This window comes from Flavobacteriales bacterium (assembly GCA_026129465.1).
Lineage (GTDB): Bacteria > Bacteroidota > Bacteroidia > Flavobacteriales_F > PHOS-HE28 > PHOS-HE28.
Window position 1 is genome coordinate 1 of the sequence record JAHCIA010000001.1, and the last position, 230,686, is coordinate 230,686.

A 230,686-nucleotide genomic window follows, 5' to 3' on the forward strand; every position below is an offset into this window, starting at 1 on the left:
GGCATGCCCAGCTGATCGGGATACCAAGCTTTCCTCGCGGCGGGCGGGCCATGGTCCGCGCGCCGCATTGTTTTCAGGGCATGGTCACAGCGGGGTTGCGCACCTTTGCGGGCCGGATCTGTTCTCCAGCGACCCATTCGACCCCATGCGCATCGGCATCGTTTGTTATCCCACCTTCGGCGGAAGCGGCGTTGTGGCCACCGAGCTGGGCATGGCCCTGGCGAACAAGGGCCATGTGGTGCACTTCATCACCTATGACCGCCCCGTGCGCCTGCGTGACCACCCCAACGTACACTACCACGAGGTGCGCGTCAGCGATTACCCCTTGTTCGATTATCAGCCCTATGAACTGGTCCTTACCAGCAAATTGGTGGACGTGGCCAAGTACGAGGGATTGGACCTGATGCACGTGCATTACGCCATCCCCCACGCCAGCGCGGCCTGGATGGCCAGGAAGATCCTGGAGGCGCAGGGCATCCACGTGCCCTTCATCACCACCCTGCATGGTACCGACATCACCCTGGTGGGCCGCGATCCCAGCTTCGAGCCGGTGATCACCTTCAGCATGGAGCGTAGCGACGCGGTCACCGCCGTGAGCGAAAGCCTCAAACGGGACACCTACGAGCACTTTCCGCTGAAGCATGCGCATGAAGGCGGACCAGGCATCCGGGTCATACCCAACTTCGTGTGCATGGACCAGTACAGCCAGCGGCCCGACCCTGCGTTGCGCGCCCTTTACGCCCCGCAAGGCGAGTTGCTGTTGGCGCATGTGTCCAACTTCCGCGCGGTGAAGCGTGTGGACGATGTGGTGCGCATCTATGAGCGCCTGCGGAAGCGCCTGCCCGTGCGCATGCTGCTCATCGGCGATGGCCCGGAGCGGCAACGGATAGAAAACCAATGCCGGCACAGTGCGGAATGTGGCGGCATCTATTTCTTGGGGAAGATGACCCGGCCGGAGGAAGTGGTGGCGGCCTGCGATCTTTTTCTGCTGCCCAGCGAGAGCGAGAGCTTCGGCCTGGCGGCCTTGGAAGCCATGGCCAGCGGTGTGCCGGTGGTGAGCAGCGATACCGGCGGCTTGCCTGAAGTGAACATCCATGGCTTGAGTGGACTGCTGGCACCAGTAGGCGATGTGGACACCATGGCGGACCATGCCTGGAGCATCCTGCACAACGAGGAAAGCCGGCGACGATTCCGTGATGGTGCGCTGGAACAGGCCCGGCGTTTCGATCTGCACCTGGTGCTGCCGCGCTACGAGGAACTCTACCAAGAGGTGGTGGAGCACGCCAAGGCCCGATGGACTACCTGAGCGAAAGGGTAAGCGTGGAGCGCGGTGAGGGACGCCTTTCCGTGGTGATCGCCGCGCGGCTGCCAGCGGCGAAAAGGAACCTGCTCGTGGTCTGGTCCATCGCCTGGCTCCTATGCGGCATCTATCTCTTCATCGCACGCCGGGACCTGGCGCAGGACGATCCGCTGCGCCAGTACCTGCTCGTCTTTCTGGCCTTCTGGGCCTATTTCATGTTGAAGATCGGCCGGGCCACGCTCTGGCGCCTGCGTGGCTTCGAGATCCACCGGGTGAAGGACGGCAGGCTCACCATCAAGGACAGTCTTTTCGGCCTCGGCCGGGCGAACCACTACTTCGTGGACAACATCCGGAAACTCGGTCTTATCGACATCGATCGTTCATCTTGGAAATGGCAGTGGAATGAGAGTCCGTGGGTGATCGGGGGCGAGCGGCTCGGCTTCGAGCACCTGGGGAAGAAGGTCGTCTTCGGCAAAGGCTTGGATGACGATGAGGCGAAGCGCCTGGTCCTCGTACTGAAGGATGCGTTGAAGCACCAGCGCAAGACGGCGGTGTGAATGTTCGCGACGATCAAGGGCGCCGGCACCCGGGACCGTCCACGAAACAACCTCCAACTGCTCAACCTTCGAATTCCAACCGAAAGACATTCCCCCTCAACCGCCGCGTCACCACGCCGTCCATCGTCTCCTCCACCACCATGTCGCGTGCGGCGGGTGTGGCCAGCACCTCGTCCAGGCGGAGCACGGCACCGGCGGGCACACCTGCGGTGATCAAGGCATCCAGCAAGATGCTCCGGTCCCACTTCGCCATGGCTGGTGCCAGGGAAGCAGCGAGTTCGATCCGGTGTCGAACGCGCGACGCGTTGTTGGTGAAACGATCGTCGCGTATCAGCTCCGGCAGTAGGAGCGCTCCGCATAGCGCCTTGAACTGCGCATCACTTCCCACGGCCAGGATGACACGTCCGCCGTCGGCACAGGAGAAGGTCTCGCCGTAGGGCGCGATGTTCGGATGCAAGGTGCCGATGGGCGCGGCGATGTGTCCCGCCATCAGATGGTTGCTGGCCTGGTTGATCAGTCCCGCAAGCGCCGCCTCCTCCAATGAGACCTCCACATGGGCGCCCTGGCCGGTGCGAGCGCGATGCAGCAGCGCCACCAGCAGACCTTCCTTCAACTGGTGCGCGGCCAGCACATCCACCAGCGCGATGGGCAGCTTGGCGAGGTGGTCCGGATCGGTGCCCGTCATGCTGATGAAGCCCGTCTCCGCCTGCAGCACCACATCATAGGCCGGGCGGCCGGGCTGGTCGCGGAATCCCTTGATGTGGCCATGCACCAGCTTCGGGTTCAAGGACCTCAAGCGCACACGATCAAGACCGAGCTTGCCGGCATCCCCGGCCAGATGGTTCGTGATCAACACATCCGCTTCGCGCAGCAGCGCATCGAAACGGGCACGATCGGTGGCGTCCTGCAGATCCAGCGCTAGATGCTGCTTGCCATGGTTCACGCTGCTGAAATAGGCGCTCACCGGTGAAGCGGGGTCCTCCCCAGGCAGCTTCCATTGACGGGTGACATCACCGCCGCCGCGCTTGTTCTCCACCTTCACCACGCGCGCGCCCAGTTCGGCGAAGAACATGCCCACCGCAGGACCCGCCAGCACGGCCGCTGTTTCGATCACCAACAGATCGGCGAGTGGGCCTGTCCCCTTGGATGCCGCGTGCATGGCGGCGAAGGTAGACGAGGCTCAGCGCGCGATCATCAGCCGTGCGCCGTGCGCCACACCATCGCCCCAAAGCCGCACCAGGTATAGGCCGGATGTCAGCGATGTGGCATCGATCGGCAGCAGGAAAGGTCCCTGCCCGGGTGTGTTCCCTTCCAGGACCAGGGCACCGGAAGCATCGATCATGGACCATCGATCGGGTGCGGGACCGTCGTGGTGCCAGCGCAGCAGGATGGCATCGCTGGCGGGATTGGGGTGCAAGGTGATCGAGCCGGTGCACCCTGTGGGCTCCGGGATGCCGACCGAACCCGAGGCGAAGCGTGCGAGCATCACGTCCACGTTGCCTCCGATGGCGGTCTGGTGGCCGCCAGGGGTGCTCACCCATGAAGTGCTTGCCGTGAAGCCACCCAGGTAGACGGAACCGGCGCGCTCCGAGAGGCCGCGTCCGGCATCGCCCAGATAGCCGCCGTAAAAGGTGCCCCAATGTCTTTCGCCCGCGCTGCCGAAACGCGCCAGGAACGCGTCGGAAAAACCGCCCATGAAGTGTTGCTGGTGCACGCCCATGCCGCCCATGACGAACACGCTGCTGGTGGAGCCGGTGGCGTACACGCCATCGCGCTCATGCGCCAGTGCGTAAACGAGGTCGGTGTCATAGCCGCCGTAGTAGGTGCCCCATATGCGCTGCCCATCAGCGGTGAAGCGCGCGATGAATCCGTCCCAACCGCCGCCGCCATGAAAAGCCTGGTGCGTGCCTGGGGTGGCGATGTACTGACCGCTTTCCGTGGCACCGCCCAGGTGGACCACCCCATTGCGCAAGGTCACCGCATAGCCGCGGTCGGCCAGGCCGCCACCATAGTAGGAGCACCAGAGCAGCGTGCCTGAAGTGTCATGGCAGGCGAGGTAGGCGTCCAGCGTTCCGCCAAAGAAGCCTTGGTGTACCCCCGGCGTGGTCATGCCGGTGGAGCTGCCGGTCCAGCCGGTGGTGACGATGCGGTGCCCTTCCACCGCGATGGCCTGCCCCTTGTCCACGCTTGCGGCGCCATGATAGGTGGCGTGGAGCAGGCCGCCGTCCTGCCGGAAGGTGGCGATGAAGGCATCCTCGAACTGGCCTTTTGTGGGCTGATGGGCCCCAGACGTGGCGATGCCGGAGGGGCTTTCGGTCCAGCCTGTCACATGCACACGCCCTTCGGCCGCCGCCACGCCATGGATGACGTCGTATTCCGCCCCGCCGTACCAAGTGCACCATTCCAGTGTCCCATCGGTCGTGAAGGCGGCCAGGAAGGCATCACCGTTGCCCGCGGGATCGGTCTGATGGCTTCCGGGCGTGCCCAGACCAGCCTCGGTGCTACCGTACCCACCGATGTAGATGCGCCCGCCATCCACGGCGATGCCTTGCGCACTTTCGTCGCCCGCACCGCCGAGATAGGAGCACCATTGGCGCACACCATCCAGCGTGAAACGCGCCACGAAGGCGTCCATGGTGCCGTTCAGATCCACCTGATGCGCACCTGTGGTGGCGATGCCCATCAGACTCCGGGCTTCACCTGCGATGTACAACGCATCGTCATCCGAAGCGATCCCGAGACAGGCATCCCATTCATCGCCACCCATGTAGGTGCCCCACGAGAGCCAGGGGTCGATCACCAAGGTCGCGCCGGGCGGGACAGGTGGCGCTTCGAATCCCACGCTGCCGTCATCATGCCACACGAACCGGCAATCCACCTGCGGTCCACCGATCAGCCAGCTCATGGGGATGCGTTCAACGAAGGTGCTGTGGCGTGTGCCCAGGTGGAGCGCACCATCCTCGAGGGAGATGCTGGTCATCCCCGCATGCCGCAGCCGCAGCGAGGCCAGGTCACCGCCAGGCCGAACCACCACATCATACTTCGGCATGCCATCATCATCCAAGTGGAAATGGAGGTCGATGCCGGGTGAGATGTCATGGTAGATCACGCTGCTGAAGTGGCGGACCTCATGCACCGTGGCGTGGGGGCGGTGGAAGGCGAACTTCTCCGCGGACCGGCCATCGGCCGTGATGCGTGATGGTCCCGTGCCGTTCCAGCGCACATCGATCCGGTGCAGCAGGAAGACCGCCTCGCCGCGCAGCATCTGCAGGTCCTGCGGAGCATCCGCATCAAAGGGCGGCAGGTCTTGCCGATCCACCGTATCCACTTCATAGCTGAAGCCATGGTCAAGCAGCTGCAGGTTGAGTCCCGGCCGATGCAGGATGTAGTGCACGTACGGAACCGGTGTACCATGCTGGTCGATCACCTGGCCCTTGTTCTCCAAAAAGCCGATGGGTGTGGCATCGGATGCCGCATGGACCAGTAATGGGAGCAGGACGAGCAGGATCGCGGGGCTTCGCATGGTGATGGGGCTATGCCACCAAAGAAAGGCTCAGCGCGCGATCACCACCCTGCCGTTCCTGATCCCGTTCGTGCCGTGTGCCGAAAGGAGATAGGTGCCGGGCGGGAGGTGGGAGAGGTCCAGTATGGTGGTCCCACCGGTCGAAGGACGGCTGTGTACAAGTACCAACTGCCCTTGTGCATCGGTGATCGTCACATGGCTGAACGCCACGTCGGTACCAAGGTCCACTGTGATCGGCCCGGAGGATGGATTCGGATGGATCGGCAACGCGTCCGTAGCCGGCGCGTACTCCTCCACGCCGACACCCCAGCTGTTGAAGCGCGCCACGAAAGCATCGATCGCTCCGCCGTTCGTGCCCTGTTGCGCACCCGGGGTGGCGATGCCGTTGAGGCTGCCCGACGCACCTGTGATGATGACCGAGGGGCCTTGCACCGCGATGCCGAAGGCGTGCTCGCCCAAGGTGCCACCGAAGTAGCTGCCCCATTTCAGCGCGCCATGATGGTCCAGCCTGGCCACGAAAGCGTCGATGAGGCCACCGGCATGGCCGGTCTGGTGCGCACCGGGCGTGGAGATACCGTCGAGGCTGTGGGTATGCCCCGCGATGTAGACCCCGGCGGGATCCACGGCGATGGCGTTCGCTTGGTCCGACGCGTTGCCGTAATAGTTCGTCACCCAGCCCAACGAGCCGTCCAGACCGTACCGCCTCACCAGCGGGTACCAGTTGTTTCCACCACCGATCAGGTGGCCGCCGGCCACGAATAGCGAGGTGTCCTGGATGGCCACCGCCCTGGGGACGATGTCCGCGCCGCAACCGATGTAGGTGCTCCAGATGCGCTGGCCTTCGGTGTCGAAGCGGGCCAGATAGCCCATGTGGTTCCCTGCGCACCAGGTCGTGTGGTGTGCGCCTTCCGTGGCGATGGCCTGCTGGCTGCGCGTGGTGCCCGCCAGTGGCACGATGCCGTCGCGCAGGTGCACGGCGAAGCCCTCCTCGTTCTCATTCGCACCGAAGTAGCTGCACCATTGCAGGGCGCCGTCCAGGTCGAACAGGGCCACGAAGGCATCATCCAGTCCCCACTTGTTGGGTTGGTGTGTTCCTGGTGTGCCCAAACCCAGTGAGCCACTGGTACCGGTGATGGCCACCAGGCCGTTCGCGCTGCTCACGCCGTTCACGGCATCGGCACCCGTACCCCCGAAGTAGGTGCTCCACTGCAGGGCGCCATCCAGATCGAAGCAGGCCAGAAACCCATCATCGGCACCTTGATGGGCTGGTTGGTGCGAACCCGCTGTGGCGATACCCGTGCCGCTCGCCGTGCGGCCGGCCACGAAGAGGCGGTCACCGTTCAGGGTGATCGCCAGGCCCTCGTCATCGGCCGATCCGCCGAGGTAGGTACACCAGATCAACTGGCCGCCCATGCCATGGCAGGCCACGTAAACATCCTTGTTGCCTGCCCAGGTGCCTTGGTGCGCACCGGCAGTGGCCATGTTCGCCGGGCTGCGCGTCTCACCCGTGCTGAATATGCGTTCGCTATTGGCCACTACCGCGTTGCCGCGATCGATACCGCTGCCACCGAGGTAGGTACCCCACGCGATGGTGGGGTCGATCACCAGCGTGGCGCCCATGCGGATGCGTTGCGTCGCGATGCCCACGCTGCCATCGGTATGCAGGTGGTATTGGGCTGCCACCGGCTGTCCCGTGTCTTGCACATAGGCCAATGGGATCCTTTCTGTGACCGGCCCTAGCATGGTGTTCAATACCAGTGCGCCATCTTCCCGCAGCGTCACTTCGGCGCCGTGGTAGCGCAAGCGTATGTCATCGGCGTGACCACCGGTCCGCACCACGAAGTCGTACTTCGGCATGCCGGCCTCATCCAACTGCAGAACCAGGTCGATGTGTGGCAGTATGTCCTTGCAGGTGATGCGCACATGGCCGAGGCGTGCCTCGCGATGGAAATGTGTCAATGTCTCCGGCTCCTCCGCAAGGACCTTTGCATGCGGATCTGCGCCTACCACCTCCACATCGATGCGGTGGAAGCGCCAGGCATCGCCCTCGAAGCGGTGCAGGTCGTAGCTGAAACCATCGGCGCGCACCTGCAGGTTGAGGCCCGGGCGCTGCAGCATGTGGCGCACAGCCGGGTTGGGCTGGCCGTGCTGGTCCACGAACTGGCCGGTGTTGGGGATGAAGGGGGAGGTATTGCGATCGTCATGCTCGCCGCTATGACCTGCCACGGTCGTGGGCAGTATGGATCCGATCAGTATCGTGATGAGGGTTCGCATCATGTCGGTCCAAGCTACCCGCCTTGTACAGTGCGACCAAGGATCGCCCTGCCGATCCACGGCATTGGTATACAGTTCTGAACAGGTCTTGGACCGGACTGGCTTCGGCGGACCAGATCTGGTCGTGGCGTGGATCGCGCCCAGGCCCGCTGCGCCTGCCAAAGGCAGGCAGGCGTCCCTGGGGCTTTTTCATCCGCTTCTTCGCACGAGCAAGCTCGGCTCAGGCGCGCAGGCGAGATCCAGGACTGGATCGACCTCCCTTCGGTCGGTCGGACCAGGTTTGGCCGTGGCGTGGATCGCGCCCAGGCCCGCTGCGCGTCCCTGGGACTTTTTCGTTCCCGTCCTCGCTCGAACTGCGTTCGGCTCGGCCGCGAACGAAAAAGCCCCGTCCGCCATTCGGCGGACAGGGGCTTGATCACCAAGTGCCCAGGACTGGACTCGAACCAGCACAGCCTTTCGGCCACTACCCCCTCAAAGTAGCGTGTCTACCAATTTCACCACCTGGGCAGGGGGCCTGCCTTTCGGCAGGCAGGCCGCAAATATACACGGGCCTGGCGCACCCTTTCAGGGCTTGCGCTTGGTGGCTTTCGCTGCCTTGCCCCGCTTGCGGATCCGCTCGGCGCGCTCTCGGGACAGGGCCTCATTCAAGGGCGCATCGGCAGGGGATCCCGGTTCGGTGCTTTCCAGCCAGGCCTGCCGGGTGGCTTCGTGCCGCAGGACCAACTCGTAGATGTAGTCCAAGGAGGGGAGGTCGGGTTCGGTGGCCGCTGGCTTTTTCGACTTTTTGCCCATGGTGGTTCCACAGCAAATGTTATGTCGGACTTGGCCGTTCCCCTCGTCGGCAGGCTGAACTTTTGTTAGGGGGTGAGGGGGATCCCAAATGAAGAAGCCCCGGCTCCCGCCGAGGCTTCTTCTCTGTGATCCCGCTGGGGCTCGAACCCAGGACCCCAACATTAAAAGTGTTGTGCTCTACCAGCTGAGCTACAGGATCGTACACCCCTTCCACCGGCACCATGCCCGGCTTCGGGGTCGCAAAAGTAACGATCGCACCGGAACGATCGCCTGCCCGGTGGATCACTTCTTCTCGATGATCGGATGCCGTTCAAAGGGCGCCGCCCGGTCGAAGAGGTAGCGGTAGGTGGCCAGCGTGCGGTAATTCACCGCGCCGAGGTTCTCGCAAACCTTCATCATGCGCGGGTTGAAGTCGCCGACCCAGGTGAGGATGGTGTCCTTGTAAAGTTTCTTGTTCACGATGTTCTTTTCGCCCAGAACGATCAGTGCGCCTTCGATGCCCTTGCCCTGCCAGTCCTTGGCCACGCCGAAGACGATGCCGGTCATGGTCTTCACCGTGCCCCGCCATTTGTGCCAGAGGAACTTCAGCTTGCCCACCCAGTTCAGATCGCCTTCCACATGCTTGAAGATCTCGTTCAGCTCCGGCAGACTGATGTACATGGCGATGGGCGTGTCATCGTAGCGGATGAAGAAGACCAGACGCGGGTCCATCACGGGCTTCATGGCCATCACGATCTTCCGCGCCGTGGCCAGTTCCATGGGCTTGTGGTTCTCGTGGTCCACCCAGGCGCTGTTGTAAACGGTGCAGAAGTCCTGCGCGATCTGTTCCACGGTCCGCCCTACGCTGTCGTGCATCCGCATGCGGGGATCGTCGGCCAGTTGCTGGTACTTGCGGTGGAAGATGGGCTGTACGGGCACCTCGGCCGAACGCTTGTAAAAGAGCTGCTTGAAGTAGAGTTGGAAGCCATAGCGCTCCAGCAGGTCCACGTAGTACGCTGGATTGTAGTTGGTGCCGTAGATGGGCGGGTCGGTGAAGTTGTGGATGAGCAGACCCCAGAACATGTTGCGGTCGCCCAGGTTGATCGGCCCGTCCATGGCTTCCATCCCCTCGGCCTTGAGCTTGTCGCGTGCGGCGTCAAGCAGCAAGTTGGCCGCCGTCTGGTCGTTGATGCACTCGAAAAAGCCCATGCCGCCGGTGGGCTGCTTCTCGGTCCGGGCGGTCTTGGGGTTGATGAAGGCGGCGATCCTGCCGATGGCCCGGCCGTCAGCGCCATACAGCACCCACCGCCAGGCCTGGCCCTCCTTCAGCAGCTTGTTGCGCCGTGGATCGAAGACCTTTTCGACATCCTGTTTCAAGTGCGGGATCCAGTTCGGATCGTCGCGGTAGATGTCCCAGGGCAGGCGCATCCAGTCGCGCTGCGTGCGTACGTCCTCAACGATCTTCAACCGCATGGTGGGCGAAGTTCCGCATTGCACGCGCATCTTCGCACTGGACCTCCGGCCACGACCCATGCGGATCTTCCTCATCGGCTTCATGTGCAGCGGCAAGACCACCGTGGGCCGTGCGTTGGCGCCCATGCTCAGCCTGCCTTTCGTGGACCTGGACCGCGCGGTGGAAGCCCGCGTGGGTCCCCTGCTGCCCTACATCCAGCGTGAAGGGGAGGAGGCCTTCCGGGTGTTGGAGCAGGAGGTCCTGGAGGAAGTGATCGCGGGTCCACCAGGCGTTGTGGCCACTGGCGGTGGCACACCCACCATCGGCGACAATCTGCGGCGCATGCTGGCCACGGGCATGGTGCTTTGGCTGGATGTGCCGATGGAGGTGCTGATGCCACGGATCGAACGTGCGGGCGGCGATCGGCCTCTGCTCTTCGGCCTGAAGGGCGATGCGCTGCGCCAGCGCGTGGAGACACTTTTTGAGGGGAGGGTAGCGCGCTACGCCGAGGCCCACCATGTCGTCCCAGCGGAAGGCGATCCGCAAGCTGTGGCGCTGCGTATCCAGGAACTGCTGCGCGCTCAGCCCAGGTAGACCGCGTCCTTGCGGCCCAGTTCCACGCTGATGTGCTCTTGCAAAGTGGTGCTCAGCGTGAGGCCCACGATGTCCGCACGGATCGGGAAGGTGCGGTGCCGGCGGTCCACCAACACCACAGTGCTGAGCTTCTTGGGCGCAGCCTTCACCAGGAAGGCGGCGGCGTGCATGAGGGTGCGGCCGCTCATGAGCACATCGTCCACCAACACCACCACGCGGCTTGTCAGCGTATCGGGCGCAGCGGAAAGCGAGACCGGCCTGCCCAGCGGATCGTCCTTGTCCAGCTTGAGTTCCAGCACGTCGATGGCCAGCGGTGATATCGTGCCCAACAGCTTGGCCAGACGTTCGGCGATTTTGTGGCCCCGTGGCGCTATGCCCACCAGCGTAATGCCACCCTCGGCATGGTTCTCCTCGTAGAGTTGGTGCGCGATGCGTTGCAGCTTGCGCCGGACCTGCTCATGCTCCAATACGGTGGTGCGTTCGCTCATGGGCCGCCAAGTTAATGGCGCACGAAGCCGATCACGCCTTGCGGCCCATGGTGCCGCGCAGATTGCCCGGCTTGCCATAGAAGGTGCTCATGTGCTTCTGGCTGCCCACGTACTTGAGGATCTTGTCGAAGAGGTCCAGCGTCGCGGGCTCCAGTCTTTTGAAGCGGATGCACGACTTGCCCCGATCGTGTGGCAGCAGGTCGTGCTTGAAGGCCACCAGCAGGTCGTAGTGCATGATATACAGCGCCATGAAGTGCTTCTGGTTGGCCATGGCACAGAGCGGATGGCCTTCCAGGTGATAGGTGGGCATGCCGAAGGACATGTCCTCCACGATATCCGGCCAGATGCGGCGTACCATGTCGCGCAGCACCGCCAGATGGATCTTCCGCTCCTCGGGAAGCCCGTCGATGTATTCCTTGGGGGTGATGGATGGCGCGACGACCTGCGGCATGATAGGGCGAGTGAAGATCGCAAAAATCCCATGTCTCGCCATGCTTGCCGTCAGGCCGTCCGCGATCCCCGCACTTGCCGCCGTGCTCCGCTGGGGCAGATCACGCTCGATCATCCTTCACCGCGCACAACCACAGCTCACGACCCGCGCGCGGCGTGATGGAATTGAGGCAGGGCTCCAGCGACAGCTTGTTGAAGTGCTTCTGGAAGATCGGATCATAGTCACCCTTGAAGCCACCGAAGGGCGGATGATCGGTGAAGAGTGTGTCGTTGAACAACACGCCCACCAGCTTGCCACCGGGGGCGAGCAGCTCCTTCATGTGCTTCACGTAGCGTTCGCGCAATGAAGGGTCCAGTGCGCAGAAAAAGGTCTGCTCCACGATGCGGTCGTACTGTCCTTCATGCGCGAAGAAGTCACCCACGATCAGGTGTTCCTTTGGATAGTCGGGGCAGCGTGACAGGAGGTCCTTGAAGGGCGCGTCGGTGAGGTCGATGACGAACACGTTGCGGAAGCCCTGCCGGTGCGCATACTCGGCCTCCCACGCCCGTCCTCCGCCGGGGATCAGGATGCGCAGGTCCTTGTCGGTGAGCTGGTCGAGGTATTCCTTCAGCGGTGTGGAGGGGCCGCCGATGTCCCAGCCGGTCTCACCGGTGTGGTAGCGGTCTTCCCAAAAGTCTCTGTCCAGTTGCATGGCAGCAAAGAACGGGATACACGCGCTTGGTGCATGCGACCGGCGGCTTGGGGGCGCATGGAAGCCACGCCGATCCAGTGGTCCCGGGGGGGTACGATCGGATCCCGTAATTTTACTGCCTCTTCGGCGTGCCAGTTGTACGCCATTCACCCGGTCCGCCGCCATAGTGTTGCAGTGGGCCATGGACATCCCGAACCGAACGATTTGCACTGGATCGACGCCGGCATCTTCCTCCTTTACATGGTCATGCTCCTTGCGGTGGGCCTGTACTTCATGCGGAAGAATGCCAGCGCGGAGGACTACTTCGTGAGCGGTCGCGGCATGGGCAGGTGGCACATCGGTATCTCGGTGGTGGCCACCGACGTGGGCGGCGGTTTCTCCATCGGACTTGGTGGGCTCGGATTCCTCATCGGTATGAGCGGTTCATGGATGCTCTTCACCGGATTGATCGGTGCATGGCTCGCTGCGGTGTTGCTGATCCCACGCGTGTACGACCTGGGCAGCAGCAATAAGCTGCTCACCTTCCCACAGCTTTTCGGACACTTCTACGATGGCCGTGTGGCCCTCGTGGCGGGCATCATCTCGGTGATCGGCTACCTCGGCTTCACCAGCTCGCAGATCCTGGCGGGTGCCAAGCTGGCATCGGTGGCGGTGGAAGGACTGGACCTTAACACCGCACTGCTGGTGATGGGCACTGTGACCATCCTCTACACCGTGCTGGGCGGTATGAACGCGGTGATCCACACCGACACCGTGCAATGGGTCGTGCTCATCGGTGGGCTCATGTTCCTTGGACTGCCCATGGCATGGAACGCCGTGGGTGGCTGGATCGCGATCAAAGCCTCCTTGGACCCGGAGTTCATCGGTTTCACCAACATCGGTCCAGCGCAGTTGATCAATTGGGCCGTCACCATCATTCCCATCTGGTTCGTGGGCATGACGCTCTACCAACGCATCTACGCCAGCCGCAGCGAACGCGATGCGAAGCAGGCCTGGTTCATCGCAGGACTGTTCGAGTGGCCGGTGATGGCGCTGCTCGGTGTTGTGCTTGGCCTGCTCGCGCGCGTTGCTGCCGAGCAGGGTATGTTCCTGGCAACCTTCCCCGGCGGCGCCGAAAGCATGGACCCCGAGATAGGCCTTCCGCTCTTGCTGCGCACCATCCTGCCTGCTGGTCTTATGGGCCTGATGCTTTCGGTCTACTTCAGTGCGATCCTCTCCACGGCGGACAGCTGCCTGATGGCGGCCAGTGGCAATCTGCTCACGGACATCGTTCACCGCAAGCGCACCGATATGCCGGTGATGCGCCAGCTGCGACTTTCACAGGTCTTTACCTTGCTGCTCGGGGCCATCGCATTGGCCCTGGCAGCAGGGATGGAGAACGTGCTGTCGCTCATGCTACACAGTTACGCCTTCATGGTGAGCGGGCTGCTCGTGCCCTTGCTGGCCGCTCTGTTCTTCGGTCAGCGACATGCACCGGCCGCGCTGGCGGCCATGGTGGTGGGTGGTAGCACCACCTTGCTGTTGACCACGCTGGATGTGTCCCTTCCGATGGGGCTTGATGCCAACATCTTCGGTATCACTGCATCCGCACTTGGTTTCATTGCCGTGGCGCGCCTGTTTCCCATGCGTGCCGCAGCCAATACGATCTGAGCATGGAATACATCCACATCGATACCCATACCGGTCCCCATCCGGAGTACAGCAACGACCACATCGCACGCTTCCTCGAAGTGCATCTCGATCAGTTCGGCGACAGGAAGGAGGATATCCTGAAGTGCCTGGCCTATGTCTTCGATCAGCGGCGCGGCGGCTTCGTGGTGCTGGCCGTGGAGGATGGTGGCATCCATGGGGCCGTGGTGGTGAACGACACCGGCATGGGCGGCTACATCCCCGAGAACATCCTGGTGTACATCGCCGTGGACCGACGGCAGCGTGGTAAAGGGCTGGGCAAACAGCTCATGCACGAAGCCATCGCCAGGGCGAAGGGCGCGATCGCCCTGCATGTGGAACCGGACAATCCCGCACGAAAGCTCTACGAGGCCATCGGCTTCACCAACAAGTACCTCGAAATGCGCCTGCACCGATGATCGAGCGACCACAAGAACTGGCCGTGGACAAGGGCCTGCTGGAACAGCTCGTTGCCCTGCGCCGCGAGTTGCACACCCATCCCGAAACAGCGATGGAGGAGGAGTGGACCTCCGAGCGGATCGCCCGGTACCTCAAGGCCTTGAACCCGGATGAGCTGCTCACTGGCATCGGTGGTACCGGTGTGTTGGCGCGCTTCGATGGGAAGGGAGAGGGTCCGGTGTTGCTCTTCCGATGCGAACTCGATGCCCTGGCGATCGAAGAGGAGAACGACTTCGACCACCGCTCCACCATCGAAGGGAAGTCGCACAAGTGTGGGCACGATGGCCACATGACGATCATCTGTGGCCTGGCGGAGAAGCTCGCTGCGGAACGACCGTCCAAGGGCAAGGTGTGGTTGCTCTTCCAGCCTGCTGAAGAGAATGGAGAAGGCGCCAAGGCGGTGCTCGAGGATGCACGCGTCACTGCGCTGAAGTTCGATCGCGTCTTCGCATTGCACAACCTGCCCGGCTTTCCGAAGGGCAGCATCCAGTTGCGCGACGACACCTTCACGGCAGCGGTGAACAGCATCGTGATCACCCTGAAGGGCAAGACCTCGCACGCCGCCGAACCCGAGCACGGCATCAATCCGGCGGCGGCCATGGGCGAGATCATCACCCGCATCCTCGCGCTGGACCACAACGTGCCCAGCGATCCGCACATGCGCGTGGTCACACCCGTGTATGCACGCCTCGGTAGCAAGGACTATGGCATCTCCGCCGGAAGCGCCGAGGTACACATCACCCTGCGATGCTGGCATGATGCGGAGTTGGCGCAACTCCAACGCTGCGTGGAGGACGTGGCGCGCGAAGTGGCCGGGCATCACGATCTCAAAGTGGACATCAGCTATACGCAGCACTTCCACGCGAACCGCAACGATCCCGGTACCGTGGACATGGTGCGCAAGGCCGTGGATGCGCTGGGCCTGCCAAGCGAAGAGCGCGAGCACCCCTTCAAGTTCGGTGAGGATTTCGGGCTGTTCACCGCGAAGTTCCCCGGCTGCATGTTCGGCTTGGGAGCGGGGGAGGACACACCAGCGCTGCACAACCCCGACTACGATTTCCCCGAGGACATCATCCCGCATGGCATCGCCGTCTTCGAACGCATCATCCGTGATCAAGCCTGAATGTTCGAACCCTGCACCATTACGATCAGCCGGTCGGCGTTGAAGAACAACATCGGCTTCCTGCGCCAGCGCCTGGGGGATGCGCGCCTCTGTGGTGTCGTGAAGGGCAATGCATACGGCCACGGCCTAAAGCCATTCATCCCGCTGGCCATGGAACTGGGCGTGGATTACTTCGGCGTGTACTCCGCCGATGAGGCCTGGTATGTGGTGGAGCATCTGCGCAAATGCCCGGACCTCTTCATCATGGGCATGGTGGAGGACGATGCGCTGGCATGGGCGATCGAGAACAACGTGGAGTTCAGCGTGCACGATCTGTCGCGATTGGAAGCCGCGTTGATGCATGCTGCCAAGCTGAAGAAGAAGGCGCGCATCCACATCGAAGTGGAAACAGGCATGCACCGAACGGGCTTCGATGCGAAGGCCTTGCCCGCAGCGATCGAACGCCTGCAACGCCATGCGGAGCAGGTCGAACTCGTGGGTCTCTTCACCCACTTCGCCGGTGCGGAGAGCCGCAGCAACGATCACCGTGTGACCGCCCAGATGGCCCTGTTTGAAGGCGTGCGGAACAGCTTCGTGCGTGCAGGTCTGCACGCACGCTGCGCCCACCAGGCCTGTTCCGCCGCGGTGATGAACTACCCGCACACCGTGGGGCCCATGGCGCGTGTGGGCATCATGCAGTACGGCTTCTGGCCCAACCAGGAAACATGGTTCCGATACAGCGCTGTGAGCGGTGACCCCGAGGATCCGCTGAAGCGTGTGATCGGTTGGCGGAGCCGGGTGATGGCCATCACCGAGGTGGGATCGGGTGGCTTCATCGGATATGGGGCCAGCAGCGAAGCGGCCCACGACATGCGCATCGCCGTGGTGCCGGTGGGTTATGCGCACGGTTTCGATCGTGGGCTCAGCAATATGGGCCGCGTCCTCATACGGGGTCAGCATGCGCGGATCACCGGCATCGTCAACATGAACGCCATCTGCGTGGACGTCACCGATATCGAAGGCGCGGAGAAAGGTGACGAGGTGGTGCTCATCGGCGAGCAGGGAGACCACTGCATCACCGTTTCGTCCTTCAGCGAAATGAGCGAGCAACTCAACTACGAGATGCTCACCCGCCTGCCCCGTAATATCCCGCGCAAGATCGTACCCTGAGCCATGGCCTACCTGACACTGCAACGCGACAAGCTGCGTAAGAACCACGCGGTGTTGACCAAGTGGTTCGATGGCCATGGCATCGAATGGGGGGTGGTCACCAAGCTCCTGTGTGGCAACAAGACCTATCTGCAGGAACTGGTGGACCTGGGCATCTCCGAGATGCACGACACGCGCATCAGCAACCTCAAGGCGATCAAGGCCATCGCGCCGCAGGTGCAGACGGTGTACATCAAGCCCCCCGCGAAGCGCAGCCTGGCCAATGTGGTGCGCTATGCCGATGTGAGCTTCAACACGGACCTGAGCACCATCAAGGGCCTCAGCGATGAGGCCGTGAAGCAGGGCCGCCAACACAAGATCATCATCATGGTGGAGATGGGTGACCTGCGGGAGGGCGTGATGGGCGAGCACCTCACTGATTTCTACGCGCAGGTGTTCCAACTTCCGAACATCGAGATCATCGGTATCGGCACCAACCTCAACTGCCTCAACGGCATCATGCCATCAGCGGACAAGCTGGTACAGCTCAGTTTGTACAAGCAGTTGATCGAAGTGCGCTTTGACCGGGTGATCCCCTGGGTGAGCGGTGGCACTACGGTGACGGTACCGCTATTGCTGAACAAGGAGCTGCCCAAGGGCGTGAACCACTTCCGCATCGGCGAAGCTTTGTTCTTTGGTGCTGATCTGTTCACAGGTGGCATCCTGCCCGGCATGGAGGCCGATGTGTTCAAGCTCTTCGCTGAGGTGATCGAACTGTACGAGAAACCCGTGGTCCCGACCGGCGTTCAGCAGGCGAATCCTTCAGGTGTCATACCCGAGTTCGATGAAGCCGACCGTGGTCGCACCACCTACCGCGCCATACTCGACATCGGCCTGTTGGACGTGCAGCCCGCCTACCTGGTACCCGACGACGAGCATGTGCATATCATCGAGGCCAGCAGCGACATGCTGGTGGTTGACCTGGGCGACAGCGCCCACAACTACAAGGTCGGCGATGTCATGAGCTTCAAACTGAAGTACATGGGCGCACTGAGCGTGATGAACTCGCGGTATGTCGACAAGGTGATGGCGTGAGTCTCATCTTTTCACCAGCCGCACCACGTTCTCCACATGGTAGGTGTGCGGGAACATGTCCACGGGTCGCACATTTTCGGTGCGGTACCGCTCATTGAGGATGGCCAGGTCTCGGGCCTGCGTGGCGGGATTGCAGCTCACGTACACGATGCGTTTTGGGGCCAGCTCCAGCAGGTGGCGGGTCACGGGTTCGTCCATGCCGGCGCGCGGCGGATCGGTCACCACCACATCGGGTCTGCCATACCGCTGCACGAAGGCCGCGTCCATCACCTTCTTCATATCGCCCGCCGCGAAGCTCACGTTGGCGATGCCGTTGAGATCGGCGTTCAGGCGCGCATCGGCCACGCTCTCGGGCACCAGTTCCACACCGGCCACATGTTTCGCCATGGAAGCGAGGTAGAGCGTGATGCTGCCCGCACCGCAGTACAGGTCGTACACGTTCTCCTCGCCGGTAAGGCCCGCCAGTTCGCGCACCAGGCGGTACATGGCGATGGTCTGCTCAGGGTTGGTCTGGAAGAAGGTCTTCGGACCGATGCGGAACTTCAATGGTCCACCGCCCGGGCCATCGGGCAATTCCTCCACGATATGGTCGCGGCCGTGGTGGACCTGGATGTCCAGGTCGTAGATGGTGTCGTTCTTCTTAGGGTTCACGGTCCACAGCACGCTGGTGAGCTGCGGGAAGGCATCCACGAGCGCGTCCAGCAGCCGTTCGCGCGCCTCCGCGTCCTCATGCCCCACGGCCAGCAGCACCATGCACTCGCCCGTGATGGTGGTGCGCACCAGCAGTGTGCGTAGGAAGCCGTGGTGTTCGCGCACATCATAGAAACTCAGCCCATGCTGCCCGGCATGCTCCCGCACGAATTGGCGGATGCTGTTGCTGGGTTCCGGTTGCAGATGGCACTCGCTGATATCCAGCACGCGGTCGAAGCGCTGGGGGATGTGGAAGCCCAGCGCGTTGCGGTCGGTGTGTTCCCCTTGCGTGGCGATCTCCTCCGTGGTGAACCAACGCTTGTTGCTGAAGGTGAACTCCAGCTTGTTGCGGTAGTGCGTCAAACTCGGCGAGGCCATGATCGGTGTAACCGCTGGAAGCTCAAGCCCCCCCAGCCGTTCCAGGTTGTCGATCACCTGCTGCTGCTTGTACTCCAGTTGCTTGGGGTAGGTGAGGTCCTGCCACTTGCAACCGCCGCACACCCCGAAGTGCTTGCAGAACGGCGTGACACGGTCCGGTGAAGGTGATACGATCCGCGTGGTGATCGCCTCGGCGTAATTGCTCTTCTTCTTCGTCACGCGCACATCCACCACATCGCCCGGCACGGCACCGGTAACGAACACCACCATGCCGTCCTGTTTGGCGATGGCCTTGCCTTGGGCACCCGCGCCGGTGACGGCCAGGTTCTCGATGATCTGCGGCTCGGGGCGGGAACGGCGGCGGGGCATGGGGCGGCGAAGATACCCGTAGTTTTGTCGCTGTTCCGTCTTAGAACCCGCGTCCATCAAGCCATGCAGCATTCCACCATCGCCCAGACCCGCACCCGGCAAGCCATCGCCCTCGAGGACAAGTACGGGGCGCACAACTACCACCCGCTGCCGGTTGTGCTGGACCGCGGCCAGGGCGTGTACGTGTGGGACGTGGATGGCAAGCGCTACTACGACTTCCTCAGCGCGTACAGCGCGGTGAACCAGGGCCATTGCCACCCGCGCCTGGTGAAGGCCATGCAGGAGCAGGCCGCCGAGATCACCCTCACCTCGCGCGCCTTCTACAATAGCAAGCTGGGCAGCTACGCGGAATACGTCTGCAAGACCTTCGGCTACGAGAAGATGCTGCCCATGAACACCGGCGCCGAGGCCGTGGAGACCGCGATCAAGATGGCGCGCCGCTGGGGCTACGAGAAGAAGGGCATCGCCAAGGACCAGGCGAAGATCATCGTGTGCGAAGGCAACTTCCACGGGCGCACCATCACCATCATCAGCGCCAGCACGGATCCCGACAGCAACACCAACTTCGGCCCCTACACACCGGGCTTCGTCACCATCCCTTACAACGACATCGCGGCGTTGCAGAAAGCGTTGGAAGATCCCAACGTGTGCGCCTTCCTGGTGGAACCCATCCAGGGCGAGGCCGGCGTGTTCGTGCCCGACGAGGACTACATCGGCACGGCCATCAAGCTGTGCAAGGCGAAGAACGTGCTCTTCATGGCCGACGAGGTGCAGACCGGCATCGCACGCACCGGCAAGCTGCTGGCCAGCTGCCACAGCCACGGCTGCGATTGCCCGGCGGGTACCTGCCGCAACGGTGAGTACCCCAATAAGCCCGATGTGGTGATCCTGGGCAAGGCGGTGAGCGGCGGCATGTACCCCGTGAGCCTGGTGCTGGCCGACGACGCGGTGATGGAGGTCTTCACCCCCGGCAGCCACGGCAGCACCTTCGGAGGGAACCCCATGGCGGCACGGCTGGCCATGGAGGCGCTGGAGATCGTGAAGGACGAGAAGCTGGCGGAGAACGCTGAACGCCTCGGGCAGCTCTTCCGCGCCGAGATGCAGAAGCTGGTGGAGGAGTTCGACTACGTGAAGCTGGTGCGCGGCAAGGGCCTGCTGAACGCGGTGATCATCGAACCCCGCAAGGCGGCCGATGGCTCACCCAGGACCGCCTGGGAATTGTGCCTGCTGCTGCGCGACAACGGCCTGCTGGCCAAGCCCACGCACGGCGACATCATCCGCTTCGCCCCACCGCTTGTGATCACCGAGGAGCAGCTGTTGGATTGCTGCCGGATCATCGCGTTGAGCGTGAAGCAGTTCGGCTAACGATTGCGGGCTTAGCGTTCGGGCGGATTTCGGAGTACAAAACGGTCAGTAAGTACAGAACTTGAATAGAAGCACAAAGTTCCAATTTGGCACGTCACCCTGCCTTACGAAAATCGCGTGTTGTGTGCAGTTAGTAGGTTGATGTTATTTCAGGTGGTCAGATCGATGTCATGTATCGATCTGTGATGAGTTGGCAATTGACAATAGTTCTAATCCGGCAGCGGCCCTACAAAATCAACACCATATTCTTGACACGCTGCACCAATGACCGCATCATCTACAGTTGCTTCTTTGGAAGGCAAGGTAATGGCCCGGTAGAACTCTGCATGATGTGGGGTTGTCAGGATCAGGTAGCGTACTATCTCTGACTCGATGCGAAAACCGTGTACTATACCTTTGGGAATGTGGACGAATGCACCCGAAGTGGCACGTACTCCAGGCTTGCTGTCAAGAAAGAATGTCACTTCACCCTCGATTATGTAGAAGGACTCTACATCATTATCGTGTTTATGCAGTGGAACGCTAATGCCACGTATTGACCGCTCTTCAACGAGGGCAAATTCCCCGCCAGTTAGTGCTCCTGTGGCCAGAAAGTTGGTTGATGTCTTCCCCATCCAACGCAACTCGCTTTCATGCGGTTGGTAGATGTATGCCTTGGTGAACTTATTCATGTTATGTCCTATTTTAATTACTTACAGCGTATGGCGGCTACACGCAGGCAGGGGTTTTTTCCACTGAACATCCTGCGAAGAACAGAACGTTGAAGTTAGCACTTTTCCTGTCCTACGAAGCACGAAACCTATGCTTCCGTGCAGGTGCTGCTGGCGGTTCGTTGTTACTGTCCGTTCCTTGGGAGATCGTCCCGCCCTTCCATTGCCAATGAGCATTCTTCTTTGATCATCCACGGGGGGAACATTGTAGCCTGTCCCGCGGTCGATCTACTCAGCGATCAGCCGCTCGATCGCAGCGCGGATCCGGCCCATGTCATCCGCGCATATGGCGTGCTGCTCGGAGCCGTTGTCCTCGTGATATTCCATGCCAGGATGGACGAATTGGATCACCCCTGACTTGTCTAGGATGAACGTCACTGAAGTAGCTGGTCGCTTAGGACCCGTTCGCCACCAGTCCTTGAGCGTTCCATTGCGCCAATCCCAGTCGATCGCTACGGGAAACTTGAACTCCCTGATCCCCACAACACGCTGTACACGCGGCACATCCAGCGGGTCATCCCTCCCGTCCTTGGGATGGAAAACACCAATGACCGTGAAGCCTTGGTCATTGTAATCCTCGTGAAGTTGACGAAGCGCAGGGGTACTGCTTGCGCAGTAGGGACAGGTGTCGGTAAACCAACGAACCAGAACGACTTTTCCCTTAAGATCTTCGATCATAAGCGGTTCGGAGTTGATCCATCCATCAAACTTGAATGGTGGCGCTTGAACACCGAGGCGGTCATCACCAGCAGTACGATCCATGGCTGCAAGGTCAGCTAGATCCACCCCGATCAAGGAATCCGCCTTAGCCTCAGACATTCCATCCGCAATGTAAAGCTCCCGCCAGTGCTCCCAAGACAGCACGGTTACATAGGTATTGACCGAGTCTGCCGAGGAGTGGTGCACCTCCTGGGTTTCAGTTGTGGGGACTTGTGCGGTGCACGGTATTACCGCGCTACAGATCGCTAAAACACAAATTCCCCCGAGTCGATCTTTAAGCTTTTTCATTCTGTTATTCAGTTTGATATTGTTGGTCATTGATCCAGTTCATTCATTGACCAACGTTGGATATGCGAAGATCTTCGCATATCCCCACTCCGCTGGGTGCATATCCGCAACTCCCCAGTCCGAGCCCCCAGGCCCCATTTGATGCTGTTGACAAGCACTGGTGCAAGTGGCTCGATCCCGATGTCCAAGCTACAACATACAACGGATCGAGAAACCACCCTTGGGGCTTTTCCATTGTGCCCCGCTGCGCGCCGCGCCGGGAAGGAGCAAAGAGTGCTGCCGGATCATCGGGTCGAGCGTGCGTCAGTTCAAGTGAGCCTGCCTTTATGGTTGGTGATGGAGCACAGCCTCAGTCCGTGATGGCGGACCGCAGCCACACTATGGCCGCTTTCACCTTGCTATCATGGGGTATATCGTTGAAACTATCCGTTCCGGCCATGGGGATGTCGGGGTCGAAGGCATCTGGGTAGACCGTTCCCTGCCGGTCGGCCCCATAGGCGGTGGAGAGCAGCAGGAATGCATCCTCGCCGATGGGGAAACCTTGGGTGGCCGTGGTGTATCCTGCCGACCCGGAGCCGAGCCGAACGGTGTTCGGTCTGCCTTGGAAAGCGATCAGGAAGAATTCGGCGGAACTGCCGGTGACCGGGCTGATCAGCATGACGATGGGAATGTCGGTCGCGTCCCTCGTGCATTTGGGTTCCATGGTCGCGAAGACGAGCGTATCGATGGCGAACGACGTTCCCGTCAACCGCCAAGGTTCACTGCTCCCCTTCGCCCGGAAGGACCCGATGGTGCCTTTTTCAAGTAGCTGTTGTACGCCGAGGATCATGGGGTACATGGCCCCGCCACCGTTCAGGCGCAGGTCGATCACCAGGCCTTTGATGCCATGGTCCAACAGGGAACACAGGCTGTCGTTGAGTCTTTGGGCCTTCGCATCACAGTCCACGCGGCTTTGGAACGGCATGCCGGGGATGCGCAGGTACCCGATCACGCTGTCCAGCAGCATGGCCCTGACACCTGCACCGCGCTGCCATTCCTGCATGATGGAGTCGTTCACCACCGGTTCGTGCGGGCTCCAGCGGTAGGCACTGTCCTTGAGAAAGAAGGCCGCATGATGGTCGTTCAAGGCGCTGAAAAGGTCCACCACTAAAGGCCCGATGTGGTCGGGGTCCGAATGCTGGGATACGGCGGTGAAGGCCCGCGTACGTTCCCGCTCCCAGTCGATCGTCGACGCCTGGATGGCATGAAGCTCCATCAGGTCGATGCATCGGGCCACGATCTCTTTCGCCCTCAATGATTGACCCTTCAAGGGCGCACTGGAGAGCAGGAGCAACAGGAAGACCAACAAGTTGGACCCGATGTGGCGATCACACGTGGAGCGGCCTGACATGCTTGGCCCTGGGCCGCAGGGGTGCGGCATGTGTGCATATGCCGGCTTATGCCGAGGACCACGAAGGATAGGCCGTTCTTCGGTATGGATCGAAGAGCGTGTTCCGGCCATGGAATGACCACGCGCTATGCAGTGGAAGGCATGAAGGCAATGCATGGTCCCCCCGGGACGCATGGGACCCGCCTATGTTACATCCGAGGGCGGCCACACAAGCCCCCTACTGCTTCACGAAGCGCACCGTGGCCGCACCACCCGCACCCCGGAAGGTGGCGATGTAGCTGCCGCTGGTGATGCCCGACACGTCCACGTGCACGCGGTCGCCATTCACGCGCTGGGTATGCACCGCCCGTCCCAGCCCATCCACGATGGTCAGGTCGCCCATGCCCAGGCTGGCATCCATGCGCAGTTCCAAGCGGTCATTGGCAGGGTTGGGGAAGACACTGATCACTGCGGGCATCACAGCTTCATCTCCGGTGCCCACGTTCTCCGGCGGCATCACCAGGAACTGGCCCATCATGCCATCATCCTCGTGGGATAGCATGTGGCAGTGGTACATGTAGGGTGTTTCCGCACTCCAGAAGGTCTCGAACTTGGTGATGAAACGCACGACACCCATGCCTCCGGGTACAAGGACCACGTCCTTGCGGCCCTGCATGTTGGGCGGGGGCGGGGCGCCGTTGATGCTCAGAATGTAGAACTGCACATCGTGGATGTGGAACGGGTGTGAGATGGGCGTTTGGTTCCGCAGCTCCCAGATCTCCACGTTCTCGAAGGGTACATACTGGTTGATCATCATCATGTCGAAGGGCATCATATCGAACACGAACGGCCCCTGGATCGCTGTGGGGCCCATGTTCACAGGACTGAACGTGATGATGCGGGTGGTGTCGGCATCGGCTTCGATCCAAGGGGTATGGGTCGTCATGGACCCAGGGAGGTTGGTCACGGGGTCGGCAGTGGGTGCGCCCACATCGAGGCGGAGGATGTCGTAGTTACCGCCGTTGAGGGGATTGTTGGTATAGCCCGGTATCTGCTGCCCGCCTCCCATTCCCGGCTGGGTGGCGCCATAGATGCCATTGGGCAGTTCCGATCCGAAGTTGCGCAGCTGGATGCTTTGCCCTTGCAGGGCACCCAGGTCCACGAGGACCTCTGCACGTTCGCCCGGTGCGAGTCGAAGCCGCGTCATGGACACGGGCGCCGTGAGCAACCCGCCGTCACTGGCGATCTGGTGGAAGGACTGGTTGTTCGATAGGCCAAAGTTGAACACGCGTTCCGAAGCGCCGTTCAGCAAACGAAGGCGGACGATCTGCGCAGGTACCTCCACGAACGGGTCTATCGTGCCATTCACCATCACATGGGTGTCCATCACACCATGCCAGACCACCTGGTTGTTCGCATCCAGTTCCTTGGTCTGGATGGCCAGGGGGATGTCATCCACCCCGTAGGTGCGTGGCAAGGTGAGCGCTGCCTCCTCGGCGTCGCGCACGATGATGAAGCCGGCGATCCCCTTCACCACATGCTCGTTGGTCTTCTCGTGCAAGTGCGGGTGGTACCAATGGGTACTGGCCTTGTCGAGTACCGGAAAGGCCGGGCTCCAGGTCTCGCCTGGTTCGATCACGATGTGCGGACCGCCATCGTTCTCCGGTGCCACGTGCATGCCATGCCAGTGGATAGAGGTGGACTCGCCCACCAGGTTGGTCACATTCATGGTCACGAACTGGCCGGCCTCCAGGATCAGGGTCGGTCCCAGCAAGGGGCCGTTGGCCCCCATGGTATTCGTCGCGGGGCCCGGCAGGAACTGGGTGGTGCCGTTCTGCAGTGTGAGGTCCATCTGTGCTCCGCTGAGCGTGGGCGGAATGGTCAGAGGAGCTTGGGCGGCAAGCGGTCCGGCCATCATCAGGGTCGGCAGCAAGAATAGGCTGGTGAGCGTTCGCGATGCGGTGCGGGTCATGGTCCATAGGCCCGAAATGATGCCGGGTGCCGAAAGCTACCGGGGCTTCTTCGGCCGGATCGTGACCCACGTCACAAGTCCCGCCCATGGCGTCGATCAGCGTTCCACGACCAAGCGTCCGCTCAGCCGCATCCCGTCGGTGCATCGGAGCCCGATCTGGTAGAGCCCCGGGGCCAGGCCGTCCACTTGGATGGCGTCGCGGTCGTGCGGCAAGGCATGGCGACGCCCATCGGTCCCGATCGCCCAGGCCTCCAGGATGTCCACCTCGGTATCCAACACCCGCACAAGGTCAAATGCGGGATTCGGTGCGAAACGCGGTGTCGCCCCAGGTGTCACTTCCACGTTGGTGCCCGTGCACATCAACGCGTTCAGGTGCTGCCAGATCTGGTCGTTGTACAGGTTGGGCACGAAGATGTCGCCCGGCAGATTCCCCATGCGCACCACCACCAGCCCGGTGGAGGGCGACACGTTGATGATCTGCCCGTTCTTGCCCAGCGCGGCATACACGTCCATGGGGGCGTTGGTCATGGCCGGGCCGTTGAAGACGAATTGCAGCCCCGGCAGCATGAAGCTCTCCTGCCCATTGAGCCACCACAGGTATCCGTAGGCCTCATTCAAGGATTGCGACGGTGTGATCATGGCATCGTAGTAGGCCACGTCGCTCAGGATGGGGTTGCCGTCCCAGGCACCACCACCCTGCATCAGCAGGCCAAAACGGGCCATGCTCCGCGCCCCGCTGAAGAACACGATGTTGTCGTCCACAGGCAGGAACAGGCCGTTGATGCCCGTAGGGACGGTGAGGCGTGTGAAGAGAAAGGTGAACGAGCCCAGACCTGTGGCGCTTTCAAGCACACTGTGCAGCAGGGTATAAGGCGCGTTGTGATAGGACCAGCGTGTGCCCGGTTCGGCGAGGTAGGTGAGACAGGCGGGGTCCGTGCAATCCAGGTCGCCGCTGTCGTCCAGGCCACTGGTCATGGTCAACTGATGCCGCACGGTGATGGCTTCCTCCTGCGCCGGGGTGAGACTCGTCCAGCCTGCTCCCAGATAGGTTGAAGCGGGCGCATTGATGTCCAGGGAACCTTCCTGCTGGGCGCGACCGACGAGAAAGGCCGTGAGGCTCTTGCCCGCGCTGGCCCAGTACCATGCACTGTCCGTGGTGAAGGTGCCGAAGTACCATTCCAGCGCGATCCGGCCATCCTTCAGCACGATGAAGGCCTTGGTGTTGCTGCTGGCGAGGAAGTCATGCAAGGCCTGCTCCTGGTCCGTGCACCAGCCCAGGGCCGAGGGATCCACGGTCTCCCAGGCGGAATTGGCCTGGGGCGCGGGGAAGTAGAGTTGCTGGGCCTGGGCTCCGGCGCCGAAGAACAGAACCGCCAGCAGGAGTGGGATGCGCATCATCTTGGATCGGTCGGTCCGTGGGAAGGACGTCCTCCCCGGTGCAAAGTTCGATCCCGCGTCACTTGCGGGTGCGGTCCACCTCGCGCACGAGCTTGCCATTCTCGTAGTGCAGCTCGCGGTGCACCTGGCCATCGGGCGCATAGTCGTAGTGGATGCCATGCTCCACACCGTTGTTCCAGGTCTCCAGGTACTTCTTCGTACCGTTCTCATAGTAGTACACCCACTCGCCATGCTCCACGCCGTTCTGGAACCGGCCCACGTATTCCAACTGGCCGGTGGGGTAGTACACCTTCTCCATCACCTTCACGGCGTCCTCGCCCTTGCCCTTCATGTAGATCACCACCTCGGGTTTGCCGTTGGGGTGCGAGGAGGCCACGAAGCGCTTCGTGGAGCACGATACCAGGGCGAAGGCCAGTAGTAGAATGAGGAGGGTGCGCATCACGGAGCGCCAAGATAGGAGGATCGCCGCGCGCCCCACAAGGTCAGAACCAGGCCATCACCTTCAGGTTGAAACGGCGCGGGGTGAGGAAGTCCGGGATGGCGTAGTAGCGGTTGCTCACATCCGTGACCCAGGTGTGGTTGATGGTGTTGTTGATGTTCAAGAGGTTGAAGACCTCCAGGCTCACCCACAGGTCGTTGATGTGGCGCAGGAAGCCGGTCTTTTCCTGGCCCTTGGCGCCGAGGAACTGCTTGCTGAAGCCGATGTCCACCCGGCGGTAGAGGTTGGTGCGCAGGGTGTCGCTGAAGCGTTCGCCGTTGGGCGGGCCGAAGGGGACGCCCGTGCCGAAGACCAGGCTCAGATGCACTTTGAAGGTGGGCCAGCGGGGCATCTCGTCCTGGAAGAAGAGGGCGAAATTCACGCGCTGGTCGGTGGGCCTGGGGATGTTGCCCGGCTCCACGCGGATGCTGTCCACGGCGGTCTGGTCGAAGGTGAAGCCCGGCACGATCTCCACCCCGGCCGCATTGAAGCGCCGGTAGTAGAAGTCGTCCGTCAGGTCCTCCTGGATGGTCATCACGCTGGCGCCCACCCAGCTCTCGATGCCGGGGATGAATTCGCCGCTGAGCTTCATGTCCACCCCCGCCGCGTAGCCGCGCGCGTTGTTGGTGGCCAGGTAGCGGATGCGCACGTTCTCCAACTGGTAGGGGATCAGGTCGTCCAGGTGCTTGTAGTAGAGTTCGCCGGTGAGCTTGAAGGGGCGCTCCCAGAATTCCAGGTCGCGGTCCATGCCCAGCACGAAGTGGATGCTGCGTTGGGCGCGCACCTCGGGGTTGAGCGTGCCGTTGGGGCGGCGCACCTCGCGGTAGAAGGGCGGCTGGTGGTACATGCCCGCCGCGAACCAGAAGGTGTAATCGCTCTTCACGGTGTCGCCTTCGGCGGTGATGTTCTTCCAGCCCGGCCGCCAGGTGAGCCGTGCGCGTGGCGAGATCACCGTCTGCCCGTTGAAGGTCCAGTGGTGGGCGCGCACCCCGGCGATCAGGCTCCACCAGCGTCCGCCTTCCTGCTCCCAGCGCCAGGTGTTCTGCACAAAGCCCATCGCCCGCACGCTCTCCATGTCCAGGCGGCTCTTCAACACGGACCTCAGCTCCAGCGTCTCGCCGGTGTTGAGCGGTATGCTGTAGTCGGCGGAATCCACCAGGCTCCATTCGCTCAACCGGTCGGTGATGGCTTCGGCGCGCACATCGGCGCCCCATTGCAGGTAGCCGCGCGGGCGCTGGAGAAAGCCCTTGTGGGCGAAGCTGTACACCGTGGCATCGAGTTCGTTGCGGGCATGGTCCAGGAAGGTGCCCACGCCCAGGTCGCGCACCACTTCGCCGAACTGGTCGCTGCTGAGGTCGCGCTCCAACTCGCCCAGCCGGTAGCGCGCCAGAATGTCGAAACGTTCGCTCTCGCGCGTGCTGAAGGCGCTGCCGGTGAATTTCAGCAGCAGGTCCTTGCTGGCCTGCACGTTCACGTTCAGCGCACCGAAGAGCGTCTCGAAGCGTGTCACCTCCTGCCCGTCGAAGAACACAGTGAAGCGCAGGGCCTGGTTGAAGGTGCCGAACTCCGTTTCGCGGCTCTGCGGGATGAAGCCGTAGCGGTTGCTGCCATAGAGCCCGAGGAAGCCGATCTCCACCGCGTCGGTGAGGTCGTAGGTCCAGTAGGTCTGCAGGTCGGTGTACACGGGCCGGTAGTCGCCCTCGGTGTCCAGGCCGCTGAGCACAAGGCCGTTGTCGCGGTAGCGCAGCCCACTCACCTGCCGCAGCCGCTGTTTCATCATGGCGCTCTCGATGTGTACCGAGCCGCCCATCAGCCCGGCCATGGCGCTGCCGGCGAAGGCCTTGGGGCGCTTGTACTGGATGTCCAGCACGCTGCTCATCTTGTCGCCGTAGCGCGGCTCGAAGCCGCCCGCGCTGAACTGCAGCCGCTCGATCATGTCCGGGTTGGGGAAGGAGAGGCCTTCCTGCTGCCCGGCGCGCGCCAGAAAGGGGCGGTACACCTCGATGTCGTTCACGTACACCAGGTTCTCGTCGTAGTTGCCGCCGCGCACGCTGTAGCCGCTGCCCAGTTCGCTGCGGAAGGCCACGCCCAGTTGCCCGGCCAGCAGGGCCTCCACGCCGCCGCGCGGGGTGGGGCTGAACTTGGTCAGCAGCGGATCGATGCGCTCCAGGCCCTGCTCGCGGCGGATGCGGTCGCCCTCCACATCCAGGACCCGCAGGGTGGTGAAGCGCAGGCGGATGTCCAGCGTGCGGGTCTCGCCGGGCCGCAGCAGCACGCGGCGTTCTTCCACCTGCATGGCGGTATAGCTGAAGCGCACCGTCACGCTGTCGCCGGCGGGGATGGTGATGTCGTAGCGGCCCTGTTCATCGCAGGCCTCGCCGCGTTGCAGGTCCACCAGGTACACCGTGGCGCGTTCCAGCGGCGTGCCCTGCTCATCCTTCACGGTGCCGCGCAGGGTGGCGGTGGCCTGGCCCAGGACCGCCGCACCAAGGGCCAGAAAGAGGATCGACAGGAGGGACCGCATCGGAAGCCGGGCAAGATAACGGGAGGCTTCTCCGCGAAGTATGGCCATGCCGATGGTGATCACGCGGAAGTCCGCCCCGCGCGCCATTCCACCCAGGCCATGGCGATGGAGGCCACCACCAGCGCATGCACGGGCACCAGGTAGCGCGATTGGATGACCATGGGGATGTGGATCATCCACAGGTAGGCGATCAGGAGCAGGGCGTAGCGCCGCTCATGCCAGCTGCGCCGGTCGCGCAGGATGCGCCACAGGAGGAAGAGGCCGCCCAAGCCGAAGGTGACCGCTGTGATGAGGAAGGGGGCAAGCATGGCCACCCAGCCACCCGGGCCCGCGGGCCAGCCCACCAAAGGGCGATCGCCGGCATCGGGCGTGAAGACCCAGTGCGCCATGGGCCGGTTGATGTTGGTGATCCACAAGCGGATGGCGGTGTAGCAGCGGGTGGCGAGGTAGTAGCCGGGTTCCGCTTGGATGTTGGCCATCATTTCGCGGCGGATGATGCTGTCCAGCGCCAGGGTGATGCCTGCCGAGCGCGTGATGAAGAGGTCCTTGTGGCCGGCGTCCATGATGGGGATGTCGCGGCGGTCGGCTTCGCTCATGAAGGGTTCGGCGGCGGCTTCGATCCGGTCCCATTGCGCGTTGTAGATGGTGTACCAGCGCGCGGCGGCATCGTCGTCCACCCAGGGCAGGATCTCGCGGCCGAAGAAATTGTAGTGGAAGTAGCGCATGCTGCCGTAGCCGGGGAGGCGGTGCTGCCAGAAGCCCAGATCGCTCACCACCGCGCTGCCGCTGATGGGCACGGGCTTGAAGACGCCGTGCGTGCGCAGGTTCCACAGGCCGAAGGGCAGGGGCGCGGCGAGGAGGAAGACCACCAGCGTGATGGTGTGACCGCGCAGCATGGTGATGCGCTCCGCACCGCGTGCGAGGAGGAGATCGGCCAGCAGCACGAATAGCGGGAAGAGCAGCAGCACCGGCCGCACCCAGAAGCCCGCGGCGATGAGCAGGCCGAGCAGGACCGCGCGGCGCATGCCGGGAGTGCCCATGCCGGTGAGCGCGATGGCGGTGCAGAGGAAGGCCATGAGCGTTTCGGGCAGGATCTCGTGCGCGTAGTGCAGCAGTTGGAACTGCGGCAGCAGCAGCAGCAGTAGTACGTTCTGGCGCAGCAGGCCATCCGGTCGGCGGCCCGCCCAACGCAGCAGCAGCAGCAGGGTGAGCAGGTGCAGGACCGATTGCGCGACGCGCACGGCGGTGGTGTCCTGCGCGAAGCGGCGCACCAGCCAGAGGAAGGCCGGGTAGCCGTGCGTGCGGTAGGTCTCGATAGGCGGCTGTTCCAGAATGCCGTGCCAGTAGCTGAAGGCGCCGCGCTCCAGTCCTTCGGCGAGGCCGAGGTAGGTGGCCTGGTCGCCGCTGGGCTGCTTGCCGAAGACCGCGAAGGCCGCCACCATCATCAGCATATGCAGCGACAGCAGCAGGTGGCGGGTGCCGCGTTGGGAGAGAAGTCGTTCCAAACGTTCCATGCGATCAGGCCCGACGGCCGGTCCATTTTTCCTTCAGGCAGGCCCACACCACGCGCAGATAGGGTCCCCACAGATGCCCCAGCTTCATCTTCGACTCGCCCGCCTCGCGCCCACGCCAGCCGTTGGGCAGCACGGTGTAGCGGGCGTCGCGCACCATGGCCTTCAGGGGCAGTTCCACTTCCAGCTCGAAGCCTTTCGCGCGCAGCGGCATCACGCGTTCGATCACCGCGCGGCGATAGAGCTTGAAGGGGTTGGTGGTGTCGTTGTAGCGATACTGGAATACGACGCACAGGAAGAGGTTGGCCAGGCGGTTCATCAGCCATTTCTTCCGCGGATAGCCGGTGACGCGCGCCCCCTTCATGGCCCGGCTGCCGAAAACGCAGTCCACGCCGCGCTCCTCCATCGCCTGGTTGAAACGCACCAGGTCCTCCGGCGGGTCGCTGCCATCGGCCATCATGATGGTGACGCGGTCGCCGTGGAAGTGCGAGAGGCCGAAGACGATGGCGCGGCCGAAGCCGTTGGGTCCGTTGTTGCGCAGCGGCCGCAGCTCGGGGATGGCCAGCCGCAGCTCCTCCAGCACGGCCCAGGTGCGGTCGGTGCTGTGGTCGTCCACCACCACCAGTTCGTGCGGCAGGCCGGCATCGCGGAGCGCGGCGTGCAACGGGGGCAGCATCATGGGCAGCGATCCTTCCTCGTTGCGCGCGGGGATGACGACGCTCAGGAGCATGGCCGGATCATTCGTCCACCACGTTGCGGCGCGCGCCCAGGGCGTCCAGCACGTTGCTGTGGCGGCGCTCGGCCACGAAGTACAGGGGGCGGTCCTTCACGGTGATCATGATCTGCCCGAGGTATTCGCTGATCACCACGAAGAAGGCGCAGGTGAAGAAGAAGTAGATGGCCTGCTGGCCGGAGAGCGCCACCCAGCCTGGGGTGTAGTCCTCCTTGAAGAAGAAGATGCCCGCGATGAAGATGGCGTAGAACAGGTTGAAGAGCGCGCCCAGGGCACCGATCCAGGTGAGGAAGCGCAGGGGATGGGTGCTGTTCTGCGCGATGATGTTGACGCCGCGCTGCACCGATCGCCACAGGCCGCGCCCGGCGCGCCAGCGTTCGGGCCGTTCCAGCGCGTAGGTGTGCAGCTTCCGCGCCACGCCCACGTAACCGCTCTGCACGCTGAGGTAACCGCTGGGGTCGCGCACTTTGAGCAGTTGGTTCACCACGGCGCGGGGCATGGCCACCAGGCGCGTGAGGTCGGGGTCGAGCGATACGTTGAGCACGCGCCGCATGTAATGGCGGAAGATGCCTTCACCGGCGCGCACCAGCGGACCGCCTTGTGGCTTGTTGTTGGCGCGGCCGAAGATGATGGCGTCGGCCTCCTGGCATTGGATGATCACCTCTGGCAATTGCTCCATGGGATCCTGCCCCAGCAGCGCCACCACCACGTGGTCGCCGATGGCCTGGTCCAGTCCCGCGTAGCTGGCGATCTCCTCGCCGAAGCCGCGATTCAGGCGGATGTAATGGAGAAAAGGGATCCGCGTGAGCAACGGCCCCATGCGCGCGGCGTATTCCTCGCCGCCGGAATCGTCCACCAGGATGATCTCGTGGAAGGCGAAGCGTTCGCGCACAGCGACATGCAGCGCCTCGATGCGCGGCTCCAGCAACGCGGCGGCATCCTGCGGAAGAATGACGATGAAGGAGGCCAGGGTCGCGTTCGACTTCTCCAATGCGTTGGCCATCGGCCAAATGTAGGCGGTGGGTGGCAGTGTCCCGGTCAGCATCGATCCGGATCGGCAATGACGCGTGTTACAGATCACGTATCCTCTGATGCCATGGGTGCTCGATCAGACAGGGTGGTCCAGTGACCTCGATGCTCGTAGGTACCGCGTGCGGTGGGTGTCCACGATCCGCGCGGCCGCGCCCGGCTCGGGGAGCTTGTGCTGCGGGCCTGTGCGAGCCGGGCCGCGGCTTGGATCGTGGTCGCCTTTTGGCTCTACCTTTTGACGAAGCAAAGGGTGGTAGGAGATCGAACCTTCGCGGATATGGCCAGTTGGTCGAATGGCGACACTGCCCGGTGATGGGCTATCGGTATTTTCGCCCACCATGGCCGATAAGGATCAAGGCGAACGCCTGCCCGACGCGCTGATCGGCCACACCGGCTTCGTCGGTTCCAACCTGCTGGCGGCGCATCCCTTCACGGCGCTGTTCCGCTCCACCGACATCGAGGTTGCACGCGGACGATCGTTCGGACTGCTCGTCTGCGCCGGCGTGCGCGCCGAGAAATGGATCGCCAACCGCGACGAGGCCGCCGACCGAGCCAACATCGACCGCCTGACCGATGTGCTGGCCACTGTGAGCGCCCGGCGCGCCGTGCTGATCTCCACCACCGATGTCTACGCCGATACCCGTGGCCGCGATGAGGACCATCCGGCGGACCTCGCCGACAACCAGCCCTACGGCCGCAACCGGGCCCTGTTGGAGCTCGCCTTCCGCGCGTTGTTCCCCGAGGCGCTCATCGTGCGCCTGCCGGGTCTCTTCGGTCCGGGCCTGAAGAAGAATGTGATACACGATCTGATCAAGGACCACGAGGTGGAGAAGATCGACACGGCGGGCGTGCACCAGTACTACGATGTGCGCTGGCTGTGGAAGGACCTCCAGCGCGCGATGGAAGCGGGGATCCGCACGCTCAACATCACCGCGCCGCCCATGCGTGTGGAGGATCTCTGCGCGGACGTCTTCGGCGTGCGCTACCACAACCCCGGTCCGCGGCCGGCCGACTACGACATGCGCAGCAAGAACGATCGCGTGTGGGGCGGACGCGATGGTTACCTGTATGATGCGCACACGGTGCTTGCGGCGATGAAGGAATTCGTCGCCACCCATCCCGGCCGCCGCCCACTTCACCTGCCACCCGCGTGAAGCTCGCCGTCTCCTCCTTCGCCTGGCCGCCGCGTGAAAGCACGCGCGTCGCCGCATGGCTCGGCGCCGTACCGGAAGTGGGCGGTGTGGAACTGGTGCTGCCCATGGCCTTCGCGGATCCGGGAGGGGCCACGGCCGAGGAGATCAAGGCGGTGCGCGCGCTGTACGCCGATCAAGGTCTGGCCATCCCGTCGGTGCAATCCCTCGCTTTCGGCCGGCCGGAATTGCAGTTGCTGGGGAATGCGGATACGCGTAGGGCCTTCCACGAACACCTTTTGCGCATGGCCGAACTGGCATCCGCCCTCGGTGCGCGCACCATGGTCTTCGGATCGCCGGCCAACCGCAGGCGGGGCGCCATGCCCATGGACGAGGCGATGTCCTGGGCGGTGGACTTCTTCCGTCAACTGGGTGAAGCCCTTGAAGACACCGGCATCATCCTTACCGTGGAGCCCAATCCGCCGATCTACGCGGACTGCGACATGATCACGCGGCTGGAAGAGGCCACCGCGCTCGTGCGGCGCGTGGACCACCCCATGGTGAAGGTGCAGTTGGACACCGGGGCGATCGCCCATGCACAAGGGGAGGGGCGTGGTCCGGAGCTTGCCGCCATCGCCGACGCGATTATGGACGCGGCCCACCTGCACGTGAGTGTGCCGGGCCTCTTGCCATTGCGTTCGCAGGACGATATGCAAGCCGCCATCGCGGACAAGTTGTTGAAGGCAGGACTTCAAGACCGGCCATCCATCCCTTGGGCGACCATTGAGATGAAGCACGCTGGCGAGGAAGCCGATCCGCGGCCGGCCCTGCGTGAAGCCATGGATGCCGTGTGCGCGTGGTATCCGATCGCACCTGGAGCATGAGCACGATGGAACAAAGCGATGTGCTGGTGATCGGAGGTGGCATGTTCGGCACCTGGCTGGCCTGCGATGCCGCTGCGCGCGGCCTGCGCGTAACGCTCTGCGAAGCGCGTGAGGCGTTGCACCAGGAAGCCTCGCTCGTGAACCAGGCACGCATCCACAACGGCTACCATTACCCGCGCTCCATCCTCACCGGCCTCCGATCGCGGGAGAATTTCGAGCGCTTCGCCGAGGAGTTCCCCGGAGCGGTCTTCCGCGATTTCACCCACCTCTACGCCATCGCGCGGCACGGGTCGCAGGTCACCGCGCAGCAATTCGCGCTCTTCTGCGAGCGCATCGGCGCCGAATGTGCCGATGCGGACGAGCATCAAGCCGCATGCTTCGATCCGGAACGCGTGGAGGCCGTGTTCCGCGTGAAGGAGTACGCCTTCGATGCCGAGGCCCTGCGTGCGACCATGGCGGCTCGTTTGGTGGGCCGCGGTGTGGATGTCCGCTTGCGCACCCGCGTGGAGCGCGTGTCGCCCGCTGGTGCGGATGGTATCGAGGCGCGGCTCTCAGGCGGTGCCACTATCCGCGCGGCGCTGGTGCTGAACTGCACCTACGCGGGCCTCAATACGGTGTGCGCAAGCTCCGGCCTGCCCAAGCTGCCCCTGCGGCAGGAACTGGTGGAGATCGCCTTGATGCGGATGCCGGATACGCTGGGCGACATCGGCTGGACGATCATGGACGGACCCTATTGCTCCAGCCTGCCCTTCCCGGCACGGCAGGCGCGCTCGCTCTATCATGTCCGCTACTCCGTGCGCGGCGCTTGGGACGAAGGCGATGGACTTGCACCGCCACCGGATGACGGATCGCTGCGAGCCGCTCAGGTGAGCCAGGTGCGCCACATGATCGCCGATGGTGCGCTTTTCGTGCCCGCGTTGCGGCAGGCGGAGCATCTCGGATCACTGTGGACCGTGCGCACCAAACTGCCCGGCAGCGCACGCACGGACAGCCGCCCCATTCTCTTTCGTGCCGTGGCTGGATCGCCCGGCCTGTACCACGTGATGGGTGGCAAGGTCGACAACGTGTACGACCTCGCGCCCTACATGGAGGCGGCCATCGAGGCGGCCTTCACGGGGCACCGCGCCGGGTAGCCGATCGAACGTGACCTTTGCGCCATGGATCCCCGTGCCGAAGCCTTCCTCCGCCTGCTGAAGATCATGGATGAACTGCGCGCCCAATGTCCTTGGGACCGCAAGCAGACCATGGAAACGCTGCGCCCGCTGACCATCGAGGAGACCTACGAACTGGGCGATGCCATCCTGCGCAACGATGTGGACGAGGTGAAGAAGGAGCTTGGCGACCTGCTCCTGCACATGGTCTTCTACGCCAAGATCGGCGAGGAACAAGGCGCCTTCAACATCACCGATGTGCTGCACGGCATCTGCGAGAAGCTCATCCGCCGCCACCCGCACATCTACGGCGACACCCAGGTGAAGGACGAGGAGGAGGTGAAGGCCAACTGGGAGAAGATCAAGCTCGCGGAGAAGGGCGGTGAGGGATCCGGTGACCGCAGCGTGCTGGATGGCGTACCGCGTGGGTTGCCCAGCATGGTGAAGGCCATCCGCATCCAGGACAAGGCGCGGGGCGTGGGCTTCGATTGGGACCACCGCGACCAGGTGTGGGACAAGATCCACGAAGAACTGGCCGAGTTGAAACGCGAGGTGGACACCGGAAGCGAGCGCCAGGCGGCCGAGGTCGGCGATGTGCTCTTCAGCATCGTCAACTACGCGCGCTTTCTGGGGATCGATCCCGATGAGGCGCTGGAACGCACCAACCGCAAATTCATCCAGCGGTTCCAGTACCTGGAGCGCGAGGCGGCGAAGGACGGGCACAAGCTGGGCGAGATGAGCCTGGCCGAGATGGACATCTACTGGGAGCGCGCCAAGGACGCTTGATCCGGCGGTACCTTCGATCCATGCGCCGCGCGGCCCGCTCCATCCTCTTCAGCCTGCTCATCGGCTTCCACAACGCCTGGGAGCAGGACGATAGGGGCTTGGAGGAACTCGCCATCCGTTTCCAGACGTCATACCGCGAGCCCATGAGCAACCCCCTGGCCAGCCCGCACAGCTGCTTCTTCTGGGGCGAAAGCAGCCTGTTGAATTGAGCGCGATCCCGGAAGGCTTGTTGATATCCCGGTCACACGCAGGCAACGCGCACATGGGGCCTGAGGTCCACCTTTGTGACATTCCCCGTATTGGCATGGAACGAAGCCCGATCCGAAAGACCCGTACCGCGTTCCTCGCGGCCCTGCTGATCGCCGGCTCCGCGCTGCACGCGCAGATCCCCGGCAAGTGTTTCGAGATCGAGAGCATCCTGGTGGACGCCTGCAACCCGGCCCTGCTCTGCCCCGGCAGTTCGGAGGGCCAGAATGAGATGGTCCGCTTCCGCACCGGGCCCGCGCCGATCGCCCTCGACGACATCATTGTCAACTGGCCGAACAACCTGTGGCGCGGTTTCGAGCAGAGCGCCACCACCGCCGATCTGACCACCCAGCTCAACGCCACCATCGAGGACTGTGGCTGGCTCATTGAGCCGCCCAACGGCATCATTCCGCCGGGCAAACCCGTGATCCTCATCACCAGCACCAACATGTGTCTGGCGGCGAATTCCTTCACCGCCTTGGTGGACACCGTCTACATCACCTTCCAGGCGCCCGGCAACACGGCGGGCCACTTCGCCAACCACAACAACGGCACCACCGTTTCGCCCGACCCGGTGGGCGCGCCCGACTTCCGCACGCTGATCATGACCTATGTGCCCACGGCCTGTGCGGACACGGTGACCTACGACCGCTCACTGCTGGTGAACATCTACGGCACCTACGGTGGATTCGCGCCGGAGAACGACGGCGCCACGGTGGAGTTCAGCTGGCCGGGACCGCCGGTGGCCACCTACATCAACCTCGGCTGCCAGGCGCCCTTCGTGCCGCTTACGGCGGAGGCGACGGCCGAGGGATCCATTTGCCAGGGCGGTACCGTTCAACTCACCGGCACGGTGAGCGGCCCCTTCAATTCGGTGCAATGGACTGGCGGCACCGGCACCTTCGGCGATCCCAACGCGGCGGTGACCACGTACACCACGGGGGCGGGCGATGTGGGGGAGATCGTGCTCCAGTTCTGCGCCTTCGGCACCTGCGGTTCGGTGTGCGCCGAGGTGACGATCCAGCTCGGGCTGTTGCCGCAAGTGAGCATCAGCGCTGATGGACCCACGGCGCTTTGCCCAGGCGATCAGGTGACACTGACGGCAAGTGGCGCCGACACCTACGAGTGGTCGCCGGGCGGGCCGGGCGCCTCGATCAGCGTGAACAGTCCGGGGGTGTACGTCGTCACCGGCACCAATGCCTGCGGCTCATCGCAAGCGAGCATCTCCATCACGGCGGCCCAGGGACCACAAGTGACCATCACCGCGGATGGCCCCACGGCGATCTGCCCTGGCGAGACGGTGACGCTCAACGCCAGCGGCGCCGACGTCTACGTGTGGACGCCCGCGGGCTTCGGCCCCTCCATCGTGGTGGACACGCCCGGCACCTACACCGTCACCGGCACCAACAGCTGCGGCCAGGGCATGGCGAGCATCGAGATCACGGAAGCGCCCGGTCCCACGGTGACGATCACCAGCAGCGGCACCACGCTATGCCCGGGTGGGACGATCACCCTCACGGCCAGTGGCGCCGACAGCTACCAGTGGGAACCCGGTGGTGCGGGTGAGCAGATCGTTGTGGACACCCCGGGCACTTACACGGTGACCGGCAGCAATGCCTGTGGTGAAAGCACCGCGAGCATCACCATCACCGCCGGAGAGACTCCTGACATCACCATCAGCGGAGATCTCACGCCCTGCCAGGGCACCACCACCACGCTCACGGCCAGTGGCGCGGACAGCTACCAGTGGAGCACCGGCGCGGGCACACCTTCGATCACGGTGCAAAGCGCAGGCACCTACACGGTCACCGGCACCACCGCCTGTGGATCCGCACAGGCCAGCGTTTCGGTCACCTTCATCGCACCGCCGGATGTGTCGATCACCGGCGAGGCCTACCTCTGTCCCAGCACCGTGCTCACCGCTGTTTCCAATGGCCCCGTGTTGTGGAGCACCGGTGCCACCACCGCTTCCATCACCGTGACACAGCCGGGCAACTACAGCGTCACGGCCACCAACGCCTGTGGTTCGGCCCAGGCATCCATCGATGTGGTGGACGATCCCATCACTGCCGCGTTCCAGGCGCTGCCTGAGGAAGGCGTCGCGCCGCTGCTGGTGCAGTTCACCAATTTCTCGCTGCCGCCCACCGCCGGCTTCACTTGGGACTTCGGCGACGGCAATGGCTCCAACGCGTATTCACCGTCACATCTGTACACGACGCCCGGCGAGTACACCGTGACGCTCACCGCCACGCTGGGCACATGCACCGCGTCGGCATCGGTCGTCATCACCGTGCTGGAGGACGAGGAGAGCGACATCTCCGTGCCCAACGTCTTCACCCCGAATGGCGATGGCGTGAATGACCAACTCATGGTCCAAGCGAAGGGCATCGAGCGCCTGGAGCTGAACGTGTACAACCGCTGGGGCCAGCTGGTGGCCCGCCTGGAGCGCGTGATGCAAGCCTGGGACGGCCGCACCTTCGCCGGCGAGCCCGTGTCGCCCGGAACCTACTTCTACACGCTCACGGCCAAGGGCAAGGACGGTCGCGACTTCGACCTCTCGGGCACGATCACCGTGCTGCGCTGAGCTTTCCGCCATCCGGTTACATTTACCATACGTGGCCGAGCCCGTATGGTGATGGAGCCCAAGCACATTCTGCCCTGCCTGTTCATGCTGTCATCATCGATGATGGCGCAGAACCTGGTCATCAATCCGAGCTTCGAGACCATCTCTTCCTGCCCGATCGGACCCAGTGAGTTGGACAAGGCCGTGCCCTGGCGCAACCCATACACGAACGTGGTGGGTGACACCTGCTCCACCTCCGACCTCTTCAACGCCTGCAGCCCCTTGGGGGCCTTCGGTGTGGGCGTGCCGGCGAACATCCTGGGCAACGAGCCAGCGCACACCGGTGTGGGCTATGCGGGGATCATCGTGTACGAAGGGTTCGCGCTCTTCGGCTGCCTGAATTTCTTCGGATCGGGATGGCGCGAATACCTGGAAGGCACGCTGACACAACCGTTGGTGGCCGGCCAGACCTATTGCGTGTCGTTCCACATCAGCCTGGCGGACAACGTGAAGTTCGCCTCGGATGACATTGGCGTGTACTTCTCCAACACCCTGGTGGACATCAACTGCACCACGGTGGGTTCCGCCTCGCACCTGCCCTTCACGCCACAGTTGCCCTACAATGGTCCGAACATCACCATCACCAACGGGTGGCAGCAACTGTCGTGGGACTACGTGGCCAACGGCGGTGAGCAGTACATCATCATCGGCAACTTCAAGAACGACGCGAACACCAGCTACGAGTGTGTGAACGCCAACGCGCTGCTGCCCTACGCCTACTACTATATCGATGACGTGAGCGTGACGGCCGGTAGTTGTTCACAAGCACCCTGCGATCTGGCACTGGCAATGGTGGAGCAGAACGATGTGGGCTGCTTTGGTGGTGCGGATGGAAGCGCCACGGTGGCGGCCACAGGCGGCACAGTGCCATTCACCTACACCTGGATGCCCGGGGGACTTGCCGGCGCGGTCCAGATCGGACTTGCGGCGGGCAGCTACACCGTTACCGTGACGGATGCGGAGGACTGCACGGCATCGCTGGTGGTGGACATTGGTGAGCCGGATCCCTTGGTCATCGCCACCAGCACGGTACCGGCCACCTGCGGCCAGGCCGACGGCAGCGCGACCGCCAGCGTGAGTGGTGGGTCGCCGGGGTTCACATACAGCTGGAGTCCGGCGGGAGGCAATAGCGCCGCGGCTTCGGGACTTGCTGCAGGCATCTACACGGTGACCGTGACCGATGCCAATGGCTGCATCGCCAGCGCCCAGGTGAACGTGACGCAAGGCCTGCCCACGGTGACGATCACCGGTCCGGATGCGCTTTGCGAAGGCGGATCCATCACACTCACGGCGAATGGAGCGGACAGCTACCAATGGGGCCATGGACCCACGGGTGCCACCGTTCAAGTGGACATGCCCGGCACTTACATCGTGGTGGGCACCAATGCCTGCGGCCAAGGCATGGACAGCGTGGTGGTGACACTGCTGCCGGGTCCTGTCGCCGGCATCATTGGACCGGATACGGTCTGCACAGGCGCTTCCATCGTCCTTACGGCCGCGGGTGGTGTCAGCTACCTGTGGTCCACCGGTGAGACCACGCAGAGCATCATCGTCGCGGCCGGTGGCGTGTACACGGTGACCGTTACCGATTGCGGCACGGACCAGGCGTCGCACGTGGTCACGGAGATCACCGTATCGGCCGCGTTCACGGCCGATCCATCGACCGGGTACGCCCCGCTGGTCGTGGACTTCATCAACAACTCCACACCACCGGGCGGTGCCTGGACCTGGGACTTCGGCGATGGCGCTTCGAGCACGTCCTTCGATCCTTCGCACACCTACGGAGAACCCGGCGTCTATCCCGTGGCGCTGATCGTGAGCTTCGCCGGATGCAGCGCCACTGCCACCGGTACGGTGATCGTGCTGGCGCCGCTCGAGGACAGCGACCTGTGGGTGCCCAACGTCTTCAGCCCGAATGGTGACGGCGTGAATGACGTGTGGGGGCCGGTATCACGCGGCATCGCCACCTTGGAAGTGACGATCTACAACCGCTGGGGCCAGGTGCTGCGCGTGCTCACCGATCCGGCGCAGGTGTGGGATGCCCGGACCAGCTCCGGCGAGCGCGTATCGGACGGCACCTACTTCTATGTGCTATCCGCCACGGGCCACGACGGCCGGGTGTGGGAACTACAGGGGGCCTTTACGCTGTTGCGCTGAGCAAGCCAAGACCAGTGGATGCCAAGGCGCGCATGCCAAGCGGCGAATGGGGACCTTTGTCCGCTCATGACCACCATGGCCCGGCGCAAGGGACCCGCCTCCATGCTGATGCGTGCATCGCTTCACGCCATGGGCATCGCCATGTCCATGCTGCCGAGTGCGCCAAACGTCGTGGCGCAATGCCCATTGACCATCGATGTGTTCCCGCATCTGGAGGATTTCGAGACCGGGCCGGTGTGGGCCAGCGGTGGTGCCGGCAGCGATTGGGCCTGGGGCACACCCACCAAGCCGGTGATCTCCGGCGCGGCCAGCGGAAGCCGTTGTTGGGTGATCGGCGGTCTCACGAACAGCTGGTACATCGACAGCCAGCAGAGTTGGGTGATGGGACCTTGCTACGACTTCAGCGCGCTGACGAACCCATGGATCTCCTTCAAGGTCCTGTGGGAATGTGAGCGCGACTTCGATGGGCTGTCCATGCAGTATTCGCTCAACGGCGGCGCGACATGGACCAATGTGGGCGCTTTCGGTGCACCGGCGCATTGCCTCGCCCAGAACTGGTTCAACACGCAGTACATCAGCAACCTCACCCTTGCCGATCCGCGGCAAGGGTGGTCGGGCCGCATCGGGCCCACCCAGGGGGCCTGTGTCGGCGGCAGTGGCAGTGTCACCTGGGTCACCGCCTCGCAATGCCTGCAGAGCCTGGCGGGTCAACCCAGCGTGCGCTTCCGTTTCGTCTTTGGTGCCGGTTCCACCTGCAACAGCTACGATGGCGTGGCGATCGACGACTTTCTCGTGGGCGAGGCGCCGCCCAATCAGGCGGACTTCACCTACGGATGCGATGGCAGCACGGTGGAATTCACCAACACATCCGCACTCTGCCCCACATCCTTCGCGTGGAACTTCGGCGATCCCGCATCCGGTGCCGCCAACACCAGCACGCTGGCTTCGCCCCAGCACACCTATGCCGCACCGGGCACCTACACCGTCACATTCACCGTGAGCGGCCCTTGTAACGCGCCGAGCACAGTGGTGCGCCAGATCTCCATCCTGGAGGTGGACTTCGACGTGGTGCAGCCCACCTGCGGACAGGCCAACGGAACGATCACCGCACAGGTGACGGGTACCAACGGGCCGGTCTCCTACCAATGGAACCCGGGCGGTGGGACCACGGCCACGATCACCGGTCTGGCACCTGGCATCTATGGCGTGCAGGTCTCCGCGCCGGACGCCTGCCCCGCGCAGGCCAACGTGTTGCTCGAGGCCAGCACGGCGGGACCCGTGGTGCAATTGTCATCCGTGGACGTCACCTGCCACGGATCCTCGGATGGAACTGTCACGGGATCCATCACAGGTGGAACCGGTCCGTACGAGATCGAATGGCAACCTGCCCTGGGTACGGGTCTGACCCACACGGGTCTTGGGCCTGGCACCTATGTGGTCACGGTCACAGATGCCGATGGCTGCGAAGCCATCGCGCAGGTGACGATCGCGGAGCCGGAGCCCATGACCATGGCACCGCCGGCCGATGCGGTGATCTGTGCGGGCGATGCGTTGCTGCTGGCACCGCAGGTTTCCGGGGGTACGCCGCCATACGTGATCGGCTTTCTGCCGGATGGACCCCTGGTCTCACCCGCGTCCACGACCACCTACACGATGACCGTGACCGATGCGCAGGGATGCACGGCGGGTCCCGTGGAAGTGAATGTGCAGGTCTCCACGGCGGAGGTCCCCGCACTGTCGGTGGATGAGGCCACGGGATGTGTGCCGCATTGTGCGCAGTTCTCCGCCTCCACGCAGCAGGCGGTGCAATTGGATTGGGACTTCGGGGATGGCGGCACCGCGAACGGCATCATCGTGCGGCACTGCTTCGGGTCCGCAGGGACCTACGCGGTGACCGTGACCGCCACCAATGCGGATGGATGCACGGTCGCCGCCACATTGGCGGAACCGATCAACGCCATCGCGCCGCCGGTGGCGCTCTTCACCGCCGATCCGCCGATCACCACCATCGGTTCGCCCACGGTGCAGTTCAGCGCCATGGCCTCCACGGGCGTCGCATGGGATTGGACCATCGGCGCCGTGGGCGATACGCTCGAGGGCCTCTCCGTGGTGTACACCTTCGAGGAGGTGGAGTGCCATCCGCTTACCCTGCGCGTGACCGACGAGGAGGGCTGCACGAGCGAGGCGGAGGGCATCTATTGTGTGGAGGACGATTTCGGCCTCTGGGCGCCGAACGCCTTCACCCCGGATGGTGATGGTGTGAATGATGTGTTCGGTGTGGTCACCACCGTGGGCGATCCAAGCTTCTTCGAACTGACGATATACGATCGTTGGGGCCGATCGCTCTTCACCGCGCGGGACAAGCAGCAAGGTTGGGACGGGACCTCATCGGGCAGCGAGACGCCACAGGGGGTCTACGTTTGGCGGCTGCGTCTGCACGACACCTTCGGCGGGCTCCAGGAACGCGCGGGGCACGTCACGCTGATCCGCTGATCAGCGGGCCAGTTTCAAGCGCACACCTGCATTGACCTGCAGCATGTTCGCCTTGGGGTCCACGTCGATCCTCTCGTCGTCGAAGACCGGCGTCATGCCGATGTCGTAGCTCACGTCGATGAAGAACACCGAGATGTCCAGACCGGCGCCAGCGGTGATCGCCAGCTGCGTGTCATTGAACTTCACGTCGCGCACACCGTCCTGGTCGAATTCGGTGACGATGGGCAGCGAGGCGGCCAATCCGCCGAAGAGCCGGAAGTTGAAGGCGGGTCTCTCCTCGGGATCCACGAAGCGGTAACCGAAGCGCAGGGGCACACGCAGGCTGCCGGTGGAGACGGTCCCTTCCACGGTGACCTCCTCACCATTGATGTTGGTGGTTGTGGAGGTGATGCCCACGTTGCCCAGCACGTATTGCAGGCCCGCCGAGAAGTGCACCTTGGAACCGAACATGAGGTCGCCGCCCACTTGGAAGCCCGCTTTGGACTTCCATTCCGAATAGGTGGGCGCCTCGGTGAAATTCTGCAGGTTCATGCCCACGTGCGGGCGGATCTCCAGTTGCGCCATGGCGCCCGTGGCGCACAGCGCTGCGATGGTGGTCAGGGTCTGGCGCATGGGTTCGGGTATGGCTGATCAACGTATGTGGTCCTGCTTGCGCTTCAATTCGCTGATGATGCGCTGCAGGTCCTCTTTGCTTTCCTGGTGGTCGCCGGCCTTGCTGCTGTGCTTTTCCAGCGTGCTCTGGTGCTTGTTCAGGTTGCCCTGCACCTTGGCCTCCTGTTGCATGAGCTTGGCCAGGGAACCTTCGTTCTTCGCCAGGGAGGAGCGCGCCTTGGTGAGCCGCTGAAGGTCCTTGGGGTCATTGGTAAGTGCGAACTTCTTCTCCAACCCGGTGATGTTGCCGTGGATCTTGGCATTGTCCGCCTGGATCTTCCCGCGCTTGCTCTTGAGCTTCTCCAGGTCGCGGTTGGCCTTGGCCACGTTGCTTTCCGCCTTCGCCTTGTCCTTCGCGGAACTGGCCAGCTTCTCGCCGGTCTTGTCCAGGTCCTTCTGGTACCGATCGATCTGGCCCTGCACCACGGCCTTGTTCAGGCGAACGGCCAGGTCGTACATGTACTTCTCGGCGTCGGCCTCCAGCGGCGTGCTGTCATTCACCAAAAAGGCCAGGGACAGTTTGGCCACACCCGCTTTCTTCTCGGTGGTGCCATCGGCCAGCACGATCAGCTGCTCTTCGGATAGCTGGGGCAGCCTGACCCCGGTGGCGCGCAGGGGCTTGTTGGTGATGGCCGCGCTCACGGGCGTCAGCTCCTTCCGCCAGAGATCGATGGCGGTGCCCGCATCGGCCTCGAACACCGTGATGGTGTGCGCCGGATGTTCCTTCTTGTCCACGGTGATCGTACCCTGGGTCACCGCGATGCGCTGGTCCCACGCCAACCGGGTTCCGTCCTTGGTGGTCTGGGCGTGGGTGGCGGTGCCGATAAGCACAACGGCGAAGAGCGGCAACAAGGGGAGGAGGTCTTTCTTCATGTGGGTTCGGACGATAGGGCCTTCCAAAAGTAGCACCCACCGGAAAGGAATGGTTCCCAAGGTCCTGGTGCCGCGCGAACCGGTCCGGTCACGCGCCTTCAACGGCCCGCATGGACCTCGCGTGTGGCCGGTGCGCGGGGTGTGGTGATGATACGCTCACCGTTGTACAGCCCGAAACCGATGGCGACAGTGATCACCCGGGCATCAAGCGCCGCATACGGGTGGGTCTCCATGCCATCCACGGTTTCGGTGAAGTGCTTCGCGTGGAAATTGTTCATCTGGTAGCGCAGGGTGAAGGTGACCGAGCTCGTGCTTTGCAGCCCGATGAACACACCATGGTGCAGGGGCTCGTTGCGGCCACTGAGCCACACGCCGAAGCGGTCGTCGCGCTTCTCATTCAGGAAACGCTTCTCCTGGTAGTGGAATGGCAGCTCCAACAGGTAGCCGCCGTAGAGCAGGGCACCGTGCATGCGGCCGAGCTTGATGCCGACGGGCAGGCCCGCATTGTACGTGCGGAACTTGTAGCGGAAGTCGCTGGTGGGGTCGACGTAGATGAAACCATGGTTGCGCAGGGACAGACCCATGAAGATGCCGAAGCGCTCGCTGGTGTCGAAATGCACCAGGCCCTGCATGTTGACGAAGGGCGTGAAACGCACCACTGCGCCCCGATCATTGCCCGCGACATCCAACACCGGTACGCTGAACTGCCACTCCGCACCGCTCGTGGGGTAGATCTGTCCGGGTCGTGGCGTATCCACCGCTGTGTCCCAGGCGCTGTCCTGGGCGCTTGCTCCGCCAGCGGAGACCAGCATCACAAGAAGTCGCAGGCCGAATTGGATCGCACGCCCCATTTTCAAGGTGTGGTGGGCGGCGCGAGCCGTTTCAAGGCCTGGTAAAGCGGATGCAGGGGCAATCCCATCACCGTGTAGAAGCTGCCTTCCAAACGTTCCACGCCCACGTAGCCGATCCATTCCTGCACGCCATACGCGCCCGCCTTGTCCAGCGGCCGGTATCGCTCCACGTAGTAGGCGATCTCCTCTTCGGTGAGCCGGGCGAATGTCACGCGTGCCTTGTCCGAGAACGCTGTTTCCCCCTGCGTGGTACGCACACACACCGCGGTGATCACGGTATGCGTGGCACCGGAGAGTCGTTCCAGCATGCGCATGGCATCCTCCGCATCCACCGGTTTGTTCAGCAATTCGCCATCGATCAGCACGGTGGTGTCGGCCGTCACCAGCACCTGGTCAAGGGCCAGAGTGCCGGGCCATGCGCGCGACTTTTCCATGGCGAGGTGCGCCGCCACCAGTTCTGGGGGCATCCCAGGAGGCGGTGTTTCATCCAGGTCCACGGCGGTGGTCTCCACCTGGAGGTCAAGCCCCTTGAGCAGTTCACGCCGCCGCGGCGATGCCGACGCGAGGATCAGCCGCCAGGGGAAGAGGGGAGGTGGTGCGGTCATGTCCTTCCGATGAGCAAGGCGTAGCCCACGGCCATCACCATGGCGAGTTTCATCAGTTGGCCCGCGCGGATGTGCGCATCGCGGGTGCGGGCCTGGAACGTGAAGCCGGCGCTGAGCAGCAACGGCGCGATGATGCCGAGCCCGATGTACCAGAACGAGACGCTGTCCGTGAGCAGGCGTGCCCGCAGCACCAGCAACCCGGCGATCAGCAGGCCGATGTATACCAGGACCATGGTGCGCGCGGCCCCCATGCCCCATGCGATGGGTACCGTGCGGCAACCCTCCTCCCGGTCGCCCTTCTCGTCGGCCATGTCCTTCTGCAGTTCGCGCACCAGGGTGCTCAGAAAGGCGAAAGCGGTGAAGGCGAGGATCCAGGCCCAGAGTTGGTCGAAGGCCGGTTCCATCAGGTAGCGGCTGCCATCGGGGAGTGCCACCACCTGGGGTTCGGCGAACGCGCGTTTGAGCAGCGGTATCTCATACAGCCCCACGGTGAGCGGCACCAGCGCGGTGAGCGTGGCCACCAGGCCGTTGCCGATGAGCAGTCGCCGTTTGAAGGTGGTGCTGTAGGTCCAGAGCGCACCGATGGCGAAGACGGTGATGAGCATCCATTGGGGAAGGCCGCTGCGCCAGGCCACGAGGATGCCCGCGAGCAGTCCGGCACCGCTCAGCACCAGATGCCCCACCATGGCCACGCGCCGCTTCACCTGGCGTCCCACGATCACTTCGCCGGGTTTGTTGATGCGGTCGATGCGCGTATCGAAATAGTCGTTGATGACATTTCCCCCGGCCGCCACCAGCACCGTGCTCAGCACGAGCAGGATGAAGTGGCCCCAGGGCATGCGCGGCCCGAAGCTTTCAGGCAGCAGCAGTTCGCCGCGCGTCACGCCGGGTCCGGCCTCCTTCAACAATTCACCGATGCCGCGCTCCAGGTTGCCGGCTATCACACCCTCGCGCATCAGCAGCATGGTGGCGGCGATGATCAGCAGGTTGATCGGGCGGGTGAGCCGTAGGAAGGGGGTCATATCAGCGGCAAGTTGGCATGCTGTGGTTTGGCCGGTGGTCTCCCCTGGGCGAGTCCGATGTGGATCGGGTTTCGGCGCACCATGTCTTCCGCCCTTGGACTTTCGGTATACCGGCCGGGCATTCACCAGGTGTACGCCCCATCATTCAACCACTTTCCCTGCGCCTTCAGTGCCTGTTCCAACAGGTCGCGCACACAGCCGCCACCGCCGGGATAGCGGCTCACGTAGGCGCTGATGGCCTTGATCTCCTCGGCGCCGTCGGCGGGCGTGCAGGGGAAGGCCACTCGGCGCATCACGCGCAGGTCGGGCAGGTCGTCGCCCATGTAGGCCGCGGTCGAAGGGTCGAGCCCTTCACTTGCCAACTTGTCGAAGAGCACTTCCTTCTCCGCGGTCCCGAGGTGCACCTCTTTCACGCCCAGCCGTGCGAAACTGTCGGCCACACCCTGCGAGCGGCCACCGCTGATGATGACGATGCGCAGGCCCTCCTTCACCGCGCGCTGCACGGCATAGGCGTCGCGGGTGTGGAAGGTGCGCACGGGATCGGTGCCGGGCATCAGCAGCACGCGGTTGTCTGTGAAGACACCGTCCACATCGAAGAGGAAGGTGCGCAGACCGGAAAGCTTTTCCTTGTAGGTGGTGCCGCTCATGCGTGGCCGTACGCCCGCAGGATCTGCCTGCTCAACAGGTCGTAGGTGGCGCGAAGGTCGGGATCGCCGCTCAACAGGTCCAGGTGTTCCTGCATGGTGCGCAGGTCGCCCCGCCGGGCGGGACCGGTCAGGGCCTGTTCCGGCCCGAAGGTGGCCGCGCGTTGTGCGGTGGCTTTCCACAAGGGGTTCAGCAGGCCGGGCGGCAGTTTCTGTTCGCGCAGCAGACGTTGGGCCTCGCGGAAGAGCCACACGGGCAGGTTGCTGGTGAGCACGGCGGCGAGGTGCACACGTCGGCGTTGTTCCAAGGGCAGTTCGATGCGCACCTCGGACAGCCGACCAGCCAGGTCCAGCAGCACCTTGCGGGCCGTGTCGTCGACGGCGTCCACCACCATCGGTACATCGCGCAGGTCCATGGGCGCACCATGGCCCAGGCTCTGGATGGGCCAGATGACGCCCCGGTGTGTGTGCGGTGCCAACACGTCCAGGTCCACGGCGCCGGCGGTGTGGGCCACCACCGTTCCGCTTGCGGGGATCTGTTTGGCCACCTGTGCGATGGCATCATCGCTGACGGTGAGCAACGCGAGGTCGGCCTCCGGGAGGGGCCTGGTCAGATCGATCGCGGGCCGGTCCAGCGTGCGGGCCAGCGCCTCGCGCTTGCTGCGGTCGCGGCCGGCCACACCGATGAGGGGCAGCCCGGCACGCACGATCGCGTGCCCCAACTGGTAGGCCATGCGACCGGTGCCGATGAGCAGGATGCGTGTCATGGCTTCTGCGTGTCGCGATCGGCGATGCGACGCCACACGGCCAGGCCGGTGCCCAGTGCCAGCAGCACGCAACCGATCCAAAGGATGTTGATGCCCGGGAAGGCGAGGGCCTGCATCACCAGGAATTCGGCCTCGGCCACGTTCACCCCCAACAATGGCGGCTCGTCACCGGCAGGGTTCCCATCCACCGAGGCCAGCCCATAGCGCATGCGCAAGGCGGGGATCTCGGCCGGTTTTCCCGCTACGGGTTCGCCGTTGGAATAGACCACCATGGGCCGGGCCTCGAACCAACGATCGGTGCGGTAGAGGTCGCGGATGCGGAGCGCCACGGCGTAAACGGTGAAGCGGTCGCCCAGCATGGCCAGGGTCACACTGTCGCGTACGGTATACACACTATCGATCACCACCACGCTGTTGGGCGTTACGATGGTGTCGCCCACGGTCTTGTCATAGCGGCGGTCGGGCATCCAGCCGAAGGCGGTGGAGTCCTTGTCGGTGCTCAGGTCCGCATAGCGCACATGCGTGTACAGGTCGCGGTTCCACCAGTGCTTGGTACTCGGTTCGGCCACGTTGCCGAAGCGCGGATTCAATTGCACGAAAGGCGCCAGACCGAAGCGGCGATCGCCCGGACGTGTGTCACTCCAGTCGCGTGCGTACCACAACGCGCGTTTCGGGTGGTCCTCGATCGGTTCCCAATGCGCCGGTTGGTCGGCCAGGAATACGGGACCCGCGCGGTGGTCGTTCTTCGCGCGGAAGAGCATGTCGCCCACGCGCACCGTGTCGCCCATGCGATAGTCGCGCGGCTCCACCGCGAAGTAGTCCATGTGGTAGAAGAGGTTCACCCCTTCCTGCTCCTTCTCGCGGTAGTGCACGTAGTGGTCGCCCATGCGCACGGTGTCTCCGCGGTAGAGCAGGATGTCCGTGCTGTTGCTGAAGGAGGCGTTCAGGAAGCGCAGGTCCATGCCCTTGGCGTTGCGGCTCACCTCCTCCTTGCTGCCCGTGCTGATCAAGGCCCCCAGCAATACCAGGCCGAAACCCACGTGCGCGATGCTCGGCCCGGCGTGGCGCAGACGGCCCTTGAGCACGGCGGGGATGTAGCTGGCATTGGCCGCGACTGCGAAGAGGGTGGCGAAGAGCATGGCACCATGGAGCATCTCGCGCAGGCCGTAGCCGAGCACGACGACCAGCATGACGGTGAGCGCCACGGAAACGATGAAAGGCCACAACAGGGCGCGCAGCACCTTGCGCATGTCACTGTCCTTCCAGCGCAGGTATTGCGTGAAGGCGACCAGGATGCTGATGATCACCGCGAAGGGCAACTGCCACTTGTTGTAGTGCGGAATGGGGTCGGTGGGCGGTGCGATGCGCGCTTCGGCCAGCGCGGTGATGAAGCCCGGACCGGTGGCGTTGCCGAGCCGTTCCAGCAGGTCGTTCCAAGGTTCCAGCAGCAGGTTGAAGACCGGGATGCTGGTGCTGAAGGTGATCTGTAGCGCGCTCACGAGCAGCACGAGCGATCCGATGAAGATCCAGAACTCCCTTGACCAGAGGGACTCCTCGGGGTCATCGCTGTTGAAGCCACGGCGGTAGGCCGATAGCATGTGCAACGAGGTAACGAAACCGAAGACGACCACCGCCTCCGCGGGCACGTCCAGACCGATGCCGACGATGAGCAAAGCCAGGCTCGAGAGCGCATAGAAGCGACGGTGACCCGCACCGGCGGGCAGCAGCAGCAGCACGGAGAGCGCGGTGAAGAAGAGCATGAAGACCAGGAGCCCGGGCAGCATGCCGTCGCCCGTGAAGCTGTGTACGCTGGTGTCGCCCAGTACACCGCTTCGGGTGAGGAAAGTGCTGTACAGCACGAACAGAAAGGTGCCAAGGGTCAGCAGGAAGGTGGCGAAGAGCGAGGTCTCGCGGCGCCGGTTCACCATCATCAGATGGCCGGCCGCCACCAAGGTGATCCACGGCACGAGCGAGGCGTTCTCCACGGGATCCCAGGCCCAGAAGCCGCCGAAGCTCAGCGCCTCATAGGCCCACGCGCCGCCCATGAGGATGCCGGTGCCGAGCACCATCACACCGAAGAAGGTCCAAGGCAGGGCCGGGGCCATCCAAGCGCGGCGCTCTCCGGTCCAGAGACCGGCGATGGCGTAGGCGAAGGGCACCAGCGTGGCGGAGAAGCCCAGGAAAAGGGTGGGGGGATGGATGACCATCCAGTAATTCTGTAGCAAGGGGTTGAGGCCGCGGCCATCCTTGAGCTGTTCGATGCGATCGATGTATTCGGACACCAGCGTCCAAGGCAGGCCGAGGTTCTCCGGCAACTGCCGGATCAGCAGGAAAGGGCTGCTGCCGATGCGCGTATCACCGAAGTAGATGCCCAGCAACATGGTGGCCAGGAAGACCTGCACCGCCGCGAAGACCGCCATCACCGGTGCCTCCCATTTGCCTGCGCGGAACATGAGGATATTGCCCAGCACCACATGCCAGAAAGTCCAGAGCAGGAAGGAGCCTTCCTGCCCCTCCCAGAAGCAGCTGGCTATGTACTTCATGGGCATGGCCAGATTGCTGTGCTTCCACACGTAGTCGTACTGGAACCAATGCTTGAAAAGCATGGTGAAAAGGATCACCACGATGCCGATGACCGCGGTGGAATGCAATACGAAGCCGATGCGTCCCACGGCCTTCCAGCCTTCATCACGCCGGGTGGTGGCGAAGACGAATGCCACCGTGGCCAGCAGGGCCGCCACAAAGGACACGATCGTGAGCGCATGCCCGAGTTGCCCCGCCCAGGCCTGTTCACCGATGTAGTGGATGCGATCCATGCTGTTGTCAACCCTCAACTTCAACCATCAACCATCAACCATCGATACTGTGCTCCTCATTGTACTTGCTCGGGCACTTCATGAGCATGTCCCGGGCGTGGAACTCGCCATCTGGCGTGGCCTTGCCGATAAGCACGAGGCGTTCGCTGCGTTCGAAGTCCTGTGGCTTGGCCTTGTTCAGGTGCACGCGCGCGGTATTGCCCTCCAGGTCCACCATGGTGAAGGTGGTGAGGCTGGCATTGAGGCTGGGTTCGTAGATGATGTCCTGACTGCGATCCAGCACACCCACCACATGGTACTCTCGCCCCGGGTTCTCCATCGCCTGGTGCAGATCGGCATAAGTGCTGCTGTCGTACAAGGAACCGATCAACGCCGCGATGGAGATGGCGATGATGACGATGGCGATGATGTGGGAGCGTTTCATGGGATGATCAGGTACTCATGTGCGCATGCGGTCAAAAGTCCTTGACCCAAGGTGCGCTGGTCACTTCTTGTCCAATTTCTCCTCCAGCCGCTTCAACCTCCGGTCCTGCGCCCAAAGCCACACGCCGATGCCCAGGATGATGATCGCCACCACGGCCACCACGGCATTCATCTTGCCGCCGCCGTATAGATCGTCCTCCAGCCAGTTCGGTGCTTGGGCGCGCAGCATGGTCGGTGCCAGCAGCAACAGGCCGGGGATGATGAAGGTTCTCATGCGTCAAGTTTTTCCTGTACGCGCGTGGCGCGTTGGCGCAGGTCGTATATCCAAAGGCCAAGCAGTATCCATCCTGCCACGGCTGGATAGAAGACCATGCGCAGGCGGTCGTCGAGGTCCAGATCGCTGAAGGGGCTGTTGCCGCCGCTGCCGGGGTGGAGGCTGTCCACCTGGTTCAACCGGGGCACCACGAAGAGGAAAAGCACCAGCAGCATGAAGGCGAAGATGTTGTAGATCGCCGCGAGCCGGGCGCGTTTGTGCCCATCGGCCACCGATCCGCGCAACACCAGATAGGCCAGGTAGATCAAGGCGGTCACTGCGGCGCCATTGAGCTTCACGTCGTTCGTCCAGAAGGCGGTCCATGTGGCGCGCGCCCAAACCATGCCTGTGAGCAGACCCAGCGCGCAGAAGAGCAGGCCCACATGCACGGCGGTCGCGGCTTCCCGGTCGCGGTCCAGCGATCCGCTGCCCAAATGCCGGATGCTTTTCCAAACGGAGAGGCCCATCAGCGCGATCATGGTGAACCACATGGGCACGTGGAAATGGAGGTTGCGGATGCTCTCGTACAAGATGCTGCGGTTGGGGAAGGCGAAACCCGCGGATGCGCTGTTCGCCGGTCCGGCCGGTTCGCAAGTGCCCTCCTTCGCACCATCACCGATGCCGGTGGTGTGAAAAGCAGAAGGGTAGGCGAGTCCTTCCACATGCAGATCGGTCATCATGCTGCGCAGTCCTCCGGGGACCGCCACTTTCAGCCGCAAGTGGGTCGCATCGATCACCTCCACGCTTTGTGGGCAAACGAACTGTTCTCCATTCGCGAGGCGGGCCGCCGGGACTTCCGCAGCGGTCCAGCCGGTATTGTATCCGGTGACGGTGATCGTCGCATCACCCGGTCCTATGCGGCTCGGGGACACGTGTACCAAGGCAGGACCCAGCGGTGCGAGCAGGGCGGCAACGGATGCGACCGTGAGCAACGCGATCGCCAGGAATTTCCACCACCAATGCCTCATGGATCAGTCGCGCCAAAGGTACGGGAACAGCAACCAGGACAAGGTGACGACGATGACGCCCAACAGTGCAAGACCCAGGAAATACGTGCCGGTGACCGCCCAACCCACGCCGTCCAGCGCCAGCTTGCTCACGCGCATCACCGTGAGCAGCATGGGAAGCACCAGCGGGAAGCCCAGGATGGCCATCAGGCCCAGACCACTACCGGCCCGTGCCGCGATGGCGGAGATCAGCGTGAGCACCGCTGCGAAGCCCGCACCACCCATGGCAACGGCCAGCAGGTATTGGGGCACATCCGCCTGGTCCATCACCTGGCCACCCATGAACAGCATATAGAACACCAGGCTCAGCAGGCTCAGCAGCAACATGGTGAGGATATTGTACACCGTGCGCGCCAGGATCACGCTGCGCGGATCGGCCAGGGTGTGGAGGTAGAGTTGGCGGCCATTGTCCTCGCGCTGGAAGGAGCGCGCCAACGCATTGAAGGCCGCGAACAGCAGGATGATCCAGAACAAGGCGTTCCAGGTGGCGATGGCCGGAGAGCCCTTCAGCGCCAGATGGGCCACATAGACGGCGCCGGTCACGTACAGCAGCATGCCTCCCCACGCGGCACGTTGCCGCAGGTCGAGTGCCGCTTCCAAGCGGATGAGCCAAGCGATCTCCCGGATCCGCAATGCATGTCCGCCATGCACCGGTCAGGCGGCGTGTGGCGGCGCGGCGAAGGTAACCTCCGCTCAGCGGCGCGTCTTGTCGCGCACTTCCACCGCTTCGGCGGTGTACACCATGTAAACGTCCATGAATGGGCGGATGGCCTCGGGCACCTTGCGGTTGGGTTCGCTGGGGATGATCAACAGCGCTTTGCCATCCCAGCGCGCTGCCTGGTAGGCCTTGTACTGCTTGAAATCCTTCAGGCGCGGGTAGCGCTTCTCGAAGCTGGCGATGCCCTCGGGCCAGTTGCGCTCATGGCTGCGGAACACCACCGCCTCGATCTCGGCCTTGCTCATGCCACGCTTTTCCAGTGCCGCGATGGCGGCGGGATCGCGGGACAGGTCGTAGGTGGCGTAGACCTCGTCAGCCTTCTTGATGCGGGCCTTCGGGTGGCGGGTCCAGTTGGGTCCTTTGCTCGCTGCGCGTTGCATGGCCACAGGTGGTGGATCCACCAGCCCGCTGTCGTTCACCACCAGGAAGATGTCCGTGATCGGGCGCAACTCCTCGGGCATGTGGATGTTGGCGCTGGCATACAGGCCCACCAGCGATCGCTTCACGTCCTCTTCGTCGATGGACAGTGCGCAGACCCGGATGGCGGCGTAGTGCCTGATGGCTTCCCGGTTGGCGTCGCGGGCGCTATCGCCCTGCAGCCCGGCGGGCCATTGGTCCTGCTGGCTGGTGGTGATCGCGGCACCGATGATGCCATCGGCCAGCCCGGCGGCCTGCAACGCGGCCATGGCGTTCTTGTCACGGCCCAGTTCGGGCGAGGCCATGATGGCCAATGGTTCCATGATGCGCACCGGTGTCTGGGCCAGGAGCGTGACGTAAGTGCCCATGACCAGCAACGTGAAGAGGGTCCTTTTTTCCATCATGCGCCGGTATACGCCGCCACAAGGGAATAGGGTACATCGCACACGCCCCGTTCGACCAATGGGGGCGCAGGCCCGTTGAACAATGCCGATCTTCGCACGTTCATCTGCCATGCGCCTCTTAATCTTTGCGCCCTGCTTGCTCGCGCTGGCTTGTGGCCAGGCCGACCGGATCCGCCTGGGTCCGGTGAGCATGCCCATCCAAAGTCCCCAGACCCCGCCCGCCATGTCATTCCACGACCTCAGCGCCACCGACATTGAAGGCCAACTCGTGCGGTTCGACCGCTACAAAGGCAGCAAGGTGATCGTGGTGAATACCGCCAGCGAATGCGGCTATACCCCGCAGTATGCCCAGTTGCAGGAGCTTTACGACAACAACAAGGACCAGGGGCTGGTGGTCATCGGCTTTCCCTGCAATGATTTCGGCGGCCAGGAGCCCGGAAGCGAGGAGGCGATCGCCGCATTCTGCCAGAAGAACTATGGAGTGACCTTCCCCATGATGGCCAAGGTGGACATCAAAGGCGAACAGCCCCATGCCGTCTTCAACTGGCTGATGCACAAGTCGCAGAACGGAGTGTTGGACCACCGCGTGAAGTGGAATTTCCACAAGTTCCTGATCGATGGGCAGGGCAGGCTCGTGGATGCTTTCCCCAGCGGAGTATCGCCCTTGGACGACAAGATCCTGCGCTGGGTCCAAGACTGATCGCCAGGGTGGATCACGCGGAGGATCCCCATCTTCGCCCGATGATGAGCGGAACCATGCGGCAAGTGGACCTCCTTTGCGTAACGGCGCATCCCGATGATGTGGAGATCTCCATGGCGGGCACCGTGCTGCGGCATGTGGCCTTGGGCCATGCCGTTGGTCTGGTGGAACTGACCGCCGGAGAACTTGGCACCCGTGGCAGCGCCGAGCTGCGGGCCAGCGAAGCGGAAGCCGCGCGGCAGGTGCTTGGAGCCGGATTCCGCTATCAACTGGGTCTGCCGGACGGTTTCTTCCGGGCCGATAGGGAGAGCCTGTTGAAGGTGGTCGCCTGCATCCGCCTGCACCGGCCCAGGGTGCTGCTGACCAACGCGGTACGCGACCGCCATCCGGACCATGGCCGTGCCGCAGCACTGGTGGCTGAAGCAAGTTTCCTCAGTGGCTTGCGACGCGTGGAGACCTTGCATGATGGCGAAGAACAGAAGCCCTGGCGCCCCGTGCACGTGTTGCACGCCATCCAGGACAATTGGATCGACCCCGACCTGGTGGTGGACGTTACCGCGCATTGGGAGCGGAAGCAGGAGGCTCTGCGGTGCTTCGCCTCCCAGTTCCATGACCCTGCGAGCCAGGAGCCGCCCAGCCCCATCGCCAATCCGGATTTCATGCCCTACCTGGAAGGGCGACACCGCCAATTGGGCAGGCTCATTGGCGTGCCCTATGCCGAAGGCTACACCTGTGCACGGCCGCCCGGGGTGGACGATCTGCTGGCGCTCCGCTGAGTGGGTTCAGTGCTTGAGCATGCGGCCCAACCGCACGGCACGTTCGAAGCCCAGCAGCTTGTGCGCCATGATGTAGCGCGGTGTGATCGCCTTTCCTGGCCTCGGTATGAAGCCCTTGGACAAATGGCGGCGGTAGAGATCGCTGGCGAGCGGAAGGTCCTCGTGGGCCAGCAGATGGAAGGCCATGAAGAGGTATTGGTCCAGGTCGGCCAGCAGCGCGCCATAGGTCCTGGGGTCCAAGGTGCGCAGATGGTCGCGCATGCGCAGACGCAGATCGATGTAGCGCAGCCAGTTGTCCTTCACGTCGGTGCGGCTGATGCTGCCTCCCGTTCGTTTCACCACGCGGGTGGCGGGCCGCGGATCGAAAGCCACACTTCCCCCGGCGGCCAACAGCCGGAAGAGCAGCTCATAGTCCTGGCTGCTGGCCAATTGCTCGTCCCAGCCGCCCGCGGCCAGCAAAGCATCGCGCCGCCACAGGTTGGCACTGGTGGTGCCCAAGCGGGTCTTCACCAGGCCTTCCCACGGATCGCCGGGTATCGCGTTCATGGTCTCTTCACCACCATGGGCCAACTCGTTCACAAAGTCGCCAATGACCGCCACGGCCGTGGGGTTCGCTTCGGCGATGGTGACCTGACCGGCGATCTTGTCCGGCATCAACCGGTCGTCGGCATCCAGGAATTGCAGCCAGGTACCCGTGGCCGCCCGCAGGCCTTTGTTGCGCGCCGCACACGCCCCGGCATGGTCACCGCGAAGCAGCGCGATCCTGTCCGGTCGCATGTGCATCAATTCCTCCACGCGGGCCACCGTTCCATCGGCGCTGCCATCGTCCACCACGATGATCTCCAGGTCGGCATGGGTCTGCTCCAGCGCGCTGCGCAGGCTGGTGCCGATCCAGTCTTCCACATTGTAGCAGGGAATGATGACCGAGACGCGCATGGCCTTCCACTTCAAACGTTGGCCGACCGACGGAAGACCACATCGTCCAACTCGCCGAAACCATGCGGAATGCGCGCGTCCAGCTCGAATCCGTGTTCGCGCAGCAATTGCTCCGAACGAGCGAAGGGCACACGGTCGGCGTACATGTCATCGCGGTGGTCTTCCAGTTGGACGTAGCGGATCATCGCTCCGGCAGGCAGTGGGAACAGGCCTTCCAGACAGGCATGCTCGTGGCCCTCGGTGTCGATCTTCAGCACATCCACGGTGCAGGGTGCCATGCCTGAGAGGAATTCGCGCAGCGTGGTCACGCGCACCGGGTAGCTGCGTTTCACGATCGCCCCTTTGTCCACCCCCAGGATGCGCGCTTTTTTCTCCAGATAGGCCGATCCCTGATCAAGACGCTCGAAGGTGGAGGTGTAGCCCAGCACGTTCTCATGGAAGAGCTTCTCACCCGCCTGGTCGCTGATGCCTTCAGGGTGCAGGTGGACGCCTTCGATGCCGGCGAAGCGTTCCTGGAGCAAGGCGAACAGCGCCGGGTCGGGTTCGAAGGTGTGGATCACGCACCGCCGATCCAGCCTTCGGAAGAAGCGAATGGTCTGGCCACGGTTGCCCCCCACATCGATCACCAGCCTGATGCCTGAACGCAGCACCCGCCGGTAGTGGCGTGCCAGTCTGCGCTCGAAGACCCAACGTTCATTGAGGCCCACCAGGCGGTCTATGAGGGCGATGCGCCACGATGCGAACATGCGGTGGCCAAAGTACTTCGAGCGCTGTCACTCGATACCCGGCACAGTGGCCTTGCCCCCTCTGACGGTCTTCCAGGCGCGCCGCACCAGTTCCAGATCGGACCGGCGGGGCAGGAGCATGGTCCAGGGTGTGCGGGTCAGGCGCATGAAGACGATCAGCTGGTATATTGTGTTGGCACAATAGGCCAGCGTGGCGGCGAGCGCGGCGCCATCCAGTCCGTGGGTCGGGATCAACAGCGGACCGGCCACCAGGGTGAAGCACAAGCCGATGCCCGAGCCGATGGCGTTGTGATGATGACGTCCGGTACCGCTGCTCCAATGGCTCAAAGCCTGGGAGGCCGCCATGGCTACCAGGCCCGGTGCCAGCAGCAGCACCAACGGAACGACACCGACCACCTCCGGACCGAAGACCCATTGGAAAAGAAGATCGGGAAGCATCAGGATCACGAGCGTAACGAGCAAGGCGAAGGCTGTGGCGGCCTTCATGATGGCCAGGGTCAGGTCGCGCTGCCGATCGACCTCCTCCAGATTGCTCACGCGCACATGCAGCACCATGCCCAGGCTCTTCGGCACCAGCCAGGCGCTTTCGGCCAATTGGTTCGCCACGGTGTAGAGCCCCAGCGCCGAAGTGCCGCGGTAAAGATCGATCAGGTAGTAGGCCAGACGGTAGTTGAGCAACTGCAGCAGATTGGCCGCTTGTGTGAAGCCACCGTGCCGGAACATGGCGCCCCAGGCCCATGGCCCCGGCGTCGAAGGGCTCTTCCCCGGGCGACGGATCGCCCAGGCCGAAGCCACCAGTGATGTGAGGAAGGACAGATACGAGGCCGTCACAAAATGCCCCACATGCGCATTCTCGGCGGCTGAGGTCAGCGACACGAATGCTCCCAGCAACACGATCGATTGGAGGACGGAGATGGTGTTGTACCTGCGGATGCGTTCCTGCCCGAGCAGGATGCCGAAGTGGATGGTGTAGAGCGATTGGATGAAGGCCAGCAGGACCACGTGCCATTCCAGACCTTCGGGCACCAGTGGCAACGTGTGCATCACCGCGGCAGCCACCAAGGCCGTGAACACCGCCCAGAGGTAGGCTGGAAGCAGCAGCGTTCGTGCGGGCAGCCGGGGCACGAGGTACACCAGCGCACCTCCGCCGATCACATTGTTCAGCACCATGATCAGCGTGATGCCGAGCACGATGAGGCCGATCTCGCCAAGACCTTCGGTGCCAAGCGCATGGCCAGCCACGGCGATCACAAGCAGGTTGGACGCCATCACCACGATGCGGGTGCCGATGGTGCCGAGCACTGGGCGGATCATTTCCTGCGGCGTTTCAATTTGCCCAGCTTGCGATCGCGGGCGGCCTTCGCACGTTGCGGTACGCGGGTGAAGCGCTTGCCATCCAGCAGGGTGATGCCGTCCATGGCGCACAGCGTGTGCAGGCCGGCCCCATAAGCGCTGCCCTTCAGGGGGCCCAGGTGATACAGGGTCTCTTCGCGGAATCGCATGGGATCCAGTTCCACCACGCGGTTGAAGGCGATGCGGCCGCCATAGGTGAGGGAACTGTCCTGGGACGGACGCCACATTTCCTTACCGTGCAGGAAGGGTGTGCCCGCCGGGCGTGCCGAACGGATGTCCATTTTCACCGGCTGGAACAGGTGAGGGTGGTATGGACCTTCGAAATGGTCGCTCCAGTACGCGTAGAGTGCGACATTGGTCAACGGCGCCTTGGTGCCGAACAGCCACCAGCGTCCATCATGCTGGAAGATCGTGGGGTCGCAAAGGGCTTCGTTCAACAGGGTACCAACGAGATCGAGGCCGTCGTTCGTCTCGTTCACCCGATACAGGTCCACCCGGCCGCTCGCGGCGTTCTCAGGCACCACCCAGATCACTCCTTCATGCTTCACCACGTAGGGATAGGAGAAATGGGTGTCTCCAGCGAGCATGGTGCGCGAACGCTTGATCACATTGTCCTGCTTGGGCCGCAACCGTGCTATCTCGCCTTTGCCCGTGGCATGGTCGAATTTTTCGTACAGCATGTTCAGCCGGCCCTGCTCGTCCACATAACCGAAGGGGTCCGCTCGGAAGGTGCCTTGTGCGGGTGGCGGCAACCACCGCACATTCAATGGCGGATCGTCGGCCAGCAGGTCGGTGATGGGCCGATTGAGCACGCCGATGTTCCATTCCTCATGTTCGCGCAGATCGCGCCGGTGGAAGCGCAGCTTGTTCCCGGCCATGGACCAGAGAAAGCGCAGCAGCGAGGCCGTACCCGGATATCGCGTGAGCTTGCCCCTGCCTGCTGGGGGTACCCCATCGCTGGCCGTGGTATCGCCGGCCAGCAGGGTGCGCATCACCTGCGCAGGCCAGATGGCGCTGTGCATGAGCACCGTCTCCACGGTCTCGGCATGACTGTGGTCCACGGTGGCGAACCACCCTTGCCGAAGTATGCGGCCCTGGTCCAGATCCTCGGTGAGGCGCTGCAGCACGGCGCCGGTCACGGGCTCCCCGTCCACGATCTCCCACAGCCCCGGAGGGCCGCCCCGGTAGTGTGCAGGGTCGCCGTGATGGAAGCTCCACACCCCGAAGCGTGGCAGGGACAGGATGCCGCCCGTGAGGATGTTGAATCCGAAGCGCAGCAGCACATCCGGCCGGTGGCCCGCGATGGCCGCACATTGGTCTTTTGTGAAAGACTCCCTGATCCCTTGTTGTTCCGGCCTGACCTTGACGCAGGGGAGAGCCCCGAGCAGATCGTGGAGATCCACCTCCTGCATGGCGGGCGGGGCGAAGCGCCTGCGGTACCAACGGTAGAGCGCGGTATCCCAGTGGCGCCAGGTCCTGCTCCGCTTCATTGCCACCACAGGTTCTTCGGTCACCAGCAGCACGGGCACTACGCCAGGAACGGCAAGGGCCTGCCGAATGGCTTCCGCCTGCCAGCGTTGGAACACGGTGCCCCGGCACAGGATGCCCAGGCGCAATTCGTTCAAGCCCGTTTCAGCCATGACCGGTGACGCGTTGGTGGATGGTGAGCAGCGCCCTGCCCACAGCCTCCCGACTGAAGCGTTCGCCCACGCTGCGCCGGATGGCCGAAGGGTCATGAGGAAGGTCGCCCGAGGCCAGGGTGAGCATCGCCGTGGCGAGTGCCGCATCATCGCGCGGCCCGATGAGGATGCCGTTCTCCGGGGTGATGAAAGCTTCCGGTCCGCCGCATCTGGTGGCGATCACAGGGCGGCCCAGCGCCAGCGCTTCGCCGGTGACCACGCTGAATGTCTCCACATTGCTGTTCACCACCACGGCCATGGCACCGGCCAGATGGTCGAGCACCTCACGGTTCGACAGTCTTCCCAGGAACCGCACCTGTTCCCCGATCGCCAAACGCACGGCGAGATCCCGCAACATGGTGCGATCCGGGCCATCGCCGATGACCGTGAGCCGGAGGCCCGCGTTCCGTTCGCGGGCCGTGGCAAGCGCGCGGAGTATGCCGCTGATGTTCTTGGTCCCGTCCAGCAGATCGGCCACCACGAAGAAATGGCCAGGCTCGCCAGGGGGCGTCAAAGCACGCTCCAGGCCGGGCACCACGTTGGGTACGATCACAGGGGAGCTTGCCAGCCCATGCGCGGCCAAGGCTTCGCCCAACCAGGGGCTTACAGTCGTCACTACCGCGGCATTCCGGAAGAGCCATTTGCTCAGCGCATGGAAAAGCATACCCTTGGCCGCGTAGGTGCCATCGAGGTACTCACTGCTGTGTTCGTTCACCACGTAAGGCAACTTGTTGCGCCAGGCGAACCAGCGCGCCGCCAGCACTGGTCTCACCAGAATGCAGGCATGGAGGGAGTCCGGCATGCCACGTTCACGCACCAGCCGATGCCAGCCGCGCCGCGTGGTGCGCCACCAACGGAGCAGGTTCACCAGCTTGCGCCAGGGTTTCCAGGCAGCGGTGTTCGCGCGGTAGTAACAATGGAGCTCCCAGGCGCCGTCCAGGTGTTCCACATCCTGCGCGCCATGTGCCCCGGCATCGTTGAGGGGTGCCACATGCAGCACGCTCACTTGGGCATACAGCCCCATGGCCTGGGCCTGTTTTCGCAGGAAATCGCCCAACTGGGGATCGTTGCGGCCCGGGTACCATTTGGGCAGGAAAAGCACATGCATGGCGGCGTCGCAAAGTAAGACGATGGTCCCGCGCCGATCCCCGTCGAACGTGGTGGAGCGCAGTGCCGACTATATTTGCGGGCCGAACGGCGAAGGCCGGTCGACTTGGTGGATGTAGCTCAGTTGGTTAGAGCGTCGGATTGTGGTTCCGAAGGTCGCCGGTTCAAGCCCGGTCTTCCACCCGCCTGAACGGAAAAAGGCTCCCCAACGGGGGGCCTTTTTCTTTGCGCATGGCCATCGTTCCGTTCCGCCGATCGCGTCCTACCTTGCGCCGGTCTCCCACGCCATGTGCCGCGCCAACATCCTCCGCCATTCAATCGCGCTCCTGGGTACGGTGCTGTTGGCCGGCTGTCTCACCATCGAAGAACACTACACCTTCAAGAAGGACGGGAGCGGCAGCATGACCTACGTGGTGGACATGAGCGGCCTGGGTGAGATGATGAACAGTTTCGGCGACATGGGCGGCACGCCCCAGGATGACATGGGCACCATGGACCTCAGCGCCGAGGTGGGGCGCTTGAAGACCGTGCCGGGTGTGAGCAAGGTGAAGCTGGATGCCAAAAAGAAGTGGGTGCAGAAGATCAGTTTCAACTTCAAGGATGTCACGGCGCTCAATGCTGCGCTGAACGAGCTGCTAAAGGACAGCTCCGGTGTGCGACAGGATTTCTTCCGCTGGGAGGATGGTACATTGGTTCGCTCCAACAACCGGCATGCCCATGAACTGGGGGCCGGTATTGCCGCTGGTGAGGATGGTGGCGACGACGATGAGTTCGGCATGAACGCGATGCTGGAGTCGATGAAGTACCGCTACAGCTTCAAGTTCGCCAGGCCCATCGGCCAGGTGTCCTCCGCGGATGGTGTACTGCGGAGAACGACGGGCACCAAGGAGATAGGCTTGGAGACGGATTTCGCCGTCATCTCTCGCGACCCCTCCGCGCTGGACCTGCGCATCACATTGGACAAGTAGTTCCGCACGGCCTCGATGGAACACCTGTTGGAGACCGCCATCCGGCTCGCCGCCAAGGTCCACAAGGGTCAGGTCGATCGTTTCGGCAAACCTTACATCCTGCATGTGATGCGTGTGATGATGCGCGGTCAGGACCTGGACGAACAGGTGCTGGGTGCCCTCCACGATGTGTTGGAGCGCTCCTCGCTGAAGGCGCCCGATCTCGCCGCGAAGGGCTTCAACGGACGGGTCTTGAAGGCCTTGGACCACATCACTCGGCAGAAGGAGGAGACCTACGAACAATACATCGACCGGGTGATGCAGGACAACCTGGCCATACGGGTGAAGCTCAACGATCTGGCCGACAAGATGGACCTGCTCCACGTGGAGACCCTCAACCACGCCGACCTGAAACGCTACAACAAGCAACTGACGGCCTACCACCGGATGAAACGGTTGGTGGAGCATTCCAAGGCCCAGATGAGGCTGCAGCAACCGCGCCGGGACCGGGGCGAAGGCTGAGCGCGGGCAGGGCCGGACGGTGCATGGCCCCGGCTATCTTCGCCGTCCATCGAAACCAACCCTTTCCCATGAACATCAAGTATCTGCTGCTGGCGCTGCCCTGGCTGGTCGCGTGCGGCGGGTCCGCGGACAAGACCACCGAGGTCCCCGTGGCCGACACCACCTTCAATTGGGAGGTGGACCAGTTCGAAGACCTGCGCATCCTGCGCTACCGCATTCCCGGTTGGGACATGATCCCGTTGCAGCAGAAACAACTGGCCTACTACCTCACCATGAGCGGTCTGGCGGGGCGCGACATCATGTGGGACCAGAACCACCGGCACAACCTGCGCATCCGCCGCGCTTTGGAAAAGATCGTGGGCGGCCAGGGACCCGAGGACCAGGGCGCCGAGTGGGACGCCTTCATGACCTATGCGAAACAAGTTTGGTTCGCCAACGGCATCCATCACCACTACAGCAATGCCAAGTTCATTCCGGGCTTCACGCGGGAGTGGTTCACCAAGCGCCTGGCGAAAGCGGGCCACAGCCTCCCCGATGAGGTGCTTGAGACCATGTTCGATCCCACCATCGATGCCGTGAAGGTGAGCCAGGACGCCAGCCGGGACCTGGTGCTGGCCAGCGCGGTGAACTTCTACGGTCAGGATGTTTCGCAGAAGGAGGTGGAGTTGTACTACGATGCCATCGTGGACCCCAATGCCCCCAGGCCCTTGAGTCATGGCCTCAACAGCAAGGTGGTGCGTGGCGCCGATGGCAAGGTCACCGAAGCCGTTTGGAAGGTGGGTGGCATGTACGGCCCGGCCTTGGAGAAAGTGGTGGAGTGGCTGGAGAAGGCACGTGGTGTGGCCCTCAACCCCCAGCAGGAGAAGGCCATCGGTCTGCTGATCGACTACTACCGCACAGGTGACCTGAAGACCTGGGACGATTTCAACATCGCCTGGGTGCAGGACACTTCCAGCGATATCGACTTCATCCATGGTTTCGTGGAGGTGTACCAGGATCCGATGGGCTTGAAGGGCAGTTACGAGGTCATCGTGCAGATGAAGGACCCCGAGGCCAGCCAGCGCATGGCCGTGCTGATGGACTACGCCGGCTGGTTCGAAGAGAACAGTCCGATCATGCCGAAACACAAGCGCAAGGACGTGGTGGGCATCACCTACAACTTCATCAACGTGGTGGGCGAGGCCGGTGATGCCAGCCCCAGCACGCCGGTGGGGGTGAATCTGCCCAACGCCAACTGGATCCGGGCCGAACACGGCAGCAAGAGCGTGAGCCTGGGCAACATCTCCGAAGCCTATGAGAAGGCCAGCGGCGGTGAAATGCTGAAGGAGTTCGCCTTCGATGATGCCGAACGCGAGCGGGCCGAGAAATACCAATCATTGGCCGGCAAGCTGCACACCGCCCTGCATGAGGTCATCGGCCACGCCAGCGGCGTGTTGGAGCCCGGCAAGAATCCCGATATGTTGAAGAACTACGCAAGTCCCCTGGAAGAGGCACGTGCGGATCTGGTGGCGCTGTACTACATCACCGATCCCAAATTGGTGGAGATCGGACTGATGCCCGACCTGGAAGTGGGCCGGGCCGAATATGAGGCCTATCTGCGCAACGGCCTGATGCTGCAACTGCGCAGGCTGAAGCTGGGCGATGACGTGCAGCAGGCCCATATGCGCAACCGCCAGACGGTGAGCAAGTGGGTGTTGGAAAAGGGCGCGCCCCAGGGGATCGTCACGTTGGACAAGGTCGATGGCCGCTCCTTCGTCCGCGTGCATGATGTGGAAGGCCTGCGCGGGCTCTTCGGTGATCTGCTGCGGGAGGTGCAGCGCATCAAGAGCCAGGGCGACTACGCGGCAGGGCGCGACCTGATCGAGAAGTACGGCGTCAAGGTGGACCAGGACCTGCATGCCGAGGTGCTCAAGCGAAGCGAGAATGTGAAAAGCGCCCCGTACAGCGGCTTCGTCAACCCCATGCTGGAACCCGTGTTGGATGCCAGCGGTGCCGTCACGGACATCCGCATCCGACAGCCGAAGGACTTCGTGGAGCAGATGCTGGACTACGGCCGCCGTTTCAGCTTCCTGCCCGACGAAAATTGAAAACCACCTGCCGGGATGAAACCTGGGGATGCATGTCGCCGTTGAACCCCCTGTCCAAGTAGTTCAAAGGTCAATCTGAAGAGTCACGTCGCCCCTGTCCGCCTTCCGGTGGATGGGGGCTTCGTGCTTACGGACCGATCCGTTGCACAGTACATCTGCGGCCCAGGAGGCGATGAGCATGGATGGCTTGGTATTGGGCTCATAGCCATGGGCGCGCACATAGCCCACCGCTGCGGCGTGCAGCTTGTGCGAGGCGTGGCTTTCATCGCTGTTCAGGTCCATGTCGATGCGTCGCACCGGCACCCCGCCTTCCTCGCTCAGCCAACGGGCCAAACGCACGCTTCGCTCCACCTCGCCCCAGAGCCGGGTCCACAGGTCGGTGACCTTCGTGGCGTGTTCGCGTTGGTAGGCCACCTGGGCGCCATTCCGGTGGTAGCGCAACACCACCGTGGTGGTGTAAACCGTGTGCCGCATCCGGTTCTGGCTGTCACTCCCCACAAGGATCTCCACGCCGGGCGACACTTCGATCGAGTCCCGCACCCAGTCCAGCAGGTCCACGGGCGAACCATCGCGCATGCGCTTGAATCCTTCGTGCACCGGACCGGCCATGTCGCCAAGGTAACGGAGACAACGATGGATCCGTTCGCAGTGCGGCACGCCGAACGGCGTTTATATTTGCGCCCCCTGAGCGAGGAACATCTTCGCCCACCGGAGTGGCGGAATTGGTAGACGCGCACGTTTCAGGGGCGTGTGACCGAAAGGTTGTAAGGGTTCGAGTCCCTTCTCCGGTACCCACAGGGGGCGGCCCAGGCCGCCCCCGATCTTTGGCGGCCACCGCATCGCTCCTGCTCCCGCTCCGCTCATGGGCATCCGCCGCTTCCATACGCGCAGGCAATGGCACAACACGCTGATCATGGCGTGGGTGACACCGTTCCTACTGCTCATGGGTGTGATCCTGCTGGCCGCAGCGGGCCTTTTCTGGCCCCTGCTCGTCATCGGGGCGGGATGCGTCGTGGGCCTGCTGGTGGCCATCTCCCGTGATCTGGTGAACCGCTGCGTGTATACGGTGGAGGAGGACCGGCTTGTGCTGGAGCATGGCCGCGAGCGCCTGGAGATACGCCTGGCCGATATCGCTGACGCCAGCCTGCTGGACCGTGCGGCGGCCAGGGAGTATATCCGTTCGCGCACCCGTGCCGGAGACCCGAGCAAGGCGCGGGAGCGCATCAGGGCCTTCCTCGGCTATTGCACAGTGGACATCGGCCTCACCTCCTTCACCCTGGGTCTCGGCCGCGGCATCATAGACCGCTTGCCCGAGGCCAAACACGACCTGGTGCTGCTGCGCGTTCGTGATCAGCGCGAGTTCTTGCTCTCGCCCATGTACAACCAGGACCTGATATCGGCCGTGACGCGTTTCGCCACCAGCAACCTGCGTCGCCCGGGCGATCAGTTGTAGCGAAGCCGCTGACCCACGCGGATGATGCTGTCGCGCCTCAGGCCGTTCAACTGGCAGAGCTGGTTCACCGAGGTGCCGTAGCGCCTGGCGATGCCGGAGAGCGTGTCCCCGCTTCGCACCGTGTGGTATTTGCGCGCGGCCATGGCGGCCTTGGCCGCGGCGATCGCCGCGAAAGTGCCATGGTGGATATCCAGTGTGCGGGCCTTGATGGTGCCGTTCTCCAGATCGAAGATGGTGGCAGGGTCGATGGGCTCGTCCAGGAAACGCACCTCGAAGTGCAGGTGGCTGCCGTAGCTGCGGCCCGTGTTCCCGCCCAGGCCCAGGAGGTCGCCCGCATGGACCTCATCGCCGGGCTTCACCAGGCGTTTGCTCAAGTGCGCATACAACGTTTCCAAGCCGTTCTGGTGACGGACCACCACCACATGACCGAACGACCTGTTGTATTTGGAGATGCGCACCATGCCATCGAACGCGCAGTGCACGGGATCCCCGGTGTTGAGCTTGAGGTCCACGCCATAGTGCATGCGCCCTCTACGGGGTCCGAATGGCGAGGTGATATGCCCAGGACATGGTATGGACAGGTCGCAGTCCTCGTGCGCCAGGGTCAAGCGTAGCGTGTCCTTGCCCAGCTTGGGCGTTCCTGACCGGTCGAAGATGACGTCCGTGTTGAAGTGGCAGTAGATGTCGTAACCGGGGATCAGTGCCAGCGAATCGTTGACGTCCCACTTCAGGCCGAGCGCATGGGCGGCGTGTTCGATCTCGGGAAGCGCGCCACGATCCTCGAAGAATTCGATCTCGTCATACGCTTCGAGACCATCAGGACCACCGTAGCTGCTTGTGTCGCTCTGGGCCTGCCCCGTGGTGGCCACAAGAAGCGCACACGACAGAAGATGCAGGACCCGCTCGTTCATCCGCATGCGGACAAAACTATCCGCACAGGGGAAAGTGCCAAACCGGCCAGCCACCGATACATCAACATGCCCCTGGTGTGCCGCGGACGGATGGCGGCGATCGCCCGTCTGGCAAGGCTTGATGGACGATGGGCGCCCACCGTTAAAAGCTGTTAACAGTCCAGTGGTGCGGATCGTGAGGAATGGTGTGCCCGGTGCAGGCCGTACGGCATGAACTTCGCGGCCTCGTATCGCGTTGACCTGATGCACATGCGTTCGATGGAGACCGGAGACAGGGGAGGCGGGCTGGCCCACTTGGTGGTGATCTACCTGGTGGCCTTGCTGCTCACTCTGCCGCTGTTCATCATCCTCGATCGATTCGTGCCCGAGATTGTGCTGCCGGTCGGCGGTGGTCTCCGGGTGGACCACATGATCACCTTCGTGCTGATCTTCTCGGCCTTTATCGTGCTGGTGCACCGCTTCCAGCAAATGGTCTACGCCGTGCTCATCACCGGCATGGTCGCGCTCACCGTCACCTCCATCACCGGGTGGTACTCCTTCGGTGGTCTCTATGAGGACTACGCCGAATGGCTTCGCTCGCTGGAGGAGACCACCGGCCAGGTGCCATTGGCGGCGCAGAAGCAGAGGCCCTTCCATGATGCGGACAAACTGCGTGCATTGGTGGTGCGCCCTGACCCGAATGTGCGTAAGGCGGCCGTGCGCATGGCAACGGCCCACTTTTCGGATGTGCCCGTGGGGCCGGACGAATTCACCCTGGTGCAGTCATTCTCCATCTTCAAGGAGATCAATTCGCGCTGGACCTATGTTTCCGACGTGAAGGGTGGGGAATATTTCGCACCTCCCTCCGAAAGCATCGAACTCATGGCCGGAGACTGCGATGATCACGCCGTCCTCATGGCGGCCTGCATCAAGGCCATCGGTGGCATGGTGCGCCTGGTCCGGACCGAAGGCCATGTCTACCCCGAGTTGCGCGTGGGCGACGACACCAGATTGGAGCGGGCCGCCTTCCTGATCCGCAAGGTGCTTTTCACCACGGAGGTGGGCGACGCGCCGCTTTACCACCACACCGATCCGGACGGTGTCCATTGGATCAACCTCGACTACACGCGCAATTATCCCGGCGGGGAGCTGATGCACGAACGCATCATCGGTATCCTGGAGGTTTAGGGACCACCACGCCATGAACCGGTATCTTGGCGGGGTCCATGAAGCGCCTGGTCGAACCCGCTGAGCTGGCCAAGGCCAGCCACATGCGCCCCGGTGATGCGCGCATCACCCTTCTCACCGAGGTCAGCGGGTTGAAGCGTCTCGAGCGCTTCTACAACGCCATCGAACATCTTCATGACCTGGACTTCGCCGCCGCGGTGTTCGACAAGCTGGAGCTGGCCATTGAGGTCGACGAAAAGGACCTCGCCGGCATTCCGCGCTCGGGTGGGCTGGTCTTCGTGGCCAACCATCCATACGGCGCCATCGATGGGCTGGCCTTGGTGCATGTACTGGGCAGGGTGCGGCCGGACCTGAAGGTGATGGCCAATTTCCTGCTTCAGCAATTGGAGCCCCTGCGCGATCGCTTCATAGGTGTGAATCCTTTCGAGAAGCTCACGGCGAGAAGCAGTTTCCAAGGCATGCGACAGGCCATGGCCCATGTGCAGGGTGGGGGGGCGCTCGCGCTGTTCCCGGCCGGGGAGGTGAGCAGCTGGCGCACGGAACTCAAATCCGTGGCCGACCCGCGCTGGAAGATGCCGGCCATCAAGCTCACGCAGCATCTGGGCGTGCCCGTGGTACCCGTATGGTTCGATGGCAACAACAGTGTGTTGTTCCACATGCTGGGCATGATCCATCCCAACCTGCGCACACTGGCACTGCCGAAGGAGATGTTGCGCATGCGTGGTCGTTCGCTGAGGATGCGTGTGGGCAAGCCCATCGCGCCGTCGGACATCGAGGCGTTCACCTCGGCCGAGCAACTCACACGATACTTGCGTGCGAAGACCTACGCCCTGGGCAGTGGCCTGCAGGTGAAGCGCGATCTCTTCACCCCGCTGCGCTTTCCGCGCAGGCCCAAGGATGTCGTTCCGGCGGTGGAGAGCGACCTGTTGCTGCGCGAGATCGACGGCCTGGCCGACCTGAAGCTGAACGAGCAGGCGGAATTCGAGCTCTATCTCGCACCCAGTCACAGGATCCCGAACATCCTCCGCGAGATCGGACGGCTGCGGGAGGAGACCTTCCGCGTTGTGGGCGAAGGCACCAACAAGGCCATCGACCTGGACGAGTTCGACATCTACTACGACCACCTCTTCCTCTGGGACCGTGCCCAACGGCGAATCGCTGGCGCCTACCGTATCGGTGACGGCCGGAGCATCATGGGCAAGTATGGACGGCGTGCTTTCTACATCAGCACGCTTTTTCGCATGGACCGTCGCATGGACCGTGTGCTGCGAAAGAGTTTCGAGCTGGGCCGTTCATTCGTCACGCAGGATTATCAACGCCAGCGACTGCCCTTGTACATGCTCTGGCGCGGCCTGCTGCTGCACATGATGGCGAATACTGACATGCGCTACCTCATAGGTCCGGTGAGCATCAGCGCCACCTACAGCCGGTTCTCGCGCAAACTCATCATGGAATTCGTGCGCCAGAACCATTATGATGATGAGATGGCCGCCTGGGTGCGGCCGCGCAACCGGTTCAAAGTGCGCAACGACAAGTCCGACAGCGAGGCGCTCGTGCAGGCCTCCATGGCCGATCTGAAGAAGATGGACCGGCTCATCGCCGAGGTGGATCCCCATGAGACCGGCATGCCTGTGCTGCTGAAGAAGTACCTGCTGCTGCACGCCCGCATCATCGGCTTCAACCGCGACCCTCGCTTCAATGATGCGCTGGACGGCCTGATGCTGCTTGACCTGCATCGCCTGCCGGAGCGTACCGTGGAGGATCTTCGGAAAGGGATGACAGAGGCTTGAAGCCTCAGGCCCTTATGGCTGTTGGCTCCTGTACCATTGTGCGCCCCACACCTGTGCCCAGGCCCACGGATGCCTCGTGCATGTAAAGGGACCAATGACCGTCCGCGTATTCGAGCGCGCTCATGTGCTCGATCCAATCACCGGAGTTCATGTAGTTCACGCTCCCCTTGGAAGTATCGATACGCCTGATCTGGGGCTGGTGGATATGGCCGCACACCACATGGTCATACCCTTCATGCACGGCGATGCTCGCCGCCGTCTCCTCGAAGTCCCCGATGTAGGCCACGGCGCGCTTCACACTGCGCTTCACCCTTTTGCTGAAGCTCATGCGCGGCCGGCCGGTCCGCTCCAGGAACCAATTCACCACGTTGTTGATCCGGATGAGCAGGTCATAGCCGAAGCCGCCGAGTTTGGCCAGCCACTTGGCGTGCTTCATGGTCGCGTCGAAAATGTCACCGTGGAAGAACCAGTAGCGCTGTCCATCCACGGTGAGCACCAATTTGTCCAGGAGTTGCAGGTTGCCGAGCATGGCCGGGCTGTACCTGCGCAAGGCCTCATCGTGGTTGCCCGTGATGTAGTACACCGGCACCTTGGCCGCCATCTTCAACAGCCTCTTCAGGACCTGCATGTGGCTCTTGGGGAAATAGCTCTTCTTGAACTGCCAGATGTCGATGATGTCGCCGTTGAGCACCACCATTTTCGGCTTGATGCCCCGCAGGTAGTCTTTCAGTTCGCGGGCACGGCAGCCGTAGGTGCCCAGGTGAAGGTCCGAGAGCACCAGGATGTCGATCTTCCTTTTCATGTGGATCGCCGGGGCGCTGGTCGCGTGCCGCACGATGGCCAAAACTGGCCCAATGGTGTTTCCGGGGTATGAAGGACCGGTTAAGAGCGAGGAAGGCGTCCACAGGGCCTGTTCATGGTGCGCCGATCTTTGCACCATGGTGGGCAATGAAGGACATCATCCTGTGACCTTGGTCTTGGGGGCCAGTCCCAACCCGATGCGCTATGCCAACCTGGCCATCCGTCGGCTGCGGGAGCGGGGCTACCCGGTGCTCGCCATCGGGAAGCGCCAGGGTATGGTGGCGGATGTCCCCATCCAGCGGGAGTTGCCCCCGGACGCCTTGGTTGACACGGTGACGATGTACCTGTCCGCTGCGAACCAGGCCCCGTGGGAGGACCTGCTGCTGGCCTTGTCCCCGCGCCGCATCATTTTCAACCCTGGCGCCGAGAATCCAGCTTTCGCGAAGCGCGCCACCGCCCAAGGGGTCGAAGTGGAGAACGCTTGTACACTGGTCATGCTGGCGACCGGGGTCTATTGACCGTGCCTTCGGGCAAATGAAGAAGCCGTCCCCGGGGACGGCTTCTTCAGCGAATTCGGGAGGGTGGCCTATTGCGCCTCCCCGGCCGTTACGGCCTGGCGCTTCTCGGTGATGCGGGCGCTCTTGCCCCGACGGTCCCGGAGATAGAAGATCCGGGCCCGGCGAACCACGCCACGCTTGTTCACGTCGATCTTGTCGATGAAGGGGGAGGCCACCGGGAAGATGCGCTCAACGCCCACGTTGTTGCTGATCTTCCGCACGGTGAAGGTGCCGGTGCTGCCGGTGCCCTTGCGCTGGATCACCACGCCTTGGAACTGCTGCACGCGCTCTTTGTTGCCCTCTTTGATCCGGTAGTGCACCGTGATCGTGTCGCCGGCCTTGAACTCCGGATGGGCCTTGAGCGGGGAGTACTCCTTTTCCAGTTGCTTGATGCGATCCATGGCAGGTGTGCGTTGCGGGTCCGTGGTAGAGGAAGGGACCCTGAAATCGGGGCGCAATATTAAGCAACTTTCGGCTTCACTAACCCGCCCCATCCCCTTCCGATGGGGGGAGCAGGTGGGGGCGCCGTGCCTTGGTGCGTTCCACCGCGCGTTCGTACCGCCAGGCTTCGATGCGGGCCTGATGGCCGCTGGTGAGCACCTCCGGCACTTTCCAACCCTCATAAACGGCCGGTCGGGTATAGACCGGCGGGGCCACCAGACCGTCCTGGAAGCTGTCGCTCAGGGCCGAGGTCTCGTCGCCCAAAGCCCCGGGCACCAGTCTGGTGATGGCATCGGTGAGCACGGCTGCGGCCAGTTCCCCCCCGGACAGCACGTAGTCGCCAATGCTGATCTCGCGGTCGATGAGATGCTCGCGCACCCGCTCGTCCACCCCCTTGTAGTGGCCGCAAAGCAGGATCAGGTTCCCGATCACGCTCAGGCGGTTCACCAGCGGCTGGTTAAGCAGCTCGCCGTCCGGGCTCATGTAGATGGTTTCGGCGTAGTCACGTTCGGATTTCAGTTGTTCGATGGCCCGGTGGATCGGGCCCACCATCATCACCATGCCCGCACCGCCACCGAATGGCTCATCGTCCAGGCGCCGGTGCTTGTCCGTGCTCCATTGCCGCAGGTCATGGACGTGCACTTCCACCACGCCCTTGTCACGGGCCCTTTTCACGATGCTGGCGTCGTACCAACCCTGCATCAGCGCAGGTACGGCGGTGAGGATGTCGATGCGCATGGGTTCCGTGCGGGTGGCCGCAAAGTTGGGCCATGCGCCAGGTGTGTCCAAAGTCCGGTGGCCATGGCTCATCATGGAACATCCCTACCTTCGGCATGCCGATTGCCCCCCGGGGCGCCCATCTATTCCGATGACCATGATGAAGCGTACGCTCCTTGCCCTGTTCACTGTCGCCCAACTCGCCGTCCACGCGCAGAAGCATGTTTACGAGGACCTGCTTGTGATGTACGTGGACGAGAAGTACGAGAAGTGCATCGCAAAGGCCGAAGGCTATACCCTGAACGATGCCACCAAACGCGATGCGTTGCCCTTCCTCTACATCTCCATGTGCTTCCACGAGATGTCCAAGCAGGAGAAATACCTGAAGGACTACCCGAAGGCGGGACGCGAAGCATCGAAGTGGGCCGAGAAATACCGCCGCAAGGACAAGGAACTGGAGTTCTTCAACAACTACGAGGATTTCTGGATGTCACTCAACCTGGCGGGTCTGGAGGAAGGCGAGAACCTGTTGGACGACCCCAAGGGCCTGAGCCGGGCCCGGCAGGTCTTCACCAGCATGACCAAGTACTACCCCGAGAACCCCGGTCCTTGGCTGCTGCTGGCCATCACGCAGTACAAGGGCAATCTGGTGCGCGAGGCCGACGTGAGCTTGAAGGAGTTCGACAAGGCATTGAAGGGCGCGGGCGACATCGGCAACCTGCCCGCCGACCAGAAGAAAGCACTGAAGTCGGCACTGATCCGTTATTCGGACCACATGGTGGAGAAGGGCATGCGCGACAAGGCCCGGCAGTATATGGAGATCGGCAAGGAGCACTTCATGGGCGAGCCGGACTTCAAGTCCGTTTATGGCTCGCTGCACTGATCGACAGCGATAGGCCAATTCCACAAGGACGGAGGCTCAGGGCCTCCGTTTCTTTTTCCGCCGGGCGTTGGAGCGCTGTATCATGCGGGCCACGATCACGAACATGGCGATCATGAGGATGGCCCAGAGTACTCGGATGGACATGGCCGGGGCTTTCGGCCTAAGGTAAGGCCGCCGGTGAACGTCCGCGCCGCAGCAGGCGCAGGGCTAGGATGGGCAGGAGCACCAGGTCGGCAACCAAGGCGGTGGCCAGTGTGAGGCTTACGAGCAGGCCCATGTAGTAAACGCTGGCGAAACCGGAGAAGACCAGCGCGATGAAGCCTGAAAGGAGCATGATGCTCGTGATCAACAGGGCCTTGCCGGCCGAAAGAAAAGCGCGGCGCATGGCGAAGGCGGGCGAGCGGCCCTTGAGCATCTCGATGCGCAGTTTGCCCAGCATGTGGATCGTGTCGTCCACCGCGATGCCGAATGCGATGGTGAAGATGATGGCCGTGCTCACCTTGATGTCGATGCCCACCGCGCCCATGAAGCCGCCCACCACCAGCAGGGGCAACATGTTGGGCAGCAGGGCCACCAGGGTCATGCGCCGGTCCCGGAATACCAGGGCCATGATGGCCGCGATGAGAAAGAACGCGATGGACAGCCCGCCGATCAACTGGCCGCTGAGCTTCGCGTTGCTTCGGTCAATGAGGAAAGCCATTCCGGTCTGGTCGAAGCGGGCGATCTCGGGTCGTGTCCGTTCCCGGATGAAGGAATCAAGCACCTTGTTGCGGCGCATGTGCACATGTCCTCCTTCGTCCACCATGCGCCCACTGATCCTCGCGATCCTGCCGTCAGGCGTCGCGAGCCTGGCCATGTCATCACCTCCGGCAAAGGCCCCGGCTCGGCGCACAAGCCGGTGTGCTTCACCCGCTTCTTCAGGAAGGCGGTAGTAGGTCTCGTCACCCGCGTGGCTGGCCTTGTTCAGGGTCTTCACCAGGGTCACGGGAGACAGTATGCCCCGAACCCCATAAACCGTGGCCAGGTGATATTCCACGGCCTCCATGTCGCGCAGCGGCTCCAGGTCCCAGACGGTGCTTGCAGGGTCCGTCATGGTCACCTCCATCTCGAAAGGCCGCACCCCCCCGAAGCGATCCTCGAACCAGTAGTAGTCCTGTTTCTGTGGATCGTCCTCGGGCCAATCCTCCAGCAACTGGTTGTCCACCTTGAGCCGGGTGATGGCGAGCAGGCTCAGAACGGCCACGGCGGCGAAGGCCCAAGGGATGCGCCTCCTGTGGCGCAATACCCAGCGGAAGGAGGCATGCAACAACGGATACCAGGTGCTCCTCCGTTCGTCCACCTGTGCCGCCACCGGCGTGCGCACCAGCAGCAGCACGGCGGGCAGCAGGGTGAAGGCCAGCGCGAAGGCGAGAAAGACGCCGGCCCCGGTGTACAGACCGAACTCGCGGATGGGCGCGATGCCGCTGGTGAGCAAGGTGCCGAAACCGATAGCGGTGGTGAGCGATGTGAGGAAGGTGGCCAGACCGACCTCATGGTAGCTGATGGCCAGTGCGCGGCGTTTGTCGTGGCCGTTGCGCAGGGCGGCGATGTACCGCTCCAGGATGTGGACCACGTCGCTCATGCCCACCACGAAAAGGATGGTGGGCAGCAGCATGGTGAGGATGCTCAGCGGCCGGCCGAGCAGCGTCATCACGCCCACCTGCCACAGCACGGTGAGCCCCACCACGCCAATGGGCACGAGCACACCCCATAGCGTGCGGAATCCGATCGCCAGGAACAGGGCCAGCAACGCCACTGAAAGAGAGAAGAAGACCACCAGTTCGCGGCGCATCTTCATGATGTACCAGTACTGGCCGTGGATCCTGCCGCCCATACGCACCTCGCCCAGGCCGCTTAGCGCCACTACGGCCTCCACCGCTTCCAGCAGCTCATCACTGCGTTCTTTGCTCAGGTTCGGCGCGGTGCGCATCACCAGCAGCAGGGAGCGCTCATCATTGGACAGGAAGTGGTCCCGCAGACGTTCATCGCGCAGCAGGCGATCACGATCGGCGGCCAGTGTGCTGTCGTGCTCCAGACGGATCCAGGGAATGGTGAATGGTCCGACGGGTGTGAGGCGTGGTTCCTCCAGTCGCGTGGGGCCGATCAGCGAGATCACATCGGGCAGTACGGCCAGTTCGCCATGCAGCCGGTCCACATCGCGCAGGAATTCCAGATCCCAAACGGACGGCTCGTGGGTGAGCGCGAGGAGGAGATGGTCGTTGTCGTGGCCGAAGCGTTCGCGGTAGGCGAGGTAGCGGTCCAGTTCGGGATCGTCCGTGGGAAAGAAGCGCTCGAAGTCATGGTCCAGCCGCACGTTGCGCAGTGCCAGCCCGAATACGATGGACAGACCCGCCAGCAGCACGAGCACCACGCGGGCATTGCGCCGGGTGAGCAGCCTTTCGATGCGTGCGATGCGGCGTTCCATCAACATGGCCCGGTCGAAGCCGGTGGGCAAAGGTGGGCCAGTCGCCTTCAAGCGGGGTCTAACTTTGTGTTCCATGTTCCGGCGATCACCGCGTCCATTTCTCCTCGCAGGCGCCCTTCTCCTCGTGGCGCCATCTTTCGCCGGCCCCCTGGACAAGGCCTTCCAAGCGCTCGAGATCAAGAACTACTTCCTTGCGCGCGAGATCTTCCTGAAGCAGTCGCGCAAGCATCCCTTGCCTTCCTGGTATGGCCTGAGCGTCATCAGTGGCCGGGCCGACAATCCCTTCTTCCAGCCCGATTCGGCCTACGCCTTCATCCAGCGTAGCGATGCGGCCTATGGCGTGGCCAGTGAGAAGCAGCGCGCGGCCGCCGCGAAACTCGGGGTGGATGAGCAGGCGATCGCCGTGCAGCGCCACCATGTGCATGCGCTCGCGTGGGAGATCGCCAAGGCGCAGAACACCATCACCGCTTACGACCGCTATATCGAGACCCATCTCGGCAGTCCGTTCGTCGCCGATGCCACCCTGGTGCGCGATCATCTGGCTTTCCAAGTGGCGCGCGATGCGAACACCGCGGCGGCCTACCAGAACTTCCTGGACCGCTACCCGCGCGCACGCGAGGTCTTCGAGGCACGCACCAGGCTGCAGGAGGCCATCTACCGCGAGGCCACCGCCGATCGGGACGTCGACTCCTATGTGGGCTTCATCCGTGCGCATCCCGAAAGTCCGTGGGTGCGGCAGGCGGAGGAGGAGGTCTACCGCCTGAGCACCCCGCGCAGAACAGCGGAGGAGTACCGCCGGTTCATCGGTTCGCATCCCGGCAACCACAAAGTGTCCGACGCCTGGCGGGCGATCTATGAGCTTTACACGCGCGATCTGAGCGTTGGCACCATCACGCGTTTCCTGCAGGAGCATCCGGAATATCCATTCGTGGAGGAACTGGTGGACGACTACCGCACCGCGAGCATGTTCCTGCTGCCATTCCGGCGCGAAGGGAAATGGGGCTTCATCGACGATGAGGGCGTGGAACGCATCAAGGCCGAATATGAGTGGGTGGAACGATTCGAGGGCGGACAGGCGCTGGTGGGCCGCGATGGGCGCATGGGCACGATCAACCGCCAGGGCCGCGTAGTGGTGCCCATCGAGTTCGATGATGTCCTGGACCCCGCCGAGGGGACCAGCACGGTGGTGCGCGCCAACCGAGCCGGTGCGGTGGACCGCAATGGTGAGATCGTCGTGCCCATGATCTTCGAGGACGTCGGCGATCTCTCGCAAGGACTGGCCTACGCCGCACGGGAGGGTAAGTACGGCTACATCGACGCGCGTGGGCAGGAAGTGGTCCCATTCCGGTACACGTCCGCAGGCACTTTTCGCAACGGTCTGGCAGTGGTGGAGGAGGAAGGCCTGTTCGGCGTGATCGACACGCGCGGCAATGTGGTGGTGCCGCCGCGCTACGATTGGGTGGAGGGCTTCGACGGCACCGTGTCGCGCGTGCGGCTCAAGGGCCTCATGGGCATCATCAGCCCCTTCGGCGATGAGTTGATGCCTGCGGTGAACCAGCATCTGGGTCCGTTCTCCGGCGGCGTGGCCCTGGTGGTGCGCGACCGAAAGGCAGGCTACGTGGATGAGGCGGGGCGTTTCGTGGTGCCCCTACAGTATGAAGCACCCGAGGGCATCACCGGATGGGGCGATCCGACCCAAGGGCTCGCGCGTGTGCAACAGGGCGGCAAGCGCTGCCTCATCGACATGCGCAATGAGAAGGTGCTGCCCTGCCAGTACACGGAGATCGGCCCGCCCACAGGCGCTTTGGTGCCCGTGCGCAAGCGCGGCAAATGGGGCTATGCCCGCCGCGATGGCACGCTGCTGTTCGACAACCGCTATGATCAGGCCTGGGAGATGGTCGCGGGATACGCTCGTGTCCGGGCCAGCAACCTAATCGGTTTGATCGACAGCACCGGCAAAGAGGTGATCGTACCGCGGTACCGCGGCTTGCAGGAGGTCGGGCAAGGCCTTTATCAGGCCACCGGCGATCCAGGCACCGGGCTGGTTGACCAACTGGGCCGCGAAGTGATGTCCCTGACCTACGAAAGCGTGGTACTTGAAAGCGCCCACATCGCACGTGTGGAACTGGGCGGGAAGCTGGGCTACATCCGCTTGAAGGATGGCCGCTTCATCTGGAAGGAGGAAGGCTTCGGGTCGGCCTCAGCGGATTAGCGTCAGGTGCCCCATGAGCTGCTCGTTCACCGCGCCCAGGTCCGTCACCGCGCGGTAGACCAAGCGCCACACGTAAACGCCATCGGCCACGGGTTTTCCACCGAAGGTGCCGTCCCAACCGATCGTGGGGTCGTTGGCATTGAAGATCATTTCGCCCCAACGGTCGAAGATCTCCAGGCGGTAGCTCTCCACATCACCGGCCACCAAGGGTAGGAATAGATCGTTCACGCCATCATCATCGGGCGTGAAGGCGTTGGGTACGTGGACCGCCGGTCCGCAGTCGCCGGCGATGAGTTCCACCTGGCCTTCCGCGTCCACACAGGTGCCGATGACCGAAACGGTGTAGACCCCGGGTTGCGTCGCGTTGATGGCGGGTGAGGTGGAGCCATTGCTCCAGAGGTAGGTGGCGTCACCTCCCACGGAGGCGTTCAACACGGCCGTGGCGCCGGGACAGAGGATGCGGTCCGGTCCAAGGTCGATGGCATCAATGAAGGGCAGGAAGGTCACGAGCACCGCATCGCTGAGGCCGCAGCCGTCCACCGTCAGCGTCACCGTGTATGTGCCGCCGCTGTTCACCGAGATCGATGGTGCGTCGCTGCCGTTGCTCCACAGGATGTCGGCACCTGCCGCATCCACCACCAGCTCAACGGTGTCGCCCGCGCACGCCTTCACCTCAGGCCCCAGATCGGGTTGCGGCACCACGGGCATGTGCACCACCACGGTGTCACTGGCCGTACAGGCGGCCACGGAAGCCTGCACCCAATAGGTACCGCCTTGATCGATGACGATCGAAGACGACGTGGCGCCCGTATTCCAAAGCAAGGACGCGCCGGGCGCCTGGACGGAAAGCGTGGCCGTCTGCCCAGGACATAGTGTGAAAGGTGCGCCCAGGTCGATGGTGGCGGCCGAGAAGACGGCCACCTCGATGGTGTCCGCAGCGATGCAGCCATTGCGCTCCACCTGGACCCAATACGTGCCTGCGCCGGTGATGGTCCTGGTGCCAGAGGTACTGCCATTATCCCACAAGTAGGAAGCGCCGGGTTGCGTCACATCAAGCGACAACGAAGCGTTCTCGCAGAGCGTGGTATCGGCACCCAAGGCCACCACGGGGCCTTCCACCGCGATGACCGATGCGCCCACGCTGGCACTGCATCCGCTCACGGTCACGGTCACCGAAACAGCACCTGCGGTACCCGTGGTGTAGGTGGGGGCCGTGGTACCATCATGCCACAAATAGGTACCGCCCTCCGTGGTGGCGTCGAAGACCACTTCGCTGCCCGGGCAAAGCGATTGGTCACCGCCGATGTCCACCACCGGCAACGGGGTCACCGACACATTGATCGCATCGCTGGTGGAGCAACCCTGAACCGTGGCGGTCACCGAATAATTGCCTGCGGCCGAAACTGTGATGGTGGCGCTGGTGGCACCCGTGCTCCACAGGTAGCTGGCCCCTGGCAGCGTGGCGTCCAGCACGACGGAAGATCCCGCACAGATCGAAATGTCAGGGCCAAGGTCCAGCGACCCGGGTGCGACCACCGCGATCTGGACCGTGTCGCTCACGGTGCATGGCCCTTGCGTCACCTGAACCCAATAGGTGCCAGCGGTTCCCACGGTGATCGTGGGTGTCACCGCGCCTGTGCTCCACAGGTAGGATGAACCGGGCAGGGTGGCGTCCAGGGTGATCGTTTCGCCCTGGCACAGGCTCACGTCCGGGCCGAGGTCCACGGCGTCAGCGGTCACATAGACCACGTTGATGGCATCGGTGGAGGAGCAACCCGCAGCGTTGGTCACTGTAACACTGTAGGTGCCGCCTTGGGTCACTTGTATCGTGGGCGTTTGTGCGCCCGTGTTCCAGAGGTAGCTGGCGCCGGGTACGGTGGCGTCCAACAAGGTGGTGGCACCGGGGCACAGGGTCAGGTCGGGTCCAAGGTCCACTTGTGGCACGGGCAGAACCGTCACTTGCACCGAGGCGTCCACCGAGCAACTGCCCTGGGTCACAGTGACGCTGTATGTGCCATTGCTTCCCACGGTGATGGTGGGTGTTTGTGCGCCCGTGCTCCACAGGTAGCTGGCGCCGGGCACGGTGGCGTCCAGGACCACCGTACCGCCTGCGCACAGGGTCACATCAGGCCCCAGGTCCACCGGGGCCAGGGCTTGGTGCGTGATGGTCACCGCATCGCTGGCCTGGCAGCCGCTCGCGGTCACCGTTACACTGTAGTCGCCGGGCTGATCCACGGCGATCGTGGGGGTTTGCGCTCCGGTGCTCCACTGATAGCTGCCGCCGGGAACGGTGGCATCCAATACCACGGTCGTACCCGGACAAACGCTCAGGTCAGGACCCAGGTCCACAACGGGCAACGGGTTGAAGAGCAGATCCACCGCGTCGGAAGCACTGCAACCGCCCAAGGTCACGGTCACGGAATAGGTGCCGGAAGTGGTGGCGTTGAAAGTGGGTCCGGTGCTTCCGTCCTGCCACAGGTAGCTGGCACCGGGCAAGGTGGCGTTGAGCAGCGCGGATTGCCCAGCGCATAGGGTTTGATCCGATCCCAGATCCACCACGGGCAGTGGCGCTTGATCCACTTGGATCGCGTCCGAGGAAGTGCAACCACCCACGGTGACGCTTACGCTGTATAGGCCGGGTCCGGTCACGGTGAAGGTGGGACTGGTGCTGCCATTCTGCCAGGCGTAGGTGGCTCCCGGCGTGGTGACATCGAGTACCAGGGTCTCCCCGGTGCAGAGGGTCACATCGGGTCCCAGGTCCACCGGTGGCAAGGGGTTGTAGTTCACCGTGATCTGGTCGGACGCCGAGCAATTGTTGGCCGTCACGGTCACCGAATAGCTGCCGGGCGCATTGACCACATAGCCGGGGCCGGTGCTGCCGTCCTGCCACAGGTAGCTGCCACCGGCCACGCCGGCATCCAGGATCAGGCTCTCGCCCTGGCACAGCGTCACGTCCGGGCCCAGGTCCACAGGCGGCAGCGGTGTCACGGTCAGCGTCATCGCATCAGTGAGCACGATGGTGCCTTGCATGGAGATGTCATCCAGCCCGAAGTCGTTGCCGATGCCATCGCCGCTCATGGCGCGCAGGCAGATGTTGGCCGTGGTGAGTACCGCCGGTGAGGTCCAGGTGTGGTTGATGGTCTGCCAGCCTTGGCTGAAATTGGGCAGGGTCACCTCCGGTCCGCTGGGCACGCCATTGATCCACCACTGCAGCCGGGCTGGGGTGGCATTGCTCAAGGTGCGGGCGCGGTAAGAGAGGGTGTAGGTCTGTCCGGGGCATACCTGCACTTCCTGGCACCATACAAGGAACAGCGCGGAAAGCCAGCCGGAGTTCACCATCATGAACTGGCCGGCGCCCGTGCCGAAGAATTGCGGGTGATGGCTCGCGGCGTTGGTGCCGATCCAATAGTAGCCGTCACCGAGATTCAGGTTGCTGTTCAGCGTGAACTCCGTGGTGAAGCCCACATTGCCCTGGCTGAAGTTGCCATTGACGACCAACTCACCGGAGGGGTAGCTCACTTGGGCGGAATACACACCACCTGTGCCCACCGTGATCGATTGCTGGTTGGAGCCGGTGTTCCAGAGGTAGCTGCTGAAGCCCGGCGGCGCGGTGAGCGTCACGGACTCCCCCTGGCAGATGGTCTGGTCGGGACCGATGTCGATGGCGCAGATCGGCTGCGCATGGATCCGGGCCACACCCACCAGCAGGGCGGACACGCCGAGGTATCGCCACAGGTATCCGGAACAGGCCCACATCAGGAACGCGCGCACAGGACAAAGTTCGGACCATTGACGGGAATGGGGCCGTCCACGTCGCCTGAGGCTATCAACGGGCGATGAACACCCGGTTCACCTCCTCCAGCCGCAGTTCCTCCACCTCACCGAAGACCTGCCTCAGATGATCCAGCACACGGCCGCAGCGCGTCGCGCTGGCATCATCGTACCCAACGGTGTTGAAGAGCACGATACCGCCTATGGCACAGCGTGCGCGCAGGGCGTGGGCGAAGCCCGCCGTGTCCACGCCTCGCGCCAGGTCCAGGTCGTCGAACAGATCCACCACCACCAGGCCGAAACGCTCCGGGAGGGCATGCACCTGCACGGTGGCGTCACCGAGCACAATGCCCAGGCCTTCGATCTCATCCAACGCGAAGTGTCTTTGCGCGATATCCACCACCACGGGATCCAGTTCCACAGCGGTGATGGGCGCATCCAAGCGTAGCTCATGGCGGAGGATATGGGGCACGCTGCCGGCGCCCAGGCCCAGCAACAGCACATCATCCGGCGGGGCGTCAGCGATGCGCGCCTGCCGGAAGGCTTCCTGCCACACGCTGTGCAGGCTGCCAAAACTCTGGTTGGCCTCCGTGCTGTTGAGCACCTTGCGGCCGTATTCCCAGCGGATGCTGAGTGTGCCGTGCTTGCCTTCCACGGTCTCCACCGGCATGGGGTACAACCAGCTCAGCCATCGCTTTAAGCTATCTCCGGGCATGCGGTAAAGATGGATCCAGAGTCGCCATCACTTCCGTCTTCCTCGCAGCATCACATTGTATTTCCACCCCCCCTGGCTCGATTTGGCCTGGTAAAGCAGGAAGGTCATGCTGTCGGTATCGATCACGCTGAAGTTGCCGCCGAGGTGTTCGTTCTCCGGTGGGTGCGCATGGTCGTTCACGAATACCGGATTGTTGCGGTGCGGTCGGAAGGAGCGGCCACCATCCACCGAGAGATACACGCCAAGTTGTGCGTCGTCCACATTCCCGGAGCGGCCCCTGTAGGCCTGGCGTGTCACACGATGCTCCCACCAGCCGTCACGGAAGGCCATCCTGCCGGCCACCAGCAGCAGGATCGAGTCGCCACGCACTTCGATATGCGCCGGTTCCGACGTGGCCGGCGAACCGCGCCAACCCACATGATGTTCGAGCACGGGGGATGGATGTTCGTCCCACCGCAGCAGGTCCTTGCTGGTGGCCATGCCCACGCGCTCCACGCCTTCCGATGAAAGTCCATCGAAGAACATGATGAAACCGTTGCCGTATGGCTTCACCTTGGGGTAGAAACAGGCGGAGTCGTTCCAAGTGCGAGGCAGGCCGGGGGCGATGATGGCATCGGGCATCACCTCGTATGGTCCCAGCGCGGATGATCTTGAGATGGCCAAGCCGATTTGCCGCCGCCCCACCGCATCGAAACCATCCAGGAACAGGTGCCATCGCCCCGCGTGTTGCACCAGGTCGGAGACGTAGGGTGTGCGCTCCACGCCCTGGAAGATGCCACCGTTCGCCCACGCGCAGCGTGCGAAGTCCGCACCGTGCAGCATTGGTTCCCCTTCGGCGGCCGGTTCCCAATGGACCATGTCGGAGGAAGTGGCCGCATAGACCCGCGCGGTGTTCGTGTCGCATTCGTTGAGCAACATCACCCAGCGGCCCATGGCCTGGTCGAATGCCACAGGGGCGAAGTGGACGCTCTTCCCCGCGAAGCCCGGCCACCAAGCCGGATCGATGACCGGCTTCGGGACCACGTGTCGGAAGCCGCTGGGCTCCCGGTTCCAGAATGCGACGCGCTGGCCTTTGCGCGGCAGGCCTTCACCGCGCAGCGGAGCACCCGGAACGATGACCCCGGACCTGATGGCCTCGATCGCACGGAGATTCTCGCAGCCCGCATCGTGGTAGCGCCGCTCTTCGCCCCAGCCGATCATCCAGTGGTGCAGGTTCTCCGCCGTAATGTGGAAGTCCGGCGGAAGGTCGATGGTCATGGCTCCATACTCCGCGATGCTCTTCACCACCAGGTCCCTTCCGGTGAAATGGTTGTCCTGCTCCAGGTTGGTGATCATCGCCGGACCGTCCAACACGAAGGGAAACCGAGGCGCTTCCTCTTCCCGGCCACAGCCGGCCCAGACCACGGCGAGCATGGTAAGCGGTGGAAATGTGCGGATCCCCGGCGGCATGCGGCAAAGTACGGGGTGCCCACGGGCCATTCGGCGGTTGGCAGCAGCGTACTTTCGCGCCCCTTTGCGCGCCATCACCCGATACAAGCTCAGGAAGGTGGCCAAGTACGGCTTGGTCACCGTGGGCGTGGCCTGGGTGCTCACCTTGTTCAGCGGCCTGCCGATCGATGCCACGCTGGGCGTTTGGGCACTGCTGGGACTGTGGACCGGTGTGCTGGAGGAGTTCCTCTTCGGCCGCCGCTTCCGCGCTCTGGCCGTGCCTCTGCAGTTCCTGGGCAAGGTGCTCGCCGTGAATCTCTTCACCATCGCGCTCATCGCCATCACCCTGCCCATGGGATCCGGTGGCCTGCCCGTGCTGGAAGGCATGGAGGACCGCGGCCTGCTGGGCTTCCTCCGCATGGGCGGCTTCTACCAGCTGGTGCTGCGTGTGGTGGTGGTCACCTCCATCGCCATCCTGGTGGTGCAGATGGAAGAGTGGATGGGCCGGCGCATGTTCCTGGGTTTCCTGCTGGGCCGCTATGAAAGGCCCAAGACCGAGGAACGCGTGGTGCTGGCCATCGATCTGGTGGGCAGCACCTCCCTGGCCGAGCGCATGGGCGACCTGCGCTACTACCGCTTCCTGAATACCGCCTATTCGCTGATGACCGACGCCGTGCTCCGCAACGAGGCCGACATACACAAGTACGTGGGCGATGAGGTGATCATCACCTGGCCCATGCGCATCGGCGTGCGCGACCAGAATTGCCTGGACCTGTATTTCGACATCATGGAACGGATAGACGCCCACCGGGAGGTGTTGCTGCGCGACTTCGGTGAGGTGCCGCGCTACCGTTGCGCCGTGCATGGCGGCCGTGTCATCAGCGCGCAGGTGGGCCACATCAAACGCGCCATCGACCTGAGCGGTGACGTGATGAACAGCGTGTCGCGCATGCTTGACCTGGCGCGCACCATGGACGAGGACATCCTGGTGTCCGCGCAGTTGCTGGACCGTGTGCCGGCCGCCGCGGAGCGATTCCGCATAGGACCGCAGCATGTGGTGCCCGTGAAAGGCAGGCGGCGCGAGGTGCGCGTGCACACGCTGGAGCGGACCAGGCGGATGGAACCCTGACCGGTCCTGCGCTCAGGCCGGTGGTGCGGCGGACAGCGATGCGCCCGCGCCGGTGCTCTGGTGTTCCGGGGTCCCTACCTCGTCGTGGACGATCGTCCACAAACTGATGGGTTCGCGCTTGCCTTTCAACCCGATGGCGCCGATCTCCCGCAGGCGATAACTGGCCGGGAGCCGCAGCAGGTCCAGCAGGGCCTTGGGGATCAGGTTGTCCACACCGTATTCGTTGCACGTGTTCTGGATCCTGGCCGCGGTGTTCACCACGTCGCCGCTGAAGATCCGCTCACGCTTCACCAGCCCCACCTCACCCGTGGTGACCTGCCCATAGTGGAAACCGGCCTTGAAGGTGGGCACCAGGCCGTAGCGCTCCTGGTAATGGGCGGCGCGTTTGTGGAGCTTGTTCCGGATGTCCAGGAAGCAGCGCACGCAGCGCTGGCGCCGCAGTCCACGCCGCAACGGCCAGCTCACGCTGATCTCATCGCCCACATACTGGTAGATCTCGCCGCGCGAGTAGACGATGGGGTCGGTGATCTCCGTGTACAACTCGTTCAGCAGCTGGAAGTACTTCACGTGGCCGATGCGCTCGGCGATGGCCGTGGACGAGCGCATGTCCAGGAACATGAAGATGCGCATCTCCTGGCGCGGCTTGTGGTACCGGCCTGTGAGGTAGCCGATGCCACCGTTGCCGTACTGGTCGTTGAGGCGCACCATGAGCATGCTGACGCCCATGAGCAGGGTCCAGAAGAGGTATTGCCCCAGGAACTTCAAACCGAGAAGACGGTCCGTGAAGGCCTCCGAAAGCGGATGCTCCTGCTGTTGCCAGGCCGGCCAGAACGCTCCTGTGAAAACGATCACAGCGAACATCAACAAGGACATGACGCCCAGCGCTTTGAAGTACGCCAGTTTGCGCAGCCGGTCGCGCAGCATGAAGATGTAGATGCCACCTCCGGCCAGCCCCGCCAGCAAGCTGGGCAGGAAGCGCGCGTCCAGGCGGTCCATGAGCAGACTTTCCACACCGTGCGCCACCAATGTGTTGTGCTCCCAAAGACCGGAGAGCAGCCCCACCAGCACCCAGGCCAGGGTGATCCGCAAGGTGCGTTTGATGCGCAGCCTGGTGGGGGCGAGGGGGTCGCGCATGATGGTCGTTGGTCGCGGGTCCCGCAGGAACGGCGTTCATGCCATGCCTGCGGATGGCAGGCCGCGAAGTTAGCCGGGACCTTATCGTGGGTAGTGTCTCAGTTTGAAAGCCGCTGACCCTGCGCAGCTTACCGCTAAGCATGCTCCGGATCGTACCTTCGTGCCATGCCAAAGCCAAAGAGACCGCGCGATACGAACCAACGCGCCAAGAGCATCGTGGACATAGCCACAGGGGAGACCACTGACCCGGTATCCGAGGACAAGCGCAACCCCGCAGCCGTTGCCTTGGGCAAATTAGGAGGGAAGGCCCGCGCCAAGAGCCTAACCGCAGCTAAGCGCAAAGCCATCGCCAAGAAGGCCGCTATGCGACGGTGGAAAAAATAATCTGACGCGGGCTCTACGGTAATACTGTTGTCGGTCCCATGAACCCCCGTCCCATTGGAAGGGACGGGTACAGGGCGCCGGTGCGGTACATGAGGGCGGACGCTTGGGCCGATTGGGACTTGCCACGAGGGCAAGCATCCTAAGCGGAGTGTACGCTTCTCAGGGAAAGCCGGGGCCACAACCCCGGCTTTCTTGCGTGCAAGGTATGGCAACCCGCAATAAAGATCCAAATAGACATTTGTGCATACCGCTATGTATACATATCTTTGACCCGTCAAAGACACCACGCCATGAACCGCCTCCCCCTTGCCAAACAAGTCCAGATCATCAACATGCTCGTTGAGGGGTCCAGCCTGCGCAGCACGTCCCGCGTGTGCGACGTGTCCATCAACACCGTCACCAAGCTGCTGGTGGATGTGGGGCGGGCTTGTGAGAAGTTCCACGATGAGACGGTGCGAAAGGTCCACGCCCGCAACGTCCAGTGTGACGAGATCTGGTCCTTCGTCTACGCCAAGCAGAAGAACGTCACCGAGGACATGAATGGGGCTGGTGACGTGTGGACGTGGACGGCACTGGACAGCGATACCAAGCTGATGATCTCATGGTTCGTAGGTAGCCGCGATGCACACGCCGCCTATGAGTTCCTAACGGATGTTCGCAGCCGGGTCAACACCCGCATGCAAATGACTACGGACGGTCACGGCGTCTACGCTGGTGCGGTCGATGCCATCTTCGGCCAGTCCATCGACTACGCCCAATTGGTGAAGATTTATGGGTCGGCCGAAGGCAAGGGCAACGAAAAGCGGTACAGCCCCGCCGAATGCACTGGAACGCGCCTCAATGTAGTGAGCGGCCGTCCTGACGAAACGCTGATCTCCACGTCACACGTGGAACGGCAGAACCTGACCATGCGGATGGCCATGCGCCGCTTCACCCGCCTCACCAATGCCTTCAGCAAGAAGGTGGAGAACCATTGCTACGCCATCGCATTGCACTTCGTGCATTACAACTTCGTGCGCATCCACAAGACCCTGCGCGTCACGCCTGCAATGGAAGCAGGGTTGACGGATGACGTGATGACGATCGCCGATATCGTGAAGCTGGCCTACCCGGATTCAAAGTGAGACACTACCTTATCGTGCGTGTGAAGCGAAGGTCAAGGAGTTGTGTCCTTCGTGTACCGCGCTCGGCGCATGCGCCGCGGCAGCATCACGGCGTAATACCAGCTCACTGTGAGCAGGCCCGCCACGAAGAAGGACGCCGCCAGTGGGCGGGTGCCATCGTCGTAGAAGAACTCCCCGATCATCCACACGGAGTTGGCCAGGATCCAGAGCACCACGCTCAGGCTATGGAGCAGTTCACCAGCGTCCTTCCGGCATTGCCAGGCGATCCAGCCCGCCATGCCCACGGTGGGCGCCACCATGATCACCCCGGCCAGGTGCAGGTCCATCACCCAGCAGAGGTCCTTCAGCAACCAGAGGACGATGTGGAAATTCTCGTTCGCGCGCAGGTTCAGGAACATGGGTGGCGGTTTGCGGCAAAGGTGTGCGAACGGAGCCATTGGCGTATCGCACGGCGTTGTTGCGCCCCCATGGCATCGGGTACCTTTGGTCCCACGATGATGATGATGGGCGCATGGGCAGGACGGGCAGTGGGCGGGTGGATCTTGAGGGGCATCCTGTTCGTGTCGTTCTTCGCCGGGCATGCTCCCTCGGCGAAGGCTTTCCACATCCATCTCCATGGCATGGTCACCGAGTATTTCAGCGGTGCGCCCATGAAGGGTGTGCAGGTGCGTCTGGTGAAGGACAGCATCGAGCGGGAGACCGTGGTGACCGGGACCAACGGCCGTTATGAGCTCTATCTGGAGCGCGGATACGACTACCAGGTGTGGTTCCACCGCAACGATCTGGTGACCAAGTACGTGCGCATCGATGCGCGCGATATCCCGCTGAAACCCGACGTTCCCTTTTTCGACATGGACCTGCAGATGACCATGTTCCGTTGGCTGGAGGGCTTCGACCACTCGGCCTTCGACCAGCCGGTGGGCCTGGCCAGCTACAAGCATTCCGTGCGCAACCTCAATTGGAACGTGGATTTCACCAACGAACGCCGAGCGGAGATCAACCGGGTGATGATCAACTATGAGCGCGCCCTGGACAAGTACGAACGCGCCACGCGCAGCAACGGCCGCAAGGGGTCATCCTCCACCGTCAGGCGCAAGAAGAAGGTCACCTACTTCTGACCTTTTCCCCGGGCCACGAGCCGCACACATTCCACGGCCGGACGCACATCGTGCACACGCAGGATGTCCGCACCCTTGAGCAGGGCGATGGTGTTGAGCACCGTGGTGCCGTTGAGCGCTTCTGAAGGCGATGTGCCCAACACCTCGTTGATCATGCGCTTGCGCGAAAGGCCCACGAGCACGGGCGAACCAAGTGCCTTGACGCTGGGCAGGCCGTGCAGCAGCGCATGGTTGTGCGCCGTGGTCTTGCCGAATCCGAAGCCGGGGTCGAGGACCACATCGGCGATGCCGGCCGCATGGACCGTCCGCATCCTTTCGGCGAGGAACAAGGTCACCTCCGCCACCACATCATGGTATCGCGGCTCCTGCTGCATGGTTCGTGGCATGCCCCGCATGTGCATGGCCACATAGGGTACCCCCAAAGCGGAAACCGTGGACAGCATGGAGGGATCCAACAGGCCGGCGCCGATGTCGTTCACCAGGCCGGCGCCGGCCTCCACAGCGGCCCTTGCCACCGTTGCGCGATACGTGTCGATGCTGAGCCATGCTTCCGGGAACCGGCGATGCACGGCCTCCACCACCGGCAGCACGCGCCGCAATTCCTCCTCCACCGGCACCTCCTCAGCGCCCGGCCGCGTGCTCATGCCGCCGATATCGAGGATGGCGGCACCTTCGCTCAGCATGGTCTCCGCCGCGCGCAGCGCATGGTCCACGTCCACCCGGCTCGCGCTATGGAAGCTGTCGGGCGTGGCGTTCAGAATGCCCATCACCAGCGGGAACCGCGGTCGTACCAGCCGGTCCTTCATGCGCCACAAGGGGCCGCTATCTTCGCCGCGCTCCGTCACGGGGCACAAGATCCCGCTTCGCACAGGCATGGACAAGACCCTCGCGCAATACGACGCCATTATGGGGGAGTGCATCCGCCTCTTCGGGCAGAAGGCGCGGGACTACGGTACGGCCTGGCGCATCCTGCGGGTGCCTTCGCTCACTGACCAGATCTTCATCAAGGCCCAGCGGATCCGCACCTTGCAGCAGGTGGGGGAGAGCAAGGTGGGAGAGGGTATCCGGCCCGAATTGGTCGGCATCATCAACTACGCCGCCATGGCGCTGGTGCAGTTGGAGCGCGGCGTGGCCGAAACGCCGGACATGGACGCGGAAGTGGCCACCGCCCTGGTGCTCGATCGGATGCGGCATGCCCGCGACCTGATGACGCGCAAGAACCACGACTATGGCGAGGCCTGGCGCAGCATGCGCGTAAGTTCGCTGGTGGATCTGATCCTGATGAAGCTGTTGCGCATCAAACAGATCGAGGACAATCAGGGTGCCACCCTCGTCAGCGAAGGCATCGACGCCAACTTCCTGGACATTGTGAATTACGCCGTCTTCGCGATGATCCAGTTGGACGAGGGGAAGGGGTGAGGCATGTGATTATGTGCCCATGTGAGGATGGGCTCTTGTGACCATGTGCTCATGTGACCATGATGCCTATGGGAAAGATGAATGGCAGGCACAGCTAACGTCCACCCTCCAACGGCCCCAGCGGACTGTCGGGGCAATCCATGCGCCGCATCGTGTACACGCCTCCGGCGATCTTCCATGTACCTCGGTCCAGCACCAGCGTGAAGACGTCCGCGCCGCAGTGGCTGTGCCGGCCGTCGGCGTGGAAGTCGTACCGCATGGTCACCGTGGCGATGCCTTCGTCCACGTATACCACGGGATGCCAGTAGCGTTCGCGCCAATCGCCCTCCCCATTGGCCAGGGAGGCGAGATAGGCTTGGTGCGTCACGGCGATCGGGGGGCGGTCCGGATCCTCCGTGAGCACCGCATGGAACACGCCGTCGTTGGTGAGCGTCGCGGCCATGGCGGCCGTGTCCCGGGCGGCCATCGCGGCGAAGAAGCGGTCGATGACCTGGATGACCGCCGTCTCCGGCGCGGGTTGGCCCGATGCCTGAAGCACCGCGACAAGGGGAATGATCAGGGAAGCGATCCGCATGGGCGCGAAGATCAGAAGCCGCAGAAATACCTGATCGCGTCCGCGGCTTTTTCGAGGCCCAGATCGCGGCTTCGCTCCAGGTCGCCGCAGCCTTGCAGCAGTTGGTAGCTCATCAGGTAGGCCAGGCCACGGTCGTAGTAGTGCGCTGCAGGGTATTTGTCCAGTTGGATGGCGCGCGAATAATGTTCGATGGCTTCCGGGTATTCGCTGAGCAGCAGGTGAAGGTCCCCTTTGAGGTTCCAGGCGTCCGGGTCATCGGGCGCGCGGCGCAAAGCTTCCTCCGCATCGCGCATGGCGCCCAGGTGTTCCCCCAGGAACTTCAAGGTGTAGGCCCGGTTGAAGAGCAGGTCGGCGTGGCCGGCATCGCGCACCAGGGCTTCATCATAGTCGCGCAGGGCGCCTTTCAGGTCACCGGTCTCCTTGCGCACCAAGGCACGGTTGTACAGGAAGGTGACCTCCCCCTGGCCGAGTGACACCGCCTTGTCCATGTCGGCCAGGGCCTTGTCCTTTTCGCCCAGCGCGCGGTGCGACAGTCCGCGGTTGAACCAGGCCTGTGGCCAGGTGGGGGCGAGGGTGATGGCCTTGCTGAAGGATCTGATGGCCTCCGCATGCTCGCCACGCCGGGCTTGGGCCATGCCGCGCAGGTCGTGGGCCAGTGTGCTGTTGGGCTGCCCGGCCAGGACCCGGTCGGCGATGGCCTGGGCGCGCCCAGGGTCGTCCAGCCGCAGGTGCGTGAAGCCCGCTTTCAGCAGCAACAAGGTGTCCTCGGGAGAACCGGCCAGGAGGGTGTCCAATTCGCCAAGCGCCTGGTCGGGCCGCCCGATGGCGAGGTATTCGTCCACACGTGCCTTGCGCAGGATCTCGTCGTATGGGGCGATGCGCTGCGCCTCCACCATGTCCACTTCCGCTCCCTTGTGGTCGCTCAGCAGGATGCGCACCTTGGCCCGGCGGTCATGGATGTATTCGCTCATGGGGTTGAGCTTCAAGGCCAGGTCCATGTCGGCCAGCGCCTGCGTGTATTGCCCCAGCCGCGTCAGCAGCGCCGCACGTTTCATGTACGGGTCGGCGAAGGCGGGATCCTTCTGTATGGCGTTGGTGTAATGGAAATAGGCCTGCTCGGAATTCCCGAGACGCAGGGCGATGTCGCCTTGTTGGATCAGTTGGATCGCGTCCAAGCGGCGATCCAGTTGCGCGGGCAACAGCCCGGAGGTGGAAAGGGCCACCAAGGCGATCGCCGAACGGATGCGGAGGAGCATGGCAGTGCGCATGATGATGCAGCGGAAATGTAACACGGCCACCCAGGCTATGGTTGGCCGGTGTTCAACAGCCGATCGTGGGAAAGAAGCACCCTGCGCGGCCCGTCATCGCTGGCATCGCCGTCCAGGGCGCGGCTACCTTCGGCCCCGCTCCATGCGGCTCCATCTGCTGACATCGCTCCTCGCGTTCGGACTGGCCTCCGCCACTTGGGCCGTGGAGTTGCGCGTGCATGGCCTGGTCTCGGACCACCGCACGCGTGAGCCACTTCAGGAGGCGCTGGTGCGCGTGTACAAGAACGGGGAGAAGCAGCATGTGTTCCACACGGGGCCGGGCGGCAGGTATAGCGTCCGGCTGGACAACAACGCGCACTACGTGATCCGCTTCAGCGCGCCGGGCCGTGTCACCAAATGCTTCACCGTGGACACCAGTGGACCGGCCTGGGCGGACGACAAGCGCGCCACGGACCTGGAGGTGGAAATGACCCTCTTCGAACCGGTGGAAGGGCTGGACCTGGGTTGGTTCGACATGCCCATGGGGATGGCACGCTTCACCCCCATGACCGGCCACATCGCCTGGAACGCCGACTATGAGCGCCGCATCCGCCCCGAGGTGGACCGCCTGATGGCGGAAGTGGCCCTGCGGCAGGCGGCCATCGCCGATCGTGGCACCCGGTTGCCGGTGGGCACCACGCGCCACTGATACGACGGCCGAAGCAGCGCATCGCGTCATCGCAACGTCAAGACCGATGAACGGTCGCCGGAGAGACCATGGCGGCCACTACTTTGCCCGCATGACCATCCACATCACGCCTTGGGAACGGCGCGAACTGCCTTTCGGAAGGGGACCCGGGGAGTTGCCCGCGCTGCTGGAACGTTTGCTGGGCACACCTGCCCGCCTGATGGCCCTGACCATGCACGAGGCACCGGAGAAGTTGAGCATGCGCATGCAGGGCCGGTGGAGCGTGCTGGAACACATCGGCCACTTGGTGCACTTGCAGGACCGCTTCGATGAGCGTGTGGAGGATTTCGCGGCGCGCCGCCCCTGCTTGTGCCACATCGATCTGGAGGGACAGGACCGCCTCCTCCCGGGCTACACGGGCCGTGCGCTGGGCGATGTCCTGGAGGAGTTCCGGCTGAAACGGTCCTACTTCGTGGAGCGCCTCACCGAACTGGATCCCGGTGCCTTGGACCACCGGGCCGAGCACCCGTGCAGCAGGATGATGATGAGCGTGGTGGACATGGCCACCTGGCTGGCGGAACACGATGACCATCACCTGCTGTCCATACGTGCCATGTTGCAAGCCGGCGGGCGCAGGTCGATAGCCGGCTGAGGCCGATGGAGGTTGGCTGAGCCCACAGGATGTGCCGACCGTCGCATCCAGCACCTTCACTTCCCAGACCTTGGCCGCCCTTCAACTGTGAACCACTTGTTGATCCCACGGCGGGCCACCGGGGCCGGGCCTAAATTCGCCGCGAACCATACGCCCGGAAAGCATGCGCGCACTGCTCCTCATCTCCCGATTGATCGTCGGCCCGCTCTTCATCGTCAGTGGTCTCATCAAGGCCAACGACCCGCTGGGCTTCTCCTACAAGCTGGAGGAGTATTTCGCTGAAAGCGCGCTGAACCTGCCTTTCCTGGAGCCATGGGCGTTGACGCTCGCCATCCTGGCCTGTGTGGCGGAGATCGTCCTGGGCTTCGCGGTGATCTTCGGCGGCCGCATGCGGCTGGCCACCTCGGCGCTGGTGGTGCTCACCGTCTTCTTCGGCTGGCTCACCGCCTACACCGCCACATGCGATCCTTCCGCCACTTACACGGTGCTGGTGAATGGGCAGGAAGTGACCCGTGGCGTGACCTGCGTGACCGACTGCGGCTGCTTCGGCGATGCCATGAAGGGTTCGGTGGGCCGAAGCCTCACGCCTTGGGAGAGCTTCGCCAAGGATGCTGTTCTCTTCGTGTTCATCCTGCCGCTGTTCATCGCCTCGTGGCGCAAGCCGGGCATCACCTGGAACACCACCGCGCAGGACCTGGTGCTGCTGCCCTTCGCCCTGGCCCTGGTGGCGGTGTGGAGCTGGGTCTTCACCTGGTGGGGACCGGTGTGGTTCACCCTGGTGGGATCCGTGGGCTACCTCATCATCAAACGGGTGATGCAGGGTCAGCGCGCGGAGTGGGCCGCCGCCGCGTTCGCCACCATGATGACACTGGTGTTCTCGTGGTGGTGCATCAACCATCTGCCTGTGCGCGACTACAGGCCATACGCCATCGGCAAGAGCATCGCCGAACAGAAGACCATGGGCCGGCCGCCCGTGCAGCGGATCTACATGCTGTATCGCCACGTCCCCACCGGTGAGGTGAAGGAGTATGATGCCAGCGGCGCATACCCTTGGGATGATGAGGACTATGAGTACGTGGACCGCCGCATCGTGGAATTGGAGCCGGGCATAGACTCACCGGTGCAGGACTTCGTGCTCACCGACATCGACGGCATGGACGTGACCAACGACATCCTGGCCGAGGAAGGCCCGGTGCTGCTGGTGCTGACCTACGACACCCGCAAGAGCGCCACCAGCAACATCGCGCGCATCCGCACCTTGTCCGAGCAGGCCTTCGCCAACGGCTGGTACGTCTACGGCGTAAGCGCCAATGGCTTCGACCGCATCGAGGAGTTCCGGCACGAGCACCAGCTGCCCTTCGACTTCCTGCAGTGCGATGAGAAGACCATCAAGACCATGGCCCGCGCCAATCCTGCGGTGGTCTTGTTGAAGCAGGGTGTGGTGAAAGGATTGTGGCACGCGAACGATACGCCTGCTTTCGAGGAGGCGAAGGCCAGGTTGTAGGGAGTCCCGGTGCACCGGTGTCCGTTGTCAGTACCGGTCCAGGTGGGCTTTCTTTTCTGACGATGCGGTTCTTTGTGCGGCAGGCGAGACATTCGGATCCAAGTTGCCCGAGAGGGGCTTGTTGGCCGATGCCGATCAGTGCGCTGTCCCATCGAAAGTGACACCGGAAGCCTGACCACCGACAACTGACAACGGACGACCGATGCTGCACTACCTCGCACACCGCCTCCTCAACGGCCTGCTGGTGCTCTTCGGCGTGGTGAGCCTGGTCTTCCTCATCTTCAACCTCAAGCCCGGCGACCCCGCGCGCATGCTCGCCGACCAGCGCAGCAGCCCCGAGGCCCTGGCCGCCATCCGCCAGGACCTTGGCTTGGGACTGCCTTTGGGCACCCGCTACCTGCTCTACCTCAACGACCTCAGCCCGGTGGCCCTCATGCAACGCGCCAACCGCGAGCGCCCCGCCTACCTCGACGCCGAACGCTACGCCGTGGCGGCCACGCTACCCGTGGGCGGCGACAAGCTCCTCGTCCTCAAGGCACCCTACCTGCGCTTCAGCTACCAGAGCAGGCGGGGAGTGTCGGAGATTTTGGGCGAGGCCTTTCCCAACACCGCCATCCTTGCCGTGCTCAGCATGCTGCTCGCTGTGGTGCTTGGCCTCGCCATGGGCACCTGGGCCGCCGTGAAGCAAGGCACCTGGGTGGACAGCGCCTTGCTCGGCATCAGCGCCCTGGGCATGGCCGGCCCCAGCTTCTTCGTCGCCGTGCTCGTCGCCTGGCTCGGCGGCTTCGTGTGGTACGAACGCATCCCATTGCCCGTGCTGCCCCTCCTCGCTCTTCTCCTGTGGATCACCCTCCGCTTTACCAATTCTCCATACACCTCGAGGGCCTCAACTGGCCCACTGGCCCACCTGCCTGCCGGCAGGCAGGCTCGCCACTTGCCCCTGCTCCTCCTCGCGCTCTACCTCCTCGGCTGGCTATTCCACTGGCCCTGGGCCACCTTCTCCCTTTCGCTCCCCGGCACCAACCTGCCCATGAGCGGCAGCCTGCGCGATGTGGACCCCTTCACCGGGCCTTATTACAACTGGAAGCACGCCATCCTGCCGGTCTTCGTGCTGGGCATCCGGCCGCTCGCGGTCATCGTGCAGCTCACGCGCAGCAGCCTGCTGGATGTGCTCTCCCAGGACCACATCCGCACCGCCCGCGCCAAGGGCCTCAGCGAGCGGCAGGTGGTGCTGCGCCACGGCCTGCGCAACGCGCTGATGCCCGTGCTCACCGCCGTCAGTGGCTGGTTCGCCTCGCTGCTGGCCGGTGCCGTCTTCGTGGAGTACGTCTTCGGCTGGAAGGGCATGGGCCTGGAGGTCTTCAACGCATTGGAGCGCGAGGACTTCCCCGTGGTCATGGGCGCCGTGCTCGTCTTCGCCGCCCTTTTCGTGGTGATGAACGTGGTGGTGGACCTGCTCTATGCGGTGCTGGACCCGCGGGTGAGGACGGCGTAAGAGGAGCAAGGTTAGGCGCGTGCTCCCTGAATGCGTCCGGATTCACAAGTTGAACGCTGTTGCGCGGCTGTGCGCGCAATGGCGGTCAACCAATTGGTTGTGTGACCAGTTGCGACAACATCGCCTATGGCAGGTAGCACTATTCCACTATTGCGGTGGGTGCAGCCTACCTGTGTGTTGGAGGTCAAGGTCATCCAAGCGGCTGCGGTTCATGCCAAGTGCTTTCGTGCTGACATGCGTGTAGGGTTAAGTGGTCTTGCTCGAACTGTGCCCAAGCAGGGGTTGAACGTAACGGATATCGGGGTCATTCTCCAACAGGTGCGTGGCAAAGGAGTGGCGGAGGGTATGCACAGAAGCCGGTGCGGTGATATGCGTTTTCGCCTTGGCATCCTTGAAGATCTTCTGCACGCTCGCAGCGGCGTACTGGGCGCCTGACTGGCTTGCCGGGCCGGCTTGCTTGGGCGCCTTTCCGAAGAGCGCATCACCATCCAGGCGGGCGTGCCCCTTGAAGGTGGCATGCACCTTCTTCAAGCTGGGGCTGCCGTCCGCCACATGCCAACAGCGCGCGGTGTTGCTTCTGCGTGCATCACAGGCCTTGGCCAACGCGGTCAGGTCCTTGTCGTACCCGAAGCCCAGGGCAATGCGCTTCACCCCGTCCTGGTATAGGGCTTCGAGATTCACGACCGAAAATTCTTTGACGACCTCCATGGCGGTGGGATGGTGCCGATTATGGCAACCGCAGGGGGGTGATGCAGCGCGTTGTCGCTGAGGTCTGCCGACGGCGATCCCCATCTTTGCCCGATGCGAACGATAGTGGCCGGCAATTGGAAGATGCACAAGGACCGTGCGCAGGCGCTGGACCTGGTGATGCAGGTGGTGGGGGAGGCGGACAAGTTGCCCAGGGAAGTTGAAGTGGTGATGGCCCCGGCCTATCCATTCCTGGCCATGGCCACCGAGCGGGTGCGGGGCACACGCATCGCCATTGCGGCGCAGAACTGCCATGAGGCCCAGCAGGGCGCCTACACCGGCGAGGTGAGCGTGGCCATGCTGGGCAGCATCGGCGTGGGGGCCTGCATCGTGGGCCATAGCGAACGGCGCCAGTACTTCGGCGAGACCGATGCCACTGTGGGGCGCAAGGTGGAGGCCCTGTTGAAAGGTGGACTGATGCCCATCTACTGCTGCGGCGAGGTATTGTCCGAACGCGAAGCGGGCGACCACTTCGCCGTGGTGGAACGGCAGGTCCGCGAAGCCCTTGGTGGCTTGGATGCCAGCGCCATGGCCCGCTTGGTGGTGGCCTACGAGCCGGTCTGGGCCATCGGCACCGGCCGCACCGCCAGCCCCGATCAGGCGCAGGAGATGCACCGGTTCATCCGGGGCATCCTGCGCGGCATGGCCGGCCACGTGGCCGATGCCATCCCCATCCTCTATGGAGGCAGCTGCAAACCCGACAACGCCGAAGCGCTCTTCAGCCAACCCGACATCAACGGCGGCTTGATCGGGGGGGCGGCATTGGAGGCGGGATCATTCCTGGAGTTGGTGCGGATCGCGGGTGGGTAGTGGATCAGCTAACGATGTCAGTCATCCGTTGTCAGTTGTCAGTGATCTCAGGGAAGCAGGTGTTGCAACGGCGGAACGAGGGTGCCAGGGTAGGTGCGCTGTCAGGTACAGCCAACTGACGAATGACGATCCCACCAACCTGACAATTGACAACCGGCCCATCAACCAGCCGGACAACCAGCAACTGACAACCCCTCAAACCAACCTCCCTTGGACCACACCGAAGTCACCTTCCTCGTCAGCCCAGTCACCCCCTGGCGTGAGATCCTCCTGGTGGAGCTGGCGGATCTGGGCTACGACAGTTTCGAGGAGGGACACACCGATCCCGGTGGCGAAAGCGGCGAGTTGAAGGCCTGGATCCCCAGCGAGCGATTCAACGGCGCGGCATTGGGTGGTCTGCTGAGCTTGCGCGATCCGCATGCGAGCGTGAGTTGGACCAGCCGTGAGATCCCCGCAAGGAACTGGAACGCCGAATGGGAGAGCAGTTTCCAGCCGGTGGAGGTCGATGGTCGGGTGCGCATACGCGCCGAGTTCCATGCGGGGAAGCCCGGCTTCGACCATGAGCTGATCATCACGCCGCGCATGGCCTTCGGCACCGGTCACCACGCCACCACCCGCATGATGATCCGCGCCATGCTTGGTGTGGACCTGAAGGACAAGGATGTGGTGGACCTGGGCTGTGGCACCGGGGTGCTCGCCTTCCTCGCCGAACGCCTGGGCGCGCGCAGCATTCTGGCGGTGGACAACGACCCTGGCGCGGTGGAAAACGCCCGCGACAACGCCCGCCAGAACGGATGTGCCCGCACCATTGTGGAAAAGGGCGACGCCACCTGCCTCATTGGCCGGAAGTGCGACGCTATTTTGGCCAACATCGAGCGCAACACGCTCCTCGACGCCATGCCACGTTTCCACGACGCCCTGCGCCCCGGCGGGATCCTCCTCCTCTCCGGCTTCAGCCAGGAGGACCGCCACATGCTCGCCCAGCGGGCACGCGAGCACGGCCTGATCGTTGCGGAGCGTCTGGACGAGGGCGATTGGGCGTTGTTGGGCTGCAGGAAGGGAACATCCACCGAATGAATGGAAACGCCGCCCGGTGAGACGGGCGGGCAGGAGCTCATGATCGACATCTTCCACAGGACCACGGGCAGGTGGTCCGCCATGCCACTGCGGCCGGTGAGCGCTGCGGTGCTGATGTGCGTGGCCACCCTCGGGTGGTCCCAAACGAAACCCTTCTCCACCGATCCGCCGGTATTCCTGCAGGAGGTCACCGACATGCTTACGGCGGCCGACAAGAAGGAGGGGAGGGCCTTCGCCGAGGGCGTCTTCGCACCCGTGTGGAACGGCACCTTCTACAGCGAGAAGCAGCGGCTGCGCGTGGTGGACGTGGCCAACTTCATGCAGAAGAAGCGCTTCGAGGCCTTCCCGCACTTCCGTGATTACCTCGCCGCCGTGGCCGCCTTCCCCGGCGGGGGGCGCAAGCCGGATGAGTTCGACGCCTTCCTGCAGGGCATGGACCAATTTGTGAACAAGGGCCGCAAGCAGAACGTGGCCGCCTTCATCGCCATGTGCGCGGACCTCTTCCGTGAGAACGTGATGTTCCGCAGCGCCAGCACCGAGTGGCGCAGCACGGCGCGCTCCTTCAAGTTCGCCTTCGACAGCATCCCCATGATCCTCTTCCCGGAGGGCGACCTGGTCTGCCGCGCCAAGGGCGACAGCGCCGTGATCAAGGGCACCAGCGGCACCTATTTCCCCACACTGGAACTGTGGCGCGGCAAGGGTGGCCTGGTCACCTGGGAGCGGGCCGGGCTTCGGCCCTCGGCCACCTTCGCCGAATGGCGCCACACCTACGAGATCCGCGTGAAGAGTGCCGCCTTCGACGTGGACTCGGTGGTCTTCAACGACCCCTACTTCGAGCGCGGCATGCTGGGCAAGGTGAGCGACAAGGTGCTGGCCAATGTGGATCCCTCCAACGCCAGCTACCCGCGCTTCGAGAGCTACGACCGCCGGATCAAGATCCGCGACATCGCCGAAGGCATCGACTTCGAGGGCGGATTCTCCATGCAGGGCGCCAGGCTGCAGGGCTACGGCACCAAGGACGAACCGGCCTTCCTCACCTTCTACCGCGATCGCCGCCCCTTCATCGTCACCCAGGGCGAGCTCTACAGCATCGATCCGCAGCGCATCACCAGCGACGATGTGGCCGTGCGCATCATACTGGACAAGGACTCCATCCATCACCAGAGTGTGAGCCTGCGATTCCTACGCGACAAGAAGCAGCTCTCCCTGATCAAGAAGGACGAGGGACTGAGCAAGGGGCCCTTCTACAACACCTACCACAAGCTGGACATGTACTTCGAGGTTCTCTCCTGGAAGCAGGGCGATCCGTTGTTGCAACTGGGCAACCACCTCGGCAGCAGCCAGACCCAGGCCAGCTTCGAGAGCTTCGACTACTTCAAGGACAAGCGCTACATGGGCATGCTCGGCATCGATGCGGTCCACCCTCTGGTGCGCCTCAATGATTTCAGCAAGCAGAACGGCGGCAAGTTCTATGCGCAGGAGTTCGCCAGCTTCGCCAAGCTGCAGAAGCAGGTGGTGGTGCCCATGCTCATCGACATGGCCAACAAGGGCTATCTGATCTACGATCCGGAGAGCGAGTGGGTGGAGACCATGCCGCGCCTGCGCCAGCACATCCTCAACAACGCGGGCAAGCAGGACTACGACGTGCTGCAGATCAACTCCAACAGCGATGATGGGGTGAACGCCACGCTGAACCTGCTCAACTATGACCTGGCCGTGAAGGGCGTGGCGCGCATCGTGGTGAGCGACAGCCAGGACGTGAAGATCTTCCCCAGCGAGCGCAAGGTGACGGTGAAGAAGGACCGCGATTTCACCTTCGGCGGCGCCATCCAGGCGGGCAGGCTCACCTTCCACGGCAAGGAGTACTACTTCCACTACGCGCCCTTCATCATCGATCTGCTGAACGTGGACAGTGTGGCCTTCATGGCCACCAGCTTCGACAAGAACGACCGGGGCGAGCATACCCTGGTGCGCGTGAAGAACGTGCTGGAGCAGGTCACCGGCACCTTGGAGATCGACGCGCCCAGCAACAAGAGCGGCCTGCAACAGGTGAAGTACCCGTCCTTCCCCAAGTTCAACAGCGCACGTGAAAGCTTCGTTTACTACGACAAGCGCAGCACGCAACTCGGGGTGTATGGGCGCGACCGTTTCTATTACCGGTCCGATCCCTTCCAGATCGACTCGCTGGACAACTTCACCAACGCGGGCCTCACCTTCACCGGTACGCTCGTCTCCGGCGGCATCTTCCCGGACATCCGGGAGCCGCTCCGGTTGCAGCCCGACTACGCCCTCGGCTTCAAGCGCTCCACGGGCGCCGAAGGCCTGCCGCTCTATGGCCGCAAGGCGAAATTCACCAACGAGATCACCCTCAACGGGCGCGGTCTGCAGGGCAACGGCGATCTGGAGTACCTCACCACCAGCCTCTCGTCGAAGCAACTGGTCTTTACGCCGGACAGCACCTTGGGCCGCGCCGATACACTGGTGAACATAGCGTCCACCAAACCCTCGCGCGTGCCGGACGTGACCGGTGCGGACGTGTTCGTGCGTTTGGAGCCGGGCCGTGACGTGCTCCACAGCGAGAAGCTGAAGAAGGCCATGCGCATGTTCAATGGCGAGGTGGACCTGCACGGCCATACCGACCTCACGCCTGTGGGCATGACCGGCGGCGGGCTGGTGGATTTCCACAACGCCACGCTCGCCTCCAAGCTCTTCAAGTTCGAGACCATGCGCATCCAGGCGGACACCTCCGACTTCCGCCTCACCGACGGCGACATCAGCAGCATCGCCTTCAAGACCGACAACGTGAACGCGCTGATCAAGATGGACGAGCGTGTGGGCGAGTTCGTGAGCAACGGCACCGAGACCAAGGTGGAGTTCCCGGTGAACCAGTACATCTGCTTCATGGACCGCTTCAAATGGTTCATGGACCAGGGCGACATCGAACTGGAAAGCGACCGCACCGCCGCCGAGGGCAGCGAGGACCTGCAACTCTCCGGCTCCAACTTCATCAGCATCCGGCCCGACCAGGATTCGCTCAGCTTCATGGCCCCCAAGGCGCGCTATGATCTGAAACGGCACCTGATCACCGCCAACGAGGTGCAGTACATCCAGGTGGCCGACGCCCTGGTGACACCCGACAGCATGCGCGTGCGCATCCGCAGGAACGCCGTGATGGACCCGCTGAGCAACGCGGTGGTCACGGCCAACTTCGTCACACGCCACCACGTGATACGCGATGCCACGGTGGACATCAAGGCCAGGCGCAACTACACCGGCACGGGCACCATCGACTACAAGGACGAGGCGGACCGGACATTCCAGATCAAGCTGGGATCCATCGGTGTGGACAGCACCTACCAAACACGGGCGCATGGCCGCGTGAAGCCCGAGGAGGACTTCCAGTTGAGCCCGGCCTTCGATTTCCATGGAGACGTGTTCCTGGCGGCCAGCGAGAAGCACCTCACCTTCCAGGGCAGCACCCGCATCCAGCACGGCTGCGAGGAGCTCAAGCGTGGTTGGATGGGCTTCCGCGCCGCGATCGATCCGCTGGAGATCTTCATCCCGGTGGGCGATACACTATATGACGACCGAGGCGCGCCCATCGCGGCGGGCATCCTGCTCAGCAATGAGGACCCCTTCATCACATACGCCACCTTCCTCAGCCACACCCAACAGGACAACGACCGCCGGATCATCAGCGCGACAGGCCTGTTGCACTACGACAAGGGCCGCCGCGAGTACGTCATCAGCAACAAGGACAAGATCCGCCAGCGCGACCTGCCCGGTGCCCTGGTGAGCCTGGCCACCGACAACTGCGTGGTGATCGGCGACGGCCGTTTCGACCATGGCGTGGACCTGGGCCGCGTGGACCTGGTGAACGTGGGCGGCGTGCGTTTCGAGACGCAGGAGAACAAGGCCACCACCAGCGGCGTGCTCCTCGCCGACTTCCACTTCCAAGACAACGCCCTGGAGCGCATGGTGACCGAGATGCTCGGCTATCCGGAGCAGAAGCCGATGGACATCACCGCCACCTACTACGAGAAGATGATGCGCGAACTGTTGGGGCTGGACCGTTCGGACAAGCTCATCAGCGAACTCAGCATCAAGGGCGAGATCAAACGCCTGCCGGACGAGTTGGTGAAGCCCATCGTCTTCGGCGATGTGAAGATGGTGTGGGACGGTCCCGAGCAGAGCTGGCTGAGCCAGGGTGATATCGGCATCGCCACGGTGGGCAAGAAGGCCTTGTACCGCTATGTGAAGGGCAAGATCCACCTGGAGCGCAAACGCAGCGGCGACATCATGACCATCTTCCTGATGCTCGATGACCAGACTTACTGGTTCTTCCAATACACGCGCAACTACCTTTATGCCTACAGCAGCGACCAACAGTTCAATACGATGATCAGCGAGCTGAAGGACGACAAGAAGAAACTCGACGGCGGCAAGGACCTGCCCGCCTACCAGTTCACCGTCACCACCAAACGGAAGGTGGAGGACTTCCGCGACCGTTTCGGCCTGTGAGCATGGTATTCCCCTGGACATACGCGGCGATCGCCACCCTGGCGGCATATCTCGTGGGCAGCATTCCGGCGAGTGTGTGGTGGGGCAGGCTCTTCCATGGTGTGGATGTGCGTGAGCATGGCAGCCGCAACGCGGGTGCCACCAACACCTTCCGGGTGCTCGGCTGGCGCGCCGGGGTGCCCGTGCTGCTGATCGACATAGCCAAGGGTTTCCTGCCCGTGCGACTGCTGCCCAACCTCACGGACCTGGAGCCCGACACCGCACCTTGGATGTGGCTGCGTTTGGCCTTGGTCTTCGCTGTGGTCATCGGCCATCTCTATCCCGTGTTCGCCGGATTCCGGGGCGGCAAGGGCGTGGCCACCTCCTTGGGCGGCACACTGGCCGTGCACCCCGGTGCGGCGGCCCTGTGCATCGGGGTCTTCGCGCTGGTCTTCCTGCTCTCGCGCTATGTCTCGCTCGGTTCGCTCTGTGCGGCGGTGGCCTTTCCCATCGCCGTGGCCCTGGTGTTCCGCGAGACCAGTCCCGTGAAGCTCGGCTTCGCCGTGGCGCTCTGCCTGCTCATCTTCTACACCCACCGCCAGAACATCGGCCGCCTGCTGCGCGGCGAGGAAAGCCGCATGGACCTGGCCCGATCCGGCAGGGCGCGATGAAACCAAGCCCCACACCCCTAGGTACAAGGGCCCACTCTCGGATGATGACCCGCTCCACGGGCATACTCTTGTCGCTGCTCTTCCCCTTCCTGGCCCAGGGCCAGGGCGGTGATGCGCAGCTTCGCGCCAAGGCCGCCGCGCTCTTCACAGAGCAGCGGTTCGCCGAGGCCCTGCCGATGTACTCGCAGCTGGTGAGCCTGTCCCCATCGGACCGGGAACTCAACTACCGCTACGGCACCTGCCTGCTCCATGGCGGCGCGGACAAGGAGAAGGCCATCGGCCACTTGAAGTTCGCCGTGGAGGACCCCGCGACACCGGCGCAGGCCTGGTACTGGCTGGGCCGCGCGCACCACCTCAACTACCGCTTCGCGGACGCGCTCACCGCCTACCAGCGATACAAAGGCACCGCCGAGAGGAAAGTGCTGGCCGAGATGCCGGTGGACGCCCTGGAACAACAGTGCCGCAACGGCAAGAAACTGCTCTCCAACCTGAAGGAGGTGACCGTGCGCAACAAGGTGGAGGTGGCCGAGAGCGAGTTCTTCCGATTCTATGACCTCACCGATATCGGCGGTCGCATCGTGGTGATGCCCGACGAACTGAAGACGCCCCTGGACCGCAAGAGCAAACGCCGCGCGCTGATCTACCTGCCCGACAAGCCCGGACCGATCCACTACAGCAGCTATGGCAAGGAGGGGAAGACCGGCCTGGACATCTACCGCACCGAACTTCTGCCTGATGGCCGCTTCGCGACACCACAGAAACTCGCGGGCTTCATCAACACCGACGAGGACGAGGATTTCCCCTTCCTGCACCCGGATGGGAAGACCTTCTACTTCAGCAGCAAGGGCCACAACAGCATGGGCGGCTACGACGTGTTCAAGGCCGCCTACGATCCCGGCATGGACGCCTTTGGAAGACCGGAGAACCTGGACTTCGCGGTGAACACGCCGGACGACGACATCTTCTATGTGGTGGATCCCGAACACCGGGAAGCCTGCTTCGCCAGCGGCCGCAGCAGCCAGCAGGGGCAATTGCACGTGTATCGGGTCTCCACGCAGCGCCAGCCATTGATCATCACCGTGCTCAAGGGCACCTACGCCAGTGAGTTCGATGCCAACGACCGACGGGCGCGCATCGTGGTGGAGGACGCCATGTCACGTGAGCAGGTCGCTGATGCGCGCACGGACATGAATGGCGAGTACGTACTGGCCCTGCCCCGCAGCGGTCGTTTCCGTTTTCTGGTGGATTGTGGCCCCAGTGGCAAGACCCACATCGGCCAGGTGGAAGTTCCCCGCAACGAGCAGCCCAAGGCCTACCGGCAGGAATTGGGTCTGGTGCGCCATGGCGATCAGGAGAAGCTTGTGATCCGCAACTATTTTGATACCCCGCTGGATGACGACCTCATCGCACTGGCCATGGACGAGATACGGCGGCGGGCCAGACTGGACATCACGGAAGCGCCTGTCGTGGACGCCACGCCAGCCAATGAAGCACCGGTGGCGGACGTGATGACAAGAGCCGGTTTCACAGGCGACATCGACAAGCAGGCGGCATTGCGGATCGCCGAAGAGGATGCCGCCGACCTGGATCGCCAGGCCATGGAACTGGATGGCCGCGCCAAGGAGGCCTGGACCATAGCGTTGGAGGCGATCGCCGAAGCGGAGCGTGGCACGAAGGAGGCTTCGGCGCTGTTGGAAAGCGCCGCCAACGAGGATGACGATCGCCTGCGTGACCAGCGCATGACCGAGGCCGCGAGACTGCGGCAGCACGCACGCGAAGCGGGTCAACGGGCCCAGGCGGCGCAACGCACCGCGCGCGATCTGGAGAACGAGGAATTGGCCACGCGCCAACAGGCCGCACAAGCGGGCAAGCTCGCCACCGACCTGCGGACCACGCTTTCCACCGGCAAGGACGAACAAGCCCTGCCGCACTTGACCGCCTTGCGTGAGCGGGTCGATCTGCGTGGCAGCGCACAGGCGCAGGCGGACATCACCGAACGCATGCGCCGCGATGCCGCGGATCAGGAACGCGAGTCCGCCAAGGCCCTGCAACGGGCACAGGCCAAGCGTGGTGAGGAGAATGAGCTGGCCGATCGCATCAGGCGCCTGGAACGCGAGGAACAGGAAGCCAAAGGCAGGTCGCGCAAGGACCAGATCGCCGCGGAACTGACCCAATTGCGCGAGCAGCATGGCCATTTGAAGCAGGAGACCGCCGCCGCTTTCGCAAAGGCGCGCACCATGGAACGGGACGCCACCCTCATGCGCGGGCAGGCTTCCCTGGCGCGGCATCTGGTCTCGACCAACGACCGTGGCAGTGTCACCGTGCCCGATCAGGGAAAGCGCGATGGCCTGGCCACACGGATCGTGCAGGCCCAGGATCGCATCGAGGCATTGCCCATCGACGAACGCTTCGATGCCATGATCGCCGCATCGCCGGCCGACGTGGAGGCCCGGACATTCGACTGGGACCTGGCCACCGCAGGTGTGGCCATGGGTGGCGTACGGCCCGGCACACGTGCCATGGACCGCGGCGAGGAGGATGCGCAGCGCGCGGCCGCACGTTCCACGGTTATCGCATCGGAAGGCACCGCTGATGCCGCGACGCCGAAAGGAGCTCGCGTGGAACAGCCGGGGATCTCCAAGGACGCGCCCGACGCGGAGGAGGCCATCGCCGCGAGGACGAACCCAGGCACGGAGAAAGCGGCGCCTCGCACCACGGAGATCCAGCGGACGGAGGCCATTGACGCGCCACGCCGGGCCGAGGTGAAGGAGGTCGCAGCGAATGCGGATGACCGTTTCATGCTGGAGAATGAAGCGGCTGAGCTGCGCCAGATGGCGGCGGCCGAAAGGAACAAGGTCCGTCGGGACAGTCTGGAGCGGCGCGCGGTGGAACTGGAACGCAGGATCGCCTTGTCCCCGAGCGCGCCGATCGATGACGCGCCTGCCGCGACCACGGAGCTTGGAGCGGCATGGAGTGAGGACGGAGAGGACCTCGCCGATGCGCGGCCGCAGGACCCCACACGCGTACCCCTCGTTTTCGGGCCGGACGCGAAGCCTGAGGAGATCATTGACCGCCTGTACCCTGGCTACCAGGGCGACAAGACCCGCTTGGAACGCTTGACGGATGCCGATGAACGCGCCGCCGGTCTGCATGGCCTGGAGTTGATGCTGGCGGACAGCATCCGCGGCGAAATGGCCCTGCAGGTGGCCGTGCTCGAACTGGATCCTTTGCAGGCCGATCGCGTGCTGCCGCGCGTGGAGCGCCTCCGGAAGTTGAGGGAGGAGCACCTGCGCCTTGCCGAGGAACATCTCGCCGGCCGCCAGCGTGAGATCGCCGAGCTCGCGGCCGATGCCGGAAGCGAAGCACCGGCGAACGCCAATGGCAAGCGACATGGCAACGGTACCGTGGGCCACGATCCCATTCTCGATCGCTTCGTGGCCTATGCCGAGGATGTCCGGCAGGTCTATGCCAGCCGTGTCGCCTACCGTTCGAAGAAGGTGGATGACGCCGTGGCCTTCAAGGACGCCGACCTGGTGCGGATCGAAGCGCTGACCGGCCAGATCGATTCTCTGGTGCATGAAGCCGCCGGGAAGCCGCGCAAAGAGTACGACCGGTTGCAGCGCAACGCGGATCGCCTGCGCGATGAGCAGCTCATCATCAGCACGGACATGGGCCAGCGCACGGCATTCCTCAGCCGTGAGGAATGGCGGGTGGCGCAGGACAGTCTGAAAGGCCAGGAGAAGACCGTGTCCAAGCGGGGGCTGCCGCCCACCGAGCCGCTGTTGTTGATGGCCCAGGGAATGAAAAGCGACGCGCAGCGCCAGTTCGATCAGGCCGCCCAGTTGCGCAAACGCGCGGACCGCATCGACGACATCATGGAGCGCGACAGCCTGTATCGCACCGCCTATGGCCTGGAGTTGCAGGCGCTTCGCGAGTTGGACCGTGCCTTGACGGTGAACAGCCACTTGGCCGGAGGGGACCATCTGCGTGGCGAAACGCTCACCTACGAGCAGGTGGCGATGAAGGTGTTCGGCATCACCGAAACGATGCTTGCCGATGCGCGCCGTCCCGCGACTCCGGCCGCGCGATCGCGTGAGGAAGTACAAGCGGAGAAGCCCGCCGTGGAGCTGGCATTGCGTGATGTGGTCGCGGAACGTGATGAAGCGCAGGAAGCTTCGCGTGCGTTCAATGCGGCCCCTGTTGCGCCGCCCTTGGTGGCCGATGATGCCGTGGCCATCGTGCGCACGACCGAAGCGGAGACCGTCACGGAGCGACCGGCGCCGGCCGAAGATCCGCGCGTGGCGGAAGCGCGTGCCAGGGCCGAGGCGGATGCGCAGCGCAGGGAAGCCGCTGTGGCACCCACGGCGGATGAGGTCTTGAAGCGTTACAAGCACTTCCTCGATCCCGATCTGGCGCAGCTGGCCTCCATGGACATGAAGGAGCCTGCCGCACCGCGTCTGATGGACCAGCGCGTGGAGCGCGCCACCACGGAGGCCGCCGCCCTGGAGCGCGTGGCCGTGGCCAAGGCCGATCGTGCGACCTTCCTGGAGGACAGTGCGGCCACACTGAAGAAAGGCAAGCGCGCCGAGGTGGAACGCCTCGCGGTGCGCACACGGGTGGAGTCCGATTCGCTCATGGCGCTGTCGGTGAAACGCAACGAGGATGCCCGCACCTGGACGCGGGAGCAACGTGAGGCCGAGGATCTCGCCGCGCTGCGCGATAGGTTGTCGCGCTACTATTATCTGGACGCGGAGGAAATGGACATGGTGCTGAACGACGCGGACCAGAGCAGATACTTCCAGGCCAAGACCCGGGCCTTGGAACAGTACGATGCGGCCTCCGAGGCCGATGCGGCAGCCAAGGGCCTGCGCGAGCTGGCCGCGGTGCTGCGCACCACCGCGCCCCGATCGCCTGCCGACGCCGTGCAACGCGAGCGCGCCGCGGTGCTGAACACCCGTGCGGACGCATGGCAGGCCAAGGCTGATTCGTTGGACAATGTGGCCGCGCGCCTGCGCGCCGCGGCCTCCATCAATGAAGGCCAGGCCACCGTGCTGCTGCAGGGGCTTTCGCAACAGGACCCCAGTGGTCTGATGGCGCTGGAAATGCGTGCCCGTCGCACCGAACCCCTGCTGGGCGAAGCGCACGCTGAGGCCGGGTTCCCTAAAGCGCCGAAAGAGACCGTCACGGCCCCGGCGCCTGCCGCTGCGGTGACGCCTGCTCCCGTTCCGGAAGCACCAGTGGCCGCCACCATGGAGGTGGCCACCCTGCGCATGCCGGATGAGCTCGTCAGCGACATGTTCGAGTTGCGCCTGGCCGGCACGCGGCGCATGGAGCCGATCCCGATCGATGCCGCCATGCCGCGAGGTCTGGTGTACAAGGTGCAGATCGGGGCCTTCCGCCGCCCGGTGCCCGAGGAGGCTTTCAGCGACATGAGCCCCATGACGGGCGAGCGTCTTGAGAATGGGGTGGTGCGTTACATGGCCGGCATGTTCACCGGCTATGAGCAGGCCGCCGCCGCCAAGGACAAAGTGCGCGATCGCGGATACCGGGACGCCTTCGTGGTGGCCTATCTGGATGGCAAGCGTGTCACGCTGACGGAGGCCAGCCGCATGGGCGGAGGACGTCCTGCGGCGGCTGTTGCCAGTGGTACCGCCACACCACCGGCCGCAACGGTGGCTACCATCGAGCGGCCCCTGCCCGCGGCACCACCGGCCGCCGCCACGGAGGTGCTGGCGAACTATCCCCCCACGGCCGAGGCCATTCTTTCGGCATTCGCTCCGGTGGCGGAAGCGACCAGCTACTACAATGTGCCGGGCGCCGCTCCTGCGCGGCAGGTGGAGACCATCCAAGGCCTCTTCTTCACCGTGCAGGTGGGTGTGTACAGCAGGCCCGTGGCGCTGGACAAGCTCTTCAACATCACACCGCTCAACAGCGAGCGGATCGAGGGCGGCAAGGTCCGATACACCAGTGGGCTGCATCTGGACATGGAGAGCGCGCGTACCGGCCGCGAACAGGCCATCGCCCGCGGCGTGAAGGATGCCTTCGTCACCGCCTACCTCAACGGGCGCCGCATCCCCATGGGTGAAGCGAACGCCTTGTTGGAGCGCTTTGGCCCGTCGATCCTGGCCAAACCCTGATCCCGTCCGCATCCCGATCCGGATGGCGGCACCTGGCCCGCTACATTTGCGGTACACCTGCCCATTCGAGATGAGTACCAAGCACGGACACGAGGAGGCGCTGCTGGAGGAGATCCTCCAGGAGCCTGGCACCAGCAAGGAGATCATCCTGCACAACGACGATGTGAACACCTTCGATCATGTGATCGACTGCCTGGTGGAGATCTGCGGACACGACCCCATCCAGGCCGAGCAATGCGCGTGGATCGTGCATCACAACGGCAAGTGCAGCGTGAAGCGTGGCACCTTCGACCAACTGGAGCCGCGTTGCACGGCCTTGCAGGACCGCGGCCTTTCCGCCATCATCGCCTGAGCCATGTGGATGCGAGCGATGGCCATCCTGCTGCTTGCCGGTCTGTTGACGGCCTGTGCCAAGGTGCCCATCACCGGACGGCGGCAGATGAACCTGATCAACGAGACCACGCTGATCGGCATGGCCGATGAGCAGTACCGCGAATTCCTGCGCACCCATCAAGTGCTGCCGCCCAACGATCCACGTGCGCAACAGGTGCGCGGCTGCGGCGACAGGATCGCGGCGGCGGTGACGAAGTACCTCACGGAGAACGGCATGCAGAACCGCGTGGGCCAGTTCCAATGGGAATTCAACACGGTGCAGGACCCCACCGTGAATGCCTGGTGCATGCCCGGCGGCAAAGTCGTCTTCTACACCGGCATCCTGCCCGTCACCGCCACCGAGACCGGCCTGGCCGTGGTGATGGGGCACGAAGTGGCGCACGCCGTGGCACGCCATGGCAACGAGCGGATGAGCCAGGCCATCGCCCTGGAGGGTGCGGGTATGACGCTGGAAGTGCTCACCAGCCAGAAGCCCGGATTGACACGCGATATCTTCCTGCAAAGCATGGGTCTGGGCAGCGGACTGGGCATGCTCGCCTTCAGTCGCAAGCACGAGACCGAGGCCGACAAGTTGGGCCTGATCTTCATGGCCATGGCGGGCTACGATCCGCGCGAGGCGCCCATGTTCTGGGAGCGCATGAGCGCCCAGAGCGCCGGCCAGGCCCCGCCCGAACTGCTCAGCACGCACCCCAGCGATGCCACGCGCATCCGCGATCTGGAGGCCTACATGCCCGAGGCGCTCAAGTATTACAAGCCCTGAGGCCATGGCCTTGGGCAAGGGCATCGCGCGCAACGCCGTCCTCGCCTTCGGGCTGCTCTATCGAATGCTGCGCCGGCCACTTCGGGCCGTGATCTTCACGCTCGGCGCCAGTGCGCTAATGATGATCATGCTGGCTTTCACCCGTGTACCATTCGATCTGCATCGCTGGTTGGGAACGGCAGCGGGCGGGATGGACCGGGCCGCGGAGGCCGAGCTGATCGTGGTGCTGGGTGGCAGTGGCATGCCCTCGGGACCCGAGTTGTTGAGACTGCACCATGCGGCGGCGTTGGCCGAGAACACCCCGGGCGCCGTGGTGGTGGTGATGCATCCGCACGACACGGCCGTGATGGACGCCATGTTGGGCGAGTTGTCGCTGCGCGGGGTGGACAATGGGCGCATGACGCCATTGCTGGATGGTGCCAATACCCGCGAGCAGGCTCTTGCGCTACGTGCTGCCATGCCCGGTACCATGGCGCGGCGGATCGCCCTGGTCACGGCGCCGGAGAACTGCTACCGCAGCGTGCGGGCTTTTCGGCGGGCGGGATTCGCCAACGTGAAAGGTGAGCCGGCCTGGGACACTCCGATGTTCATCGACCTGGACTACGACCACCGACGGGTGGGGGGGAAGCCCTACGTGCCGGACGTCTCCGCCAGCGCCGCCCTGCGCTACGACTTCTGGAACCGCCTGAAATTGGAGATCACCTGTCTGCGCGAGTTCGTGGCCATCGGCTACTACCGGCTCAATGGCTGGATCTGATCCCGGATGCGACCCGGAGCATCCCCGTTGTGGACCTATCCCTATCTTCGCCGCCGCTTTCCAGCAGATCCACCTGGATGGCATCGGGACCCGTAGCTCAATTGGATAGAGCATCTGACTACGGATCAGAAGGTTTGGGGTTCGAATCCCTACGGGTCCGCTGACCACAACGAGGCCTCCGCCATGCGGGGGCCTCGTGTTTTTCAGGTCGCTGGGCCAAGGTCTGGCCACTGGTCCCCAAACGGGCGATCGCGGGTTCCTGCACGGTGTGGAAACCACGCCCCCCGCCCCGCCGTACGAGCACCGGCATACGTCCATGCGATCCTCCCGGACAAGCGCAGGGAACCATGGCGGGCCGACTCCAAGAACCTGAACAACAGACACATGTCCACCCATAACCCCTTTGCGGCACGTCTCGCCTTCCTGGCCATGGTGGCCGCTCCGCAGTGCTTCCTGTACCTGCCACATGCCAATGCACAGGTGGCCGGCCGTTACGATTTCTCACAGCACAGCGATAGCTACACGCCGATCGGTTCCACGGGCTGGTCCGCACTCTTCGGCACAGGTTGGGACAATGCGGCGGTATCCGTGCCCCTTCCATTCAACTTCCAGTTCGGGCCGGAGAGCTATGACAACGTCATGGTCTCCACCAACGGGTTCATCGTGTTCGGCAACACGCTGGCGAACAATGCCGGTGGAGGTGCCTATGTCAATGGGAGTGTTCAGGGCCTCTACCTGGGTGGCAACGCCACGGACAATGGCATCGCCGGCTTCAACGCGCGATTGGCCGAGCGCACCTTCGCCACCACCAACGCTACGCGCACCAGTGGCTCACCCGTGCTCACCGTGGCCAGCACCGCCGATCTGCGCGTAGGCATGTGCATCACCGGCACGGGCATCCCTGCCAACGCCGCCGTGGTGTCCATCAGTGGCAACCAGGTGACCATGAGCGCCAACGCCACCAGCAATGGCACCTCATCGATCACGCCCAGGGCCAATGCGGTCGCTGGAACCATCGGCACAGCACCGAACCGAACCTTCGTGGTGCAGTACACACGCGTGCGCCGCGATGGCAATAACGACGATGTGAACTTCCAGATCCGGCTCCATGAAGGAGACGGAAATGTGCTGGCCCAGACCATCGAGGTCGTTTACGGGGCCTGCTCCACCACCGAGACCAACACGAGCCGCCAGGTGCAGGCAGGTCTTCGCGGCACCACCTCGGACTTCCATGCGCGCACCAGCACCAGCGATTGGAGCGCCACCTCGGAAGGCGGCAGCAACACCAACCGTGTGCAATTCACCTCTTCCATCACGCCTCCCAACGGTCTCCTGTACCGTTGGACACCCAATTGCACGAGCCCCGTGGCCACGGCCACGGTGGAGAGCGATTGTGCCGGTGGCACATTCAACATCCTGGTGAACGTGACCTCGCTGGGCAATGGCGCTTCGGTGGACATCAAGGCCAATGGCAGCACGGTGCACGCGGGAGTGGGCACCGGTGTCCATGTGTTGGGGCCATACCCCATCGGCCAGAGCCGCACGGTGGCCGTGGCCCATGCCAGCAGCACAGCCTGCGACCTGGGTCTGGGCAGCTTCAGCAGCCCGCTGACCTGTGTGGCCAATGGCGGTTGCCTGGCCACGCCACACCCTGCGATCGCCGCCAACAGTTGTTCCGCCGGAGCCGAACTCAAGGCGGGCATCGCCGTGACGGGAGAGGGTGACGCGCTGGGCGTGAACACGCAATTGACGAGCGTGGACCTGATCATCGCCCATACGAGCCGCAACCAATTGCGTGTGTACCTGACCGCGCCCAATGGTGCTGTCCGTGAGATGATCATGAACCGCGGCGGCCCGCGATCGAACTTCGGCAACCCGGGCAATTGCCCCACCGCCGTGTTGACCTTGGATGACGGCGCCGCGCAATCCGTGGCGGACATCCCCAACAACTTCGCGAGCAACAACATCACCGGCAGCTGGCGCCCGGAGCAGACCCTGGCGGGTTTCAGCGGCGACCCCAACGGCACCTGGGTGCTCACCATCTGCTCCTCGGGCGGCAATGCGGGTACGCTGCGGCATGTGGCGCTGAATTTCTCGCCGGTCGATTGCCAAGGTGTGGCGAACGGCCCCGCAATTCCCGGTTCGCCCTGCGATGACGGCGACCCGAACACCACAGGCGACGTATACGGCGCCAATTGCACCTGCAGTGGTGCACCTGTCACCTTGTACAGTGCCGCGTCCGGCGCCATGGGCAGCACCATCTGGAGCCTCAGCCCGGGTGGACCCATCGCACCGAATATTCCCAATGGCAACGCCCATGTGGTTATCCGGAACGGGCATGCCATCAGCGTGGATGGCACGCGTTCGGCCAAGTCGCTGCTGGTGGAAACCGGCGGCTCCTTGGACATCGACGCCGGCACCCTCTCGGTGGGCGGCCACGTGACCAACCATGGTGTCGTGCTCGGTGGTACGGGAACCCTGGCCGTGATCGCCAACACACCGGTGACCATCGGTGGATCGGCGCCCCTGCCGCTCTTCAACCTCACGGTGAACACCCCGCAGGGCACCTCGGTCACCACGCCCATCACCCTGCTCGGCACGCTGCAACTGAACGGTGGCACCTTCACCGCCAATGCGGCTGTGAAACTGGCCAGCAACGCGTTGCGCACCGGCCGCCTCGGTCCCGTGGACCCCGGCGCCAGCTACGTGGGCAACATCACCATGGAACGCTACATCCCCGGTGGTGTCACCAACTGGCGCATGCTGGGCAGCCCGGTGCAGGGCGCCACCGTGAACAATTGGAAGGACGACTTCTTCACGGCTGGCTTCCCGGGTTCGCACTACCCCAACTTCTACGATCCTCCCGGCAGCGGAATCCACTGGCCCAGCATCCGCCACTATGTGGAAAGCAACCCCGGTCCTTCGCCCTCGGATGGACTGGTGGGCGTCACGAACGCGAGCATGCCCCTCACCCCCGGCAAAGGTTTCGCGGCCTGGTCCGGTGATGGCCTGTACAACACCAGCCCCTTTGTCATCGACGTCACGGGTCCGCCCACGATCGCCTACGCGCCGTTCACGCTGCCGATGTCCTGGACCGATACGGGCAACCCCTCCGCCGATGGCTGGAATCTGGTGAGCAACCCGCTGCCCAGCGCCATCAGCTACGGCGCCATCGTGCGCGGTGCCAATGTGGTGAACGCCTTCCACGTGTTCGATCCGGTGAGCGGCAACATGGCCACCTGGAACGGTTTCGTGGGCAGCAACGGCGCCAATGGCACCATCCAGAGCAGCCAGGGCTTCTGGCTGAAGGCCAACGGCCCGGCCGTGAACACCACCGTGAGCGAGAGCGCCAAGACCGGCAGCCAGAGCGGCGGCATCTTCGGTGGTCTGGAAGGTCCTCCGCCACCATCGCTGCGCCTGCGGATCGCCAGTGGCCTGAACAATTTCAGTGACGAGACCGTGGTGGTCTTCGCCCATGGCAGCCCGGTCTTCAACGAAGAGGAGGGCGATGCCTTGAAGTTCCCGTTCAGCCATCCGCAAGCCCCGCGCATCGCCACTCGCGTGGCCGATGGCCCGGACCTGGCGCTGAACCACCATGGTGCGCCGGATGGCACGATCCACATCCCCGTAATGCTGCATGCGCCCGTCACGGGCACCTATACCATCACCGCCACCGGCATAGAGTCCCTGAACGGCCTCACCTGCCTGGTGCTGGAGGACCTGCTCACCGGCGTGCGTGTTCCCCTGCATGACGGCGCCACCATCACCATCGAGATCGCCGCCGACGCGGATCCCGCTCTGCCGCGCCTGCTGTTGCACCAGAGCGCCATGCTGGTCCATGAGGTGCAGCATGTGAGCTGTCACGGCAGCGGCGATGCCTCCATCACGCTGCACAACCCGGGCGCGGTACCGGTGGACATCACCTGGACCGATGCCGAGGGCGACATCCTGGCCGTGATCGAGGGCATGCTGGGTTCGGCCGCGCTGCAAGGCCTGGGCGCCGGCCACTACACGGCGCACATCGGCGGCACCGAATGCCCCGCGCAATCGGCGCAGTTCACCATCGAGGAACCCTGGGCCATGGAACTGTTGTACACCATCACCCCGGCCACCTGTGCCGAGAGCACCGACGGCCATGTGCTGCTGGAAGTGCTGGGCGGCGTGTGGCCCTATGAGATGCTGTGGAGCACCGGCGCCACCACGCCCGATCTGGAAGGGGTGGGCGAGGGTTTCTATGGCGTGGAAGTGACCGACGCCAACGGTTGCGTGATCACGGCGAACGGCCTGCACGTGACGGCCCCCGAGCCGATCGCTGGCGCGCTGGTGGCACCCACCACCGTCCAGGTGATGGAGCCGGTGCAGTTCAGCAGCACCGCTGATGCCGCCGAGGAACGCTTCTGGGACTTCGGTGATGGCCAGACCAGCACCCACGCCACGCCGCTGCATGGCTACGCGCAACCCGGTGAGTACCAGGTGACACTGGTGTTGCAGGACGAGGAATGTTCCCGGACCCTGGGCACCACGGTGTCCGTGGGCCTGCTCACCACCCTCCAGGACCTGGCCAATGACGGCCCGCGCGCCTGGAGCGCCGGTGACCTGATCACGATCGAAGGCGCCATGCCGCAGGACCTTCACCTGCATGTGTATGATGCCACCGGCCGCACGGTCTACACCGGCCGCATCCCGGCGAACACGCCGCGCCACGAGATCCCCACCCACACCTGGACGCCCGGCCTCTACTTCCTGAACGCCAGTACCGCTTGGGAACAGTGGACCTATTCGCTGCCGGTGGTGCGGTGAGGAACCGCGATATTCGCTTGACGAAGCCCCACCGGATGTTCCGGTGGGGCTTCGTCTTTCCAGGGGTGGTCAACCGCGTGGGAGGGGGGGTGGGTCACAAGGCATCAACCGTCACTTGTGGATAAGTATTCCAGTGTTACTTTTCACCGCGTAACCCTGCCTCCGGTACATCAGACCCCCTCCCCGCCCAAGGGAGTCCACTCCATACCCACCACCCCCCCCCCCCGGCGCGCCTTGCCTCGCCGCCGGACCACTGCACCCCATACCTGAAAACCTGCCCTGGCCACCTGATGTGGCCAAGGATCGCTTGCCCCCCTACCGAAACCCCTGCACATGAAACGGTTCCTTACCCCTGTACTGCGTAGCGCGATGATCGCCGTGGCGATGGTCGCCTTTCTTGGATCACAAGCGCAAGTGGATGTCTCCGGCGCCTTGGTCGGCAACGGCACATACGGCACCCTTGGGGCTGCCTTCACCGCCATCAACGGCGGAGCCCAAACGGGGGCCAACATCTTGATCGAGATCACGGGTAATACCACCGAACCGGCCTCGGCCACATTGAATGCCGGTGCGTGGGCGACCGTGACGATCAATCCATCCGGTGGCGCCACGCGCACGATCTCCGGCAACCTCGCGGCTCCCTTGATCAACTTGAATGGTGCGGACAACGTGACCATCGATGGGTTGAATTCCGGGGGCAACGCGCTGGTGATCGAGAACACCTCGAGCGCCGCCACAGCCGGCACCAGCGCCGTCCGATTCATCGCTGATGCCGTGAACAACGTGGTGCGTAAGTGCACCATCAGGGGCTCCAACACGACGGGCGCGGCTGGAAATGGCACCATCTTCTTCAGCACGGGGACCAGCACGGGCAACGACAACAACCTGATCGAGGAGTGCGTGATCACCGCCGCTGGGAGCAACCTGCCCCAGATCGCCATCAGTTCCACCGGTACATCCGTCGCCGTGGACAATAGTGGCAACACGGTGAGCGGCTGTGAGATCTCCGACTACTTCAATGCATCCACGGCCTCCACGGGCCTGTACCTGGTGAGCAACAGTTCGGGCTGGACCATCAGCGACAACAAGTTCTTCCAGACCGCCACGCGCACGGCCACGTCCGGTGCCATCCACCGCGCCATTTACATCAATACCGCCTCAGGAAGCGGTTACTCCATCACCGGCAACACCATCGGTTTCGCCAATACCGTTGGCACTGGTACCACCTCTTATGCGGGTGCCATAGCGAATCGGTTCATTGGTATCGAGTGCGTGGCCGCCGCCACACCGGTGAGCAGTATACAAGGCAACACAGTGGCGGGGATCTCCTTGGCCACAACGAGCGGCGCGACCACCACCCCTGGTGTTTTCGGCGGCATTGTGGCCAATGCTGGGGTGAACATCGGTACAGTGACGGGCAACACCATCGGTGCAGCGACAGGAACCGGTTCCATCGCCATCACGAGTTCTACTGGTGGCGGGCGTTCCTATGGCATCTACGCCACTTCTTCAACGGGCGCGATCGACATCCGCAACAACACGGTGGCCGGTATCACCTATGCGGGTGCCACGGCGGCCATTGGCACGAACCTCAATGCCATCGAGGTGAATGCGGCGGGTTCCGGTACCACCTTGAACATCGTGGACAACCAAGTGGGGAGCGCCACGGCGGGTTCGTTGACCATCGGTCTGGCGGGCACCACCACGGGCACCTGCTCTTTGCTGGGTATCGCCAGTGCGGGCGCTGCTGGTACCGTGAACATCTCGAACAACGTGTTGCGTGGCGTCACGATGCATAGCACTACGAGCAACTTCATCGGTATCCAAAGCACCGGAAACGTTTCCGTGGCCAACAACATCACGGACAACCAGCTGGGCAATGCCGGGGCCGGTGTTGTGAACTTCACCCGGGCAAATTCTGGGACCTTCACGGGGATCACAGTGACCAGTGGCACATCGGCGTCGAGCCTGAGCATCACGGGCAATGATCTGCGGGGAGTCGTCTACGACCTCGCCTCTTCGGGTGCCAACACCTATGTGAGCAATACGGGGGCCGTCCTCAATACCAACATCAGCAGCAACACCTTCACCAATCTGAGCGTGAACACCACGGGCAATGTCACATTCATCAGCAACAGTGTCATACGGCCCGCCAATGCCGTGACGAACGTGAACAACAACGGCATCGTCACGGGCTTCAGCAAAACGGGTTCGGGCGGTGCGGTGCAGCTATACCTCTCCAATTCTTCCACCCCGAGCACCGGCAGCGATACGAACACCGGCAACGATTTCAGCAACATCACGCTCACGGGGGCGACCTCCTTCGCGGGATGGCAGAACACGGATGGCAGCACATTTTCTCCATATGGCCCGCAGAAGAACGTATCGAACAATACGTTCAGCAACATCATCCTGGGAAGTGGGGCTTCCAACATCCTGCAGGTGGGCTACAGCCGGACCACGGCCACGAACACGGTGGCGAACAACGCGATCACGAACATCTCGGGCACGGGGAGCATCACCGCGATCAACATGCAGCAGGGCCCGCACGACATCACGGGCAATACCATCCGGGGCATCACTTCCACAGGCACGGCGGCCGAAGTGATCGGCATCCGGCAGGCGCAGATGGGTGTGGGCACGATGAACATCCGGGGCAACCTGATCGCGGACATGCAGTCGGGTGGCACCACGGCTGGTCTGGTGCGGGGCATCGACCTGGTGGGCGGCACCAGTGGCACCACCACCAACGTGGTGAACAACCGGATCGGCGATCTGCGGATGCCCGCATGCAACAGCACGACCGCGTTCCTGCATGGGTTCCATGCGAACATGGGCACGACCGGATTCAACATCAGCCTGAGCTACAACACCATCTATCTGAGCGCCACCAGTTCGGGGGCCAGCTTCACCACGGCCGCGGTCTACTGCAATACGGCTCCCACGCTCACCATGCGCAACAACATCCTGGTGAACATGTCCACGCCCAACGGAGCGGGCAACCGCACGATCGCGTATCGGCAGGCGGCCACTGGATTGACGAACTATGGCGCGGCCAGCAACAACAACTTGTTCTATGCTGATACGCCGGGTCCCACACGGGTGATCCATTGGAACGGCACCACAGCTTATGAGACCCTGGCCAGCTGGCAGGCTTTCGCGAGTCCCCGCGACGCCAACTCCGTCAGCGAGCTGCCGCCCTTCCTCAGCACCGACCCCACCAATGCCGACTACCTGAAGATCGACCCCACGGTGGCCACACAGATCGAAAGCGGCGGCATCGCCATCGCGGGCATCGACGACGACTTCGAGGGCGACATCCGTTTCGGCAGCGTGGGATACACCGGAGGTGGTGCCGCGCCGGATATCGGTGCGGATGAGTTCGAGGGTGTATTGCTGGACATCGCGGCGCCCATCATCAGCTACACGCCGCTGAGCAGTGCGTGCGGTACCGGTGCACGGACCCTGTCGGCCTCGATCACCGACGCCAGCGGGGTGCCCACCAGTGGCGATGGCCTGCCGCGCCTGCGTTGGCGCATCAATGCAGGTGCCTGGGCCTATGTGACCGGTGTACACATCAGCGGCAGCACCTATGAGTTCACCTTCGGCGCCAGTGCGGCCGAGGGGGACGTGGTGGAGTATTACGTGGTGGCCCAGGACAACGCCGGTACGCCCAACGTGGGCGCTTTCCCTGCGGCCGGTGCAGGTGGTTTCGGCGCCGATCCGCCCGCGGCGAGCACACCGCCCACCACGCCCAGCAGCTATACGGTGCTGGCCGTGCTGGCAGGCACCTACAACGTGGGCAGCGGTGAACCGGCCCCCTTCAACAGCCTGCCCAGCGCCATAGCGCACTACCATGCGAGCTGCCTGGGCGGCGCAGTGGTCTACCAGCTGATGGACGCCAGCTACCCCCTGGCCTCCACACTGGCCATCAACAACCACCCGGACGCCAGCAGCGTGAACACGCTGACCATCCGGCCGAATGCGGCCACGGCCGTGCTGGTGAGCGGCACCATCGCGAGCAACCCGCTGATCAACATGAACGGGGCGCGCTTCGTGATCTTCGATGGACTGAACACGGGCGGGGCGACCCTGACCATCCGCAATGCGAGCACGTCCGCTGGCACCGGCACCAGCACCATCCGCTTCATCAACGACGCGGTGAACGACACGATCCGCAACTGCACCCTGGAGGCGGCGCATCAATTGGGCGGCATACTGGAGTCCGGTGTGCTGGTCTTCGCCGGGGGCGCCACCACGGGCAATGACGATATCGTGATCGCCAACAACATCATTGGTGCGGTCTCCGGTGGCACGGTGGGCAAGGCCATCTATGGCAACGGCAGTACTGGTTCGCTGGCCGTACACAACAGCGGTGTGCGGATCCTGGACAACGAGATCCGGGACTATTTCCTGCCGGCAGCAACACACTACGGCCTCTTTCTGAACACAGGCTGCACGAACTGGACCATCAGCGGCAACAAATTCTACCAGACCGCGGCACGCGTGACCAGCACCACGTCCGCGCACCGGATGCTGGAGATCAACACGGCCTCCTTCGCCGATGTGGGGGGCTACGACATCAGCGGCAACACCTTCGGCTTCGCGAACGCCTCGGGCACGGGCATCTACGACATCAGCGGCACGAACGGCAGTTTGCGCGCCATCCACCTGGGCTTGAACTCTGGCAACACGGTCCTGACCAATATCGATGGCAACATTTTCGGGGGCATCAGCCTTGGCACCACCACCAGTGGCACCACGAGCAACTCGCCGTTCCAGATGATCTTCGTGAACAGCGGTCTGGTGAACATCGGCGTCAACGCCGGCAACATCATCGGCAGCCAGACGGCGAACAGTCTGAGCTTCACGACCACGTCGTCCAGTTCCACGGATGTATACGCCATCCATAACTTCTCCTTGCTCCCCACCACCATCAGCAACAACGTCATCGGTGGCATCACGGCCAACCTGGGCACTTCTTCTCTGACGAGCATCCTGTCGGGGATCACCGTGAACACGAGTTCATCGGTGGCTTCGACCGTGAGCAACAATACGGTGGGTGGCACGGTGGCACACAGCATCCGGCAAACGGGAGCGACCACGGGCAGCGTGGTACGGGGCATCGCCTTCGTTACGAGCAGCGCCACGGTGGCGGACAACCTGGTGCGGAACCTGAGCAATGATGATGGCCAGGCGGCCGTGGGCGCGGCATCCGCGGTGACGGGCCTTTGGTTCGGCAGCACCGGCGTGAACCATACGGTATCTCGCAACACGGTACACAGCCTGCGGAGCACCAACGCCGCCGGCACGCGGGCGGTGCTGGGCATGTACTACACCTCCTCCAGCGGCACCAACATCGTGGAGCGCAACCTGATCCACTCGTTGGACGCGGCGGCCACAGGGGCCACGCTGGTGGGCATCAACATCGCGGGCGGTACCACCACCTACCGGAACAACATGATACGTCTTGGTGTGGACGCGGCGGGCGCATCGATCACAGTGCCGCTCACCATCAATGGTATCTGGGACGTCTCCGGCGCCACCAGCCTGCACCACAACAGCGTGTACATCGGCGGCAGCGGGGTGGGCGGTACGGCGAACGACAGCTGGTGCCTGTACACCGCATCTTCCGGTCCGGTGCGCAACTGGAGGAACAACATCTTCCACAACGCCCGGAGCAACGCCGGTGCGGGTGGCAAGCACTACGCCATCCGGGCCATCAGCGTTTCTGGCCTGACGAGCAACTACAACCTGTTGTACGCTTCGGGCAACGGAGGCGTGCTGGGCTTCTTCAGCTTCGACAGGCCCACGCTGGCCTCCTGGCAGCTGATCGGACAGGACGCCAACAGTGTGACAGGCGACCCGCGCTACATCAACCCAGAAGGTGATGCGGCCACACTGGACCTGCACATCGACCCGGTGCTGCCCACGCCGATCGAAGGCACGGGCGTGCTGATCGCCACGGTGACGGACGATTTCGACGCTGAGACCCGCAGCGGGTTGACCCCGACGGACATCGGTGCGGACGCGGGTGATTTCGTGTTCGGGGAAGCCACACCGCCCACGATCGTCTACACGCCGCTCACCACGCCAAGTTGCGACCTGAGCACGCGCGTGCTCACCGCCACCATCACGGATGCCAGCGGCGTGCCCACAGCGGGCGTCGGCCTGCCACGCTTGCGCTGGCGCGTGAACGCCGGTGCTTGGAATTATGAGACGGCGGTATGGCTGGGCGGCGACAACTACGAGTTCACCTTCGCTCCGGGGCTGGTGAGCGCGGATGTGGTGGAGTATTACGTGGTGGCCCAGGACAACAACGACAACGTGGGCACCTTCCCGGCCGGTGGCGGAGGCTTCAGCGCCAACCCGCCCGCCGCCAGTGTGCCGCCGCCGGCCAGTGTGCTGAACATCGGCCTCATCCTCAACGGCACCTACCTGATCGGCAATGCGCAGCCCCCACCCTTCAATACACTGCGCACCGCCATCGATGGGTACAACAACGCCTGCCTGACGGGGCCGGTGATCTACGAGTTGGTGGACGCCAGCTACACCACAGGTACGGGTGAGGTCTTCCCGATCGCCATCAACAACAATGTGGATGCGAGCGCCACAAATACCTTCACCATACGGCCGGCCGCCGGCAATGCGGCCACTGTCCAGGGCACTTTGACGGGCGGCCCGATGATCGACCTTTTCGGGGCGCGCTATGTGACCTTCGATGGCTTGATGAGCGGCGGCGCTTCACTCACGATCGCCAACACCAGCACTGCGGCCACCAGTGGCACCAGCACCATGCGTTTCGCCAGCGATGCCGTGTTCAACACCATCACGCGCTGCGCGGTGCAGGGTTCGAGCACTTCGGCGGCCGGAACCAATGGAGGCAACATCTGGTTCGGTGCCAACAGTAGCAGTACCGGCAACGACAACAACACGGTGAGCCTTTGCGACATCGGTCCCGCCGGCGGCAACCTGCCCAGCAAGGGCATCTACTTCACGGGCACCAGCAACGCCAATCCCGGCACAGGCAATAGCGGCAACGTCATCGACAACAACAACATCTTCGACGTTTTCCATCCCACGGTCAGTACCGCCTTCATCGACGTCAACAGCGGTACGCCCATCCTGACGATCACCAACAACCGGATGTACCAGACGGCCACGCGCACCATCACGGATGGCAGCGTGACCATTACCCATCACGGCATCCGGATCGCCAACACGAACGGCAACGGCTATACGGTGACAGGTAATACCATCGGCCATGCGGCCGCGGATGGCACGGGCACCTACAACCTGGTGTTCCCGGTCTCTGGTTCCTGTTTGACCTCCTTCGTGCCCATCCTGGTCAACGTGGGCATCACCACGGCGAGCAACGTGGACAACAACATCATCCGCGGCATCGCGATGAGCGGTGCGGGCTGTGGCACGGGGACCACGGCGGTTTTCCGGGGTATTTACATAACGGCTGGCCTCACTACATGCAACGGCAATACCGTGGGAAGCACCACCAGCGCGGCGTCGATCACGCTCACATCCACAAGCGCCAGTGCCGCCGACGTCACAGCCATATACAATTTCGGTTCGAGCGACTGGACCACGAACAACAACCAGATCGGCGGCATCACCACCGGTGGCGGCACTGGTGCGCGGAATTTCTATGGTCTTCGCTGCAACACGACCTCGTCCAATTCATGGACAGCGAACAACAATACCATCGGCGGCACGGTGGCCAACTCCATTGAGAGCGCATCCACGAGCACCGCCGCGCTGATGCGTGGCATATTGGTGGAATCGCCATCGGCGAGCCTGAGTGGCAACCTGGTGCGCAACCTCAATGCGGCGGGTGGCACGGGTACTTTCGTCTCAGCGAGTGTCATCGGCGTCAGCATCACAGCCAGTTCGGCCAATCATACCCTGAGTGGCAATGCGATACACAGCCTTTCGAACACCAATGCTACAGGCACCCGCCATGTACTGGGTATCCACTTCAATGCCAGCACCGGTACCAACCTGCTTGAGAAGAACTTGGTGCACAGCCTCAACCTGGCCAGCACCGGTGGTACGCTGATCGGTATCAACAATCCCGGGGGTACGGTCACCATACGGAACAACATGGTGCGACTGGGCATCGACCAGGATGGCAACGACATCGCCGTTCCATGCTTCATCTATGGCATTTGGGACCAGGGGGGGACCAGGAACATCTGGCATAACAGCGTGTATATCGGTGGCGCCGACGTATCCAGCGGAGCCTCTGAAACCTTCGCTATTTATGCTGATGGAGCGAGCACGCGCAGCTACCGGAACAATATCCTGTTCAATGCGCGCAGCAACGCGGCAAGCGGGGCCAACCACTATGCCATCCGCATGTCCACGCTCACTGGACTCACCAGCGACCACAACAACCTGCACGTTTCCGGCAACGGCGGGCACATCGGATTCTTCACCAGTGCGCGCCTGACATTGAACGACTGGCGCACGGCCACCAGTGGCCGGGATGTGAACAGCCCCGGTGGGAACCCGCAATTCATCGCGCCCAATGGTACCGCGGCCACGGTGGACCTGCACATCCATCCAACGAACCCAACGCCCATCGAAGGCACGGGCTTCGCGGTGGCGGTGACGGACGACTTCGACGGGGAGGACCGCAGCGCGCTCACGCCTGTGGATATCGGCGCCGATGCCGGTGACTTCGTCTTCGGCGACCTGGAGCCGCCCACGATCACCTACACGCCGCTTGGAAGCCCGGGTTGTGTCACTGGCATGCGTTCCCTGGATGTGACCATCACGGACGTGGGTTCCGGTGTGCCCACCACAGGCATCGGCCAGCCGGTGCTCTACTGGCGCATCAACGGTGGTGGCTGGACCGGTGAGACGGCCACCACCATCAGTGCGCCCACTTTCACATTCCAGTTCGGTGCGGGCACCAATGGCGGCGACCTTGTGGAGTACTATGTGGCGGCGCAGGACGGCAGCGACAACGTCACCACGGAGCCCTTCGCCGGTGCATCGGGCTTCACGGCCGACCCACCCGCCGTGTCCACGGCTCCCACCACGCCCAGCAGCTACAGCATCAACTGGACGCTGAACGGAACCTACGCCGTGGGCACCGCCCAAGCGGCGCCATTCAATACGCTGACCGGTGCCATTGGAGCCTACAACGCGGCCTGCCTTACTGGTCCGGTGGTCTTCGAGTTGGAGGATGCCACCTACAGCACGGGCGAGACCTTCCCGATCACCATCGCTTACAATGCCGATGCGAGCAGCACGAATACGCTGACCATCCAGCCGGCGGCGAGCGTCACGCCCACCATCACAGGTTCCAGCACAGGCGCGATCCTGCTTCTCAATGGCGCGGATTGGATCCGCATAGAGGGCAGCAACGCACCGGTGGCCAATGGTCTATGCCAGACGAATTCCGCGCGCCACCTGACGATCTCCAACACGAGTACCGGCACATCGAGCGCCGTGATCTGGCTGCAGAGCGCCGCCGGCCCGGCCTTCGGCGCCACCAACAACATCGTGCGCAACTGCATCGTCACCGGGAATTCCTCCACCACCACCTTGATGGGCATCGGTTCGGGCAGTGCCACGATCGGTACCGGGTCGCTGGGTGTGGACAACGACGGGAACACCTTCGAGAACAACGCGGTGTCGAGCTGCCAGATCGGCATCTACTCGGTGGGTGCCAGTGCCGCGAACAAGAACGAGGGCACGGCCATACGGTTCAACAACCTGAACACCCATGGGACCGCAGGCATTTTTGCTCGATTCGAGAACAGCATCGGCATCACAGGCAACAATGTGGATGGGGTTTTCAGAACAGGCGCGCTCGATGTGATGGGGATCTCGGTCGGGTTCGCACATTCATCAATCACTGCGACAGAAGCTGGGGTGGGAGAAGTGACCAACGCGACCATCACACACAATACGATCGGTTCGGTGGTGAACAACAACCAGTGGTCGGCGGTGGGTATCGCATACGGTGCTGCCACGACTGGTTCGTCCACAATAGCGAACAACACCGTCAGTGGAGTTGCGGCGAATGCCACCAACCCCGACATATCCGCTGGTATCCTCTTGGGCGGAGGAGCGGCCACAGTGAATGTCTACCACAATACGGTACGCATGCAAGGCACCATACCGGGTACTACGGCCGCGACCCAGACGGCTGCGGCTTTGGCCATGGTGGGCGCCGGTGCATCGACCGACATCCGCAACAACATCCTGGTGAACACCCAGCAAGGGAATGCCGGAGCCTCACTACGATTCACGGCGATCGCGCTGGGTCATGCCACGTACACCTTCACCTCGAACAACAACGACCTGTTCGCTGGTGGTGGTGGACCGGGAACCTACACCACAGGCATCACGGGCGGTATCGTGGTTGGTACGAGCCGGGTAACATTGGCCATCTGGCAAGGCATCACGGGCAAGGACCTGCTGTCGCAGAACGTCTCACCAGCCTTCGTCAGTGCTACCGACCTGCACCTGAGTCCTACGTCAGCGGTGAATGGTGCGTTGGTAGGCACAGGGGCCAATGTGGGCATCGCCATCGACATCGATTGCGAAACCCGGCCCGCACTCCCCACCATTGGTGCTGATGAGTTCCGCGCCATCTATTACAGCCAGGCCACCGGTGATGTGAACGCACCCATCTGGGACGTGGTGCCTGTGGGCACGGCTGGTCCTGCCATTTGGGGCGCCGCCAGCAGCATGGTGGTACAGAACCCCCACTTGGTGACCAACACCGCCGATGTGGACGTGCGCGACCTGACCGTGGACAATGGCGGCACGCTGACGCTGACGACCAACACCACCCTGACGGTGAACGGCGCCTCGGCCAGTTTCACCGGCGCCGGTGCGGTCGTCGCCGAGGATGACAGCGAATTGAAGATCGCCGGTGTGGGCGCCTTCGCGCTGAGCACCACCGCAAACCTCTTCCTCTTTGATCTGACGGTGGACCGTGACGGCACCACCACGGTGAGTGGTTCTGTGCGCCTGCAAGGCACCCTGCTGCTGGAGGACGGCGACTTCGATGCCACCACCGCCAACGTTCGCCTGCGCAGCAATGTCAATGGCACCGGCCGCTTGGGTCCGGTGGGCACCAACGCCAACTATCTGGGCGACCTGCGTGTGGCGCGCTGGATGCCCAACGGTGCCACCAATTGGCGCCTGATGGGCAGCCCGGTGCTGGGCGCCACGGTGCAGCAGTGGGATGACAACGTGATCACCGGCGGCTTCCCCGGAAGCGACTACCCGAACTTCGACAACCCGGTGGGCAGTGGCATCCTGTGGCCCAGCGTGCGCTTGTACGCCGAGGAGACCGAGGACCCGGACCCACTCGAGGGCCTGGTCAGCATCGAGAACGTCACCAGTCCGCTGGTGGCCGGTCGCGGCTACGCCATCTGGTGCGGCAATGGATCGGTGAACAGCAACCCTTTTCAGATCGATGTGACCGGCCCGCCGCGCATCGCCAAGACACCCTTCACCCTGCCGATGACCTGGACGGAGAGCACGCCCCCCGCACCCGCAGCCGACGGCTGGAACCTGGTGAGCAACCCGCTGGCCAGTCCGATCGATTTCGACCTGCTCTCCCTGGGTGGCGATGTGGAGGAAGGCTATTACATCTACAATCCGGATGATGGCACCACGGCCTACTGGGATGCCGTGCTGGGCACGAGCTTCCCCAATGGCGTGCTCAACGGTGTGATCCAAAGCAGCCAGGGCTTCTGGTTGAAGGCCAATGGCGGTGCCGTGACCACCACGGTGGACGAGAGCGCCAAGGTGGCCGGCAACAGCGGAGGCCTCTGGGGCGCCGGTGAGGAGGTGGCCGACCTGCTGCGTTTGCGCGTCACCGGCGATCAGAACGCGTTCAACGACGAGGCCGCCGTGCTCTTCGCACAGGGCAGCCCCGCCTTTGGCCCGGGCGATGCGGCCAAGATGCCGCACAGCCACCTGGACGCCCCCCGCATCGCCACGCACAGCAGTGATGGACATGCTTTGGTGCTGAACCGCTTCGGCGCCTACACCAGCGACATCACCATCCCGGTCTCCATCCGGGCGGGTGTGGCGGGCACCTACACGATCACCTTCACCCATGGTGAGATGACCGCGCTGGGTTGTTTGCGCCTGGAGGATCTGGAGACGGGCATCTTCACCCCGGTGGTGGATGGTGAGAGCTACACCTTCACCCAGGCCGCTACCGGCGAAGAGGCTGTGATGCGCTTTGTACTGCATGCCGCCACACCGCTCACCCTCACCACGCAGAACGCCATCTGCGGCGGCACGGCCACTGGCGAAGCCCTGGTGGACCTCGGCAGCCAGGTGGCCAACGTCACCTGGAGCGACGGCTTCGGCAACCCGCTGCTGGTGCAGAACGGCATCACCGGACAGGCGGTCTTCGCGGGCCTGCAAGCCGGGGAGTACAGCGTGCTGGTGGAGGTGGACGGCTGCGGTCCTTCGGAGCAGACCTTCCTGATCACCGCACCGGAAGTGATGAGCGCCACGGTGGAGACCCTGGACGCCACCTGCCCGGACACCATGGATGGCCAACTCAGTGTGGACGTGCTCGGCGGTGCGCTGCCCTACACCTACCTATGGAGCAATGGCGCCACGGAAGCCTCCATCGCCGTGGTGGCGGGCAACTACTCGGTGATCGTGACCGATGCCCAAGGCTGCGACCTGGAGGTGGGTGGTCTGGTCGTGGGCTCAGGCCCGGCGCCGGAAGCCGCCTTTGAGGTTGAGCAGACGACCGTGGTCATCAACACACCGGTCCACTTCACCAACACCAGTGTCGGTGGCGCGGGCTACCTCTGGGACTTCGGCGATGGTGCGAGCTCCACCGAGGTGGAACCCACGCATACCTACACCATGCCCGGTGTGTATACCGTGACGCTGACGGCCTTCGGTGGCGTGTGCAGCATCAGTTGGTCCATGGACATCGTGGTGGAACTGGGCACTGGTCTGTCCGATTCCATGCTGCCGGGCGTCAACGCCTGGGGCGCCGAGGGCCTGTTCTTCGTGGAGCATGGCTTCGAGGGTGGCACCCTGTACGTGGAAGTGCTGGATGCCGCCGGCAAGCTGCACCGCCAGTGGAATCTGGGCGCCGCACCCGGCCGGGTGACCTTGCCGGCCGATGGCCTGAGCACCGGCATCTGGCTGCTGCGCGTGACCCATGGCCACCAGACACGCACCTTCAGGATACCGTTGATGCGCTGACAGAGGCGCCTCTGAGCAATGGCCAGCCCCCCTCACCATGTGGTGTGGGGGGCTTGTCTATTCAAGGCCTTGGACCCCTCCGGTGGACGATATGACCTTGAGGGACAGAAGGTCATGAAGCAAGGCCTGGGCCCCGATGAACAAAAGTTTCTTGACACGGGGCATGGATCCCCCACACATTTGCCGACCTGCGCAAATCCGGTTTCGACCAATTGCACTTATTCGTAGATGGGTCGAACAGATTTTGCGACAAAGCAACTGATAACCCCGACGAAGATGGTCAAGGCATACGTCCTGATGTTCGTGCTGCGTGTCACTGTACTGGCCAGTCTGGCTTGGATGTTCGCGTTCACCCAGGTCTTCGCCCAAAGCATGGGCGACCACCGCAGTTACCAGAGCGGTGATTGGAGCGACCCTGGTACATGGGAACTATGGGATGGTGCCAATTGGATCCAGGAGTACAATGTGTTATACCCAGGTTCCGTAACACTGCCCGGCGATGGTTTTCCTGTGATAGGAAGCACAGCCACGAGTGCGAAGACGAACACCAACAATGTGGCCCATGTCATCACCCTGCCCATGGGGATCGTGGCCGGCGACCTCATCCTGGTCTTCTGGACCGATGCGGACAATAGCGGTACCAACCCGACCCTTGCGGGATACACGCAACTGGCATCGAGCAACAGCAGTGATGCTGATGTCTATCGGAAGGTGTGGTACCGTATAGCCGATGGGACGGAAGGGGCGACGGTCTCCACCAATGCATTCGGTGACCGCAGTGCGCATGTGACGTACCGCATCGAGGCTGGAACCTACCAAGGTGTGCCCTTCATATCCGCCAATGCCAATGGCACGAACAATGCCCCGAACCCGGCCAACCTGGATCCCGGACTCGGATCGCAGAATTATCTCTGGATCGCCAGTGCCCATGCGGCCGAGTCCCAGACCTTCACCATTCCGGACGATTTCACCGATGCATTGGACGCCCGGTCCACCGCCAGCAGTACCAATTCCAACCAATGCCAGGTGATCACGGCCAGGCAATTCCTGGAAGGAACCGCTTTGGACCCTGGTGCCTTTTCGTTGGGAGGCAATGCCACCCATACGGCATGGACGGTGGCAGTTCAGGGCTTCGGAGGTACCTACCCCCACCCGGTGATCGTCAATTCCGCCACCGGGGTGCAGAGTGGTGCCAATGTGACCTCACACGCGATCGCCATTCCGGAGGGACTTGCCGGAGACATGCTGGTGACCGTATTCTCCGTGGACGGCAATCCAACGGTGACCACCACCAGCACGGGGTGGAACAAGCTCGGGCAAGGCAACGAAGGTTCCGTGGTGGGTGCCGTTTTCTGGAAAATGGCATCCGGTCCGGCATCCGGGGATGATGCCCTTTCCTTGACCACCAGCGCCAGTGAGCGCAGCAGCCATGTGACCTACCGCATCCGCGGCGCATCAGGGATCTCCGGCTCGTCCGCGACGAATGACAACGCGAACAGCAATCCGCCTTCCCACTCACCGGCGGAAGAAAGCTATTTGTGGATCGCCACACGCTCCGGCGATGCCCAAGTGGTGGCGACAGCACCTCCGGCCAATTACTTCAATATGCTTACGGTGTCTGGAGGGCATACGGATGGTGCTTCAACCAACACCGCGTACCGGATCATCAACCCCGCAGCGGCCTCCGAGGACCCTGTCGGGTTCACCAGCGGCACGGAGGACTGGGTTAGCTGGACCTTGGCCATCCTGGGCCCAGCGCCGGTGCCGGGCACCGAACCCATTGATATTCCCCGCATGGCCAGTGGAGATGGTTTCCCCGTGGTGGGCGCCACGGCCAGCAGTGCGAAGACCACCACCGGCTCAGCCGCGCATGTGGTGGATCTGCCGGTGGGCATCCAGGAGGGTGATCTGATCCTCGTCTTCTGGACGGATGCGAGCAACAGCGGCACCAATCCAGTGCTGCCGGGGTACACGCAACTCGCCACCAGCAACGCCAGCACAGGCAACGTATACCGCAAGGTGTGGTACCGTATCGCTGATGGTACGGAGGGGGCTACGGTCTCCACCTCCAATTCCTTTGGGGACCGCAGTGCCCATGTCACCTACCGCATCGCAGCGGGGACCTATACGGGTCTGCCGTACATATCCACCAATGCCAACAATACCAACAACGCGCCCGACCCCAACAACCTCAACCCCGGACTGGGCGTGCGGAAATACCTATGGCTGGCCAGTGCGCATGCCGCGGAATCACAAACCTTCAGCATTCCGGCCACTTTCAGCGATGCCGTGGATTCCAGGACCACCGCGAGCAGCACCAGCGATCAACATGCCCAAGTGATCACGGCACGCCGATTCCTTGAAGCCGCACAATTGAACGTAGGCCCATTCGGTTTGGGAGGCAATGCCACACATACCGCATGGACCTTGGCCATACAAGGCGCGGATGGTTCCCACGCCACTGTCCGGAATGGGCATGTGGTGACGGTGACGGAGGACGGTTCCGTGGATGATCTGGTAGTGGAGAGCACCGGCCTGCTGGACATCAGCACAGGCTCATTGGTCATCAACGGCACCAGCGTGGTCGTCAATGGCTCCATCGAGGGCGCATCGGGACATCTGATCCTCGGGGACATCAACGAAGCGGCCATTCTTGTCCAAGGTTCCGGCAGCATGGACCTGTTCGATCTGACCGCACGCACGCCGGCCGATGTGACCTTGGAAGTGGATCTCGACATCCGCGGAACCTTGGCGGTACGTGCGGGCGACTTCGATGCCACCAGCGCCACGGTAAGGCTGATCAGCAACGTGGATGGCACTGGCCGCCTGGACTCCTTGGTAGCCGGTACCAGTTACACCGGCATACTGACCATGCAGCGCTATATTCCCCAAGGGGCCACCAACTGGCGCCTGTTGGGAAGTGCGGTGGACGGACAGACCTTGCAGCATTGGAAGGATGACTTCCTCACGGCGGGCTTCCCGGGAAGCCATTTCCCGAATTTCGACATGCCTGTGGGCAGCGGCATCCTCTGGCCCAGCATCCGCTACTACAATGAAACGCACCTTGGTCCCAACCCACTCGATGGCCTCACAGGAGCCGAGAGCATCACTGAGCCGCTTTCCGTGGGCAAGGGTTGGGCGGTCTGGTGCGGCGACACCCTGGGGACCACCGCCGCTTTCACGATCGATGTCAAGGGTCCACCGCGGATCGCGCAGACGCCCATCGCCTTGCCGGTGAGCTGGAGCAATGGCGGAACGCCCTTGGTGGATGGCTACAACCTGGTGAGCAACCCGCTGCCCTCGCCGATCTCCTTCGCGGCGATCCAAAGAGGTGCCGATGTGGAGAACTACTACTGGGTCTTCAACCCGGTGGACGGCAACAACGCCACATGGAACGGTACCGTGGGTGCGAATGGCGCGAACGGTATCATCCAGAGCAGCCAGGGCTTCTGGCTGAAGGCGAATGGACCTTCCGTGGCCACCACGGTGCATGAAAGCGCCAAGGTCTCCGGCAATACCGGTGGCATTTTCGGGGGGCTCACCACACTCCCGCCGATGGTGCGTCTCACCCTGCAGGGCAACAACAGCTTCAAGGATGAAGCGGTTGTGGTATTCCAGGATGGTACACCGCAGTTGAACAGCGGTGACGTGCCCAAGCTCAGTTGGAGCAGTGCTGGCGCCCCGCGGATCGCTTTGCGCAGTGCGGAGGGCGTGGACTTGACGATCGACATGTATGGGGAGTACACCACGGACATCAGCATCCCCGTGCTGGTGCAGGCACCGTCGGCAGGCACCTACAAGGTGCGCGCCAGTGACATGGTGGGCATCAACAGCCTGACCTGCCTGACGCTCGTGGACCTGGTGACCGGGACGATCACACCATTGACCGAAGGCGCGGAGTATACCTTCAGCATGCCCGCGAGCCCCAACACCAACACACCAAGATTGCTGCTGCGCGCCTCCGCGCCTCTCCCGCAGTACGCCACCGATGCCACCTGCTCCGATGCCGCGAATGGTAGCGCCACCGTGGTGAACATCGGCGAGAATGCCATCGAGGTGACCTGGAGTGACCTCCTCAACAACGTCCTGCTCGTGCAATCCGATGTTCTGGGCGTGGCGACCTTCACTGGTCTACAGGCCGGGGAGTACAATGTGACCGTGAGCAGCGACGCTGGATGCGGCCCGCTCTCTTCCATCATCACCATCGATGCGCCAGATGCACTGATAGCCGACGTGGAGAGCACCGAGGCCAGCTGCCCGGATGCCGAGGACGGCATGCTCACGGTGGAGGCCGTGGGTGGCACGGCTCCCTATTCCTATCTGTGGGACAACGGGGGAGAGGAAGCCCACATCACGGGAGCAACAGGCGGTTATGCCGTGACCATCACCGATGCGAACGGTTGTGTGTTGCAGGTCTCCGGACTTTCCATTGGTGCGGGCCAGGGTCCTGTGGCCGCCTTCTCCCATGGACCGGGGCCGGTCGTGGTCGGTACGCCGGTGGAGTTCACCAACAACAGCATCGACATGCAGTCGAGCACATGGGACTTTGGCGATGGGAACGGCTCCACCGAACCGGATCCCACGCATACCTACACCATGGCCGGCATTTACACTGTGACGCTGACCGTGAACAATGGCGATTGCACGGACAGTTGGTCCACCGAAGTGGTCGTGGAACTCAGCACCGGACTTGAGGACATCGGCCCGACGGGGATCACTTCCTGGGCCGCTGATGACCAACTGTTCCTGGACCACGATCTCGAGGGCGGTATGATGCAGGTGGAGTTGCTGGATGTGGCGGGCAAGCTGCATCATCAGTGGAGCGTTGGTGCGATGCCAGGGCGGGTATCCTTCCCCATGGCTGGTCTCAGCGCCGGTGTTTGGGTGGTCCGCGTGATCCACGATGGAGCGCAACACACCTTCCGCGTGCCCCTGGTGCGCTGATCGAAGCCACTGCCTGACGAAGCCCCGCCGAGGTCAACACCGGCGGGGCTTCGTGTTCTTCGCCATCGCGATCACTGCGGCCCTTGGTCCGCGCGGTGCTTGGCGTCCTGCAATACACTGTCCAGGTCCCAGTGGATACGATGCAGGAAGGGTGACTTGCGCTCGGGGCAATCCGCCAGGGCGCAGATGCCGCAGGAGCTGGGCACGCAGGGATCCATGTGGATGAAGAGCTCCACCGGCCGGGGGCTGCGTTCGTTCACCAGCCGTTCCATGGCGGCGATCTCCGCATGTGCCCGTTCCAGCGGGTAGTACCAGGGCAGCGTCACATGACAATCGATGTGCAAGGTGCGGCCGAAGCTCACCACGCGGAAGTTGTGCAGGTCCACCCAGTCCGGTCGCCTGGCCGCTTCCAGGATGGCGATGGTGGTCCGCGCCGTCACCATGTCCGTCTCGTCCATCATGCCCGCCACCGCTTTGCGCAGCACGCGGAAGCCCTGCACGGTGATGAAGACACCGAAGCCGGCCGCGAACACACTGTCGATCCAGACCAGGTCCGTGAGCAGGATGAGCACCAGACCGCCGAGCATGGCCACCGTGCTCCATGCGTCGCTGAGCAGATGTGTGCCACCGGCCACCAGGGTGGGGGAGTGGTGGCGTTTGCCACGCTGCAGCAGCACGAGTCCCATCACCAGGTTGATGGCGCCGGCCAGCGAGGTGAGCACGATGCCCTCCTCCAACCGGTGCAACTCGTTGCCCGCCAGGAAGGCCATCGCCGCACGCACCACGATCGCCATACCGGCCAGCATCACCAACGTGCCCTCGATGCCCGCACTTATGAATTCCACTTTCCCATGGCCGTAGGGATGCTCACGGTCGCGGGGCTTGCTGGCCAGCACCAGGCTGTACAGCGCGAAGGCACCGGCCACCACGTTCACGATGCTTTCCAGCGCATCGGCCAGGATCGCCGAACTGTCCGTCCGGTGCCAGGCAAGGAACTTGATGCCCATGAGCAGCGCACCTGTTCCCAGCACCCAGGCTTGTACACGGATGTCGCCACGCGCCGTCATGGGACAAGTGTAACGCGGCGCAGGTAACTTGGCCGCATGGATGTCCAAGTGCTGGCCCGACGGGCTTTGGTGGGATTGGATTCGGGCCTGATCGACCGCATGCTCGCCGAAGGCCGCGTGGTGGAAGTGCCCGAGGGCACCCATCTCCTTCACGAAGGCGGCTATGTGCGTGAACTCCCCGTGCTGTTGGAGGGATTGGTGCGCGTGTACATCGGGCATGAGGACAAGGAATTGCTGCTCTATTGGATCCAACCTTCGGATAGTTGCGTGATGAGCTTCGCCTCCCTGCTGGAGCGCGCCCCCAGCCGCATCAACGCGGTGACCGAGAAGCCCAGCACGCTGCTGATGGTGCCCGAGGCCCTGGTGCGCACCTGGCTGCGTGAACATCCCGATTTCGCCGAGTTGATGTTCCGCAACTACGCCGAGCGCTATACCGATATGCTCCGCACCGTGGAACAGGTGGCCTTTGGTGATCTGCCCACGCGCCTGCTGGAATACCTGCGCAAGCTGGGCACCGTGGGTGGTGAACCCTGGATGGACCTGCGCCACGCCAAGCTGGCCCAGGAACTCGGCACCGCGCGCGAGGTGGTGACCCGAACCCTGAAGAAGCTCGAACGCGAAGGTGCGATCGAGCAAGGTCCCAAAGGCATCCGCGTGCTGAAGTGACATCGGTCACCGGCGCCGGGTGGCCAGCTTCCAACCTTTGCGATGGTTAGGCGTTTTCCTGCCACAAGAACCTCCGATCCCATGAAGACCAACATCGGCTCCTTGGACCGTGTGCTGCGCATCGCCTTGGCACTTGTGTGTTCCGTACTGTATTTCACCGGAGTGGCCTCCGGCGTATGGGGTGCCGTGGCCCTGGTGGTGGGCGGTGCCATGCTCGTCACCGCCGCTGTGGGGTGGTGCGGCCTGTACCAATTGACGGGCATCAACACCTGCAAGGCGAAATAGGCCTGGAGCGCCTATTGTCAGGGCACGGGGCCATGGCCCTGTGAGGATGGCCCATCGTTCTCCCTGAGCTTCAGGGAACCTAATGGGCCGGGTTGCGTATCCTTGCGCCGTTTTTCAAGGACCCCCTCCCGCATGTTCATCCTGATGGCGCTCCTCTTCGTGCTGGGCTACCTGGCCATCGCGTTGGAGCACCCCCTGCGCATCAACAAGGCCGCCTCGGCCATCCTCACCGGCGCCGCGGTCTGGACCGTGCTCATGCTGGGGCAGAATGCCATTTTCCCCGAGGGCGGGCATGGCGGCCACGAAGGACTGACACACCACTTGCTGGAGCACCTCGGCGAGATCGGCTCCATCCTCTTTTTCCTCATGGGCGCCATGACCATCGTGGAACTCGTGGACGTGCATGAGGGCTTCCGCGTGATCACCGACCGTATCACCGCCAAGAAGAAGTACGCGTTGCTCTGGGTCATCTGCCTGCTCAGCTTCTTCATGAGCGCCGCGCTCGACAACCTCACCACCACCATCGTCATGTGCGCCCTGTTGCGCAAGCTCATCAAGGACAAGGAGACGCTCTGGACCTTCGCCGGCATGGTGGTGATCAGCGCCAACGCCGGCGGCGCATGGTCGCCCATCGGCGACATCACCACCATCATGCTCTGGATCGGCGGGCAGGTCACCACCTTCAACATCATCGCCAAGCTCATAATACCCAGCCTGGTATGCCTCATCCTGCCCCTCTTGTGGATGGCACGCGTGGTGAAGGGTGAGGTGGAGCGCCCCGATGCGGTACGCCCCAGTGGCCACCACGGCGGCAATGTCACCGAGGGCGAGCGCAAGCTGGTCTTCACCCTGGGGGTGGGCGCACTGCTCTTCGTGCCCGTCTTCAAGGCCGTTACGCACCTGCCGCCGTTCATGGGCGTGATGCTCGGCCTGGGCGTGCTGTGGGTGGTGACCGAAGTGATCCACATGCGGCATGGCGTGGACAAGCGCGGCGACCTGATGGTGACCGCCGTGCTACGCCGGATCGACATGCCCAGCGTGCTCTTCTTCCTGGGCATCCTGGTGGCCGTGGCGGGCCTGCAGGTGGCCGGCCACCTCACCTTGCTGGCCCAGGGGCTGGACCACAGCTTTGGTGGCGACATCTACCTGATCAACGGCGCCATCGGGGTCCTCAGTTCCATCGTGGACAACGTGCCCCTGGTGGCCGCGGCCATGGGCATGTACCCCATGACCATCTATCCTCCCGACCACCTCTTCTGGGAGTTGCTCGCCCTTTGCGCCGGCACGGGTGGCAGCCTGCTCATCATCGGTTCGGCCGCCGGCGTTGCCGCCATGGGCATCCTGCACATCGACTTCATCTGGTACATCAAGCGGATGATGATCCCCGCCGCCATCGGCTACTTCGGTGGCATGGCCACCTTCTGGCTCATGTTCCACTGAGCCGATCGGCCCCCGATCGTGGATAATGCCGGGAGACTTAGATCCCCGTTCACATCCGCCGACCCTGATCCTGCGATCTTTGCGCCCGGAAACGATCCGGTGCCGATGGTCGCCCTCTACGCCCGCCTGCCGCTGATGGCCGCCCTGCTGCTGGGGAGCGCCATGCTTCAGGCCCAGACCACGGTCTTCTTCCAAGGATTCGAGAACGATGCGGTGGCCTGCACCGGCGAGAACTGGCCTTACACCGGAGGTGTGCGAAATAGCCAGACCGCCCGTACAGGCAGTTGGTCGCTACGGGTGGGCAGGCAGGGTGAAAGCAACAGCGTGATCTTCACGGACCGTAACGTCACCGGCCTGGACAACATCCAGTTGCAGGTGTACCACAGGGTACTGCCAGCGCCCAATCCTTTGGGTGGTGATGGGCACGGCATGGATGTGCGCGAAGGTGCGGTCATGCTCGTTCGGTTGAACGGAGGCGCCTGGACCCCGATCGGCCGGGTGGGCGGGTTCGACAACCACAACTATGCATGGAACGCGGCCATGGGAGGTGCCCCATCGGTATCGGCGGGGTGCAATGTCTACCAAGCACCGAACCCCTTGCTGTACGATGTGCCCGCAGGCACCACCACCATTGGGTTCCGCGTGATCAGCATTGGCCTCAACGGCAGCACCTGCGCCACGTTCAACACCGCCATGAACGCGGGCACGACACCCAGCCTGTACGACCGCACGGATGAGGGCTTCTACATCGACGACCTGCGCCTCACCACCACCACCACCACGCCCTTGCCCGGCATCTGGACCGGTGCCGCAAGCACCGACTGGTTCAACTGCGCCAATTGGAGCTTCGGCTACGTGCCCACGGCGGTGACGCCCGTGCGCATAGAGCAGACCGCGAGCGCCGGATGCATTGTTGGCGTGACGGGCACCGCCACAGCGGAATGCGCCTCCATTCTTCACCGATCCACCACGGGCACCAGCCGCAACCTCACGGTCTCCAACGGCAGCACGCTCAACATCTATGGTCCGCTCACGGTGGAACGGAGCAATGTGAACACCGCCCTGGTGACCGGTGTGGTGCAGAGCAGCACGCTGTCCGCCACCAGCATCAACCTCATCGGAAGCGCGCCGGGCAACTACGACGCGGTGGTGCGGGCCGAGACCAATGGCACACGCATCCTGGTGGAGACCGACGTCACCATCAACGGTGGTGGCCTGCTGGATCTGGAGAGTTTCGCCGGTGGTGGGCGTTTGGAACTGGGCCGCGACTTCATCAACCTGCGCGATGAAACGCATTTCCACCAAGTGAGCAGCACGGTGGTCTTCAATGGCAATGGGGCACAGAACATCAGCACGGCCAACGGATCGGAGGTCTTCCACAACCTGCGGGTGGAGAAGACCGGTGGCGATCTGTCGCTGCTGTCGCCTGTGCAGGTGAACAACCAACTCGCTTTGGTGGGTGGCCGTGTATTCACCTCGCCCACCGAGCTGCTCACCCTCGGCGCCACTGCCACCGTGCTGCTGAGCAGTGACGCCTCCTTCGTGCATGGCCCGATGGAGAAGATCGGTCTGGTGGACTTCATGTTCCCGGTGGGCAAGGGCAACAGCCTGCGGCCCTGTGGCGTTGGCGGCATAGCGGGTGTGGCGGGTGACGCCTTCACTGCGGAATACTTCCCCGAAAGCGCGCGCGAGTTCCCATTCGCCAACGTGTTGGAACCCACCTTGGACCATGTGAGCGATTGCGAGTACTGGACGATCGGGCGCAGCCATGGATCGCCCAACGCCACGGTGCGGCTGACCTGGGACACGCCCGAAAGCTGTGGTGTGACTGATCTGCCCAGCCTGCGTGTAGCTTACTGGGACGTGGCCATCTGGCGCGATCGCGGCAACGGTGGCGCCACGGGCGATGTGAACAGCGGCATCGTACCCACCTCGGGCACGCAGACGGATTTCGGCGATTTCACCCTGGCCTCCATCAACGGCAGCAATCCCCTGCCGATCACCCTGCTGCATTTCCGTGCAAGACCCGAGCTCGGAAGGGTGCGGTTGGATTGGGCCACGGCCATGGAGATGGACAATGACCACTTCACGGTGGAGCGCGGCGCTGATGGCCTGCACTTCGCCGACCTGCTGCAAGTGCCCGGTGCGGGCCACAGCCAGACGGTACTGCACTATCTCGCTTGGGATGATCGCCCGCTCGGAGGGATCTCCTACTACCGTTTGCGCCAGACCGACCACGATGGAACCAGCGCTTGGAGCGATATGGTGGCCGTGCGTTTCGAGGGCCCCGGCGCACTGAACGTATGGGCCGTGGACGGTGTATTGCAAGTGCAGCACCCATTGCCCGCCGATGCCTTGTTGGAACTCTTCGACGCCTCAGGACGGCTGCTCCTGGGTCGGATCGCCGGTGGCGAGGGCTTGGTGACGCTGGATGCCGGCTCATATGTCCCCGGCGTCTACCTGCTTCGGGCCAGCCACGGCGACCGGGTGCTGGTGATGAGGTTCGTGCGGTGACTGGAAACTGATCGTGTCTCTGGGGTGTAGGTCGATCCCTCCTTGAGGGGAGGGGCTTCGATCACCGATCGGCGCGTTGCACGCGCCTGGATCTTTTTTCCGGCGCCTTATTCGCTTGAGCAAGCTCGGCTCTTGGTGCGTGGAAGAAGATCGCCCGCCTGGCGGCGGGCGGATCGGCGATCGGCGGAGAGGGAGGGATTCGAACCCCCGGTACCCTTGCGGGCACATCTGTTTTCGAGACAGACCCGATCGACCACTCTGGCACCTCTCCGATCAGGGGCGCCAAAGATAGCCGCCCTACTTGCCCGGGATGGATGGTGATGGGTGGTGACAGGCGGTGGGGTGGATGGTTCGGCCACCGCTATTTTTCGGCCATGAAGAACCTGTTGCTCGCCCTTGCCCTTCTGCTGTCCGGCAGCGCCTGGGCCCAGCCCTACCTGATCGGCAACCGCTCGATCACCTTCTTCGATCCGGCACGCAACAGGAACATCGGCACCAACCTCTACTATCCGGGCGTCACTTCAGGCAGTAATGCTGTCGTGCTGCCCGGTCAATGGCCGGTGCTGGTGATGGGCCACGGATTCCTGATGGGCACCGGTTCTTATTCGAACATCTGGCAGTACTTCACGCCGCGCGGTTACATCGTGGCGTTGCCCACCACCGAGGGCGGGTTGCCGCCGAACCATGGTGCCTTCGGTCTGGACCTGGCCTTTGTGGCTCAGGCGTTGCAGGCCGCCAACAACGATGCTTCTTCGCCCTTCTTCGGCAAGGTGGCACCTGCCACGGCGCTTATGGGGCACAGCATGGGCGGCGGGGCGAGCTTTCTGGGCGCGGCCAACAACAGCAACATACAGACGGTGGTGAATTACGCGGCGGCGGAAACGAACCCCAGCGCCGTGACCGCCGCGGGCAGCACGCTCGTACCCACTCTGGTCTTCGCCGGCAACAATGATTGTGTGACCCCGCCCGCCCAGCACCAGCTGCCCATGTACCAGGCACTCACCGTGCCCTGCCGCGCCTATGTGAACATCACGGGAGCGAGCCATTGTCAATTCGCCCAGCAGGACTTCACCTGCGGCCTGGGCGAGATCGGTTGCTCGGCGGGCATCAGCCGCTCCGCACAACATGCCGTGATGAACGACTTCGCCGGGCTGTGGCTGGACCATTTCCTGAAAGGGGTGCCCGGTGCCTTGGCCGCCATGATCGACAGCCTTTCCACGACCAGCCGCGCTGTGACCGATTACACCTGTCTGCTGACCGGGGTAGAGGAGGTCACGAAGCCCGGTCTGACCCTCGCCCCTGTGCCGGCGGTTGATATGCTTCGTGTGTTCGGCGCTGCTCCAGGCGCGGTCGTGACCGTGATGGACCTCACCGGCCGGGCCGTGCTGCCCCTGCGCACGCTGCCCCAGGATGGGGTGCTGGACACGCGGGACTTGAACACCGGCACCTACGTGCTCATGGTGGTGGAGGGCGGACAGCGCATCATGCGTTCCTTTGTGGTGGCGCGCTGATCGTGGCTTCAAGGCATGGTCCTGGCGTGGCCAGCGGTATGCGGATATCGCTGCTTCTCCTCCTGGTCCTGTCGGGCATCCGTTCGGAGGCCCAGGACAGACGTCTGTTGCGTATGCAGGAAAGCACGGTCGTCTTCGTCAGTGAAGCACCATTGGAGCGGATCTCCGCCATCAACCGTCGTTCCTCCGGGATCATCGACATGGCGGCCCGCACTTTCGCGGTGCAGGTGCCTGTGGCCGATTTCGAAGGCTTCAATTCTCCACTGCAGCGGGAGCATTTCAAGGAGAACTACATGGATGAGCGGGCCTGGCCCAACGCCCTCTTCCAAGGGAGGATCATCGAGGATGTGGACCTTTCAGCGCCGGGCGTTCATGAGGTCCGTGCGAAAGGCAGGCTGAACATCCGTGGCGTGGTCGTGGAGCGCATCGTGCCCTGCCGCTTGCGGGTGACGGTCGCCGGGGTACGTGTGGAATGCGACATGGAAGTGCCCTTGGATGACCACGGGATACGTGTGCCGCGCGTGGTGCGGCAGAAGATCGCGCCCGTGGTGCACATTCGTGTGGACGCCCTGTTCACGGAAGCATCGCCCAAGCCATGAGGGTCACGGCCTGGCTGGGCATCCTGCTGTTGGCGCCATCGTTCGCCCAGTTCCCGCAGGTGCGTACCCAGGAGGTGCGCATGGGCCAGCAGCGGCCCGCCATACACCGCATCGCGCAGGATGCCCTGGGTCTCGTATGGATCGGATCGGACAAGGGCCTGCTGCGTACCGATGGGGAACAGGTGGAGGTGATGTTGCGTACGGATCCAGCCTCGGTCACCGCACTGGCCGCGGCCGACAATGGCGTGGTGGCCGCGTTGTCCGACGGCCGCATCGTGCGCTGCGATGGAAGAAGCTGCGAGGCCACACCGCTGGGGGCTTCCCTGATCGATACACCCGCCAGGGGAATCCTGTACATGCCGGACGGCGCATTGCTCCTGGGTACCTATGGGGCAGGACTGTGGATCCTGCGTGAAGGCCGCATCCTGCGTGTGACCGAGAAGGATGGTCTGCCCGATGACCACGTGAACGGCCTGTGCCTGCTTGATGATGGCGCTGTGGTGGCCGCCACCGACCAGGGTCTGGCCCTGTTGCGCGACGACCGGGTGACGCAGGTGTACGGCGAGGCGGAGGGCGCTCCGGACAACCTGGTGCTTTCGGTGACCACCGATGGAACACGGGTATGGGCCGGCACCGATCGCCACGGGCCCTTTCGCTGGGACCCGCGCACCGATACCCATGCCCTGCACCAGCCGTTGGAGACCTGGGGCCATGGAGCGGTGGTGGCCATCGCCGTGCAGGGCGGCCAGTTGTGGCTTGGTACGGACCGCGAGGGTCTGCTCCTTCATGAATACTCGCCATCGGCAGGTGCTGGTGCACCACCCCTGTTGCGGCGTGAACCGGAAGCCACCGGCCACGGTGTGCACGACCTTTTCGTGGATCGCGATGGGGCCGCGTGGTGGTGCCGTGGCACCGAACGCCTGCACCGCGCCGATCCCCGGGTGCTTGTGATCGCCGACCACGAAGGGGTGGACCTGCGGCGGATCACCGCCATCACGGTGGACAGGCAGGAGCGCATCTGGTTCGCCACGCAGGAAGGGCTGTTCCATCATCCTGCCGCTTTCGCCGAAGGACACAGCATGGGCAGAACAGCGGTCCGGACCGATCCGCGCAAGCCCATCGTATCGCTCACGGCCGCGGAGGATGGCACCGTATGGGCGGCGACCTTCGGCGATGGTGTCATCGCGATGTCCCCGGATGGGCGCGTCCGGCGACATATTTCGCGCGAAAGTGGCATCGATGATGACGTGCTTGTGGCACGCGCCCGGGGCGACACCGTCTGGTTCGGCACCCTGAGCGGTGTGCTGGAATGGCGCGATGGCCGCTTCCATCGGCATGATCTGCCCGGCACCGGATTCGTGTACGATGTGCTCCCGCTACCCCGTGGCGAGGTGCTCGCCGCCACCGACGGCGATGGCGTGGTGCGGTACCGGGATGGAGCATGGCAGGTGGTCCCTTCGCCGCACCGCACCTTCTACACCCTGCTGCGCGACGGGGAAAGACGTACCTGGGCCGCTGGTCCGGGCACCGGCCTGTGTGAGGTGATGACCGACGGTGTTCGCTGTGCAGGCCAGGACCTCGTTCCATTCGATGGTGACCTCTTCGCGCTGGGTCGCCTCGGAAGCATGATCGCCGCTTTCGGCAGCACCGGCATCGCCGCGTTCGACCCAGGAGCCAACGCATGGTCGGACCTGGGCATCATGCTCGGCCTGGGTCCCTTGGACGCCGAGTTGAACAATGCCTGTGATGATGCCACCGGCGCGCTATGGCTGGCCAGCACCAGTGGACTCGTGCGTATCAGGTCCACGAACCAGGCACTGACACGTGGCATACCCACGGTCATCACCGCCATGCTCATCGGCAACGAATCCGTGGGACCTGTCAGCCATTGGACCACCCCGCACGACCGCAATGACATCACCTTCCACTTCACCGGACTGCACTACGCCGATCCCGGTGCATTGCGGTTCGAGGTGCGGCTGCTGGGGCATGATGACCGCGGTTTCATCACGCGGGACCGCGCCTCGGCCTGGTCCGCGCTTCCTCCCGGTGAATATCGTTTCCAGGTAAGGGCCTTCATCGGAGAGGCGCCAACGGTGGACAATTGGGCCGAGGTGACCTGGGTGGTGCGGCCGCCCTGGTGGCGCCGGCCATGGGTGATCGTTCTGGCCGTGCTGTCCATCGCCACGCTGGTGACCGCATCGGTGCGTGCGCGTGAGAAACGCCTGCGCGAACGCGAGCGCATGCGGCGCGAGCAGGTGCGCTTCCAACTCGATGCGCTGCGCAGCCAGGTGGACCCGCACTTCCTCTTCAACAGCTTCAACGCCCTGGTTGAACTGATCGAGACCGATCCCGGCAAGGCCGTGGAGCATGTGGAGCTGCTCAGCGTCTTCTTCCGCAACATCCTGCAGGTGCGCGACCGGGAGCGCATCACCCTGGCCGAGGAGATCGCACTGCTGCGCACCTATTTCGCCTTGGAGCAGCGCCGCTTCGGTGATACCATCGCCATGGAGTTGCAGGTGGATGATGCCGCGAGAACGAAGGGGATCGTGCCGCTGACGCTCCAACTGCTGGTGGAGAACGCCCTGAAGCACAACATCATCGCCGGTGACAGGGTATTCACCATCCACGTGCGCGCCACACCGTCGCATGTGGAGGTGGAGAACCCGCTGGTCCCGCGCCTGTCCCCGCCACGCTCCACAGGCTTCGGCTTGGAGAGCATCACCAAGCGCTACGCGGCGCTCACCACCCGCCCGGTGGAAGTGGTGCGCAGCGCCAGCGATTTCCTGGTGCGGATACCTTTGCTTGGACCGCGGCCATGAGGATCCTGATCATCGAGGACGAACCGGCGGCCGTGAGCCGCCTGCGCAAACTGCTGGTGAAGTGCGACCCCGGCGTGGACGTGGTGGCCGATCTGCCCAGCGTCTCCGCAGCGGTGCGTTGGTTCAAGGAGCATGACGCACCCGACCTGGCCTTTTTCGATGTACGTCTGGCCGATGGCGACAGCTTCGAGATCTTCCGCCGTGTGGATGTGCCATGCCCGGTGGTGTTCACCACGGCCTTTGATGCGCATGCGCTGGAGGCCTTCCGTGTGAACGCGCTGGATTACCTGTTGAAGCCCATCCAGGCCGATGATCTGGGCCAGGCACTGGAGCGGGCACAGCGCCTTCGTATGGTGCGCGATCACCAGGCCATGGATCTGGCGCGGCCAACCACCGCTGCCGCCACCCCCGTGCGCCGATTCCTCATCCGCTATGGCGAGCACTTCAAAGTGGTGGAACCGGACGACATCGCGTACGTCCATTCCCTGCTCAAGAACACCTTCCTGCGCACCCGGGAAGGGCGCGACCTGCCGCTGGATGAAAGTCTGGATAAGTTGGAGAAGCAACTCGACCCCTCGCACTTCTTCCGGTTGAACCGCCAGTTGATCGTGAACGTGCACAGCATCAAGGAGCTTCTGGCCTACAGCAAGAGCCGCGTGAAGGTGTTGTTGGACCCGCCCTATGATGACGACGCCATCGTGAGCAGCGAGCGCAGTGCGGCGTTCAAACGCTGGCTCGCGGGCGGGTAGTACGGATCACCGCTCCATCGGCCATTCTGCCCGCTCCATCGGTTTCCATGATGCCGGCCCGTCGGCCCATCCCCAGCTTCACACCATGGCGAAGAAACGCCGCGAAGCCATGGACCCGCTCACACTCCTCGACCCCCGGGACCTCGATCGGCTGCTGACCACCGATGCGCCCCGTCTGCCCGGTACCATCATGCGCCTGAACCACGCACCGCGCTACCACAACCTGCTCGATGCCATCGCCATCACCTGCCGGGTGCTGGAGCTGCGCAAGAAGATCGATGACAGGTCCTCCAAGGACCAATAAGGGGGATCCGGATGCCGGTCAGATTTCCGCTGGACACGACCATGCTCCCGCCAAAGGCCACACCACCCATGGATCAACGGCGAACGACCTTCATTGGAACCATGGCCGACCAGGCGATGGCGGTTCCATTGGGCCGGACCGGGTCATTCCCGTTCCATCGCCATCATTTCCCGTTTCGTCATCATGGGACGAACATGGTTGGCGATGGTGGGTACCTTTGATGTACAAGTGAACGGAACGCGTATCCTCCGACAAGTCCGCATGAACATGATGACCTCCATGGGAACCGGTCGCCTGAAGCTGCTCTTGCCCGCAGCGCTCGCCTTGGTCATCGCGCTGCCTTCCTGCAAGCACGAACCACAACTGGAGCCGCTGGTGCCACTTGTGGATGACAATGGTGAGGAGCCGTGCGACCCGAATGTGGTCTACTTCCAGCAGCAGGTGCTTCCGATCCTGCTGAGCAACTGCGCCGTGCCTGGCTGCCACAACCTGCCCACGGACGAGAACGACGACATCCAGATCACCAGCTACGAGACCCTCATGGGCAGCGGCATCGTGCAGGATGGCGACTTCTGGGAGGTGATCACCGACAACGATCCGGACAAGCGCATGCCGCCCCCGCCGCAGAACCCGCTGAGCCCGGAGCAACTCGCGATCATCTACCAATGGTTGCAGCAGGGCGCCCAGAATACCAGTTGCGCGAACGCCGGTTGCGATACGTTGAACGTGACCTACGCCCTTACCATCGTTCCCTTGGTGCAGCAGAAATGCCTGGGATGCCACAGCGGCGGCGCGCCGCAGGGCGGACTGGACCTTTCCACTTGGTCCACCCTCAACGCCTTGGCGCAGGATGGGCGCCTGAACGCCTCCATCACGCATGACCCCTTCGGGGTGCCCATGCCGCCCAGTGCACCGATGCTGCCGGTCTGTGATATCCGCAAGTTCCAACTCTGGATCGCCGATGGCGCGCCAAACAACTGATCCGATGCGCCACCTGATCGCGACGATGTTCCTGTTGTCCATCGGCGCCACGAGCTGCTACTACGACAATGAGGAGGAGCTCTATCCCTTCGCCTTCTGCGATACCCAGAATGTGAGCTGGAGCCAGGATATCCGACCCATCATCCAAGCCCGATGCGCCACTCCGGGTTGCCACGTCACAGGAGCACAGGCACCGGACCTGACCACCTACGCCGGAGTGAAGCAACAAGCGGACGCGGGCCGCATCAAGGCACGTGTCATCGACCGGACACCCAGCGTGATGCCGCCAGGCGGAGCCCTGCCCGGCTGCGACCTGCAGCAGGTAACGGCCTGGCTGGCGGCGGGGGCACCAGAGAACTGAAGCCATGAAGATCAAGACCATGATAGCCGTAGGAGCCACCGTGGCCGTGGTGGCCGGAGTGTTCGCCTGGCGCGAATACAGCCGCGGTCACCAGGACAGCGCCAAACGCAAGGCCGCCGCCGCCATCACCGCGCCCGAACTGCTGGAGGCCTTCCGCGCCGATGAGGCCGCCGCCACGGCACGTTTCGTGGGCACCACCGAACAGGTCATCGAGGTCAGCGGTGTCATCCGCGAAATGGGGCAGGAGGCCGATGGACGCTGGAACGTTACGCTCGAGACCAACGACGATCCCGGCATCGAATGTGAATTCGCTACCGCGGTTCCCAGTGTCTGGACAGCTGGCCGACAGGTGACCCTGAAGGGGGTCTGCACGGGCATGGACGACCTCTTCGGGCACATCCTCATGCAACGTTGCGCTGCCGTGGAATGATGGCATGGACTTCGCCTATGGCCACCGGCCACTAAGACCAAACAACAAGATCGACATGAACCTCCGAAACATCCTCTTCGCCGCGGCATCGCTGCCACTGCTCGCTTCCGCCCAGGAGCGCTATTCCACGCGCAACGGGCTCATCAGCTTCTTCTCCGAAACGCCCGTGGAGAACATCGAGGCGCACAACCGAAAGGTGAGCAGCGTGATCGATATCACCACAGGTGCCATGCAGTTCGCCGTGGTCATCAAGTCCTTCGAGTTCGACAAGGCCCTGATGCAGGAGCACTTCAACGAGAACTACATGGAGAGCAACACCTTCCCGAAGGCCGACTTCAAGGGCAAGGTGACGGGCTTCGGCGCCGAGCAGCTGGCCTCCCCGGGCGAGTACAAGGTGACCGTTGACGGGGATCTGACCATCCACGGCGTCACGCGCCAGGTGAGCCATCCTGGCACGATCACGGTGAACAAGGACGGTACCCTTAAGGCCGTGAGCGACTTCGTCGTGAAGCCCGAGGACCACGGCATCAAGATCCCCGGTGTGGTGCGCAAGAACATCGCCGAGGAGATCGCCGTGAAGGTGCGCATGGACTACACCAAGATGTAGGTCTATCTTCACCTGTGCACATGTTCCACACCACGATGCCCTCCAGACGACCCGCGTGCACCTTCGTGTTGGCGTTGATCGCCGTGCTCGCCTCGGCGCCCATCAACGCACAGGATGACGACCTCTTGAGCCTTTTGGGCGAGGAGGAGGCGGAGCCGGAGTACACCCTGGCCGCTTTCAAGACCACGCGGGTGATCAACGGGCACAGCTTGGAGAACACGCACCATGGTGTGCTCGACTTCAGGATCGGCCACCGGTTCGGTTTCGTGAACGGGGGCTTCGATGAGTTCTTCGGCCTGGACGGTGCCACCGTGCGCCTGGGCCTGGACTATGGCGTGAACGAGAAGCTCATGGTGGGCATTGGCCGCAGCAGCTACCAGAAGACCGTTGACGGCTTTGTGAAGTACAAGTTCCTGCGGCAGTGCGACAGTGGCTGCGAGATGCCCATCACCCTCGCCGTGGTGGCATCCTCATCCATGACCACATTGCGCAGCACCGCGCTGCCCTGGTACGATCCCGCCCGGGAGGACTATTTCACCCATCGCCTGGGCTATTCCTTCCAGTTGATCGTGGGCCGCAAGTTCAGCGAATCGTTCAGCGTACAACTCAACCCCGGTGTGGTGCACCGCAACCTGGTCACTTCAGTGGACGACCCGAATGATGTGGTCCACATCAGTGGTGCGGCACGCGGGAAGCTCACCAAGCGCATCGCCCTCAACGCCGAATACTTCTACGTGCTTCCCGATCAGTTGCCGGAGTCCGCACGCAACAGCCTGTCTGTGGGTTTCGACATCGAGACCGGTGGGCACGTCTTCCAGTTGCACTTCACCAACAGCACCGCCATGTTCGAGCGGGGCTTCATCACGGAGACCGTCGGGGACTGGGGCAAGGGCGACATCCACTTCGGATTCAACATCTCGCGGGTCTTCACCTTGCACAACCCGCGCAAGCCGAAAGTGGACTGATCTCAGGCTTGGGCCGATACGGCCTCGCGCACCAGCAGGTATTCCGCCAGGTTCTCCGGCTCCAGTACGCCCACCACGCGTCCGTCCTGCTCCACGGGTACGCATCGGTGCTGGCCGGTGAGCAGTTTGGTGCAGGCTTCGTGCGCCGGTTCGTCCGGCGATGCGGCCTGTACAGCGGCAGGGGACAGATCACCCAAGGGCACATGCCTGCGGTCCTCGCTCAGGGCTTGGATCAGGTCGCGCCGGGTGAGCACGCCCAGGCAACGCTCGCCATCCATCACCAGCAGGTCGCTGTCGCCTCCGGCGAGCAGCTCACGCACGGCCTGGTCCACGGTGGCCGTGGCGGACATGGCCCAGAAGCGGGTGCGCATCACATCGCGCACGGGCACCCCGCGCAGGGCCGTCTGCTGGCGTACCATGCGCGATTCGGCCCCGGCGGCGAAGAAGATGAACACACCGATGAGCGCCAGGAAGGGGTGCCGCATCATGAAAGCGACGAGGACGAAGCCGATCGCCAGCAGGCGGCCCAGCCCGGCCGCGATTCGGGTGGCGCGGTCGCGGGGCAGGAACATGCCCAATAGCGAGCGCAGGATGCGGCCACCGTCCATGGGGAAGGCCGGGATGAGGTTGAAGAGGAAGAGCCACTGGTTCATGAAGAGCAGCACCAGCAGCACGCCGGCCACATGGCGCGGGCGCATCAACTCCTCGGGGTCCTCCGGTACCGCGTAGCCGGGGAAGAACAGGGCCAGCGCCAACCAGGCGAGCAGGGCGATCACCAGGTTCACCGCAGGGCCCGCCACGGTGATCCAGAACTCCTTGCGGGGTTCCTCAGGCATGCGTTCCAGGCTGGCCATGCCGCCAATGGGCAACAGGGTGATGTCGCGGGTGCGGATGCCGAAGCCTTGCGCGGTCAGGGCGTGTCCGAATTCATGCAGCACCACGCAGGCGAAGACCATGAGCACCAGGCCGATCATGACCAGGATGTCGCGTGGTGCCAGACCGCCGCTCAGGCCCACCCAGGTGATGTAGCCGGGCAGAAGGAGGAAGCTCCAGTGGACATAGACCCGGATACCCCGGAAAGTGAACAGGGCGGCCGAGCCGCGCAGGGTGGGCGCCTGTGCCGGGGTGGCGGCCATCAGTGCGAGGCCTGCTGCAGCACCAGCATGGGGATGTGCGTGTGCATGGCCAGTTTGGTGGAGGTGCTGCGGTGGAAGAGTTGCTCGAAGAGACCGCGCTGCCGGTGGGTCACCACCACCAGGTCGGCATCGCTCTGGTCGGCCATGTCGTGCAGGGCGGTGTTCACATTCTCGCCACTGATGAAGTGGTGGCTGTGCGGAATGGCGCCCATGACCTCATCGTAAAGAGCGGCGGGCCCGGGATCGGCGGCATCATCCTCGCGTTCCACCACCCGCACGATCATCACTTCGGCCTGCGACCAGCGGGCGATGTCCAGCAGCACCTTCAAGGTGGTCTTGTCCACGGGGCCACCATCCTCGGCCAGCACGATGCGGCGTGGGGTGCGGTAACGTGCGTCCTGGGGCACGGCCAGCACGGGCAGCCCCCCATGCTTGATCACATCGGCGGTGTTGCTGCCCATGAGCACCTCCTTGAGACCGCTGGCGCCCTGGGTACCCATCACCACCAGTTTAGGGGCGTCCTCGTCCTGGGCGAAGCGCGATACCACCAAGGGCAGGTCGCCATGTTCGCAGGCGGTGCGTATCTCGGCCTTGGCGGCTTCGGGGTGCTCTCCCTTGAGCTTCTCCACGAAGGCGTCGACACCTTCACGGGCTTCCTTGGCCAGCAGGTCATCGATGCTCCACATGGTGCTGGCCGCGCCACGTGGCAGCATGTACGCATTGAGCACGGTGAAGACGTTGCCTTCCGCGCCATGGAGTTGGATGGCGTACAGGGCGGCGTTCAGCGAATTGGTGCTGAAGTCCGTGGGGATGAGCACATGTGCCATGGCGCGCGGGAATGGGGTTGGGGTGGCTCAGTGGCCGTGGCCATCGCCGGAGGCCTTCTGGCCCGCGGAATCCACCAGGGCATAGCCGATGAAGACCAGGGCGATCAACGCCACGAAGCTGATGAGGCCCTTGATGTTGCCCACGCCGTCCGTGCTGAGTAGCGAGAACTGGAAGGGGATGAGGAAGGCGATGAGCCAGAGGGCGAGACCGATGTACTTCTTCATCGTGTTGTTTGCTTGTTCGGCCGCCAAATTACATGTTCGCCGTCATGGGGCGTGGCCGCCCACCCCGCAAGCGCCCAAGGTCCATGGTCATCTGTTGGCCAGAAGTTCGAGCCGGCGCTGGTCGGCGATGCGGATATCGCGTCCCTGGATGTTGATGAGGCCCTCGTCCTTCAGGTCGCCCAAGGTGCGTATGAGCGATTCGGTGGCCGTGCCCACGATGGTGGCGAGGTCCTCCCGGCTGATGCGCACACCCAGCCCGGGATCGTCCTGGCCGGCGTACCGCTGGTGCAAGCGCAGAAGGGCCTGTGCCACGCGCTGGCGTACACTGGCATAGGCCAGTTCCAACAGCCTTTGCTCACTTTCCTTCACCTCACGGCTCAGCATCTTGATGAAGCGGATGCTCACATCGCGGTCCTTGTAGAGCAGGGCCAGCAATTCCTCGCGGGGGATCACGGCCAGCTCACAGGGTTCAAGGGCCTCGGCGCTCTCGTTGCTGCGGCCGCCTTCCAGCACGGCCATGTGGCCCAGGAAATCGCCGGCACCGAGCAGGCCGGTCACCAGTTCCTTGCCGTCGTGGTTGATCTTGAAGGTGCGCACCTTGCCTTTTTGGATGAAGAAGACCGAACGCAGTTCGTCGCCTTCGTGGTAGATGGTCTCCTTGCGGTCCACCTGCCGGGTCTTGCGGTCCTTGGAGATCTCGTGCAGGGCGGCCACGCCGCGTGCGGTGTCGAGGAAATCATGGAGTCCCTCGGCGGTATGGTCGAAGCCCTTGCGGAAGGTGCCGCTGCGCTTCAAGCGCCCTTCGATGGCGTTGAGCAATTCGCTTTCCTCGAAGGGTTTGGTGATGTAGTCGTCCGCGCCGAGGTCCATGCCTTTGCGCACATCGCCGCGCTCGGCCTTGGCGCTGAGGAAGACGAAGGGCGTCTCGGCCGTGGCGGGGTCGCGCGAGAGGAGGTGCAGCACGCCGTAGCCGTCGAGTTCGGGCATCATGATGTCGCACAACACCAGGTCGGGGTTGTGTTTGCGGGCCAGTTCCACGCCACGGCGGCCGTTCTCGGCCCGCAGCACCTTGTAGTTGGCCAGTTCCAGGATCTCCGCGGTGTTCTCGCGCATGTCCTGGTCATCCTCGATCAACAGGATGGTCTTCATGGGGTGGGATGTTTTGGGGCAGTTCTGCGATGAAGGTGGAGCCCTGGCCTGGAGTGCTCTCGAAGCCGATGGTGCCGCCCATCAGGTCCAGGTAGCGGCGCACGAGGTTCAATCCGAGTCCGGTGCCCTGCACGGTGAAGGCGTTGCTGGCGCGGAAGAAGCGCTCAAAGAGGTGGTGCTGGTCCTCCACCGGAATGCCCATGCCCTGATCCTTCACGGTGATCGTGAGTTTCCCGTCGGCGATGGCGGTCTCCAGGTCGATGCGCTTGTCCTCTGGGCTGTACTTGATGGCGTTGCCCAGGAGGTTGTTCAGCACGTTGGACAGCATCTGCCGGTCCAGCCGCACCAGCCTTTCCTGGCCCTGATGATCATAGTGTATCGCCTGTCCTGGTTTGGCCAGTGCGCGCAGGTCCTCGATCAGCTCGATGCAGAGGTGGACCAGGTCGATCTCGTGAGGATCGCAGCGCATCATGCCCTGCTCGAGCTTCTCCAGCGAGAGGAACTCATTGAGCATGGCGGTGAGTTCGCGCACCTTGGTGCGTATGCGCTGGATGTGCCGGTCCATTTTTTCGCTTTCCGGGGCGCCCTGCGCATAGCGGGCGATGAGGTCGGTGCTGCTCATGATGGTGCTGAGCGGCGTTCGGAACTCGTGCGAGGCCATGCTCACGAAGCGCGACTTCAGCGCGTTGAGTTCCTTTTCGGCATCCAGCGCCTGGCGGAGTTCCTCCTGGGCGTGCCGAAGTTCCGCTGTCCGGGCCTCCACCCGGGCCTCCAGTTCGGCGTTCACCCTTTGCAGTTCCTTCTCGATGCGCCGGCGTCGCGTCACATCGGTCACCAGGGCCATCACATAGCGCTCGTCATCCACCACGAAATGGTTCAGGCTCACTTCCACGGGGAAGAGGCTGCCGTCCTTCCGCCTGCCCAACAGTTCCAAGCCAGCGCCCATGGGCCGTTCCACGGGCCGCTTGTCATAGGCGCTCCGGTGTATCTCGTGCGAGCGCCTCAGGTCTTCTGGGATGAGCATCTCAATGGGCTGTCCCAGAAGCTCGCCTTCCCCATAGCCGAAAAGCTCAGCCAGCCGGGGGTTGCGCAATTGGATCACACCTTTCTTGTCCACCACCACAAGGCCTTCAGCCGCCGTGCTGAAGAGCATGGCGCAAATGCGCGCCACCTGGTCCGGCTCGAAATGGGTCCGCATCCCGCCGCCCAAGATAGCCGGGAGGGTCATGTGCCTGCCTCGCGGATGCTGCTCCCGCCGGAGCGTTCGTCATAGACCTTCCACGTCCTCAGCGGGCGCGCGTACAGGTTGAGGGTCACCGCGCGCTGGCCGCTGTCGTTGATGTAGCGATGGATGCTCCTGCCATTGTGGAGGTAGGAGAAGGAATCGCGGTCCAGCTTGGCGGCGCTCACCCGGCGCAGGTTGCCGCCCGGACCCGGCTCAAACCGCTCCTCCACTACGGTTCCCCGCACCGGATGCACCCAGGCTTCCTCGGTGGCATAGTCGTGGATGCTGGTGCGCTGGCCGGGCTCGTAGCAGATGAGCAGAAGTTCGAAATCATCGGTGCGCGCGATGCAGTTGCGCGTGTAGCGCTTCGGATGCCAGGTGCAGAGGTCATCGAAGGCCTCGGGCAGGATGTCCACACGTTCCAATATGCGCAGGTAGCCCTTGTGCATGGGTGCTTCATGCAGGGCCTTGACCAACTGCTCTACCGTACGGATGCGTTCCTGGGACATGTTGCCACGCGGCGGATCGGGCAAATGTGGCGGGCCATTCCCGGCAACGGACTGATATCCGTCATGCCTTTTGGTCCGTACTGCCGACATCGTCTGGGTACGCAAGTAAGGCCGGTCCTGTGGGCCTGCCCATGAGCGTGGTCAACCCCGGGTATGAGCGGGATCAACCCACCCGCAGGGTGATCACCGGAATGGAGGCATGGTTGGCCACCGTTTCGGCCACACTGGCGTTGAGGAATCCCTGGATCGCACCACGTCCATGGGTGGGCAGGGCGATCATGTCCATGCCTGCGCGGTTCGCGAAAGCCATGGCACCCTCCGCCACCGAGAAGTGGTCGGTGATGTGCAGCGCGACCTCGGGTTCGAGTTTGGCGCCCACCTTGCGCAATTGCTCCAGGGTGGTGTCCGTGTCCTGGAAATGACCAGGGGTGTTCACATAGAGCAGATGATACTTGACGCGCTGCCCTTCGAGGGGGGCTATCAGTCGTGGGATCCATCGCTCGAGGCCTTTCTCCAAGGGATCGCAAGGGACCACCACGTTCGCGATGCGCGCGGGTGGCGCATGGTGCAGGGTGATCACCGGCACGGTGGCCATGCGCACCACGCGCTGGGTGTTGCTGCCGATGAAGGCTTCCTTCAACGCGCCCGCGCCATGGGTGCCCATTACGACAAGGTCCGCTTTGTGCGCTGCGGCCAGGGCCATCACATCCTTCCAGGCGGCGTTGGGGGCCAGTTCATGCACCACCTTCACTTTGCGCCGCTCCAAGGCCGCGGCCGTGCGCTCCAGTTCGGCGCGCGCCCGGCCCACACGTTCGCGCGCTTCAGGATAGAGGGCTTGCTGTTCACGGGGCGCCTTGCGTGCCATTCCGGCACTGGTGAAACGGCCTTCCAGCCAGGTGTCGGGCACATCCACGGAATGCACCAGCCGCAAGGTCGCGCCGTGCTTCAGGGCGAGACGTGCGGCCAACTCCACGGCATGTCCGGCGGGGATGCTGAAGTCGGTGGGGACGATGATCGTGCGCATGGGGTATGGATGGGTGGAGATCGCTCCGTGGCCTGCGAAGATGTCCGCAGGGCATCAGGTGGCGCATGATATCCGTCAGGATCGCCTGCCAAGCGAAAGGGGAGCCGCAGCTCCCCTTTCAATAGGTCAACAACGGAGGATCACTTCCGCTCCTTCAGCGCCACATAGTCGCGCTTGGTGGCACCGGTGTAGATCTGGCGCGGGCGGCCGATGGGCTCCTTGTTCTCCTCCATTTCCTTCCACTGGGCGATCCACCCCGGCAGGCGGCCCAGGGCGAACATCACGGTGAACATGCGCGTGGGGATACCGATGGCGCGGTAGATGATGCCGCTGTAGAAGTCCACGTTGGGGTAGAGCTTCCGTTCGATGAAGTAGTCGTCCTTCAGGGCGATCTCCTCCAATTGCTTGGCGATCTCCAGCACGGGGTCGTTCACGCCCAGCTTGGCCAGCACGTCGTCGCAGCTCTTCTTGATGATGCGGGCGCGTGGGTCGAAGTTCTTGTACACCCGATGCCCGAAGCCGAAGAGGCGGAAGGGATCGTTCTTGTCCTTGGCCTTGTCCACCCATTTGCGGATGTCGCCACCATCGTTGCGGATGGTCTCCAGCATCTCGATCACTTCCTGGTTGGCCCCACCGTGCAACGGGCCCCACAGCGCGGCGATGCCGGCGCTGACGGCGCTGTACAGGTTGCTCTGGCTGCTGCCCACCATGCGCACGGTGCTGGTGCTGCAGTTCTGCTCGTGGTCGGCATGCAGTATCAGCAGGGTGTTGAGCGCGTCGGCCACCACGGGGTCCACTTTGTACTCCTCGGTGGGCAGGGCGAACATCATGTGCAGGAAATTCTCCACGTAGCCCAATTTGTTGTTGGGGTACATGTAGGGGTGGCCCAGGTTGTTCTTGTAGCTGATGGCCGCCAGCGTGGGCATCTTGGCGATGAGCCGGTAGATGGTGCGCAGTTTCTGGTGCTGCGGCCGGTGCGGGTCCTGGCTGCGGGGGTAGAAGGTGCTCAGCGAGTTCACCATCGCCGAGAGGATGCCCATGGGGTGGGCATTGCTCGGGAAGAACTCGAAGAAGTGCTTCATGTCCTCGTGCACCAGCGAGTGGTAGCGGATGTTCCCCTCGAACTCCTCCAATTGCCTGGCGTTCGGCAGGTCGCCGAAAAGGAGCAGGTAGGCCACCTCCAGGAAGCTGGCCTTCTCGGCGAGCTGCTCGATGGGGTAGCCGCGGTATTGCAGGATGCCTTCCTCGCCGTCCAGGAAGGTGATGGCGCTGCTGGTGGCGCCGGTGTTCTTGTAGCCGTAGTCCAGGGTTATGTAGCCCGACAGGTCGCGGAGCTTGCCGATGTCGATGGCCTTCTCGCCTTCGCTTCCGGTGATCACCGGCAGTTCGTATTCCTTGCCATCCAGTATGATCCGCGCCTTCTCACTCATCGTCTCGGGTATGCTTGGGGGTTCTTTTTCGTGCTATGGGCGCTAAGGTAGCTACAAATGGAGCGCGTCGAATGGCCCGCGCATGAACGCTGAAAGCCCCGGTACGCCGGGGCTTTCAGAAGATATGGCGAAGACCCGGAGGACCCTCAGCGGCGGCTCTTGAAGGTGGCCATGAAGGCCTGGTAGTCCTGCTTCTTGTAGTGCCCCTCGCCGAAGAAAACGAGCACGGGTTCCAGTTGTTCGGGCGTCATGTAGCCCTGCACCGGCGCCAGCACGTTCATCTCTTCATCCAGGTACACGATGGTGGGATAGGCGATGCGGCCGTTGACGTTGGCGATGGCGTAGGTGAGCTGGTGCGTGCCATTGCGCCCGCCGGCCCGCGCCGGGTCGAAGTCCGGGTTGCTGAGCTTCTGGCCTTTGAAGGTCACGGCCGCGCCGCTCTCGGCGTCGAACTTCACGGGGTAGAAGTGCTTGTTCACGTAGTCGGCCACCTTGGGGTCGCTGAAGGTGTTGCGGTCCAGCATCTTGCAGGGGCCGCACCACTGGGTGTAGACGTCCACGAAGAGCGGCTTGGGAACCCGTTTGGTCTTGGCCTGGGCCTCCTCCATGCTGAGCCACTGGATGGCTTTGGTGGTGGTGGTGCCGGGCGTCTGGGCCTGGGCATGGCGGACGATGGCCAGGAGGCCGAAGGCCAGGGCGCCGATGAGGAGAAGGCTGTGCGTGCGCATGTGCGGTTGGAATGGTCGGCGGAAACTCAATGATCGTGCCGGATCAGCGTACGCCATGCATCATGCGGTTCAAGGGTCCGGAGATCAGCAGCAGGAAGATGCCGATGCCCACGGTGACCATGCCCATGGTGCCGTACACCTCGGTGTAGGTGGCCAGGGTCTCGGCGGTGTCCAACGCTGCGGGATCGCTGCCCTCTTCCGCCCCGGTGAGCTTGGCCAGCAGCGCGGCGGCGTAATTGCTGAAGGCGAAGCTGAGGAACCAGGCGCCCATGGCCGTGCCGGTCATGTCCTTGGGCACCAGCTTGGTCACCATGCTCAGGCCGATCGGCGAGATGAAGAGTTCCCCCACGGTGTGCAGGAAGTACAGCAGGATCAGGGTCCAGAGTGGCACCAGATAGAGCTCGTTCACCGGGGCGATCTTCACCACCAGATAGCCCAGCCCCAGCAGAATGATGCCGATGCCGAACTTCATGGGGATGTTCGGGTTCTTGCCGATCCGGTTCAGGTAGACCCAGAGCATGCTGAAGACCGAGCCCATGACGATGATGAAGAAGGGGTTGAAGAACTGCGTGGTGGCGGCGCCCATCTCCCAGCCGAAGACATCGCGGTCCACGTTGCGGTCGGCGAAGAGGGTGAGCGAGGTGCCGGCCTGTTCGAAGCAGGCCCAGAACACCACGTTGAAGACCATGAGGATGATGAAGACGAGCATGCGTTGCAACAGCACCTTGCCTTCCTTGACCCCGCGGGACAACAGACTCCACAGCACGTAGGCCAGCGCCACATAGAGCAGATAGCCCACCACGCTGGCGTTCATGATCAGGAAATAGAGGATGGGGATGATCACCAGCGAGGCGATGATCGTGGTCCACTTCAGGGTGATGGGGCCCAGATAGGGGGCGTTGAGCTTCACGGGGTCGGGTGCCTCGGCCACCTGGCGGAAGGTGTTCTGCCCGCCCACGAAGAAGCCGATACCGGCCAGCATGCCCAGACCCGCGAGGGCGAATCCGTACTCGAAGCCGAACTTCTCGCCCACCTCGGCACAGACCGTGGTGGCGAGCAGGGCGCCGATGTTGATGCCGATGTAGAAGATCGTGAAGCCCGAGTCGCGGCGGGGGTCACCATCCTTGTACAATTTGCCGACGATGCTGCTGATGTTGGCCTTGAAGTAGCCGTTGCCCACGATGATCGTGCCCATGCCGATGTACAGCCAGTGGTCCGTGCCGCCCAGGATCATGAACTCGCCGATGGCCATGAGAATACCGCCGAGGATCACCGCGATACGGTAGCCCAGGATCTTGTCGGCGATCATGCCACCCAGCACCGGCGCGGCATAGACCAGGGCGGTGTAGGCCCCGTAGATGGCGAAGGCCTCATTGTCGCCCTTCATCAGCGAACGGATGAGGTAGAGGGTGAGCAGCACCCGCATGCCGTAGTAGCAGAAACGCTCCCACATCTCGGCCATGAACAGGACGTAGAGGCCGCGCGGGTGGCCGCCACTGGGCGGTTGCTCCACAGGGATGGTCATCGTGTCGATGCTGGAACTCATGAAAGGGGGGTGTTTGGTGGCCCGCCGGCGGGGCGGGGTGGCCGAATATAGCGGGATCCCCAAAGCGGGGGTCGGATGTGGGAGCGCCCCCCGACTTTCAACCCTTGCGCACCGGCTCCTCCATGGGCAGGTAGCCCAGGAGCTGCAGCATGCGCTCGGCGCTCTGCTGTTCAGCGAAGACGCGGTCAACGAGCTTGCCATCTGGCAGGCGGTCGATGAGCACGTGCTTGGGCTTGGGGATGAGGCAATGCTGGATGCCGCCGAAACCGCCCAGGGTGTCCTGGTAGGCGCCGGTGTTGAAGTAGCCGATGTACTGCTTGCGGTCCTCCTGGTGGCGCGGCAGGTAGATGGCGTTGATGTGCTGCTCGCTGTTGTAGTAGTCGTCGCTGTCGCAGGTCATGCCGCCCAGGAAGACGCGCTCGTACTCGTCGTACCAGTTGTTCACCGGCAGCATGATGAAGCGCTTGCTGATGGCCCAGGTGTCCGGCAGGGTGGTCATGAAGCTGCCGTCGATCATGTTCCAGCGTTCCTTCTCGTTCTGCTTCTTCTGGTAGAGGATGCTGAAGAAGGTGGCGCCGCTGTCGCTCACGGTGAAGCTGCCGAACTCCGAATAGATGTTGGGCTCATGCACCTTGTTCTCCTCGCAGATGTCCTTGATGCGGCCCACGATCTCGCCGATCATGTAGTCCAGGTCGAAGCTGAAGTTGAGGCTGTTCTTGATCGGCAGGCCGCCCCCGATGTCCAGGGTGTCCAGGGTGCGGCACAGCTTCCATAGGTCGCAGTAGACATTCACGCACTTGGTCAGCTCATTCCAGTAGTAGGCCGTGTCGGTGATGCCGGTGTTGATGAAGAAGTGCATCATCTTCAGGCGGAACTTCTTCTGCTTGGAGATGTTCCGCATGTAGAAGGGGATGATGTCCTTGTAGCCGATCCCCAGGCGGCTGGTGTAGAACTCGAACTTCGGCGCCTCCTCGGCCGCGATGCGGATGCCGATGTCGCACTGCCCCTCGATCACCTCGTCCAGCGCGTAGATCTCGGCCATGTTGTCGATGATGGGCACCACGTGGAACCCGCGGTTGGCCAGCCGTCCGATGCCCCGGATGTAGCGCTCGTCCTTGAAGCCGTTGCACAGAATGGTGTTGTCCTTGGTGATGCGGCCGCGTTCGATGAGCAGTTCGATCATCTCCAGGTCGTAGGCGCTGCTGGTCTCCAGGTCCACGCCCTTGTCCAGCACCTTGTCGATCACATAGCTGAAATGGTTGCTCTTGGTGCAGTAGAAATATTCGTACTCGCCTTGGTAGTCGTGCGTCTTGATGGCCTTGGCGAAGCTCTCGCGGGCCAGGTCGATCTTCTCGCCGATCTTGGGCAACCAGGTGATCCGCAGCGGAGTGCCATGCTTCTCCAGGATCTCCACCAGCGGCAGGTCGTTCCACACCAGTTTGTCGCCGTCCAGTTTGAACTCGTCCTTCGGGAAATCGAAGGTCTGCTCGATCAGGTCGATGTAGCGGGTCTTCATCGATCGGTGCGGGATGGGCTGTAAGGCATGTGCGGGACTTGGCCGGGGCACGGCGAACCGGCCTCGGATCGGGAGCGGTTTCCGTGCAGTGGCCGGTTCGGGATGCGGTGGGCGGGGAGCATCACGGGTGCACGGGGAGCGATGTCAGCGGAAGGGGATGGGAAGCACGGCCAGCGCGACGACATCCTTTGGAAGGCCGGTACGGGAACGCGCGTTGCGGCGGGGCCGGGTCATGGTCGTGGCGTGCGGTGCAAAAGTATGTCAGGCATCCAGCCTGTCAGGCCGCAGGTTGAATGTTGGCCCCCGTGCGATGCCATCACTTGTTGAATGCCCCTTCAGAGCCACTTCCGCCAGCGGAACCAGCCCAGCATGCCCAAGGCCAGCAGCGCCATGAAGGCCATCACGCCGAAGTAGCCGTAGCGCCACCCCAATTCGGGCATGTGGTGGAAGTTCATGCCGTAGATGCCCACGATGAAGGTGAGTGGGATGAAGATGGTGGAGATGATGGTGAGCAGCTTTATCACCTCGCCGGAGCGCAGCGCCACGCCCGCGTGGTAGGTGTTCTCCAGGCTGTGCAGCATCTCGCGGAAGCTGCCGATGGTCTCGGCGATGTAAACGGTGTGGTCCTGCAGGTCGCTCAGGTACCGGCGGGTCGGTTTTTCGATGCAGTGCGACTGGCTGCTGTGCAGACGGCCGGCGAGTTCGCGCATCGGGGTCACGTGCCTGGCGAGTTCGATGAGCCTGCCGCGCAACCGCTGGATGGCCCGCAGGTCCTCCTTGCCGGGCCGCGTCACCACTTTGCTTTCCAAGTCCTCGATCCGCTGGCCCGTCTCCTCCAGCACCACGAAGTAGTGGTCCACGATCACATCCAGCAAGGCATAAAGGAGGTAGTCGGTACCGGCCTTGCGGACCCTGCCAAGGCCCTGGCGCAAGCGCTCGCGCACGGCGTCCATCACATCGCCCGGCCGTTCCTGGTAACTCACCAGCAGCCCCTTGGTGAGCACGAAGCTGATCTGCTCCACCAGCAGGAGGCCGCTGCCCTCCTCCAGCCGAAGCATCTTGGCGATCACCAGCAAGCCGTGCTCGAATTCCTCCAGCTTCGGCCGGTGGTCCGTATTGAGGATGTCCTCCACCAGCAGGGGGTGCAGGCCACAGTGGTCCGTGGCGGCGCTCATCACGGCGTCATCATGCAGCCCGTCGATGTTCAGCCAGCGGTTCAGGCCACTGTCCTGGTCCTCCGCCAGTGCATCCAGGGCCTCCGCATCGATCTCCTGCACCTGGGTGGTATCGTAGCGGAACAGTTGCGAGCGCGGCTTCTCCTGCACGCCGGTGCCCACGTGCACTAGGGAGCCGGGCGGGAGGCCCAGCTTGCCCGATCGTTTACGCACCTTCTTCATGCGACGGACCGGGGCGTTGCTTGAACAATACCTGGAGATCCTCCTTCGAAGGCCCTTCGCCCTTGAAAGAGATGGTGCGCTGCGGATAGGGGATGACGATGCCCTCGCGATCGAAGCGCAGCTTGATGGAACGGTTCAGCTCGAAGTTCATCACGCGCGCCTGCACCGGGTCCGCGGCCCACACATAGGCGCGCAGCACCAGGCTGCTCTCGGCGATCTGCACCAGCCGCACGCTCACCTTCGGGATGCCTTGTTCCAACTCCTCGGCCGTGCGCCGGTCCATGCAATGCGGGTGGTTCTCGGCCTCCTCCTGCATGATGCCCATCGCCTTGTCCAGGTCGCTCTCGTAACTGATGCCGATCTCCACCCACTGGCAGGTGGCGGGATCCTCGATGGTGCTGTTGATGATGGTGGCGTCGCTGATCACCGCGTTGGGGATGATGACACGGCGATTCTCCCAGTTGCGGATCACGGTATGCCGCAGGGTGATGTCCTCCACCACGCCCCGGTGCTCCCGGCTGATCTCCACCATGTCGCCCACGCGGAAGGGCTTGCTGCTGACGATGAACACGCCACTGATGATGTTGCTGAAGGCACGCTGGGTGGCCAGACCGAGTATGGCGACGAGGATACCCGCGCCGGCCAGCAGGGTCACGGCGAAGTGCTTCAGCGAGGGGATCACGTAGATCACCCAGCCCAGGGCCACCAGCACCACGATGCTGCGCAGGGCGTTCTTCATGAAGCGATAGCGCGTGGTGTCCTCGTGGCTCTTGTCGCTTCGCTGGTAGGCGCGGCGGATCAGCGAATAGAGGATGCGCTCCAGCACGAAGGCGCCCAGCAGGATGATCAGCACCTTCAGCAACAGCAGGGCGTTGAAGCCAAGCTTGTCGAGCAAGGGTTCCAGGTCGGGGAGCTTCATCGCCATGGTGCCATCGTCCTCATGCGGTGCGGCGCAAGTGCTGCAAACCTAGCACAGTGGGATAGCCTTCACCGGTGACAAGGAAGTGGTCGAGCGCTTCGCGGGTGGCCTGGTCCATCAGGGGCGCGAGCGGCTGCTCCACCGAGGGGATCAAGGGCAGCGTCTCACGTATCCGCGCATCGATCCATTCCCCCACCATGGGCAGCATGCCCGGGCCCATGTGACGCAGGCATCCGGGCTTGTCGCAGAGCAGGTCCAGTTCGAATTCCAGGTTGAGCACCGCATAGTGGTCGGTGATCTCAGCGCCTTCAGCGATGTCCTCTATGGCGATCTCGAAGCCGAAACCTGTGCTCAGGGTGTTGGGCCTGCAACAATGGTTCATGTACCGGCCATGGTCCCAACACATCACACGGCTGCCATCCGGTTCGATGTAGGCGTGGCTCGTGAATGTCTCCGCGTACAACGGATCGTTCAGCAGGGGATGGTCTTGTGGTACCACGATGTCCAGCGGATCGCGCACATAGACGATGGTGCCTTTGGGGATGGCTCTGGTCGCGATCACTCCGGATCCTCGGCCTTGACCTATCCATGCCTGTGCGGTGCAGGGGTGCATCATATCCGATGCGGGTATTGGGTTGGGCGCGAATGAGGGTCGGTCGCACACGCATCAAGGCGCGAGGGGAAGCGGTGCTTGGTGATGGTCGATCGGCCACCTGGACATCTTTGCTGATGCCACCCCGGCTGGGCGGAGAAATGCGGATCCATCCAAGGCGTGGGGCCGTGATCGAGTGCAAAGTTCGGCGAAGGAACGATCCTCGCAACAGCGCCAAGAGGAACAAGTGACGACCGGCGAGCCAGGCTTTCACAAGCCCCTCAGGTCGCAACGCAAGACGCTACCATCGGCCACCACTTTGGCATCCTGGCCTGCGCGGAATACTTTCATGTCACCCCCTGCCAGGGTCATGGTATTGCCCTCGACCTTCAGGAGCGACCCCTCCCGCAGGCCCACCACCGGCATCGCGGGGTTCAGGGCCAGGAACTCACCGATCCGCTGTTCGCGGCTTTCTCCGCCATGGCCCGGTATGGTGTCCTCCGTGAAGTGTGGATTGATCTGGAAGGGTACCAGGTTCATGGCGCGCATGGTGGGCACCTCCACGATGGGCATGTCGTTGGTGGTCATGATGGAAGGGCAGGCCACGTTGGCACCCGCGCTCCAGCCCAGGTACGGCAGGCCCTTGCGCACACGTTCGCCGATGGCGCGCACCAGCCCCGTGCGGTAGAGCTGGCGCAGCAACAGGAAGGAATTGCCACCGCCCACCGCCACGGCGTCCACGGTCTCCAAGGCCTTCGCTGGGTCGGCCTCGCAGTGCAGGGGCACGATCGCCACACCCATATCGGCGAATACCGGCGCGACCTTCTCCGCATAGGCGTCCTGCTGTTCCTCCGCTGCGGCGAAGGGCACGAAGGCCACGCGCTGGCGGCCTTGCAGGAAGGTGGCGACATGGGCCCGTGGCCAAGTGAAGAATGGCTCACCTGGCAGGGTGGAGTTGGACAGCAGCAACAGTTCCATGGGGCAAGCTTACGAAGGGTGCCGTGGAAGGCTGGTGCCTTGGCCTGTACCTTCCCCAAGGAGTGGCCGAACTTAGGGGAAGCTTACACCCGCTCTGGCCAAGCGTGACGCCAAGCGCCACCGCCTGGCCGTGGCCGGGTTCCCCCCGCTCCCGCGGATCTGCGATCCGTGGTCCTTCTCATTGGATCTCTTGATCATTGAGTACGACTTGGTGATCTGTGATCACATCCCCCCAGATCGTCTCCAGCTTCAGCATGCCCGGCAAACCCGCCTCATCCCGAGCGCTCGAGTAGAGGTAATGGTGCGGCTCCTCAACCACCCCCTCTTCCACCGGGTTGCGATGAATGTACCGCAGCTTCTGCTGGATGATGTCCACGCGGCGCAGCCACACGGGATGCAGGTCGTGCTGCCAGAGCTGGATGCCGCCATCGGGCTTGCGCAAGTGCGCCAGCAGCCACTCCCTACGGCTCTCCTGCGGGTTATCCTCGATGGCCTTGACCACCGCCTTGGCCGTGAACTTCTTGTGGTCGCGCAAGATGTCCTGCAATTTGTGGCCGGGACGGGCACGGGCGATCAGATGCACGTGGTTGCTCATGATGCACCACGCGAAGAGCGCCAGGCCCTTCTCGCGCTGGCAATGCCGCAAGCTCTCCACCACGATGTCCTTATACGCTGGCCGCGTGAACACATCCACCCAGCCCACGGTGGCATAGGTGAGGTAGTGCAGGTCCTCCTGGTCGTGGATCTTGTGGTTGCGGGACACTGAACGAAGATATCGGTGGCCGATCACAGATCGGCATCAGCATGCGGCCCATGCCTGAGCCATAGGGACCACGGATCAAAGATCCGAGGGAGCCATCAGGGAACATTCGCGCGAGCGGGCGATCAGGGAACATTCGCGGGAGGGGGGGGAGAAGACCACGGATCGCAGATCCGCGGGAGCGAACAGGGGACATTCGCGGGAGCTGTTTGAGCTACTGTGGCCACGGATCCAAGATCCGCGGCAGCGTTACAGATCCGCGCTAGCGGGGGCGGCCGTGGACATGGACAAGCGCATGATAGCCCGCTACGAGGCCGACCAAGCCGCGCCGTCCATCCATGCGGCCGCAAGGCTCGCACGGGCCGCCAGTGTGTCCCTCGACGTGCTGGGCGGACTTGACGCCAGCGACCACGATCCCGAGCTAGGCCGTTTGCTCGCTCAGCTGGCGGCACTGCCGGAAGCCGACCGCACAGCCGCAAGGCGTGTGCTGGCCGGACTGCTCAAGCTCAACGAAGGGTAGGAAGGCCACGGATCACAGCCGCAGCAGCGATCAGGGAAGATTAGCGGGAGCGGGGGGTGTAGTGGGCCGGGAACCGCTTCTTCCGAAGGATAAATCGCCGCTCCTTTGTCGAAGGTGTATACTTCACTACGTCCATTCTGAAGGCCATCTCGTCAAGACACTTGAAGCCTTCCAGCTTAAACATCTGCTTGGTGCTGGTGTTGATCGCGACCAAGAACTCAGTGTTCACCTCATGATTCAGCCTAATGCGCACACTGGTTGTATCCGGAACTTGACGCCCCGTCATCATCTCATTGGTCATTGCACAGAATACATAATTCACCGGATATCCCTTGGCTTGAACGAAGTGATATCCGTATCGCCATGTGCCGTCAATGAAGCCTTGTACTTCTTCTTGGGGACGCATTGACATTTCATAAGCGTCCGTAAGCAAGAGCATGCGTGCATTGAAGAAGATAAAGGCTGTGTCCAATCCTTGGGCCTGCACATAACCACAGCACATGTTCAGGGAAGCCAGCAATACCAGCGGCGCTCTCATGGCCGGACGAATCCAGAAGGCATTAAGCCACGTGACCTTTCCAGTGCCTTGTACCTACGCTCTTCCTCATCCGCCGCCTGACCACTTGGGTCCCCCGGGCCGTGGTGATCCTCAAAAGCAGCATTGGGATTAAGACGCTGCCATTGGGTATGTTCCATCATATTATGAACCAAGTACATAACATGGCCTTTCTCATGGGCTACTGTTAGAGCCGTAGTCTTACGAGCAAGAGACACATGCACCGTATTATCTCCATGTCTGGATTTGATCGTGTAATGAGAGAAGACACCATCTTGGAATGTGTATACGTTCGCATGGACTTCGCTCTTCCCATGATGTCCTCCACCTGTCTGCATGCCCCCCCCATCCGTCATTTGCGCAAGCGTCACGACCATTGATGGGTCGATACCAACGAAGACATCTACTACGTTGCCAGATGGATCCATCAGGTTGTCAAGCTGTGAATAGCCCTCCGGATCGGTGAATGCGTACTGATTCAGAAACTGCTCGACGGCATTGAAATTTTCCGTCGCCGTCGAAAGAGCAGACTCTGCGCTTTTCAGGGCGCCCCTAGCATCCTTGACAGCAGCCTGATATCCTTTATAGGCCTCCTTGTTTCCCTTATCCACAGGGCTTGCAAGTAGGCCGTCAAGCTTACCCTTCGCATCGTCGCGATTCTTTTGAGCCGCATCCTTCTCCTCCTTATGAGAATTTTTGACCTTCAGACCATTGGGGTCAACTAATACTATTGGATTGTTTGAGAAAACGGCATAAGGACTTTCGCAAGACCTTGACATTGGATCAATGTTCCATCGCCGTCCCACCCTCGGATCGTACTGCCAGAACTCAGCGGTGTAGCTGGTGCCTTCGCTTCCGTACACCTCATTATCCTTTTCTTGTCCGTTGAACCCGAACCTGTACGCGTCACTGCTGTAATTGCGTCCTGGCAGCAGGGAGCCGAAGGGTTCATACCCCTGTGCGGAGATCACCTCGGCTTGGAAGGGGCTGCCGGCCCCGGCACCATCCAGCAGGCGCCCGGTAACAACCGTGGTCACGTTGCCCAGGTGGTCGGTCAACTCATAGCGCAAGCGCGCCGCAGGGATCGGTTGCGGATGCGGCCCCGGCATGGTGGTTAGCCCGTAGAGCTCCGCCTCACGCGTATAAGTGCCCAGGCGGCTGCTGCCATACAGGTGCCGCTCGGTGACCTTGAAGCTCATACTGCCGGTGTTCTGGTATCGGTACACGGCCATGATGTTGCCTTGTGCATCACGAATGTAGTGCTCGCGGTAGCCGGTGAACTGCAGGACCTCTTCCACATCGTGGACCTCCATGAGGCACGCAAGGCGCTGAGCAACTGAACCACAGGGCCAGCGCTACCCCATGGCCGGTTGCAAACTGGCCGCAAGGCCTATCCCTTGGCCGGGACCGGATGAGGACCACGGGTCGCAGACCCGCGGGAGCGAACAGGGGACATTCGCGGGAGCTGTTTGAGCTACTGTGGCCACGGATCCAAGATCCGCGGCAGCGTTACAGATCCGCGCTAGCGGGGGGGGGCATCGCCCGAAAATAGCACTCGGAGTTCTCCCATCTCGCAGGGTCCCCTCGTGCCTCGGGAGACCCTGCGGAGGTCTGGGTCTCCACCGATTACCTCATGAGCGGCAACAGCGCCGACCTGGCCCAGGAGAGCATTCAGGACAAGGCCCTGATCAACCTGTTCCAACGCGTGCAACGCCTGGAACCTGCCGAGCGCGATGTGGTCACTTCCTTGCTCGATGCCTTCCTGTTCCGACAGGAGACCAAGAAGCAACTGGCCTAGCAACGGGCCACTGATCGCAGGACCTGTCCCGCCTTAGCGGGATCAGCGGCAGGCCTAGGGAAGGCGGCGCGATTGGACCTTGGCGCCATGTACGTAGTAGCCATCTTCTCTTAGAGCGCCTTGGCCGTCGTAGATCTGATAGTATCCGAGTAATCGGCCTTTCTTTAGGTAACAGCGCATCTTGATGAGACCGGAGCGGTCGAGTATGAGGTAGGCCCCGCTGAACTTGGCCTTGTAGCGGATGACCTCGATGCCTTGCGGGAAGACACTGCAATAAAGAGTGTCAGAGCCAACCAGAAGAGCGGCGTACATGCCATCGGTGGCCGGGAGTGATTTGGTGAACGAGAAGACCTGGCCATGGGCCTTGGCGCTTACATAGAGCAACAGGATCGTAGCTATCCACTTGGTCATGATACTGCTACTCGAAGTCTTCGCGCGTACTCTTTCCCTTTTCAGGATCTACCCGATCCATCAGCTCATCCTTCTGATAGAAGTCGTTGTAATCGTGCTCGATCTGCATGATGTTGCCAACCTTCTTTGGGTCAACACCGAAGAACTTGGCCTTGAACTCGTCACTGAAACGCGTGTGGGACTTGTTCCATCCTTCATGTGCAGCCTGATGCTCAAGGTCAATGAACCCAGCACCATACTTCTGATCAAAGACCTTCACTAAGTCCTCGCCAAAAGTGCCATTAACAAAGTTCCTAGCAAACGCGAGCGCGTACTTGACATGAACGGTAGACTCATGGCCTGCTGTGTGGTAGATCGCGATCAGGTCACCTTGTACCATGTCATAGGTGCCGTCCTCCTTCTTTCCTATCGGTTGGTTGGTACTAACGTTCACGTACTGCAACATATGAGTCTGCGCGCTCATCTTGCGAACATGATCAGGTGTTAGGTCACTGCCGTTCACGTATTGACCATCAACAGCGAAGAAGGCCGGAGATGAACCACCTTGGTCTGGATCTATGCCAAAGCGAACGGTCACGTTATCGTGAAGGCTACCCTTACCACCTGCATCTCCCCAGAACTTGCGAGCCTGCCGCGCATTCACCACATCACGATAGATCTCCTTTCCTGACTCGGACTTGATGTACGAAAGCGTTGCCTTGTACACCGAAGGGCTGAACAGCCTCATCGCTAAACTGAACTTCAATCGTTCCCCATCGGGATCGACGAACATCAATGGAGAGTTCGCAGCGAAGCCATAGGGAGTGGCATCCGGGTAGCTCGTAGCGTAGGGATCCATGCTGAGCCAGCGGCCAACCCTCGGATCCAGAATACGCGATCCGAAGTTGTAAGACGTTCCAGTTGAACCGTGAACCTCATCGTCCTTCTCGGCTCCATTAAATCCGAAGCGGTAGCTCGATGAGCTGTAGTTCCTCCCTGGTAGAAGCGACCCGAAGGGTTCATACCCCTGTGCGGAGATCACCTCGGCTTGGAAGGGGCTGCCGGCCCCGGCACCATCCAGCAGGCGCCCGGTAACAACCGTGGTCACGTTGCCCAGGTGGTCGGTCAACTCATAGCGCAAGCGCGCCGCAGGGATCGGTTGCGGATGCGGCCCCGGCATGGTGGTTAGCCCGTAGAGCTCCGCCTCACGCGTATAAGTGCCCAGGCGGCTGCTGCCATACAGGTGCCGCTCGGTGACCTTGAAGCTCATACTGCCGGTGTTCTGGTATCGGTACACGGCCATGATGTTGCCTTGTGCATCACGAATGTAGTGCTCGCGGTAGCCGGTGAACTGCAGGACCTCTTCCACATCGTGGACCTCCATGAGGCACGCAAGGCGCTGAGCAACTGAACCACAGGGCCAGCGCTACCCCATGGCCGGTTGCAAACTGGCCGCAAGGCCTATCCCTTGGCCGGGACCGGATGAAGACCACGGGTCGCAGACCCGCGGGAGCCATCAGGGAACATTCGCGGGAGCGGGGTCGTGGATCTTGTAGTTCCTGCTCACTGATCGAAAGTAGGGCACGCCGATCACAGATAGGCTGTAGCGCTACGGCTCCAACTCGGTGATGGAAGAAGACCACGGATCAAAGATCCGAGGGAGCCATCAGGGAAGATTAGCGGGAGCGGGGTGCTACAGATCCGCGTTAGCGGGGGGAACATTCGCGGGAGCGGGGTGAAGATGTCCCAGGAGGATCTGGCCAAGAAGCTCGGCATCCACGCCCCGATCATCGGCCGGTACGAGCGTGGTGAGGTGAAGCCTTCGATCGAGGTCGCCGCCAAGCTCGCCCAGGCCGTCGGCTCGTCGCTCGACTACCTCACGGGTCTTTCGGATCTGCAGCTGGACCAGGAGCTGATCGCCCGGATCAACGACCTGCACACGCTATCCGAGGAGGATCAACAGCACATCATGCGCACACTCGGCGCGTTGATCCGCGAGGCCAAGACCAGGAAGGCGTTCGGGTAGGGCGGGTCCGCAGATCCGAACCAGCTACATCCGTGCTAGCGGGGGGATATCTCAAACTCTGGCGAACCTTGAGCACCGAGTACAGGCATCTCTCGAATAAGCTGCTCATATAGGGTATAGTCTAGAGCGGTGAACCCCTGCCCTTTGAGTATTTCCAAGTATCGCAGTGCGTCCTCTTGACCATTCAGCATTGCACGAATCATGAGCACTTGGCCTGCATTCTGTTCATCCGGAAGGCTCTTCGCCTTGTTCTCGGCTTCACGAATCGCAATCGCTTTTAACCGCTCATACTCTTGGGTCTTGCCAAGGAAGTAATTGCACATGGCTTCGTTAGCGAGCAACAAAGGCACTGGAGTCGGAGACATTGACTTGAGCTTGTGAAGGACGGGGATGCAGTCACCGTAATGCCCAATTGCGTAAAGTATCGTGAACTTGTTGTGGAGCGCTTGGTAGTAGTTCGTATCGCAATGGATGGCCCTGTCGATCAAGACGACCGCTGAGTCGAGTGACTCGTGGCGAGTAGTATCCATCTGATAGCTCACAAATGCCTCCATGGCCTGATTATTCAACTCCTTACAATCCTCTCCAGCACTAGCGTCTTCGGAAGCCATAGAGCATGCGGACCAAGTCGCCAAGCACATGCCTGCCATTAGTGATACACTCCTCATGGCCGACAAATTCATTGGATTTTGGGGGCAACAATGAATGAGTCGCTTGAAGAATTCGGTACGATCCCGATTGTACCGGGCATCGCGGGTTGGAACCAACTCCCGTGCGCTTCTACAAGCACTCTTGTTGTGACGGATACACGATAGTTCGGAAGCAGCCCTTTAGAATCGGGTGGGGCCAAGTCGAACTCAGCCGCGCCAATGTATCCAGCGGGAGCAAAGTACGATCCTTTGGGTGCTTGCAAGTCCTTGCGAGCAACAACATCTCCTGAGGCGTTGTACAAAGTCGCTGTTGAAGACGCGCGGACTTTTGATCCGTCTGACACTACGATTGGATCGACATAAGTCGAAACGCGAAGCTTTGGCGCACTCTTCGCGCCCGTGACCTGTGCCGAAGTATTTACAGTCCAGACTACTTGCTTGTACTGCACATGAGGGCCTTCGGCATCCGGGACCTGCCCCCATTGACGGTTCTGCACAGGTTGCTCGCCACTAGAAGGGCTAACCTTATAGGTCTGCTCGGTTGGTGGTGTGAGTGTCTGACCAAGCGCTGGTGGTGCATTCCCGGCGTTGGTGCCCGGATTTCGTTTGAAGGCAGCGCCTGCGTGATCACCTGTACCGCTGTTGATGCCGCCTTGTCCATCCGGTCCAGCCTCAGAGACTTTATCAGGGGTTGGAGCGGCCTCCAGTCCTTCCAACTCCACCATGTCTATCACACGGTTCTCACTGAACGCGTAAGGCGAGTTCCAAGGGTACTTGGCTGCCAGCGGGTCGATGCTCATAAACCTGCCAATCCTCGGATCGTGCATTCGGTACTCGAACGCGTAGCTCGTGCCCGTTGAGCCGTTGATCTCGTCGTCATGTTCTTGACCTTGGAAGAGGTAACGATATGACCCTGAGGAGTAATTCCTTCCTGGCAGCAGACTTCCGAAGGGTTCATACCCCTGTGCGGAGACCACCTCGGCCTGGTAGGGGCTGCCGGCCCCGGCACCATCCAGCAGGCGCCCGGTAACAACCGTGGTCACGTTGCCCAGGTGGTCGGTCAACTCATAGCGCAAGCGCGCCGCAGGGATCGGTTGCGGATGCGGCCCCGGCATGGTGGTTAGCCCGTAGAGCTCCGCCTCACGCGTATAAGTGCCCAGGCGGCTGCTGCCATACAGGTGCCGCTCGGTGACCTTGAAGCTCATACTGCCGGTGTTCTGGTATCGGTACACGGCCATGATGTTGCCTTGTGCATCACGAATGTAGTGCTCGCGGTAGCCACCATTGTCCGGGTCGCCCACCGTCTTGGAGATCCGCTGGCCGCTCGCCCCATAGCCGAACTGCAGGGAGGGGCCGCCGGACTTGGTGACGCTGCGGACTTTACGGCATCACCTCGCCCTCAATGGTCAACTCAAAGCGCTCTGGCGTGCCATTGCCGCGCACGATCACGGTGCGGCGCAGCGCTCCCACAGGTGCGTGTCCGTCGAAGGTCATGGTCACCGTCACGCTGGCCCCGGGAGCGATATCCCCTTGTGGCAGTTGTGCGGTGGTGCAGCCGCAGTCGGCCTTCACGTCCAATAGCCGCATGGAGCGTGTGCCACGGTTGGTCACAAGAAAGTCCACCTCCTTGCCTTGGCCCTGCCGCACCCGGCCGATGTCCACCCGCTGTTCCTCCACACCGCCCACATCGCGTCCGCCACCCCAGTCGATCGCTTCGATCTCGATCCTGCGCTCGCTCGCCGCCGCCACACTGTACACCGATCGCCGCAGATCTCCCAGATCGTCGCTCACATCGGTGGCGGAGCGGTCCTCGCCAAAGGGCAGCGTGCGTATCGTAAGCCGTGCGCCATTGGCCGCCTGGCCATCGAGGTAGGGCCGCAGCACACCCTGGTCCACATGCCGCAGGTGGTTGCGCAAGCTGGCGATGCGGCGCATGGAGAGATTCAGGTTGTAGTCGCTCTTCGCCAGGGGGCTGGCATGGCCGCGCACGTCGAGGGTGATGGAGAGCCCCGCTTCCAAGGCTTCGCGCAGCGCGATGGTGAGCTTGGCGAGTTCCAGGAAGCCGTTGTCCACCTGGTCGCGGAAGAAATCGCGCAATTCCTCCACTTCACCCTCGCGTTCATATTCGGGGATCAGCCCCCGGTAACGGCGGTAAGTGGTGGCGTAGTCCTGTGGGGTGGTGGTGCTCCAACTGCGCGGCTCAGGGTCGTCGTTGTGGAAGTAGAGCTTCAACGGGAAACGGGAGCGGATGTCCTGCAGGTGGTCCATCGCCACGGCCGCTGCGGGCGCGGAGGCGATCAAGGTGTCCACGGCCGCTTCCTTCGGCAGGCGCAGGCGGTAGAGGTCGTTGCAACAGGTCTCGCCCTTGGCAGCCAGCGAACCCACGCGGTTGCTGGTGAGCCATAGCTCACCGCGCACATGGTGGAGCGTGGGGTATAGGTCGTTGGCGGGGCTGTTCACCGGCACACCGGCATGCACGGGCTGTGCGAACACATCGTTGCCGAAGCTGGCGCTGAAGATGTCGTAACCGCCCAGGCCGGGGAGGTGGTCGCTGGCGTACCACAGCGTGTTGCTGCGGCTGTCGTACCACGGCGTGCGCTCGTTGCCGGGGCTGTTCACGGGGCGCCCCAGCGGATGCACATCCTCCGCGCGGCCCTGCACGAGGCGGGCCTGCCAGATGTCGCTGCCGCCCTCGCCGCCGGGCCGGTCGCTCACGAAGAGCAGCATCTCACGCCCATCCCAGCGCGCCACCATGGGCTGTGTGCTGTGGTCCTCGCCCAAACCGGGCAGGGGCTTCGCTTCGCCATAGCCGCCACCGGGCAGCACCTCCGCGATGTGGATGCGGCAGGGCATCCCCGCCAGGCAGCGCGTGAAGAAGAACCAGCGGCCATCGAGGCTCCAGGCCGCGTTGCCATTGTCGCCCGCAGCGTTGATGCTTTGGGGCAAGGGTTCAGGTTCGGCCCACCCATCGCCCCGGGGCATGGCGCGCAACACCACCGTGCGGTAGGCCGCGGTATCGACCACTTCGCCTTCCTTGTTCAGTTCGCCGCGCAGGCTGCTGAAGTGCAGTGCGCTGTCCGGTCCCATGCGCGCCCCGAACTCGCTGTCGTAGGTGTTCACCGGCGGGGGCAGGTGTTCCAAGACTTCTTCCGCAGGGCGCGCCTGCAGCTGTTTCGCCATGGCGCAGCCTTCCATGGCATTGCGCGCGCGCTGGGCCGTCGCGCTGCCTTTGTCCTTCTCGCGGCGTAGCACGCGCTCCCAGGTGCGCACGGCTTCATCATACTGGCCGGTGCAGAGCTGCATTTCGCCCAGCCAGCGCAAAGCGTCGGGCATGGTGCGTCCCTGGTCCTTGCGCTGGATGCGTTCATACAATTCGGCGGCCTTGTCGTACTGGTGGCTCAAGCGGCAGGCCTCGGCCATTTTCCATTGCAGGGCCATGCGCCCGCCATCGACCCCCAAGGCACCGGCAAAGAAGCGCGATGCGCCGTAGTACTCGCCGCGCGCCATGGCCGCATCGCCCCAGGCGGTCCATTGTTCCAGTGATTGGCCTTGAAGTTCCGCGGTCCCGATGAACGCAAGCACGATGAACGCGACCATCGCACGATGCACCGTCCAGGTTTTCATCTGCGCCATCTGCGTCATCTGCGGATGCATTTCCTTTTCAGATCTGGTCCGGACAGGCCTTGAAGCGCACAGGCACCGCGGGCCGCTGTTTGAAGATGCGCACCACGGCGAACTCGATGCCGCCCCGGTTGCGGCTGGCGGGCACCAGGTCGCTGAGGTTGATGTCGTAGCTCACGCCGAAGGTCCAGTCGTCGTAAATGACCCCCGCATGGAGGTAGCCCGCGTCCTCGGCACGCCAATGCAGGCCGAACTCCACGGCACGTTCCAGCCCGAAACGGTCCAGCAGCAGGTAGCGCAGGTTGGCGCCGAGGTCCAGTTCGCGGAAGGTGCCCTGCGACATGAATTGTGCGGCCGGCAGCAGGTCGAAGCGTTCATGCAGGGGCATGCGTGCGAGGGCATGGATGGTGTTGCGCATCGGCAGGGGCATGCCGGGCTCGCCCAGGAAACCGATGCTGGGCGTGGTGAGGTTGAAGAAGCCCACGCCGAATTGGAGCCACTCGCGGTGCGTCGGCGCGCAGCGGTACACGGCGCCCGCATGCACATCCGGATGCGTGAGCCCATCACGTCCGAAGTTCTCGCCGGTGGGCAGGTCGGGATCGTAGTGGAAGCCGTTGTACTGGTTGTCGAACGAAAGTGCCCGGCTGTCCAGCGAGATGGAGGTGAAGCCCAGCTGCGCGCCGCCGCTGATGCTGTGGTGGCGGCCCTCCCCGAAGCGTTGTGTCCAACTGGCGCCCACGCTCAGGTGGAAATGGTCCAATCGGCTGTCGCCAGCGCGGTCGTTGTAGAGCCAGGCGCCTACGCCGAGGCCCTCCACGCCCCAGGCATCGCGCAGATCGCCGCCCAGCCCGAAGGTGCGGTAGGGCACGGTGACCGATCGCCACTGCTGGCGGAAGATGCCATGCACGCGCGCCTGCCCGTCGAACTGCCCGATGTTGCCCGGCCCCAGCGGCATCGGCGCGTTGAAATATTGCGAGAAGTGGATGTCCTGGGCCCGCAAGGAGATGAAGGCTGTACCGAGCATGAGGGTGATGGCCCATGGGATGATCCGTGAGTGGCGAGTGGTGAGTGGTGAGTGGGCCCCGAAGTGCGCCCACTCACCACTCACTACTGGATACTCGCCACTCCTCCTCATCGGATCAAGGTCACATTGCCCTTCGTGAAGTAGCGTTGCCCATCCAGGCACCAGGCGGTGAGGTGGTAGACGAATACGGCCGGCGCGAGTTCCTGCCCACGGAAGCTGCCGTCCCAGCCCACACCCTGGTCCTTGGTCTCAAAGACCTTTTCGCCCCAGCGGTCGAAGACCATGAATTCCAGATCGGTGATGTGACGGCCCCTGACGAGGAGCAGGTCATTCATGCCATCGCCGTTGGGCGTGAAGCTGTTGGGCACGAAGATGTCCGGCTCCTCGCACACCAGTTCGTACACCACTACGGTCACACTGGCGTCCTTGGTGCAGATGCCATCGCTCACCGTCACCGTGAAGGTGGTGGTCTGGAACACGGTGGCGCTGGTATTGCCGCTGTTGGGATCGCCCACGGCACCTGGGGGTGACCAGCTGTAAGTGAGGCCCGGTGGCGATGCGGTGAGCAGCACGGTGGTGCCTGGCGCCACCAGCGTCTGGTCCGCGTTGGCCGAGACACTGCCGCCGTCCACGTCGGAAACGAACACGGTGATGTCACCACTCCAGGAACAGCCTTCGAGTGTGGTCACCGTCACGCCAAAGCCCTGCGTCTCCTCAGGCGCCACGGTGGCGGTGGCGGTTCCCTGCCCGGATACGATGTCCTCGTCCGGCTCCCACACGATCGTGGATCCCGGGTCGGCACCGAGCAATTGCAACAGGGCCTGCTCATCGCCGCAAATGAGGGTGTCCCCGGCAAGCGACACCTGCGCCAAGGGAACCGTGACGGTGACACTGCCGGTGGCCACACAACTGGAGGCGTTGCTCGCCTGGATGTGGTAGGTGCCACTCACGGCCGGCGATATCCACGCCGTACTGTCCGCCGGGCTGGTGTTCAGCTGGTCGGTGAAGAGCGGTGAGGTGGACCAGATGAATAGGTCGGCCGTTCCGAATGCCGTGGCGGTGAGCAGGAAGCCATCCACCGGACCGCAGATGACCGTGTCGGCCATCACGGACAGTTCCGGCCCGGGGAGGTCGATGAAGACATCGGCTTGCACGCTGTCCTCGCCGTTGCAGCTCTCGGGGTTGAAGGCGGTGAGTGTGACGGTGTAGAGGCCGGGTGTGGCATAGGTATGGGTGGGTGTGGCAACGGTGCTGGTGTTGCCGTCGCCGAAGTCCCAGAGGTAGCCGCTGGCGCCGCCACTGAGGTTGGTGAAGGTGATGGCGTTGGGCAGGCAAAGCGTGTCCGGTGCGTCGAAGCCGGCGATCACCAAGGGTGGGTTGAAATCGAACTTGAGCACGCCGTTGTTGCAGCCTGTGCTGTTGTTGGTGCTGCTCCAGGCGCCCGGTGTGGTGGGGAAGTCGCTGTTGCCCTGGCAGCCGGCACACACGCTCTGGTACACGCGGCCGCGCCGGTCGAAACGGCTGGTGCCACCGTCCACATGTTCTGGACTGACGGGGCCGCCATAGTAGGTGGCGTAGGTCAGCGCCTGCATGTCGATGTCGAATACGGCGAGGTAGAGGTCTCCGCCATCGGTGCTGCTTTGGTGCGCGTCGGGCGTCACCGGCAGTCCATTGGTGGTGAGTTGTCCGCCCAATCCGCCGGCGCTGCTGCCCCAGCCGCTGGTGTAGATCTGGTCGCACACATCCACCAGGAAGGCCGTGGGCGAAATGTCCGGGTTGCCGTCACCGATGCCGACGCGCGAACTGAGCAGGAGCGCGTCGAGGTCCGGAGCGAACTTGGTGATGAACTGCCCACCCGCCGGGATGTTGTAGGGCGCGTTCACGATCAATTGACCGCTTGGCGCGGAGGTCTGGCCGAAGAGGTAGACCGCCCCCTCGCCGTCGAGTTCCACGAAATAGGCCTGGTCGTATGCGGCACTGCCCCAGTAGGTGAGTGCGTCCACCGTGGTTCCGTTGGCATTGAATCGCGCCACGAATCCATCGGCGGAGCCTCCGTTGAAGCTGCCCTGCACCGCCCCGGGCCCCACGGGCAGGTCGGCGCTCACGGTGCCGCCGCACACGAAGAGCCGCCCCTGCGCATCGAGTTCGCCGGAGTAGATGGCATCGGCGCCGGAACCTCCCAGATAGCTGGCGTATTGGAGTTGTGTCAATCCGGGGTTGTAGCGCGCCACGAAGCCATCGTGGCTGCCACCGGCGAAAGCGGACTGCGCGGCACCTGCGGTGACCGGCATGTTGGTGCTTTGCGTGCAGCTCACCACCCAGATGTTGCTCTGTGCGTCCAGCAGCACCTCGCCGCGCACCTCATCGGCGTAGTTGAATTTCAGCCCCGTGCCCGAGTTCAATCCATCATTGCCGCTTCCGCCGAGGTAGGTGCTGCCCAGCAGTTGTGAGCCGTTCGCGCTGAGCTTGGCCACCACCATGTCCGAGCCGGCAGGGTAGCTCAGTCCCAGACCCGTGGGCGTGAAGGCCGTTCCGCCGGCGAAGCTGTTGTCATGCGCGCCTGCCGTGGTGGGGAAGTTGGATGATCCCGTGGTGCCCAGTACATGCAGCTGGTCATTCTCGTCCACGATCAGGCTGTGCGGCATTTCGGCCGCCGTGCCGCCGAGGTAGGTGCTCCAGACCATGAAGCTGCCCGTGGTGTCGTACTTGCTCAGCGCGATGTCGGTGGTGCCTCCGGCCCAGTTCGTTTGATAAGCGCCGGTGGTGATCGGATACTGCGTGCCGAAGGCGGTGCTGCCCGCATAGAGGTATCCGGCCTTGTCGAAGGTGGCCGTGTAGCCGAAGTTGTTGCTGATGGATCCGGAGAAGGTGGCGAAGCTGAGCGTGGGGTCGATCACCAGGGGATGCGTGGGGTCGTAGCGGCCCACGTTGAAACCGATGACGCCATCGCGCAGCGAATAGGTGCAGCTCACCGGCACGCGTTCGCCATCGATATCCTGATAGGCCAGGGGGATGCGTTCGGTGATGCGGCCCAGGGTGGTCTCCACCAGCAGTGTACCCTTCCGCAGCCGCAGCGCTTCGGCACCTTCGTAGGTGATGCGAATGGCACCGGGATCGGCTCCGGGTTCCACCACCAGGTCGTACTTCAGACCGGTGCGGCCCTCGCGGAACACGGCATCGCAGCCGGGGGCCACCTCGTGCAGTGTGATGCGCGTCATCGCGCGGGTGTCGCTGGCCCATCGCGAAGGATCGTCGCCCAGGAACCAATGGTAGCGCGCCTCCAAGGGCAGATCGCCCGTGGTGCGCGATCCCGGCGTGGCGCTCAGGAAACGCATCCGCACGGCATGGTGGCGCAGGCCGCCCCATTCGTTGAGCGATGGGTCGAAGGCGATGTTGGCGTGGGCGCGCGCCACCAGTTCCGCGTCATAGCGTTCGATCAGCAGTGCGCCGCGCTCGAACCACAGGAAGGCGCCCGGCATCTCGGCGCGGTGGCTCACCGCATCGGGCCATTGCCCGCCATTCTCGATGGCGCGCATGCCCGCCTGTCCGCTGAGCAGGAGAGGGGTGGACAGCAGGATGAGCAGTGACCGGAAACGGCGCGCGGCCATGGGTCACGAATGTAGGGAACCGGGATCCCTCGTCCGAGGAAGGTCAACGTTGGCGGGGCGCTTCCAGCAACACGGAGATCCGGTTGCGCACGGGGAAGATCGTCCAGAGTTCCACGCGGCGGTTGAGGTGGCGGCCCTCCCAGGTCGCGTTGCTGTCCACCGGGTGTTGTTCGCCCATGCCCAGGGCCATGATGCGCTCCTGGTCCACACCACGCTGGACCAGTTCACGCTTTACGGCGCGTGCCCGGCGGTCGCTCAAGGCCAGGTTGTCCGGAGCATGGCCGACGCTGTCCGTATGCGCCTCGATCCGCACGCGTGCCGTGGGCTGTTCCATGATCAGCGCCGCCACATGGTCCAGCCAGGGTCGGTAGGCCTCGGACACTTCGGTGCCATATGGGTCGAACAGGATGGCGGTGGCGCGCACGCTGTTCGCATCAGGGATGTCCACCACCACGTGGAAGAGCATGCTGCGATCCACGCCATTCAAGGTGCCGGGAGCGTGGTGGTCGGCCTCCAGCGGTTGGAAGCGCGCGAGCATCTCATGGAAGTGGATCACATCGGGATCGGTCACCAGCAACGTGCCATTCACCTTGCCCGGCACACCCGCCAGTTCCACTTGCTGGGCCGTGCCCGTGCTGGACCAGATGGCCAGCAGCATGGGAAGGATCGTTCGTGGCAGAGTTCGGGTCATGCGGCGCCCACGCCGGCCGGGCCGGACATGTGGGCCTTCCAACGGGGCAGGTCCCCACCGGGTTCCCTGGATCCGTCGAAGCCCGCTATTTCGGCGTTGAGGGCCTTTGTGCACCCGCCTGGAGCTCGTCCATGGTGGAGAGCTTGAATTCCACACGGCGGTTCAATTGCCGCCCTTCCTCGGTCTTGTTGGAGGCGATCGGCTGGTTCTTGCCATGCCCCATGGGCACCAGGCGATCGGGGTCGATGCCCTGGGCCACCAGTTGGTCGATGACGGCCAAGGCACGGCGCTGCGAGAGGTCGATGTTGTAGGCCCTGCTGCCGATGTCGTCGGTATGCGCCTCCACCACCAGGTGCAGACCGGGATACATCAGCATCAGGCGGTGGATGCTTTCCAAGGCCTCTTCCGACCCCTCTCCGATCTCGGCGCTCTTGTAGGCGAAGTGGATCATGTCAGTCCTCAGTCTCGTGCGCCCCAGGTCCTGCAGCTTGTCCAGGTCCAGCCGGCTGAGGTCCACCAGCTGCTCGGTCCGCAGACTGAAGACCTCGGCATCCAGGAATTGGAGGTCCTTCACGAGTTTGAAGATGGCATAGAGCTCATCCGGATCGTTGGTCTCGCCCACGCTGTAGGTGTACACGGCGCGGATGGGGTCGAAGCGTTCCACGATCCGGTGTTGTTGACGGATCTTGGCGAAACGCGGATCGTCCAGGCTCATGCGCTCGCGGGTGGCGAAGAGCTGCACCGTGAACTTCACGTCGTCCTCCATCCAGGGATCGATGCCCAGGTCATCATAGGGCAGTTCCACGAATTCCTTCTTGCGCAATTGGCCCATGGCGTCCTGGTAGACCACCAGGGTGGTCTGGTCATCCTGCTCGTGGTAGCGATCCATCACCACCACGGTCTTGCTGTTGCAGCGGCTGCGCAATCGGCCGTGGTCATCGCTGGTGATGATGTCCAGCCGTACCTCGTAGGTGCCCGCCTTGCGGAAGGCATGCTGCGCGATCGTGCCCGTGCGGGCCTGGCCGTCGCCCATGTCCCAGTGGTATTCGGCTCCGGCCAGTGCGGGCAGGTTGCTGCGCGAAGCGTCGAGTTGCAGGGTGCGTCCGGTGCGCACGGTATCCGTGGCCAGGATGAAGGCCTGTTCGCTGAGGCGCACCTCGACCACATGGGTCCGGAGTGTCTGGAACATGGCGCCGGTCTTGCGGTCCACGAGCATCGACTTGACCGTGTAGTGACCGGTGTCGGCGTAGCAGTGGCGTACCGTATCGCCGCGCAGTATGGTGCCGTCGCCCAGGTCCCAGGCATGGTCCAGGGGCAGCCTGGCGGTGGCCGCATGTTTGCGCGCGTTGAAGGCGTAGCATCGTTCGTGGTAGCGCTGTGGGGCGCAGTCGCGGAACTTCGGCAAGGTGCGTTCCGCCAGGTGGATGCGGTCGGTACCGGTGCGGTCCGAACTGAAGAGCGCCTTGCGCCCATCGCCCAAGGCCGCATAGCCCACATCGTTGTGCGGGCTGTTCACGGGCTCAGGCATGGCCATCGGGACCATCCAGCCCTCATGGTCCACACGGGTGTGGTAGATGTCCAGACCGCCCAGGCCGCCCGGCCGATCGGAGGAGAAGTAGAAGCTCCCATCCGGGGCGTAGCGTGGATAGACCTCATGGTGGGGGCCGTTCACATCCGCCCCCAGGTTTTCCGGCACGCTCCAGCCTGTCGTGGTCCGTTGACTCACATAGAGGTCCATGCCCCCGGAACCGCCAGGCCGATCACTGGAGAAGATCAGCGCGGTACCATCCGGGGAGATGGTGGGGTGCATGAAGGAATGCTTCGGATGGTTGTGTTCGAACGGCTCCGGAGCGCTCCATTGGCCATCCACCAGGGTGGAGAAGAAGAGGCCCAGCTGCATGTCGGCCTTGCGCATGTTTGAAAGTTTCTTGGGCAGCTGCTGGTTGCGCGTGTAGCAAATGATGCGGCCATCCGGGGAGAAGGCCGCGGGTCCCTCATTCACCGGGGTGGCCAGGGCTTGGCTGAACAAGCGCGGTACACCCGGTCTGCTATCGGTGAACGGTACGAGGTACAGATCGCTCAAAGGTTTGCCCGTCAACGCATCGCGGAAGTCGATCGCCGCGCCTTCCTCGCGGATGGAACACATCACGAGACCGTCGCCATGGGGTACCGGCGCGTAATCCTCGCCCACCGGACGGATGTCCAGCAGGCGCACCTCATGGATCTCCTGTGCGACCAAGGAAGGACCCACCAGAATGGAGAGGAGGATATGGAGCTGGCGAGGCATCAGAAGTAACGGGGATCGCGTGCGCGGATGCGGTAGCCGAATTCGTACTGCACCATCAGCTCGTGTGTGCCGTGGTGGTGCCTGCGAATGGGGGAGAGTCCGAGGTCGTAGGAATAGCCGAATCGCCATTGCGGCGTGGGCAGTACTTCCAACATGGACACCACGGCATCGCCGGTGCGGTAGGAGATGCCCAGCCAGACCATTTCCTTGTAGATCAGGTTGGAGCTGATATCGGCCTGGACACCACTCTCCAACCGGTAGCGCAGCAGGGCCGAGGGTTTCAGCTTCAGGTCGTGGTTCAGGTCGAAGAGATGTCCGCCGGTGACCATGGGTTGCAGGTCGGCGCGGGTGTCGCTGATGAGGTAACCCTCACCGGCGGTGTTGTACTGGTGCAGCAGCAGGAAGGGTACCGATGCGCCGATGAACCAGCGCTTGGTGTAGTAGAAGGCCCCCGCGCTGAAGTTGGGGCGGATCGCTGTGCGCGTGGGTTCCATGAATACCACGTCCTGCTGGTCCTGCAGGGCCACGGTGTGCCAGTCGCCGCGTAGCAGGGTGAAGCCGGCGCCGATACCCAGCGCCAGTTTGCCATCGGGGAAGCGGATGCGGTAGGCGTAGTTGGTGAACAGGCCGGTCTGGTGGCTTACGCCGATGCGGTCGTTGTAGAGCATGGCACCCACGCCCACTTTGCGGCGGTTCACCGGCGAGTGGACGCTGATCACCTGCGTCACGGGAGCACCGTCGAAGCCCACCCATTGCTGGCGATGCGTGAGATTCGCCGCCAGGGCGTCACGGCTGCCCGCATAGGCCGGGTTGATCAACAGGCCGTTGAACAGGTACTGGCTCGTCAGGGGCGTATGCTGCGCCTGGGTCCACATGCCGATGAGCATCCCGATGCCCGGCAGGATATGTCTTGCGATCCTCACCGTTTCAGGATGATGTGGCCCTTGTACGCCGGACCTCCATTGAGGTTCAGCACATAGAAGTAGGTGTCCTCCGGCAGCTTGCGACCATTGTGGGAGCGGCCATCCCACTCGTTCGCATAGTCGCCGTTGCGATAGACCTGCTGCCCCCAACGGTTGAATACGAGCAGTTCGCTGCCGGGCCAGGCCATCATGCCGGTGATCTCGAACAGGTCGTTCACCCCGTCGTCATTGGGTGAGAAGCCCTGCGGGATGAACAGGTCGGCCACATGGATGAGAACGGTATCGCTTACCGTGTTGCAGGGGTCCGAGGATGCGCTGAGCACGAACACATTGCTGCCGATGCCAAGGCCGTTGACCACGCTGGTGGGGTCGTTGGGGTCTTCGAGGAAGGCCTGCCCGGAGGCGAGGTGCCACGTGAATGATGCGCCCGGGGAGGCCGATGCCTCCAGTCGGGTCCAGGTCTCCACCTCCAGGAACTGGTCCGGTCCGGCATCCACCCACAGATCATCGTCCGGCCCGATGAAGGTGAGCACCACTTGGTCGATTGCCGTACAGTTTTCTGTGGTGATGGTCCAGGTCAGCGTGTATGTGCCGGATACGGGAGCGGTCACCGTCGCATTGGGTTGTGTGGCGGATGGTTGGACCGAGAAGCCCGGCGGGAGGGTCCATTGCCCGGTGCCATCATCCATCGTGGCTTGCAGCGCGTGGGAGAGTCCGCAAATGATGGCGTCCGGACCAGCGTTGGAGGTACAGGACACAGGCTCGCCCTCGCACGCGCAGTCGTTGGTCCAGGCATCGTTGATGGTGGCGGCCAAGCCATCGTCACAAGGCGTACCTGGCATAGCCGTTCCCCCCCACGCACCCGTGCAATCCTGCATGCATGCCTCCAAGCCCGTGTTGCCACCGACGCAGGTGCCGCAGTTGTCCGTGTAGGCCGTGCCTCCCCAAACACCAGCGCAGTCCTGATCGCAGGGCGTGAGTCCGGTGGTACCACCGACGCAGCTTCCGCAGTTGTCCGTGAAGGCCGATCCTCCCCAGACGTCCGCGCAGTCCTGGTCGCAGGGCGAGAGGCCGGTGTTACCACCCACGCAGGTGCCGCAGTTGTCCGTGAAGGCCGATCCTCCCCAGACGTCCGCGCAGTCCTGGTCGCAGGGCGAGAGGCCGGTGTTACCACCCACGCAGGTGCCGCAGTTGTCCGTGTAGGCCGATCCGCCCCAGACACCGGCGCAATCCTGGTCGCAGGGTGAGAGTCCGGTGGTACCGCCGACGCAGGTGCCGCAGTTGTCCGTGAAGGCCGTTCCGCCCCAAACACCCGCGCAGTCCTGATCACACGGCGTGAGTCCAGTGTTACCACCGACGCAGGTGCCGCAGTTGTCCGTGAAGGCCGTGCCTCCCCAAACACCAGCGCAGTCCTGATCGCAGGGCGTGAGTCCGGTGGTACCACCGACGCAAGTGTTGCAGTTGTCCGTGAAGGCCGATCCGCCCCAGACACCAGCGCAGTCCTGGTCGCAGGGCGTGAGTCCGGTGTTGCCACCGACGCAGGTGTTGCAGTTGTCCGTGTAGGCCGTGCCTCCCCAAACACCTGCGCAGTCCTGGTCGCAGGGTGAGAGTCCGGTGGTACCGCCGACGCAGCTTCCGCAGTTGTCCGTGAAGGCCGTGCCTCCCCAAACACCAGCGCAGTCCTGATCGCAGGGCGAGAGGCCGGTGTTACCACCGACGCAGGTGCCGCAGTTGTCCGTGAAGGCCGATCCGCCCCAAACACCCGCGCAGTCCTGATCACACGGCGTGAGTCCAGTGATACCACCGACGCAAGTGTTGCAGTTGTCCGTGTAGGCCGTGCCTCCCCAAACACCAGCGCAGTCCTGATCGCAGGGCGTGAGTCCGGTGGTACCACCGACGCAGCTTCCGCAGTTGTCCGTGAAGGCCGATCCGCCCCAGACGTCCGCGCAGTCCTGATCGCAGGGCGTGAGTCCAGTGTTGCCACCGACGCAGCTTCCGCAGTTGTCCGTGAAGGCCGATCCGCCCCAGACTAGAGCGCAGTCCTGGTCGCAGGGCGAGACGCCGGTGTTACCACCGACGCAGGTGCCGCAGTTGTCCGTGTAGGCCGATCCGCCCCAGACACCAGCGCAATCCTGGTCGCAAGGCTCTATGCCGAGCGTCTCTCCAACACAGTCGCCGCAATTGTCGATGTATGCCGATCCCCCCGGAACACCAGAGCAATCGATCGGCAGGCCGACGCACTGACAATCGAGATCCACCATGTCGTTGCCCGTGGAGGGGTTCCCATCGTCACACGGCGAACCTACCTGGCCGATTTGTAGCGGGCAATCGTCCACACAGTCCGGAATGCCATCGCCATCCGTATCCGTGTCGCTTGTTCCACATCCACAAATGCCGGGATCGGTCTTGTCGGGGTCGAACGGACAGGGATCGGTGCAATCCGGTGTGCCGTCGCCATCACTGTCCAGGAGCAACAGGATCACGGGTATCAGGCAGCTTCTTGAGTTGCCGACGGCATCGGTACCCGTGATGATGACCGTGGTGTTGCCGCCCAACATCGTTCCAGGTGCGGGCGATTGCACGAATGCCACCGGACCGGTGCAGTCGAACACGTCACTGATCTGGGCCACCAGATCGGGCACTGGTCCTTCGCAGGTCGTGGTCGCTATCGTGGCGTTCGCCGGACAAGCGAATACGGGCGCCACGGTGTCGACGACATGGATGATGTGGTTGTTCCAGAGCCCATTGCCATGCGCGTCCTCGATCCACATGGTCATGTTCACCAGCATGTCGGTCGTGTACACCGAGCCGGCCGATGGAACCATGGTGTTCGTCCAGGGTGAGCAATCGGTCACGGTGATCGCATCGCGCAGGTCAGGGAATGGTGTGGCACAATCCGCATCGAGGTAGACCGGGTATCCATCCCAGAGCGGGCAATTGACGCTCGGTGCATGCACGTCAAGGACCGAAACGGACACGCTGCAGCTGGCCGTGTTGCCCGAGGGGTCCGTCGCGAGAAAGACCAATTGGTGTTCGCCGATGGGGAAGGAGGAGCCATTGACCGGTCCACCGGTCTGGGTCACCGTCACCGTGCCGCAATTGTCGGTGGGCAGCGGCAAGGGCACCAGTACCTGGTCGGCGCATGTGGCTTGTATGGCGTTGACGGTCACGGGCGCGGGGCAGGTCATGACCGGGGGAATGGTGTCGATCACCGTGATGGCATAGACACAGGTGGTCGTGTTGCCCGACGCATCAGCGAAGACCTCTGTGAGCAGATGATAGCCCACGGGCATGGAGTATGTGGACGTGGAGGTGACATCGACGGGCGGAGGCGATATCGCCTGGTCGGCGTGGAGCTGCAACATGCCACTGATGAAGGTGGTCGGGCCGCAATCATCCGAGGCGTTCACGGTGGGGAAAGTGAAGGGCACCAAGCACGCGTTGGGCGGTACATACAGCGTTTGGTCGCTCGGGCAATCCATGATCACCGGCGGGGCATGGTCCTCTACGGCCACCATGTGCGGAGCTGTCTGGATGGCCGGGCAGCCTGGGGAAGCGATCTTGGCCACGAACCAGGTGGTCTGTGCGAGATCGGTGAAGGGGATCACGTTGGTTTCTCCAGCGAAAAGGTTCCAGTTGACCTGGTCGGTGGAAGCCTCCCAATGGGCCACATAGGCACCGGTTGGAAGGCCGTTGGCGGTGATCGTGCCGCTATTGCTTCCTGGGCATACCTGTGCGGGGCCCGTGATGGAGCCTGTGGGTGGCTCGGATACTTGGATCGTGTGAGTGGAATTGTAGCTGCAGGATCCCAGAGCGGCCTTGTACATGATGTCCACCGGACCCACCAGGCCACTCGGGTCGAACATGCCTGCAGGTGTCACCTGTTGGCCGACCCATTCACCATCTTGCCAGGTGCTGACGAAGCAGGTCACCGCATCCACCAGGAATGAGGCACTGGGCGGGGCCTGGCTGCGGGAGATGCGCAGGTAGCGGGCCGGGGCATGCGTGAAGACCACCTGCTGGCCAAGGCTCGTCAAGGTGGTCGAGAGCGGTGTGGGTGCGGGTGTCCAAGTGGTCCCATCCAGGGAGAAGTCAGCGTTGGCACGGGCAGGCGGTCCAGCGTTGGCCAGTCGCCAGGTAACGGAGATGGGATACCCGGCCGGTATCGTGTCACCCAGGTCCAGCACCATGGTGGCATCGGCCGCGTTGAACAGTGCTCCGTTCCCATCGGGCGCCCAGAGTGCGAAATGGTCGTTGATCACCCCTTGCGCGGAAATGGTCGCACGCGCATGACCGCGCAGGTAGGTGTTCAGATCGATGGGTCCTGCATTGGCACAGATCGCTCCTGGCCATCGCCATCGCGAGTGGTCCGGCACCAGGGCCCATTGGGGGTTGTCGATCCGGCCCAGAAAGATGTTCTCGTTGTTGGCGACATTCTGCCCGAAGGGTGGCAGCGAGATGCCCTGTTGGAACATGCCACCCACATACAGGCCAGCGCCGGGACCGGTGGCCAGGGCCAAGGGGTACTCATCGCCCTGGGCGCTTTCATGCCTCAGCCAGATGAGATGGCCATCGCGGGTGAATGCGGCCACGAACAACTCACCGCCCGCCGCTGCGGTCCAGACCCGTCCATCGTCCAGCGTGAGCGTTCCGTTGAAGGTGCCGCTCATGTAGACCCTTCCCGCAGGGCCCACGGCGATATCGAAGCCTTCCGTGCCGTGGTCGTTCACGCCGCGGGCGGTGCGCACCCATCGGGTGGTCCCGTTGTTCCTGTCCAATGCGGCGAAGTAGGCCAGGTCATGCGCGCCCGGCATGCTGACCGGACCGTGGCCCGGGAAGACCGCCCCGTTGTGGCAGCGGCCGCCGATGTAGACCTGGCCACAGTCCACGGCGATACCATTGTGCTGGTTGGGATGGCTGCCGGTGTCATCGATATGGCGGGACCACAGCACCGCGCCCCCATCGCTGAAGGAGGTGATGTAGGCGTTGTCGTTGGGGGTGGCCGCGTTGAGGGTGTTCAGGAGAACGCCACCGGGCGTGCGCCAGTGGAATTGCATGGAAGGGAAGGAGCCGATGATATACACGGCGCCATCCGTGGCCGCGATCCGTTCGGCCAGATCATCGCTGCTGCTGGTGCCACCACCCTGGCGCAACCACTGTGGGTTACCTCCGCCAAAGGGGTACTTCACCAGGAAGATCATGTCATGTCCGTTGTTCGGCGGGCTGATGGTGACATTGCCGAATTGGGCCGTGCCGCGGAAAGTGCCGTGCACATAAACACCGGTGCTGTTCGTCGCAACGCTCCAGCCGATCTCCGATTGGGGACCACCACCTTTCTGCAACCAAAGCAGGTCCCCGTCCGGGTTATAGCTGGCCACGAACATATCCTGGCCGCCCAAGGAGATGACCGGCGGCAGGGGCACCGGTGTCAGCGATCCGGCGATCAAGGTGTTGCGGAAGGTGCCCGTGATGAACACGTTGCCGTTGGGGCCGATGGCCACACCGTAGGCGGCATCCCATTGATCGCCCCCCAGGCCAACACGCCAAAGCACATTGCCGGACGGATCCAGTTTCACCAGGTAAGCGTCCGTGGAGCCCTGGGAGGGCGGTAGTCCCCAGGGACCGGAGGCCGCATTGCTGTCGTATTGGCCCACCACGTAAATGGCGCCGGTGTTCTGGTCCACCGCGATGTCGCGGACGCTTTCAATGGCGCCGTGGTCATGCAGGTGCGCCCAGGACCAATCGCCGGGCTGGGCCACCAGCGCGATGGTGAGGACCATCGCCATGGCCAGCATGGGTGGGTGCAGCCAGTTCAGGTATGTCCTGTATCGTTCTACCATCCAAGCGGATGTGGTCCGGCGGTCCTGATCCGGCACCCCCTATCTTGTCGCGGGCCTTGGTACGCTCACAGAATGAGGGGGTTACAGCCCTTGGCCAAGCATATCCTGGCTTCCGGCGTTACCATGTCCGGACCATGGCATTGGATACGTGCGAGGGCCGATGAGGGCGGGAGACGACGATGATCACTGGGTGCGGAGGGCACAAGCCGAGCCGGCTCGCTTCGCCGTGCTCTACGAGCGGTATTTCAACGATGTGTTCCGATTCCTCCACCGCCGCTCGGGCCGCATGGAGCTGACCGCCGATCTGACCCAGCAGACCTTCCTCAAGGCCATGCTCGCCCTGCCGCGCTACCAACCGCGCGGAGCACCTTTCCGGGCCTGGCTCTTCCGCATCGCGCTCAACGAGATCCGCATGCACTGGCGGCGCAGAAAGGAAATGACCATGGAACTGGGCCTGAAGGAGGTGGCACCGCTGGCTGAAGAGACCGGGCTGGACCTGGAGGAGGTACAACTGGGCCGCTTGTCGCATGCGCTTTCCAAGCTGGGCGAGGACCAGGCCCGTTTGATCGAGTTGCGCTACTTCGATGGGCTCTCCTTCGCCGAGGTGGGACAGGTCATCGGTATCGGGGAGGATGCCGCCAAGATGCGCACCCATCGCGTGTTGCGGCGCTTGCGGGAACTACTGGGTACGACCACATGAGAAGACGTTACCATATCACCCGGGAAGGCCCATCGCGGCCCAGTGACGAGCAGATCGCCCGGCACCGCGATGGAAAGGGCCTGTTCTACAACTACCACAGGGCCTTGCGTGGCATGCATCGCCGCCCGCTCTACCGCGATCCGAAGTCCTTTCTTGCGCTGCTGCTCATCATCCTTCTCGCCATCCTGCTCAGCGAGGCTTCCAAGAAACGTCATGGACAGGACGCTCCGGAAGCGCCCGCTGCGGGAGCCGAACCCTGATCGGCCGGGGGCTCCAACCCGATCCCCGATATTCGTGGCATGCCATCACAACTTCGTTCCATGATCGGCAGGTGCCTGGTCCTGCTGCTGCTCGCCACCTCCATTCGCGCACAGGCCCACGAGGGCATGTGGCTGCCCACCCTGCTCAAGAGCATCGAAGGTGATCTGCACACCGCGGGCCTGCGGATAACCGCGGAGGACATCTGGTCGCTCAACCGGGGCAGCATCAAGGATGCGGTGGTGCTCTTCGGCGGGGGCTGTACAGGCGAGGTGATCGGTGAACAAGGGCTGATCATGACCAACCACCACTGCGGGTTCAGCCAGATCCAAAGCCACAGTTCCCTGGAACGCGACCTGCTGAAGAACGGCTTCTGGGCCGCAAGCCATGCGGATGAACTGATGAACAACGGACTCACCGCCACCTTCGTGGTGCGCATGGAGGACGTGACGGACCGCATCCTGCCGGAATTGCCGCTGGACCAGGGGGAGGCCCAGGTCCGTGAGGCGATCGCCCGCCTCTCGGCGCCCATCGTACGCGAAGCCACCGAGGGCAACCACTTCAGCGCTGTGGTCCGCGCCTTCAACCATGGCAACAGCTACTACCTCATCGTCACCGAGACCTTCCGTGATGTGCGCCTGGTGGGAGCACCGCCCAGCAGCATCGGCAAGTTCGGCGCCGATACCGACAACTGGATGTGGCCACGGCATACCGGCGACTTCAGCCTTTTCCGCATTTACGCCGGTGCGGACAACAAACCCGCCGATCCATCGCCCACGAACGTGCCCTTCCAACCACGCCATGTGTTGCCCATGGCGCTCGATGGACCGCGGGAGGGAGAGTTCGCCATGATCTTCGGCTTTCCTGGTTCCACGCAGCGATACCTGTCTTCCTACGCCGTTCGATACGTCCAGGAGGCGCAGGACCCCATGCGCATAGCCATGCGGCGCGCCAGTCTGGAGGTGATCGACCAGGCCATGCGGTCCAGCGACCTGGTGCGTATCCAATACGCCGCCAAACAGGCTTCCATCAGCAACGCGTACAAGAAGTGGATCGGCGAACTGCGTGGGATCAAGGAACTGCGAACACTGGAGTCGAAGCAGGCCTACGAGCAGGAATACCTGGCCAGAGCGCGGGCCCATGGCGATCCGCGCTACATCGACGCGTTGCCAGGCCTGGCCAGCGCCTACGAGGAGATAGCGCCCTATGCCACCGCGCGCGACCTCTTCGTGGAAATGGTCTACTACGGACCGGAACTGCTCCGCTTCGCCGATCGCTTCAACAAAGTGGTGCTGGACCGTGCCAAGCTCGGATTTGAAGGCAAGCTGCAACAGGAGGTGGACAAGTTGCTGGATGGCAGCGATGCCTTCTACAAGGACCTGGATCTGGAGGTGGACAAGCGGGTGATGAAAGCGCTGCTGCCCATCTACCTCCAGCATCTGCGTGAGGACCTTCGCCCGGCCGCGTTGGCCGCACTGGACCAGCGTTTCAAGGGGGATGTGGACGCCTATGTGGACGACCTCTACGCCCGCAGTGTCCTGGTATCCAAGGAACGGCTCGTGAAGGTGATGCGTCCGTTCGGCACCAAAGGGGCGAAGACCATGGTCACCGACCCGCTGTTCGATCTGTCGCGGTCCTTCTTCCAGAACTTCCTGGAAACGGTCCGTCCCGCGCACATGCGCATCAGCGACAGGATCGACCGTGGGATGCGGAACTATGTGGCGGGCATGATGGTGTTGTTCCCCGACCGCACCTACTGGCCTGATGCCAACAGCACGTTGCGCCTCAGCTATGGTGCGGTGGAGGGCAGTGGACCCCGCGATGCCGTGGTGTATGGGGCCTTCACCACGCTCGATGGCGTCATCGCCAAGCACATCCCAGGCGACCATGAATTCGAGGTGCCCCAACGCCTCATGGAACTGCATGCGGCGCGGGACTACGGCCCTTATGGCGTGGATGGAATGATGCCGGTCTGCTTCACCTCCTCGCTTCACACCACCGGTGGCAACAGCGGCAGCCCGGTGCTCAACGGCCGTGGTGAACTTATCGGCATCAACTTCGACCGTACCTGGGAGAGCACCATGAGCGACATCCAGTTCGATCCGGAGAAGTGCCGCAACATCAGTGTGGACGTGCGCTATGTGCTTTTCATCATCGACAGGTTCGCCGGGGCCGGGCATCTGCTCAAGGAGATGCGCCTGGTGGGCGCCGACCGCCCGCCGCACATCATCCAACTCCCCATCCACCGATGAGCGCTGATCACTGGGCCGAACGCGATGGGCGCCTTTGCCGGCGCTTCACCTTCAAGGATTTCAACGAGGCCTTCGGATTCATGTGCCGCGTGGCGCTCATCGCGGAGCGGATGGACCACCACCCGGCCTGGCGCAATGTGTGGAACGTGGTGGAGATCGAACTGAGTACCCACTCCGCCGGGGACGTGGTCACGGAGAAGGACCACGACCTGGCCCGCGCCATCGACGCCCTGCTCTGATCCTGATCAAAAAATAGCGACCCCGCCAAGATCCGGTCCTGGCGGGGTCGTTGTCGTTACGGGCCGTTCAGGCGGGCTTCACGAAGGCCTTCACGCGCAGCACCGTTTCCTTGGGCTCGGTGTTGGCCACCACGGTCACGGTCTTCGTTTGGGCGTTCTCCTGCTTGCCAGGCTTGTACTCGATCTCGATCTGCCCGGTGCCGCCCGGTGGGATGGGCTGCTTGGGGTAGTTGGGCACCGTGCAACCGCAGGAACCCGTGGCGGACTCGATCACCAGCGGCTCGCGGCCGGTGTTGGTGAAGGTGAAGGTGAAATGGTTGTGACTGTCCTGCACCACGTTGCCGAAGTCATGCTCGTACTTGCCGAAGCTGACAGAGGTCTTCGCGCGGTTCTCCACGGTGGAAGTGCGTGAAGCCAGCGGGTCGAAACTCGTGGTGGGTGACGGGGTGTTCTGTGCGACGTTCGCCGTGGCGGGCGTTTCGGCCACCACATTGGACTGCTTGGGGCTCGCGTCCTTGTTCATGAACTGGCTCGCGGCCAGCGCCGCCAATGCCACGGCGATCACGGCGAGCAGGGCGATCTGGATCTTGTTCTTCATGACGGTCTGGGGTTTCTTCCGGGGGTCGTTGGGAGGGCGAAATTAGGGCAACACCAACAGGCCGGTAAGCCGTTAACACGGCCTTAACAGCCCCTACTGCCTGGCCATGCCCAGCTTCTGGAAGGTGTTGTCGGACAAGATGCCCATGGCTTTCTGGAAGCTTTGGTCCACCGGGTTGTCGGCGTTTATCACCTGCCAATAGGCCGAGGTGTTCCACAGGTCCCGGGCGATGAGCGCCTTGAGCCGCAGCACGATCAGCTCCCTGCTGCGCACCAGGCCATCGGGGTCGGGCTCGATGCCCTCTGCCCTGGCCTGCTCCACGAGCGAACCGATCAATGCCTCGCTCACCTGATAGCGTTGGCGGAAGATGGCCGCATCAGGGTACTCGGCCAGCAAGGCGCTGCGCTTGGATTCCACATGGGTGAGGGCGAAGGTGTTCAGCACGCCCCGCCGCACCAATTGGCTGAAATATGCTGAGCTGTGCGATGTGTCGATCGGTACGAAGAAATCCGGCATGATGCCACCGCCGCCGTACACCACGCGCTTGTTCATGGTGAAGTACTTCACCGTGTCGGTCGGGTGGATGCTGTCCGCACTGGTGAGTTCGCCTTTGAGCAGCCGCTGTGCCTTTTCCCGTTGGTAGGCCTCCAGCCCTTCGCCATAATCCTTCTGGATGGAACGGCCCGATGGCGTGTAGTACCGGGAGATGGTCAGCCGCACGGCGGACCCGTCCGGCAGCATCACCGGCCGCTGCACCAGGCCTTTCCCGAAGGTGCGCCGCCCCACGATCACGCCGCGGTCCCAATCCTGCACGGCACCGCTCACGATCTCGCTGGCACTGGCCGACCCTTCATCCACCATCACCACCAGACGGCCCTTCTCGAATCGGCCCTCACGTGTGGCATAGGTGTCCTCGCGTGGCGAATTGCGGCCTTCGGTATACACGATCAGTTTGCGTTCGCCCAGGAACTCATCCGCCATGTCGATGGCCGTGCGCAGATAACCACCTCCGTTGCCCTGCAGGTCCAGGATCAGATCATGCATGCCTTTCTGCTTCAGTTCGTCCAGCTTCTCGCGGAACTCCTTCATGGTGGTGGCCGAGAAGCGGTTCACCTTGATGTAGCCGATGGTGGGCGTGGCCATGTAGCTGGCCTCCACGCTGAAGATGGGGATCTTGTCCCGCGTGATGGTGAAGTCCAACGGCTCGGCCTCGGCCTTGCGCAGGATGAGCACATTCACCTTGGTGCCCTTTTTGCCTCGCAAGCGCTTCATCACGTCGCTGTTCTTGAAGCCTACACCGGCCACATTCTCCCCGTCGATGGACACGATGCGGTCGCCGCTGCGGATGCCCAGCCGATCGCTCGGGCCACCGGCGATGGCGTCCACCACATAGATGGTGTCGCGCAGGATGTTGAACTGGATGCCGACGCCCTCGAAGTTGCCCTTCAAGGGTTCGTTCACCTCCTCCAGATCCTCCTTGGGGATGTATATGGAGTGGGGGTCCAACTCCTCCAGGATGCGGATCACGGCGGCATCCACCAGAGCCGGTTTGTCCACCTCGTCCACATACATTTTGTCGATGTGGTGCAGGAGCGATTCGATCTTGCCCGTGGTGCGGGGATCGAGCTGCTGGGCTTGGACGGTGGCGGCCAGGGCGATCGCCAGAGCCACCAGGCTGGAGCGGATCGCCGGAGGAAGAAGGTTCGAGGACATGGGATGAATGTAACGCAGGGCCATGCGGGCCGGTTGCCCGAAGCAAGCACAGTGCCGTGGGACGCTGATCAAGGGATGAAGTGGGTATGGCCGGTGAGTTGCTGCCCGTTGCGCCATTTTTCGATGCGCACCACACGACCATTCACGTAGGTCTTCCACTTGCCGTGTTTCAGGCCTTTGCGATAGTGTCCGAGGATGCCTTCGCGCCGGAAGGCCCAGGTGCCTTCGCGCATGCCTTCGCGGTACTGGCCCTTGAGGGTCACACGGCCCATCTCATCGTATTCGGTCCAGTCGCCGTGGAGGTAGCCCCAGCCATACACGGCGAAGATCAAGGGGCGGCCGTCCGGGAAATAGGCGCGGTAGACGCCCGAAGGCTTGCCCCGCTTCATGTCCAGGCGCACGGCCACCGCGCTGGTGTCGTGCGCGTACCGGCCGATGAGCTTGTATTGTTCGGCGGGCTCGGGCCGGTCGTAGACCACCGCGAAGGCGAAGGTGGTGTCGCCCGAAGGCACCAGGAGCGTATCCGGCTGGGCCTGCGAGGCCATGGTGCCGAGCAGGGCGAAGAAGGGCAGTAGACGTATCGCGGTCATCTGGATCGGGGTGCCGCGCGTTCCACTTGGAAGGTAATGACGATGGAGCGGCCATGTGCGTCGGTCAAAGTTAGCCTGTGCGGACCCTCGGGCAGGTCGGCCGCCAGGTGGTGGTCGCCTTCGGTGGTGCCGATCCACTGTCCGTCCAGGTCCCAATGCACCCTCGCGCTCGGGTCCCGGTGGGCGGCTTCCAACACCACGCTGCCGTAACGCCCTTCCCCAAGCAGCGGTACCAGAAGGCGCGCACCGGGCCGCGGGTCGATGATCTCCATCACGGCACCGTCATCCTCCGCCACGCGATCGTCCGCCCACGGGGGCAGGGGTTTCGCACCGGTCAGTGCCTGGGACCGGTATCTGGCCATCGCCGGCGGAAGAACGAAATGGGATACCGCGCGGGCATCAGCGCCCGGGGTCACGCGGCGATCGCCGGTCGCGTTCACAAGAATGCGCATGTGGTATGGACATGTCGGGGTGCGCAGCGCCTTGCGGATCACCAAGAGGGTGTCCACCGGTTCGCAATCCGGGCCTGCGCGGTGCCCACTCGGGCGGCACACGGCCATGCGCTCCAGAGCGTCGTAGGGCGGGTGGAAGGCGGTTGCGTTGGGCAGTGTGCCGAAGACCTCGAAGAGGATGGGGGCGGCGGCCAGTGTTCCCGTTAGACCGGGCCTTCCTTCACCGCTGGCGTTGCCGGTCCACACGCCCACGGCATGGGTGCTGGTCACCCCGATGGCCCAGGCATCGCGGTGGCCGTAGCTGGTGCCGGTCTTCCAGGCGATGTCGCCATCGCCGCGCGTCCGTGATACCGCCAGTGCATCGGGCCGGTCCGCCAGGCGGATCGCCTGCAAGGTGTGGAACGCCGCTGCGGCCGAGAAGGGACGCGGACCGACGGCTTGGTCCATGCCCTGGACCACCTGCGGGGGATGCACCGGCCGCTCGTCGGCTTCGCCCGTCTGCGCCACACGCGCCAGCGAGGCATAGGCCCCGGTGAGTTCCCACAGGCTGCTTTCCGCGCCACCCACCATCAAGGCCAGTCCATAGTGCCCGGCATCGCGATCGATGTGACGCAGACCGATGGCGCGCAACATGCGCAGGCTGCGATCCACACCGTGTTCCTGAAGGGCGCGCACGGCGGGCACGTTCAGCGAACGAGCGAGCGCCAACGAAGCCGGCACGGCGCCTTCGAAGCGTTGATCGAAGTTGCGCGGCACGAAGCCCTCGAATCGCGTGGGGATGTCGGCCACGAGTTGGTCCGGCATGAGCTCACCGGCCTCCAACATGGCCGCATAAAGGAAGGGTTTCAACAAGCTGCCGGTGCTGCGGGGCGCGCGTGTGATGTCCACCGAACCCGCATGCATGGGGCCTGCGGACGGCAGATTGCCCAGGCATGCCAGCACTTCTCCGGTAGGCACATCCATCACCAGCACCGCGGCATTGTGCACCTCGTTCGCGTTCAACAATGGAGCGTGGGCGGCGCCGATGCGCGTGACACGGTCCTGCAGGCCGCCATCCAGGGTGCTGTGGATGCGTTGCCCCGCCAGACCTTGGTGGTGCAGTGTGGCCAACAAATGCGGAGCGCGCTGTGGTAGCGGGATCGGTGCATCGGGTAGTGGTTCTTCCAAAGCGAGCGAATAGTCCAGGCTGTCCAAGGCGCCGGTTTCCAGCAGCCGTCGCAGCAGCCGGTCGCGTTTGGCCCGCAAGGCATCACGTCCGCGTCCGGGATGAAGTTGTGCCGGTGCGTTGGGCAGCACGGCCAGTGTGGCGCTCTCCGCCCAGCTCAAACGCCATGGATCCCGTCCGTACCACCGCCAGGCCGCGGCTTCCAACCCCACCACATTGCCGCCGAAGGGCGCATGCGCCGCATACAGGGCCAGGATGGAGTCCTTGTCGCAGTGCAGTTCCAACCGCAGCGCGAGCAGCATTTCGCGCAGCTTCCGGCCGTGGGTCCGAGGGGCCGTTCCACCGGCCAGCCGTGCCACCTGCATGCTGATGGTGCTGCCACCACTGACCACGCGGCCCGCGCGCCGGTTCTGGAGCCAGGCGCGGTAGAGTGAGGGGATGTGCACGCCCCGGTGCGACCGGAAATGGCGGTCCTCGAACTCCAGCAGGCAGCGGACGAAACGTGGTGGCAGGCTGTCCGGTGGTGGCATACGCCATTGCCCATCCGAGGCCACCATGGCGCCGAGCAGTGCGCCATGGCGGTCCAGCAACATGGTGCTGGTGGGTGTGGTGAACAAGGGCCGCATCGGCGCCCAGCGCGCCCAGGCATAGATCAGGAACAGCACCGCCGCGCCGAGCAACAATGCACGCCGGAACCGGGTTTGCGGAAAGCGCCTCATGCCCATGTCCATCCTGGCAACGCGGCGTGAAGTTCGGCTGTTGTGGCAGGCCGATCCTGGCATGACCACCTAACTTCGGCGGACGAGTTCCATTCCATGGTCATCATGCCCACGCCCCAGGCCCGGTCGGTCGCCCTGTCCGTGGCCGCCATTTCGATTTCAGCGATGCTCTATGCCCAGGAAACGGTGGGTGGGATCCCTTGGGGAATATCGCATGGTTGGGACCGCCATGACATTCCGGCGGTGATCGCGTCGCCATTCGATGCGGCCGCGGTGGACCTGGATGATGTCGAACGCGATCGTGCCGGAGCGCTGCCGCTGTATGGGCGTTTCCAAACAGTGCATGCTGATCCGTTGATGACCGGTCAATGGACGGAACTGGGGAACGGCGATCGCGTGTGGCGGCAACGTGTGTTGTCTCCGGGCGCCCTGGCGATGGAACTCTTCTTTGCCGACCACCAAATGCCGACAGGTTCGATCCTGCATGTGTACGATGAAGCGGGAGGGCAGCTGCAGGGAGGATACACGGCCTACAACACCCAGCCGGATGGCTCCTTCAGCACCGAGATGATCCATGGTGATGCATGCATCATCGAGTACTACGAACCGGGTGAGGTGCGCGGGCAGGGTGGTTTCCGTCTGACACAGGTGGCGCATGCCTACCGCATGGTCGGCGAGGAACGCGCCGATCCCTGCCAGGTGGACGTGAACTGTTCGGAGGGCGCCGCCTGGACCGACCAGCGCGATGCCGTGATGCGTGTTCGCGTGGTGATCCCGCAGGGTGTGGGTTTCTGCACCGGCGTGCTCATGAACAACACCGGCCAGAACTGCGATCCACTGGTGCTGTCCGCCTTCCATTGCAGCCAGGGTTCCTCCGCAGGCCAGTTCAACCAGTACCAGTTCCGTTTCAACTACCAGCGCCTGAACTGCGGCACGGGCAATCCACAGGCCGGCAACACGGTGACCGGCTGCACGCGCTTGGCGGACAGCAACGACAACGGTGGCGACAACGGATCGGATTTCGTGCTCGTGCGATTGAACAACCCACTGCCGGCGAACATCAACGCCTTCTATGCCGGTTGGGACGCCACCGGCACGGGGAGCGGCTCGGGTGTGAGCATCCACCATCCGGCCGGCGATGAGAAGAAGGTGAGCACCTACACCGCCAACCTCGTCAGCTCATCCTGGTGGTTGGCCACGGGTTCGCATTGGCGCGTCAGTTGGGCGGCCACCACCAACGGGCATGGCGTCACCGAGGGTGGTTCCTCGGGCTCGCCCATTTTCAATGCGGCCAAACGCGTGCTCGGCACCCTCACCGGTGGAGCGTCCTGCTGCACGCTGAACGGCTGCGGGCAGGGTACCAGCCCCACCGCGCCGGACTACTATGGCAAGATGTCCTACCACTGGAGCCAGAACCCGAACCCGGCCAGCGAGAAGCTGCGGTTGTTCCTGAGCCCCGGAGGCAACGTCACCACTTTCGATGGCGCGTATTGCACGAATGTCAGCGTGCAGGAATGGGAATGGCCATCCCCACCGGAGGTATTCCCGAATCCGGCCGTGGACCGGGTGACCGTGCGCACACCCCACCCGACGCGTCGCATCGATCGCGTTGAGGTCACGGATGTCACCGGCCGGTTGGTGCATGCGGAAAGGCCGGTCACTTCAGGCGACATCGTCCTGGACGTGAGCGCTTGGAGCGCGGGCAGTTACCGCATCACGCTCATCGCCAATGGCGTGCGGCTGCCCGGCGCCAAGGTGTTGGTGGCCGGTCGTTAGCGATATCCCTACCGGGCCGCTGTGGCGCCACCACCTGGCGGTGATACCTCCACCCACTGGCCCTGCCCCCTCGCGTTCACCGTGTGGTCATACATCGCTTCGCAGTGCGCGCCAGGCAGGTAGTAGCGGCCGGTGTAGGCCGCGTTGAGCATCACACGATACACCATCGTCCGTCCTTTCGGCAGGTCGAAGTAGGTCATCACGCGATCGTCGCGGATATCCTGGTAGGTGTATCCGCTGTTGCCCTGCCTGCCTGCCACGCCTTCCATGCGTGCGTTTCGGATCTCCCAGCCACTGGGGAAGACCAGCGTGAGCGCGAGGTTGCGCAGGACCGCTGCCGTACCGGGATGCGTGATGCGCACTTCGGCGATCAGGTCCGTGCCCTGTTCTACGCGTGCGGGGTCGAGAGGTGAACCGTCGGCCCGTGTATACTCCACGGCCATGGCGATGCCGCTCGAGGAGGCACGCTCCTGACCGGCCTTCGGTGTTCCGGTGCGTACCAACCGCAGGTAGAGCAGATTGCTGCCCGTGTTCTCCACGGCCACCTTCGCTTTGCCATCGGGTACGGGCAGATCCTGGCGCGCGATGGCCTTCTGGCTGAAGCGTTCATCGGATCGGCCATCCGCGGTGAGCTTGAAGCGCATGCCCTTGTCCAGTGCGCTCATTTCCGCCAGACGAGCCACGGCCATGAGGCCAAAGGAGGTGCTCTGCGTGCTGTACCAGCCTACTCCGCTGAGGCGGTCGGCGATGCGGCGCACCACGCCTGCGGCGCGCGCGGTCTCACCGATGCGCAGCAGCGTTTCCGCGATCAATGCTTCGTCGCGCAGGTCGCTGCCATAGGTGAAGGCCTGTTCCGAATAGGCGGGCACTTTGGTATCCAGGTCCTTCACCAGCTCGCGCGCCACATCGTTGCGGCCCATGGCCGCGTAGGCCCCAGCCAACATCCACCGCGCCTGCAGCGACAGCCCGGCCTGTTCGCGCAAGCGGTTCATGGCGCCAGGTTCAGCGCTTCCGCCCAAAGCCAACACGTACAGCCGGTAGGCTTGGGCCATCTGCGCCTGTCCTTTGGTCCAACCATCGCCGGGCACGATGCGCCAATCGCGCGCCTGCTTGCGCTGCGCGGCCAGCCAACCGTTGCGCACGTTGGGCGGCACTTGGAATCCCTGCCGTTGCGCTTCCACCAGGAAGTGTCCCGCGTAGATGGAGGTCCAACCATCGTAGTGGTCGCCGCCGGGCCAGTAATTGAAATGGCCATCACCGCGCTGGAAGGCGCCCATGCGTCGGATGGCGGCCTCCACATGACCGCGCATCTCCTGCGCCTGCCGTGCGGGCAGTTCCACCACCTGTGGCAGATAGAGCTGCGGGAAGGCCTTGGAAACGGTCTGTTCCAGACAGCCGTGCGGATAGCCGATGAGGTATTGCAGGCGTCGGCCCAGATCCACCGGCGGTATGGTGCTCACCTCCAGGTAGGCGCTGTTGGTGCCCTCCACGCCCAGCGGCTGGGGCGCCTGCTCCCAGCGCTCGCCGGCCTTCAGCAGGATCTCCTGCGTTTCCGTGGCGGGCAGCAGCGGTTGGCGCACGGCCAGTTCGATCGCCTCGCTGGCCTTTTCGCCATTGCTGCTGGCTTCCACCTTCACCATGGCCTTGCCGATGGCGTCCTTCACCAGCACGCGGAAGGTCACCACCTGGTCGCCCGGTGCGTCGAATCGAATGGACTTCGTGCTGGCACCCTGCGGGATGAGCAGGTCGTTCGGTGTGATGCGCACCTGCACGTCCTTCACCTTGGGGTCCATGGCGAAGACGGTCACCGGCAGATCGACCATCTCGCCCGGCGCCAGCACGCGCGGCATGGTGGCCAGCACCATCAGCGGCTTCTTCACCGGCACCGCCTGCTCCGCGTTGCCATAGGCCTTCTCACCATCGCCAGCCACCACCATCACCCGCACCGAGCCCACGTAATTGTTGATGGTGAACTGGTGCCTGGCCTTTTCGCCACGTTTCAGGGCGAAGGGACCCACGAAGCGCACCACGGGCTTGAATCGGATCGCGCGAGCGGCATCGCCACGCCCGGCCTCGTCGCTTCCGCCGAGCGCCAGCACACGCTGCAATTGCCTACCGAAAGCGCCGATCACCTGGTCGTAGACATCCCAGGTGCGCACGCCCAGCGCTTCGCGCGCATAGAAGTGGTCCCAAGGGGAGGGGGTCTTGAAGCGCGTAAGGTCCAGCAGGCCTTCGTCCACGATGGCGAGCGTGTAGGTCATGGGCTTGCCTTCCTTTTCCGACACGGCCACCTCAAAGGGTGTATCGGTGCGGATCTCCTTGGGCAGCGCGAGGGTGGGCACGAGGCGCGTGGCGGCGTCCTCCACCAGCAGGGGGATCACGCCATACAAGCGGATCGGCAGGTCGTTCATCGTCTTCGCATGCGGTTGCAGCACGGCGACATGCACGTAGACGTTCGGTGCCATGTCCGCCGTCACCGGGAAGCTGTGGCGGTTGTCACCGGCCTTGAGTTCCACCCACACGGCGTCGAGCGTGCGGCTGCCCGTCTCCAAGCTTACCAGCGCGCGGCCCTCGCCAGGCGCGGGAATGGTGATGGTGGCTTCATCGCCCACGTTGTAGCGCTCCTTGTCGCCGTTGAAGCGGAGCATGGCCGCCTGGCCAGGTGCCTCGCGCCGCGATCGGCCTTCCCAGCCGGGCCAATCGACATACAACTGGAGGGCGCTGGCATGACCGCTGGCGGGATCGGTGACGCGCACGGCGAAGCGGCCCCATTCGGGCCGCTCCACGCGGAAAGGCAAAGTGGCGAAACCTTTCGCATCGGTCGTCAACTCGATCTCCTGCCGCAGCGTCACACTGGGCGAACTGATGTAGTTGGACGGGCCATGGATGCCACCGTCCCACCACCAGTTCCAGTCGAGCTTGTACACCTGCGCTTTCAGTAGATGCCCACCCAGCGCCTTGCCTGCGGCATCCACGGCGGCCACGGGGATCCGATAGGTGGTGTCCGTGACCAGGTTGCCCCAGGAGCCGCGTATCTCGGGCGCCATGATGCCCGCATAGCTCGTGTAGGGGTAGTAGGGTACGCGCACGCGGTCCATGCTCGCATCACCGCCGGCCTCGAATACACGGGTGACGATGTTGGCGTCCACCACGGCGGGCGGGTTGTGGCCGGGTTGGAGATCAAGTGTGAAACCTGCCTCCCCTGCAGCGTTCAGGCGGCCATCGAAGATCACCTGCTCCTCCTCGGACACATGGGTGCGCAGGTCATTGAACTGGTACTTCTCCAGGCCCTTGAACTTCGGCGTGCCGCGCGAGAGCGTCACATTCACACGTGCGGCCAGTTCGCGGGCGGGAGCACCATGCAGCCAGCGGGCGTTCAGCTTCACTTCGCGGCCAGCCACTTTCGTAAGCCGTTCCTCATCGATGTCGAGCAGGACCTTCAAACGGTTGGGCTTGACCGTTTCGATGCGGATGCTTCTGCTGAAGGCCGTGCCGCCCACGGTGACCACCGCCTGCCAGTAACCGGTGGGTGCATCGGGATGCGTGGCGCAACGGAAGGCGTACAGGCCGTTGGTGCCGCTGTTACGCACATGCTTCTGGTCCAGTCGGCCGCGCGGGTCGAAGAGTTCGAGCACCACGGGATGGTCCTTGGGCAGCCGGGCGAGTTGATCCTGCAGCATGAAGGTGAGGTGGAGTGAATCGCCTGGGCGCCATACGCCGCGCTCACCATAGAGGAATCCCTTCAGTCCGCGGTCGATGGCCTCGCCCTTCACGTCGAATTCGCTCACCGAGAGTGCGCTGCCATCATCGAGTTTGAGGTAGCCGCGTTGGCTGCCCTTGGAGGCCACAAGCAGGAAAGGCTTGTGTCGCGTGGGCGGGATGGTGGCCAGTCCGTCGCGGCCGGTGACCACGGAGGCCATCACGCCGCGCTGCAGGTCCAGCACCTCCAATTTGGCGCCCGAGACCGGCGCGGTACTGAGCAGGTCGCTCACGGCCAGGAAGAGCGAACCATCGTTGCCGCGCTTGGCGATCAGGCCCAGGTCCGAGGCCAGCAGGTTGCGCGAAACGGAACGGTTGCGCGACCAGTAGGTGCGTCCGCAAGGATCGTCGTGGCGCTGGCCGTCGTCGTCATCGTAGTAATAGTAGTCCTCGTGGTCATAGTCGTCGTAGTACCAATGGTCCTGCACCTGGTCGTAGGTCGCCTGTTCCTGCTCCCACGTTCTTTCGCGCACCGGAACCTGGTCCGCGGCGCCTTCACAAGGGTAGAGCGAATGCTGCCTGCCAAAGGCGAGTTCCACCCGGTAGATGGCGCCGGGTTCCGCGCGGAAGTGCTCCGCCAGGTCCAGGTAATAGCGGTTCCAGCGGCCTGGATCGGGGGCGTCGGCGGTGCGCAGTGGCACGGTGGTGCGGGTCACGAGCCGCCCCACACGCGCCAGTTCGCGGCGGCCGTCCAAGGTGTTCACCTGCATGAATTGTGGCACGTTGCGCTCGTGGATGCGCACCACCCGCACTTCCACGGCGCTGAGGTTCACCGCCTCGAAAGGCATCACCAGGCCATCGGAAGCGGGGAGGATGGTGCCCTTGCCCACCAGGCGCACCGCGGGTTTCAATTCCTCGAAGACCAGATCCACCGTCAGCTCGCGGCCCAGCGTGCGGCCGTTGATGTTGCGCAATGCGGCGGACACGAAGCCCTGTTGCGCGCCACTCAGGCGTTTGCGCTGGCTTGGATAAAGGAGCAGGCGGTTGCCCTCGATGGTCATGCGCAGGTCCTCGGTGCCGGCGATGCCCACCAGGCCGGTGAGGTCCTGGGCCGGATCCAGGGGGTCGCTGAAGAGCAGGGTGGCCACCTGCTCGCCCTCGCTGTCGGTGGTGGCCGAAACGAGCATGATGTCGGTGATGGCCGGCACCCGGAATTCGAGCCCGCCTTTATCCGAACTGCCGATGCGCTGGCCGTTCCATGTAATGTCCACCACGGATGCCCCATCACCGCGCAGGATGCTGTCCGCCGCGAAGCGGTGGAACCGGCCATTGGGCTCATGTTCCCAGATCAGGGGCAGCTTGCGTCCGCCCTGTGTCACGGTGAAACAGGCGGTGAGGTCCTGTCCGGTGGCATCGTCGCTGGTGTAAACGGATACCAGGAGCTTCTGCCAGGTGAGGTCCGTGGTGGAAAGCGAGCGCATGTCGGTCACGCGCACGTCCAGGCCCTGGCGGAAGGTGGCGAACTGGAACCGGAAATTCCCGAGCCCCTTGGGCGCTTCGATCAACGCGCCGAGGTTGAACTCCACCTCGTAGGTGCGCTCCTGTTCCAGGCGTTCGGTGGGTTGGAAGGAGAGTGTACGCTCATCCAGCCAGGTCACTTGGCCCCTGGCCTTGGGTCGCAGGCTGAACAGGGTGCTGGGGTCCACCTGGCTGGTATCGCGCCAGCGCTGGTCTTCGGCGATGCGCACGATGATGGGAGAGGTGGAGGAGATGTGCCCGGCGGTGAAGGCGGCGATGTAGGGTGTGAAGGCCGCATCGGGTTGGGATCGCTTGTCGCTGCGGCATGCGAAGAGCAGGAACATGAAAAGGGCGGCCAGCAGGGGCGCGCCGGTGCGATGTTGGCGTGACATGTGACGGGATAGGGTGGCGGAAAGGTAGCGGCCTGTCCGCTGAACGGATCGGCGCTTTCCGCTATTGCGGCGCGGCGATGAAATGATCAGGGCTCGCCCATGAGGCGGTCGGCGTCCTCGGCGGAGATGATCCGGCCATTGAGCTCGCCCACCACGAAGGCGTCCTCGAAGCCCTTGGCGCGGATGGCGCGGCGGGCCTCTTCGGCGCTCGCGCGGTCCTTGAAGGTGCCGTAGAAGTAGCGCACGGCGTCGGCGCTGGTGATGGGGGTGATGTCGCCCATCTCGATCAGCGTGCCCATGGTCTCCATCGGCACGTTGCCCACGAAAGTGGCCACCTGCACCTTGTAGCGCAGCATACTTCGGTTCACCGCGCCGCTGGGCAAGGTGCGGAGGTCCTCGGGGCCGCTCAGCACGGCGCCGGCCTCCTTCATGGTGATGCGTTTTCCTTCCCGGAAAGCCACCAGGAAGGCGCCTTCAAAGCCCTTGGTGAGCATCCGGACCTTGTGCGCCGCGGCCTTGTTCACATCATCAAAGGTGCCGGTGTAGTAGCGCGTGAGGCCGTCCTCACCCTTGATCACCACCAGGTCATTGATGTCCTCGAAGATGTTGCGTGAGAGCTTGTTGCGGAATGCACCGAGCTGTACGCGCACGATCACGTCGCGGCTTTCGTCGCCGGCGCCCATGCCACGCATGCGGATGCGGTCGGCCTCGGTCTCCTTGCTCACATCGATGAGTTTGCCGCCCTCTTCGGCCATCACCAGACTCTCCATGCCCATGCCGCGCATCTCCATCTCGCGGCGCAGCGCCTCGGGGATGGATTCGTAGTTGCCCACCACGTAGTAGGTGGTGTCGCCACTCTCTATGGTGCGCACATCGGGGATGCTCAGGATGCGCTGGATCATGTCCTCGCTGATACCCTCGCTGTGCGTGCCCACCTTCACCACGTATTGGCGCCTGGCCGCGGCAGGTTTGGGCGGCATGGGGCCGAAGGACTCCACGCGCGAGGCGACGATGTTCACGTTGGCCGAATCCTTCCAGTTGAGCCAGGCCTTCAGGTGGGCCTCGTCGCCGATCGTCACGCCGCGCGCGTCCACCACGGCCCCCGGGGCGGAATCGGGCTCGTCGTCCTCATGGTCCGGAACACCATCGCGGTCGCGATCCAGGGGGCAGCCATGCTGGTCCACAGCTACGCCCGGTGGGGTTCCGGGGCAGCGGTCGCGGATGTCGGGAACACCGTCGCCGTCCTCGTCGTCGTTCAGTACGATCAGGTCCAGCTCCTCGGCCTCCAGCGGCGTCATCTTCATCTTCTTCGGCTTGCGTTCCAGCGGCACGGCATAGCCGATGGAGAAGGAGGAGAAGAGGAAGCGGTCGTTGCGGCCGTCACCCTGCCTGTTGCCGAGGCTTTCGGACGTGATGCCATCGATCAGGTCGGTACGCGTGAAGTGCATGGTGGTGCCCAGCCGGAAGTCGAATCCACCGCCGAGGTCCATGCGGGCTCCGATGCCCACGGGAATGGCCCAGGTGCGCTCCGGATACTTGCCGAAGCCATCGGCGTTGAGTTCGCGCACATCGGTCTCGTAGCTGTAGTCACGCTGGATGATGGCTGCTTCGTGGGCATTGGGCGCGTCCTCCGGCAGGTCGCGTATGCTGCCGTCGCTCCAGTAGTTGTACCAGCGGCCCTGAGCGTCGCGCAGATCGGTCTTGGTGAGGAACTCCACGGACTCGAATCCGAAGTTCACGTAGGGTTCCACCACACGGCGCGGGTTGAGGATCTGGTGGAAGTTGTAGCGGAACTGGAAGCCGCCCACGGTGATGCGCGACTCGAAATTCAGGTTGCGATCGAGGCCGCGCTCGTTCACGCCCATCCTGCCGTGCAAGGCATAGAGGCCGCCTTCGAGCCATTTGTTGATGGGCACGGTGGCGCGCAATTCATAGCCCACGCGCGACACGAGGGGATTGTAGGCGGCGTGGTCGCGGCCCACATCCCCGTAAAAGGCGAGCATGCCCACGCCCAGCCCGAAGGTGGGCTTGAGCTGCGGTGGTGGTGGTGCATCGAGGGCGGTGGTGTCCGCCTGCCCGAGCACCGATCGGGCGAAGATCAACAGGAAGGTGAGCCAGGCGAAGAGCCGCAGCCGTGACCTGCCGGTCGCATGTGCTGGGAAGGCTCGGGGCTGTCGCATGCCTTGGTTCAGGCCATTACTGCACCCAATTCTGGTTGCTGATCATCAGCGCCTGCTGCACGGTGATGCGCTCGCCGTCCTGGTAGGCGGTGACGAAGGGGCCGGGGAAGTCATGTCCCGCGCGCACGAAATCCACGCGCTGGTCGCGGGCCTGCTTGTAGTCGGTGAACCGGCCGGTGACGTATTTGACCCAACCCTCGTGACGCTCGAGTTGGAAGTCGCCGGCGTAGCGGTGGCGCGCCTTGAAGTAGGCCTTGCCCACTTCGCGGTGCGCCGCGGTGATCTGCACCTTGTAGACCACGCCTTTCTCCGGCGCGGGGATACGGCCGGCAGGAGGGACGGTGGCCTTCTCCGCCGGCGCTTGTGGCTTGGGTCTGGCCGCTTGTGCCTCGCGCTGTCTCGCCTCCTCCTGTGCTTTGTGGGCCGCCTCTTCCGCAGCCTTGCGCGCGGACTCCTCCGCGGCGGTCTGCTTCTCGCGCAAGGCCAGTGCGGGGTCCTGGGTGTCCAACTGCCCCATGTTTCCGGGGTCGGCCGCGATCATTTCGAAGGCTTTGGAACCGGTGTGGAACTTGGTGGTGCCGAGGGTGGCACGCTGGGTCTCGTCGTTCAATAGATAGCCGAAGTCGCCATCGATGGCGTACTCGCCCTCGGGCTGGTTGTTCGCGCGCAGTTTGTACACCACCTTGATTTCCGGCCGTGCCGGCAGGTTCAGCCAAACGAATTTCACCACGCGGTCCTGCGCGGTGAAGATGGCCTCGTCGCTGGTCTTCTCCATGGCGGTGAATCCGGCGGGGATGGTCTCCTGCAATTTGCCGAAGCCCCGGATGTCGCCCTTCTTCACCACCACCTCCACGAGCATCTCGGTCTCGGTGATGGGTGTGATCATGCGACTGCCGGAGACGTTGCCGGGGCCCTGCATGGGCGCGATGCTGTTGATCGCGTTCGCCATCGTGGCCGGCGCCGCCCCGGTCACGGGCGCCCCGCCCGCCGCGCTCACCAGGTCCATGGCGTCCGGCTCGGGCTCTTCATGCTCGATCTGCGCCACGGCCGCAGGGGCACCGTCACCGAGGTCCACGGTGGACGCGGGCAGGTCATAGGTCTTGCGCTCGTTGTCCTCGATGTAGGAGAGGCGGCCCTGGATGGTCAGTGGCCCGCGTGCCGCGGCATCCGCGCTCAGGGTGTAGCTCACCTTGAAGGTGGGACTGGAGGGGAGAGCCATCCAGATGTACTTGGCCTTCTGGTCCGCGAAGGTGAAGGATGCGCCCTTGGTCTCGATGGCGGTGGCCGTCAGGCCCGGTGGCAGGTCCAGTTGAAGTTTGGCGAAACCGCTGAGGCCGCCCTTGTTCACCGTCACGGTCACACGCACCTCGGAACCGGGCTGCATGGTGGCGGGAACGTTCTGCGTGATGCTCAGGTCGGCGGAGAGGAACAGGTCGAAGAGCATCAGGCCGACCAGGTTCAGAATGACGATGAGTTGATGTGCCATGCGCCGATCTTAATGGTACACGGACGCGCCCAGCACGCGCCCTGCCAAATGTATCCGCGCCCTATCCCGCGATCCACGCGGGGATCGCGGCCGATACGAACAGGGGCGTGTGGATGGACGGGGGCTTCGCGGACCACTTGCCGCACAGGTCCCTGGGCCGGTCCCGATCAGAAATTCGGTTTCAGCACGTACCTGCTGTAGAAGGCATCGATGGCGGCCACGGCATCCTCGGGCTTGTCGACCACGGAGATGAGGTCCAGGTCCTCAGGATTGATGTTGCCATGCTTGTCGCCCATGGTGCGTTGGATCCACTCCAGCATGCCCTGCCAATAGGAGCGGCCCACCAGGATGATGGGGAAGCGGCCGATCTTCTTGGTCTGGATCAGGGTGAGCGCCTCGAAGAGTTCATCCAGTGTGCCGAAACCGCCGGGCAACACGATGAAGCCCTGGCTGTACTTCACGAACATGACCTTGCGCACGAAGAAGTAATCGAAGTGCAGGCTCTTCTCCTTGTCGATGTAAGGGTTGGGCGCCTGCTCGAAGGGCAGTTCGATGTTGAGGCCCACGCTGGTGCCGCCGCCGCGCTGTGCGCCTTTGTTGGCCGCTTCCATGATGCCGGGCCCGCCGCCGGTGATGACGCCGTATCCGCGCCCGGTGAGTTGGAAGGCGATCTCTTCGGCCAGTTGATAGGCGGGCTGGTCCGGGCCGGTACGCGCGCTGCCGAAGATGCTCACGCAGGGCCGGATGCGCTGCATGGCCTCGAAGCCCTCGACGAATTCGCTCATGATCTTGAAGATGGCCCAGCTGTCGTTGGCCTTCACTTCATTCCAACTCTTCCGCTTGAAGGCTTTGATGATGCGGTGCTCGCCATCGTCCGCTGAGCCGGTGACCGACGGTCTCGCCGCGCGTGGGGTGCGCTTGCCCTTGGTGGACTTCTTGTGTTCGGGTTTCATGCGGGAGCTTTTCGCCAGGATGGATCGGACCGTTCAGGCCAGTTCTTCCTTCAGATAACGGCTGGTGTGTCCTCGGCCCATCATCACCACCTCCTCGGGTGTGCCACGCGCCACCACGGTGCCGCCGCCCCCGCCGCCTTCCGGGCCCATGTCGATGAGGTGGTCGGCCACTTTGATGATGTCCATGTTGTGTTCGATCACCAACACGGTGTTGCCGTGGTCCACCAGGCGGTCCAGCACGTGGATCAGTTGTTTCACGTCGTCGAAGTGGAGACCGGTGGTGGGTTCGTCCAGGATGTAGAAGGTGTTGCCGGTGTCGCGCTTGCTGAGTTCGGTGGCGAGTTTGATGCGCTGGGCTTCACCGCCGCTGAGGGTGGTGCTGCTCTGGCCAAGGGTCACATAGCCGAGGCCCACATCAAGCAGGGTGCGCAATTTGTCGTGTATGCGCGGAATGTCGCTGAAGATCGTGGCGGCCTCCTCTACGGGCATGGCCAGCACATCGGCGATACTGCGGCCCTTGAAGCGCACCTCCAGGGTCTCGCGGTCGAAGCGGCGGCCACGGCAGGTCTCGCAAGGCACGTCCACATCGGGCAGGAAATTCATCTCGATGGTGCGCAGCCCGGCGCCTTTGCAGGTTTCGCAACGGCCTCCGGCCGTGTTGAAGCTGAATCGCCCGGCCTTGTACCCGCGGATCTTGGCGCTGGGCAATTGGGCGTAGAGTTCGCGGATGTGGTCGAACAACCCGGTGTAGGTGGCCGGATTGCTGCGCGGGGTTCGACCGATGGGACTCTGGTCCACCTCGATGACCTTGTCAAGGTGTTCGAGGCCCTCGATCTTCCGATAGGGCAGGGGCTGCGCATCGCTCCGGTGGAAGTGCCGGTTGAGGATGGGGTAGAGTGTGTCGCCGATGAGCGTGCTCTTGCCGCTGCCGCTGACACCGGTGACGCAGATGAACTTGCCCAGCGGCAATTCCACATCCACGTTCCGCAGGTTGTTTCCCGTGGCGCCGCGCAGGACCAATCGCTTGCCATTGCCGGGCCGTCGTTGTGCCGGCACGGGGATCCGAAATTCGCCCCGCAGGTACCGGGCCGTGGTGCTGTCGCCGGCCATGAGATCGGCGGGTGTGCCCTGTGCCACGATGCGGCCACCGTGTTCCCCGGCACCGGGCCCGATATCGATCAAGTGGTCCGCGCTGCGCATCATCTCCTTGTCGTGCTCCACCACCAGCACGCTGTTGCCCGCGTCGCGCAGTTCGCGCAGGCTGGCGATGAGCCGCTGGTCGTCGCGCTGGTGCAGACCTATGCTCGGTTCATCCAGGATGTAGAGCACGCCGGTGAGTTGGCTGCCGATCTGTGTGGCCAAACGGATGCGCTGAGCCTCGCCCCCGCTGAGGGAACGTGCGCTGCGATCGAGTGTCAGATACTCCAACCCGACATCCAGGAGGAAACGACACCGCACGGTGATCTCCTTGATCACCTCGTGGGCGATGCGCGCGCGTTTCTCATCGAGTTGCGCTTCCAGGGTCAGCATGAAGGCCTGTAGTCCATCGATCGGCAAAGTGGCCAGTTCGTGGATGTTCTTACCGCCAAGACGGAAATGCAGGGCGGTCTTCTTCAACCGGCTGCCGTGGCATTCCGGGCAACCGATCATATGGGTGAATCCCGCCGCCCATTTGCGGGCGCTGTATGGGCCTTCGCGGGCCTGTTCCAGGATGTGCGGTATGATGCCCTCGAACTGGATGGTCCGGTCGCGCAATCCGGCGCCGCTCTTCACGCGCAGTGGTTCGTCCATGCCGTTGAGCAGGGCGGCGAGCACGGCGTCGTCCATGTCCTCCACGGGTGTGTCCAGGTCGTGGCCGTACATCTCCAACACGGCTTCCACCTGCTTGAAGACCCAGGAACCCTTGTAGCTGCCCAAAGGCAATATCGCGCCCTTGCGCACGCTTTTGCGACGGTCGGGAACGATCTTCTCCAAGGCCACCTCGGTCACCTGGCCCAGGCCGCTGCAGCGCGGGCAGGCGCCGTAGGGACTGTTGAAGCTGAAGAGGTTCGGTTCGGGCTCTTCGTAGGCGATGCCGCTCGTGGGGCACATCAGGTGGCGGCTCAGGAAGCGCGGTTCGCCACCCTTGGCGGGCATCACCATCAGGTTGCCACGACCCTGTTTCATGGCGGTGGCGATGGTGTCCGCCAGGCGTTTGCCATTGGCGGCGGTCACCTTGATGCGGTCCACCACCAGTTCGATGTCATGCACCTTGTACCGGTCCAGGCGTGGGCGGCCCGTGAGGTCGATCACTTCGCCATCCACGCGGGCGCGCAGGAAACCCTGGCGCAGGAGCTGCTCGAACAGTTCGCGGTAGTGGCCTTTGCGGCCGCGCACCAAGGGCGCCAGCACCATGGCTTCCTGCCCCGCGTACTGCTGGGCGATGAGTTCCATGATCCTCGCATCGGAGTAACGCACCATGGGCTCGCCGGTCACATGGCTGAAGGCGTCGGCGGTGCGGGCGAAGAGCAGGCGAAGCAGGTCGTACACCTCGGTGATGGTGCCCACGGTGCTGCGCGGGTTGCGGCTGATGGTCTTCTGCTCGATGGCGATCACCGGACTGAGGCCGTCGATCAGGTCCACATCGGGCCGCTCTATGCCACCGAGGAATTGGCGCGCGTAGGCGTTGAAGGTCTCGATGTAGCGGCGCTGGCCCTCGGCGTGGATGGTGTCGAAGGCCAGGCTGCTCTTGCCGCTGCCACTCAGGCCGGTGATCACCACGAGCTGGCCACGCGGGATGCGAACGTCGATGTTCTTCAGGTTGTGCACCCGCGCACCATACACCTCGATGAAAGGCGGGCCGTCGTCGGCCATGTGCGTGATGCCCTGCTCGGAGTCCGTTGCGGTGCGCAATTCCTTCGAGGGGTCTAATCCTGCGCGAAGCCGGCCTGATGGAAGCCCTCGCCCGGCAACAAAATCCGGTAGCTGCGGCCGGAGCTGTTGGTGAGCTTGGTGTCGCGCAACCACGGGTTCAGCAGCTTCAAGGTCTTGTAGTCGGTGCCGTGCTGGCGGGCGAAAGCGGCCAGATCCGGGACGGCCCCATTCACTTCCACGCTGCGGGTCACATAGGGCGGATACAGGTCTTTCTGGCGGATATGGAAGCCATAGCGCTCGGGGTCGCGCATGATCTCCTTGATGGCCAGGATGCGGAAGACGTATCGGCTGGTCTCTTCGGGCAGTAGCAGGTCGTAGTAATCCTCCTGCCCCTGGCGGCCCACCTGCTTGTTCACACCGCCCGGGCCCAGGTTGTAGGCTGCGGCCGCCATGGCCCAACTGCCGAATTGTTCGCGGGCGTTCTTCAGGTAGCGGCAGGCGGCGGCGGTGCTTTTCTCCACGTGGTAGCGCTCGTCCACTTCCCCGTTCACCTCCAGTCCGTGGGCCGTGGCGGTCTCCTTCATGAACTGCCAGTAGCCGGTGGCGCCCGCCGGGGAGACCACGTTCATGAGCCCGCTCTCGATCAGGGGGATGTATTTGAGGTCATCGGGCACGTCCTCGCGGCGAAGCACCTCTTCGATCAGCGGCAGCCAGCGTGCGGCGCGTTTGTGCACCAGCAGCGTGTTGCTCTGCCAGTAGGTGTTCACCAGCAGTTCGCGGTCCAGTCGTTCGCGCACATCGATGCGCCCCAGTGGCACTGGCTCGCCGCAGAAGGCAAGCTCGTTCGGTAGAGTGAGGCTGAAGACCTTGTAGGAGTCGTTGAAGCGCCGCAGGTGGTCCACGTCGTTGTCCATGGCCACCGTGCTCCATGTGAGCAGGTGCATCAGCAGGCCTCCGGCCACGAGCAGCACCGCCCAAAGCATGGTGCGGGCCGCGATCCTCAAGGTTCCTGGGTTTGCTGCCATGGTGCCTGTGGCCTGGTGCGTCTGGTGAGGATGAACAGCGCGACGAAGATGATGAGCGCGTAGACGGTGAAGATGAGCGTGTGCACGTTCCGCCACTCCTCGATGAAACGGAACATGACAAAGGTAAGGAAGCCGTTCACCAGGCTCAGGCCCATGAAGGTGAGCGCCACCTGCCCATCGCTGAAACCGGCGTAGCTCAGGTGGTGCGTGGTGTGGTCGCGGCCGCCCACGAATGGCGAGCTGCCCCGGGCGATGCGGTTGATGGAGACGATGGTGGTGTCCACGATCGGCAGCAGGAAGACGATCACCGCGGCGAATACCTGGCGTTCGGGCTCCCACATGTTCAATGGCGATGGGGCGTTCCAGAAGAAGCGGATGCCGGCGAAGGCGAGGAAGACGCCAAGGAACTGGCTGCCGGTATCGCCCATGTACATGCGCGAAGGGTGCCAGTTGAAGAAGAGGAAGCCGCACAAGGCCGCCGTGGTGCCCACCACCAGCACCATGTACACCGGGTCCATGGGGCCGATCACAAGCATGGCCATGACGGTGGCGACGAGTATGCCGATGGAGACCACGGTGGTGATGCCATCCATGTTGTCCAGCATGTTCACCGCATTCATCAGGCCCACCACCCAGAACATCGTCAACGCCACATTGGCCCAACGCTGTTCAAAGAGGTCCACCACGCTGCCGGTGGCCACCAGGATGGCACCGCAGGCGATCTGTACGGCGAGCTTCAGCAGCGGCCGCGTGTCGTAGGCGTCGTCGGCCAGGCCCATGAGGAAACCGAGCGAAGTGGCGGCGAGCAGGCCGAGCAGTTCGGGCCGCAGCGCTTCACGCCCCTGGCCGGGGAAGAGCACCCCATGCAGGGAGAAACAGGCAAGAAACAGGATGTAGAAGCCGATGCCGCCAAAGGCCGGTTTGGAGGAGGCGCTCCAACGCAGTGCGATGGGCGCGCGGTCGCGGATGCCAAGGGTGCGGGCGAACCGCATGAAGAGCGAATCCACCAGCAGGCTGAAGACCAGCGCGGCGAAGAACAGGCCCGAATAGATGAGGAAGAGCTGGGTGTTGGTGTACATCACACGCAGGCCTTGGTCATGTGGTGGATCGTAGGTGGTCCGCGAAGGACATGCCCTCGGCGTCCTTGGAGCTCACCAAAGGGGCCGACACGCCCCAATCGATCGCGAGATCGGGATCGTTCCAGCGGATGGTTCGTTCGGCGGGGGGATGGTAGAAGGCGGTGCACTTGTAGAGGAAGAGCGTGTCGTCCTCCAGGGCCAGGAAGCCATGGGCCATGCCGGGCGGCACCCACAGCATGTGTTTGTCGCGGTCGTCCAGCCGCACCTTCACGTGCCGGCCCACCGTGGGGCTGTCCGGCCGTATGTCCACCACCACGTCCAGCACGGCACCGCGCGCCACGCGCACCAGTTTGCCCTGGGCGTGGGGCTCCACTTGGAAATGCAGACCGCGCAGGGTGCCGGCGGCCGATCGGCTCTCGTTGTCCTGCACGAATGCCGGCGCATGACCGGTGGCTTCGGCGAAGCTCCGCGCATTGAAGGTCTCCAGGAAATGCCCGCGGGCATCCGCGAACACCTTGGGCCGCAGCAGCAGCACGCCTGCTATTCCGGTGTGCTCCACCTGCATGGTCAACGCCCCATGAGCCATTTGAGGAACCCGCGCGGCTTGCTGTCCGACTTGTCCTCGTAGTAGCCGCCCCCATAGCCCTGACCATAGCCGTAGCCATAGCCGTAGCCGTAGTTGTAGCCGTACTTGTTGCGGTCGATGTCGACCCCGTTGAGCACGGTGCTCAGCCGCGAGATGTTGTTCTCGTTGATGAGCCGGTCCACGTTCTGCACGAACTGCTTCTTGCTGTAGTCGGCGCGGAAGATGTAGATGGGGTAGTCGGCGCGCTGTATCATGGGTATGCCGTCGGTGACGAGCCCCACCGGCGGATTGTCGATCAGGATCACGTCGTACACCAGGCGCAGTTCCTCCAGCAGCGTGTTCATGCGCTCGCTGTTGATCAATTCCGAGGGATTGGGGGGGATGGGGCCGGCGGTGATGAAGTCGAGTCCGTCCAGGCTGCTTTTCATCACGCAATCCTCCACCTGGTCGCGGCCGATAAGCAGGGTGCTCATGCCCCGCACATTCTCCACGCCGAAGCCCAGGTGGATCTTCGGTTTACGCATGTCCAGGTCCAGGATTATGGTGCGCTTGCCGCCGTAAGAGATGATGCCGGCCAGGTTCATGGCCACGAAGGTCTTGCCCTCGCCGGAGATCGTGCTGGTGATGGCGACGATCTTCGGACCGGGCGAATTGTCCACGAACTGCAGGTTCGTGCGAATGCTCCGGAAGCTCTCGGCGATGAGGCTCTTGGGGTTCTTGTCGATGAGCAGCTGGCTGATGGGGATCTCCTTCTTGTATTTGGGCACCATGCCCAGAATGCCGATGCTGGCGTTGGAGAGCTTGGCGATGTCGTGCAGCGAGGTGATGTTGTCGTGCAGGATGTAGCGCACCACCACGATGAGCAGGCTCACCACCAGTCCGGCCACCAGGTAGGAGATGACGACGAGGTTCCGTTTGGGGCTGATGGGGCTGGAGGGCAGGCCGGCCTCCTCCAGGATCCGGTTCTCCGCCACGAAACCGGCTTTGCTGATGCGGTACTGGATCTCGCGTTCCAGCAGCTGGGTGTAGTACTTCTCGTTGATGCTGAAGACGCGCTGGATACGCGCGTACTCGAGTTCTTTTTCCGGGAGTGAAAGGAATTGCGATTCGAAGTTTCGCAAGTGGTCCTCCAGGTCCGCACGACGCGATTCGGCCCTCTCCCGCAGGGTCCGCACGCTTTCCAGCAACAGGTTCTTCTGCGATCCGATCTGGGCTTCCAGGTTGAGCATCGAGAAGTGCTCCGGGGTGGCCTCGAATCGCATCTGTTCCCAATCGTGGAGCAGTTCGCGCAGATGCCGCAACTGGTCGCCAAGGGTCTGTTCGAACTGTGTTCCAAGCAGGAGCGGCACCAGATCGTACGCGCTGATCTCGCTCAGGGGCCTGTCCGTGGCGCGGCCGATCTCCTTCAGCAATTCGATGTCGATGGTGAGCCGCACGATCTCGTCCTCGAACTCACGCGAGCGTTCGAGGAAGATGGGTGTGAGTTGCTGCAGGTCGGCCACTCGGTTGTCCATTTTGAAGGCCTGCATGCGCCCTTCGGATCCGCGCAATTCGTTGAACACGGTGTCCTTCTGTGAGCCGATGAACCGGATGATGTTCTCGGCACTGGCGCTTTGGCGTTCCACGTCGTACTCGATGAAGGTCTCGGCCAGGGCCTGGGTCAGGTCGCGCACCAGGAATACGTTCTCATCGCGGCAGAGGATCTCCACGGTCTTGGCGTTCTGGTCGGCGATGCGCACCTGGTAGCGCTGCGAATAGCGGTTCAGCAGGCTGCCTTGCGAGTTGATCTTCATGTAGAGCGCCAGCCGGGCGTCGCTCTCCAGGGCCATGGCGCGATCGGTGACGGAGAAACGGCAGGTGAAGTGGGGGGTGCGCAACGTCTCGTACAGCGGTGCTTCGGCCTCGAACGTGTTGCCGGCGATGGTGTAGGACACGCCCACGCGCTCAGGCCGCGCCAGGTCCACGAAGATGGGAAGGTCCATCACCGCGTTGTCGAGCACTTCGATGCCATGGGCGATGAAGAAGGAACGGGTGTAGAATTCCTCGGTGAGGATCTGCCCGCGGTTGTAATAGCTCACCTGCAGGGGCAGCCGCTTCAAGGCCCTGCCCAGGAAAAAGCGTGAGCGCATGAGCTCCACATCGGCCTGCAGGTTCTTGTCCTCGCCGAAGGTGCTCATGCTCAGCACCTGCTTGGCGGTGTTGCTTTCGCGCAGCTGCAGTACGGCGCGCGACTCGTAGATGGGGGCCGTGTAACGCAGATAGAGGAAGGCCGCGGCCATGGCCATCAGGATGCACAGCGCGATCCACACCATGCTGCGCCGCAGGATGTGGATGAAGAGCCCCAGCTCGAACTCATTGCTGAAGTTCGTGATGCGCTCCTTGTAGCTCTCGAAGTTGAGGTTGCGCTGGCTGATGTCCTCGCTGAGCATGGGGTGGTCAGCCTAGTTGAACTGCCTGAACACGCTGATCGCGAGCAACACGGTGGTCAAAAGGGTCACGATGGGCGTCAGGTCACGCAGCGCACCGCGGGCCAGTTCAGGATTGGGTTGCACATAGAGCACGTCGTCGCCCTGCATCACGATGTCGGCATAGCGCACACCGTCGATGTCCGACATGTCGAACTGGTACACCTTGCGCTTGCCATCGTTGTCCAGGCGGAACAGCTTCACCCGGCGGGCATCTCCCCGGGCACTCACCCCGCCCGCCATGGCGAGCACCTCCAGGAGTGTGGTGGCGTTGTTCTCCAGAGGCACGATGCGGGCATCTCCACCGCCGCCGGGGAAGACCACCACACGGCGGTTCACGATCTGCATCTGCACGAAGGGCCGGTTGTAGTAGCGCTCGTAGCGGGCCTCCAGGTCCAATTCGGCCTCGCGCATGGTCATGCCCGCCACCGGCACCCGGTTGAGCAGGGGCAGCTTGGCCATCCCGTCGTGCTCCACCAGATAAGTGGCCACCATGCGGTTCATCCACATCACCTCGCGCCCGGCGCCCTCCGTCACCAGGTCGATCAGCTTGAAGCCGTCGTTGGCGAAGAGCCGGAACTGGATCACATCATTGGGCTGGATCTTGATCTGCCTGGCCGTGCTGTCCACGAAGGTGTCGAACTCGTGGTCGCGGGGGGTCTTGAACATGATGTCCCGGTTGATGGTACATCCGGACATGAAGAGGACCAGCGCCAGCGCGGGTCCCCAACGTTCAACAGGGGCGAGGTTCATGCGCGGGCAAATGTAACCAACGGTGCCCGTCGGGTTCAGTTCAGCAAACTGTCGTAGAGCGCGGCCGTATCGCGCACCAACCGGGTGTAGTGGTAGCGCTCCCGCACATGCTCCCAACCCCCTTCTCCCAAACGGCGTCGCAGACCGGGGTCTTCCACCAATTCGTGCAGCCGGCGAACCATGCCGTCGAGGTCCCCGCTTTCCACCAGCATGGCGGTGCGGCCGGGCAGCACCACGTTCTCGATACCGCCCACACGGGTGCTGAGGACCGGGCGGTTGGCGGCCTGCGCCTCGATCAGGCTCACTGGCGTGCCCTCATTCAGGGAGGTCAGCATCACGATGTCCAGGCCGGCGTTCACGATGTCCACCTCCTTGATCCAACTGGTGAAGGTGACGGCGGCCGGTGCGGTGAGGGAGCGCCCGTCCACCGCGCCATGGCCGAAGCCGTGGCCATTGAATACTGGTCCGCTCACATGGCTCAGCCCCAGCGCGCTGGCCCGGGCATGGAGCCGTTCACGTTCCTGGCCATCGCCCACGATGAAGGCCCGCAGCCGGCGCCCGGTGGTGCGGCCCACCGCCGCGATGGCCTCCAGGAAGAGGTCATGGTTCTTCACGGGCACCAGGCGGCCCACGATGCCCACGGCCACATCATCATCGGCCAGCCCATAGACCCGGCGGAATTGTGCACGTTTCTTCAACTGTTCCTCTTGGAAGCGGCTGAGGTCGAAGCCCAGGGGGATCACCGACACTTTCTCCGGCGGGCAGATGCGGTGGTCCTGCACCAGTTCCTCCTTCTGCCGGTCGCTGATGGCCACGATCCGTGAGGAGCGACGCGCCAGGAAACGCTCCACCTGCTTGTAAAGGGCCGTGCGCATGGGCCCGAAATAGCTGTGGAACACATGGCCGTGGAAGGTGTGCACGATGGCCTTTACGCCCAGCTCCGAGGCCGCCAAGCGCCCCACGGCACCGGCTTTGGCGGCATGGGTGTGCACGATGTCCGGCCTGAAGTCCTTGATCAGCTTCTTGATCCGGCGGTAGGCGCCGCGGTCCTGCCAGGGCGCCACCTCGCGCTGCATTTCGGGCAGGATCATGGGCTTCACGCCCAGGGAATCCAGAATGTGGTGGCTGCCTTCCTCGGAGGCCTCCTGGCTGCCACCGACCAGCAGCGTCTCGAACTCATCCGGCAGAAAACGGGTGAGATAGGCCGCGTTGTGGGTGGGCCCGCCGAGGTTGAAGCGATTGATGATGCGTAGAACGCGAGGCATCCGGAGCGGAGACTAAGGTAGCCGGTGGATCGGAAGGGCGTTCAGCGTTGTGTTACGCGGCGCTCCCACCACGTCAGGTAGACGATCAAGGCATGGGCGGTTGCCTGTGCCTGGCCGGGGGATCGGCTGGCGAGCCGGCGTCTTACGGTCTGCACCGCCGGCCAGGAAAGGCTTGCCGCCTCCACACGATCCCGACGCAACAGCCCATCCATCAGACCCGCAAGGGGGCCCAGGAGCAGGTCTCGCAGGGGAACTTCAAAACCTTGTTTGCGGCGTGCAAGGACGGCGGATGGGAGCAGATCGCCGAAAGCTTCGTGCAGGATGGCCTTTCCCCGCCCGCGCCCGAACTTCCTTTCGGCCGGCAGGCTGAAGGCGAGTTCCACCACGCGGCGGTCCAGGAAGGGGGGGCGCACTTCCAGGCCATGCGCCATGCTGGTGAGGTCCACCTTGTGGAGCATGTCGTTGGGCAGCACGGTCATCACGTCGGCCAGGAGGAAACCGTTCATGCCCGGCATGCGGACCATGTCTCGGGTCATGGCGTTCTCGCGTTCACTGAGTTCGATCGGGTGGGCAGCCTGTGGCACCAGCGCGTTGGCATCTCCATCAGCATCGAAGGAGGCCAGGTTGAGCCAGCGGTTCTCCCTGTGGCCATCGCTCGCACTGGCGAAGCGCTCAAGCTTGCGGAAGGCGTCGGCCATGGGGTTGTTACGCGACCGTGGCAGCACGCGCCACAGGGGGCCCAGGGCCATCACGAGTTTCTCCAACGGACCGGGCCGGACCAGTCGCAGCTCAGCCTGGTGCTTCCGGTAGCCGCCGAAGACCTCGTCCGCACCATCGCCGCTGAGGGCCACGGTAACATGCTTGCGGGTTTGGCGACAGAGAATGTAGGAGGGGAGGGCGCTACTGTCGGCGAAGGGCTCGTCGATGGCGGCGAGCAGGTTCATGTAGGTCGCCGCGAGGTCGTCGCGCGTGAGCTTGAAGGTGGTATGCTCCGAGCCGATGTGGCGGGCGACTTCCTCGGCGTAACGCGTCTCGTCGAAGTAGGGGTCGTCCGTGTAACCGATGCTGAAGGTGTGCAGTCCCTTGTGGTGCCGGGCTGCCAGGGCGCTGATGATGCTGCTGTCCAACCCGCCACTGAGGAATGTGCCGATGGGCACATCGCTGATCAGGCGCAGGCGCACCGCATCATCCAGCAGTTCGCGCAGCTGGTGAACAGGATCGACCGCGGTCGGTGTGTACTGGGCGGCCTCCACCGGATCGTACCACCGTGCCCGCTCCACGCCGCCACGTTCCACGCGCAGCAGATGGCCCGGTTCCAGCTTGCGCACGCCTTTCAGGATGCTCCACGGCGCCGGTACATAGTGATAGTCGAAAAGCTGGTGCAAGCTGTGCCGGTCCACCTCGGCCTGCGCCCCCAAGGCCTGCAAGGCCCGGAGTTCGCTGCCGAAGAGGAAGCGGCCATCCTGCTCACACCACCAGAGCGGTTTGATGCCGAAGCGGTCGCGTGCCAGGAAGAGGGTGTCGTCCTGTGCATCGTGGATGGCCAGCGCGAAGAATCCGTTCAGGTCATGCAGGAAGGACACTCCCTTCACAGCGAAGAGCCGCAGGACCACCTCGGTGTCCGTGTGGCTGCGGAAGGTGTGGCCCTTCGCTTCGAGCCCTGCCCTTATTTCCTGGAAGTTGAAGACCTCGCCGTTGAAGACGATGGTGTAACGCCCGCCATCATCCGTGAATGGCTGGTGACCGGCGCTGCTGGTGTCGATGATGCTCAGGCGGCGGTGGCCCAGTACGGCGCGGCCGCCGCGGTGCACGCCCTCATCATCCGGACCCCGGTGCATGATGCAGCGCAGGGCAGCGGCAATGCGATCATCGGCTGGCGGGGTGCCTTGCAGCTGATATGATCCGGCGATGCCGCACACGTGTCCGCCGAAGCTTTAGTGAAGGCGGACGCCTTCACGGTGCGACAGAGGGATCGTCATCACAAATGGATCACCTCGCCGTACGCCGCCGCGGCCGCCTCCATGATCGCCTCGCTCATGGTGGGGTGCGGGTGCACGGTCTTGATGATCTCATGACCGGTGGTCTCCAGCTTGCGGATGCTCACGCACTCGGCGATCATCTCCGTCACGTTCAGGCCCACCATGTGTGCGCCGAGCAGTTCGCCGTACTTCGCGTCGAAGATCAACTTCACGAAACCGTCGGTGTTGCCCGCCGCCTTGGCTTTGCCGCTGGCGCTGTACGGGAACTTGCCCACCTTGATCTCCAGGCCCTTCTCCTTGCATTGCTTCTCGGTGAAACCGACGCTGGCCACCTCGGGCACGCAGTAGGTGCAGCCGGGGATGTTGTTGTAGTCCAGCTTTTCCGGGTGATGCCCGGCTATCTTTTCCACGCAGATGATGCCCTCGGCGCTGGCCACGTGCGCCAGGGCCTGGCCCGGGGTGCAGTCGCCGATGGCGTAGTAGCCCGGGATGTTGGTGGCGTAAAAGTCGTCCACCTTGATCTTGCCCTTGTCGGTGACGATGCCCACCTCTTCCAGGCCGATGCCTTCCAGGTTGGCCGCGATGCCCACTGCGCTCAAGACGATGTCGCACTCGATGGTCTGCTCGCCCTTGGGGGTCTTCACGGTCACCTTGCAGGACTTGCCTTTTGTATCCACGGCGGTCACTTCCGAAGAGGTCATCACCTCGATGCCCTGCTTCTTGAAGCTGCGCTCCAGCTGCTTGCTCACCTCCTCGTCCTCCACGGGCACGATGGTGGGCATGAATTCGATGAGGGTGACCTTGGTGCCAATGGCATTGTAGAAGTAAGCGAACTCGCTGCCGATGGCGCCGCTGCCCACCACCACCATGCTTTTGGGTTGCTCGGGCAGTACCATGGCCTCGCGGTAGCCGATGATCTTCTTCCCATCCTGCTTCAGGGCGGGCAGTTCGCGGCTGCGGGCGCCGGTGGCGATGATGATGTGCTTGCCCTCCACGGTGTTCTTCTTCCCCTTGTCGTCGGTGACCTCGATCTTCTTCCCGGGCAGCAACTTTCCGGTACCCATGATCACCTCGATCTTGTTCTTCTTCATCAGGAAGCCCACGCCCTTGCTGTTGCTGTCGGCCACCTCTCGGCTGCGTTTCACCATTCCGCCGAAGTCGGCCTTGGGCTCACCCACGGTGATGCCATAATCCTTGGCGTGCTGGATGTACTGGAAGACCTGGCCGCTTTTCAGCAGGGCCTTGGTGGGAATGCATCCCCAGTTGAGGCAGATGCCGCCGAGGGACTCGCGTTCCACGATGGCGGTCTTCAGGCCCAGCTGGCTGGCGCGGATGGCGGCCACGTAGCCGCCGGGGCCACTGCCGAGAACGATGAGGTCGTAGCTCATGTGATGGTGGTGCGAGGTTGGGGCGGCGAAGGTAGGGACGGTAGGTAGATGCGATGGTCGCGGACGTGGCGCGGCCACGCATCACGCGGACCGGCAAGAAAAAGGGCCGCCTGGTGGGCGGCCCTTCTCGCTTCCGCGATGCGGCTCCGATCAGGCTCCGATCCCCTCCTTGGGGTTGGGGCCATACTTGTTCAGGCCAGGCTTGCTGTCCGTAACGAACAGCACGATGAGCCAGATGGCGCCAATAATGGGGATGAAACCGATCAGGAGGAACCAACCGCTCTTGCCCACATCATGCAGGCGGCGGGCGGCCACGGCCAGACTTGGCAGCAACAAGGCCAGCGCGTAAAGCGCGTAGATCGGCCCGTAGCCGGTGGTCGGGTCGGCCATGCCGGTCGCATTGTCCAGCACCATGGCCACCACGGTGAAGATGATGTGGAAGAGCACGAACATCCAATATTCCTTGCGGCGCGCACGGCCTTTGAAGCCGACGTAGTTCTTCAGCACCTTGAGGTACCAGTTCATGTGTGATAGGGTTTGATGGGCATAAGGATATCGGCTTTCGGTATCCGCCATGGCGATCATGGAAAGCCTGTGGGAAAGTCGGGTGGACATGCCGGAAAGGACAGGGCGGCATCGGTCTATCTTGGCCGGAAACCAATCACCACCAACATGACCGACAGCACTACCCCTGTACCACGCACACGCCCCACCTTGCTCACCGTGCTTTGCATCCTGAGCTTCATCGCCGGTGCCTGGGCCGTGATCAGCGGCCTGATGAGTTTGACCGCCGCCCCCGACACCGAGGCGCTGCGCCAGCAGATGGACCAGGCCATGGAAGGCATGGAGGAGATCGGTGACAGCCCGATGGCGGGCTTCGCCCAAGGCATGGCCGAGCAGGCGGTGAAGGCCGCCGAGGCCGCCCGCCCGATGGGCATCGCCAACATGGTCATCGCCCTCATCAGCATTTTCGGCGTGTGGCAGATGTGGAACTTGAAGAAGACCGGCTTCTGGATCTACGTGCTGGCTTCCGTGGCGGGCCTGGCTGTGCCCATGGTCTTCCTGGGCGGTGGTCTCCTGGCCGTCATGTCCGTGGGCGTCGGGGGCTTCATCAGCCTGGTCTTCATCATCCTCTACGCGCTCAACCTCAAGCACATGAGCTGAGCTGCCCGGCGTCTTTCCTTTTCGAAGCCCCGTGGCCTTGCCGCGGGGCTTCGTCATGGACGGCCACTACTTTCGGCCCCCATGCCCGCCATGCCCACCGGAACCCTGCGCACCTTGTGCCTCGCCAGTTTCGTGAACACGGGACTTTTCCTGGTGATCTATGGCCTGGGCATCCTGTCCATGGCGGCAGTGCGAGGCATACCCTACGAGGAATATGAGACGCTTTTCCTGGACCGGGTGGCCACCTTCGCAGACCCCGCGCTACGGGGCGAGGTTGAGGAGGTCCTGCTGCTGATGCACCAGCATGGCGTGATGCTGATGATGATCCTCTTCGCACGGACCGCCCTGCGCTTCTATGGCGTGTTGGGCATGTGGCGTGGCCGGCCCAACGGGTTCCACATCTATGCCTTCGCGCAGTTGATGGGCATTTTCGCCCCGCATCTGGTGTTGCCCTGGAAATTCCTGGGCATCGGCGGGCCGGTCGCGGCGGTGGTCATCACCGCCTGGTACGGATCGCTGGTGCGCAAGAGCGGGCTGCCGCAGGAGTAACTTGTGCGGCATGGCCGGGGCGGAACTTATTCCGGATGAACAGCGGCGTTATGCCCGCCACCTGGCCCTGCCCGACTTCGGCAGCGAGGGACAGCGGAAGTTGAAGGATGCCAGTGTGCTGGTGGTGGGCGCGGGCGGCCTGGGCTGCCCGGCGCTGCTCTATCTCACTGCCGCAGGCGTGGGCCACATCGGCATCATCGACCATGATGTGGTGGATGTCACCAACCTGCACCGCCAGGTGCTCTATGGCATGGATGACGTGGGCCGGCCCAAGGCCGAAGCAGCGGTGGACCGGTTGAGGAAGCTGAATCCCCATGTGCGCTTCAGCATCCATCACACCAGGCTGACCAGTGCGAATGCCCGCGATCTCATCCAGCGATACGATGTGGTGGCCGATGGATCGGACAATTTCCCCACGCGCTATCTGGTCAATGACACCTGTGTGCTGCTGGACAAGGTGGATGTGCACGCGGGCATCTACCGGTACGAAGGGCAGCTCAGCGTGTTCAATCGGCCCGGATCGGACGGCCGGTGCGGCCCCAACTACCGTGATCTTCATCCGCGATCGCCTGCACCTGATGCGGCGGCCGATTGCAGCGAGGCCGGCGTGCTCGGCGTGCTGCCCGGTATCCTGGGTACGATGCAAGCCCTGGAGGTCATCAAAGTGATCACCGGTGTGGGTGATACGCTCCATGGAAGGGTATACCTCTTCGATGCCCGCACCTTCACTTCTCGCACGATGGCGTTGCCCCGTGATCCCGCCAACCCGTTGACCGGTGAGCATCCCACACGAACGCGACTCGTCGACAACGAGGCTTTCTGTGGTGCGAAGGATCCCGCGGAGGAGCAGACTCGAATGGAGATCGGACCGTTGGAACTGAAGTCATGGATGGATCGTGGGAAGCTCTTCCAACTGGTGGATGTGCGTGAAGGGCACGAACGAGCCATGATGCACATCGGAGGTGACCACATTCCGCTGGACCTGATGCCCGACCTGCACGAGCGCATCCGCCGCGATCGTCCGGTGGTCTTCTATTGCCGCAGTGGTGCGCGCAGCGCGATGGCCATTCAATGGCTGCGCGAGGCACATGGTCTCCAGGGATCGCTCAACCTCAAGGGCGGCATGCTGGCCTGGGAACAGGAGGTGGTCTCAGGACCGCCAGCACCATGATGGATCGCATCGCCTTGGTTTGACCGGTGCCGCAGGTCACATCTTCTTGTCCTCGCCTCGTTCAACTTTGCGCCCCAGACCCCATCCATGAGTTCCATCGGCCAACACCTGCTCGGGATCCTCCTGGCCGGTGTCATTGGCGTAGCCGGCCATTTCGCGTCGGCCTGGTCGCTTGTGCCGGTCAATGGTATCCTGCTGGCCCTGCTTCTGGGTGTGCTGGTGGGCAATCTGGTGCGTTTACCGGTCGCCATCAGGCCCGGTGTGGCCTTCACCAGCGGCCGCCTGCTGGAGGTCTCCATCCTCTTCCTCGCGTTCGGCATCAACTACACGCACATCGCCGCACTGGGCGTGAAGGCCTTCAGCATCGTGGCCCTCGTGGTCTTCGCCATGGTGCTCATCACCTGGCGGTTGGCCACGGCGGTGCGCTGCCCCGGAGCCACCGGCTGGCTGGTGGGTTTCGGCACGGCCATCTGTGGCTCATCGGCCATTGCGGCGCTGGCGCCTGTTGTCACGAAGAACAAGGAGGACGTGGGCATCGCCATGGCCGTGGTCAATCTCTTCGGCAGCCTGGGCATGATCGTGCTGCCGATGCTGCTGATGGAACTGGACCTCGATGCCGCGCGCATGGGCCTGCTGCTGGGCGGCACGCTGCACTCGGTGGGCAACGTGGTGGGCGCGGGCTATGCGATCGACAATGCCGTCGGCGAGGCCGCTGTCACCATCAAGCTGGCCCGTGTGGCCCTGCTCTCACCGGCCCTCATCCTTTTCAATGTGTTGGTGAACCATGGCCGGGTGGAGCGCTGGCAGCAGCACTTCCGCCTGCCATGGTACCTCTGGGGCTTCGTCGCCATCACCATCATCGGATCCCTGACGCCGCTGCCACCGGAGCTGATACGCACCATGGGCACCATCGGCCAGTTGGCGCTCACCATCGCCATGGCCGCCATCGGCTTGCAGGTGAGCTTCGGGGAACTCTACCGGT

Annotated in this window: 172 protein-coding genes, 6 tRNA genes and 1 pseudogene (1 of these 179 cut by a window edge); 76 read left to right on the top strand and 103 right to left on the bottom strand. The window is 63.4% G+C overall.

Annotated elements, in window-relative coordinates; all coding sequences use genetic code 11:
• Nucleotides 1-145 precede the first annotated feature (145 nt).
• Nucleotides 146-1,306 (top strand): N-acetyl-alpha-D-glucosaminyl L-malate synthase BshA, encoded by a 1,161-nt coding sequence (gene bshA, locus KIT10_00005; GenBank protein MCW5897626.1) that lies wholly within the window; start codon nucleotides 146-148, stop codon nucleotides 1,304-1,306.
• Nucleotides 1,294-1,857 (top strand): hypothetical protein, encoded by a 564-nt coding sequence (locus KIT10_00010; GenBank protein ID MCW5897627.1) that lies wholly within the window; start codon nucleotides 1,294-1,296, stop codon nucleotides 1,855-1,857. Before bshA ends, KIT10_00010 begins: the two co-directional genes overlap by 13 nt.
• Nucleotides 1,858-1,918: 61 nt before the next feature.
• Here the strand turns inward: KIT10_00010 and KIT10_00015 are convergent, their stop codons facing one another.
• The 7 genes from KIT10_00015 to KIT10_00045 all read right to left on the bottom strand — a co-directional run bounded on the left by KIT10_00015 (nucleotide 1,919) and on the right by KIT10_00045 (nucleotide 9,898).
• The gene (locus KIT10_00015; protein ID MCW5897628.1) at nucleotides 1,919-3,016 is read right to left on the bottom strand and encodes a CoA transferase; all 1,098 of its coding nucleotides are present in this window, start codon (nucleotides 3,014-3,016) and stop codon (nucleotides 1,919-1,921) included.
• A gap of 21 nt (nucleotides 3,017-3,037) precedes the next feature.
• Nucleotides 3,038-5,380 carry a T9SS type A sorting domain-containing protein gene (locus KIT10_00020; GenBank protein ID MCW5897629.1) on the bottom strand — a complete coding sequence of 781 codons (2,343 nt, stop codon included), beginning with the start codon at nucleotides 5,378-5,380 and terminating at the stop codon, nucleotides 3,038-3,040.
• 30 nt (nucleotides 5,381-5,410) lie between these two features.
• On the bottom strand, nucleotides 5,411-7,657 hold the full coding sequence (locus tag KIT10_00025; GenBank protein MCW5897630.1) for a T9SS type A sorting domain-containing protein: 2,247 nt from the start codon (nucleotides 7,655-7,657) through the stop codon (nucleotides 5,411-5,413).
• 420 nt (nucleotides 7,658-8,077) lie between these two features.
• Nucleotides 8,078-8,161, bottom strand: a tRNA-Leu gene (locus KIT10_00030).
• 57 nt (nucleotides 8,162-8,218) lie between these two features.
• Complete coding sequence (locus KIT10_00035; GenBank protein MCW5897631.1) at nucleotides 8,219-8,395, bottom strand: hypothetical protein; 177 nt, start codon at nucleotides 8,393-8,395, stop codon at nucleotides 8,219-8,221.
• 177 nt (nucleotides 8,396-8,572) lie between these two features.
• A tRNA-Lys gene (locus tag KIT10_00040) sits at nucleotides 8,573-8,645 on the bottom strand.
• Nucleotides 8,646-8,728: 83 nt separating this feature from the next.
• On the bottom strand, nucleotides 8,729-9,898 hold the full coding sequence (locus KIT10_00045; GenBank protein MCW5897632.1) for a hypothetical protein: 1,170 nt from the start codon (nucleotides 9,896-9,898) through the stop codon (nucleotides 8,729-8,731).
• Here KIT10_00045 and KIT10_00050 point away from each other — a divergent pair.
• Nucleotides 9,897-10,472, top strand: a complete 576-nt coding sequence (locus tag KIT10_00050; protein ID MCW5897633.1) for a shikimate kinase — start codon at nucleotides 9,897-9,899, stop codon at nucleotides 10,470-10,472. The genes KIT10_00045 and KIT10_00050 overlap by 2 nt on opposite strands.
• Here KIT10_00050 and KIT10_00055 read toward each other — a convergent pair.
• The 3 genes from KIT10_00055 to KIT10_00065 all read right to left on the bottom strand — a co-directional run bounded on the left by KIT10_00055 (nucleotide 10,460) and on the right by KIT10_00065 (nucleotide 12,102).
• Nucleotides 10,460-10,960, bottom strand: coding sequence for a phosphoribosyltransferase (locus KIT10_00055; protein MCW5897634.1), 501 nt, complete (start codon nucleotides 10,958-10,960; stop codon nucleotides 10,460-10,462). The genes KIT10_00050 and KIT10_00055 overlap by 13 nt on opposite strands.
• Before the next feature lie 31 nt (nucleotides 10,961-10,991).
• Nucleotides 10,992-11,411, bottom strand: a complete 420-nt coding sequence (locus KIT10_00060) for a DUF1801 domain-containing protein (protein MCW5897635.1) — start codon at nucleotides 11,409-11,411, stop codon at nucleotides 10,992-10,994.
• 100 nt (nucleotides 11,412-11,511) lie between these two features.
• A complete protein-coding gene (locus tag KIT10_00065) occupies nucleotides 11,512-12,102 on the bottom strand; it encodes an SAM-dependent methyltransferase (GenBank protein MCW5897636.1) in 591 nt (196 codons plus the stop codon).
• A gap of 240 nt (nucleotides 12,103-12,342) precedes the next feature.
• On the opposite strand from KIT10_00065, the gene KIT10_00070 reads away from it, so the two are divergent.
• From KIT10_00070 to KIT10_00090, 5 genes are read left to right on the top strand one after another with little or no spacing between them, the layout of a single operon-like run.
• Nucleotides 12,343-13,752, top strand: coding sequence for a sodium:solute symporter family protein (locus KIT10_00070; protein ID MCW5897637.1), 1,410 nt, complete (start codon nucleotides 12,343-12,345; stop codon nucleotides 13,750-13,752).
• Between the two features lie 2 nt (nucleotides 13,753-13,754).
• On the top strand, nucleotides 13,755-14,189 hold the full coding sequence (locus tag KIT10_00075) for a GNAT family N-acetyltransferase (GenBank protein MCW5897638.1): 435 nt from the start codon (nucleotides 13,755-13,757) through the stop codon (nucleotides 14,187-14,189).
• Nucleotides 14,186-15,352 carry an amidohydrolase gene (locus tag KIT10_00080; GenBank protein ID MCW5897639.1) on the top strand — a complete coding sequence of 389 codons (1,167 nt, stop codon included), beginning with the start codon at nucleotides 14,186-14,188 and terminating at the stop codon, nucleotides 15,350-15,352. The genes KIT10_00075 and KIT10_00080 overlap by 4 nt, the downstream gene beginning before the upstream one ends.
• Complete coding sequence (alr, locus tag KIT10_00085; GenBank protein MCW5897640.1) at nucleotides 15,353-16,501, top strand: alanine racemase; 1,149 nt, start codon at nucleotides 15,353-15,355, stop codon at nucleotides 16,499-16,501.
• A gap of 3 nt (nucleotides 16,502-16,504) precedes the next feature.
• Nucleotides 16,505-17,575, top strand: coding sequence for an alanine/ornithine racemase family PLP-dependent enzyme (locus KIT10_00090; protein ID MCW5897641.1), 1,071 nt, complete (start codon nucleotides 16,505-16,507; stop codon nucleotides 17,573-17,575).
• 3 nt (nucleotides 17,576-17,578) lie between these two features.
• Here the strand turns inward: KIT10_00090 and rlmD are convergent, their stop codons facing one another.
• A complete protein-coding gene (gene rlmD, locus KIT10_00095) occupies nucleotides 17,579-19,012 on the bottom strand; it encodes a 23S rRNA (uracil(1939)-C(5))-methyltransferase RlmD (GenBank protein ID MCW5897642.1) in 1,434 nt (477 codons plus the stop codon).
• Nucleotides 19,013-19,075: 63 nt separating this feature from the next.
• Here rlmD and rocD point away from each other — a divergent pair, with 63 nt between their 5' ends.
• Entirely contained in the window at nucleotides 19,076-20,377 is a 1,302-nt protein-coding gene (gene rocD, locus KIT10_00100; GenBank protein ID MCW5897643.1) for an ornithine--oxo-acid transaminase, read from the top strand.
• Between the two features lie 209 nt (nucleotides 20,378-20,586).
• On the opposite strand, the gene KIT10_00105 is transcribed toward rocD, so the two are convergent.
• From KIT10_00105 to KIT10_00150, 10 genes are all read right to left on the bottom strand, one after another.
• Nucleotides 20,587-21,048: a cupin domain-containing protein gene (locus KIT10_00105; GenBank protein ID MCW5897644.1), complete on the bottom strand. Its 462-nt coding sequence runs from the start codon at nucleotides 21,046-21,048 to the stop codon at nucleotides 20,587-20,589.
• Nucleotides 21,049-21,315: 267 nt separating this feature from the next.
• Nucleotides 21,316-22,125 carry a redoxin domain-containing protein gene (locus tag KIT10_00110; protein MCW5897645.1) on the bottom strand — a complete coding sequence of 270 codons (810 nt, stop codon included), beginning with the start codon at nucleotides 22,123-22,125 and terminating at the stop codon, nucleotides 21,316-21,318.
• A 319-nt stretch (nucleotides 22,126-22,444) separates the two neighbouring features.
• On the bottom strand, nucleotides 22,445-23,428 hold the full coding sequence (locus KIT10_00115; GenBank protein ID MCW5897646.1) for a S41 family peptidase: 984 nt from the start codon (nucleotides 23,426-23,428) through the stop codon (nucleotides 22,445-22,447).
• 274 nt (nucleotides 23,429-23,702) lie between these two features.
• Nucleotides 23,703-25,436 carry a multicopper oxidase domain-containing protein gene (locus KIT10_00120; GenBank protein ID MCW5897647.1) on the bottom strand — a complete coding sequence of 578 codons (1,734 nt, stop codon included), beginning with the start codon at nucleotides 25,434-25,436 and terminating at the stop codon, nucleotides 23,703-23,705.
• Between the two features lie 96 nt (nucleotides 25,437-25,532).
• Nucleotides 25,533-26,831, bottom strand: coding sequence for a serine hydrolase (locus KIT10_00125; GenBank protein ID MCW5897648.1), 1,299 nt, complete (start codon nucleotides 26,829-26,831; stop codon nucleotides 25,533-25,535).
• Nucleotides 26,832-26,892: 61 nt separating this feature from the next.
• Nucleotides 26,893-27,273, bottom strand: coding sequence for a hypothetical protein (locus KIT10_00130; protein ID MCW5897649.1), 381 nt, complete (start codon nucleotides 27,271-27,273; stop codon nucleotides 26,893-26,895).
• A 43-nt stretch (nucleotides 27,274-27,316) separates the two neighbouring features.
• Nucleotides 27,317-29,836, bottom strand: coding sequence for a carboxypeptidase-like regulatory domain-containing protein (locus KIT10_00135; protein MCW5897650.1), 2,520 nt, complete (start codon nucleotides 29,834-29,836; stop codon nucleotides 27,317-27,319).
• Between the two features lie 59 nt (nucleotides 29,837-29,895).
• Nucleotides 29,896-31,350 (bottom strand): hypothetical protein, encoded by a 1,455-nt coding sequence (locus KIT10_00140; GenBank protein MCW5897651.1) that lies wholly within the window; start codon nucleotides 31,348-31,350, stop codon nucleotides 29,896-29,898.
• A 4-nt stretch (nucleotides 31,351-31,354) separates the two neighbouring features.
• Nucleotides 31,355-32,077 carry a glycosyltransferase family 2 protein gene (locus KIT10_00145; protein ID MCW5897652.1) on the bottom strand — a complete coding sequence of 241 codons (723 nt, stop codon included), beginning with the start codon at nucleotides 32,075-32,077 and terminating at the stop codon, nucleotides 31,355-31,357.
• Nucleotides 32,078-32,084: 7 nt separating this feature from the next.
• Complete coding sequence (locus tag KIT10_00150) at nucleotides 32,085-33,083, bottom strand: hypothetical protein (GenBank protein ID MCW5897653.1); 999 nt, start codon at nucleotides 33,081-33,083, stop codon at nucleotides 32,085-32,087.
• 364 nt (nucleotides 33,084-33,447) lie between these two features.
• Here KIT10_00150 and KIT10_00155 point away from each other — a divergent pair, with 364 nt between their 5' ends.
• The 8 genes from KIT10_00155 to KIT10_00190 all read left to right on the top strand — a co-directional run bounded on the left by KIT10_00155 (nucleotide 33,448) and on the right by KIT10_00190 (nucleotide 44,579).
• Nucleotides 33,448-34,263, top strand: coding sequence for a hypothetical protein (locus KIT10_00155; GenBank protein ID MCW5897654.1), 816 nt, complete (start codon nucleotides 33,448-33,450; stop codon nucleotides 34,261-34,263).
• Nucleotides 34,260-35,123, top strand: a complete 864-nt coding sequence (locus KIT10_00160) for a sugar phosphate isomerase/epimerase (GenBank protein ID MCW5897655.1) — start codon at nucleotides 34,260-34,262, stop codon at nucleotides 35,121-35,123. Before KIT10_00155 ends, KIT10_00160 begins: the two co-directional genes overlap by 4 nt.
• Nucleotides 35,120-36,256 (top strand): FAD-binding oxidoreductase, encoded by a 1,137-nt coding sequence (locus KIT10_00165; protein ID MCW5897656.1) that lies wholly within the window; start codon nucleotides 35,120-35,122, stop codon nucleotides 36,254-36,256. Before KIT10_00160 ends, KIT10_00165 begins: the two co-directional genes overlap by 4 nt.
• A 24-nt stretch (nucleotides 36,257-36,280) precedes the next feature.
• A complete protein-coding gene (gene mazG, locus KIT10_00170) occupies nucleotides 36,281-37,060 on the top strand; it encodes a nucleoside triphosphate pyrophosphohydrolase (protein MCW5897657.1) in 780 nt (259 codons plus the stop codon).
• 20 nt (nucleotides 37,061-37,080) lie between these two features.
• Complete coding sequence (locus tag KIT10_00175) at nucleotides 37,081-37,269, top strand: hypothetical protein (protein ID MCW5897658.1); 189 nt, start codon at nucleotides 37,081-37,083, stop codon at nucleotides 37,267-37,269.
• A gap of 95 nt (nucleotides 37,270-37,364) precedes the next feature.
• On the top strand, nucleotides 37,365-39,890 hold the full coding sequence (locus KIT10_00180) for a gliding motility-associated C-terminal domain-containing protein (protein MCW5897659.1): 2,526 nt from the start codon (nucleotides 37,365-37,367) through the stop codon (nucleotides 39,888-39,890).
• Nucleotides 39,891-39,941: 51 nt separating this feature from the next.
• Nucleotides 39,942-42,086: a gliding motility-associated C-terminal domain-containing protein gene (locus KIT10_00185; GenBank protein MCW5897660.1), complete on the top strand. Its 2,145-nt coding sequence runs from the start codon at nucleotides 39,942-39,944 to the stop codon at nucleotides 42,084-42,086.
• A 66-nt stretch (nucleotides 42,087-42,152) separates the two neighbouring features.
• The gene (locus KIT10_00190) at nucleotides 42,153-44,579 is read left to right on the top strand and encodes a PKD domain-containing protein (GenBank protein MCW5897661.1); all 2,427 of its coding nucleotides are present in this window, start codon (nucleotides 42,153-42,155) and stop codon (nucleotides 44,577-44,579) included.
• On the opposite strand, the gene KIT10_00195 is transcribed toward KIT10_00190, so the two are convergent.
• From KIT10_00195 to KIT10_00255, 13 genes are all read right to left on the bottom strand, one after another.
• A complete protein-coding gene (locus KIT10_00195; GenBank protein MCW5897662.1) occupies nucleotides 44,580-45,191 on the bottom strand; it encodes a PorT family protein in 612 nt (203 codons plus the stop codon).
• Between the two features lie 18 nt (nucleotides 45,192-45,209).
• Nucleotides 45,210-46,103 carry a hypothetical protein gene (locus KIT10_00200; GenBank protein MCW5897663.1) on the bottom strand — a complete coding sequence of 298 codons (894 nt, stop codon included), beginning with the start codon at nucleotides 46,101-46,103 and terminating at the stop codon, nucleotides 45,210-45,212.
• Between the two features lie 98 nt (nucleotides 46,104-46,201).
• Nucleotides 46,202-46,954 carry a hypothetical protein gene (locus tag KIT10_00205; GenBank protein ID MCW5897664.1) on the bottom strand — a complete coding sequence of 251 codons (753 nt, stop codon included), beginning with the start codon at nucleotides 46,952-46,954 and terminating at the stop codon, nucleotides 46,202-46,204.
• Nucleotides 46,955-46,956: 2 nt separating this feature from the next.
• The gene (gene maf, locus KIT10_00210; GenBank protein ID MCW5897665.1) at nucleotides 46,957-47,559 is read right to left on the bottom strand and encodes a septum formation protein Maf; all 603 of its coding nucleotides are present in this window, start codon (nucleotides 47,557-47,559) and stop codon (nucleotides 46,957-46,959) included.
• Nucleotides 47,556-48,581 carry a geranylgeranylglycerol-phosphate geranylgeranyltransferase gene (locus tag KIT10_00215; protein ID MCW5897666.1) on the bottom strand — a complete coding sequence of 342 codons (1,026 nt, stop codon included), beginning with the start codon at nucleotides 48,579-48,581 and terminating at the stop codon, nucleotides 47,556-47,558. The genes maf and KIT10_00215 overlap by 4 nt, the downstream gene beginning before the upstream one ends.
• A 122-nt stretch (nucleotides 48,582-48,703) precedes the next feature.
• Nucleotides 48,704-49,228: a 3-deoxy-D-manno-octulosonate 8-phosphate phosphatase gene (locus KIT10_00220; GenBank protein MCW5897667.1), complete on the bottom strand. Its 525-nt coding sequence runs from the start codon at nucleotides 49,226-49,228 to the stop codon at nucleotides 48,704-48,706.
• The gene (locus KIT10_00225; protein ID MCW5897668.1) at nucleotides 49,225-49,992 is read right to left on the bottom strand and encodes a DUF2520 domain-containing protein; all 768 of its coding nucleotides are present in this window, start codon (nucleotides 49,990-49,992) and stop codon (nucleotides 49,225-49,227) included. Before KIT10_00225 ends, KIT10_00220 begins: the two co-directional genes overlap by 4 nt.
• Nucleotides 49,989-52,808, bottom strand: a complete 2,820-nt coding sequence (gene ccsA / locus KIT10_00230; GenBank protein ID MCW5897669.1) for a cytochrome c biogenesis protein CcsA — start codon at nucleotides 52,806-52,808, stop codon at nucleotides 49,989-49,991. Before ccsA (KIT10_00230) ends, KIT10_00225 begins: the two co-directional genes overlap by 4 nt.
• A 34-nt stretch (nucleotides 52,809-52,842) precedes the next feature.
• Nucleotides 52,843-53,232 carry a cytochrome c maturation protein CcmE gene (locus KIT10_00235; protein MCW5897670.1) on the bottom strand — a complete coding sequence of 130 codons (390 nt, stop codon included), beginning with the start codon at nucleotides 53,230-53,232 and terminating at the stop codon, nucleotides 52,843-52,845.
• Between the two features lie 60 nt (nucleotides 53,233-53,292).
• A complete protein-coding gene (locus KIT10_00240; protein MCW5897671.1) occupies nucleotides 53,293-53,505 on the bottom strand; it encodes a CcmD family protein in 213 nt (70 codons plus the stop codon).
• Nucleotides 53,502-54,512: a cytochrome c biogenesis protein CcsA gene (gene ccsA / locus KIT10_00245; GenBank protein MCW5897672.1), complete on the bottom strand. Its 1,011-nt coding sequence runs from the start codon at nucleotides 54,510-54,512 to the stop codon at nucleotides 53,502-53,504. Before ccsA (KIT10_00245) ends, KIT10_00240 begins: the two co-directional genes overlap by 4 nt.
• Before the next feature lie 3 nt (nucleotides 54,513-54,515).
• Nucleotides 54,516-55,151 (bottom strand): hypothetical protein, encoded by a 636-nt coding sequence (locus KIT10_00250; GenBank protein MCW5897673.1) that lies wholly within the window; start codon nucleotides 55,149-55,151, stop codon nucleotides 54,516-54,518.
• Between the two features lie 93 nt (nucleotides 55,152-55,244).
• Complete coding sequence (locus KIT10_00255) at nucleotides 55,245-56,087, bottom strand: hypothetical protein (protein ID MCW5897674.1); 843 nt, start codon at nucleotides 56,085-56,087, stop codon at nucleotides 55,245-55,247.
• Between the two features lie 112 nt (nucleotides 56,088-56,199).
• Here KIT10_00255 and KIT10_00260 point away from each other — a divergent pair, with 112 nt between their 5' ends.
• Together KIT10_00260 and bshB1 are read left to right on the top strand one after the other, a co-directional pair.
• The gene (locus KIT10_00260) at nucleotides 56,200-56,790 is read left to right on the top strand and encodes a glutathione peroxidase (protein MCW5897675.1); all 591 of its coding nucleotides are present in this window, start codon (nucleotides 56,200-56,202) and stop codon (nucleotides 56,788-56,790) included.
• 56 nt (nucleotides 56,791-56,846) lie between these two features.
• Nucleotides 56,847-57,566 (top strand): bacillithiol biosynthesis deacetylase BshB1, encoded by a 720-nt coding sequence (bshB1, locus tag KIT10_00265; GenBank protein ID MCW5897676.1) that lies wholly within the window; start codon nucleotides 56,847-56,849, stop codon nucleotides 57,564-57,566.
• 6 nt (nucleotides 57,567-57,572) lie between these two features.
• Here the strand turns inward: bshB1 and KIT10_00270 are convergent, their stop codons facing one another.
• The 5 genes from KIT10_00270 to KIT10_00290 are packed head-to-tail and all read right to left on the bottom strand — an operon-like array spanning nucleotide 57,573 to nucleotide 63,388.
• Nucleotides 57,573-58,502, bottom strand: coding sequence for a glycosyltransferase family 2 protein (locus KIT10_00270; protein MCW5897677.1), 930 nt, complete (start codon nucleotides 58,500-58,502; stop codon nucleotides 57,573-57,575).
• 11 nt (nucleotides 58,503-58,513) lie between these two features.
• Nucleotides 58,514-59,248, bottom strand: a complete 735-nt coding sequence (locus KIT10_00275; protein ID MCW5897678.1) for an FkbM family methyltransferase — start codon at nucleotides 59,246-59,248, stop codon at nucleotides 58,514-58,516.
• 27 nt (nucleotides 59,249-59,275) lie between these two features.
• Nucleotides 59,276-60,562: a polysaccharide biosynthesis C-terminal domain-containing protein gene (locus KIT10_00280; protein MCW5897679.1), complete on the bottom strand. Its 1,287-nt coding sequence runs from the start codon at nucleotides 60,560-60,562 to the stop codon at nucleotides 59,276-59,278.
• Entirely contained in the window at nucleotides 60,559-62,241 is a 1,683-nt protein-coding gene (locus KIT10_00285) for a hypothetical protein (GenBank protein MCW5897680.1), read from the bottom strand. Before KIT10_00285 ends, KIT10_00280 begins: the two co-directional genes overlap by 4 nt.
• On the bottom strand, nucleotides 62,234-63,388 hold the full coding sequence (locus tag KIT10_00290) for a glycosyltransferase (GenBank protein MCW5897681.1): 1,155 nt from the start codon (nucleotides 63,386-63,388) through the stop codon (nucleotides 62,234-62,236). Before KIT10_00290 ends, KIT10_00285 begins: the two co-directional genes overlap by 8 nt.
• A 107-nt stretch (nucleotides 63,389-63,495) precedes the next feature.
• Here KIT10_00290 and KIT10_00295 point away from each other — a divergent pair.
• From KIT10_00295 to KIT10_00310, 4 genes are all read left to right on the top strand, one after another.
• Nucleotides 63,496-63,571, top strand: a tRNA-His gene (locus tag KIT10_00295).
• 103 nt (nucleotides 63,572-63,674) lie between these two features.
• Nucleotides 63,675-64,355 carry a hypothetical protein gene (locus tag KIT10_00300; protein MCW5897682.1) on the top strand — a complete coding sequence of 227 codons (681 nt, stop codon included), beginning with the start codon at nucleotides 63,675-63,677 and terminating at the stop codon, nucleotides 64,353-64,355.
• Nucleotides 64,356-64,370: 15 nt separating this feature from the next.
• Complete coding sequence (locus KIT10_00305; protein ID MCW5897683.1) at nucleotides 64,371-64,856, top strand: phosphohydrolase; 486 nt, start codon at nucleotides 64,371-64,373, stop codon at nucleotides 64,854-64,856.
• A 68-nt stretch (nucleotides 64,857-64,924) separates the two neighbouring features.
• Nucleotides 64,925-66,943 (top strand): dihydrofolate reductase, encoded by a 2,019-nt coding sequence (locus KIT10_00310; GenBank protein ID MCW5897684.1) that lies wholly within the window; start codon nucleotides 64,925-64,927, stop codon nucleotides 66,941-66,943.
• Nucleotides 66,944-67,006: 63 nt separating this feature from the next.
• Here the strand turns inward: KIT10_00310 and KIT10_00315 are convergent, their stop codons facing one another.
• Nucleotides 67,007-67,552 carry a hypothetical protein gene (locus KIT10_00315; GenBank protein MCW5897685.1) on the bottom strand — a complete coding sequence of 182 codons (546 nt, stop codon included), beginning with the start codon at nucleotides 67,550-67,552 and terminating at the stop codon, nucleotides 67,007-67,009.
• A 98-nt stretch (nucleotides 67,553-67,650) separates the two neighbouring features.
• On the opposite strand from KIT10_00315, the gene KIT10_00320 reads away from it, so the two are divergent.
• Together KIT10_00320 and KIT10_00325 are read left to right on the top strand one after the other, a co-directional pair.
• Nucleotides 67,651-67,734, top strand: a tRNA-Leu gene (locus KIT10_00320).
• Between the two features lie 71 nt (nucleotides 67,735-67,805).
• Nucleotides 67,806-68,396, top strand: a complete 591-nt coding sequence (locus tag KIT10_00325; GenBank protein ID MCW5897686.1) for a hypothetical protein — start codon at nucleotides 67,806-67,808, stop codon at nucleotides 68,394-68,396.
• On the opposite strand, the gene KIT10_00330 is transcribed toward KIT10_00325, so the two are convergent.
• Complete coding sequence (locus tag KIT10_00330) at nucleotides 68,387-69,313, bottom strand: peptidoglycan DD-metalloendopeptidase family protein (GenBank protein ID MCW5897687.1); 927 nt, start codon at nucleotides 69,311-69,313, stop codon at nucleotides 68,387-68,389. The two genes, KIT10_00325 and KIT10_00330, sit on opposite strands and share 10 nt — an antisense overlap.
• Before the next feature lie 243 nt (nucleotides 69,314-69,556).
• On the opposite strand from KIT10_00330, the gene KIT10_00335 reads away from it, so the two are divergent.
• Nucleotides 69,557-70,474, top strand: coding sequence for a hypothetical protein (locus tag KIT10_00335; protein ID MCW5897688.1), 918 nt, complete (start codon nucleotides 69,557-69,559; stop codon nucleotides 70,472-70,474).
• 38 nt (nucleotides 70,475-70,512) lie between these two features.
• Complete coding sequence (locus KIT10_00340; protein MCW5897689.1) at nucleotides 70,513-72,264, top strand: lysophospholipid acyltransferase family protein; 1,752 nt, start codon at nucleotides 70,513-70,515, stop codon at nucleotides 72,262-72,264.
• A 4-nt stretch (nucleotides 72,265-72,268) separates the two neighbouring features.
• Here the strand turns inward: KIT10_00340 and KIT10_00345 are convergent, their stop codons facing one another.
• Nucleotides 72,269-73,066 carry a UDP-2,3-diacylglucosamine diphosphatase gene (locus KIT10_00345; GenBank protein MCW5897690.1) on the bottom strand — a complete coding sequence of 266 codons (798 nt, stop codon included), beginning with the start codon at nucleotides 73,064-73,066 and terminating at the stop codon, nucleotides 72,269-72,271.
• A gap of 136 nt (nucleotides 73,067-73,202) precedes the next feature.
• Between KIT10_00345 and KIT10_00350 the strand changes: the two genes are divergently transcribed.
• Nucleotides 73,203-73,583, top strand: a complete 381-nt coding sequence (locus KIT10_00350) for a CoA-binding protein (protein ID MCW5897691.1) — start codon at nucleotides 73,203-73,205, stop codon at nucleotides 73,581-73,583.
• 68 nt (nucleotides 73,584-73,651) lie between these two features.
• Here KIT10_00350 and rplS read toward each other — a convergent pair whose 3' ends face one another.
• On the bottom strand, nucleotides 73,652-74,023 hold the full coding sequence (gene rplS, locus KIT10_00355) for a 50S ribosomal protein L19 (protein ID MCW5897692.1): 372 nt from the start codon (nucleotides 74,021-74,023) through the stop codon (nucleotides 73,652-73,654).
• Nucleotides 74,024-74,102: 79 nt separating this feature from the next.
• Nucleotides 74,103-74,801, bottom strand: a complete 699-nt coding sequence (trmD, locus tag KIT10_00360; GenBank protein ID MCW5897693.1) for a tRNA (guanosine(37)-N1)-methyltransferase TrmD — start codon at nucleotides 74,799-74,801, stop codon at nucleotides 74,103-74,105.
• A gap of 139 nt (nucleotides 74,802-74,940) precedes the next feature.
• Here trmD and KIT10_00365 point away from each other — a divergent pair, with 139 nt between their 5' ends.
• Nucleotides 74,941-75,663 (top strand): hypothetical protein, encoded by a 723-nt coding sequence (locus KIT10_00365; GenBank protein MCW5897694.1) that lies wholly within the window; start codon nucleotides 74,941-74,943, stop codon nucleotides 75,661-75,663.
• 160 nt (nucleotides 75,664-75,823) lie between these two features.
• On the opposite strand, the gene KIT10_00370 is transcribed toward KIT10_00365, so the two are convergent.
• Nucleotides 75,824-78,127: an MMPL family transporter gene (locus tag KIT10_00370; GenBank protein MCW5897695.1), complete on the bottom strand. Its 2,304-nt coding sequence runs from the start codon at nucleotides 78,125-78,127 to the stop codon at nucleotides 75,824-75,826.
• Between the two features lie 73 nt (nucleotides 78,128-78,200).
• Between KIT10_00370 and KIT10_00375 the strand changes: the two genes are divergently transcribed.
• Nucleotides 78,201-80,339 (top strand): WG repeat-containing protein, encoded by a 2,139-nt coding sequence (locus KIT10_00375; GenBank protein ID MCW5897696.1) that lies wholly within the window; start codon nucleotides 78,201-78,203, stop codon nucleotides 80,337-80,339.
• Here the strand turns inward: KIT10_00375 and KIT10_00380 are convergent.
• Genes KIT10_00380 through KIT10_00390 form a run of 3 tightly spaced genes read right to left on the bottom strand, consistent with a single transcriptional unit; the run spans nucleotide 80,328 to nucleotide 86,238 of the window.
• Complete coding sequence (locus KIT10_00380) at nucleotides 80,328-84,110, bottom strand: gliding motility-associated C-terminal domain-containing protein (protein MCW5897697.1); 3,783 nt, start codon at nucleotides 84,108-84,110, stop codon at nucleotides 80,328-80,330. The genes KIT10_00375 and KIT10_00380 overlap by 12 nt on opposite strands.
• 55 nt (nucleotides 84,111-84,165) lie before the next feature.
• On the bottom strand, nucleotides 84,166-84,825 hold the full coding sequence (locus KIT10_00385) for a fused MFS/spermidine synthase (GenBank protein MCW5897698.1): 660 nt from the start codon (nucleotides 84,823-84,825) through the stop codon (nucleotides 84,166-84,168).
• A gap of 27 nt (nucleotides 84,826-84,852) precedes the next feature.
• Nucleotides 84,853-86,238, bottom strand: a complete 1,386-nt coding sequence (locus KIT10_00390) for a hypothetical protein (GenBank protein ID MCW5897699.1) — start codon at nucleotides 86,236-86,238, stop codon at nucleotides 84,853-84,855.
• A 100-nt stretch (nucleotides 86,239-86,338) separates the two neighbouring features.
• Between KIT10_00390 and KIT10_00395 the strand changes: the two genes are divergently transcribed.
• Complete coding sequence (locus KIT10_00395; GenBank protein ID MCW5897700.1) at nucleotides 86,339-87,382, top strand: adenylate/guanylate cyclase domain-containing protein; 1,044 nt, start codon at nucleotides 86,339-86,341, stop codon at nucleotides 87,380-87,382.
• Between the two features lie 12 nt (nucleotides 87,383-87,394).
• Here the strand turns inward: KIT10_00395 and KIT10_00400 are convergent, their stop codons facing one another.
• Entirely contained in the window at nucleotides 87,395-88,516 is a 1,122-nt protein-coding gene (locus KIT10_00400; GenBank protein ID MCW5897701.1) for an adenylate/guanylate cyclase domain-containing protein, read from the bottom strand.
• Nucleotides 88,517-89,190: 674 nt separating this feature from the next.
• On the opposite strand from KIT10_00400, the gene KIT10_00405 reads away from it, so the two are divergent.
• The gene (locus tag KIT10_00405) at nucleotides 89,191-90,024 is read left to right on the top strand and encodes an IS1 family transposase (protein ID MCW5897702.1); all 834 of its coding nucleotides are present in this window, start codon (nucleotides 89,191-89,193) and stop codon (nucleotides 90,022-90,024) included.
• Nucleotides 90,025-90,056: 32 nt separating this feature from the next.
• Here KIT10_00405 and KIT10_00410 read toward each other — a convergent pair whose 3' ends face one another.
• Nucleotides 90,057-90,422, bottom strand: coding sequence for a hypothetical protein (locus tag KIT10_00410; GenBank protein MCW5897703.1), 366 nt, complete (start codon nucleotides 90,420-90,422; stop codon nucleotides 90,057-90,059).
• 222 nt (nucleotides 90,423-90,644) lie between these two features.
• On the opposite strand from KIT10_00410, the gene KIT10_00415 reads away from it, so the two are divergent.
• The gene (locus KIT10_00415; GenBank protein ID MCW5897704.1) at nucleotides 90,645-91,142 is read left to right on the top strand and encodes a hypothetical protein; all 498 of its coding nucleotides are present in this window, start codon (nucleotides 90,645-90,647) and stop codon (nucleotides 91,140-91,142) included.
• On the opposite strand, the gene folP is transcribed toward KIT10_00415, so the two are convergent.
• Nucleotides 91,133-91,948 carry a dihydropteroate synthase gene (folP, locus tag KIT10_00420; GenBank protein MCW5897705.1) on the bottom strand — a complete coding sequence of 272 codons (816 nt, stop codon included), beginning with the start codon at nucleotides 91,946-91,948 and terminating at the stop codon, nucleotides 91,133-91,135. The two genes, KIT10_00415 and folP, sit on opposite strands and share 10 nt — an antisense overlap.
• A gap of 67 nt (nucleotides 91,949-92,015) precedes the next feature.
• Here folP and KIT10_00425 point away from each other — a divergent pair, with 67 nt between their 5' ends.
• Nucleotides 92,016-92,561: a DUF1599 domain-containing protein gene (locus tag KIT10_00425; protein ID MCW5897706.1), complete on the top strand. Its 546-nt coding sequence runs from the start codon at nucleotides 92,016-92,018 to the stop codon at nucleotides 92,559-92,561.
• Nucleotides 92,562-92,655: 94 nt separating this feature from the next.
• On the opposite strand, the gene KIT10_00430 is transcribed toward KIT10_00425, so the two are convergent.
• Nucleotides 92,656-93,135, bottom strand: coding sequence for a DUF4440 domain-containing protein (locus KIT10_00430; protein ID MCW5897707.1), 480 nt, complete (start codon nucleotides 93,133-93,135; stop codon nucleotides 92,656-92,658).
• An 11-nt stretch (nucleotides 93,136-93,146) separates the two neighbouring features.
• On the bottom strand, nucleotides 93,147-94,391 hold the full coding sequence (locus KIT10_00435) for a tetratricopeptide repeat protein (GenBank protein ID MCW5897708.1): 1,245 nt from the start codon (nucleotides 94,389-94,391) through the stop codon (nucleotides 93,147-93,149).
• A gap of 154 nt (nucleotides 94,392-94,545) precedes the next feature.
• Between KIT10_00435 and KIT10_00440 the strand changes: the two genes are divergently transcribed.
• The 4 genes from KIT10_00440 to KIT10_00455 all read left to right on the top strand — a co-directional run bounded on the left by KIT10_00440 (nucleotide 94,546) and on the right by KIT10_00455 (nucleotide 98,721).
• Nucleotides 94,546-95,091, top strand: a complete 546-nt coding sequence (locus tag KIT10_00440; GenBank protein ID MCW5897709.1) for a hypothetical protein — start codon at nucleotides 94,546-94,548, stop codon at nucleotides 95,089-95,091.
• Between the two features lie 91 nt (nucleotides 95,092-95,182).
• Nucleotides 95,183-95,722, top strand: a complete 540-nt coding sequence (locus KIT10_00445; protein ID MCW5897710.1) for a DinB family protein — start codon at nucleotides 95,183-95,185, stop codon at nucleotides 95,720-95,722.
• A gap of 163 nt (nucleotides 95,723-95,885) precedes the next feature.
• Nucleotides 95,886-97,226 carry a DoxX family protein gene (locus KIT10_00450; protein ID MCW5897711.1) on the top strand — a complete coding sequence of 447 codons (1,341 nt, stop codon included), beginning with the start codon at nucleotides 95,886-95,888 and terminating at the stop codon, nucleotides 97,224-97,226.
• Nucleotides 97,227-97,659: 433 nt separating this feature from the next.
• Nucleotides 97,660-98,721 (top strand): ABC transporter permease, encoded by a 1,062-nt coding sequence (locus tag KIT10_00455; GenBank protein MCW5897712.1) that lies wholly within the window; start codon nucleotides 97,660-97,662, stop codon nucleotides 98,719-98,721.
• A gap of 246 nt (nucleotides 98,722-98,967) precedes the next feature.
• Here the strand turns inward: KIT10_00455 and KIT10_00460 are convergent, their stop codons facing one another.
• Complete coding sequence (locus KIT10_00460; protein ID MCW5897713.1) at nucleotides 98,968-99,513, bottom strand: tyrosine-type recombinase/integrase; 546 nt, start codon at nucleotides 99,511-99,513, stop codon at nucleotides 98,968-98,970.
• Nucleotides 99,514-99,522: 9 nt separating this feature from the next.
• Between KIT10_00460 and tpiA the strand changes: the two genes are divergently transcribed.
• The 12 genes from tpiA to KIT10_00520 all read left to right on the top strand — a co-directional run bounded on the left by tpiA (nucleotide 99,523) and on the right by KIT10_00520 (nucleotide 137,541).
• Nucleotides 99,523-100,278 (top strand): triose-phosphate isomerase, encoded by a 756-nt coding sequence (gene tpiA, locus KIT10_00465; GenBank protein MCW5897714.1) that lies wholly within the window; start codon nucleotides 99,523-99,525, stop codon nucleotides 100,276-100,278.
• Between the two features lie 210 nt (nucleotides 100,279-100,488).
• A complete protein-coding gene (gene prmA, locus KIT10_00470) occupies nucleotides 100,489-101,355 on the top strand; it encodes a 50S ribosomal protein L11 methyltransferase (protein ID MCW5897715.1) in 867 nt (288 codons plus the stop codon).
• Nucleotides 101,356-105,876: a hypothetical protein gene (locus KIT10_00475; GenBank protein ID MCW5897716.1), complete on the top strand. Its 4,521-nt coding sequence runs from the start codon at nucleotides 101,356-101,358 to the stop codon at nucleotides 105,874-105,876.
• A gap of 2 nt (nucleotides 105,877-105,878) precedes the next feature.
• Nucleotides 105,879-106,526 carry a glycerol-3-phosphate 1-O-acyltransferase PlsY gene (plsY, locus tag KIT10_00480; protein MCW5897717.1) on the top strand — a complete coding sequence of 216 codons (648 nt, stop codon included), beginning with the start codon at nucleotides 105,879-105,881 and terminating at the stop codon, nucleotides 106,524-106,526.
• Between the two features lie 44 nt (nucleotides 106,527-106,570).
• Entirely contained in the window at nucleotides 106,571-112,663 is a 6,093-nt protein-coding gene (locus KIT10_00485) for a PD40 domain-containing protein (protein MCW5897718.1), read from the top strand.
• A gap of 70 nt (nucleotides 112,664-112,733) precedes the next feature.
• On the top strand, nucleotides 112,734-113,015 hold the full coding sequence (locus tag KIT10_00490) for an ATP-dependent Clp protease adaptor ClpS (protein ID MCW5897719.1): 282 nt from the start codon (nucleotides 112,734-112,736) through the stop codon (nucleotides 113,013-113,015).
• Between the two features lie 9 nt (nucleotides 113,016-113,024).
• Nucleotides 113,025-113,816, top strand: a complete 792-nt coding sequence (locus KIT10_00495) for a M48 family metallopeptidase (protein ID MCW5897720.1) — start codon at nucleotides 113,025-113,027, stop codon at nucleotides 113,814-113,816.
• A 4-nt stretch (nucleotides 113,817-113,820) separates the two neighbouring features.
• Entirely contained in the window at nucleotides 113,821-114,573 is a 753-nt protein-coding gene (locus tag KIT10_00500) for a YdcF family protein (GenBank protein MCW5897721.1), read from the top strand.
• A gap of 86 nt (nucleotides 114,574-114,659) precedes the next feature.
• Nucleotides 114,660-114,733: transfer RNA gene (locus tag KIT10_00505), tRNA-Arg, on the top strand.
• A gap of 224 nt (nucleotides 114,734-114,957) precedes the next feature.
• Nucleotides 114,958-119,373: a PKD domain-containing protein gene (locus tag KIT10_00510; protein MCW5897722.1), complete on the top strand. Its 4,416-nt coding sequence runs from the start codon at nucleotides 114,958-114,960 to the stop codon at nucleotides 119,371-119,373.
• Between the two features lie 333 nt (nucleotides 119,374-119,706).
• Nucleotides 119,707-132,597, top strand: coding sequence for a PKD domain-containing protein (locus tag KIT10_00515; protein MCW5897723.1), 12,891 nt, complete (start codon nucleotides 119,707-119,709; stop codon nucleotides 132,595-132,597).
• 4,275 nt (nucleotides 132,598-136,872) lie between these two features.
• Nucleotides 136,873-137,541, top strand: a complete 669-nt coding sequence (locus KIT10_00520) for a PKD domain-containing protein (GenBank protein MCW5897724.1) — start codon at nucleotides 136,873-136,875, stop codon at nucleotides 137,539-137,541.
• A 71-nt stretch (nucleotides 137,542-137,612) separates the two neighbouring features.
• On the opposite strand, the gene KIT10_00525 is transcribed toward KIT10_00520, so the two are convergent.
• Nucleotides 137,613-138,608: a cation transporter gene (locus KIT10_00525; GenBank protein ID MCW5897725.1), complete on the bottom strand. Its 996-nt coding sequence runs from the start codon at nucleotides 138,606-138,608 to the stop codon at nucleotides 137,613-137,615.
• A gap of 36 nt (nucleotides 138,609-138,644) precedes the next feature.
• Here KIT10_00525 and KIT10_00530 point away from each other — a divergent pair, with 36 nt between their 5' ends.
• The 4 genes from KIT10_00530 (at nucleotide 138,645) to KIT10_00545 (ending at nucleotide 143,513) form a co-directional block, all read left to right on the top strand.
• The gene (locus tag KIT10_00530) at nucleotides 138,645-139,274 is read left to right on the top strand and encodes a Crp/Fnr family transcriptional regulator (protein MCW5897726.1); all 630 of its coding nucleotides are present in this window, start codon (nucleotides 138,645-138,647) and stop codon (nucleotides 139,272-139,274) included.
• Between the two features lie 81 nt (nucleotides 139,275-139,355).
• A complete protein-coding gene (locus KIT10_00535; GenBank protein MCW5897727.1) occupies nucleotides 139,356-139,559 on the top strand; it encodes a DUF2892 domain-containing protein in 204 nt (67 codons plus the stop codon).
• Nucleotides 139,560-139,691: 132 nt separating this feature from the next.
• The gene (nhaD, locus tag KIT10_00540; GenBank protein MCW5897728.1) at nucleotides 139,692-140,999 is read left to right on the top strand and encodes a sodium:proton antiporter NhaD; all 1,308 of its coding nucleotides are present in this window, start codon (nucleotides 139,692-139,694) and stop codon (nucleotides 140,997-140,999) included.
• 105 nt (nucleotides 141,000-141,104) lie between these two features.
• Nucleotides 141,105-143,513 carry a T9SS type A sorting domain-containing protein gene (locus KIT10_00545; protein ID MCW5897729.1) on the top strand — a complete coding sequence of 803 codons (2,409 nt, stop codon included), beginning with the start codon at nucleotides 141,105-141,107 and terminating at the stop codon, nucleotides 143,511-143,513.
• A gap of 184 nt (nucleotides 143,514-143,697) precedes the next feature.
• On the opposite strand, the gene KIT10_00550 is transcribed toward KIT10_00545, so the two are convergent.
• Nucleotides 143,698-143,784 (bottom strand) — tRNA-Ser (locus KIT10_00550).
• A 103-nt stretch (nucleotides 143,785-143,887) separates the two neighbouring features.
• Here KIT10_00550 and KIT10_00555 point away from each other — a divergent pair.
• The 10 genes from KIT10_00555 to KIT10_00600 all read left to right on the top strand — a co-directional run bounded on the left by KIT10_00555 (nucleotide 143,888) and on the right by KIT10_00600 (nucleotide 152,842).
• Nucleotides 143,888-145,024 (top strand): T9SS type A sorting domain-containing protein, encoded by a 1,137-nt coding sequence (locus tag KIT10_00555; protein MCW5897730.1) that lies wholly within the window; start codon nucleotides 143,888-143,890, stop codon nucleotides 145,022-145,024.
• A 38-nt stretch (nucleotides 145,025-145,062) separates the two neighbouring features.
• Nucleotides 145,063-145,623 (top strand): hypothetical protein, encoded by a 561-nt coding sequence (locus KIT10_00560; protein MCW5897731.1) that lies wholly within the window; start codon nucleotides 145,063-145,065, stop codon nucleotides 145,621-145,623.
• Nucleotides 145,620-148,445, top strand: coding sequence for a histidine kinase (locus KIT10_00565; protein MCW5897732.1), 2,826 nt, complete (start codon nucleotides 145,620-145,622; stop codon nucleotides 148,443-148,445). Before KIT10_00560 ends, KIT10_00565 begins: the two co-directional genes overlap by 4 nt.
• The gene (locus KIT10_00570; protein MCW5897733.1) at nucleotides 148,442-149,194 is read left to right on the top strand and encodes a response regulator transcription factor; all 753 of its coding nucleotides are present in this window, start codon (nucleotides 148,442-148,444) and stop codon (nucleotides 149,192-149,194) included. Before KIT10_00565 ends, KIT10_00570 begins: the two co-directional genes overlap by 4 nt.
• An 85-nt stretch (nucleotides 149,195-149,279) precedes the next feature.
• Nucleotides 149,280-149,498 (top strand): hypothetical protein, encoded by a 219-nt coding sequence (locus tag KIT10_00575; protein ID MCW5897734.1) that lies wholly within the window; start codon nucleotides 149,280-149,282, stop codon nucleotides 149,496-149,498.
• Between the two features lie 279 nt (nucleotides 149,499-149,777).
• Complete coding sequence (locus tag KIT10_00580; GenBank protein ID MCW5897735.1) at nucleotides 149,778-150,479, top strand: hypothetical protein; 702 nt, start codon at nucleotides 149,778-149,780, stop codon at nucleotides 150,477-150,479.
• Nucleotides 150,480-150,483: 4 nt separating this feature from the next.
• Entirely contained in the window at nucleotides 150,484-150,840 is a 357-nt protein-coding gene (locus KIT10_00585; GenBank protein ID MCW5897736.1) for a hypothetical protein, read from the top strand.
• A 4-nt stretch (nucleotides 150,841-150,844) separates the two neighbouring features.
• A complete protein-coding gene (locus KIT10_00590; GenBank protein MCW5897737.1) occupies nucleotides 150,845-151,270 on the top strand; it encodes a hypothetical protein in 426 nt (141 codons plus the stop codon).
• A gap of 55 nt (nucleotides 151,271-151,325) precedes the next feature.
• Nucleotides 151,326-151,877: a YceI family protein gene (locus KIT10_00595; protein ID MCW5897738.1), complete on the top strand. Its 552-nt coding sequence runs from the start codon at nucleotides 151,326-151,328 to the stop codon at nucleotides 151,875-151,877.
• A gap of 20 nt (nucleotides 151,878-151,897) precedes the next feature.
• On the top strand, nucleotides 151,898-152,842 hold the full coding sequence (locus tag KIT10_00600; GenBank protein MCW5897739.1) for a hypothetical protein: 945 nt from the start codon (nucleotides 151,898-151,900) through the stop codon (nucleotides 152,840-152,842).
• Between the two features lie 2 nt (nucleotides 152,843-152,844).
• On the opposite strand, the gene KIT10_00605 is transcribed toward KIT10_00600, so the two are convergent.
• The 16 genes and pseudogenes from KIT10_00605 to KIT10_00680 all read right to left on the bottom strand — a co-directional run bounded on the left by KIT10_00605 (nucleotide 152,845) and on the right by KIT10_00680 (nucleotide 168,806).
• Entirely contained in the window at nucleotides 152,845-153,978 is a 1,134-nt protein-coding gene (locus KIT10_00605) for a site-2 protease family protein (protein ID MCW5897740.1), read from the bottom strand.
• Nucleotides 153,978-154,805 (bottom strand): universal stress protein, encoded by an 828-nt coding sequence (locus KIT10_00610; GenBank protein ID MCW5897741.1) that lies wholly within the window; start codon nucleotides 154,803-154,805, stop codon nucleotides 153,978-153,980. The genes KIT10_00605 and KIT10_00610 overlap by 1 nt, the downstream gene beginning before the upstream one ends.
• 27 nt (nucleotides 154,806-154,832) lie before the next feature.
• Nucleotides 154,833-155,030 carry a hypothetical protein gene (locus KIT10_00615; protein ID MCW5897742.1) on the bottom strand — a complete coding sequence of 66 codons (198 nt, stop codon included), beginning with the start codon at nucleotides 155,028-155,030 and terminating at the stop codon, nucleotides 154,833-154,835.
• 87 nt (nucleotides 155,031-155,117) lie between these two features.
• Complete coding sequence (locus tag KIT10_00620; protein ID MCW5897743.1) at nucleotides 155,118-156,179, bottom strand: response regulator; 1,062 nt, start codon at nucleotides 156,177-156,179, stop codon at nucleotides 155,118-155,120.
• A complete protein-coding gene (locus KIT10_00625; GenBank protein MCW5897744.1) occupies nucleotides 156,151-157,377 on the bottom strand; it encodes a PAS domain S-box protein in 1,227 nt (408 codons plus the stop codon). Before KIT10_00625 ends, KIT10_00620 begins: the two co-directional genes overlap by 29 nt.
• Nucleotides 157,378-157,403: 26 nt before the next feature.
• A complete protein-coding gene (locus KIT10_00630) occupies nucleotides 157,404-157,913 on the bottom strand; it encodes a cysteine dioxygenase family protein (protein ID MCW5897745.1) in 510 nt (169 codons plus the stop codon).
• A gap of 163 nt (nucleotides 157,914-158,076) precedes the next feature.
• On the bottom strand, nucleotides 158,077-158,937 hold the full coding sequence (locus KIT10_00635) for a universal stress protein (GenBank protein ID MCW5897746.1): 861 nt from the start codon (nucleotides 158,935-158,937) through the stop codon (nucleotides 158,077-158,079).
• Nucleotides 158,938-159,077: 140 nt separating this feature from the next.
• Nucleotides 159,078-160,367: a citrate synthase gene (locus tag KIT10_00640; GenBank protein ID MCW5897747.1), complete on the bottom strand. Its 1,290-nt coding sequence runs from the start codon at nucleotides 160,365-160,367 to the stop codon at nucleotides 159,078-159,080.
• A 146-nt stretch (nucleotides 160,368-160,513) separates the two neighbouring features.
• Nucleotides 160,514-161,095 carry a thioredoxin family protein gene (locus KIT10_00645; protein MCW5897748.1) on the bottom strand — a complete coding sequence of 194 codons (582 nt, stop codon included), beginning with the start codon at nucleotides 161,093-161,095 and terminating at the stop codon, nucleotides 160,514-160,516.
• Nucleotides 161,096-161,138: 43 nt separating this feature from the next.
• Nucleotides 161,139-162,641 carry an oligopeptide:H+ symporter gene (locus KIT10_00650; protein MCW5897749.1) on the bottom strand — a complete coding sequence of 501 codons (1,503 nt, stop codon included), beginning with the start codon at nucleotides 162,639-162,641 and terminating at the stop codon, nucleotides 161,139-161,141.
• Between the two features lie 97 nt (nucleotides 162,642-162,738).
• A complete protein-coding gene (locus KIT10_00655; protein MCW5897750.1) occupies nucleotides 162,739-164,157 on the bottom strand; it encodes an arginine decarboxylase in 1,419 nt (472 codons plus the stop codon).
• A gap of 335 nt (nucleotides 164,158-164,492) precedes the next feature.
• Complete coding sequence (corA, locus tag KIT10_00660) at nucleotides 164,493-165,554, bottom strand: magnesium/cobalt transporter CorA (GenBank protein MCW5897751.1); 1,062 nt, start codon at nucleotides 165,552-165,554, stop codon at nucleotides 164,493-164,495.
• Nucleotides 165,538-166,479: a mechanosensitive ion channel family protein gene (locus tag KIT10_00665; protein ID MCW5897752.1), complete on the bottom strand. Its 942-nt coding sequence runs from the start codon at nucleotides 166,477-166,479 to the stop codon at nucleotides 165,538-165,540. Before KIT10_00665 ends, corA begins: the two co-directional genes overlap by 17 nt.
• A gap of 13 nt (nucleotides 166,480-166,492) precedes the next feature.
• On the bottom strand, nucleotides 166,493-167,035 hold the full coding sequence (locus KIT10_00670) for an SET domain-containing protein (GenBank protein ID MCW5897753.1): 543 nt from the start codon (nucleotides 167,033-167,035) through the stop codon (nucleotides 166,493-166,495).
• Between the two features lie 300 nt (nucleotides 167,036-167,335).
• Entirely contained in the window at nucleotides 167,336-168,043 is a 708-nt protein-coding gene (pepE, locus tag KIT10_00675; GenBank protein MCW5897754.1) for a dipeptidase PepE, read from the bottom strand.
• 250 nt (nucleotides 168,044-168,293) lie between these two features.
• A pseudogene (locus tag KIT10_00680) lies at nucleotides 168,294-168,806 on the bottom strand (transposase).
• 280 nt (nucleotides 168,807-169,086) lie between these two features.
• On the opposite strand from KIT10_00680, the gene KIT10_00685 reads away from it, so the two are divergent.
• On the top strand, nucleotides 169,087-169,323 hold the full coding sequence (locus tag KIT10_00685) for a hypothetical protein (GenBank protein MCW5897755.1): 237 nt from the start codon (nucleotides 169,087-169,089) through the stop codon (nucleotides 169,321-169,323).
• A gap of 40 nt (nucleotides 169,324-169,363) precedes the next feature.
• On the opposite strand, the gene KIT10_00690 is transcribed toward KIT10_00685, so the two are convergent.
• Both KIT10_00690 and KIT10_00695 read right to left on the bottom strand, forming a co-directional pair.
• Entirely contained in the window at nucleotides 169,364-169,861 is a 498-nt protein-coding gene (locus KIT10_00690; protein ID MCW5897756.1) for a hypothetical protein, read from the bottom strand.
• Entirely contained in the window at nucleotides 169,858-171,192 is a 1,335-nt protein-coding gene (locus KIT10_00695) for a hypothetical protein (protein MCW5897757.1), read from the bottom strand. The genes KIT10_00690 and KIT10_00695 overlap by 4 nt, the downstream gene beginning before the upstream one ends.
• A 320-nt stretch (nucleotides 171,193-171,512) precedes the next feature.
• Here KIT10_00695 and KIT10_00700 point away from each other — a divergent pair, with 320 nt between their 5' ends.
• Nucleotides 171,513-171,677, top strand: a complete 165-nt coding sequence (locus KIT10_00700) for a hypothetical protein (protein ID MCW5897758.1) — start codon at nucleotides 171,513-171,515, stop codon at nucleotides 171,675-171,677.
• Between the two features lie 54 nt (nucleotides 171,678-171,731).
• On the opposite strand, the gene KIT10_00705 is transcribed toward KIT10_00700, so the two are convergent.
• Together KIT10_00705 and KIT10_00710 are read right to left on the bottom strand one after the other, a co-directional pair.
• On the bottom strand, nucleotides 171,732-172,088 hold the full coding sequence (locus KIT10_00705) for a hypothetical protein (GenBank protein MCW5897759.1): 357 nt from the start codon (nucleotides 172,086-172,088) through the stop codon (nucleotides 171,732-171,734).
• Nucleotides 172,089-172,095: 7 nt separating this feature from the next.
• Nucleotides 172,096-173,451 carry an RHS repeat-associated core domain-containing protein gene (locus KIT10_00710; protein MCW5897760.1) on the bottom strand — a complete coding sequence of 452 codons (1,356 nt, stop codon included), beginning with the start codon at nucleotides 173,449-173,451 and terminating at the stop codon, nucleotides 172,096-172,098.
• Between the two features lie 357 nt (nucleotides 173,452-173,808).
• Between KIT10_00710 and KIT10_00715 the strand changes: the two genes are divergently transcribed.
• Entirely contained in the window at nucleotides 173,809-174,093 is a 285-nt protein-coding gene (locus tag KIT10_00715) for a helix-turn-helix transcriptional regulator (protein MCW5897761.1), read from the top strand.
• A gap of 35 nt (nucleotides 174,094-174,128) precedes the next feature.
• Here KIT10_00715 and KIT10_00720 read toward each other — a convergent pair whose 3' ends face one another.
• The 9 genes from KIT10_00720 to KIT10_00760 all read right to left on the bottom strand — a co-directional run bounded on the left by KIT10_00720 (nucleotide 174,129) and on the right by KIT10_00760 (nucleotide 192,737).
• Nucleotides 174,129-174,647, bottom strand: coding sequence for a hypothetical protein (locus KIT10_00720; protein MCW5897762.1), 519 nt, complete (start codon nucleotides 174,645-174,647; stop codon nucleotides 174,129-174,131).
• Between the two features lie 125 nt (nucleotides 174,648-174,772).
• Nucleotides 174,773-175,858: a hypothetical protein gene (locus KIT10_00725; protein ID MCW5897763.1), complete on the bottom strand. Its 1,086-nt coding sequence runs from the start codon at nucleotides 175,856-175,858 to the stop codon at nucleotides 174,773-174,775.
• 265 nt (nucleotides 175,859-176,123) lie between these two features.
• Complete coding sequence (locus KIT10_00730; GenBank protein ID MCW5897764.1) at nucleotides 176,124-178,340, bottom strand: DUF1573 domain-containing protein; 2,217 nt, start codon at nucleotides 178,338-178,340, stop codon at nucleotides 176,124-176,126.
• A gap of 64 nt (nucleotides 178,341-178,404) precedes the next feature.
• The gene (locus KIT10_00735; GenBank protein MCW5897765.1) at nucleotides 178,405-179,388 is read right to left on the bottom strand and encodes a PorP/SprF family type IX secretion system membrane protein; all 984 of its coding nucleotides are present in this window, start codon (nucleotides 179,386-179,388) and stop codon (nucleotides 178,405-178,407) included.
• A 107-nt stretch (nucleotides 179,389-179,495) separates the two neighbouring features.
• Nucleotides 179,496-182,996, bottom strand: a complete 3,501-nt coding sequence (locus KIT10_00740; GenBank protein ID MCW5897766.1) for a gliding motility-associated C-terminal domain-containing protein — start codon at nucleotides 182,994-182,996, stop codon at nucleotides 179,496-179,498.
• 43 nt (nucleotides 182,997-183,039) lie between these two features.
• The gene (locus KIT10_00745; protein ID MCW5897767.1) at nucleotides 183,040-183,654 is read right to left on the bottom strand and encodes an OmpA family protein; all 615 of its coding nucleotides are present in this window, start codon (nucleotides 183,652-183,654) and stop codon (nucleotides 183,040-183,042) included.
• A 118-nt stretch (nucleotides 183,655-183,772) separates the two neighbouring features.
• Nucleotides 183,773-185,974: a PD40 domain-containing protein gene (locus KIT10_00750; GenBank protein ID MCW5897768.1), complete on the bottom strand. Its 2,202-nt coding sequence runs from the start codon at nucleotides 185,972-185,974 to the stop codon at nucleotides 183,773-183,775.
• Nucleotides 185,974-186,897, bottom strand: a complete 924-nt coding sequence (locus KIT10_00755) for a type IX secretion system membrane protein PorP/SprF (protein ID MCW5897769.1) — start codon at nucleotides 186,895-186,897, stop codon at nucleotides 185,974-185,976. The genes KIT10_00750 and KIT10_00755 overlap by 1 nt, the downstream gene beginning before the upstream one ends.
• Nucleotides 186,894-192,737 carry a gliding motility-associated C-terminal domain-containing protein gene (locus KIT10_00760; GenBank protein MCW5897770.1) on the bottom strand — a complete coding sequence of 1,948 codons (5,844 nt, stop codon included), beginning with the start codon at nucleotides 192,735-192,737 and terminating at the stop codon, nucleotides 186,894-186,896. Before KIT10_00760 ends, KIT10_00755 begins: the two co-directional genes overlap by 4 nt.
• A gap of 160 nt (nucleotides 192,738-192,897) precedes the next feature.
• Between KIT10_00760 and KIT10_00765 the strand changes: the two genes are divergently transcribed.
• Genes KIT10_00765 through KIT10_00780 form a run of 4 tightly spaced genes read left to right on the top strand, consistent with a single transcriptional unit; the run spans nucleotide 192,898 to nucleotide 196,186 of the window.
• Entirely contained in the window at nucleotides 192,898-193,437 is a 540-nt protein-coding gene (locus KIT10_00765) for a sigma-70 family RNA polymerase sigma factor (GenBank protein ID MCW5897771.1), read from the top strand.
• On the top strand, nucleotides 193,434-193,697 hold the full coding sequence (locus KIT10_00770) for a hypothetical protein (GenBank protein MCW5897772.1): 264 nt from the start codon (nucleotides 193,434-193,436) through the stop codon (nucleotides 193,695-193,697). Before KIT10_00765 ends, KIT10_00770 begins: the two co-directional genes overlap by 4 nt.
• A gap of 60 nt (nucleotides 193,698-193,757) precedes the next feature.
• On the top strand, nucleotides 193,758-195,947 hold the full coding sequence (locus tag KIT10_00775; protein MCW5897773.1) for a S46 family peptidase: 2,190 nt from the start codon (nucleotides 193,758-193,760) through the stop codon (nucleotides 195,945-195,947).
• Nucleotides 195,944-196,186, top strand: a complete 243-nt coding sequence (locus tag KIT10_00780) for a 4a-hydroxytetrahydrobiopterin dehydratase (GenBank protein ID MCW5897774.1) — start codon at nucleotides 195,944-195,946, stop codon at nucleotides 196,184-196,186. Before KIT10_00775 ends, KIT10_00780 begins: the two co-directional genes overlap by 4 nt.
• 67 nt (nucleotides 196,187-196,253) lie before the next feature.
• Here KIT10_00780 and KIT10_00785 read toward each other — a convergent pair whose 3' ends face one another.
• The 4 genes from KIT10_00785 to pbpC all read right to left on the bottom strand — a co-directional run bounded on the left by KIT10_00785 (nucleotide 196,254) and on the right by pbpC (nucleotide 201,423).
• Nucleotides 196,254-196,784 carry a DUF1573 domain-containing protein gene (locus tag KIT10_00785; protein MCW5897775.1) on the bottom strand — a complete coding sequence of 177 codons (531 nt, stop codon included), beginning with the start codon at nucleotides 196,782-196,784 and terminating at the stop codon, nucleotides 196,254-196,256.
• A gap of 93 nt (nucleotides 196,785-196,877) precedes the next feature.
• Nucleotides 196,878-198,497: a S41 family peptidase gene (locus KIT10_00790; protein MCW5897776.1), complete on the bottom strand. Its 1,620-nt coding sequence runs from the start codon at nucleotides 198,495-198,497 to the stop codon at nucleotides 196,878-196,880.
• Between the two features lie 68 nt (nucleotides 198,498-198,565).
• Nucleotides 198,566-199,087: a hypothetical protein gene (locus KIT10_00795; protein MCW5897777.1), complete on the bottom strand. Its 522-nt coding sequence runs from the start codon at nucleotides 199,085-199,087 to the stop codon at nucleotides 198,566-198,568.
• Complete coding sequence (pbpC, locus tag KIT10_00800; GenBank protein ID MCW5897778.1) at nucleotides 199,084-201,423, bottom strand: penicillin-binding protein 1C; 2,340 nt, start codon at nucleotides 201,421-201,423, stop codon at nucleotides 199,084-199,086. Before pbpC ends, KIT10_00795 begins: the two co-directional genes overlap by 4 nt.
• Nucleotides 201,424-201,528: 105 nt before the next feature.
• Between pbpC and KIT10_00805 the strand changes: the two genes are divergently transcribed.
• Entirely contained in the window at nucleotides 201,529-203,199 is a 1,671-nt protein-coding gene (locus tag KIT10_00805) for a T9SS type A sorting domain-containing protein (protein MCW5897779.1), read from the top strand.
• Between the two features lie 8 nt (nucleotides 203,200-203,207).
• Here KIT10_00805 and KIT10_00810 read toward each other — a convergent pair whose 3' ends face one another.
• The 14 genes from KIT10_00810 to KIT10_00875 all read right to left on the bottom strand — a co-directional run bounded on the left by KIT10_00810 (nucleotide 203,208) and on the right by KIT10_00875 (nucleotide 227,345).
• Complete coding sequence (locus tag KIT10_00810) at nucleotides 203,208-208,808, bottom strand: hypothetical protein (GenBank protein MCW5897780.1); 5,601 nt, start codon at nucleotides 208,806-208,808, stop codon at nucleotides 203,208-203,210.
• Between the two features lie 86 nt (nucleotides 208,809-208,894).
• Entirely contained in the window at nucleotides 208,895-210,988 is a 2,094-nt protein-coding gene (locus KIT10_00815; GenBank protein ID MCW5897781.1) for a hypothetical protein, read from the bottom strand.
• A 16-nt stretch (nucleotides 210,989-211,004) separates the two neighbouring features.
• Nucleotides 211,005-212,474, bottom strand: a complete 1,470-nt coding sequence (locus KIT10_00820; GenBank protein MCW5897782.1) for a hypothetical protein — start codon at nucleotides 212,472-212,474, stop codon at nucleotides 211,005-211,007.
• Between the two features lie 167 nt (nucleotides 212,475-212,641).
• Nucleotides 212,642-213,427 (bottom strand): TIGR00730 family Rossman fold protein, encoded by a 786-nt coding sequence (locus KIT10_00825; GenBank protein ID MCW5897783.1) that lies wholly within the window; start codon nucleotides 213,425-213,427, stop codon nucleotides 212,642-212,644.
• A gap of 33 nt (nucleotides 213,428-213,460) precedes the next feature.
• Nucleotides 213,461-216,280: an excinuclease ABC subunit UvrA gene (uvrA, locus tag KIT10_00830; protein MCW5897784.1), complete on the bottom strand. Its 2,820-nt coding sequence runs from the start codon at nucleotides 216,278-216,280 to the stop codon at nucleotides 213,461-213,463.
• Between the two features lie 53 nt (nucleotides 216,281-216,333).
• Nucleotides 216,334-217,263: a lytic transglycosylase domain-containing protein gene (locus KIT10_00835; protein ID MCW5897785.1), complete on the bottom strand. Its 930-nt coding sequence runs from the start codon at nucleotides 217,261-217,263 to the stop codon at nucleotides 216,334-216,336.
• A 17-nt stretch (nucleotides 217,264-217,280) separates the two neighbouring features.
• The gene (locus KIT10_00840) at nucleotides 217,281-218,384 is read right to left on the bottom strand and encodes an undecaprenyl/decaprenyl-phosphate alpha-N-acetylglucosaminyl 1-phosphate transferase (protein ID MCW5897786.1); all 1,104 of its coding nucleotides are present in this window, start codon (nucleotides 218,382-218,384) and stop codon (nucleotides 217,281-217,283) included.
• A gap of 16 nt (nucleotides 218,385-218,400) precedes the next feature.
• The gene (gene rfbC, locus KIT10_00845) at nucleotides 218,401-218,949 is read right to left on the bottom strand and encodes a dTDP-4-dehydrorhamnose 3,5-epimerase (protein MCW5897787.1); all 549 of its coding nucleotides are present in this window, start codon (nucleotides 218,947-218,949) and stop codon (nucleotides 218,401-218,403) included.
• 2 nt (nucleotides 218,950-218,951) lie between these two features.
• Nucleotides 218,952-221,399, bottom strand: a complete 2,448-nt coding sequence (locus KIT10_00850; protein ID MCW5897788.1) for a polysaccharide biosynthesis tyrosine autokinase — start codon at nucleotides 221,397-221,399, stop codon at nucleotides 218,952-218,954.
• A 12-nt stretch (nucleotides 221,400-221,411) separates the two neighbouring features.
• Nucleotides 221,412-222,188, bottom strand: coding sequence for a polysaccharide biosynthesis/export family protein (locus KIT10_00855; protein MCW5897789.1), 777 nt, complete (start codon nucleotides 222,186-222,188; stop codon nucleotides 221,412-221,414).
• A 35-nt stretch (nucleotides 222,189-222,223) separates the two neighbouring features.
• A complete protein-coding gene (locus KIT10_00860) occupies nucleotides 222,224-223,453 on the bottom strand; it encodes a glycosyltransferase (protein ID MCW5897790.1) in 1,230 nt (409 codons plus the stop codon).
• A gap of 41 nt (nucleotides 223,454-223,494) precedes the next feature.
• Nucleotides 223,495-225,372, bottom strand: a complete 1,878-nt coding sequence (gene asnB, locus KIT10_00865; GenBank protein ID MCW5897791.1) for an asparagine synthase (glutamine-hydrolyzing) — start codon at nucleotides 225,370-225,372, stop codon at nucleotides 223,495-223,497.
• Between the two features lie 59 nt (nucleotides 225,373-225,431).
• Nucleotides 225,432-226,820 (bottom strand): dihydrolipoyl dehydrogenase, encoded by a 1,389-nt coding sequence (lpdA, locus tag KIT10_00870; GenBank protein MCW5897792.1) that lies wholly within the window; start codon nucleotides 226,818-226,820, stop codon nucleotides 225,432-225,434.
• Nucleotides 226,821-226,970: 150 nt separating this feature from the next.
• Nucleotides 226,971-227,345, bottom strand: coding sequence for a DUF805 domain-containing protein (locus tag KIT10_00875; GenBank protein ID MCW5897793.1), 375 nt, complete (start codon nucleotides 227,343-227,345; stop codon nucleotides 226,971-226,973).
• A 147-nt stretch (nucleotides 227,346-227,492) separates the two neighbouring features.
• Here KIT10_00875 and KIT10_00880 point away from each other — a divergent pair, with 147 nt between their 5' ends.
• The 4 genes from KIT10_00880 to KIT10_00895 all read left to right on the top strand — a co-directional run.
• On the top strand, nucleotides 227,493-227,984 hold the full coding sequence (locus KIT10_00880) for a hypothetical protein (GenBank protein ID MCW5897794.1): 492 nt from the start codon (nucleotides 227,493-227,495) through the stop codon (nucleotides 227,982-227,984).
• A 90-nt stretch (nucleotides 227,985-228,074) separates the two neighbouring features.
• Nucleotides 228,075-228,533: a hypothetical protein gene (locus tag KIT10_00885; protein ID MCW5897795.1), complete on the top strand. Its 459-nt coding sequence runs from the start codon at nucleotides 228,075-228,077 to the stop codon at nucleotides 228,531-228,533.
• A 10-nt stretch (nucleotides 228,534-228,543) separates the two neighbouring features.
• The gene (gene moeB / locus KIT10_00890) at nucleotides 228,544-229,704 is read left to right on the top strand and encodes a molybdopterin-synthase adenylyltransferase MoeB (GenBank protein MCW5897796.1); all 1,161 of its coding nucleotides are present in this window, start codon (nucleotides 228,544-228,546) and stop codon (nucleotides 229,702-229,704) included.
• An 87-nt stretch (nucleotides 229,705-229,791) separates the two neighbouring features.
• A protein-coding gene (locus KIT10_00895; protein MCW5897797.1) for a putative sulfate exporter family transporter crosses the window boundary here: on the top strand, nucleotides 229,792-230,686 show its 5' portion. Its footprint extends 83 nt past the window's final position; only the first 895 of its 978 coding nucleotides appear in the window; it begins with the start codon at nucleotides 229,792-229,794; its stop codon lies beyond the right edge, outside the window.

Excerpts from the sequence above, each read along its gene's own strand:
- KIT10_00275 (MCW5897678.1), bottom strand. The coding sequence starts at position 59,248 with ATGTTCGCATCGTGGCGCATCGCCCTCATAGACCGCCTGGTGGGCCTC.
- KIT10_00365 (MCW5897694.1), top strand. The coding sequence starts at position 74,941 with ATGAAGCGTACGCTCCTTGCCCTGTTCACTGTCGCCCAACTCGCCGTC.
- KIT10_00225 (MCW5897668.1), bottom strand. The coding sequence starts at position 49,992 with ATGACACGCATCCTGCTCATCGGCACCGGTCGCATGGCCTACCAGTTG.
- KIT10_00685 (MCW5897755.1), top strand. The coding sequence starts at position 169,087 with ATGGACAAGCGCATGATAGCCCGCTACGAGGCCGACCAAGCCGCGCCG.
- folP (MCW5897705.1), bottom strand. The coding sequence starts at position 91,948 with ATGAAGGACCGGCTGGTACGACCGCGGTTCCCGCTGGTGATGGGCATT.
- KIT10_00815 (MCW5897781.1), bottom strand. The coding sequence starts at position 210,988 with ATGCGACAGCCCCGAGCCTTCCCAGCACATGCGACCGGCAGGTCACGG.
- KIT10_00200 (MCW5897663.1), bottom strand. The coding sequence starts at position 46,103 with ATGAAGAAAGACCTCCTCCCCTTGTTGCCGCTCTTCGCCGTTGTGCTT.
- KIT10_00260 (MCW5897675.1), top strand. The coding sequence starts at position 56,200 with ATGCGCCTCTTAATCTTTGCGCCCTGCTTGCTCGCGCTGGCTTGTGGC.
- KIT10_00715 (MCW5897761.1), top strand. The coding sequence starts at position 173,809 with ATGTCCCAGGAGGATCTGGCCAAGAAGCTCGGCATCCACGCCCCGATC.
- KIT10_00440 (MCW5897709.1), top strand. The coding sequence starts at position 94,546 with ATGCGGCTCCATCTGCTGACATCGCTCCTCGCGTTCGGACTGGCCTCC.
- KIT10_00655 (MCW5897750.1), bottom strand. The coding sequence starts at position 164,157 with ATGAAGACCCGCTACATCGACCTGATCGAGCAGACCTTCGATTTCCCG.
- KIT10_00180 (MCW5897659.1), top strand. The coding sequence starts at position 37,365 with ATGGAACGAAGCCCGATCCGAAAGACCCGTACCGCGTTCCTCGCGGCC.
- KIT10_00500 (MCW5897721.1), top strand. The coding sequence starts at position 113,821 with ATGGCCTTGGGCAAGGGCATCGCGCGCAACGCCGTCCTCGCCTTCGGG.
- KIT10_00520 (MCW5897724.1), top strand. The coding sequence starts at position 136,873 with ATGCTCACGGTGGAGGCCGTGGGTGGCACGGCTCCCTATTCCTATCTG.
- KIT10_00860 (MCW5897790.1), bottom strand. The coding sequence starts at position 223,453 with ATGCCTCGCGTTCTACGCATCATCAATCGCTTCAACCTCGGCGGGCCC.
- KIT10_00795 (MCW5897777.1), bottom strand. The coding sequence starts at position 199,087 with ATGACCGCGATACGTCTACTGCCCTTCTTCGCCCTGCTCGGCACCATG.
- KIT10_00220 (MCW5897667.1), bottom strand. The coding sequence starts at position 49,228 with ATGAGCGGCACCACCTACAAGGAAAAGCTTTCCGGTCTGCGCACCTTC.
- KIT10_00510 (MCW5897722.1), top strand. The coding sequence starts at position 114,958 with ATGTCCACCCATAACCCCTTTGCGGCACGTCTCGCCTTCCTGGCCATG.
- KIT10_00485 (MCW5897718.1), top strand. The coding sequence starts at position 106,571 with ATGACCCGCTCCACGGGCATACTCTTGTCGCTGCTCTTCCCCTTCCTG.
- KIT10_00065 (MCW5897636.1), bottom strand. The coding sequence starts at position 12,102 with ATGCAACTGGACAGAGACTTTTGGGAAGACCGCTACCACACCGGTGAG.
- KIT10_00575 (MCW5897734.1), top strand. The coding sequence starts at position 149,280 with ATGGCGAAGAAACGCCGCGAAGCCATGGACCCGCTCACACTCCTCGAC.
- KIT10_00725 (MCW5897763.1), bottom strand. The coding sequence starts at position 175,858 with ATGCCGGGGCCGCATCCGCAACCGATCCCTGCGGCGCGCTTGCGCTAT.
- KIT10_00150 (MCW5897653.1), bottom strand. The coding sequence starts at position 33,083 with ATGGCCAACGCATTGGAGAAGTCGAACGCGACCCTGGCCTCCTTCATC.
- KIT10_00570 (MCW5897733.1), top strand. The coding sequence starts at position 148,442 with ATGAGGATCCTGATCATCGAGGACGAACCGGCGGCCGTGAGCCGCCTG.
- KIT10_00015 (MCW5897628.1), bottom strand. The coding sequence starts at position 3,016 with ATGCACGCGGCATCCAAGGGGACAGGCCCACTCGCCGATCTGTTGGTG.
- KIT10_00695 (MCW5897757.1), bottom strand. The coding sequence starts at position 171,192 with ATGGAGGTCCACGATGTGGAAGAGGTCCTGCAGTTCACCGGCTACCGC.
- KIT10_00690 (MCW5897756.1), bottom strand. The coding sequence starts at position 169,861 with ATGAGAGCGCCGCTGGTATTGCTGGCTTCCCTGAACATGTGCTGTGGT.
- rlmD (MCW5897642.1), bottom strand. The coding sequence starts at position 19,012 with ATGCCCCGCCGCCGTTCCCGCCCCGAGCCGCAGATCATCGAGAACCTG.
- KIT10_00205 (MCW5897664.1), bottom strand. The coding sequence starts at position 46,954 with ATGGGGCGTGCGATCCAATTCGGCCTGCGACTTCTTGTGATGCTGGTC.
- KIT10_00075 (MCW5897638.1), top strand. The coding sequence starts at position 13,755 with ATGGAATACATCCACATCGATACCCATACCGGTCCCCATCCGGAGTAC.
- KIT10_00560 (MCW5897731.1), top strand. The coding sequence starts at position 145,063 with ATGCGGATATCGCTGCTTCTCCTCCTGGTCCTGTCGGGCATCCGTTCG.
- KIT10_00765 (MCW5897771.1), top strand. The coding sequence starts at position 192,898 with ATGAGGGCGGGAGACGACGATGATCACTGGGTGCGGAGGGCACAAGCC.
- KIT10_00650 (MCW5897749.1), bottom strand. The coding sequence starts at position 162,641 with ATGAGTTCCAGCATCGACACGATGACCATCCCTGTGGAGCAACCGCCC.
- KIT10_00495 (MCW5897720.1), top strand. The coding sequence starts at position 113,025 with ATGCGAGCGATGGCCATCCTGCTGCTTGCCGGTCTGTTGACGGCCTGT.
- KIT10_00730 (MCW5897764.1), bottom strand. The coding sequence starts at position 178,340 with ATGGTCGCGTTCATCGTGCTTGCGTTCATCGGGACCGCGGAACTTCAA.
- KIT10_00415 (MCW5897704.1), top strand. The coding sequence starts at position 90,645 with ATGGTCACCGAGTATTTCAGCGGTGCGCCCATGAAGGGTGTGCAGGTG.
- alr (MCW5897640.1), top strand. The coding sequence starts at position 15,353 with ATGTTCGAACCCTGCACCATTACGATCAGCCGGTCGGCGTTGAAGAAC.
- KIT10_00705 (MCW5897759.1), bottom strand. The coding sequence starts at position 172,088 with ATGACCAAGTGGATAGCTACGATCCTGTTGCTCTATGTAAGCGCCAAG.
- KIT10_00825 (MCW5897783.1), bottom strand. The coding sequence starts at position 213,427 with ATGAAACCCGAACACAAGAAGTCCACCAAGGGCAAGCGCACCCCACGC.
- KIT10_00340 (MCW5897689.1), top strand. The coding sequence starts at position 70,513 with ATGAAGCGCCTGGTCGAACCCGCTGAGCTGGCCAAGGCCAGCCACATG.
- KIT10_00185 (MCW5897660.1), top strand. The coding sequence starts at position 39,942 with ATGGAGCCCAAGCACATTCTGCCCTGCCTGTTCATGCTGTCATCATCG.
- KIT10_00775 (MCW5897773.1), top strand. The coding sequence starts at position 193,758 with ATGATCGGCAGGTGCCTGGTCCTGCTGCTGCTCGCCACCTCCATTCGC.
- KIT10_00445 (MCW5897710.1), top strand. The coding sequence starts at position 95,183 with ATGACCATCCACATCACGCCTTGGGAACGGCGCGAACTGCCTTTCGGA.
- KIT10_00855 (MCW5897789.1), bottom strand. The coding sequence starts at position 222,188 with ATGAACCTCGCCCCTGTTGAACGTTGGGGACCCGCGCTGGCGCTGGTC.
- KIT10_00125 (MCW5897648.1), bottom strand. The coding sequence starts at position 26,831 with ATGCGCATCCCACTCCTGCTGGCGGTTCTGTTCTTCGGCGCCGGAGCC.
- KIT10_00450 (MCW5897711.1), top strand. The coding sequence starts at position 95,886 with ATGCGCGCACTGCTCCTCATCTCCCGATTGATCGTCGGCCCGCTCTTC.
- rfbC (MCW5897787.1), bottom strand. The coding sequence starts at position 218,949 with ATGCAGGTGGAGCACACCGGAATAGCAGGCGTGCTGCTGCTGCGGCCC.
- KIT10_00515 (MCW5897723.1), top strand. The coding sequence starts at position 119,707 with ATGAAACGGTTCCTTACCCCTGTACTGCGTAGCGCGATGATCGCCGTG.
- KIT10_00060 (MCW5897635.1), bottom strand. The coding sequence starts at position 11,411 with ATGCCGCAGGTCGTCGCGCCATCCATCACCCCCAAGGAATACATCGAC.
- KIT10_00615 (MCW5897742.1), bottom strand. The coding sequence starts at position 155,030 with ATGAAGAAGTACATCGGTCTCGCCCTCTGGCTCATCGCCTTCCTCATC.
- KIT10_00140 (MCW5897651.1), bottom strand. The coding sequence starts at position 31,350 with ATGGAACGTTTGGAACGACTTCTCTCCCAACGCGGCACCCGCCACCTG.
- KIT10_00620 (MCW5897743.1), bottom strand. The coding sequence starts at position 156,179 with ATGAAGACCATCCTGTTGATCGAGGATGACCAGGACATGCGCGAGAAC.
- KIT10_00525 (MCW5897725.1), bottom strand. The coding sequence starts at position 138,608 with ATGACGGCGCGTGGCGACATCCGTGTACAAGCCTGGGTGCTGGGAACA.
- KIT10_00240 (MCW5897671.1), bottom strand. The coding sequence starts at position 53,505 with ATGAGAACCTTCATCATCCCCGGCCTGTTGCTGCTGGCACCGACCATG.
- KIT10_00430 (MCW5897707.1), bottom strand. The coding sequence starts at position 93,135 with ATGCGGATCGCTTCCCTGATCATTCCCCTTGTCGCGGTGCTTCAGGCA.
- KIT10_00195 (MCW5897662.1), bottom strand. The coding sequence starts at position 45,191 with ATGCGCCAGACCCTGACCACCATCGCAGCGCTGTGCGCCACGGGCGCC.
- KIT10_00025 (MCW5897630.1), bottom strand. The coding sequence starts at position 7,657 with ATGATGCGAACCCTCATCACGATACTGATCGGATCCATACTGCCCACG.
- KIT10_00020 (MCW5897629.1), bottom strand. The coding sequence starts at position 5,380 with ATGCGAAGCCCCGCGATCCTGCTCGTCCTGCTCCCATTACTGGTCCAT.
- trmD (MCW5897693.1), bottom strand. The coding sequence starts at position 74,801 with ATGCGCATCGACATCCTCACCGCCGTACCTGCGCTGATGCAGGGTTGG.
- KIT10_00875 (MCW5897793.1), bottom strand. The coding sequence starts at position 227,345 with ATGAACTGGTACCTCAAGGTGCTGAAGAACTACGTCGGCTTCAAAGGC.
- KIT10_00345 (MCW5897690.1), bottom strand. The coding sequence starts at position 73,066 with ATGAAAAGGAAGATCGACATCCTGGTGCTCTCGGACCTTCACCTGGGC.
- KIT10_00530 (MCW5897726.1), top strand. The coding sequence starts at position 138,645 with ATGGATGTCCAAGTGCTGGCCCGACGGGCTTTGGTGGGATTGGATTCG.
- KIT10_00190 (MCW5897661.1), top strand. The coding sequence starts at position 42,153 with ATGACCACCATGGCCCGGCGCAAGGGACCCGCCTCCATGCTGATGCGT.
- KIT10_00375 (MCW5897696.1), top strand. The coding sequence starts at position 78,201 with ATGTTCCGGCGATCACCGCGTCCATTTCTCCTCGCAGGCGCCCTTCTC.
- mazG (MCW5897657.1), top strand. The coding sequence starts at position 36,281 with ATGGATCCCCGTGCCGAAGCCTTCCTCCGCCTGCTGAAGATCATGGAT.
- KIT10_00600 (MCW5897739.1), top strand. The coding sequence starts at position 151,898 with ATGTTCCACACCACGATGCCCTCCAGACGACCCGCGTGCACCTTCGTG.
- rocD (MCW5897643.1), top strand. The coding sequence starts at position 19,076 with ATGCAGCATTCCACCATCGCCCAGACCCGCACCCGGCAAGCCATCGCC.
- KIT10_00565 (MCW5897732.1), top strand. The coding sequence starts at position 145,620 with ATGAGGGTCACGGCCTGGCTGGGCATCCTGCTGTTGGCGCCATCGTTC.
- KIT10_00595 (MCW5897738.1), top strand. The coding sequence starts at position 151,326 with ATGAACCTCCGAAACATCCTCTTCGCCGCGGCATCGCTGCCACTGCTC.
- KIT10_00310 (MCW5897684.1), top strand. The coding sequence starts at position 64,925 with ATGAACATCAAGTATCTGCTGCTGGCGCTGCCCTGGCTGGTCGCGTGC.
- KIT10_00410 (MCW5897703.1), bottom strand. The coding sequence starts at position 90,422 with ATGTTCCTGAACCTGCGCGCGAACGAGAATTTCCACATCGTCCTCTGG.
- KIT10_00165 (MCW5897656.1), top strand. The coding sequence starts at position 35,120 with ATGAGCACGATGGAACAAAGCGATGTGCTGGTGATCGGAGGTGGCATG.
- KIT10_00370 (MCW5897695.1), bottom strand. The coding sequence starts at position 78,127 with ATGGAACGCCGCATCGCACGCATCGAAAGGCTGCTCACCCGGCGCAAT.
- KIT10_00405 (MCW5897702.1), top strand. The coding sequence starts at position 89,191 with ATGAACCGCCTCCCCCTTGCCAAACAAGTCCAGATCATCAACATGCTC.
- KIT10_00390 (MCW5897699.1), bottom strand. The coding sequence starts at position 86,238 with ATGCTCGCCGTGGTCTGGGCCGGCTGTGGCCGGGAAGAGGAAGCGCCT.
- KIT10_00130 (MCW5897649.1), bottom strand. The coding sequence starts at position 27,273 with ATGCGCACCCTCCTCATTCTACTACTGGCCTTCGCCCTGGTATCGTGC.
- KIT10_00700 (MCW5897758.1), top strand. The coding sequence starts at position 171,513 with ATGAGCGGCAACAGCGCCGACCTGGCCCAGGAGAGCATTCAGGACAAG.
- KIT10_00135 (MCW5897650.1), bottom strand. The coding sequence starts at position 29,836 with ATGCGGTCCCTCCTGTCGATCCTCTTTCTGGCCCTTGGTGCGGCGGTC.
- KIT10_00010 (MCW5897627.1), top strand. The coding sequence starts at position 1,294 with ATGGACTACCTGAGCGAAAGGGTAAGCGTGGAGCGCGGTGAGGGACGC.
- KIT10_00105 (MCW5897644.1), bottom strand. The coding sequence starts at position 21,048 with ATGAATAAGTTCACCAAGGCATACATCTACCAACCGCATGAAAGCGAG.
- KIT10_00850 (MCW5897788.1), bottom strand. The coding sequence starts at position 221,399 with ATGCTCAGCGAGGACATCAGCCAGCGCAACCTCAACTTCGAGAGCTAC.
- KIT10_00335 (MCW5897688.1), top strand. The coding sequence starts at position 69,557 with ATGCGTTCGATGGAGACCGGAGACAGGGGAGGCGGGCTGGCCCACTTG.
- KIT10_00090 (MCW5897641.1), top strand. The coding sequence starts at position 16,505 with ATGGCCTACCTGACACTGCAACGCGACAAGCTGCGTAAGAACCACGCG.
- KIT10_00055 (MCW5897634.1), bottom strand. The coding sequence starts at position 10,960 with ATGAGCGAACGCACCACCGTATTGGAGCATGAGCAGGTCCGGCGCAAG.
- KIT10_00535 (MCW5897727.1), top strand. The coding sequence starts at position 139,356 with ATGAAGACCAACATCGGCTCCTTGGACCGTGTGCTGCGCATCGCCTTG.
- uvrA (MCW5897784.1), bottom strand. The coding sequence starts at position 216,280 with ATGGCCGACGACGGCCCGCCTTTCATCGAGGTGTATGGTGCGCGGGTG.
- KIT10_00400 (MCW5897701.1), bottom strand. The coding sequence starts at position 88,516 with ATGCGCGACCCCCTCGCCCCCACCAGGCTGCGCATCAAACGCACCTTG.
- KIT10_00305 (MCW5897683.1), top strand. The coding sequence starts at position 64,371 with ATGGAACACCTGTTGGAGACCGCCATCCGGCTCGCCGCCAAGGTCCAC.
- KIT10_00720 (MCW5897762.1), bottom strand. The coding sequence starts at position 174,647 with ATGGAGGCATTTGTGAGCTATCAGATGGATACTACTCGCCACGAGTCA.
- KIT10_00315 (MCW5897685.1), bottom strand. The coding sequence starts at position 67,552 with ATGGCCGGTCCGGTGCACGAAGGATTCAAGCGCATGCGCGATGGTTCG.
- ccsA (MCW5897669.1), bottom strand. The coding sequence starts at position 52,808 with ATGGATCGCATCCACTACATCGGTGAACAGGCCTGGGCGGGGCAACTC.
- KIT10_00475 (MCW5897716.1), top strand. The coding sequence starts at position 101,356 with ATGGAAACGCCGCCCGGTGAGACGGGCGGGCAGGAGCTCATGATCGAC.
- KIT10_00605 (MCW5897740.1), bottom strand. The coding sequence starts at position 153,978 with ATGGCCGCCACCCCGGCACAGGCGCCCACCCTGCGCGGCTCGGCCGCC.
- ccsA (MCW5897672.1), bottom strand. The coding sequence starts at position 54,512 with ATGAGGCATTGGTGGTGGAAATTCCTGGCGATCGCGTTGCTCACGGTC.
- KIT10_00255 (MCW5897674.1), bottom strand. The coding sequence starts at position 56,087 with ATGGAAAAAAGGACCCTCTTCACGTTGCTGGTCATGGGCACTTACGTC.
- KIT10_00350 (MCW5897691.1), top strand. The coding sequence starts at position 73,203 with ATGGTGGGCAATGAAGGACATCATCCTGTGACCTTGGTCTTGGGGGCC.
- KIT10_00885 (MCW5897795.1), top strand. The coding sequence starts at position 228,075 with ATGCCCACCGGAACCCTGCGCACCTTGTGCCTCGCCAGTTTCGTGAAC.
- bshB1 (MCW5897676.1), top strand. The coding sequence starts at position 56,847 with ATGCGGCAAGTGGACCTCCTTTGCGTAACGGCGCATCCCGATGATGTG.
- KIT10_00120 (MCW5897647.1), bottom strand. The coding sequence starts at position 25,436 with ATGACCCGCACCGCATCGCGAACGCTCACCAGCCTATTCTTGCTGCCG.
- KIT10_00435 (MCW5897708.1), bottom strand. The coding sequence starts at position 94,391 with ATGCTCCTCCGCATCCGTTCGGCGATCGCCTTGGTGGCCCTTTCCACC.
- KIT10_00080 (MCW5897639.1), top strand. The coding sequence starts at position 14,186 with ATGATCGAGCGACCACAAGAACTGGCCGTGGACAAGGGCCTGCTGGAA.
- KIT10_00665 (MCW5897752.1), bottom strand. The coding sequence starts at position 166,479 with ATGGCGATGAAGCTCCCCGACCTGGAACCCTTGCTCGACAAGCTTGGC.
- KIT10_00460 (MCW5897713.1), bottom strand. The coding sequence starts at position 99,513 with ATGGGGATCGCCGTCGGCAGACCTCAGCGACAACGCGCTGCATCACCC.
- KIT10_00880 (MCW5897794.1), top strand. The coding sequence starts at position 227,493 with ATGACCGACAGCACTACCCCTGTACCACGCACACGCCCCACCTTGCTC.
- KIT10_00385 (MCW5897698.1), bottom strand. The coding sequence starts at position 84,825 with ATGCCCGGAGATAGCTTAAAGCGATGGCTGAGCTGGTTGTACCCCATG.
- KIT10_00840 (MCW5897786.1), bottom strand. The coding sequence starts at position 218,384 with ATGTACACCAACACCCAGCTCTTCCTCATCTATTCGGGCCTGTTCTTC.
- KIT10_00325 (MCW5897686.1), top strand. The coding sequence starts at position 67,806 with ATGGGCATCCGCCGCTTCCATACGCGCAGGCAATGGCACAACACGCTG.
- maf (MCW5897665.1), bottom strand. The coding sequence starts at position 47,559 with ATGACCGCACCACCTCCCCTCTTCCCCTGGCGGCTGATCCTCGCGTCG.
- KIT10_00820 (MCW5897782.1), bottom strand. The coding sequence starts at position 212,474 with ATGGCACATCAACTCATCGTCATTCTGAACCTGGTCGGCCTGATGCTC.
- KIT10_00280 (MCW5897679.1), bottom strand. The coding sequence starts at position 60,562 with ATGATCCGCCCAGTGCTCGGCACCATCGGCACCCGCATCGTGGTGATG.
- KIT10_00145 (MCW5897652.1), bottom strand. The coding sequence starts at position 32,077 with ATGCTCCTGAGCGTCGTCATCCCCGCGCGCAACGAGGAAGGATCGCTG.
- KIT10_00710 (MCW5897760.1), bottom strand. The coding sequence starts at position 173,451 with ATGGAGGTCCACGATGTGGAAGAGGTCCTGCAGTTCACCGGCTACCGC.
- KIT10_00835 (MCW5897785.1), bottom strand. The coding sequence starts at position 217,263 with ATGCTTTGGGCGGTGCTGCTCGTGGCCGGAGGCCTGCTGATGCACCTG.
- rplS (MCW5897692.1), bottom strand. The coding sequence starts at position 74,023 with ATGGATCGCATCAAGCAACTGGAAAAGGAGTACTCCCCGCTCAAGGCC.
- KIT10_00750 (MCW5897768.1), bottom strand. The coding sequence starts at position 185,974 with ATGCCTCGCCAGCTCCATATCCTCCTCTCCATTCTGGTGGGTCCTTCC.
- KIT10_00455 (MCW5897712.1), top strand. The coding sequence starts at position 97,660 with ATGCAACGCGCCAACCGCGAGCGCCCCGCCTACCTCGACGCCGAACGC.
- KIT10_00805 (MCW5897779.1), top strand. The coding sequence starts at position 201,529 with ATGCCCACGCCCCAGGCCCGGTCGGTCGCCCTGTCCGTGGCCGCCATT.
- KIT10_00235 (MCW5897670.1), bottom strand. The coding sequence starts at position 53,232 with ATGAAACGCTCCCACATCATCGCCATCGTCATCATCGCCATCTCCATC.
- KIT10_00635 (MCW5897746.1), bottom strand. The coding sequence starts at position 158,937 with ATGCGCACGATCATCGTCCCCACCGACTTCAGCATCCCCGCCGGACAT.
- KIT10_00110 (MCW5897645.1), bottom strand. The coding sequence starts at position 22,125 with ATGACCAACAATATCAAACTGAATAACAGAATGAAAAAGCTTAAAGAT.
- pbpC (MCW5897778.1), bottom strand. The coding sequence starts at position 201,423 with ATGAGGCGCTTTCCGCAAACCCGGTTCCGGCGTGCATTGTTGCTCGGC.
- KIT10_00580 (MCW5897735.1), top strand. The coding sequence starts at position 149,778 with ATGGGAACCGGTCGCCTGAAGCTGCTCTTGCCCGCAGCGCTCGCCTTG.
- KIT10_00545 (MCW5897729.1), top strand. The coding sequence starts at position 141,105 with ATGGTCGCCCTCTACGCCCGCCTGCCGCTGATGGCCGCCCTGCTGCTG.
- nhaD (MCW5897728.1), top strand. The coding sequence starts at position 139,692 with ATGTTCATCCTGATGGCGCTCCTCTTCGTGCTGGGCTACCTGGCCATC.
- KIT10_00585 (MCW5897736.1), top strand. The coding sequence starts at position 150,484 with ATGCGCCACCTGATCGCGACGATGTTCCTGTTGTCCATCGGCGCCACG.
- KIT10_00045 (MCW5897632.1), bottom strand. The coding sequence starts at position 9,898 with ATGCGGTTGAAGATCGTTGAGGACGTACGCACGCAGCGCGACTGGATG.
- moeB (MCW5897796.1), top strand. The coding sequence starts at position 228,544 with ATGGCCGGGGCGGAACTTATTCCGGATGAACAGCGGCGTTATGCCCGC.
- KIT10_00790 (MCW5897776.1), bottom strand. The coding sequence starts at position 198,497 with ATGTCCTCGAACCTTCTTCCTCCGGCGATCCGCTCCAGCCTGGTGGCT.
- KIT10_00290 (MCW5897681.1), bottom strand. The coding sequence starts at position 63,388 with ATGCATGTGCTTTTCCTGCCCAAATGGTACCCGGGCCGCAACGATCCC.
- KIT10_00735 (MCW5897765.1), bottom strand. The coding sequence starts at position 179,388 with ATGCTCGGTACAGCCTTCATCTCCTTGCGGGCCCAGGACATCCACTTC.
- KIT10_00215 (MCW5897666.1), bottom strand. The coding sequence starts at position 48,581 with ATGACCCCCTTCCTACGGCTCACCCGCCCGATCAACCTGCTGATCATC.
- KIT10_00610 (MCW5897741.1), bottom strand. The coding sequence starts at position 154,805 with ATGGCACATGTGCTCATCCCCACGGACTTCAGCACCAATTCGCTGAAC.
- KIT10_00745 (MCW5897767.1), bottom strand. The coding sequence starts at position 183,654 with ATGCTGCTGGCCATCTGGTCCAGCACGGGCACGGCCCAGCAAGTGGAA.
- lpdA (MCW5897792.1), bottom strand. The coding sequence starts at position 226,820 with ATGAGCTACGACCTCATCGTTCTCGGCAGTGGCCCCGGCGGCTACGTG.
- KIT10_00070 (MCW5897637.1), top strand. The coding sequence starts at position 12,343 with ATGGTCATGCTCCTTGCGGTGGGCCTGTACTTCATGCGGAAGAATGCC.
- KIT10_00270 (MCW5897677.1), bottom strand. The coding sequence starts at position 58,502 with ATGCGCGTCTCGGTCATCATTCCCTGCTACAATGTGGAAGACTGGATC.
- tpiA (MCW5897714.1), top strand. The coding sequence starts at position 99,523 with ATGCGAACGATAGTGGCCGGCAATTGGAAGATGCACAAGGACCGTGCG.
- KIT10_00590 (MCW5897737.1), top strand. The coding sequence starts at position 150,845 with ATGAAGATCAAGACCATGATAGCCGTAGGAGCCACCGTGGCCGTGGTG.
- KIT10_00640 (MCW5897747.1), bottom strand. The coding sequence starts at position 160,367 with ATGAGTGAGAAGGCGCGGATCATACTGGATGGCAAGGAATACGAACTG.
- KIT10_00285 (MCW5897680.1), bottom strand. The coding sequence starts at position 62,241 with ATGGCTGAAACGGGCTTGAACGAATTGCGCCTGGGCATCCTGTGCCGG.
- KIT10_00625 (MCW5897744.1), bottom strand. The coding sequence starts at position 157,377 with ATGCGGACCCATTTCGAGCCGGACCAGGTGGCGCGCATTTGCGCCATG.
- bshA (MCW5897626.1), top strand. The coding sequence starts at position 146 with ATGCGCATCGGCATCGTTTGTTATCCCACCTTCGGCGGAAGCGGCGTT.
- KIT10_00050 (MCW5897633.1), top strand. The coding sequence starts at position 9,897 with ATGGTGGGCGAAGTTCCGCATTGCACGCGCATCTTCGCACTGGACCTC.
- KIT10_00155 (MCW5897654.1), top strand. The coding sequence starts at position 33,448 with ATGGCCGATAAGGATCAAGGCGAACGCCTGCCCGACGCGCTGATCGGC.
- KIT10_00760 (MCW5897770.1), bottom strand. The coding sequence starts at position 192,737 with ATGGTAGAACGATACAGGACATACCTGAACTGGCTGCACCCACCCATG.
- KIT10_00780 (MCW5897774.1), top strand. The coding sequence starts at position 195,944 with ATGAGCGCTGATCACTGGGCCGAACGCGATGGGCGCCTTTGCCGGCGC.
- KIT10_00300 (MCW5897682.1), top strand. The coding sequence starts at position 63,675 with ATGTGCCGCGCCAACATCCTCCGCCATTCAATCGCGCTCCTGGGTACG.
- plsY (MCW5897717.1), top strand. The coding sequence starts at position 105,879 with ATGGTATTCCCCTGGACATACGCGGCGATCGCCACCCTGGCGGCATAT.
- KIT10_00175 (MCW5897658.1), top strand. The coding sequence starts at position 37,081 with ATGCGCCGCGCGGCCCGCTCCATCCTCTTCAGCCTGCTCATCGGCTTC.
- KIT10_00770 (MCW5897772.1), top strand. The coding sequence starts at position 193,434 with ATGAGAAGACGTTACCATATCACCCGGGAAGGCCCATCGCGGCCCAGT.
- KIT10_00740 (MCW5897766.1), bottom strand. The coding sequence starts at position 182,996 with ATGGCCGCGCGCCGTTTCCGGTCACTGCTCATCCTGCTGTCCACCCCT.
- KIT10_00425 (MCW5897706.1), top strand. The coding sequence starts at position 92,016 with ATGGACAAGACCCTCGCGCAATACGACGCCATTATGGGGGAGTGCATC.
- KIT10_00555 (MCW5897730.1), top strand. The coding sequence starts at position 143,888 with ATGAAGAACCTGTTGCTCGCCCTTGCCCTTCTGCTGTCCGGCAGCGCC.
- pepE (MCW5897754.1), bottom strand. The coding sequence starts at position 168,043 with ATGGAACTGTTGCTGCTGTCCAACTCCACCCTGCCAGGTGAGCCATTC.
- corA (MCW5897751.1), bottom strand. The coding sequence starts at position 165,554 with ATGAAGAAGGTGCGTAAACGATCGGGCAAGCTGGGCCTCCCGCCCGGC.
- KIT10_00645 (MCW5897748.1), bottom strand. The coding sequence starts at position 161,095 with ATGCGCACGCACAGCCTTCTCCTCATCGGCGCCCTGGCCTTCGGCCTC.
- KIT10_00490 (MCW5897719.1), top strand. The coding sequence starts at position 112,734 with ATGAGTACCAAGCACGGACACGAGGAGGCGCTGCTGGAGGAGATCCTC.
- KIT10_00810 (MCW5897780.1), bottom strand. The coding sequence starts at position 208,808 with ATGTCACGCCAACATCGCACCGGCGCGCCCCTGCTGGCCGCCCTTTTC.
- KIT10_00785 (MCW5897775.1), bottom strand. The coding sequence starts at position 196,784 with ATGAAGAACAAGATCCAGATCGCCCTGCTCGCCGTGATCGCCGTGGCA.
- KIT10_00630 (MCW5897745.1), bottom strand. The coding sequence starts at position 157,913 with ATGTCCCAGGAACGCATCCGTACGGTAGAGCAGTTGGTCAAGGCCCTG.
- KIT10_00330 (MCW5897687.1), bottom strand. The coding sequence starts at position 69,313 with ATGCGGATGAACGAGCGGGTCCTGCATCTTCTGTCGTGTGCGCTTCTT.